Source organism: Butyricimonas muris (assembly GCF_046365375.1).
In the GTDB taxonomy this organism is placed as follows: Bacteria; Bacteroidota; Bacteroidia; order Bacteroidales; family Marinifilaceae; genus Butyricimonas; species Butyricimonas muris.
Map to the genome: position 1 here is coordinate 115,344 of NZ_JBKEIT010000006.1, position 230,686 is coordinate 346,029.

Consider the following 230,686-nt stretch of genomic DNA (forward strand, 5'->3'; position numbering starts at 1 on the left):
GAGGTGGAGCGTAAACTGGAAATCAGAAATTCGATGGAAGACCAGATTCGCGGTTTCATACTGGGAACATTGACATTCAGGATAAAATACGTGGCTCTCGGTGCGGAGAAAGGCGGGGATTATTCCGTGAAAGAATATGTGAATGATATCTACAATACCGTGTGGGAAGGTACGATCAAGAACCGCCCGTTGAAGAAGTACGAGATGGATTTGCAAAAAGACTTTCTGGGAAGTGTGGTTGCCTCGTCGACTGCGGCCACGACGGCGGGGAATTTTACGCCTCGCAAGGGATTGGTGGAAAGTGAACTCGCGGAGTTACCGGGTATCGATCGGCGGCAGGTGGAAAGCATGATGATGACAGCGAGAGAACGTGGCGGATTCTCGCCGAATATGCGTGTCGTGATGCCGGGTGATTACGTGCTGGTAGACCATTACTTCAATATGTTGTTCCGGATTCAGGATTTGTTGAAAGGGGCAGTGACGAAAAGTACGGGGGATACACGTTTGCATTACGAGTATTTGTTGTACAAGATCAGGAAGATGCTAGATAATAAATAATGTTTGTATAAATAATTAAATCACGTATGGAAGAACCAATTATTAGAGTGGAAAATTTATCCCATCGTTACAGTATTCAATGGGCGATTCGGGATATAAGTTTCGAAATCACCGGAAATGGTATTTACGGGTTGCTGGGATCGAACGGTGCCGGGAAATCAACCACGATGAATATCATTTGCGGGGTGTTGAAACAGACGCAGGGAGATGTCTGGATCAAGGGAATCAATTTGCGGGAAAACCCGGTAGAGGCAAAGAAGCATCTGGGTTTTCTCCCCCAAAAACCACCTTTACATTCGGATCTTACCGTGGAGGAGTACTTGATTCATTGCGCGAATATGCGGTTGATGCCGGGAAAAGAGATTCCCGGGGCGGTGAGGGATGTTATGGTACGTTGCGGCATATCACATTTCGCCAAACGTCTGATTCGTAATTTATCGGGAGGATACCAGCAACGGTTGGGAATAGCGCAGGCTATTATTCATAACCCCGATTTCGTGGTGCTGGATGAACCGACCAACGGGCTCGATCCGAACCAAATCGTGGAAATACGCCACTTGATCAAGGAGATTGCCGAGGAACGGACGATTATTCTGTCGACTCATATCTTGTCTGAAGTGCAGGCTACATGTGATTATATCCGGATGATCGAGGAAGGGCAGCTCGTGTTCGCCGGGACGGTGGATGATTTCGACAATTATATCGTGCCGGACACGTTGGTCGTTTCTTTGATAAACACGCCGGCAGCGGAAGAGTTGAAAGCCATCGAGGGTGTGCTCGGCGTGGAGGAATTGGGCGGTAAAAATTACCGGGTACGCTTTGACGACGCTACCGGGGTAACGGAACGTATCGTGGAAACCAGCGTGGCGAAGGGATGGAGATTGTCGGGTATTCAGGTGGAAAAAAATTCCATGGATTCCATTTTTGCCGTGTTATCAAAGAAGTAAATCACTCTATAAACTGATAAAAAGATGAAGACAATATATAAAATAGCCCGGACCGAATTGCAAACTTTGTTCTATTCGCCGGTGGCATGGTTGATTCTGGTGATTTTTACTTTTCAAGCGAGCATGGCGTTTACCGATATGCTGGGAGGATACGTCAGAAGCCAGTCGCTGGGCTACCGCCTGTGGAGCGTGACGGAAGGAGCTTTTGGCGGGATGCGCGGTTTGTTTACTCAAATGCAGCAATACCTGTATCTCTATATCCCCTTGTTGACCATGGGATTGATGAGCAGGGAGTTAAGTAGCGGTTCCATTAAATTACTCTATTCGTCACCCGTGACGAACACGCAGATTATTCTCGGGAAATACCTTTCTATGATGATTTACGGGCTCGTGTTGACGGGAATATTGATGGTGTACATGATCTTTGCCCTGTTCGCCGTGAAGTCTGCCGATTTCCCGGCTATGCTTTCCGGTTTACTGGGGCTTTATTTGCTGCTTTGCGCTTACGCGGCGATAGGTTTGTTCATGTCGAGCGTTACTTCTTACCAAGTCGTCGCGGCCATGGGAACGCTGGCTATACTTGCGGTATTAAATTACGTGAAAGGTATGTGGCAGGATATCGAATTTGTGCGTGATATCACCTATTGGCTGGCGATCGGCGGACGCGCGGACGAATTTATCCGGGGACTGATATGCAGTGAAGATGTTTTATATTTCGTGATTGTTATCGTGCTTTTTCTGATGTTGTCCATTATCCGCTTACAAGGACGGCGTCAGAAAACTTTGTGGATGGTGACGTGGGGAAAATATGCCGGAGTGGTTGTTGTTGCTATGCTTATGGGGTTCCTCACTTCCCGTCCCAAGTTAATGGCTTTCTATGATGCGACACGTACCAAAATGCGCACGTTGACACCTAATAGTCAGGATATCGTGGCAAGAATGGACGGCGGGTTGACAATCACTACTTTCGTGAATATATTGGAAGAGAATTACTGGGCCGGTTTGCCCCGGAGCGTGAACGATGATCTCCGGCGTTTCAGAATGTACACGCGCTTCAAGCCGGAGATTAAAATGAAGTACATTTACTATTATGACAAGGCTGAAAATCCCTCGCTGGATAAGTCTTACCCGAACTTGTCCGATCGGGGACGGATGTTAAAACGTGCCGAGATATGGGATCTGGATTCGAATATGTTTATGCGCCCGGAAGAAGTGAAGAAAATAGTAGACTTGAAACCCGAGGGGAATCGTTTCGTACGTCTGTTGGAAAGGGATAACGGGGAAAAGACTTTCTTGCGGATATTCGACGATCTGCAACGCTTCCCCTTTGAAACAGAGATTTCTGCATCGTTCAAACGATTGGTCATGGAGCTGCCTTTGGTCGGTTTCGTGAAAGGTCATGGCGAGCGGGATTGTATCCGGGAAGGTGATCGGGATTATAACCGCTTCGCTCAAGATAAGCCTTTCCGTCATTCTTTGATTAACCAAGGATTTGATTTCACGGAAGTAACATTGGATAAACCCATACCGGAAAAGGTGGATATCATCGTGATTGCCGATATGCGTTACGCGATGACGGAGCAGGAGAAAGCGAATCTGGGCGCTTATATTGCCCGCGGCGGTAATCTGGTTGTCGCCGGAGAACCCCGTAGGCAGGAAGTGATGAACCCGATCGTGGAACAATTCGGCGTGAAATTCTTACCGGGACGTCTGGTAAAAGTCAGCGAGAATTTTGATCCTGATTTTATTATCGCTCGTCCGACCAAGGAAGCACAGGATATTGCTTACATTTTTGAGACTCTCTATCGCCGGGAATACGTGGTGACAATGCCGGGTTCTACGGCATTGGAGTATACCGAAGATAAAGGATTCAAAGTAACCCCGCTTTTCGTGAGCGACACGATCGGCAGTTGGAACGAGGTGGAAACAACCGATTTCCTGGATGATACCGTCCGTCTGAATCCTGCCGCGGGTGAAGTGGAGCGCTCGTATCCGACCGTGTTGGCATTATCACGCCAAATGGGTGATAAGGAGCAACGAATCGTTATTCTCGGTGATGCCGATTGCTTGAGCAACGGAGAGATTAGCATATCCCGAAAAGATGTTCCGGCGGCTAACTATTATTTAATCTCCGGTTCTTTCTTCTGGCTCTCCGAAGAGGAGGTGCCGATTGATGTGCGGCGTCCGACACCCCCCGATAATGCGGTGAACTTAGGGATGAACGCCATGTATTACTGGAAAATCGTACTGATGGGGCTTTGGCCTGCCATTCTGGCTTTCTTCGCTATCTTTATCTGGGTACGCCGGAGAGGGAGGTAAAAGAATAATTCCGGTAAGATAGAACTTTGAATTATAGTGCCGAAACGTGTGAGTTTTCTTTCTTTAAAGGGGCATTCCGGTGAGAATCGGGATGCCTCTTCTGTTTTTTTCACGGGATACTCTTGTGGGAAAAGAAAATGAGTTACATAGACAAGAGTCACTTTCTTTTTTATTTTGTGTGGCGTCACCACGTGTTACCACTGGCGTGTATAAGCCTGCATAGTGGTTAGTATTGTAATCGTATGTGAATTTATTTTTCATAGAACTATAAAAAAATATAATCAAGGTTTACTCGTCTGGAATAATATCGCGGGATGATTTAAGGAAACGCTAATAAATGCTATATTTACAACCTAAATTTTGTGTAATGTGTTTTAAATTGTAAATGTGTTTATTATGTTATTGCGCGGATGTTTAATTATTATTTTGCTGGGTGTGCAGTTTGCTTTCGGGCAACAGAAACCCGATCCTGATTGGGTAAATCAGAAGTTTTCAATGTTCATTCACTGGGGTTTGTACTCGGAGTTGGGGGGAGTTTGGAAGGGAGAACCGGTACGGGCGGGATACAGTGAGCAGATTCAGTCGTTTGCACGGATTCCGAAAGCGGAGTACGAGGCGGTGGCGAAACAGTTCGATCCGGAGAAATGGAATGCGGACGAGGTGGCAGCTTTGGCAAAAGCGGCAGGGATGAAGTCGATCGTGTTCACGTCGAAGCATCATGACGGTTTTTGTATGTACCATTCCAAGTACACGAAATACAATATCGTGGATGCTACTCCGTTCAAACGGGACGTGATGAAGGAATTGTCGGATGCCTGTCAGCGGCAGGGAGTGAAGTTCGCGGTGTATTATTCTTTGATAGACTGGAACTTCCCGGGCAACGGGATTACTCCTCATAACGCGGATGCTATTTCCCCGAAACATCACGAGTTTAGTATGAAGCAAGTGGAAGAGATCATGACGAACTATGGTCCGATCTCCGAAATTTGGTTTGACATGGGTTCCTTGACGGCGGAGCAGAGTAAGGAATTGTACGACTTGGTGACCCGCTTGCAACCGCGATGTATGGTGAGCGGACGTTTGGGGAATGACCGGGGTGACTTTGCCGTGATGGCGGACAATAAAATGCCTGACCACAAGATCGGGGTGCCTTGGCAAACCGCGGCTTCATTCTTCCATGAAACGTGGAGTTATCGTTCATGGCAGGAACGGGGTAATTTGGACGCGAAGATCAACGAGAAGATAGGCAGTATGGTCAAAGTGGTAAGCCGGGGAGGGAACTACTTGTTGAATATCGGTCCCCGGGGAGATGGTTCCGTGGTAGAGTTCGAGAAGGATGCTCTTTTGGCGATGGGACAATGGCTGAAAAATTACGGGGAAGCGATTTATAGTACCACCGCGAATCCGTTTGACCATGCCCCGGAATGGGGTGATATCACCCGTAGGGGGAACAACCTCTATTTGTTCGTCGAGAAAATGCCGGACAATCGGGAGATCGAGTTAAAAGGCGTGATAGGCAAGGCAAAGCGTGCGGCGTTGTTACTTGACGGCAAGGCGTTGGACATGAAACAAAACGGGCAAACGGTATCCGTGGCTATCCCGCGAACCGTGAAGCCGGACAGGGGGATGATTGTGGTGAAGTTGGAATTTGAGGATACATTCCGGGCGGTACCCGACCAAGTTTTAAAAACGAAAGTGTTGACAGCGGTTAACGCTATACCCGTGTATGCGCATTCAAGTATGGATTACTATTCCAGTTACCGGAGTACGGTCGGTTTCGCGTGGCATTTCGAGAAGAAGGGGGCAACGGTGACCCCGACGGTCGTTTACACGGCAGGTGATCAGGAGCGGGTGGTACGTCTTACGATAGATGGAGAAGTACAAGATGTTACTTTAACAGGTGGTAAAATTCAAGCGTTGAATGGTAACCCGCGATCTTTGCACTGGGGCAACGTGTACATGTACAATGCCCGGGGCGGAGCCTATACCGGTAATGCCGAGGGATTGAAAAAGAATATCGATATCGTCGGGGATGGTTGGAAACCCCGTCAGGACTTAAAGCCGGGCGAGGAGGTGAAAATTCCGGTAGAAGAAAAGGAATCCGTGGAGATTTTACACGAGTTCACCAGTGACCGGGAACAAGATATTCTGGTGGAGATTGCCGTTGCCGACGGAACCCAAGTTATTTTGAACGGGAAACGGGTATCCTTGCGCTCGTACGTGGGAGGAGTGCCCCGGAATAACACGGTGGTGAAATTGCACGTGCAAAAAGGAAAAAATCAATTGATAGTGCAGCTATATAACCGTTACGGGAAAGAAGTTACCTACTTGATGAACCCGAACGTGAAACAAGAAGAGTATAAACTACGTTTGAATCCTATGAAGCTTTACCCGGGAAATATCCATGACTGCACGTTGAAAGAGGCATCCCCGGTGAACAAGAACAGTGACATGGGATTACGGGATGCACGGGTAGAATTTGAATAATAAATAATAGAGCGTATGAAAAAGAGATTGCGGAAAAAATTGCACAAGGGAGAGTTCAAAGAATTGGGATTCTCGTTTGATGCTAAATTTAAGGCAGATACGGATCTGGGTGTCGTGGAAGCATGGTTGCAGGAATTGGCAATTTTGTTGCACGACCGAGGTCTGGAAATGGGAGGAGGCTGGAATTCTGACGTTTGCGGGGGATTTATCACCCGTGAGCGGGGAAGCGTAACTTCCGAGGAACGGGAAATGATGAAAAAATGGTTTGACGAGCATAATCAAAATATCGACCAAATCAACGTGGGAGAGTTGAAAGATGCTTGGTACGGCTGGTAAAAATAGCCCGATCGGTTTTCGTTTTGTTGCAAAATATTTTACTTTTGTCAGTCACTACCCGGGGACAGGTTCTCCGGGTATGTGCTTGAAAGGAAAAGACGACTAGAAAACTGATAATATGAGAAAAACAATTTATTTACCTTTTATTGCATTGGCATTAATGGCTACAAGTTGCAATACTAAAAAAGCAGCCGCTCCCCAAGGGGGTATTCGGGTGGAGAACCTCGATAAGACGGCGAATCCGCGTGCTGATTTCTATCAATACGCTTGTGGAGGTTGGATGGCAGCGAACCCGTTGACCGACGAGTATTCCCGTTTCGGTTCTTTTGACCAGTTGGCGGAAAACAATCGCACGCAAATCAAAAGTTTGATCGAGGACTTGGCTCACAAACAGTCCGAACAGGGGAGTGTTGCCCGGAAAGTGGGTGATTTGTATAATATCGCCATGGATAGCGCGAAGTTAAACGCCGAGGGGATTGCCCCGATCAAGGCGGAACTGGAAAAGATTGCCGCTATTTCCAACCGGGAAGGGCTTCCCCAATTGATCGCGAATATGCATCGTGACGGTTTCGGACCTTTCTTCGGGTTGTACGTGGGGGCTGACGAAATGAACAGTTCCATGAATATAGCCCAACTTTATCAGGGAGGCTTGAGCTTGGGACAACGTGATTATTACATGGAGAATGACGAGCACACGAAAGAAATTCGCGCGAAATTCGAAGAGCACGTGGCTAAGATGTTCCAGTTAGCGGGATTCACGGCAGGGGAGGCTCAAAAGGCTGCCGCTAACGTGATGAAAGTGGAAACCCGTTTGGCTGAAAGCTCAAAATCGATGGTTGAATTGCGTGATCCGCAGGGAAACTATAATAAAATCACGGTGGCTCAATTGCAGAAAGAAGTTCCGGGGATGGATTGGAATACTTATTTCACCACGATCGGGTTGAAAGACTTGAAAGAGGTAAATGCCGGGCAGATCGCTCAATTGAAGGCGGTTGCCGATTTACTGAACAAGGAAAATCTGGATGTGTTGAAATCATACTTGGAATGGAACGTGATTAATTCCGCTGCCGGTTACTTGAGTGATAACTTGGTTGCCCAGAATTTCGAGTTCTACGGAAAAGTACTGTCCGGGAGAAAAGAGATGCAACCCCGTTGGAAACGTGCTGTGAGCACGGTCAACGGCGTGTTGGGAGAGGCGGTAGGTCAGATGTACACGGAGAAATATTTCCCCGCCGCGGCAAAGGAACGTATGGTGAAATTGGTTGCTAACTTGCAGAAAGCGTTGGGTGAACGTATCCAAGGTTTGGCATGGATGAGTGACGAAACAAAAGCGAAAGCGCAAGAGAAGCTGGCTGCATTCCACGTGAAGATCGGTTATCCCGACAAATGGAGAGATTATTCCAGCTTGGAAATCAAGAATGATTCTTACTGGAATAACATCGTTCGTTCCAATCATTTCGATTATGACTACATGATCTCTAAAGCCGGCAAACCGGTGGATAAAGACGAGTGGTTGATGACTCCCCAGACCGTGAACGCGTATTACAACCCGACCACGAACGAGATTTGTTTCCCTGCCGGGATTCTTCAATACCCGTTCTTCGACATGAACGCCGATGACGCTTGCAACTACGGGGCTATCGGTGTGGTGATCGGACACGAGATGACTCACGGGTTTGACGATCAAGGTCGCCAGTACGACAAGGACGGTAACTTGAAAGACTGGTGGACGGCTACTGACGCCGAGAACTTTGAAAAACGGGCTCAAGTATTGGTGGATTACTTCAACAATATCAAAGTATTACCCGATTTGAACGCGAACGGAGAATTGACTTTGGGTGAGAATATTGCCGACCACGGGGGATTGCAAGTGGCTTACACGGCATTGCAAAAAGCGATGGCTGAAACCCCGCTCGGTAACGATGCAAACGGCTTTACCCCGGCACAGCGTTTCTTCCTGTCATACGCTAACGTGTGGGCAGGTAATGTTCGTGACGAGCAAATCCGTCTGCAAACGAAATCCGATCCCCACTCTTTGGGACGCTGGCGTGTAAATGGTGCTCTTCCGCATATCGGTGCTTGGTACGAGGCATTCGGGGTGAAAGAGGGCGATCCGTTGTATTTGCCCGTGGAGCAGAGAGCTTCTATCTGGTAATTTGTAAATAGAATTTATTATGAGGGTGTGTTGAAGCACACCCTCTAGTTCATAAAGTCTAAAAGTCCATAAGGTCGTAAGGTCAAATGTGTAGGTGATTTGTATATCATTATATTGAATATCATCGTGTTTTTGACTTTGTGGACTTTAAGAGCCGGAGGCTCGACTTTATGAACTTTATAGACTAGAGGTGTGTTCTGACACACCTCCTTTTTATTTTTAGTAGCGATAGCAGCTATTTTCTCGTGTAGCTATTTGGCTCGTGTTTGAGAAAAATTTCTATCGATTTTAGTTCTCCTATTGTTATTAATCATGATTTTATCAAGTAGTTTTCAAGTATTAAATTTTAAATAATTATTATTTAATTTCTATTTTTCAACTATTATAATAGGCTTTGAATAGGAGATGAATGGGAATTGAATAGGAAATGATACTAATTAACTACAAATATGATAAAACAAAAATAATTATTATTTAACTTTAGTTTTACTTTCCCGTTCTATCCTTCCTGTCATTTTTGGCATAGGGCTTGTTTTTAACAAACAAATAATATATATTTGTTTGATACTAAAAATAATGGGTCATGGACATAGTTAAACGAGATCGTTTTACCGCACACTGGAAAAAATATTTCAATGACGCGGAACTTCCTGTCGCCTTTTATTATTCGAAAGAGAATAATAACGCGACTATCGTAAAAAAAGCCGTGGGACATACTTGTATTATTGCTCAACTCGGACGGGTAAGAAAAGGTGAGTCACTTTGTTTCCTGCCGGATTCAGTCGGTTGCGGAGGGGGAAAATATTACTTGGGATTTAGTGACGGGATGCGTGAAGGGTTCGAGTATTTTTTGTCACACGGGGAGAATGAGCCTCATTGTGAACGCTATAAACGTACACCGGAACAAGTGAACGCGTTATTGAAAACTATACCGGTGTTGCCGAGGAAAGGTGACTGTCTGGTATTCAAGCGTTGGGATCATCTGACGGAGCAGGATGAACCGGAAGCGGTATTTTTCATCGCGACACCTGATGTACTGTCCGGTCTTTTTACTCTTGCCAACTTTGACAGTGTCAAGCAAGAACCGGTGATCTCTCCTTTTGGAGCGGGATGTACCTCTATTATTTATTATCCTTACCGGGAACAACTGGAGGGGACGCAAAGAGCCGTGATCGGGATGTTTGACCCGTCGGCGAGAAAATGCATCACGAATAATTTAATATCGTTTGGCGTGCCTATCACGAAATTCATGGAAATGATCGACCAGATGGAGGAGAGTTTTCTGGTAACCGACACGTGGAAGGTGATACAAAAACGGATTTGATGGGGGCGGGGTGTACTTTGAGGGCGTGTATCTCTTTTTATAGAATGTACATGGCTCCCGCGTTTGCGGTATCTTGCTCTTGCGGGGGAATCATGTACGCGTATAGCATGAAAGCACCTGCCGTCATCGGGGTAATTATAGTCGCCACGTTTTGGTTCAAGGTGGCGACTATGGCGTTTTTCTATTTTGCCATGAAACGGAAAGCGTGGAAAATCTTCTATTATTACAAGAACGTGGGGGTGTCTGTCCGGTGGTTGTGGGGAACGACTTTGCCGTTTGACTTCCTGACATACGTGGCGGCTTTGTTTGTCGGTTATTACATAAGGTGATGCATAGACTTGATATAAGTAATCTCCGTTTGGAGTATGGTTTTAAACGTGTACTGTGGGACGTGTTTTTGCGTTGCGAAACGGGAAAAGTACTCGGTTTGTTAGGACGGAACGGTTGCGGCAAGACCTGTTTGATGAAAGCCGTGTACGGGGAATTGAAATTGCGGGATCAATACGTGGGGATTGACGGAAAGGTTTTGTTGACAAGCGAGAGGCGACCGGAAGATATGCGTTATTTACCCCAGCACGATTTTATTCCTTCCGGTTTGTCCGTGAAGCGGGTGTTTGGTGATTTTGGCGTGGATTTTGAACGGTTTGTAACGGACTTCCCGGAGTTTGAGCAAGTTTACCGGAAACGGATAAAGGCGTTTTCCTCGGGAGAACGGAGAATAATCGAGGCGTATTTGATATTGACTTCCGAAACGAAGTTTTGTTTGTTGGATGAGCCTTTTTCTTTTTTGATGCCGTTGCACGTGCAGAAAATGAAAGAAATTATTCACCGGGAAAAAGCGACGAAAGGTATACTGATTACCGATCATTATTTCGAGGACGTGATGGAGGTTAGCGACGAGTTGTTCGTCTTACGGGGTGGAAAGACTTGGAAAGTAAACGAGCGTAAGGATTTGGAATTACTGCAATATATAAAAGAGTCAGATGGAATTCAAGACAGATGAACAGACATTGAATGACCTTGAGTTATTCGCCGCGAGAGAGGGAAAAAGTGTCTTTTCCTATTTCGATTATGCCCGCTCGGATGGGGGGCGGGCGTACATGAAAAAGTTATTCGAGAATCCGTTGGCTGACGCGGAGCGTATTCGGGAACGGGTGGAGGCTATCGTTTATTTGCAGCGGTTGCCTTTCTTCTTGGAAATACGGCGGGATGAATTGAGTTTTATCGAGATATATTTGCAGCAGAAGGAGGTGCCTAAACGGGACGTGCTTCATTTGACGAAACGTGCCGTGGCGGGATGGGTGAAGCCGGATAACGATCACTACGTGCGTCAGCGTGCCGTGTCCTATCTGGGGCGGTTGATTCACGAGTTGGCTGTTTTTATGGATGATGTACCCGCGGTTCGGGTGCCGAAGATCATGCGAGAATTGAAAGAGCAAGTGGCTAAGGTGCTCTCTCGTCCCGGTATGCGCTATCTGGTAAACCGGAAAAAGGACACTTTCTGGTCGAGAGAGAAGTTAGACTTTTATTTCCGGGGAGAAGAAGCGGATGCCGTACGGACTGTGTTGGATACGCTTTATATGCTGGAAGCTTTACGGACAATAGGACACGTTGCGCTGGAGCATGGTTTTGCTTTCCCGGTTTTTGTCGAGGAGAGAAGAAAGATAGAAATAGAGGGTTTGTTTCATCTTTTTTTGCCTGATCCGGTGAGGAATGACGTGCGGATAGATGATAAACGTCACTTGTGTTTCTTGACAGGACCGAATATGGCAGGGAAATCGACTTACATGAAGGCTTTCGGGGTGGCGGTGTATTTGGCACATTGCGGTTTTCCGGTTCCCGCGTGCAGAATGGAACTTTCCGTGTTCCGTGGATTGTTCACGACGATTAATTTGTCTGATAATTTGTCATTGGGGTATAGCCATTATTATAATGAGGTGGCGCGGGTGAAGTACGTGGTGGAACGAGTGCGTGAAGCGGGGGACGTGGTGGTTGTGTTTGATGAATTATTCCGGGGCACTAACGTGAAGGATGCTTACGATGCTTCGTTCGCGGTGGTGGACGGACTGGCACGGTTGAAACAGGGAGTATTTGTTATTTCATCGCATATTGTGGAGGTGGCGGAGGCGTTAAAACGAGAGTCTTCGGTGGACTTCCGGTTTTTCGAGATCAATATGGAAACCGGAGAACCTCGCTACACGTATCGTTTGCGGGAAGGTGTTTCTGACGAACGTATCGGGATGTGTATTTTGAGAAAGGAGAGGGTGGTAGCTTTAATAGAGGAGTTGACGAGGAATCCGTCGTGAGAGAAAAGCAATTTATATTTGATACCCGCTTTGTCGAAAAAATTGTAACTTTGTAAGGAGGATGATTATTTGTATCATGGTCAGAATACTTTCCTTATTTGTTTGTATTCGTGAAAATATTTACTATTTTTGCCTCCGTGAAATGTTTCTTCGGGGCAGGGTGCAACTCCCTACCGGCGGTTATAGTCCGCGACTCCCTTTCGAGGGACTGATTCAGTGAAATTCTGGAACCGACGGTTAAAGTCCGGATGATAGAAGAGATGTTGATTGTAATTGATATTATATTAGTACAATATAAATCTATGCCCCGAATGTATTACATTCGGGGTATTTTGTTTTTGGAAAGGAGTAACACGTATGGTAAAACAGAAAGATATCGAGTACATGAGGCGGGCGATAGAACTTGCCGAACAGGGAGCGGGATTCGTGAATCCCAACCCGATGGTGGGAGCCGTGATCGTGAAGGGGGGACGAGTGATAGGTGAAGGTTGGCACGAGCGTTACGGGGAGTGGCATGCGGAACGGAATGTGTTGAAAAATTGTACGGAAGATGCCCGGGGTGCGACGATGTACGTGACTTTGGAGCCGTGTTGCCATTACGGGAAAACTCCGCCTTGCACGGAGGCGATTATCGAACACGGAATTGAACGGGTATTTGTCGGGATGCCTGACCCGAACCCGTTGGTGGCGGGAAAAGGATTGTCTTTATTGAGAGAAGCGGGGATAGAAGTGGTTTGTGGGGTTGAAGAAGAAGCGATACGGGAGCAAAACAAGATATTTTTGAAGTATATAGCGACACGGCGTCCGTGGGTAATATTGAAGACGGCGATGACGTTGGACGGAAAGATAGCCACGTGGTCGGGCGATTCGAGATGGATCACCGGTACGGAAGCACGGGCTTACGTGCACGAGTTGCGTCATCGTCTGATGGCGGTAATGATTGGTATCGGTACTGCCGTGGCGGATGATCCGTTATTAAACTGCCGGATAGAAGGGCGGGGAGTGCGTCAGCCGATACGGGTTATCGTGGATAGCAATGCCCGTTTGGGATTGGATAGCCAAATTGTGAAGACCGCGGGTAAATATCATACGATTGTGGCTCATACCCGCTTTGCTGCGGAGGAACGTTTGGAAGCGTTGAAGCAAGCGGGTGTTGAAACTTTGCTTTGCGAGGAGAAAGAAGGATTGGTAGACGTGGATAACTTGCTTTTCTTACTAGGACAAATGGGGGTGGATTCCATTTTGTTGGAAGGCGGTGGAGGTTTGAACTACAGCTTTCTTGCCGGTGGTTTCACGGATGAAGTCTACTCTTTTATCGCCCCGAAGATAGTGGGAGGCGAAAAAGCCAAAACCCCGGTGGAAGGTGTCGGTATTGAAAAAATGGCAGATGCCGTCACTTTAGAAAGAACAGACGTGTTGTGTTTGGGACAGGACATACTCGTGAAGCTAAAAGTTAAAAATTAAAAGATAATAGATTTGGTGATTTAAAAGCGGGGGATTTGAGCGGGGAAATCTAAAATCTAAAATCATAAATCTAAAATTAGTATGTTTACAGGAATAATAGAAGAAATAGGAACAATAAAAGGTATCAAGCGGGGAAACCGGAGTGTGGTGCTGGAGGTGAAGGCGAAAAAGGTGTTGGAGGATTTGAAAGTGGGTGATAGCATTGCCACGAACGGGGTTTGCCTGACGGTGATTTCTTTTGATAGCGGAAGTTTTTGTGCGGATGTGATGCCGGAAACGATGCAGCGCAGTAATCTCGGAGAGTTACGCGCAGGTAGTCCCGTGAATCTGGAAAGAGCGTTGAGTTTGAACGGTCGATTGGGGGGACATATTGTTTCGGGACACGTGGACGGGATGGGAAAGATCGTGGGGCGAGAAAAGGATGAAAATGCGATACGGGTGACGATTGCGACCTCTGGCGAATTGTTGCGGTATATTGTGGAGAAGGGGTCTATCACGATTGACGGGATTAGTCTGACCGTGGTGTCGGTATCGGATAGCGTATTTACCGTTTCTGTTATTCCTCACACGCGGGATGAAACGACCTTGGTAAAGAAACAGGTCGGGGATAACGTGAACTTGGAGAATGACGTGATTGCCAAATACGTGGAGAAGTTAATGCGTCCGGCATCTTCCGCAGAGCCTAAGGGTGGATTGACGTTGGATTTTTTGTTGGCGAACGGGTTTTGAGAATTTAAAATATAGAATTTAAAACAAAGATATGGAAGATTTCAAGTTTAGTACGATTGAAGAGGCGATAGCCGATTTGAGAGCCGGGAAAATGATTATCGCGGTGGATGATCCGGATCGTGAGAACGAGGGAGATTTGATTTGTGCCGCGGAGTTTGCCACGTTGGAGAACGTGAATTTTATGGCATCATACGCTAAAGGTTTGATTTGTATGCCGATGAGCAAGGCTTTGACGACAAAGTTAGGCTTGGAACAAATGGTGACCACGAATACGGATAATCATTGTACGGCTTTCACCGTGTCAATCGACCACGTGGATACAACCACGGGTATTTCTGCGTTGGAGCGTTCGGTTACGGCAATGAAGGCGGTAGAGGATGATGCCAAGCCGGCGGATTTTCGTCGTCCGGGACATATGTTCCCGTTGGAGGCGAAGAAAGGTGGCGTGTTGGAGCGTATGGGACACACCGAGGCCACGGTGGATTTGATGCGGATTGCCGGGTTGAAAGAGTGTGGGTTGTGCTGCGAGATCATGCGGGAGGATGGGACGATGATGCGTACCCCGGAATTGATGGAATTCGCTAAAGCACACGGGATGAAGATGATTACCGTGTCGGATTTGATTACTTATCGTCGGCAGACGGAGATGCTCGTGGAACGGGTGACAGAGGCGGATATGCCCACGAAGTACGGTTTCTTCAAAGCGTACGGGTACGTGAATAAGATTAACGGGGAGCATCACGTGGCGTTGGTGAAAGGTGACGTGACGGATGGCGAACCTGTTTTGTGTCGGGTGCATTCGGAATGTCTGACAGGCGATGTGTTCGGTTCCTTGCGTTGCGATTGTGGCGACCAGCTTGCCGAGGCGATGCGCCGGATAGGCGAGAGAGGTCGTGGCGTGTTATTGTATATGCGTCAGGAAGGTCGCGGTATCGGGTTGATTAATAAGCTGAAGGCTTACCACTTGCAGGACGAGGGAATGGATACGGTGGATGCGAATCTGGCACTCGGTTTTAAAGCCGATTTACGGGAATACGGCACCGGGGCAGAGATTCTCGCTGATCTTGGCGTGAAGAAAATGGTATTAATGACCAATAACCCGTTGAAAATTAACGGGCTGACAGGGTACGGGATCGAGATCGTGGGACGTGAACCGATAGAGATGACGTGTAACGAGAAAAACGAGTTCTACATGTACACGAAGTACAAGAAAATGGGACACATGCTTCATGTGCGTGAACGCGAAGAGGTAGAGAGATTGAAAGAAGAATTGAAAAACAAATAAATATAGAAAACGATGAATTTACTCGAAGGAAAATTATTAGCAGAAGGACAGCGCATCGGTATCGTTGCGGGACGTTTTAATGAATTTATCACCAGCAAATTGTTGGGTGGGGCAGTAGATGCTTTCAAGCGTCATGGCGGTGACGAGTCGAATATTGATTTGGCTTGGGTTCCCGGTGCATTCGAGATTCCGTTGGTTGCCAAGAAAATGGCAGAAACAAAGAAGTACGATGCCGTGATTTGTTTGGGTGCCGTGATTCGCGGTGCAACTCCTCACTTCGACATGGTCGCTAACGAGGCTACCAAAGGTATTGCTAACGTGGGTTTACAAACCGGGGTACCGATTGTTTTCGGTGTTTTGACTACCGACACGATTGAACAAGCCGTTGAGAGAGCCGGAACGAAAGCCGGAAACAAAGGTTTCGAGGCTGTAACCACGGCAATCGAGATGATTGATTTGTTGAAGCAGATTTAAGACAATAAATGATAAGTGAAGAAAAACGTCGCTCTCACGAGTGGCGTTTTTTTTTAAAGGTATTATATTTCCTATATCTACTGAAGACCTATCGTAATCCTACTGAAGAACTAGGGTAATCAGTACGTGGTGCTGTGTTTGCTGCGGCGAATACCCGGGGTTTCTATATGGGAGATAATAGGATGTCCGGGGAATAAACGGAGGACAACCGGAGACAGGGTATGATTACGGTATTATTTGGGTAGGATTACAATGGATTCTCGGTAGGAATTGGTACAATAAAACAAAGGGGCTGCATCAGAATCTTTGATACAGCCCCTAATCGAGTTCTTTTGAACGTTATTTCTTTTTCGGCATTTGTTTCATGCGTTGTTCTTGCATACGTTGCATATCTTCCAGTCTTTGTTGGAACTTGGATTTCTTCACAGGTTTCGTTTTGGCGAGTTCTATTTGTTTTAATAGTTTCTCGTCGTTGACGAATTTACGGATAGCCCAAGTTTGCACGATGGTGATCAACGTGGCGATGAAGTAGTAATAACTCAAACCGGACGAGTAGCTGTTGAAGATGAACAGGAACATGATAGGCATGATATACATCATGGTCTGCATACCTTTCATTTGGTCGTTTTGTGGTTGGTTCTTACTGTTATACCACATGTACAGGATGTTCGTGATTGTCATTAACAAACAGAATAAGCTGACATGGTTGCCGTAGAACGGGATGTTGAACGGCAGCGTGGCGATAGAGTCGTATGATGCGAGGTCGGTAGCCCACAAGAAACTCTTCTGGCGCAATTCGATGGCACCGGGGAAGAAGTAGAAGAGGGCGATCAAGATCGGCATTTGTAATAGCATCGGCAAACAACCGCCCATGGGGTTGACTCCCGCCTTTTTATACAGTTTCATGACTGCCTGCTGGCGTTCCATGGCTTTGTCGGCAGGGATTTTCTTGTTGATTTCGTCAATCTGCGGTTTGAGTACCCGCATTTTCGCCTGTGACATATAGGATTTATAGGTCAAGGGGAAGAGTACCAATTTAATGATCAACGTCAACAGGAAGATGATTAAACCGTAGTTCAGTGTCACGTTTGATTCTAAGAAGTTGAAAATCGGAATGACCACGTAACGGTTAAACCAAGCAATCCATTTCCACCCGAGGTTGATCAGTTGGGGAAGTTCTATGTCTTTTCCGTATTCTCTCAGTATCGGGTAGGAGTTCGGTCCGAAGAAGAATTGCATATCGTATTTCTCGATAGCTTTTCCCGTGTAAGGGAGAGATATTTCTGCCTCGGCGTTCTTCAAGTAGCCCGGGGTATTGTTTGTCGTGTTGGAAACATCGGCGTTTGGAAACGACTCTTTGGCGATAAGTACCGAGGAGAAGAATTGTTGTTTGAATGCAATCCATTTCACGCTCGTTGCCAGATCGGTCTTCTCGTCGCCGGTAAGTGACAAGTGTTCCACGTCGTTGTTCGAGAAGTTATAGTAGACTCCCGTGTAGCGACTTTCGAAATCACGGCTCTTTTCCAATTGCGGCATATCCACTTTCCAGTAAAGGGTCAGGAAATTCGTGTTGGCGGCAATGACGTCGTTAAGGTTATAGGTGTTGATATTGAAATCGACCATATAGGAGTCGGGTGCCAGCCTGTACTTAAATTCGAGGTATTTGTTTTCTTCCACGTATGCACGCATGGTGAGCACTTGCTCGGAATTTGCGGCGATTAGGTTTTTCTGGTTCGTGCTGGGAACAAAGATCAAGTCTTCGGTATTGATCTGTTTATTTCTGGCATAGAAATTCATTCCCAAGGCACTCTTGTTTTCTTTCCACAATACAAGCGGGAGTGAGTCGTGGGTACGGTAGTCTTTCAAGTCCACGTAGTCAATCCGTCCGCCTTTGGTGTTGATATGCAATTTGATTTTGTCATTTTCCAGCGTGTATTGTTCCTCGACAGCCGAAGAGTCTTGCGTGAAGACACTTGTAGCGGTTTGAGCCGTTGCCTCCTGTTGTGAAGCGAAATCAGCTTCTCTCTGTTTCTCCAGCGCGGCGGCTCTTTGAGCCTCCACTCTCGCTATGGAGTCACGGCGGTGTATTTGCCGCAATTCCTCTTTCGATGGGCTCATGAAATAAGAGTAGCCGATTAGCATTAACGCGATAACGACTAAACCGGTTATTGTATTTCTATCCATATACTGATTTTAAATTTTATGATTTATTGATTCTGTGATTTATTGATTGCCGATTCTGTGATTCTTGTAATCTGGGAATCATTGAATCGGCAATCACGGAATATCATGATAAACACGCTTTTACAAATGCCACGAACAAGGGATGCGGGTTGGTTACCGTACTCTTGTATTCCGGGTGGAATTGAGTTCCCACGAACCATTTGTGCGTGGGGATTTCCACGATTTCGGTCAACCCTGTTTCCGGGTTTACCCCTGTCGTGATCATTCCGGCTGCTTCGAATTGGTCGGTGTATTCTCCATTAAATTCGTAGCGGTGGCGATGTCTTTCTTCAATCTCTTTCGAGCCGTATGCTTCCATGGCCTTGGAACCTTCTTTTAACACGCACTTGTAGGCTCCCAGACGCATGGTACCTCCCTTGTCGGTTACTTCTTTTTGCGATTCCATGAGGTCTATCACGGGATATTTGGTTTTTGGTGCCATTTCCGTAGAATCGGCTCCTTCAAGATGCATCACGTTGCGAGCGTATTCGATAACAGCCATTTGCATTCCGAGGCAGATACCGAGGAACGGGATGTTATTGGTGCGGGCGTATTCGATAGCCAGCAGTTTGCCTTCTATACCGCGTTGCCCGAAACCGGGAGCAACCAAAATGCCGTCAACGTCCTTGAAGAGTTCGCAGATATTGTCTACATGGATATCATGGGCACTGTGCACCCATTTGATATTCACTTTGCAGTCGTTGGCTGCACCGGCATGGATGAATGATTCCACGATAGATTTGTACGCGTCGTGTAATTCCACGTACTTACCCACGAGGGCAATGTTTATTTTGCGATTGTAGTTTTTGAATTTGTACAGGAAACGCTCCCATGATTCCAAATCCGGCTCGTGTTTTAAAGGTAATCCCAGTTGGGATAGTACTATCTCGTCGAGTTTCTCTTCCCGCATTTTGATGGGCACCTTGTAAATGGTGTCGACGTCGATGGATTGAATGACAGCTTTCGGGTCTACATTACAGAATAAGGCTACTTTTCTCCGGATGTCGGAACCCAGTTCATGTTCCGTGCGCAACACGATGATATCCGGTTGTACTCCGTTTTCCAAAAGGGCTTTCACGGAATGTTGCGTGGGTTTGGTTTTCAATTCTCCCGACGCGGTGAGATAAGGAACCAAGGTCAAATGGATGAACACGGATTTTTCCCCGAGCTCCCAGCGTAACTGGCGAACGGCTTCGATGAACGGCAGCGATTCGATGTCGCCCACGGTTCCCCCGATCTCGGTGATAACGAAATCGTAGTCACCTTGGCTGCCGAGAAGTTTTATATTTCGTTTGATCTCATCCGTGATATGCGGAATGATTTGTACGGTTTTTCCCAGATAATCTCCGCGGCGTTCTTTGGTAATCACGTTCTGGTATATGCGTCCGGTCGTGATATTGTTGGCCTGTGAAGTGGGGATGTTCGTGAACCTTTCGTAATGTCCCAAATCCAAATCGGTTTCCGCACCGTCATTGGTCACGTAACATTCTCCGTGTTCATAGGGATTCAAGGTTCCGGGATCTACATTAATATACGGGTCCAGTTTTTGGTTCGCGACTTTATAACCTCTTGACTGGAGGAGTTTGGCTAGCGAGGAAGCAATGATTCCTTTCCCCAAAGATGAGGCAACTCCACCCGTAACGAATACATATTTTGTTGACACGATATAAATATTTTATAATTGTTTCTATATTCTACATCCAACGACTTGAAAATACTTGAACTGTTTGTTATTCTGCTGAATAACAAGCAAAATGCTCAAGTATGTCGAAACTTAACGACAAAAGTAAGAAAAAATATGATACAAACATAAAAAGAGGGGCAACTGTGTGCCCCTCTTTTTTATCTTTCTTAGATCATGCCGTCGATAAGTTTTAGCTTTTCTTGCATCAGACTTAGTTTGTGGCGGGCGTTTTCGATCTTGGCAGTAAATTCCCGGATTAAACCTTCCGATTTGTTGGACTTGGAGAAGAACCCGATATTGTTCTCCCAAGCGTGCAGGTCTGTTTCCAGTTGCTTGATCTTGTTTACCAGTTTTTCCCTTTCTTGGATGATCTTGCTTACCTTGTCGTCGCTGTTGTCGAACGTGTTGATCTTGGATTTGAAGCGTTCGATGTTTTTATCGAATTCGTCAATGTCAAGTAGATCAAAATGCGCGTTGATCAGTTTGCGGAATTCTGTTTGAACCGCGTCCTTCTCTTTGATAGGTACGAATCCGATTTCAGCCCAACGGGTTTGGAATGCTTTCAAAGTTTCGATATCTTCATCCGTATTGCCTGTCAGTTGGAAGTTGCGCACCTCTTCAATCAAGGCTTTCTTGAGTTCCAGATTCTTCACTTGATCGGCATTCAAGTTTTTTGCCAATTCGGATTTTCTGTCAAAGAAATAGTCACAAGCGGAACGGAAACGGTTCCATATTTTATTGGAAACCTTTTTTGGCACGGGTCCGATTGTCTTCCATTCCCGTTGATATTCAATAATCTTGGATGTGGTTGCTCGCCAATCTGTACTTTCTTTTATAGCCTCAACTTTTTCACAAAGAGCTATTTTCTTTGTCAGATTCTGGCTTTGCATATTTTGAATTTCTTGGAAGTATTGGCGTTTCTTGTTAAAGAACGCATCGCACGCTGCCCGGTATCGCTTGTAAAGGCGATTACGTTCTTTGATAGGAATGGTGCCCGCGTGTTTCCATTCTTCTTGAAGGGCGAGTACTCCGTCTGCTGCCGTGTTCCAATCCGAGATCTTTTCGATGTTCAAGGCGGCGTATTCTTCGAGCTTCCGGCAAATCTCTTCTTTTAATTTTAAATTGTTTTCTTGTTCTTCCCGGAGGGTATCGAAGAATTTATGATACGCGTCATTGATCTTGTCGGTCACTTCTTTGAATCGATTCCACGCCTCTTCTTGATGTTCTTTGGCAACCGGGCCAATCTCTTTCCATTGTGCATGGAGCGATTGCAATTGGCGGAAGGCGTTGCCGACATTGTTATCTTCGAGTAAGGCGGTAGCCTGTTCTATCAATGTATTTTTGGCGTCGAGGTTTTTCTTCAGATCCAAATCACGCAATTCTTTATTGATCTTGACGTAGTTGAAGAAGTTCTCCACGTGGTGGTGGTATGTTTCCAGCAGGTTGTTTGCTTGTGCTTGCGGAACCATACCGGTATTACGCCACCTGTCTTGCAGGTTTTTGAAATCCTGATAAGTTTTATTCAACGATTCCTCGTGTTGGATCAAATCTTTGAGCTCCTCTATGATCTGGAGTTTGTCTTTTAAGTTTTGTTCTTTTTCCTCTTCCAGTTTTTTATAAAATTCCGTTTTCTTTTCGCGGTAGGTTCTGTACACGCTATAAAAACGCTCCTTGGAATTGTCTTGATAATCGAATGTTTCCGCCGGACTTCCGTCTTTCGTGTACTCGGCGAGAGCTTTGTCGTATTCTTTCTGGTATTGTGCTTCGAAAACTTGCGGCAGGCTGTCCAGTACCTTCAAGCGTTGCACGGGAAAGTCGTCGATCAGAGCTTTCATGTGAGAGATGATCTCATCCGTGTTAAAACTGGAGAAATCCCATACCGGAACTTCTTTTTCGGGGGTTTTCTCGATAGGTGTAGGTTGACCCTGAACTGAAACTTCGTTTTGTGTTTCGTCATTTAAAGTGTCCGAAGAAAGCTGCTCGTTATTTTGCAACTCCTCGGCTTGTTGTAAGTTTTCTTGCTCCATAGCTATTCCTGTTTTTACGCATTCAACTGACGAAAATAATGATTTATTCTGACACTGCCAATTTATATTAACTAAAAAAACGGAGAAGACTTCTTTTTGGAATTCTATCGTAAACATGTATCTTTGACATTTATTATTAGCGATTATGTTTTCATATATATTATATGGTCTTGTTTGGTTGATCAGCTTTTTGCCGTTTCGGGTGCTGTATATTATCGCGGACATAAATTATGTCCTGCTATATTACGTGTCCCGTTACCGCCGGGAAGTGGTGCGTACGAACCTCTGTAACTCTTTTCCGGAAAAGAGTTTGAAGGAGATTGTGGCAATAGAGAGGAAGTATTATAAGCATATGGCTGATCTGTCGGTCGAACTGTATAAATTGTGGCATATGTCCGAGGCCGCGATACGGAAACGCTGTGTTTTTCGAAACACGGAGTTGCCGCAGAAATATTTTGACGAGGGAAGGAGCGTGATCGGCGTGCTGGGGCATTACGGCAATTGGGAATGGATGTCTTCGTACAGTCTTTGGGAGAACGATGCCGACTTTTTGGCTTTATATAAGCCTATCCGGAGTAAGGTGACCGACCGGATGATGAAAGCGATTCGCTCGAAGTTTGGTGCCGTGTTGGTTGCCAAGGATGATACCTTGCGGGTGATTGCCCGTTATCGTTCGGAAAAAAAGTTGTTTTTAGCCGGATTTATCGGGGATCAGACACCCAATGTTCACAATCTTAATTTCTGGACTCGCTTTTTGAATCAAGATACTCCTGTTTTACTGGGGACGGAACGAATCGCGAGAAAGTACAATTTTCCTGTTGTTTCCGTGCGTATGCGTAAAGTAAAGCGTGGTTATTACGAGGTGGAGTTTATTGATGTTTGTGCTAATCCTGCCGGGTTGGAACCGGGGGTATTGACCGAGATGCATACCCGGTTACTGGAGTCGTTTATCCGCGAGGAGCCGCAGTATTGGCTGTGGTCGCACAAGCGATGGAAACATAAGAAAGTTTAAGACTCGAGAATAGAGAGTGCGGGGGAAAATTAGAAATCTAAAATCTAAAATCTAAAATGTATAAGCGTGTTGCTGTCATTATATTGAATTGGAACGGGGAGAAGTTGTTGAGGGAATTCCTGCCTTCGGTGATTCGGAATACCAATCCGGAATTGGGAAGGGTGATCGTGGTAGACAATCATTCTTCTGACGATTCGTGGGGGTGTTTGGAACGGGAGTTCGCGAGTGTGGAACGGGTGTTGTTTGAAGATAATTTCGGTTTCGCGGGAGGGTATAACCGGGCGTTGGAGATGATCGAGGCAGAGTACGCGGTGTTGTTGAATAGTGACGTGGAGGTTGCACCGGGATGGCTGGAACCGTTGGTTGATGCTTTGGAGCGTGATCCGCGTGTTGTTGCCGTGCAACCCAAAATATTGGCTTACCGGGAGAAAGATAAATTCGAGTATGCCGGGGCGAGTGGCGGTTTTATCGACTATCTCGGCTTTCCCTTTTGCCGCGGCCGCGTGATGGATTGCACGGAGGTCGATACCGGGCAGTATGATGATGAGCGGGAAGTGTTTTGGGCAACCGGGGCGGCGTTGTGTATCCGGCGGGAGCGATATCTGGAGGCTGGCGGGTTGGACGAGGCTTTCTTTGCCCACATGGAGGAAATCGATCTTTGTTGGCGATTGAAAAATAGCGGGTATATATTAAAGGTAGTACCTTCTTCCGTGGTGTATCATTTGGGTGGAGGCTCCTTGCCCATGAATCATCCCCGGAAGTTGTTTTTGAATTATCGCAATAATCTGTTGATGTTGCACAAGAACCTCGGGGGGGCTTCCCGGCAGAAAGTGTTTTTCGTGCGTTTGCTGTTGGATTGTATGGCAGGGGCTCTTTTTCTGATGAAAGGAGAGTTTGCCAACACTCGTTCGATCATGCAAGCGTACAAGGCATTCCGGAAGTTGAGGAAAAGATACCCGATCTCGGCAGGCATGAAGCCGTTTGCCGAAATGTATCCCCGTAGTATTGTTCTGGATTATTTCTTGTGCGGGAAAAAGAAATTCTCGGATTTGAAATTTTAGAGGTGTGGGAATAAACCTTTGACATAAAACCTTGTCTTAGTGTAGAAGGCTTTTAAAACTTAGGAGTTAGAATGAAGGAAATGAGCGATGAAGATATAGTAAAGCTTTTTCACTCGGGTAACGGTGAGGATAAAGCATTCCGCGCGCTGGTGGCTAAATACGGCGAGCGGCTCTATTGGCATATCCGGAAGATCGTTATCGACCATGATGATAGCGATGATGTATTGCAAAATACATTTATCAAGATATGGAGAGGTCTGAAGGAGTTTCGCTACGAAGCGAAATTGTTCACGTGGATGTACCGCGTGGCAACGAACGAAGCGATTAACTTCTTGAACGAGAAGCGTCGGAAGACTTACGGGAATTCGCAGGAGATTACGCCCATGCTAGAGAATCAGTTGGAGAGTGATACGTTTTTCTGCGGGGACTCTATTCAGCGCGAGTTGCAAAAAGCCGTGCTGAAGTTACCGGAGCGCCAACGGTTGGTTTTCAACATGAAGTATTTTGATGATATGAAATACGAGGATATCGCGGAAGTATTGAATGTGGCGGTAGGGACTCTCAAGGCGACGTATCATAATGCGGTGAAGAAGATCGAGGAGTGCTTGAAGATTTCGGATACTTTGCCCACGTTTGATTAATAATGAATGTAAAGGGATGATTATGGATAATTTAGACGAGAAATACAGATCAAAGAACCCGTTCTCCGTACCTGACGGTTACTTCGACTCCTTGGAGGAGCGAGTGATGGAACGGGTGAAGGAAAGCGGGAAACCCAAACGCGCGGGGGCTTTGCAGATGTTGAAGCCTTATTTGGGATTGGCGGGATTATTCGTGTTCGCGATGCTTTTCGTGCAATTTCTATTGCCTCGTTTAGTAGATGATAATGAAATGTTGGCAAAGAAAACGGAACAGAAAGCGTCGGCCGCACAAGAAGAGGACGAGTATATATTCGATACGGATTTCGACCCGTCCCGCGAAGAGATTATCGAGTATTTGTCACAGGAGTCCGATGTGGCGGATTTCTTGTATGCTGAACGCAGGTAAAAATGTAAAGAAGGTATCATATATGAAAAAAGCTGGATTAATTATATTGATGGTTGGACTTTCGCTCTCGTTGTTCGCTCAATCGGGTAAATTGAGCGACGAGAAACGCAAAGAGTTTGAAGCCCAAAAAATAGCGTTCTTTACCCAAGAAATGGAATTGACACCGGAGGAGGCTGTCGTGTTCTGGCCTCTCTATAACGAGATGCAACAGAAAATGCGGGTTGAAAACGATAAGATACGTGCGTTGACCTGTAAAAAAGAAAAGACAGCCCCGGTAACGACGGAGGAACAAGCGAAAAAGAATCTGAAAACCGTTTTGGATGCGGAGCAGGCGGCATGGAATATCAAGAAGGAATACACGGATAGGCTGTTGAAAGTGTTGCCCGCTAAAAAAGTGTGGCTGATGTTCGAGGCAGAACAGAAATTCCGTCACCAGTTATGGAAAAAAATGGAGAATAAACCCGTTCCTGTCCCCAGATAATGTGTTTCGGAGGTATTGAGATTTAGTTTATTAGCCGTCTTGCCTGAAAAAAAAAGAAAAAAAAGACCTTAAAAGCTTGCAAGAACGATAAAAAGCACTACTTTTGTCAGCGCTATTGGAGAGATGGGTGAGTGGCTGAAACCAACAGTTTGCTAAACTGTCGTACGGGATTACTGTACCGGGGGTTCGAATCCCCCTCTCTCCGCCACAAATTTTAGAGGTGCTTCGGGGCGTAGCGCAGTCCGGTAGCGCATCTGCTTTGGGAGCAGAGGGTCGCAGGTTCGAATCCTGTCACCCCGACGGAGAATCAGACAGTTACGAAAGTAGCTGTTTTTTTATTGCCTTGATTTTTGGGCGAAATGGGTGGTTCCGGCTCAAGTGGACTCTGGCTCAAGTGGAAAATCTGTGTGTGAAAAATAACTTTCACACACAGATTTTCCCCCGTTTCTTTTATTTTTGCTTTCTAAACAGTAAAATGTCATGACGGCTTTAGAAGAACTTGTATCTTTAATGTTCCCAGCAGGTTTGCAGGATTATTTTATAGTAACCCGTGTGAGTGCAATCGCTATCGGTTACCGGGTTTACCTTGAAGAGAAAAAAGAAGTACCTTCCCCTTATCCACCCGGGGAGTATATTTGCCACGGTTTTCATGACGAGCAAGTTGTTCATGATTTTCCTTCACGTGGAAAGGTTTTTGACCTGGTGATCAAACGTCGTCGTTGGAAGCATGTTGAAACGGGCAAAGTCATATCCCGTGATTGGAATCTCGTGGCCCGAGGGAGTTCTTTATCGAGAGAGTTCTCGGATTTCTTAAAAGGAACACATCGATAATCACCCGGTAAGCATTCAAAGCGTGGCCCGTCACTATCACTTGCCCGGAGATCAATTACAAGAGCAATACAAGAATCACTGGAGTGATTTTCGCTCCTGGGCTCAGCTGTCTCACGCCGAGGATTGGCTTCTTTTTCCCGGTAACGTTGGTCCGTTCTTGAGTATCGATGAAACGGCTGCCGGGGACCTTCGAACGATCATCAGCAACAAGCAGGCTCACGGTCGTAAGGGTAGCATCGTGGCAATCGTGAAAGGTACCCGCGCGGAAGACGTGTCATCGGTTCTATTGAAGCTTCCCCGCCGCCTTCGTTACCGGGTGCAAGAGATCACGTTAGACATGGCCCCAAGCATGGAAAAGATCGCCCGGGAATGTTTTCCCGCCGCCCGTCTGGTGACGGATCGTTTTCACGTTCACCAGCTAGTTCACGAGGCGGTACAGGACTTGCGGGTACAACATCGCTGGGAAGCGATAGAGAGCGAGAACGAGGCGATACTCCACGCGAGAGAAAACGGGCTCAAGTTTAAACCTGCCATGCTGGAAAATGGCGACACGTTAAAACAACTCCTGGCACGAAGCAGGTACTTGTTGTACAAGACACCGTCCTCGTGGACTCCTTCCCAGGAAACGAGAGCGGGGATATTGTTCAATCTTTACCCGGATATCAAACAGGCCTATGAACTCGCGTTAAAACTGGGACAAATCTTCCGGAGAACCAGGTGGAAAGATGTCGCTTACACCAAGCTGGCACAGTGGTACAGGAAAGTCGAGGAAACCAAGCTCAAGGCTTTCGCTACCGTGGCCAGAACTATAGAGAATCACTATCAAACTATTTTGAATTATTTTGACAACAGGAGTACAAACGCGGCCGCCGAATCGTTTAATGCCAAAATTAAAGAGTTCAGGAGGGTATTCAGGGGTATTAGAGATATTAAATTTTTCTTGTTTCGACTGTGCAAAATTTACGCTTAACATGAAAAAAAACAGATTTTCCAGTTGTTCCGAAATTGGCAGTAAAAACCATATAAAAACAAAAAAACAGTTACATTTTTAATTTTGTAACTGCTTTATTTTCAAGTGGTCCCACTTGGGCTTGAACCAAGGACCCCCTGATTATGAGTCGCAAGTTTGTTGTTTTCATGGCGTTTCATGTCTTTTCATTCGTTGATATAAAACCCTGAATAACAGATGAGAATATGAGAAATATTTCCCAATATATTTCTTCGGTATTCATTAAATGGCTATACTTGCATGCAAATTGTATGTACAATGTACATACAGAATAGAAGTGTCTATGTTTAAGTTTACGAAGGATAGAATATCAGTTATGACGGTCTTGGATAAACGTCGTCCCAAGGCTAGTGGGCTTTATCCTGTAAAGGTTCAGGTCGTTTATAGACGTGTGCAGAAATATTATCTTACGGGTAAAGAATTGACAGAAGAGGAATGGCAGAAATTACCGGAAACAAAGAGCCGGCGTCTATTGGAGATTAGGGAGAGCATAGAAAATAGTTTTTCTTTGGTCAAATATAATGTGGAGGCTCTTGCTGAAAAAGGAGGTTTTTCTTTTGATGCTCTGAATGTTCGTTTAGGGAAAGCCACGGGAGATACCGTGAATAGTGCTTTTAAGGCAAAGATTGAAAACCTGAAAAGGGAAGGACGGATAGGAACGATGGAATGGTATGAAAATATTTATTTGTGGGTTGAGAAATTTGGAGGAAATAAAATATCTTTTGATACTATAACTATTGAGTGGTTGAAACGTTATGAGCGCTTTTTATTGAAAGATAAGAATCATACAACCGTTGGAATGCACATGAGGGCTATTCGGGCAATCATGAATGAAGCGAAAAAGGCCGGAGTGATTAAGGATAGCCAATACCCTTTTGGTAAAGATAAATATGAGATTCAAGCGGGAGCAGGTCGTAAGAAAGCTTTGACGCTACAAGAAATAGGGAAGATTGTCCGGTTCTCAGATGGAAATGAGACAACAGAGAGGTATCGAGACCTTTGGTTTTTTATGTATTTGTGTAATGGGATCAATACGGCTGATTTGGTGAAGTTGAAATATAAGAATATCCATGATGGCGAGATTTGTTTTGTGCGTCAAAAAACGGAACGAACGAATAGAACAATAAAAGAAATTTGTGTGCCGATCACTCCCGAAATGGAGACTATAATTAAAAGGTGGGGAAATGAACCGTTGCCTGATAATCTGATCTTCCCGTATCTTGAAGGAGTTGATGATCCAATCAAACATAAGCATTTAACTAAAGATCTTACCAGGCGGATTAATAAGCGTATGAAAAGGATTGGCCAGGCTTTAGGGATAGAGAATATAACGACCTACACGGCCCGTCATTCGTTTGCTACGGTTTTGAAACGTTCGGGAGCTAATATATCTTATATTTCGGAGAGTCTGGGACATAGTGATCTTAAGACAACAGAAGCTTATTTGGCTAGTTTCGAGAAGGAGGAAAGGCAGAAGAATGCAAGTTTGTTGACGCAGTTTGATTGAGTAGTTTAAGAGTTATATATATGATTACTTGAAAATAGAATGAGTAATGTATTTTATGCAGAAAATTAAGCAGAAACAATAATTTTTGTTCTTGAACTCTTTTTTTCGCCTATGGGGAAAAGAAATACAAAAGCATTATAACTATTATTGAAAAAATGGTAAGTAAAAGTTGTATTACCATTTTTTGTTAGTAAGGTTATTATACCATCATCTCGGTATTTTCTTTTATGGCAATAGTCTTGAATGAAAGGCCAAGATGAATAATCTAAAACGGTAGGTATTACTAATTCACCAAAGTTTTTTGTAAAACTGTTAGATTGAAATGTATTTCTTAAAAAAGCTCCAATTTTGGTGGGATTTTCTAAAACAAGTAGTGCACATCGATTTTTTGATGATTCTACATATTTTCTTAAAGCTGCATGTACTGATGCACCGAATTGTTTAGCAAGTTGCATGGAAGAATTAATACTTAAACCTAGTTTATCCATTTCTGAATAAAATCTATCACATTGGAACAAAGTTGTAGATGCAAAAAGATTTGCTTCCATCTCAAACTCTTCTCGTGTTTCTATATTTAAAGTATTGTCGTCTTCCTCGAGAGCTTCGTAAATAGAATGTTGCCATGGAAGAACCTCATGCCCCACTTCATGTAATTTAACAAAATTCTTTTTTGAAGCTTTTATTGAGGAATCAAGATAAATGATTTTTTCTTTTCTATCAAGGGCTCCTCTCACTTTGTTTAATGCTCTTTTTAGAGCATCTGTTGCTCTAGATAGATAACTTGGTTGAATTTTTGACAAATCAATTCCTGAATGAACAACTAATTCGGTATATTCTACAATGCGATCAACAGGTGTGGGGAAAATATCAAAGCATTTACTACCTTTTAAAATTTCATAGGAAATTTTCTCTATATCATTTTTCGAAGTGACCTCATTCATTTTTTTGATTTGTACCGAATATATCCTAAATAATCAAGTAAAGCTTTTTCTTCTTCTTCTGTTAATGATTCTGCTGAAAGTGCTATTGTATTTAGCAACTTTCTTCTCTCGGATGTTTGTTTTTCTATTATTCCAGATGCAGCAAGCAGTTCGTTGATGCCGATTCCATAAATATTTGATAATTTATACAAAATATTTGCAGAAGGTTTTTTTATTTTATCATTCTCAAGCTGACTTAGATAGGCATTCGAAATCCCTGTAGCTTCTTCAACTTGACGTAGAGTAAGTCCGATTAGCTCCCGTGATTTTTTTAAGATACTTCCTAATGATTCCATAAGTTATCTTATTGAAATTTCTGCAAAGATATAAATTATATTCGATAAAACAAATCTTGCTATATGCTTGCTCTTTTTTTTTAGATTTGCTTGTTGTGTTTAATTTTTTATCTATTTTTGCAAAAGAAAACCAGGCAAAAAATCACCTGGCTTAATTCATTTGAAAGATGTAAAAGCCCTCGCAAGGCTTTTGGTAGTTTTAAATTAGCATTTCAAAATTACCTCTTTTATTTGAATCTTTCAAGCCATTTTGTGATTTTAACTTATCACGCTCTGTTGTTGAACGTGATTTTGCCGATTGTATAATATAAAAAAGAACATTGCGACGTATTGTTTTTGAAGGAATATTTTGTTTTGCTGTTGAAATGATATAAACAGCCTATTGAATTTTAATAAAAACTTTTAATGTTTAGTGATGAACAATATTTTATTTTATAAAGTTGAAGGCAAAACCTTCAAAACAACGGAACAATATATTACTGGAGCAGAGTTAAAAAGACAAGGTGGAATTCCTTTAGATGTAGAATTGTATCTTGCAATTAAGAAGCCTTTTGAGGATGAGCTTATTGAAAATGATACCCGGGTTAATCTTGCACGGCCGGAGATCGAACAATTCTTTGTAAAAAAGAAATTGTACTATTTCATCAACGAAAAAGAATATATTTCATATAAACAATGGATCTCAGGTGCTGAGATTCGGGAAAAGGGAAATATTTCTGATGCAGAAGATTTGTATTTGAAAGTGGATACCGGTTGGGAAGATGATTTTATCCTGGACGATGAAGTGATTGATTTGGCAAGGCCAGGAAAAGAACATTTCTATACAAAGGAACGTGTAGGGGTAATGATATTTGTAAATACGAAAGGTTTTGATTGGAAAAGAAAGTGGATTACATATGAAGAGGTGGTAAGCCTCGCATTTACTACTCCTAATCCTTCGGTAGCATATACGGTTGCTTATTCAAAAGGACATGCTTCGAAAGAGGAAGGTTTTATGGTTGCAGGACAAAAAGTTGTTGTTAAACATAATATGGAATTCGATGTTACAGCAACACATAAATCATAATCAGGATGTCAAACATCTGATTGATGCGGGATATGAGGTGGAAATAAATGATAGATATTTGTATGTACATCATGTTCCCTATTTAAAGTCTACTAAAGAGGTGGCGTATGCCACTCTCTTTTGTCCATTTAATGTCCAAGGTTGGAAAATATCACCAGTAGATCATACGATGTATTATAAGGGAGATACGCCTTGTGATACAGAAGGAAATCCTCTTACCAAAATATTTAATTCCGAGAATATTAAGATAGGAGATGGTTTGATTGCAGATAGGATGTTTTCCAGTAAACCTTCTGATCGGAATTATAGAGATTTTTATGAGAAATTTACGACCTACATTTCGATAATCTCCAATGAGGCATGTGCTCTGTATCCTGAAGTTACTGCCAAGACTTTTGTTCCGATAAAATTGACAGAGATCGATTCGGTTTTTCAGTATTTGGATACTAATTCGAGCCGGGCTAATATTGATTTTCTGAATAAAAAATTTTATGACCAGAAAATAGCAATTATCGGGTTGGGTGGGACTGGTAGTTATATTTTGGATTTTGTAACGAAGACTCCAACGAAAGAAATTCATCTATATGATGGTGATATATTTAGTACCCATAATGCTTTTCGTTCTCCGGGTGCTGCTTCTGCTGATATTTTGAATGAGAGACCTTCTAAAGTTGAATATCTTGCTGGGATTTACTCAAATATGCATAAGATGATCGTACCTCACGGTGAATTTGTAGGAGAACCGAACCTCCAAGATTTCTTGGGTTATGATTTTGTATTTGTCTGCATTGATAGCAATAGGGCAAGAATGAAAATCTGCTCTTTTTTGATCGAGCATAATATTAAATTCATAGATGTAGGTTTAGGGGTGAATTTGGTAGATGATAAATTATCTGGTACAGTTCGGGTGTCTTATCCTTCCAATCATGATATTTCTGTATTAGAAAATCACTGTGGAAAAGGAAATATGGATGATGATTTATATGTTTCTAATATTCAAATAGCAGAGCTTAATGCTTTAAATGCAGCGTTGGCTGTTATGAAATGGAAGGGAGAACTTGGTTATTATTGTAATGCTAAAAATTATCATACTTCTATATATTCACTGACTCTGAATAAAATTGTATATGAATAAAGAAGTTGTTCCTTGGTTTGTTGATGTTTTTCCAGATGAATTAGAAGAGGGAGTTTTGTATATCTCTTTAAGATTCAACACTGCTGTACATTTGTGTGCTTGTGGTTGTAAAATGAAAACGATTACCAAAATAGCTCCGGGAGAGTGGAGAATGATGTATAATGGTAAAGAGATTTCACTATTTCCATCTATCGGAAACTGGAATTTTGAATGTCGGTCTCATTACTGGATTAGGAATAATAAGTTTGTGTTTATTAAAGAGAAAGTTGATTGTAATGAAGGAAAGCTCTTTGAAAAGAAGCGTTCAAAAAAGAATAAGAGAAGATTTTGGATAATTAATAATAGAAAGAAAGGAGATTAATATGGGAAAGAATGTTCATGTGGTAAAAAATTTGTATGGTGGTTGGTCTGTCAAACAAGAAAAATCTCAAAGAAGTTCTGGTAATTTTAATACTCAGAAACAAGCTATTGAAAGAGCTATTGAAATAGCTAAAAATAATGGACAAGAGGTTGCTATTCATGGAACGAATGGACAAATCAGACAGAAAAATAGTTATGGGAATGATCCTTATCCTCCTAAAGGATGATTTTGATTGTGAAGGGACTGTCCGACCTTGGACAGTCCCTTTTTGTATGGTTTCAATTGTTTTATTATAATAAAGGATTTCTCTTTTATATTGTTTTTATTATCATTTCCATAGCAATTAGACTTATATTAAGTGAGATGAAAGATTGGAAACATGTTTAGACAAGGGGGATTTACAGATGGGAGAAGCTTTAAATAGGATAAATAAAGTTGTTTTGTTGATGTAACTATGTCCTTTATTTTTGAATATCTATTTTATAATAAATCCACATTGTCTTGTGTGCAAGACAAAAATGACTTATATTTGTCTTGTTGACAGGACAAATATAAGTATATGGACAAAAATATTTTAAAATCAGTCATTACAGATAATCAGGTAGAGGTACCGAAATATCAGGTTATTCCTAGAAGTTTCACTTTTGAGGAGTTTGGTAATTATGTTTTTGTGGGTATTCGGAGGGCGGGAAAATCTTTCTTGCTTTATCAACGAATGCAGCAGTTGTTAGCGCAAGGAATTAATTGGGATGAGATGCTTTACGTTAATTTTGAAGATGAGCGTCTTGTCGGAATGTCTTTGGAAGATTTGAATTTACTTTTGGAAGTACATTTGGAAATGTATGGAAAGAAGCCCATTCTTTTTCTGGATGAAATTCAAAATATTGTAGGTTGGGAGAAATTCGCCCGTCGTCTGGCTGACACCAAACACCGGGTTTATATTACTGGAAGTAACGCTAAAATGTTGAGCCAGGATATACAAACTACTTTAGGCGGACGTTATATTCCGATTAATGTTTACCCGTATAGTTTTAAGGAGTTTCTGAATGCAAATAATATCAGGGTTGATGATAATTCTTTGTTCGCAACTGAAACGAAAGCGGGGATATTGAGAAAATTCAATGATTATTTTTATTATGGTGGATTTCCTGAAGGTGCAGAATTTTCAGCCAAGCGTGATTATCTGACTAGTGTTTATCAAAAAATTTATTTGGGAGACATTGCAGCCCGTCATTCGGTTGATAATACTTTTGCATTGCGTGTATTGTTTAAAAAGTTGGCTGAAAGTGTAAAACAACCCATGTCATTTACCCGGGTTGCTAATATTGTCTCCTCAACAGGGGTAAAAGTCGGTAAAACAACTATTATCAATTATATTGAATACGCAAAGGATGCTTGGTTGATTTCTTCTATACAGAATATAGCGGGAAAGCTTGTTGACAAAGAAACTAATCCTAAGTATTATTTCACAGATAACGGGATTCTGAATCTTTTTTTACTTGACGGGGAAACTTCGTTGCTGGAAAATCTCGTTGCCATCAATTTGTTACGTAAATATGGACGAAATGATGCAGTGTTTTTTTATAACCAGGCAGTTGAAGTGGATTTTTATATTCCAGATGAAGCGATAGCCATTCAGGTTTGCTATAATCTTGATAATAGCGATGGTACTTTTGACAGGGAAATAAGTGCTTTATTGAAGCTATCGAATGTATTGGAATGTAAAAAATTGATGGTAATCACGCGTGATTCCGAACAAGTACTGGAGATAGACCATAAAGTCATCGAGATTATTCCGGTTTGGAAGTGGCTCTTGAATTTATGAAATGGTATATTATTCATTATAAATGAATGGAGTGAATGAAATGAAATATATTTCTTTATAGCTATAAATTCTCTATATAAAGCCCTTGCTATACTATAAAATATTTTTAATAAAATATACTTCACTTCATTCACTTCACTCATTATTTATTTTTAAAGCAGGTGGAGAAGTCAGGAATTTTTTTTGATTTTTGTTATAATAATCTATCCAAATATTTTCAACAAGTTTGTTTAAGGTTGTCTTGTATAGATGATATTCCGGGGCACTGGGCGAAATATTTTGTTTAAGAATGGAATCAACTTGTTGATTGACTTCCCGAACTAGGTTACTGTATTCATTTAGCCAGAGTGATAATGAATCTTGAGTTGTTATGGAGTCATACCTATCGTATAATTTTTGACAATGCTGTTCCGTTATATGCTGTGCTTGCTGAACGATTTGATTATAGATATTGATGGATTGAGAATGATGTTTACTATTTTGTTTTAATCCCCAGTGATATCCGAGTAGTAAACCACCCGTAGTTAGAATTATAATTAGAAGAATGGATAAATAGGGTAAATATTTATTCTTTGAATGGAGTAAATGAATGATTTCGTCTGTGCTTGTGTAACGTTGGATAGGATGTTCAGAGGTACAACGTCTGATTATCTTGTGTACGTGTGGAAGTTTTACATGAGTCGTTTGTATGATTTCTTCTAAAATTACCCCGATAGAATATATATCCGCTTTATTGTCAATGGTAGTTAGTGGAACTTGTTGCTTTGGGGAGGCATATTTTAAGGTACCTGCAGGATGTTTTAAAATGGAATAGGAATCTGTATCCGATAAGCCGAAATCAATTAATTTGACATTGGAACCATTGCGTGTGATAAGGATATTTTCCGGTTTTAAATCACGGTGTATGATTTGTAAAGAATGGATATAGCTTAAGGCTTGACAGAGTTCGTCCAGTATTTTTAGAATGACATGGCTGTTATAGTTTTTAGAATTCAGATATTCACGTAAATGGATCCCGTCGATATATTCCATGATAATACTTGATCCGATACCGGGGATTTCTTCGAATCCGATCGTTTGTACAATATGAGGATGAGATAACGGGTATGAGATCTGAAATTCCTTTTGTAATAATCCTTGATAAAGAGGATTGTCTTTGTATATAGGTTTCAGTGTTTTCAGTATGTGGTATTTTCCTGATTTTTGTGCTTTGTATAGACAACAATAGCCGTTGTTGGATTCATACCATAGCGTGATATTGGTAAAATATGAGGTAATCTCTGGTTTTATATCGGTAATGATACCTGAATTTGAATTTAGTAAGGTCATATTGTTATTATTCCAAGAGTTGAATTGATGTTAAGCCAGTTTGATAACCTATAGCGTAATTTATCGGTTCGGAAAAAGAAGTTGGTGAAATTCTTCTGCATAAATTTGTTAGGATCAAAGGTTGGTGTAAATAGAAATGTTCAACTTGGAAAGAGTCTCCTTTATTTATTTGTGTATTAAAAGATTCGATGACAGAGAATGTTGAATTCCCTTGATATTCTATCGTACATTGGCGATCCGGGTTCCATGCTATTTTCAATCTTTTTCCCGGTTGCAGATTTGCAGAATGGATCGTTTCGCTTGTAAAAAAGTAAGATTCGGTTATCGTGGGTGAAGATTGGCAAAATGAATCCCAATCGGGGTAACCTATGTAACGAGCCAAGGTAGATAGAGACGAATACCGGGGCATGTGGGAGGAGGATACGTATCCCCAAAGTCGTTTTAGGGTAGAAGGACTGATTTGTTCGCGGATGTTTTCGTGAATCAAATAAGATAGCCGATCGAAATCGACGGGAGATTTCATTGTGCGTCCTGCCTTTTTTTCGATTGCCTGCTTTAGTTTTTCTATATCTTTCAAAGTGTCCATAGATATATTGAATTTTGCCCAAAAATACTATAAAAAGAGGTCTTGTCCGCAAATGAAACAAATTGAATTGTTTTGAATCAATTTGAACTTTTGAAATGATAAAGTTACCCTGTTATTTTGTCAATGTTTAAAGTTCTTTTGAAGAAGGGAAAGGGGTAGAAGGGAAAAAGTCGGAAAAAGGACAATTAAAAATGATAGATAATTCGTTGATATGATTAAGATTGTATTTTGCTCGTTGATTTGGATTTTCAACATCCCCTATAAATCCCCGGGAAACTCCCAGACAATATGCCAAAGTAGCTTGGGACATTTTCTGCGCCAATCTTTTTTCTCTGACTTTATCGATTACATATTGCTCAATAGGAGTCTTCATTTTGTTATGATTTAAATTTCAAGATTAACAAAATGATAAAATACTTTGCACATATATGTATGTGTATTATATTTGCGAAAAAAATAGAAGTAAAATGGACGGTTTAAATTGTTTCAAGCAATTATTTCCCAATGATCATGAATTAGTTGATTACGTGATACGAAACACCCTTTTCTTTAAAAAAGATATTGTATTTCAGCAAGCTAGAGTGTACAGACAGGCCATTCGAATGGGGGAAGCAATTCCAGTTCGTTATACTTCGAACGGAGCTTTTTTCCGACAACATGAAGTGAAAACGACAACTCCTCGTTTCCGAAACAAGCAAGAAGCTGTTTTATTCACGAAAGATTCGGCTAATGCTGTTTTTCACAAGGATACGAAAATTCGGGTTTGTTTTGATCCAGATGGTAATTATTATCCTAAAAAAGAAATTTTGAAATATACGGGACATCGTGTCAGTTGGGGGAGTACAAGTTCTGTTGTAAATTATAATATCGCTCATATTTGGGGTAAAACGGATAATCCACTTTTCTTTTCTTTGTTTTGGAATTATGCTTTAATTCCTTGTCATTGTACATTTTTGACAGATAAGAAGGATGAGAACGACGTTGTAATGAAGAATATCAAAAATTTACTGAAAGCTATTAGTATAGAATTGTATGATCCTAACCGGATTATGGATTGGAATCAAGATGTATTATCTATTGATGACTATCCGGTTATGGAATATTTGCAAAAAGGTAGGAAATGGATGATTAATAAAAATATAAATTTTTTAGAATCAATAATTTGATTGAAATGGAAGATGGTAAGATTGATGTAAAAAAGATAGAGCAGGTATTAGAAGTTATTTGTAGAATCATATATAAATTGCTGAAAGTCTTGTTTCAAATCTTAGCGTTTATCATAGAGAAATTATGGCAAACTTTTAATGAAAAGCCGTCTCCGAAGAGAGAGAAAGTATTTCGGGATAATATTAAGATTACATCCGGTCAGTCGGTTAAACAATATCGTGTAACAATAAAAGGGACCGCTCAAAATAATGGACCGTTACCGATCCGAAAAACTGTTGTGATGGACGAGAAACAGGCTAAATTGTTCCGTGGGGCAAACCGTTACGAGGCGATACAAGAGTGGATTCATGCCAATTATCCGGGAGCTAAAATTCCTAATATACGCAATTTTTCGACAGAGATAAAGTTGATTGAATCTTAATTTAAAATATAATTGAATCGGAAATGAAAGAAGCGAAAGTAACCACAACAGAAAAATGTGAGGATACAGATGAGGTTTTACAAGAAAAACCAAATGTTGTAATTCAATCGGAAGGCAATAAACCCATAAAATTGATAGCTTTAATGGCTAAAGATAACGAAAAATTGATTCCGTTATTTTTCCCTTGCTATCTTATTACAATAGGTTTTATTGTTTTAACCGGGATTAATTTGATCGATCCTGCTTTACTGGAAAGTGCAAATTGGAAACAAAACACGATTTGGAGTGCTTTGCTCTTTTTCGGCTTATTGCCCCCGCATATGCGTTCAACTAAAGGCGTGTGGTTAGTGATGGGGTATGTGTTAGCTTTTTTCCTTTTTGGAGGTGGAAATGTTTTTGGAACGGTACAGTTGATTTTGTCCATATTTAAAATCTTTTTACCTGTATTTATTCTCTTTCAGATGGTCAGACTTTGGGGTGAGGTAAAACAATACGGGAAGTGGGTGTTGTTGTTGCCGATCATATCATTGGTATTCACGTTATTACTTTTTTCGATAGAGGATCGAAATATATTTCAAAGTTCCTGGAATTCGTTGACTAACTGGTCTTGGGATATGTATCGGAGTGACGATGGTTTCCATATTTATTTGGGAATTATCGGTATATTGACAGGTGTTTCTGAATTCTTGATCGTTAGGAAATATATTATAGATTAATAGTATTGCTTATGTTTTTGAGAATAGGAATTATAGGTATACTTGTTTTTTTGGCAGTTGTTTTTCTTAATATGCTATTGGAGGTGATCATTTCAATCATGATGTATGGGATTGGTATATTTGTCCTTGTGACTTTTGTGGCAATTATTTTTCTTCCTGCAGAGAAATGGGATGATTACCAAAAATATTTTCAAATGAAAATAGAACAACTTAGAGATAAAGTTAAGAATTAAGTTAATAGAATAATTATGGAATTTCTTAAGAAGGCAGTGTATATCTTGAATTTAAGTTTATATGTTTTAATTGCTTTTATGGTTGGAATATTTCTTAAACAATGGTTGTTGGGAGGTATTATTCTTTTGAGTTCCGGAGTGTTTATTATCGGGTATAAATTGAGTGAATCTATGATGGTTTCTCGCCGGGATCGTTATCGTAATAGCGAGTGGGGACTGTTTTGTAGAAAATTGGTGTGGGCTAATAATGGGGTTTTGATGACAGCTGCTCTTCTTGTGATTGTTGTTGTATGGTTAGGTAATGAGCAGATTGCAGGTCTTTTTATAGGAGAATAGTTCATGTGAATGTGTTAGAATTAAAGAGAATAAATAACTAATTATTATTAATTATGAGAAAATTATTATTTCTATTCACGATGTTAGCCCTTTTTGTGGCTTGTAGTGATGATGATGACAAAGACAACGAGTTACCAATTAAAGGACTTGAAATTCCCAAGTTCGAGAATCCTGTAAGACCCGGAGAATCTATTACAATTAAGGGAGAGGGTTTTACCAAAGCAAGTGAAATCTGGTTTAGGACAATTATAGCACGAGCAGAAAATACTGGTGATGTTAAAGCTATTGTCACCGAGGTTAATTCAACTGGTATTACTTTCATTGCTCCAGAAGTATATGGCGATCAATCAGTGTTACTGAAAGAAAATGGTGAAGAATACGAACTTGGGAAAATGACTTTTGAGGAACAACCGGAAGAAGGAGGAGATGTAGAAATTCTACCTAAAAAAGTAAAAAAGATTGTTGAATTTTTTGAGGATGATAAAGTTCAGAATGGAATTGGGAAAAATATCTATGAGTTTTCTTATAATAATGAAGGAAAACTTTCATCTTTGAATGTTACTGAAGACGGAGCAACAGAACCTTGGAAATGTACTTATACTTATTCATCTAACCAGTTGGTTATTAAAGAAATTGGAAGTGATAACCAGACCGAAACGTATACTATAGAAAATGGGAAAGCAACGCATTACAAGAAAACATATCTTAATTGTCCTGAGTATGACGAATTTACATTTGATTACTCTGGGGATTATTTAAGTCAGATAAAAGGCATTATTGAAAATGAATATCCTTCCACGGAGAATTTTACTTTCATTGGAGGTAAATTGATTCAATATAAATGGATAGATGAGGAATTTGATAATGTATATGCGTTACTTGATTTTACATATGGTCAACAACTTAATAATTTGAATCTGGATTTATTTGGAATAATTCTTACAGATTATTTTGAAAATGTTGAAGACCTTTTCCTTTACGGGATAACTGGAAAACGTTCTATTTATTTGCCGGAAAAAGTGAAAGTGAGTGGGATAGATGATGAAGATGGAAAATATGAATATCCGGTTTCTTTCAAATATGAAGTTAAAGATAATTACATCACCAAAATTATTATAGATGAAGATGGTGAGAAATATGAATATGAAATTTTCTATGAAAATTAATTCTTGACGGATAAATAAAAATCGGTTGAATTTCAACCGGTTTTTATTTATATCATTTGGCGTAGTTGAGAATATGGATAACTAGTTTTTTACAAATATAGACGTTCGTATATTTCACCTCCTAATACAGCTGCTATATCGCAGTACATGGAATATCCATGTCCATTTTTATTGTTAATCCATTCGGGAACAACTTCAAACCATCGTGCGGTGATAATTTTATTTGTTAAATCTTCTCCTTTTCCTTTATATTCGATAACTTTAAATTCACAATTTCCCAAATACTTGACTTTCGCATAACGTTCAGGGTACCACCCGAGAATAACAGGTTTTCCAATATGTAAATCTTCTTCTGCATCTTGGATTTTTCTATCGTCAAAAATGGGAATTAAATCATTTTTGGCTGATATCGTTTTTATGTAATGATCCCAATCTTGGTAACCTGCAACTTGTGATAGTAAATCGAGAGTGGAATAATCGAAAGTTGATGGATATTTTTCATAACCCCATAAGCGTTTTAACGTGCTTTCTGATAATAGTTGAGGTTTTATCCGATCATCGATTAAATCCTTCAATTTTTCAAAATGCAAATATTTTTTAGGTAGGTAGCCTAATTTGTTTTCAATTTCACCAATTAGACCTTTTAATTCTTGCGAGTCTTGTGTGATTTTAGAAGTCTTTTTAGCCATATATTTCTACTCAATTATGTCGTGTGGCAAATTTAACGTTTTTTGAGGAGAAAACTAAGTGAAAACTTGAGTTGTATTTGGGGAAATGATCCTTGATAAATACAATGACCTTTGTTGTGTCAAAGTTGGCCAACTAAGACATAATTAATATTAACTTTTTTCAAATATGATATTATGTCAGAAATTAATTATAATAATCTTCCTGAGAAAGTGGGAGAGCTTTGGGAAGATGTAAAAACAATTAAAGAACTTTTGAAAAAAAGGGAATCAGAAGTATCAATCTCTCAGAAATTGACATTCTCTAAAGCATTAGTTTTCTTAGAAAGACAAGGTTATGTAATGTCTAAAAGTAAACTTTATAAGTTGACCGCTTTGAATAAAATTCCTTGCAAAAAATTTGGTAATCGTTTAATATTTGATTCGGATGAATTGATAAATTTTTGTGAAAATCACGTTCAGTATTCTGTTGTAGATGGAATAGAGTCAGTTGTGAAATCTGCAAAGAAACAATTTGTCAAATAAATTGTAAATGTTGAATTATATTAAAATACTAAATGAGATGGAAAATAAATATACCCGGCAGATTATTAAAAGAATATATTCAAATGACCTTTTTAAAAAGTTGTTGAACGAAATAGTTCCTGTCGATTTTGAAAGTAAGTATAATTATGATGAGGATAGTTTGAATACCATAAAATCATTAAGAGAAAGATTGCAACATGAAAAGGATGAGGCAAAACGTGATGAAATTTTGGAAGAATTGAAAGAGTATGTTCCTGGAAATGAAGTGAAATATATAATATTGATAGAAGAAATGTTGAGAATTGCAGATGAACTTCATTTGGGAATAGGTGTGGATGAAGTAAGTTCTTTTCCATATTTTTATAATGGATGCTATTGGGAAACGCTCTCAAAGCCTATGGCAAAAGAATTCATCGCAGAAGTTGCGATGAAAAGTGGTTTTAATTATTATGATGTGAGGATAAGTAAAGCGATTGAGGCTCTATATAAACAATTTATTTTAGTAGAACCTTTATCAATGCCAGAGACTGCAAAGAATACAGTAAAGATAAATTTGAAAAACGGAACTTTTGTGATAAAGGGTGATTCTCGTGAATTGGTAGATTTTGATAAAAATGATTTTTTTAAATATCAATTACCATTTGATTTTAATCCAGAGGCTCGAATGCCACTTTTTCAAAAGTTTCTTGATGAAGTTTTGTTAGAAAAAGAATCGCAGATGATTTTGCAGGAATATCTGGGATATATTTTTGCACGTGATTTGAAATTGGAAAAATGTTTAATTTTAATAGGGAGTGGGTCTAATGGTAAATCTGTGATATTTGATATTGTAACAGCTTTATTAGGGGAAAAGAATGTATGTTCTTATACATTGAGTAATTTGTGTAATGACAGTGGTTATTTTAGAGCGGAATTAACAAATTATTTGTTGAATTATTCTTCTGAGTTAGGAGGTAAAGGGTGTAATCCTGATATAGTAAAGAAATTAATTAGCAATGAACCGATAGATGCCCGTTCTCCTTATGGTAATCCTTTTATTTTAAAAAATTATGGGAGATTTATTTTCAATACGAATTTGATACCTAAAGATATTGAACAGACTGAAGCTTATTTCCGCAGAATTTTGCCTATTGCATTTAATGTAACGATTCCTGAGGAACGTCGAGACGTGAATTTGGCAAGGAAAATAATTGATAATGAATTGAGTGGAATTTTTAATTGGGTTTTAGAAGGGCTTGATCGTTTATTAAAACAAGCAAAGTTTACAGAATCACAAGCTGTTCAAGAAACTTTGAATAAAATAAGGAAGGAAACTAATACTGTTGCGCAATTTCTTGAAGAAGTCGGATATATTAAAAGTACTAATTATGTGCTTTCTAAAGTATTGTATAAAGAATATTGTGAGTTTTGTATGATTAACGGTCATTACGCTGTAAGTAATATAGAGTTTTTGAAACGTCTGGAAATGTTAGGAATAGAAGTAAAAAGGAAACAAACGAATAATGCAACTTGGATTTATGTCCAAGTGAATGGACAAGACGTGATAGATGGGGCTTTAAAAACGGTAACGGAAGTTTTAAATTTGAAATAATGTTATGGAAAATATATTTGTGTCGTATTTTCCCTCGCAAAGTAAGGGAGAATCTAATCATGTTATCAGTCTTAGGACGTGGTTATTAGAACCGAATAGTTTTACTGAAATTATTAAATATTTAAGGTGTGAAGAAAGAATGGAAGTTCGTAAAAAATTGAAAAATAGTCTTCCTGCTATTACACCGAGTGGTATTTTCGTAAAACGAAAAGCAGAACTGATAAAAAAGTATACGGGAATTATATGTATTGACATCGATGGAAAAGATAATTTAGAAATAGTTGATTTTGAAGCGTTGAAAATGAGGTTGATGGATAGCATGCTGGGAGATTATATCCTTTATTGTGGACTTTCGTCAGGAGGGAAAGGGATATTTTGTTTGCTTCGATTGGCCTATCCGGAAAGGCATAAAGAGCACTTTTATGCGCTTGCCCAGGATTTTGAATCTTTGGAGATAGTTATTGATCGTAGTTGTAGTGATATTTGCCGTTTACGTTTTTATTCATGGGATGAAAAGCCTTGTGTGAATTTGGAGGCGAAGGAATATACAAAATGTATTGAAGGGGAGGCGACGCGAATAGTGCAATCTGGTACAGTGAATAAGAAAAATAAAGTGATTGAATTTGTGGAAACAAAACTTGTTGATAACAGAAGTCCCAGGGAAAGACTACTTGATTTGGAACTATCCGATGATTTCAGAATAATTACAATCAGTAATAAAGACCGGATTAAGCAGTTAGTAGAAGCAATTTGTGCAGAACGTATTGATATCACAGTAAATTATGGAGATTGGTTTGCGATAGGTTGTATATTGGCAAGGATGTTTGAAGAGGAGGGAAGAGAATTGTTTCATGTAATCGGACAATTTTATCCGGATTATGAGAGAGAGGAAAGTAATAATGAATATTCCAAATGTATGAAATATGGGCCTAGTTATTATTATAAGACGGAGAAGATATTTGATATAGCGAGAAAATATGGATTGGATTTTTGAGTCATTAAGGTTGGGGAGGCATCCCAGGTTTTTCAAGAGGGGGCTAGCTTATCGAATCGCTCAGCTTGCATGCAAATTGCATGTGCAATAAAAAAGAGAAGCAGTTACATTTGCTTGTAACTGCTTCATTTTTAGCGTGGTCCCACTTGGGCTTGAACCAAGGACCCCCTGATTATGAGTCAGGTGCTCTAACCAGCTGAGCTATAGGACCTACACTTGCGTGTGCTAAAGTGGTTAGCTTTAACGGGTGCAAATATAGTGTTTTCTTGAAATTCGGGCAAATATTGGTGTGCTTTTTTTTAACGATTCGCGGAAGATATGGTATTTTTATCTACATTTGCGTGTAGATGAACATTTTAGTGTAATAGAAAAAATATTGTGGTGTGAAAGTTTGTTTGCTAGTGATAGGAAAGACGGATGCTGAGTTTGTGCGGGCGGGGATTGCCGAGTACGAGAAGCGGTTGAAATATTATATTCCTTACGAGATGAAGGTGATTCCGGATGTACGGAACACGAAGAATATGAGTGAGGTGCAACAGAAAGAGAGGGAAGGGGAGTTGATACGGGGACAATTGGAGGCGTCGGATTTCGTGGTTTTGTTGGATGAGCGTGGAAATGAATACACTTCTAAGGCGTTCGCAGAGTTTTTGGCACAGAAGATGCTGACAAGTATTAAGCGAATGGTATTCGTGATCGGGGGACCATACGGGTTTGCCGAGGAAGTTTATAAACGTGCGAATATGAAGATTTCATTATCCAAGATGACATTCTCACACCAGATGGTGCGGATGATTTTCACGGAGCAATTATACAGGGCAATGACAATATTGAAAGGAGAACCTTATCATCATGAGTAAGTCGGGGATTAGAAAAAGAATGAGAAAGTTTTGGCTCGTGTTAGCCTTGGCCATGGGATGTCTCTTGGTGGCTTCGCTGTGGGAATCATCATTGAGTGATTGGTCGGTGGATTCCCAAGTCGCTCTTTTTCAAGATCAATTGCAAGCGGAAGAGAAGCATTTGGACGAACAGTTGCAGAAGTTGGACGAGAATACTCAGATTTCCAAAAGTAACTGGCGGATGCGGAATTCGATCCTGCTCGGCTTCAAGAACGGGCAATTGGTGTACTGGAGTGACGAACGGGTGGGGACTCCCAACCTGTACGAGCGTTTGAAGGAGGGGGGTGAGTTAGTGAAGTTGAATAATTTGTATTTTGATGTCCGAAAGCGGTTTATCGGGGACATGGAGTATTACGGGCTTTTATTTATTAAAGAGGATTATCCTTATTCCAGCAGTTACGTGAAGAATCATTTTAACCCGCGGTTCGGGAGTAATCTGGATGATGCCAGTAAAGTGACGATCAAGAATGTATGGGAAGAGGGAGGTTACACGATATATAGCCGGGACGGGAAAGCGCTGTTCAAGATCGAGAGTAACGTGGGGTACGGGGATACATTGCCGAATTATTTCTTGCTGGTACTCTATTTCGTGTTTCTCTATCTCTTGTTTTATGCTTACGAGATATCGCTGGATCGCTCCGTGAGTTTCAGGGAACAGGTGGGACACTCGTTTGGGTTCCTCTGCCTGTTGATTCTGCTGCGGGTAATCATGGTGAGGTATCAGGTGCCGTACTCGCTTTATCATTTGTCGATCTTCGCGAACAGTAAGGTGGCCGGAGGCGGTTCGTTTATTGTTTCGGTAGGGGATTTGTTCGTGACGATGTTTTGTTTGGCACATTATCTTTTTATCACGTTCAATAAGTTGCGGATAAGATATAATGAATACCGGTTGATGCGCTACCGGTGGCTTTTTCTCGCGGGCTTCGTGTTCGTGGCTTTTATCTACACGAATTTGCTTCATTTTTCAATCAAGACGTTGATAGAGAGTACGTCTATCAGTTTGAATATAGCTCGTCTGATTAATGTCGATTTCTCGTCCGTGGTAGCGTTTGTAACTTTGATTATCGCGGGTATGGGATTTATCGTGTTGATCAATAGTTCCGTCCGTTATTTTCGGAACCTTTTCACGATGAAACAAGCGTTGCTCGGGGTGACAATCGTGATCTTGTTTTGCGCGGCTCTTTGTTATTTCTTTAATTTTTCGTTGACTCCCTTGGAGTGCTTGTTTACTTTGTCACTTTACCTTTTGTTTATACTGGGGATTTACCTGATGAAGATGGATGCCCAGAAAAGTGTATTTATGCTTGCTCTCGTGGTGGTTTGCGTTTATATCATCTTTTTAGCCAAGAGTAACGAGATGGAACGCGAGTTGAAAATTCGTGCCGATTATATCGTTCAGATCGTGAAAGAAGTTGATCCCGTGTTCGAGGAGAAGTTGGTCGAGATCAACAATGAAATCATGAAAAGTACGAAGGTCGATTCACTGATCAGCGTTGGGGACGAGAAGGTGCTGGCCCGGTATATTTCGGAAGAATTACTGGACATGACGGGATTTTACTATGATTGCGAGGCTATTATATGCACGGGACGGGATACTATACTGGTAACTCCGAAACACGTGAAATACGGTTGCTATGATTATTATGACGGTATGATAGACAGTCTCGGGATAAGAGTGGATAGTACTTTATTTTATAATATTGATCTGTTTGACGGACAGAACGTGTACTTGGGGCGTTACATGTTGCCGGACGTGAAGAACGGCAGTTGCTTGTATATCCGTTTTACTTCTAAGAAAGGACACGAGGGAATAGGGTACGCGCAGATATTGTCGCGGGAGACAGATTTGGAGAATGAATTCGTGTATCCCTATTCGTATGCCAAGTACCGTAAGGGGGTGCTTGTAGATGCTGACGGAACTTTTAATTACCCGCGCTCTACCGAGCGTTTCGGGGCGTACGAGCATGCCCGCACGATTAATGTAGACGGGTATTCCCACATGATCGTTCCGATTAAAGAGGAAGGTATTTGCGTTGTCAGTCTGGCGGATGACGTGTTCGCGTTGTACTATATGAACCTGTTGTACGCTATTTTCGTGAGTGCTATACTGACGTCTTACGGGATGTTTTTCCGGTTTGACGGCGGGTGGGAAAATTTCCGTCAGGTGAGTTTGAAGTCAAGGATCAAAAGTAATATTATTTCGCTGGTTGCCGGTTTGTTCGTGCTTATGACGATTATGAGTATTGTCGGGAATGCCGCTAGTTTCGAACGTCGGCACAGTGAAGCGCTTGTTCAGGTGTCGAAGTATATCACGAGCGAGTTGGAGCGCTACAATTGCGTGGATGCGGATAAGTGTCCGGAAATCGAGACGGCGTTGAGGAGATTGGCGGATGTGCTTTGGGTAGATATTAATGTTTATAATTGGGGCGGTGAGTTGGTTGCTACTTCCCGACCGATGATTTTCGAGAAAGGGTTTGACGGGACATTGTTGAATCCCGAGGCTTACAAGAAAGTCGTGACGCAAGAGCAAATGAGTTTCGTGCAGGACGAACGGATAGCCGAGATGATTTATATGGCGGTTTATATGCCGTTGGTGCTGGAATCGGGAGAGAGATACGTGTTGAGTATTCCTTATTTTACCAAAGGGGAAGAGCTGAACAAAGATATTTTCCTGACCGTGATTGTCGCGGTGAATATTGCGATGATCGTTATGGTATTGGCTTTTATTTTATCCAGCGTGGTTGCCGAGCGGATCACGAAGCCGTTGCAGGTCGTGAACGATAAGTTGAGACGGATGCGGGTAGGGGGTAAGAACGAGAAGATTATTTATAACCAGAAAGATGAAATCGGGTTACTGGTGAAGGAGTACAACGCGATGGTGGATAAACTGGAAGCGAATGTCAAGCAATTGGCAAAGTCCGAACGCGAGAGTGCTTGGAGGGAGATGGCAAGGCAGATCGCGCACGAGATTAAGAATCCGCTAACGCCGATGAAGTTGAATTTGCAATTTATGCAACGTACTTTGCAGAAAGGGGATATTGAGGAAGTACGGCAGCGGTTTAAAGATATATCTTCGGTTTTGATCGAGCAGATAGACCACATGGCGTCTATCGCTTCCGCGTTCTCTGATTTTGCTAAATTACAAGTGGCGAATAATGAGTGGTTTGACCTGAGTGAGCTTGTGGATGGGTGTGCCAAGTTGTTTCACGAGAACGTGGCGAACATGACATGTGACATAGAGCCGGGTGTTTTTGTATATGGAGATCGGGATCAGGTGAACCGGGTGGTTGTGAATCTGCTGAAAAACGCGGAACAAAGTATCCCGGAAGACCGGGAAGGACACGTTCACGTGCAGTTGAAGACGGCATTGGGCAAGATTATTTTGTTCGTGCGGGATAACGGTTGTGGTATTCCGGAAGGTATCCGGGATAAGATTTCCGAACCGAATTTCACGACCAAATCAGGTGGTACCGGACTCGGACTGGCAATGTCGTACAAGATTATAGAGAGTATGGGTGGAACGATCTCTTTCGAGAGCGAAGAGAACGAGGGTACAACTTTCTACGTGACATTAAGACATGATAAGGGGGAGTCGGAGGGGTAGTTTTTCAATCTAAAATCTAAAATTTAAAATCTAAAATAGCTTTGGCTTTTTGGGCTACTGCTTGGGGGGTGATGTCGACCATACATTTTTGCCAGACGGGTTGTTTGCATTTTCCTCTACCGTCTTTCGTGCAGGGACGACAGGGAAGGCTTACTTCCATGACTTCGGCTTCTTTTCCGGTGGGGAAACCGAACGCGGTGGGACCCATCAAGGCTATGGAGGGCGTGTGGAACAGATCGGCGGCATGCAGGAAGCCGGTATCGCCACTGATGACGAGGTGAGATTGCTTCACTAGGTAACAGGATTCTAACAGAGAGGTTTGTCCGGCGAGGTTGTTCACTCGTTCGGGGGCGATGGCTTTGATTGTTTCACAGAATGTGTCTGTCGGTCCGGCGAGAATGATAAATCGGTATTCCGGCATAAGTTGGATAACTTGCTGCCAATGGCTGACTGGCCAGCGTTTCATTTCCCAGTTGGCCGAGGGAACTAGGGTAATGGTCTTCGGGGTAAAGGTGCGGGCAAAGTGTTCTTTGTATTCTTCGGGGAAGCACCAGTCGGAATAATTCGATTCGAAATTCGTGATACCCCATTTCGCGAGAGGTTTCCGGTAAGAAATGATACCCCGGAAGGGTTTGTCGAATTTGTTGATTCCCAGTTTGAAAAGCAAGAAACGTTTCCACCGTTCTTTGCCGCGTAGCGTGTAGTGCGGTCCTCTCGGGAACAAAGAGTAAAAGGGAGGTAATAACACGGCTTTCAATATGTTCGAGCGGATATTACTGTGTGCGTCATAAATGTAATCGAATTTCTCGGCTTTCAGTTCTTTTGCCACGCGAAGTAAACCTTTCAACCCCGTTTTCTTGTCAAATCCCCAAACCCGGTCGATACGTTTGTCCATATTGAGAAAAGAGCCCATGTCTTTACGGGCAATCCAGTGTATTTCCGCGTCCGGGAAGTGATTTTTGATCCCGTTTACCACGTTCATGCATTGGATGATATCTCCGATGGAACTGAATCTAATAATGAGAAATTTAGCCATGTCGATAACAATTTTGCAACAAAAGTAATAAAAATGTAGTTTACCTATTGTAAAAAGAAGTATTTTCGTGTTCGAATCATAAAAGTATAGTCCATGAAAAAACATATCCCAAACCTGATCACGTGTCTGAATGTTACTTCCGGAGCGTTGGCTATTTATATGGCGTTTAACGGTAATTTGCTAATCGCTGCATGGCTGGTGATTCTTGCCATGGTGTTTGATTTTTTTGACGGTTTTGCCGCACGTCTTCTGCACGTGAAATCGGATATGGGGAAAGAACTCGATTCTTTGGCGGATATGGTGAGTTTCGGTGTGATGCCGGCGGTGATGGCGTATTTCCTGATTCGGGAAACATTTTGTTCTTTTGCTCCGGGAGAGACATATTATTGGGTGGAACGGGTGCTGTCGGTTGTTCCCTTGTTGGTGCCTGCTTTTTCAGCTTATCGTTTGGCTAAATTCAATCTCGATACCCGGCAGACACATTCGTTTATCGGGTTGCCGACTCCCTCAAATGCGTTGTTTTGGGTGATGTTGGTGTTTTGTTTCTATTACCAGCCGGAGTTTTTCAAGACGACGTGGGGTAATCCTTGGCTTTTAGCAGGATGTTCTTTTGTATTAGCATTATTGTTGATTAGTGAGGTACCCATGTTTTCTTTGAAATTGACTAATTTTTCATGGAAAGAGAATAGTCTTTTGTATTGTTTCGTGAGTACTATTATGATTGGTTTTGCCGTGTGGGGAGTGAAAGCGTTGACTTGGATGATACCTGTTTATGTGCTCATATCATGCCATGGTTATAGGAAGAATTATAATTGGATGATATTTTTTGGGATAGTCCTGCTATTACTTTGGGCTATGCGTCAAGAGGCATTGTTTATAATTATTCCGGCTTACCTGATTGTTGTCATTGTGAGATTGACTTCCCGGTCAAATCAATAACGGGATCGTAATCCACGAAATCACAGTCGGGAGAAATCTTTGCCGTTTCCTCCGTTTGAATCAATTTACTTTTCATGGATGCGGGTTGCATATTACTCAAGTTGGCGGCTGTGTCCCCTTGGAATATATCCTGTTGCGAGAGTACCACGATTCCCGCGATCATGGCTGCCGATAGTCCGAATTTGAACAGACGGGTAACTAGGTTTCCGGATTCGGTATTTATGTATTCTCCGTTTGTCTTCTTAACTTTTTTGCCGTTTGCCACGAGGGGCATTGCTTCCATTCCCATGACGTCGGGCAGGAAGTTGTGGTTAGCAGATTCGAAGAGAATATTGAAACGGCGGTCTACACTGAGCGTCCCTATTTTGCCGAAGTCTACTTTTTGCTTTTGGTTCAATCTTACTTTTACCTCTTCGCGGAATAAGGCGAGGCGGCGTTGTGCTTTCTCGTAATCGATTTGTTCCTTGCGGGCGATCCAATTGATCAAAAGTCCGTCATTCTGTTTCAAGTGTTTGTTGAACACGACCTTTTTGGCAGGGGGGATGATCATCCCTGTCTTGTCGTTGATCGTTGCTTCGGTATAGTTGCAGATAAAGCCTCCTAGCCCGGGAACTATCACGCAATCATGCAGATATAACAATTCTTCTATGTGTTCAACGTATTTATTCATACGGCAAAGGTAAGAAAAAACGCAAGGTTGTCAAACTCATTTTAGGCATTTCGGATTATTATTATTTACTTTGTTCTGTCTATTACAGACACACAGATTGTTATAAATTGAGAAAAAATTATTGGTGTATGAAAATTTTTGTGACAGGAGGTACGGGGTATATCGGGTCCCACACGGTGGTGGAACTTCAACAGAGTGGTTATGACGTGATTATAGCCGATAATCTAGTAAATTCAAGTATTGACGTGTTGGACGGGATCGAGAAGATCACGGGTATTCGTCCCGAATTCGAGGAGATTGATCTTACCGATCGGGTGGCAACGAGAGATTTTTTTATTCGCCATTCGGATATCAAGGCGGTGATTCATTTTGCCGCGTTGAAAGCGGTGGGCGAATCCGTGCATAAGCCGTTGGAGTATTATTTCAATAACTTGAATTCATTGATGAACGTGCTCGATGCTATGCGTGAGTTTCAAGTGCCGAATCTGGTATTCTCTTCTTCTTGCACGGTATACGGGCAAGCGGATGTACTTCCCGTGACGGAAAAGACTCCCCGCCACGAGGCTGAATCGCCTTACGGGAACACCAAGGTGATGAGTGAAGATATTATCCGTGACTTGATGAAGGTGGAACCGAATATGAATGCGTTGGCTTTGCGCTATTTCAACCCGATAGGGGCGCACCCGACTGCCTTAATCGGGGAGTTGCCCAATGGCGTGCCGAATAATCTGATTCCTTACCTGACACAGACCGCTATCGGTATCCGGGAGCAATTGAGTGTGTTCGGTGATGATTATAATACACCCGACGGGTCACCTTTACGTGATTATATTGACGTGGTGGATTTGGCAAAAGCTCATGTGGTGGCTATTCGCCGTTTGCTCGAGGGTAAGAATAAGGCGAATTACGAGTTTTTCAATATCGGGACGGGAAAAGGGCTTTCCGTGTTGGAGATCATCCATGCTTTTGAGCGGGCAACCGGGGTAAAGGTGAATTACAAAATCGTGGGACGTCGTGCCGGTGATATCGAGAAGGTGTGGGCTGATACGACTTTAGCGAATAAAGAGTTGGGATGGAAGGCCGCGACACCGATCGAGGACACGATGAGGAATGCGTGGAAATGGCAGCAATCGTTAAAGCAATAAAAAAGGGGTTTTTAAAACCCCTTTTTTATTGCTTTATTCTACAGTTACCGATTTTGCAAGGTTGCGCGGCATATCCACATTACAGCCTCTCATCACGGCAATGTGATAGGAGATGAGTTGTAATGGAATCACGTTCAACAGCGCGGAAAGAAATTCCAGTGTTTCGGGAATTTCGATCACGTGTTCCGCTAGTTTTGTGACTTGCGTGTCGTTATCGTTTACCAGAGCGATGACGTGTCCTTTGCGGGACTGTACCTCTTTGATGTTGGAAACGATTTTATCGTAGTAATTGTCGTTCGTGGCAATGGCGAACACTGGCATATTCTCGTCAATCAAGGCGATGGGACCGTGTTTCATCTCTGCTGCCGGGTATCCTTCGGCATGGATATAGGAAATTTCTTTCAACTTCAACGCTCCTTCGAGAGCCACGGGGAATTGACAACCTCTTCCCAGATAAATGGCATTCGTGGAGTCCTTGTAGATAGCGGAAATTTCTTTGATTATGTTGTCCTTTTCCAGTATAGCTTTGATCTTATCCGGTAGGTTATAGAGTTCGTTGATATATTTTTTATATATATCGTCTGCCAGTGTCCCTTTACGGTGACCTATTTGCAAAGCCATCATGGCAAGTACGGATATTTGGGCGGTGAACGCTTTCGTGGAGGCGACACCGATTTCCGGTCCCGCGTGGGTGTATACTCCGGCATCCGTTTCGCGTGCGATGCTTGAACCGACCACGTTGCAAATGCCTATAACCGTGGCTCCGTGGGCTTTGGCATACTTGATCGCTGCCAAAGTGTCGGCTGTTTCCCCACTCTGGGAGATGGCAATCACGATATCGTTTTCATCCACGATTGGGTTGCGGTAACGAAATTCCGAAGCGTATTCCACTTCTACCGGGATGCGGGTAAATTCTTCCAGCATGTACTCGCCGACTAGTCCGGCATGCCATGACGTTCCGCAACCGATAATGATGATCCGGTGCGCGTTTACCATCTTCGGGATGATTTCAGAGATACCACCAAGGTAAATCTCGGAGGCATCCACGTTCACCCGTCCCCGGATAGTGTCATAGATAGAATTTACTTGTTCGAAAATCTCCTTCAACATGAAGTGCGGGAAACCGCCTTTTTCTATTTTCTCGATGTCGATATCCACGTGTTGGATGCTTAAAGAGACCGGGGTATTCTTGATCGTTTTCAAGATCATCTCGTCTCTTTTCAGGATAGCGACATCATCGTCGTTCAGGTAAATCACGTTTTTCGTGTATTCCACGATAGGCGTGGCGTCAGATGCCACGAAATACTCGCCTTGTCCCACTCCGATTACCAGAGGACTGCCTTTGCGTGCCACCACGAGTTGATCCGCCTCCGCTTTGCACAAAACAACCAGCCCGTAGGCACCGATTACTTTGGTCAGAGCCAGACGAACTGCGTTTTCTGCATTTATCTGACCTTTCAAGTATATGTACTCGATGAGGTTTGCCAATACTTCCGTGTCTGTTTCGCTTTTGAACGCGTATCCTCTTGCCTGTAATTTTTCTTTCAACAGGGAATGATTCTCGATAATACCGTTGTGCACGATAGAGAAAAGACCGTTCATGGAAGTATGCGGGTGAGCGTTCGCGTCATTCGGCTCCCCGTGGGTAGCCCAGCGCGTATGTCCCATCCCGATCGTGGCACTCGTGTCTTCGAGTTCCATGTGTTGTTCGAGGTCGAGCACTCTTCCTTTGCATTTGTAAACTCTGATGTCATCGTTGTGAATCAACGCGATCCCGGCAGAATCGTATCCCCGGTATTCCAGGCGTTTCAGACCATTGATTAAGATTGGACAGGCTTCTTTGGGCCCGATGTATCCCACAATACCACACATAATGTTTGTCGTGTTTTATATATTTGTTAATAATAAAACAAGCGGCTAACAACCATTGCCGCTTGTTTCTATGTTTATTCGATTATTTTGTCAAAAAAGTCGGAATATGCATCAATATAGCATTGCTCCCCGGGGTACTCCAAGGTCGGTTTCTTCAATTCGCTGGCGAAAGTACGAAGTTCGTCATCCACGTCCTTGTGATTAAAGATGATGCCATCCGCGTATTGGAATGCCAATTTGTTGATATTCGTGTGTGTCGGATCTTTTATAAGGGCCACGTCTTTGCGTGCAACTCCTTCCGTCATAGCTTTCTCCTCGAATTTGCTATCCAATTTTCCCTCGAATTTATCGTTGTAAGTGGAGAATACCACTTTTGTTTTGGAGAATACCGGGTCATCATGGTACTCTTTTTTGAGGTAAAGCGGAATCAATGCGGTAAACCATCCCTGACAATAGATCAAGTCCGGTGCCCATCTTAGCTTGCGTACCGTTTCGAAAACACCCCGTGCGAAAAATATCGAACGTTCGTCGTTATCGGGAAAAAATGTTCCGTCTTCATCGGCGATCGTGTGTTTGCGTTGAAAATAATCTTCGTTGTCAATGAAATACACCTGCATTCTTGCAGATTGTATGGATGCAACCTTGATAATCAAAGGATGGTCAGTGTCATTGATAATCAAATTCATCCCGGATAACCGGATGACCTCGTGCAATTGATTGCGTCTTTCATTGATACAGCCGTAACGCGGCATGAACGTTCTGATTTCTTTACCTTTTTCTTGAATCCCCTGAGGTAAATATCTTCCGATATTAGCCATTTCGGAATCAGGAAGATAAGGTACAATCTCTTGAGATATAAATAAAACTCTTTTTTTAGCCATAACTACTACTTTTCCCAAAAACCTTACAAAGATAGGCAATTCCGATTAGAATTCAAAACTTCGAGGTAATAAACCTCTCTCAAAATAAACCACTTGAAATTCTAAAATGACTCCTTTCAAGGATTTTCATGCAAAATATTTTGCTTTTATCTTAGATTTATATAACATTGCGGAACTCTTTTTAGCCTGTAAATTAGGGGAAGACTTGACTATGGCTTGGCATAATGAATTTGGAAAGTTGGGAGAAGATAAGGTGTATCTTTATCTGTTAGATCTGGGATATACTGTTCTGGAACGAAATTGGCGAATCGGACGTCGGGAATTGGATTTCGTGTGTTTGGACGTAGAGATGCTTGTCGTGGTCGAGGTGAAAACCCGGACGAGCGAAGAGGTGGATATTTTCGAGTTGCTGGATTACAAGAAAAAGAAAAGTCTGCAAGCTGCCGGGGCTGCTTATCTCACGAAAAAGAATATACATCGGGAAATACGTTTCGACCTCGTGGTTGTCACGGGTTCCAATATGCGTATCGAGTACGTGCGTGAAGCTATTGATTTGTTTTAGAAAGAACCGGGTGGCTTCTGTCGTGTGTGTGGTGTGGTAGGAATATGAATGCCACCCGGCATAAGAAAAGTGTCAATAGGGATACTAGAGGTATATCAAAAATTGTGCTAGAAATCGACAATCATTGGATAAATCTTGATAATTTAGGGAATTAATTCAAAATTTACAAAACCGAAAGGAAAAGCTGACACCTAGGGTTTGTAAGGGTGACAATGTCCATAAGGTTGCGGGAATGCTTTTTTTACGGACACTTCTCTTGTAAAGCTGTCCGGAAATGATTACTTTTGAAGAGTTAAATCTAAAAAAAGAGAGTATGGCAACAGTAAAAGCAAAATATTTAGGAGGTCTACGCGTGGAATGCACGCATTTACAGAGTGGTACGACGATTATCACGGATGCTCCGACGGATAATAACGGTAAGGGGGAGGCTTTTTCTCCGACCGATTTGTGTTCTACTTCTTTGGCAGCCTGTGCCATGACAATCATGGGAATTTATGCCCAAAATAACGGAATCGATCTGACAGGAACTGACATCGAGATTACCAAGAAGATGGCTGCAGAGCCTCGCCGTATAGCGGAGATTGATGTAATCTTTAATTTTCCGGCGAACGGGTATACCGAGAAAGAGAAAAAGATTCTGGAGCGTGTGGCGCATACTTGTCCCGTACATTTGAGTCTGCATCCCGATGTGAAACAAAACATCGTGTTTAATTGGCAGTAATGGTAACCGGGGCTACCGGGTTATTGGGTAGCCATTTGTTGTGTCATCTGGCTCGTTCGGGCGAGACAATCATAGCATTAAAAAGAAAAGAGAGTCGTGTCGAGGAGACAATGGCTCTCTTTTCTCGTTATTTCTCGTCCCCGGAAGAAGCTGTTTCTCGTGTAACATGGGTAGAGGGGGACGTGTTGGATGGGGAATCCATCTCCTCATGCGTGGAGAACGTCCACACGGTGTACCACTGCGCGGCGATGGTTTCTTTTAACGGGAGCGATAGGGATACCCTGTTGCAGACGAATATCCGGGGAACAGAGAATATATGTTCCCTTTGCCTGCAACATCGCATGCGGCTCTGTTTCGTGAGTTCTATTGCCGCCTTGGGGGATGCTCCTGACGAGAGAGTCATTATTGACGAGGATACACCCGAAATCCCCGGCTCCGTTCATTCGCTTTATTCGGGTAGTAAGGGAGCGTCCGAGAAGATAGTGTGGGATTACGTGCGGAAAGGGATGGAGGCTGTCATTGTCAACCCGGCGATTATTTTGGGCACCGGACTTCGGGGACGTAGTAGTGCCAAGTTGTTCGAGCAAGCCCGGAAAGGAATGCCTTTTTACACCGATGGGGTGAACGGTTACGTGGACGTGAGGGATGTTTGCGAGGCAATGATTCGCTTGGTAAATATTTCTTCCATCCGGGGAGAGCGGTTCGTGCTTTGCGGTGGAAATTATTCTTACAAGGAGTTGTTTACCGTGATAGCCCGTGCTGCGGGGAAACGACCGCCATATATACGGATGGCGCCTTGGATGACTTCTTTAGCTTGGCGTTTGCTCGCTTTCTTTTCCTTGTTTACAGGAAAGAAACCGGCTTTTACACGTGAAACCGCCCGTTCCTCTCAAAATAAATCCCGTTATTCCAGTGCCAAATTGTTGAAAACGTTACCTGATTTTCGTTTTCATACCTTGGAGGAAACGGCTCGATTCTTTATTCATTTGTGAGAGTTGTTTTTATTCTATAAGTTGAAAGGGAGTGTAGCCGTGGAGAAGCCTTAGTTGAACCGGGGTAATAATCTCTCACGGTCGTGTATGCTACATTTCCGCTTTTATGTTGCTATAATCTTTTATATAGTAACATAAGAGTACAAACGGAGGAAACACGAACGTGGGAGATTATTACGGTTACTTTTCTTGGGATTTATCATGGGTGTAGAGCGAGATAAGGGGGGATAGAGTTATTCCTATGGTTATTCTCGGGTTATCCTACCGTAATCCTACCTCAACTTCGATATAACACGGAATCATTCTCGTTACATGACCGACGGCACTGGGTGGTGTTCGGGCGGGTATTCGATATAGCTCCGAGGGTGAGATAGGATTACGGTAGGATAACCTTGGGTTCATGGTAGGATTGTATATTCATTGAAAATGAACCTTTTGCCGCTAAGAACGTATTTTTTACAGAAAAAATATAACTTACATTACCCCCTTTTGGTAGATTTAAGTGTATTAGGAGTATAAAATCACACTATGATGAGTAAAGTAACTGACAAGTCGTTTAAAATATCATTTTCTATCGCCCGTGTAATCAGCGGGGAAGCCACTGTCGCGGAGCGAAGAACGGTAGATGAATGGCTTGCGGTTTCGGAGGAGAACAAGCGGTTGTTTGAACGATTGCAGGATGAGAAAGAATTAGTACGTAAGATTGAATTGTATCGGACGATTGATAAACGTATGGCTTTTAAGGAATTTTTGCGAGAAAAGGAGAGAATGGAAAAAGTTCGCCGACAACGCCGGATAAACAGAATTTTCCGGTATGCAGCCATATTGCTTATTCCTTTGTTGGTTGGGGGTATATATATGCTGCAACAGAGCTTTTCCGGTGATGAGGTTATGCAGGTGGCATCGGCTATTGCCCACGGGGACAAGAGAGCCGTGTTGCGTTTGTCGGATGGTAGCGCGATAGAGTTGGGAAAAGACAACGTGGTATTAAGTGAGCGGAATGGTACGATGATATCCAACCGGAATAGCGGGGAATTGGTGTATCAAGGTACGACCGGGGGAGAGGATGCAAAAGTCATTTATAATACATTGGAAATTCCGGCTAACGGGGAGTTTTTCATGCAGTTGGCGGATGGTTCCAAGGTATGGTTAGGGGCTTGCTCCAAGCTTAAATATCCGGTGGCGTTTAACGGAAAAACGAGAGAGATTTATCTGGAAGGAGAAGCATTCTTCGAGGTGGCGAAGAATCCGGATAAACCGTTTATCGTGAAAACTAAAGGTTTTGGGGTGAGGGCATTAGGAACCTCGTTTAACGTGATGAGTTACATGGATGAAACTTTCGCCCATACCACGTTGAAGACCGGAAAGGTGGAGGTGACAACACGGGAGCAGGAAAAGGTGGTTCTAACCCCGGGACAACAGGCGTATTACTCGGAACATGGAGTAAACGTGAGAGAGGTGGACGTGGAGGTTTATATAGCATGGATGGGGAATACGTTCAAGTTTGACAAAGAGAATATTGATGTGATCCTGCGAAAGATAGCTCGTTGGTATAATGTACATATATTTTATATGAACGAGAATTTGAAGAACTATCATTTTAAAGGAACACTTCCCAAGTACACGGATATACATGATGTGCTTGAATTATTGGAACAGACAACAAATATAAAATTTGAGATAAAGGGAAATACTGTAATAGTGATGCAAGATTTGACAAGATCGAATCACTAGTGTGCCAAAGGTATTTTTCCAGCTTGTCAGGTGTGAGTTTATAAGATTTGCAAAAGTATTGTTATGTGTATCGGGTAAATAATTTGCTCGTTGTGAGGATATTGTATGTATTATTTTAAAATTAATGATGATTATTATGAGACGAACTTTTTTGTTTTTTGTTACTTGTCTTGTTGTGCTTTCCGCGGCAGAACCGCTTAGCGCCGGAACGAGGAAGAAGAAAAAGGTAGAGGAGAAAAAGGTAACCCCTTACGAGAAACTGTTCCAAGGCAAGAAGGTGGAAACAGTGAAAGGGATGGTTACATTGCACAAGATGGACGGGAAGGTCTATTTTGAATTTCCATTAAACTTGATGGGGCGGGATATGTTGTTGGGTTCCACCGTTTCGGAGATTAGTGATAACGGGAATGTATTGGTGGGACAGAAGGTGAAACAACCCTTACATATAAAGTTTACACTTCGCGATAGTACGGTGGAATTGCGGGAAGTGACCAATAGAGCTCGTCGTCAAATATTCACGGATTACGAGGAAGAAGGTGTTCTTGCTGCCTTGGCACAGGGAGTGGGATGTCCGGTGATGCAGGGATTTAAAGTGAAAGCGCATAATGCGGATAGTACTGCCGTCGTGTTTGAGATGACTGATTTTTTGGTGAGTGACAACAAGCGGCTTGATCCTTTTGATCCGAACGGGAAGAAGACTATGTACGGGGCATGCGCCCGTCGGGCTTCTTTTAAAAAGAACCTGTCGTATGTCGATCAGTTGAAATCGTTCGAGGACAATATGTCGATTACCTCTTGCCTGAGTTACACGCAGGATTTGTTGTACATGGGAATCGTGATGATTGCTTATCAAGAACCCGTGCGGATAAAAGTGAACCGTTCTTTTGTTCTTTTGCCGGAAGAACCTGTTATGCATGCCCGTATGGCGGATCCTCGGATTGGTTATTTCACTTCATCTAAAGAGAAATTGACTCGGTATGCGGATGAGGTGCAGATACAGACTTATGCCAATAAATGGGATATTCGTCCGAAAGATGTGGAGGCGTATAAAAGAGGGGAGTTGGTGGAACCGGTGAAACCGATCGTGTTCTACGTGGATGACAAATTCCCGGAAGCATGGAAAAAACCGGTAAGAGAGGGCGTGTTGGAATGGAACAAAGCGTTCGAGAAGATCGGTTTTAAAAACGTGATGGTAGCGAAAGATTTCCCGAAAGATGATCCTGAGTTTGATCCTGCCAACTTAAAATATAACTGTGTTTATTACGCGCCTATCGGTATCGCCAATGCTATGGGGCCTTCTTGGGTAGATCCCCGGAATAGTGAGATTATTCAAGCTTCGGTGTTCATTTATCATGATGTGATCCAATTGGTGAATGATATGCGTTTCGTGCAGACTTCGCAAGTGGATCCCCGTGTACGCACGACAAAATTACCGGAAGATGTGTTGGAAGAGAGTATGCGTTATATTGTGGCGCACGAGGTTGGGCACTGCCTCGGTTTGATGCACAATATGGCTTCGTCGGCTTCAATCCCGGTAGAGAAATATCGTGATAAAGAGTTTATGGAGAAATACGGGACGACGCCTTCCATCATGGACTATGCCCGGTTTAATTATATCGCTCAGCCCGAAGACAAAGGGGTGAAATTAACTCCGCCTCGTTTGGGTGTATATGATTTCTACGCGATAGACTGGGGATATCGTTTCTTCCCGGATGCCAAGAGTACGGAAGAGGAAGTTCCTCACTTGAACAAAATTATCGAGGATAAGATTGGTGACCCGATGTATCGTTACGGGAAACAACAAATTTATTACGGGGTATTTGACCCGACTTCCTTGACGGAAGATTTGGGTGACGATGCAGTGAAAGCCGGGGAATACGGTATCAAGAACTTGAAATATATCATGAGTCATTTGAACGAGTGGCTGGATGGACAGGATGCGGATTATAGTTATCGATTCCATATTTATCAGGCAATAGCTTCTCAATATATGCGTTATTTGTATAACGTGAATATGAATATCGGGGGATTCTATATCAATGAGCATATGGTCGGTGATCCTTACGCCACGTCTGCCATTGTCCCAAAAGAGATGCAGAAACGTTCGGCACAGTTCCTGTTTGAACAATTGAAAGACATGGATTGGATTGATAACATCGACGTGGTGAAGAATTTGCCGCTGGACGGATCGACAGCCCGGTTGATGTTGAAAAATTTTGCCGGTTCGCTATTGAACACTAAACGTTTGTCGCTGGCTGTTTATCGGGATAAAGATGCTTATTCGCCGGAAGAATATCTGACGGATTTATACGAGAGTATCTGGGCTTCCGCGATAAAGGGAACGAATCCCACGGAATGTGAGCGTATCCTGCAAACCGAAGTGTTGAAGAATTTAATTAAAGGGGCAGATCCTCTCACTCCCAGAGGTGAAGTGGATGAATTGCTTGCGGCCGAGATGAATCGGGATGTACATGCTTTGTCACCTCGTGCGGATTTACCCGTGTATCAACAAATGGAATTGTTTGATCATTTGAGAGATATGCCGGTTGTTTCAGGTAATTTCCAAGGCGATATGTTGGATTACTATCATTCATTGAATCAGATGAATGAATTGAACGAGCGTGCCGGGTTTGACTATATTTATTATGTATTCAACACGTCGACGAATAACAATAACTATTTGTATTATCAATTATTGACAAAAGTGAAAGCCGTGATGGAAAAAAGGAAAAATAGTGGCTCGTATGAAACTCGTGCGCACTATACTTATTTGCTTTCTATCGTGGAGGATTTTATGAAGTCAAAATAAATAGGGTGATTAATACTTTAAGTGTTTGAAGATGAGAATAAGAATATACAGGTTATTCATCTGCATCATGGGACTCTTGTTTCTTGTGACCGGAGAGGTTGCCGCGAAAGGGAAAAAGAAACAAGAGGTGAAGGCGGATGCACCTGCTCCCCAGAAGCGTTCCGTGAAGTACGATCGCCTTTTCCGGGGGAAGAAGGTGGAAACTAAAAAGGGATTGCTGACGATTCATAAGATCGGGGCGAAGTTATACTTCGAGTTGCCCATGAATCTTTTGGACCGGGAGTTCCTGCTCGGAACGACGGTGAGCGAGATCAGTAATAACGGGAACGTGTTGGTCGGGCAGAAAGCATCGGAGCCGTTGCATGTGAAATTCAATATTATTGACAGCACGCTGTATATGCAGGAGGTGACGAATGGCACTCGTCCCAACGTGTATGCTGACGAGGTCGGAATGCAACAGGCTGTGGCTAAAAGTACGATTATCCCGTTGATGCAAGCCTTTAAAATTGCCGCTTATAATCGGGACACTACCACGGTGGTTTTCGATGTGACTGAAATGTTTTTGGGTGATAACAAGCGAATGGATCCTTTCGACCCGTATGGAAAGACTGCGGCATTCGGTTTGTTGACGAGAAAAGCGACATTGAATAAGTCGTTGTCATACTTGGACTCTTTTAAAGCATTCGAAGATAATATCTCGATTTGTTCGGTGTTGACTTATCACGAGGTACTTACCCGTAAGAACACGGGGTATCGGCATGCTGAACAGGTAACTATGAAGGTGAATCGTTCCATGATTTTGTTACCGGAAAAGGAGGATATGATGCGTTGGCGGTTGGCGGATCCCAGAGTTGGGTATTTCGTTTCATCTCGTGTACATATGGGGATGGATGTAGACCGGAGTACTCGAACTTATTTTATGCATCGTTGGAATCTGGAACCTTCGGACATGGAGAAATTCAAGCGGGGAGAACTTGTAGAACCGGTGAAACCGATCGTGTTTTACGTGGATAATACTTTCCCCGCTTCATGGAAGAACGCTATCCATGAAGGCATACGGACATGGAACAAGGCATTCGAGCGTATCGGTTTTAAGAATGCCGTTCAATCGAAGGATTTCCCGAGAGATGATGCGGAATTTGACCCGGATAACCTGAAATACTCTTGCGTGCGTTATGCACCGATTGGGGTTGAAAATGCCATGGGACCCTCTTGGGTAGACCCTCGCACGGGTGAGATTATGAACGCTTCGGTATTTGTATATCATGATATCGTGAAATTGGTGAACGAGATGCGTTTCGTGCAGACGGCACAACTGGACGAGCGTGTACGTACCCCTAAATTGTCAGATGAAGTGATGCACGAGAGCCTGCGTTATATTATTGCTCACGAGGTCGGGCATTGTCTTGGATTGATGCATAATATGGCAGCTTCGGCAGCCTTTCCCGCTGATTCGTTGAGGAGTGCGGCATTTACCCGGAAATACGGGACTACGCCTTCTATCATGGATTATGCCCGTTATAATTATATTGCGCAACCGGGAGATAAAGGAGTCGGTTTGACTCCGCCGGATTTGGGTGTGTATGATTATTACGCTATTGAAGTGGGATATCGTCCGGTACCGGAGGCGAAGAACGCGGAGGAAGAACTTCGTGTGGTACAATCTTGGATTGCGGCTAAATCCGGAGATCCGATGTATCGTTACGGCAAGCAGCAGGTGTACGACGAATATGACCCGAGCGCGTTGACCGAAGATTTAAGCGACGATGCCGTGAAAGCCGGGACTTACGGTATCAAGAATTTGCAATATATCTTGAAAAACATGAATGGTTGGTTGGATGCGGAAGACCGGGATTATACTTACCGGATAGATATGTACCGGGGAATTGCCAATCAGTTCGCCGGATACTTGAAAAATGCTTTGTTGAATGTCGGGGGATATTACTTGAACGAGAGTTTTGTCGGGGACGGGCGTATCGCTTTCAGCGTGTTGCCCAAGGAGAAGCAGAAACGTGCCGCGATATTCGTGATGGAGCAATTGCGCACGTTGGATTGGATTGATGCCCCGGAAGTGACTAAAAACCTGACAGTAGGAACGCCGAAGTCAGAAATTCTGGTGAAAAAGTTTGCCAAGGAACTGGTGAACACGAAACGGGTATCCTTGGGCTACTACCGGGACCCGAAGAGTTATTCTCCCAAAGAATACCTTGATGATATATACGCGCATGTGTGGGCATCGACAATAAAGGGCAGGAATCTCACGAAGGCCGAACGTACTTTACAGTATGAGGTCGTGTGTGCTATATTGAAACGGATACAGATTCCGAATCATCGGTTAGGAGATGGCAAGAAGAGAAGGCAGACTCAAGTGGAAACGCTGGCGAAAGAGATAAATCCCGTGTTGCCGGTACAAGGATTCGGTTTCCAATATTACGTGACGAACCTGTCTAATGATAATCAGGCGCATTTATGGCATGGGCTGTTGATTCGGGTACAGAAATTAATGGAGTCCCGACTGAACGGCGGTTCACGGGAAACCCGGAGTCATTACGGCTTCCTTTTGGAAAAGATTGAGGATGTGCGTAACTGGAAATGAGCGAGATATTAATTGATAAATAAGAAAATAAAAATATAAACAGATGAAAAGAAGTTTTGTTTTATTCACGGTTCTCCTTGTACTGGTGGCTTTCACGGATATTCACGCTGCCGGTAGAAAGGATAAAAAGAAAAAGGACACGGAGAAGGTGGAGAAATTGAGCAAGTACGACAAACTTTTTAAAGGTAAGAAGGTCGATACCAAGAAAGGTTTTATGACGTTACATTTGGTGAACGGTAAAATCTATTTCGAGTTGCCGGTTTCTTTGTTGGGCAGAGAGTTCTTGTTGGGCTCGAAGATCGTGGAGACTTCCGACATGGGGAGCGGTACCGTGGGATTGATGGGAACCCGCCCGAAACATTTTGCTTTTTCGTTGCAGGACAGTACCCTGATGATGTGTGAAATCAGTCGTAATGGTCAACTTCCTTTATATTCGGATTCGAGTGAAGAGGGGGTGCAGGAGGCTATCCGTATGAATAGTATTCATCCGCTTATCAATTCATTCCCCGTGTTGGCGTATAATGCCGATAGTACGGCTATCGTGTTTGATATGACGGATTTCCTTGTGGGGCATGATGAGGATATGACTCCTTTCAGTAGCGGGAAACGTACGCAGGAGTACGGTCGTGCCGGGATAGCCCCTGAATTTAAAAAGGATTTGTCATACGTGGTGAGCACAAAGGCTTTCGAGGATAACGTGTCTGTTGTTTCCTGTCTGGGATATTGGTTTGATTTGGTTATGGGCGGACAATACGTGATTTCGAAGAGCGAACCCTTAACGGCTAAAGTGAATCGTACCTTCATGCTGTTGCCGGAGCATCCGACAATGCGTCCCCGTTTGGCAGACCCGAGGGTAGGTATCTCAACTTCTGCTTGTGAGAATATGACAACCAAGGTCGATCGTTCCGTTGAAAGACATTACATGGAGCGTTGGGATATTCAACCCGCGGATGTGGAAGCCTATCGACAAGGGAAATTGACAGAACCGGTGAAACCGATTGTGTTCTATCTGGATCCTAATTTTCCTAAAGCGTGGCGTGCGCATGTGGCGCAAGGTGTTTTGGATTGGAATAAGGCTTTCGAGGCTATCGGTTTCAAAAATGCCATTCAGGTAAAAGATTACCCGACAAATGATCCCGAGTTCGATCCGGATAATATGAAATATAACACGATTCGCTACGTGTCGACGGGTGTAGTGACGATGATGAAAGACGCTTCTTGGGTAGATCCTCGTAATGGCGAGATGCGTAACGCTTCTCTATTCTTGTTTCATGACTTGTTGAAATGGAATAACATTCAACGTTTCGTGCAGACCTCGCAAGTTGACGAGGGAGCCCGCCACTTGAAATTGTCGGATGAGTTGCAGGGAGAATCTATTCGGGCTGCCGTGCGTCACGAGATTGGACACACGTTAGGATTGATTAATAATATGGCAGGTTCGGCTGCTATCCCGACGGATTCTTTGCGTTCGGCTTCCTATACCCAAAAGTACGGGATTACGGCTTCCGTGATGGATAATATCGGCTTTAATTACGTGGCTCAACCGGAGGATAAAGGGGTAGCTTTAGTACCTCAACTGGGGACGTATGACTATTATGTTATAAAAGTGGCATACCAACCTGTATTTGGCGTGAATACGCCGGAAGAGGAGAATAAGGTGGTTGCCGGGTGGATTGCCGAGAAAGCCGGCGATCCGATGTATCGTTTCGCTCCCGAACAATATCTGTTGACGACCTTCGACCCCAGCGGATTATCGTACGATTTGGGTGACGATGCCATTAAAGCCAGTGCTTACGGGCTCAAGAACTTGAAATATATCATGGAGCACATGAACGAATGGATGGATGAGGAAGACCGGGATTATAATTACCGGAATGACATGTATCGCTTTATCGTGGCACAGGTAAAGGGATATTTGTTCAACGTGTACCGAAATATCGGTTCTTTCTACTTGAATGAACCGTTCGTGGGTGATCCGAATCCGACGCTTACAGTCGTGCCGAAAGAGGTGCAACGAGCTTCTTTGAAATTCGTGATCGAGCAGTTGAAAGATTTAAGGTGGTTGGATCAGGAAGAGGTAATCAAAAATCTAAGTTTTAACGGTTCTCAAGCGATGAAAATTTTGAAATCTTATGTCGTGAAGGAAAAAAACGTGATTACCGATTTATATCAGACCAAACGCATATCTTTGACTTATCATCGTGATCCTAACTCATATAGTCCGAAAGAGTATATCGAGGATTTATATGAACTTGTATTCGAACCCACGAAACGGGGAAGGGCGTTGACGGATGAGGAGCGAGTGATGCAAGCGGAATTCATTTCAAACGTGCGTAATGATGTCGATATTAACGGTCGGGTAAGATGGTTCGGGCAATATTATGCAACAGAGGCAGATGTAAACGCCGGTTTGGATGAAGAATTGGAAGAAGAAGCCGCGCAAGAACCGGAACATCAAGCTTTCGGACATCGTTGGGTGGTGGAAAACATTGCGGCGGATAACCAGAAACATTTGTGGTACTCCGTGTACGATAAGATAAAAGAGTTGCTTAAAAAGCAACGCTATACGGGTGATGCCCGGACACGAGCTCATTATGATTATTTGTTATTCCTGATGACTCGTTCGTGGAAGGACATGCCTAAGATCTAAATATGTAGTCCGGGTGCCCGGACTACTTGAGTCAGAATTATTACTAACAAAATCCGTAGGATATGAATTTCAGATTTGAGAAAAAAATGAGAGAAAATTTTTTACACTCGGGTATTCTGAAGGGAGTCTTGTTACTCTGCTTCATGTGCGTACTCAAGGTAACTCCTGCCGCGGCGCAGAAGTTATCGTTGACCTTCCAGAATGCAACCATGGAACAGGTGCTGGAGGAGTTGAAAAGTAAAACATCTTATGATGTGCTGTACAATTTTGAAGAAATCGCCAAGATTCCTTCCGTGACGAAAGTATTTAAAGACGCTTCCGTGGAGGAGATTCTGGAGTATTGTTTGAAAAACACGAACTATACTTACAACATCGTGAACAACATCATCGTGATTAAGTTGAAAGAAGCGAATGACAAAAAGGACGTGAAAGTAAAAGAACGCACCGTCCGGGGAGTCGTGATGGATGAGCGGGGCGAACTGCTACCCGGTGCGACAGTCATGCTCAAGGGAACGAAGATGGGGGTCGCAACCGATGCGAACGGAGCATTTAAAGTCACTTTTGTCCCGATGGACAGTACCGTTTTTGTCGTTTCCTTTGTCGGTATGGTCACGAAAGAAGTGGTGGTCAGCAATGATACCAAGAATGATGATAAACCTTTATCTATCCGTTTGGTGGAAGAAAAAATGGAGATGGAAGAGGTGGTGATCACGGGATATGGTAACATCAATAAGAAAAGTTTCACGGGAAATGCGATAAAAGTGGAACGGGATGAGTTGCTGAAAGTATCTAAAAATAATGTTTTAGCAGCCTTACAGACATTCGATCCGTCTTTTCGTATACAAGAAAACACGGAGTGGGGTTCCGATCCGAATGCCGTGCCGGAGTTGTACATTCGCGGTCGTTCCGGTATTGGAGTAAAGGAATTGGATGCAGACGCTTTGTCAAAGTCTAATTTGAAAAATAACCCGAACTTGCCGCTTTTCATCATGGACGGATTCGAAGTTTCGGTTACCAAATTGTATGATATGGATATTAACCGGATTGAGAATATCACCTTGTTGAAAGATGCTGCCGCGACAGCCATGTACGGTTCCCGTGCGGCAAATGGTGTGGTTGTGATTACCACCGTTGCCCCGACACCCGGAAAGCTTTCCGTTTCATACAGCATGACCGGAACATTGACAATGCCTGATCTTACTGATTATAACTTGATGAATGCTAAAGAGAAATTGGAAACGGAAGTTGCTGCCGGAATTTACCAAAGCGATAAACCGATGGACCAATATCTATTGGACCGAGAGTACAATAGAAAACTGGACAATGTGGTACGTGGGGTGAATACTTATTGGTTGTCTAAACCGTTGCGTACAGTTTTTAACCATAAACATAGTTTGTATGTCGATGGGGGTACTGATGATATTCGTTTCGGAGTGGATTTAGGATACAATAATGAAGACGGAGTCATGAAAAAATCTTATCGTGACCGTATTAGTATGGGGTTGAGTTTAGATTACCGGATTCAATCTTTTCAAGTGAAGAATTATATCTCCTATGGGGTAACACGTTCGGCTGATTCTCCTTATGGGGCTTTTTCCGATTACACGACCAAATTACCGTATGATGAATACAAAAATGCGGATGGAACTTATAAACGGACTTTGGAATCGTGGCATTTGAATTCCGACCCTCCAATTAATCCATTGTATGAAGCCGGATTGAAGAGTTTCAATCGTACAGAATACAATGAACTGATAAATAATTTAAGTGTAAACTGGTATGTTAATGATTATTTACAGGTTAAAGGACAGTTTACTGTAACGAAAACAAACAATAAAACTCGCAATTTTATCGATCCGCTGTCTAAAAGAAATACGAATGAATTGGATGTTTCCAATGCTGTTGCGGGAGAGTTGACTGTATCTACTTCCGAGAGTTTGGGCTGGGATATGAGTGTCGTGTTAGCCTATAATCGCTCGATTGAGAAACACAACGTGAACTTTTCTTTAGGTATTAATGCGACTTCGAGTTCGGCTGAAAGTGTGTCAACTCAATATCGTGGATTTCCGTCCGGGGATTTTAGTTCTCCCAATTACGCGCAGGATGTGTACGAGAAGCCGTCGAATGGCGATGACAAGAGTCGTTTATTCGGTTTCTTGGGGATGTTGAATTATAGCTATAATAATATTTATTTATTGGATGCTTCATTGCGCGTGGACGGTTCTTCAAAATTCGGAACGGATAATAAAACCGGATTATTTTGGTCATTGGGTGCGGGTATCGCTCTGCACAATTATGATTTTATAAAAAATATCGGTTTTATTGATGAGTTAAAATTGCGCGGGACTTATGGAGCGACAGGAAAAGTGGATTTTGAGCCTTATGCGGCGAAAACCGTGTATAACATCGACGGATTGGAGTGGTATGAAACCGGGATGGGAGCTTCTATGGTTGCCATGGGAAATAAAAATTTGGGTTGGGAAACCACCTATACGACGGATTTAGGTGTGGATATAGGTTTCCTTGACAGATTGTTTTACGTGACTGCCTCTTGGTATAACAAGAAAACGGTGGATTTGGTGAATGATGTAACTATACCGAGTTCTACCGGTTTCACCACGTACAAGGATAACGTGGGCGAGATATTGAATCGCGGGTTCGAGGTCAGTGTGCGTAGCAATATTATTAGTAACAGGGATATGAATTTTTCTATTTTCGCTAACCTTGCCCATAACGAGAATAAGATGTTGAAAATTTCCTCTTCCTTAAAAGATTATAATGCTCGTGTTGATGCAAAGTATGAAGAATTGCGCAATACGACCGAGACAATCAAGCCGTATAAAAAATTCGAGGAAGGAGTATCGACTACGGCTATTTCGGTGGTGAAATCGCATGGGATTGACCCGGCGACGGGAAATGAGATACTGGAAAAAAGAGACGGGACATTGACCACGGTATGGGATTCCGCCGACCAGATCAGTTACGGCGACACGGAACCGGATATTCAAGGTTCTTTCGGCTTCAGTTTTAGATATAAACAATTGTCTTTATACGCTACTTTCATGTACGAGTACGGGGGACAACGTTATAATTCAACGTTGGTAAGTAAAGTAGAAAATGCTGACGTGTACAATAAAAACGTGGATAAACGAGTACTTTCTCAAAGATGGAAAAAACCGGGTGATAATGCTAAATTCAAAAAATTGGAAAGTGGAAAAAAATCTATCGTGATGACGAAGCCTTCCACTCGATTTGTTGAGGATTACAATGTTTTGAGTTTAAATTCTGTTTCTCTCGGTTATGATTTGCCACAGAGATGGGCGAAAAAAGCAAGTTTAGGTATGTTACGTTTTGAAGTAGGTGCTAATGATTTGGCACGTTTCTGTACCGTGAAACAGGAGCGAGGATTGAGTTATCCGTATGCAAGAACGATGAATTTTTCATTGAAAGCTACTTTTTAAATGAGCCTTTTGTGATAGAAGAAAAAATAGAAATATGAGAAAGATTAATATACTATATGTGATTATACCTTTGTTACTCAGTGCCTGTGGCAATTGGCTGGATGTAAAACCGAGTAATGAAGCGGATGAAGAAGACCTCTTTAATTCGGGCAGTGGTTATAGAACAGCTTTGAATGGTATATATAAAGACATGTCATCCAGTGAATTGTGGGGGCGGGAATTGACGTGGGGATTTGCGGATGTACTTGCTCAATATTATTATAAGGGGAATTTGGGACATAATTCTAAACCTTACAATCGGGCAGTACAATATTTGTATGATGACAAGAATTTGGAACCGCTGATTCAGAATATCTGGTCTAAAGGGTACAATGTGATTGCCAATTGTAATAACTTGATTCAGAATATCAGTCAAGAAGATACGGTAAAGTTTCAAGAAAAACGCATCGAACGGGATATGATTCACGGGGAAGCTATCGCTTGTCGAGGGTTTATGCATTTTGAATTGTTACGTTATTTTGCACCATCATTGAAAGAGGCGGGGAACGAGTTGTATATGCCTTATTTTGATAAATTTCCTTCTTTAATGGAATCGTATTTGTCTGTTCCGGATATGATTAAGAAGATAGAAGCGGATTTGTTGAAAGCTCGTGAAATATTGGCCACGACTGATTTGTTGGAAGGCATGCTTTATTTATTGCGGACAGACCTCCGCTACGAGGGTGGTGCCAGTTCGGGTAACGCACCTTCGGATATATTCTTTAATTATCGGGGATTCCGCATGAATTACACGGCAGTGACGGCTGCTTTGGCTCGTTTATATTTTTATGCCGATCGTTTGGAAGAGGCTGCGGATATGGCGACGGAAGTGATTGATTTTGTAGATGAGAATAATAATAATGTATTCACGTTTACCGATAAGTCGAATTTCTCCGTGAATACGAAAATGTATAATGATTTGATTTTTGCACTCTCCCAACGTAAATTGACCGAGAATTTCGAGAACTATGACGAAACGGAAGACAGCGAATCTCATTTAGGTATGGATTATGATGATTGGGAGGAAATTGTTGGGGAAGATGCTGGGGACAGGAGAGTGTCGCAAAATGGAGGATTAGTACGTCCTCTGTATAACGAATATTACGTGTTGACCCGTAAATATTACAATGCATCAGAAATGAATGAGGTAAACAAACGTATTATTCCTGTTATCCGTTTGAGTGAGATGTATTACATCCGGGGAGAGTATTATGCGAGCCTCGGGCAATACGGTCAGGCAGTATTGGAATTGGAAAACGTAAGAGGGGCAAGGGGGTGTACTATCGGACGTATCGGTGCATCCGACTTGGAGGAATTTCATGATTTGATATTGGAAGATGCGAAAAAAGAATTTTGGGGTGAAGGTCAGCTTTTTCATTTCTATAAGAAATATAACGTGAAGCCGACTTCAAAGGCAAACTTCGTGTTGCCGTTACCGGAAAATGAATCAGCGCTTTAATGAATTAAAATTTAGAGAGATGAACAGGTGGATTATAATCAGTATATTTTTGACGATATTTCTGGCATCGTGTGAAAAAGACCAGATAGGACGTTATGACTTGGAGCGTTACGTGTATTTTACCATGACCGAGGAGCAGGATACCGTTTTGGCTTTCTCCAAATATGTTGGTGCTGAATCTTACGATTTGTATTTTGAGGTCAACTTGATGGGACGCCTTCTGACAACCCCTTTGGCTTTTAGGTTGGCGGTCGTGGATACTTTGACAACGGCTTCTCCGGAACAATATGATTTTGACACGCAACCTCTTTTTGGGGCAAATCAGGATAAGGATACGATTAAAGTTACCTTGAAGAAGACTCCGGTCTTGAAAGAGAGGGAGGACACTTTGACGATTGCCGTGGTTGCTAACGAGAACTTTAACCCGGGATTTGTGGGGAAACGTTATATCAAGATTTGTTTTAATGATAAAGATGCCGCTCCTCTTTGGTGGGATGCTACGTTTCAAATCTATTTCGGAGGTTATTCCCGGGTTAAGCTCGATGCTTTGATCGCGTGTATCGGTATAACTGATTTCACGGGTGTCGGGGAACCGTTATTGAGAAAATACGCTATCGAACTGAAGAAGTATATCAAAGACAACAATATCACGGACAATGGAAAAGAGATAATTATTCCAGTGAATTAATTTGACCATTTAAAGAATATGAAGATGAAAAATATAATATGGTTGTTCGCTTTATTGCTGGCATTCTCGGGATGCTATGAAGATAAAGGGAATTATGATTATTCCGAAAGCAATAGTATCAGCATTGATATGGGAAACTCGATGTATTCGGCAACTTTCGACGAAACGATAAATATTGAACCGGTATTTACGTTTGCGTTGGATAGTAATGAAACAGGATTAACGTATGAATGGAGATTGGAGAATAAATTTCTATCCGATAAGCGGAATCTTTCTTTCCACGTGGATACGATAATGAAAGGGAACTGTTATCTTCGGGTTTTGGATACCAAAACGGGTATCACTTATTCTGCATATACTATTTTTAATTTGACCGAAAAGTTTAATAACCAAGGGTGGATGATCCTGTCGGAAAAGGATGGCGAATCATACCTGACCTATATAAGTGAAGCAATCAATGCTTCCGCTCCGGGAGGATTTGCCTACAAGGAAAATCCGGGTGTTTATCAACAAGAGAATCACGTCAAGTTGGGCGGAAAGCCGGTAGGATTATTGGAGCATTTTTATTTCGGTACATCATCCTCTAATACGTGGGTATTATTGGATGGAGCGGAAACGGTGGATTTGAGCGGGCTTTCTTTTAAGAAAGAAATTACATTAAAAGAGAGTTTTATTGATGAACAGTTGCCTGTTGACTTTACCCCGTTGAAGATGGCTGAAATGAGATGGATTTCGGCGGTTATCAATAAGAAAGACCATAAAGTGTACACGCGGAAAAAGATATCCGATAAATCGTATTTTACCGGTTCTTTCTTGGATAATCCGTTGCAATATAACGGGGAAGACCTGTATGTGACGGATTTTGTTATCGCTCCGTCCAATGGTCCCGGTTACACGCTGATGGTGGAAGGAAAGAAAGGACACCAACGTTATCTGGCTTTAATTGACAAGGATAAGAGTAATGCTGGGAAGGTATTGCCATTGACCGTGTCCAAATACCCGGATGGTTTCTCCCGTTTGGACAATTTGGGGGATATGGAGGTTATCTATACCGGGTATAATAGAGAATCATCAAACGGCTCCGGTAAAAATAGATATCATTCCATATTGAGAGATCCCAATGGTGTTTATTATTATCAGGATTTTGTAATTGCGAAGATGAGTAATACGTCTTCTGTTTCAGTAACTCCGGGAATACAAGTGAAATTTGATGTGGGTGATATCTTGGATGAAACCACGTTGTTTAACGTGGCTGCTTATCCTAAATCTACATATATGATGATAGCTCATGGACCCGATCTGTATATCATTGAACGTGCTACTATCGGTAATGATAATATGCAGACATTCGTGAAGTTGTACAAGCATTTTGATGCTAATATTACCGCCTTGGATTCTGAGTCATACCAGAGTTTTCGTTTAGGCGTGGGACTGGAGAACGGGAAGTTTTACGTGTTGAATATGGAGGATGGAATAAATGATGAAAGCAAGCGTGTGGTTTACGAAGCGAAAGCTAACGTGGGTAAAGTAGTGGATGTACGTTATAAAATACAGAGAGGTAATAACTGGACATCGAATTAAAGCGATACTTTTTGTTTTGCGAAAGAGAGGGCTGAAATGAATCATATTTCAGCTCTCTTTGTATATTCTCTTCATCTAAATACTATGATACAATTCGAGCAACATCATAAAAAGCATGAATGCCGGGTAATCCTTACGGGAAAGAAGATATTCGGTAAGTTTCTTTTTGCTGCTTTTCTTGTAGGACTTCACGGTTTCGACCGAGAGTTGCAGGCGTTCGGCAATATCGGCATTACTCAGTCCTTCGAGTGATAACAGCATGACTTCCTTGCTTTGTGGCGAGAGGTTGTCCAGTGCGGAGAGGAGTAACGAATAGACATCTTCCTCGATTGTTTTCTGCTCGAAAAATTCATCACTAAGATATAGTTCTTCCTGCAAAAATTCTTGTTTGATCTTCTCGTGACGCAGGTGATTGAGGCATTTGTTGCGAAGGGAGTTGTACAGGTATGATTTAAGATGCAACAGGTTCTCGAATTTTGTTTTTACGTCCAGTAAGGCGATAAAGACTTCTTGAACCAGATCGCGGGCAACATCTTGATTGGAAACATAATGATCGGCAAACAACACGAGAGGCGTATAATATTCATTATACAAGTGTTCGTATGCTTCATTTCGGTTTGACGAAAGCATTTTTAATAGTTCCTTTTCATCCATGTACAATATCTTCAAATCCAGAGTATAATATAATGCAAATATAAAATATTCAACTCAATTTTACACGTGTTCTATCTTAAAAGTATTAAAGAGTTGATGTTACACTTGTTCTATTCCCGGGTGGGGGCTTTTTTTCTCCTGATAATTTATTAAATTCGCGACAAATCTAATTAGACATATATGAGTGATAATTCCCTATTAGAAAAATTAGAGGTATTTTATATCCGATTCCGCGAGATCGGGCAGTTGATTACAGACCCCGAGGTGATTCAGGATATGAATCGTTTCGTGAAACTGAATAAGGAGTATCGGGAGCTGGAGCAAATCGTGGAGGCGGGTGATGAGTTGAAGAGTGCGGTGAAATCTTATGACGAGGCACAAGAGATATTGAACACGGAGAACGACAAGGAGTTGCGGGAGATGGCGGAGATGGAGATCGAAGAACTGGAAGCGAAGATACCGGAACTGGAAACCAAGATTAAAATGTTGTTGGTGCCTGCCGACCCGGAAGATTCGAAAAATGTTATTCTGGAAATCCGTGCCGGAACGGGTGGTGACGAGGCGAGCCTCTTTGCCGGTGATTTGTTTCGTATGTACACGAAGTATTGCGAGTCAAAGCGTTGGAAGATCGAGATCACGAATTATAGTGAGGGTACTTCCGGCGGTTACAAGGAGATCGTGGCGAATATATCGGGCGACGGGGTGTACGGGATCATGAAATACGAATCGGGTGTTCACCGCGTGCAACGGGTTCCGGCAACGGAAACACAGGGACGCGTGCATACCTCGGCGGCTACAGTGGCGGTATTGCCGGAAGCGGAAGAGGTAGACGTGGTTCTGAACCCGGCTGATATACGGAAAGATACCTATTGTTCTTCCGGTCCCGGCGGACAGTCCGTGAACACGACCTATTCGGCTATCCGTTTGACACATATCCCCACGGGTATCGTGGTGACTTGTCAGGACGAGAAGTCGCAGTTGAAAAACTTGGCGAAGGCTATGACCGAGTTACGTTCGCGTATTTACGCTATCGAACACCAGAAGTATATGGACGAGATCGCCACGAAACGGAAAACGATGGTATCCACGGGTGACCGTTCGGCAAAGATCCGCACGTATAATTACCCGCAAGGACGGGTGACCGATCACCGGATAAACTTGACGTTGTACAATCTGGCGGCAGTGATGGACGGTGAGATCGGCGAGATTATCGAGAAATTGCAGATAGAGGAGAATACGGAGAAGCTGAAAGAGAGCGGATTCTAGGAAGTGAAAAGATAAAAATTAAAAGCTGAAAGTTTTATGACCTATAATGAACTGTTTGAGCAGGTAAAGAAGAAGAAATCCTTTTTGTGTGTCGGTTTGGATTCTGATATCAAGAAGATACCGCAACATTTGATGGATGCCGAAGATCCGGTGTTCGAGTTCAACAAGGCAATCGTGGATGCCACGGCGGACGTGGCAATTGCTTACAAGCCGAATATCGCTTTTTACGAGAGTCGGGGTGTTGAGGGATGGATCACGTTAGAAAAGACCGTGAAATACATTAAATCCAAGTACCCGGAGATATTTACGATCGCTGATGCCAAGCGGGGAGATATCGGGAACACTTCCGAGATGTACGCTCGTGCTTTTCTCGAAACACTGGAGTTCGATTCTATCACGGTGGCTCCTTACATGGGGGAGGATTCCGTTACGCCTTTCTTGAAATACGAGGGGAAATGGGTGATATTGTTAGCGTTGACCTCAAACAAAGGTGCTTTTGATTTCCAATTCTTCGAGGAAAACGGTGAGAAGTTGTATGAAAGAGTATTGCATAAATCCCAAGAATGGGGTAACGATCGGAATATGATGTACGTGGTTGGTGCCACGAAAGCGGAGATGCTGTCGGGCATCCGCGACATCGTGCCGAATCACTTCTTGCTGGTGCCGGGTGTCGGTGCTCAAGGCGGTAGTCTTGAAGAAGTGGCAAAATACGGGATGAACGCTCACTGTGGTCTGATCGTGAATTCTTCCCGCGGAATTATCTTCGCGGATAAAACCGAGAACTTTGCTACCCGTGCCCGCGAGGAAGCCGTGAAGTTGCAACAACAAATGGCTGAATTGTTGGCAGCGAGAGGGATTATTTGATCTGATGTTATCATATAAAGAACAATAGGAGAGGGTGTTTTGACATCCCTCCTTTTTTTATACCCAATTCGAGGAGAGATTCTCAAGAATTCGGCTCGCGATTATTGAATAAAGTCGAGTTAGAGCCGATAGGAGTCGTCTTTGAACCTGTCCGGAAGCCAAGGTATTCCCCGTGTTTTTCTCGAAAAGGGGAGAAATTCTTCCTAAACGTGTTTGTAATCGAGTGATTGGCTGATTTGTCGTAGTACAAAGTCAGCCCGTTCTGCGGGTGTCGCTTTGGGGACAAGGGTGAGATCGTAGCCGATGGATTGGTAGGTGGCAGCCATCGTGTGGTAGGTGTCGATGGCTTCTTGATAGGTTTGTTTGCGCTCGGGGTCGGTATGGTATATTTCGGCCCAAGGCGGGAGAATAAATACGCGGGTATTGTAGCGATAGTCGGTGCAGGCTCGCGGGAGTTCGGGAAAGAGTGGTTGATTGGTGAGATGAGCGTAGGCGAGGGTATCGGGGATACCCCGGTCGAAGAAGAGGGTTTCGTCGCGGTACGCGTTCTCTCGATAGGAGTCGACGGAACGGGAGAGCATTAGCCGGGTATACGCGGGTATATTGCCCCAAGGAAGAGCATTCCCGTTTTGTGCCGATTGTTCCCGGATGATCTCCCGGGCAACTTCGGGAATACAAGGAAAACCCCGTTGTTGCAGTTGTTCTAGTAGGGTAGTCTTGCCTACACCGGGACCTCCGGTGATGATGATGAAATTCGGTTTATACATCACGTTTATAAAGTTAGCGCGGTATGGATAAATTCTGCCAGCCCGTTGTTCGTGTCGCTAGTGACATTGTTGAACTTGCCCCGTAGCGGTTCGGGGGCGTTGGCGACGATGAACGGGTGCCCGCAACGTTCGAGAAAGTCGATATCGTTGTAGTCGTTCCCCAGCCCGGCACACTCGTCATAGCGAATATCAAGTTGGTCGAGCAGAATTTGGCAGGAGGAACCTTTGTTCACGTCCCGGGCGAATATTTCCGTCCATATCGCTTGATTGTCGATCGGGGAGGTGGAGCGGATTACCGAGTATCCGGATAGTTTCTCTTGAATCTCCCCGTGGAGTTGCAATTGTTTGGAATCGAGTATCACGAGAAATTGCGTGGCTCCGCCGCGTATGTCCCGTGTGCTTTGAATGGAAGTACCCAGTCCGGGATAGTTTTCTATGCGTCGGCGGAAGTCCTCGTGCAAGGGAGAGGTGTTGCGGTACAGGAAGTGGTGATTGTCGGGAATCGGTTGTTGTATGGTGAAATTGATGTCGTATTCCCACAACATGGTGGCGATATCCAGTGTTTCTTCCGGGGTGAGTTCCCGGGTACAGAGAAGGCGTTGGTCGTTCCAATGCATGATGCCTGCGCCCGAGGAGAATACCATGTAATCAATGGGAAGTCCTTCCGGTAAAGCGTTACGAAACGAAAATACGGAACGTCCCGTTGCCAGAACGCGGGTGATTCCCGTGCGTCCGGCTTCTTCCAATGCTTTTTTGTTTTCTTCGCTGAGCGAATTCCAACCGCGCGGGAGCGTGGTACCGTCCAGATCGATAATGATAGCCCTTATCATATTTTAGATTTAATGATTTATGATTTTAGATTCCTGCCGCACAAACCGGAGCTCATTTTTTTCTTGCGTATTAATGTTTTATTAATCGTGAATCGTAAATCATAAATCGTAAATTAATTAATCGGTTGTTACAAGTTCATACTTGTAGTAAGGCAGAGGTTCGTTGAGGTAGTGTAGTACTTTCTCTTGGTTCATGCCGTCCAGCGGGTTGTGGTTGTACCCGAAGGTGGATTTGATGCCCATGTTGATGAAATGGACGGCTCGGTCGAGGGCTTCCGGGAGGCTGTCGCCGTTGAGCATGCAGCCCGTGATGACACTGGCGAAAGCGTCGCCCGTTCCGGGATAGGAAGCCGGGACGTAGTCGCACAGCACGCGCCACGTGCGTCCGTCCAGTTTGTTGTACGCGAGAGTGGCGACGTTGCACGTGTTACTTCCGGGGGCGGAAGTGATGATCACGTGTTCGGGACCGAGTTCGCTGAGTTGGTTACACCATTTGACAGCCTCTTCCACGGATATTTCTTCGCGGGGATCGCGTCCCAGCAGGAATGCGGCTTCCGTGAGGTTGGGGGTAATTACTTTGGCCTTCGAGCAGAGTTGTCGCATGCCCTCGATCATATCGGGTGTCATGCTGGAATATAATGTCCCGTGATCTCCCAACACGGGATCGACCAGTATAAAATTATTATTATCTTTGAAATAGTCGAAGAAGTCGCTGACGATTCCCATTTGTTTCACGGAAGCGAGGTAGCCCGTGTAAATCGCGTCGAAATGAAGGTTCAGTTCTTTCCAGTGTTCGATGAATGTTTCCATGTAATCGGTCAGATCGAGGGAACGAAAGTCCTTGTACTCGCTATGGGCGGACAGTATGGCCGTCGGCAACGGGCATACCTGATAACCCATGTGCGTGAGAATGGGGATGGCCACGGTCAAGGATGCCCTTCCATAGCCGGACAGGTCGTGTATTGCGGCAATTTTCTTCATGTCATTTCATTATCTTGAGTCTTCAAAGATAATAAAAAATCAATGAACGGGCATATAGGGGAGGGTAAACCAGAACGTGGAACCTTGTCCGACGGTGGAGTCCACCCCGATTTTGCCGCCTAATTTAGTGATAATGGTTTCACTGATTGCCAGTCCGAGTCCCGTGCCTTGCGAGAACGTGTTCAATTTGGTGAAACGGTCAAACACTTTCTTCAGTTTTTCGGGTGCGATACCGCAACCGGTGTCCTTCACGTAAAAGCAGAGAGTTCGCGGATCGATTAGTTTGTACCCGGCACGAATGCTACCGTTTGTCGTGAACTTGAGCGCGTTCGTGATGAAATTGTGGAGCACTTGTGCTACCCGGTTCCTTTCCGTCCGGATGATACATTCCGGAAGACGTTCTTCAACGAGGAATTTGACGGGAGTATCCGTGTCCATTTTCAACCGGGTACTTTGTTCTATTTCATCGAGCAATATATTTATGTCCACCTCAGTGTACACGAATTCAAGAGTTCCGGCCTCGATTTTCGAAAGGTCGAGGATGTCGTTGATCAGTTGTAACAACAGGTTGTTATTGTTGTTTATTATGTTGAGATATTCTTGTTTTTCCTTTTCATCCGTGGTGTACGCCAGAATCTCGGAGAACCCGACAATGGAGTTGAGCGGGGTACGTATTTCGTGACTCATGTTGGCGAGGAATGCCGACTTTAGACGATTGCTCTCTTCGGCTTGTTCCTTGGCGTCCCGGAGGTTTTGTTCCATGCGTTTTTGTTCGGTAATCACGACGCTTGAACCGATGATGGTTTTCGGTCGGCCGTTCACGTCATACTCGTACACGGCTCCTTGTTTGTTTATCCATTCGTATTCCCGGTCGTTGTACCAATGCACGAGGTATTCCTCGTGAAATTCTTCCCGTTTCCCGGAGAGCAGTTCTTCGAAGACGGAACGCATATGCTCCCGGAAGTCCGGGTGTATGGAATTGATATATTTTTCGACTTTACAATAGTATTTGCCGTCAATAGCTTCTTTGGTGTCCTCGTGGTGGTATATAGAATAGTCGCACGAGAAAGTTTGAGAGGGTACGTCGCAGTCCCACGGTAGCACGTGTGCCAGACTGAGAACAGAGGAAAGGGTGGAGTTCGTGATTTCCAGTTTTTCTTTGGCGTCGCGTAGTGATTCCTCCAGTTTTTTGTGGTCGTTGATCGAACAGGAAGTCCCGATAAGACGGGGAGATTGTTTGTTCGATGCAGGTTTTTCCAGTTGAGCTTGAATTTCGATCCATTGGTATATTCCTTTTTTCCGGTAATCTGCCCGGAAGAGGATGATGAGCTGTTGCACTTCCTGCCGGATAAGGCTTTGAAACCCTGTTTTTACTCGCTCGATGTCTTCCGGGTGAACCGCCTCGAAAAAGGCTTCGAGGGGAATTTCCGTGTCCCATTTTAATGTTTCGCTGTATATGCCCTTTAGTTGCAGGGAATCCATGATAAATTTCTTCGCTTCAATGTCATACATCCAGAGAAGATGCTTGGAGATATGCAGGGCGAGGGACAATTTTTGAGTGATGGACTCTATCTCTTCCCGTTGTGCCTGCAATTCGGTAATGTCAAAGGAACTGCAAACCAGCCAATTGTTGTCTTCATGAGTGAAGATATTCTTGGTGATCATGAGCGTGTGTTCCTTACCGTCAGCCATGATGAATTTCTCGATTCCTTGGTATGAGCCTTTTTCCGCGAATAGTTTCCTGTCAAATTCCTGCAATGTTTTTGCTTGTTCTTTATTCATGAAAATATCTTCGGTCTGCCCGAGGATTTGTCGCGCCGTGGCTCCGAACATTTCTGATTTTTTACTCCAGAATATATAGCGCCCCGTGTTCATGTCTTTGATTGAAGTGGGGATAGCTGTATTTTCCAACACTTGACCGAGGAAAAATTGAAGTTTCTCGGATTCTATGCGATGGAGCGTGTATTCCGTGATGTCACGCAAGAACGCGATTACTTTATTGCCGGGGAGAACTGCCGTGCAGGTTTCGAAATAATAGGGCTGACCTTGCGTGGGCAGGCAAACATCAAAACGCAGGGAGGTGTTTGACACGAGCGTCTTCGTTATTTGTTGGCAGAAATAATCCCGTTCCGAGGGTGAAGTTATCAGTTCATGTAACTGTTTGCCGATCATTTCTTCCGCGGGAAGGGGTAATTGCTCCCGGATGGGGTTGATAATATCCATGATATGATGCGTTTCATCGAAGATGAGCATCATGTCCGGGAAAGCTGCTATAATGGCTTTCAGTATATCTTCGGGGCCTTGATTTTCAAGGGAAGTAGTACCGTGTAACATATTGTTGATTTTAGTAGGACCTCACTATATAGCTGTTATAACGGAACAAAGTTAATGTTTTTATTCATGTATCGGGTAAATTATCGGTATTTGATGTTGGATTTTAAATTTTAGATGTTGGAAACCTCTCCGGCATTGTCTTTTATTTGTGTTATTTTTGTTTTTAGTCGCTAAATTTAATCCTATTTCCGCGAAGTGTCGAGAGCGGTTGTAAATTGCTGGCAAAAAGAGTGTTGCACGTTTTTTTTGTTTTTGCCCTCTCGTAACCTGCGCCGACAAAGGGCTGAGCGGGTATTTAGCCTGCTTGTAGCCTGCTGAAACCCTGCTGATAGCTTGCTATAGCAGGCTATCAGCAATATATAAACAATATATATTTAGTTAATAGACATTGTGCTCCCTTTGACGTGTTTCTGTTTCTTTGTTCTGTCATTCTGGATGAAGCGAAGAATGTTATATGAAATTCGCGTGAGGGGTGGTCGTTTGGGGGGTGTTTTTCTTTTAAAATGTATTTTATTTGATTTTTGATATAAAAAATAGGGGGTATTCGTGTAAAATAATGGATATTTTGTATATTTGCCCCGATAAAAATAGGGTTCATTCTAAAAATACAAATTTATGGCAAAATTCAGATTCTTAGCTTTGCAGGAAATCACCCGTCGTAAACCCGTGGAACGCGGGGAATTACCCCGGTGTTCTGCTGTTTTTGGCGAAAGCGTGTTTTCGATGGACAAGATGAGGCATTATCTTTCGATCGAGGCTTACAAGAAGTTGGAGAGGGCGATGGTGGAGGGAAGTGTCATTGATCGGGGATTGGCGGATCAAGTGGCTTCGGCGATGAAGGCATGGGCGGTAGAAAGAGGGGTTACTCATTACACGCATTGGTTTCATCCCTTGAATGGTGCGACGGCGGAGAAACACGATTCTTTTATTGATTTGTTGCCGGACGGTGACGTGATCGAGTGCTTTGACGGGCGATTACTGGTGCAGCAGGAACCCGATGCATCCAGTTTCCCGAACGGGGGGATTCGCAACACGTTCGAGGCGCGCGGTTACACGGCGTGGGACCCGGCTTCTCCGGCTTTTATTAATAATCGCACGTTGTGTATCCCGACCGTGTTCGTGGCGTACACGGGGGAGGCGCTTGATTTCAAGACTCCCTTGTTGAAGGCGTTGGCGTTGATTGACCGGGCGGCGGTGGATATTTGCCAGTATTTCGACAAGGACGTGAAGCGGGTTTTAGCCACGTTGGGCTGGGAACAGGAATACTTTTTGGTAGATGAGGCTTTGTATAATGCCCGTCCCGATTTGAAGTTGTGCGGGCGGACGTTGATGGGACATTCCTCGGCGAAGGATCAGCAGTTGGAAGACCAGTATTTCGGCTCTATCCCGGCACGGGTGACCGCTTTTATGGACGAGCTGGAACACGAGTGTCATTGTCTTGGCATCCCGATTAAAACACGTCATAACGAGGTGGCACCGAATCAGTTCGAGTGTGCCCCGATCTTCGAGGAGGCGAATCTGGCGGTGGATCACAACCAGTTGCTGATGTCCACGATGAAGCGGGTGGCACGGCGTCATAATTTCCGCGTGCTTTTGCACGAGAAGCCGTACAAGGGGGTGAACGGTTCCGGGAAGCATAATAATTGGTCGTTGATGACCGACACGGGGGTGAATTTGTTATCCCCGGGCAAGAACCCGAAATCGAATATGCAGTTTTTGGTTTTCTTGGTGTCGACGATCAGGGCGGTATACGAGCATGGCGATTTGTTGAAAGCCTCTATCGTTTCGTTGGGTAATGAAGCCCGCTTGGGTGGGGACGAGGCTCCTCCCGTGATTATGTCTGTTTTCCTCGGTAATTATCTTTCCGGGGTGTTGGACGAGTTGGTGGAGAAAGTGAGCGACCGGAAAATGAGCCCGGACGAGAAGACGGAATTGAAGTTGAACGTGGGCAAGATCCCGGAAATCATGCTGGATAACACGGATCGTAATCGTACTTCTCCTTTTGCCTTTACCGGGAATCGGTTTGAATTTCGGGCGGTGGGGTCTTCTGCCAATTGCGGGGGACCGATGATTGCGCTGAACGCGGCGGTGGCTGAACAGTTGATTCATTTCAAACAAGAGACGGATGCCTTGATAGACAAGGGGGTGAAGAAGGATGAAGCGATATTTCAAGTGCTGCGTAAATATATTATCGAGTCGAAACTCGTGCGTTTCGAGGGGAACGGGTACAGCAAGGAGTGGAAAGAGGAAGCGGAGCGTCGCGGCCTGTCGACGGAGGTCGATTGCGTGCCCGCGTTGAAGGCTTATTGCTCGGGGAAGGCAAAACGATTGCTGGTGGACAGCGGTATCCTGAGTGAACGGGAGTTGAAGGCGCGGTTCGAGATCAAGAACGAGATATACTTGAAGAAGTTGCAGATCGAATCGCGGGTATTGGGTGATTTGGTTTTAAATCACGTGATCCCGACGGCTATTTCGTACCAGAATACGTTGTTGACGAACGTGACCTCTTTGAAGGCCATTTTGCCGGATTACGAGCAGGTGGCTGATGTGCAGATTGACGAGATTCGCACGATTTCCCATCATATCCGGGAGATCCAGAAGATGGTGTCGGACATGACCGAGGCGCGTAAACAAGCTAACACGATCTCCGACGAGGTGAAGCGTGCCGAGGAGTACACGATAAACGTGCGTCCCTACTTGGAAAAAATCCGTTATCACGTGGATAAGTTGGAGTTGCTTGTAGATGATGAGATTTGGCCGTTGCCGAAATACCGAGAATTGCTGTTCTCTCGTTGAGAATGAGTTTATAAGGTTTGTAAAGTTTATAAGGTTCATAAAGTAACTTTACAAACTTTATGAACCTTATAAACTTTATAAACTTATTTCTTCTTTTCCTGTAAATTCAGTACTTTCCCGTCGGGAAGAGTGAGTTTTGCCTCGGTTCCTTTGCCGATGAGGCTTACGTTATCTTTCTCGTAACGGTAACCGGAAGCCATTACTTGTTGCGGTAACTCGTAAGTTTGATCGTCGAGGGTAACCACGGCAAGTTCTTCGTTCGGGTAAAAGGTTACATTTACTTGGTAGAGCATTTTGGTTTTGCCGTCACCTCCTTGAAATACGGCGTTGATGACGCTATTCGGGGTTTCCGTGTAAAGGGTTTGCGCCCGTTGCTCGATAATCCATTGTCCGTTTACTTGGCGTACGTTGTAAGTGTCGTCATCTTCCACGTTCCACGCGTATCCGCCATTCGGGAGGCCGCGTCTGTCAAGGACGGGGTGATTCTCCACGTTCGGGAGGAATACTTCCACTTGCGCGGAGTCAGCCGAGAACACGATAAAAGCGGAAGTTGCGGCTTCCGGATCATTCACCGGATTCATGCGAACGCCCGATTCAAACAAACGGATGCAGTCTTTTTTCACTTCAGACCAAGTGAAGCCGGCAGCAGCGTTGCACCCGTGATTGTCGTTGGCCACGCCTACTTTGGGATCGGCTTTCGTGAATACCAGAGTCATTTTTTTATCCTTGTCGGTGAACTTCAGTTCTCCGTTTTCCACAGAATAAGAGGTCATGGCGGCGAGAGCCTTCACGAATTGATCCTCGAACTTCAAGTCGGGGCAGGCCATCATGGTCATACCTCCCGGTTCCAGTTTGATGGTGTTGCCCTCGGTAGAATATCTCCCGAAGAAACGGTTACACCCGGCGAAACCGTACATGGTATTGGTGTCCGTGAGGATGATGGTTGGAACTCTTTGAGAAAGGGCTACTTTCTCGTTGTTGCTTGTCATTTCTTTCAGTTGCCACTCGTTGGCGGTCAACGCCGCCTTGTTGCCCGTGTTGCTTTTGCATCCCGCGAAGGCGAAAACCGTGGCGATCATCATTAAAATTGTTGTTCTTCTCATGTGTGTGTTATTTTTACGCGAATATACGTAGAGAAAATATAAAAGTTTAGGGATAACGGGAAAAGATTTACCGGATACCAATGCTATTGAAACATTCGTATCCGGTTAAGCGATTCTTTGTTTTGCACTTTCACACCCCGGGTATGATGGTTATCACATTTTAAGCAATTCTTCGATATGCGTGCGGTCGTTCCATAATTGGGGTATTTTATTTTGTCCGCCGAGTTTGCCTTTTTCTTTTAGCCAGTCGATGAAAAGGTTCGGACGGGCGACGTGAAGAATAAGGCGTTGGAGTGACAGGAGGCGCTTGGCCTCGTAGTCGGAGTTCACGCGTTGAAGTTCTTTGTCAAGCATGTCGGCGAAAGTTTCCGGGTCGGAGGGAGGGGTTCCGAATTCGATGATCCACTCGTGGGCACCTTTTTTGTTCTCGTTCATGAAGACCGGGGCCGCGGTGAAATGGAGTACGGTGGCTCCGGTTTGTTCGCAAGCTCGGTTTAAAGCCGCGATAGCGTTGTCGATGATTAATTCTTCCCCGAAAGCGTTGATAAACAGTTTTGTGCGTCCGGTAATCTTGAATTTGTAGGGGCGGGTGGAGGTGAACTGAACGGTGTCGCCGATCATGTAGCGCCACAGTCCGCCGTTGGTGGAAATGACGATGGCGTAGTTGACGCCGGTTTCTACTTCTTCCAGCAGGAGCGCTTTCGGGCGGGATTTGCCCAGTTCGTTCATGGGTACGAACTCGTAATACACGCCGTAGTCGAGCATGAGTAGCATCGACGGGTCGGAGGGATCGTCTTGTAGTCCGAAAAAGCCCTCTGAGGCGTTGTATGTTTCGAGATATTTCATCTTCGGGTCGGGCAACAGGCGTTTGTACTGTTCCCGGTAGGGGGTGAAATTGATACCGCCGTGTATGAATAGTTCGAGGTTAGGCCATACCTCGTGGAGGTTGTCTTTGCCCGTGCGTTCGAGAATACGGTTGATGAGCGTGAGAAACCACGAGGGTACGCCCGCCAGACTGCGCACGTCTTCCTTGATGGTGGTTTCGCATATCTTTTCTATTTTCTCTTCCCAGTCACTCATGAGCATGATGGATTGGTCGGGTGTCTTCATCATGTTTGCCCAAAAAGGCGTGTTCGAGATCAGGATGGCGGAGAGATCTCCGTAGCGGCAGTTGTTGTTTGTTTTGGAAATCTCACTGCTACCGCCGAGAGCGAGAGTCTTCCCGTTGAATGCTTGAGCGTCGGGATAGAGGTTGTTGAAGATGGCTATCACGTCTTTGCCGCCCCGGAAGTGACATTCTTCCAGTGAAGTTTTACTCACGGGTATGAATTTGCTTTTGGCGGCGGTCGTTCCGGACGATTTGGCAAACCACGTGATGGGTTCCGGCCACAAGAGGTTTTGTTCCCCGTTCATCAGACGCTCGGAATAGGGAGCCAGTTCCTCGTAATGGATGATGGGTAACCGTTCCCGGTATTGTTCGGCAGTGAGGATGGAGGCAAAATCGTACTTCTGCCCGTATTCGGTGGTCGCGGCAGCGCGGAGTAATTCATCCAGCGTGTCACGTTGCACCTGCACGGGATTCGTTTTGAAGTACTCTATTTGCGTTAGTCGCTTGGACGAGAACATGGATATGATGGAGTTGATGATTGGCATATTGTAGATTTTAGATTTCTTGATTTATGATTTTGGATTAGATAATACCTTCCAGTTGATGAATGCTGTTTTTAATCGTAAATCGTAATTCATAAATCTTAAATATTAAAGTCTATAGTTAGCTGGGGATCAAGCAGGGTGAAGCTGCGACGATGAAACGGGGTGATACCGTGTGTCGCGATGCCTTCCCGGTGTTTCTTGGTGGGGTAGCCCTTGTTACTTGCCCAGTCGTACACGGGGTAGCGCTCGTGCAATTGTTGCATGTACTCGTCCCGGTGAGTCTTCGCAAGTATCGAGGCGGCAGCGATTGCCATGTATTTGCCGTCACCTTTGATTATGCAATGATGTTCGATGTTCCCGTAAGGTTTGAAACGGTTGCCGTCCACGAGAATGTGCTGGGGGGTGACGCTCAATTGAGCCAATGCCCGGTGCATTCCCTCGATGGACGCGTTGAGGATGTTTATTTTGTCTATTTCCTCGTTGTCCACGGCGGCGACTGCCCACGCGAGAGCTTCCCGCTCGATGATTATTCTTAATTCGTTCCGTTTTTTTTCGGAGAGTTGTTTCGAGTCATTGAGCATTTCGTTGGAAAAGTTTTCCGGCAGAATGACTGCCGCGGCGAAGACGGGACCCGCCAGACAACCTCTTCCAGCCTCGTCACAACCGGCTTCTATCTTGTCAGAATAGTATTTTAATGTCAGCATACAGTAATCTAAAAGTTTAAGGCTACAAGTAGCGTTCGGGCAAATATACAAATAAAGTTCATAAGTCGGTTTATAAAGTTGAGCTTTCGGCTCCTAAAGTTTATAAAGTTCATAAAGTAACGGGCATCCTTCGGATAAGGTTTGCTGGCAGCTATGCTGCCGTGGACAAAGCGCCCGCTAGGGTCCATAAACCTTATGAACTTTATAGACTTTACAAACTTTTAACAAACAGGGCGAAAAGCGTTTTGACGCATTCGCCCTGTTGCAAATGACAATTTGCAAACTTTTCTTATATTCGCGGGTAAATAAGGTTAAATCAGGAAAGATGTTCACGAAAGAGGAAGCGAAAGAGATTCGGGTGAAATTCTGGGAGGGCTTCAAGCGTTATTGTAAGCGGAAGCGTATTTACCGGAAGTGGGTACTGACGGGGGTGAAAATCCCGTCGGTGCAACTGAAGTTTTATGTCGATCGGGAAAAGGCTTTGGTGTTATTCCAGATTGACCACAGGAACGAGTTGCGTCGGTTCGAGGTGTACGAGTGTATGTTGTCATATCAAACTCTGTTTCGGGCGGAATGCGGCGAAGAGTTGAAATGGGAAGAGGAGTACACCGGAGTCGAGGGACAGAAGGTGAGTGCTATTTATTTCGAGTTGTCGGGGGTGAATCTTTACCGGACGGAAGATCATGAACGGATATACGCTTTCTTCGCGGAGAAGATGCCCTTGCTGGAAGATCTTTATTACGAGTACCGGGATTTGATTAACGAGAGGTTGAAGGATTCGAGATTTTAGATTTACGATTGAAGGATTTAAGAAATAATATGACAATGAAAATCAACAAGAGTGGGGCGGTGCTTTCCCGTATAGTACAGTTGGGCGAGACGCTGAAAGAGCTTTCCCGGAAGAACGGGAAGGAGTATTTACCGTTGAACAGGGGTGTGAATCAAGTGGTAAATATCGACTTGACGGAAGTCGTGAAAGGTATTGATTTCAATTCGCCGGAAATACAGGTGTACCCGCATGGTGCCGGGCGACCGGAGTTGCGGGCGGCGATAAACGATGAGTTTTTCATGGGGAAGTCTTCCCCGGATAATATTTTGATTACGGCGGGCGGAATGCATGCGCTTGATCTGGTGGCGCAGACGGTAAATATCGGACGGTTGTATCTGCCGACTTATTACTGGGGGTGTTATTTCAAGATGTTGAAGATTCGCGGTATCGAGAGTGTGGGGTATGATAATCAGTCCGATTTGATGGGAATGATTGACGAGTTACGGGGAAATGCCGTGCTGATCAGTGATCCGAGTAATCCGCTTGGCGATAAGCACGACGACGGGGAGCAGTTGGCTATTATCAGCGCGTTGAACGATGCCGGGGTGGTTGTGTTTCACGATTGCCCGTACCGCCGCCTGTACATGGATGCTACTGATGATTATTATACGAGGTTGATAAACATGGAGAACGTGATTATCACGGAGAGTTTCAGCAAGTCTGTGGGGTTGAGCGGGCAGCGGTTGGGTTTCGTGCATACTTGCAACAAGGAGTTGCACGACGAATTGGAAGTGCGCGTGATGTATAACACGAACGGGATTAACGGTTTCGCTCAGGAGCTGGTGTTGCGTTTGTTGACAACACCGGAGGGACGTGCCGCCGTGACGGCTTTCAAGGAACGTACGACACGTGATATCGCCTTGAATATCGATTATTTGCGGGAGCGGGGTTTTCTTGCCGAAGAATTTTATCATGGAACGAGCCCGCGGGGTATTTTCGTTATCGTGAATCGTGGTGAACAGGAGTTAATGGATCATTACATCGGGGCGGTGGGACTTGATTTCTTCACGAAGACAAAACAGGAGTATGCGAAGGGCTTTGCCCGGATTTGCGTGTCCGTACCGCACGAGAAGCTCGTGAAGTACTTTAATGAAATTCAGTGATGCCAGCCGCACGGGGTGGTAATTTGCGTGTACGCCCCGTGCGGCTGGAATCACTGAATCGTCAATCATAAATCACTAAATCAATTCAGTCTTCTTTCGTCAGCGTGAACTCCTTGTCGGCAAAGAGTTCCGCAAGTCCTGATATCTGTTTCAAGCGCAGAAGTTCATCTTTATCCATACCGATGTTACGGAGAATCCAACTGTCGGACATGCCGGCTTTCGTGAGTTCTGTCACGATTTCGGTCATCAGTTCTATGCTGTGGGTGCCGCGGGCGCGATTGTGGCGGATGGTCGATGCCATACGGTTGGAAATATCCTTGTCGATAACCACGACGGGGAGCATGCCGTGTTCGCGCTCGTAGATGCGTTGCGAGGTTTTCATGACCTTGTAGCGATGGTAGCCGTCCACCAGCTCGTAGATGTCTTTTTCCGGGATGTAATAGCATACAACGGGCATAGTATAGCCATCTTCCCAGATGGAGAGTTCCAACAGGCTCATTTCCGGCGGGGCAACTACGTTCGGGTTGTACGAGTTGGCGACGACTTTGTCGATGGGTACGGGTATTACCTTGTAAACGGGGCTGTTAAAGTTTTCCATAGCTGTCCATTAATGCTTTATATTTATTCATGACGCGTTTGCGACGGTCGTTCTCGGTTTTATTCATGGCGAATCCCATGTACTTGCAGGCGTGGTCGTTCTTCAAGATACAGATGCACATCCTTTTGAACGTGGGAAGTTCTTTGAACTCGGGGATATTCACGTCATCTTGATATTCCATGCGCACGGGTTTCTTGTCGGTCTTGTAATTCGTGCTTTCAGCGACCGTGATGGGGATACCCATCCGACGTAATTTGGCGATGGTTTCTTCTGCAAGGCATCCTCCCTTCTTGCGCCAGAATTCCATGCTCGTGGAGAGTTTGTTCAAGTAATTCTGGCGTGTTTCTTCCGGCAGGGTACAGAGCAGGAATTTCATGTATTCAGCCCATGTCATGCCTTCGGGGAGGGTGATGGATTGCCATCCCATGGCGGTGGTGCCGCCGTATATGCCGGTGAAATTCACCCCGTTCACGCGGCTGACCATTTTACCCCACGTGTCGGGATCGATTGCCCGGTAGAGTTTCAAACTGGGTAATGCCTGCGAGATGAACGGGCTTGCCACGCGCTGGCGTTCGAGCGGAACCCCGGCTTGGTAGTATAAGTCGTAAAGGTGGTTGTAGTCCCAGCCGTGCTTGCCGTTCGCCGTCCATATATCCGTGGTTTGCCAGTCGAATATGGGGTAAGCATTGTAAATGCCTTTACTGATCCGGTGAGTCCATTTCAAGTGCTTGTAACTGTGGTAATTTCTGGCTCCATGTATTGCCTGCCAGCGGTGGTAGCTTTCCTGCGTGCGGATACCGATCAGACAACAAACGCGCTCGACTCCTTTTTGTCGATATATCCATTCCGCGAATTTGTTCTGGTAGTCATAATCCCACATGTCTTCCGTGTAGAAATCAAAGTCTTCTTTCCGGTAACAGTTTTGTGGCATTTCCCTCACCCAAAGGTGTCGTAAATCATCTTCCCACGGGCGCCAGAAACGCTGGTGCATGGAGGTACAGGTGGATACCTTGAAGGGAATGCATACCCGGTAAACTTCCAGTAAATCGGGATTGTCAGCCAAAGCCCGGTCCACGTAACGAATGGTTTCTTGGTATTGTACCTCGTAGTCCATGTGAAACACCCCGAGTTTTCGCTTCAACCTGTGTTGACGGATATAATCGATACACAGGTTTAATAGAACTCCGCTATCCTTCCCACCGGAGAAGGAAACGTAGACATAATCGAAGTCGGAGAATATCCGCTCCAATCGTGCCTGTACCGCGTCATATACACTTCTGGCTTTTCTCATTTCGGTTCGTGTGTCATCTTTACATACAGTTTCCATTCTTTCTTGACTGTAAATCCACACGCGCGGAACGTATCCGCGTGGGGAGTGTGGGAAATCACGTACAAGGGTTTTTCCCCGGAAAATTCGTCGATCGCTTTCCGGGCAAACATGGATAACAACGTGGTATTTTCACCGGACACGTAATAGTTGTCGATGCATACGCACGAGTCTTTCACTTCGACGGGCATAAAGCCGCGTACTTTTTCCTCTTCCAATGCCACGAACCACACGTGGTGGTCGGAGGTTTTGAAAGGATAATTGTTGTTCTGGCGGAGCACGGGAGGGCTCATCACCAGTGGAGCCACGAGTTGATACAACCGGGTTGACGTTCCATGTAATTTTTCTATATTCATTGCCGAACTCTTTCTGGCAAATTTAATAAAGATTGGCAATGATTCAAAATGATGGTAAAAAAACCTTTCAATGAAATATTTACCGGGTATTTGACGAGTGCCGGAGAGGTCTGGGTGTGTGCGGTATTCTTTTTTGAAAGTGAATTTGACTTCTTCTATGCTGTGCGGCTATGTGTTCATTTGTTTTAAAGGTAAAATAATAGTGTCCGTTTTCAGCGTAAATTTGTTCATTTTGATAAGGTGTGAAATATCTCGTATCTTTATATACATGCTCCATAATATTCGTGAAAATAAAATTCACCGACCGTGAATGATGCCTGTGGTTTTCCAAGTCGCGTGATAAAAAATAAACCGGGAAGTTATTGTGTTGTGCAATAAACTTCCCGATCGGTGTATAGTTCAAATTAAAGTATCCTTAAAAATGGTGGAAGACCCTAGCAATCTTCCACCGCACTCTCTGTCTTTGCTTTACACCAACTCAGCATCACGCCGATTTTTGAAAATTCTAGTTTGTCTGAAAGTGGATATTCATTTCACTTCATGCTTTTAACAGTTTGAGTCAAAACTATGACATATCCCAAAAGTAACGGGAATAAGCGGCAATTTCCGTGTAAAGTCAATGTAACAAAGAACGCCCTTTTGACGAAATAGCGTCAATATTGGATAACAAAGAAATAAATAATTTTTGTTATTCGCAACAATAAGCATATAAAATTGTCAATATTCGGCATTTTTTTTAGCGAGGGGTATTATTTATCTTAACGTGTAATTGTGGTGGTTGATAGTTTAATATTTGATATATCGGTATTTAGGTGAAATTGGAAGTGTCCGTTTATTGGTTGTGTTACACGAGTATATTTGATAATATTAAGAATTTTCGTTGAATAGTTTGGTGCAATATTGGACTATTATATTTGTTTTTAATATTGCCGGCTTTATTGATACCGTAATTCTTGATAGCCGGTATTGTAATTTTACATTCCATGTGCTGGAATCTGTATTTTAAATTTTAAGATAAGATTCGTCTTTAGAGAGGGAAAGTCCGTGAACGGGTGAAATTTATTATAACTAAATTATTTGCCCTACGTTTATATGAGGTATTCTAACTAAACTAAATACGATATATGGCAGATGCAGTAGGAGTCTCCAAGAAAGGAGAGAAGAAGAAAATTATATTCTTGATTATTTTTATTATCGTGGCCATTGTTGCTGTTGTTCTATGGTGGCTGAATTACAGGAAGTATATTAGCACGGATGACGCGAATCTCGACACGTACCGGATCGGTGTTTCGTCACAGGTGATGGGGCAGGTGACCCGCTTGTACGTGATGGAGGGGGATACCGTGCGGCAAGGAGATCTGCTGCTGACTCTTGACGATAGCGTTGCTTTGGCTCGCGTAAGTCAAGCAGAAGCGCAAAGAGAACAGCAATTGGCTCAACTTGCCTCACGGCGGGTGAGCCTCGTGACGGCTCGTAAAGAGTTGAATATTGCCCGGTTGACCGAACAGTTGAACCTCGAGAATTATCAACGGGCGAAGGCGCAGTACGAGCGTAACGTGATTCCGCTCGAGAAATATCAAGACGTGGAACAGGCATGGAAAGCTTCGAAATTGCAGACAGAGATAGCTCGTGACCGTTTTCCCGCGGTCGAGGCGGAATTAAAAGCCGCGGAGGCCGCGATACGTGCCGTGGAGGCGACGATTGCCTCGGCACGTGCGGAGTTGGGATACTATCGGGTGTTGGCTCCCGCTGACGGAATCGTCGGCAAGAGGTGGGTGTTGCCGGGGGATATGCTCGAGGCGGGACAGACGGCGTTTACCTTGAACCGGGGAACGGATATCTGGGTGGCGGTTTATCTTGAAGAGACGAAGTTTAAAGAGATATACTTGGGACAAAAAGCCCAATTCACGCTGGACGCTTACGACAAACTGACTTTCGAGGGGCGGGTGTATTATATCGGGGATAATACGGCGTCGGAGTTCGCTCTCGTGCCGCCGAATAACGCTTCCGGTAATTTCACGAAAGTGACGCAGCGTATTCCTCTGAAGATTTCTATTGACAAGGTGGAGGGGGACGACGGGCAGAAAGCCCGGGTCAAACTGGTATCGGGAATGTCGGCAACCGTTAAAATCGTGAAGGAATGAGCGAAACTGCTGTTGCCGGGGGAGGAAGTTATAAATGGCTCGTGTTGCTTAACGTGATGCTTACCACCTTTATGGCAGTACTCGATTCGACGGTGGTCAACACGGGACTGCCCGTGATTATGGGTACGCTCGGGGCTTCGATGAATAGTGCCGAGTGGATTCTCACGGGGTATATGCTCTCCATGGCAACGATACTTCCGGCGGCGGGGTGGTTGTCTGACCGTTTCGGGTACAAGCGCATCTTTGTTTTCTCGTTGGTGGTCTTTACCGTCGGTTCGTTCATGTGCGGGAATTCCACGGCGATCGGGGAACTCGTGTTCTGGCGTATTATCCAAGGCGTGGGAGGCGGGTTGCTGATGCCCGTGGGTATGGCGGTCGTGACGACCGTTTTTCCCGTTGAGCAACGGGGGATGGCACTCGGTTTTTGGGCGATAGCTTCGGCGGCGTCCGTTTCGTTCGGGCCGCTTATCGGGGGATATCTCGTGGATAACCTGAACTGGAATTATATCTTTTTCGTGAATATACCTATCGGGATATTCAGTATTATATACACGCTGATCGTGCAACGGGAGTACAAGACGGGAGTGAGCAAAAAATTTGATATTCCCGGGTTTATCACTTCGGCGATCTTTCTGCCGGTATTCCTGTACGGGTTGTCGGAGGTGACGTCGAGCACGAACACGAAAGGGTGGTCCAGTCCCCTTGTGTTGGGGTGTATGTGGGTGGCGGTCGTGAGTTTCGTGTTGTTTCTTTACACGGAACTGACCGTGAAGAATCCCATGATTAACTTGAAGATATTCAAGGATCATAATTTCTCGTTGGCGAACTTGATCGTGTTTATTTTCGGTATCGGGATGTTTGGGAGTACTTTCTTGATACCCTTGTACATGCAGGATTCACTGGGGTATTCGGCTTACCAGACCGGGTTATTCTTTTTGCCCGTGGGATTCCTGCAGGCGGTGGCGTCGCCCATGGCGGGAAATATGACGCGGTGGGTGAATCCCAAGATTGTGATTATGACCGGGCTGATACTCCTGTGTAGCAGTTTCTACATGAACTACTCGTTTTCCTTTCTCACGGACAAATGGTATATTATGGTGAGTCTTTATTTGCGGGGTGTCGGGTTGGGTATCCTCTATCCCCCTTTGCTGAACGTGTCATTCCGGCAAATCGGCAACCGGCAGATGGCACAGGCATCGAGTGTCACGAATATCGTGCGGCAAATCGGGGGAAGTTTCGGCGTGGCGATGTTCAGTCACTTGTTGACTCAACGACAGACTTATCACACGGAACGCTATCACGAGGCGATAGCTTACACGGGGCAGACCTATTCGAACACGGTTGACGGGTTAGCCCGTTTTTTTGCCTCTAACGGGGGATTAGGACATTCCGAGTCGGTCAGTTACGCGAAAGAATATATTCTCGAACACGTGGATATGGAGGCGTATATCAGCGGGATCAACGATGTATTCTACGTGGCATTCGTGATCACGATACTCGCGATTATTCCCATGTTCTTTTTGAAAACAAAATGAATGATTATATGAGACGTATATTATCTGTTATTGTAATGTTGTCGGCTGTTTTTCAGGCAGGAGCTAAAAACGGTTATCAGCCCCATCTTGACCGCTTGAAGATGAATTATACTGCGGGTGTTACTTTGCGCATTCCCATTTACGATGGCGGTAACCGCCGGAGTGAAAAAATCATCGGTCAGTCCCGCACGGCTCAAGCCGATGCGGCTATCCGTCTGTTGGAAAAACAAGTGGAAAACGAGATAGTCGCCTGTTATAACGACCTTCATTCCAGCAGAACGAAAATAGAATTGCTTGCACTCCAAGTAAAGGTGGCGGAGGAAGCCTATCGCCAAGCGGAAGTGAATTATCGGGAAGGCGCGATCACGAATCTCGAATTGCTAACCAGTTCTACCAATGTCACGAATACCAAACTGCAATTGGAACAGGAAAAAATCAATTACACGCTCATGTACTACCAGTTGATGGTAGCTATCGGGAGGAAGATAATCTATCCATAATCCAGAATAATACCGTCTGGTATGCCTTGTCCTGTTCGGACATGAGCGCGTTTATTTTTAAGTCTGTATTTTTTTGCAGTTCGTTGTACGGGACTAAGTCAAAGAAATTTCTGCTAATATCTTCACTCATTTTTTGTATTAGCAGTGGAAGGATGATGTCACCCATTTTTATCAAGGTTTTATATTCTTCAACTTCTTTGGAAGCATCAGAGCGGCTGCTTAATTTTACTCTGTGATTTGTATCGCAAGCATGTTTCCAGTCTTTATATCGTTTTTCAAAACGTTGACGAGTGGAGTCCGGGATTTCAGAAACCGCTTTCTCTATAACTTTTTTATCCTTGGCGGTAAATGTCCATTTGTTTTCACCAAAAGTTAATAGAGAAAGTAAAACCAGAATAGATGTAATAGCTGTTTTCATAGTTGTATGTTTTTCTTATACGTTAAAGCAGTTGAACGAGTAAACCGTTTTATGACGATACACCTCGCCCGGCTTGAGTAATGTCGCGGGGAACGAGGGATGATGAGGACTGTCGGGGAACATTTGTGTTTCTAGGGCAATGCCCGAATAAGCCCCGTAATGTTTACCGTTTTTACCGTTTGGCACGTTGATGTGTTTGCCGGTATATACTTGCAGTCCGGGGTAGTCGGATAGAATGGTGAGCGTGATCCCGTTCTTCGGGTGGGACAATTCAGCCATGAGTTGCGGTACACCGAGGTCCCCGTACACGTAGCAAGCGTCCAACCCGTCTTCCTGTAAAGCAAGGAAAAGCGGTTTGTTGAAATTGAAAGCGTACTTGTTTTCTGCAGGGAGGATATTGCCCGTGGGAATCAAATCGGGAGTTGTTTCGAGATAGCGTTGGGAATACAGGTGCAACTCGTGATTTCCTATATTCTCGTCATCCGGTTTGAGGTTGAAGTAAGGATGTTGCGTGAGGTTCACGTGGGTGGCTTTGTCGCAGGTTGCCTCGTGAATGACCCGAAACACGTTTTGTTCTATCGAGTACCGTACGGTGACATCCAATGTCCCGGGGAAACCTCCCTCTCCGTCTTGATCGGTAAGGCGAAGGAGCAAGTGTTCGTCATCCGGTTGCTCGACATCCCAAATTCGCTTGTCAAATCCTGCCGAACCGCTATGCAGGCAATTCCCGTTGTCGTTTTTATCTAAAGAGAATGTTTGCCCGTTTATTTCAAAAGCGGCATCTTTTATCCGGTTACCATAGCGTCCGATAAGTGCGCCGAAATACGGGTAATTATTCAGGTATGCGGGCTCGGCGTATTGTTCGACAGTATCGAACCCGAGTACGACGTCCGTCTGCTTCCATTTGCAATCACGGACAAATAGATTTTTGATGATTCCGCCGAGGTTACAGACATGAATCTCAAGGCACTCATTTTTCAAGATATATTCTTTCAGTTTCATGGTTCGTGATTTTTATCGAGTCATAAAAGTAAGCAATAGACGACGATTTTCATTCATGTACCGTCAAAATTTTAAAGAAAATACTTTAACTTTGTAAACAATGGTCGTGCAAAAGCTGTCAAAGCTCTTGTTACGTGTCGTTTTAAACTCTAAATTTTAAATTCTACACCATGGATACAAGCGTGTTGGAACAGGGATTTCAAGAGATATACGGGGGAAAGGCGGAACATCTTTATTTTGCCCCCGGACGGGTGAATCTGATCGGAGAACATATTGATTATAACGGGGGACGGGTGTTCCCTTGTGCCTTGAGTTTCGGGACTTATTTATCGGTTGCCCGTCGGGGTGATCGTAAAAGCGGTTTTGCCAGTATGAATCTGCCGTATCAGGGCGTGCTGGATGAAAGTGCTTTCACGGGTAAACCGAACGAGTGGGTGAAATATCCCTTGGGCGTCATGAAAGAATTTGCGAACCGGGGATTCAACCCGTGGGGTTTCGATATATTGTATTTCGGGGATATTCCCGGTGGTGCGGGGCTCTCTTCTTCCGCCTCGATGGAGGTGGTGACGGCGTATATGCTGAATGATCTGCTGGGAGCGAATTTAGACACGGTCGAGCTGGTAAAAATGTCCCAGCACGCGGAAAACGATTTCGTGGGGATGAATTGCGGGATTATGGACCAGTTTGCCGTGGGAATGGGAAAGAAGGAACATGCCATCGCGCTGGATTGTGCCACGTTGGATTACGATTTGATACCCTTGAATATTAACGGCTACAAATTGGTGATCACCAACTCGAACAAGAATCACGATTTGGTGACTTCCAAATATAACGAACGGAGAAGCGAGTGCGAACAAGCGTTGGCGGCTATCAACCGGGAAGTGAAAACCGCTCACCTTTGCGATCTCAGTCCCGTGACATTCGAGAAACTGGCGTATCTTATGCCGAACGATACGGTGTATAGAAGGGCTCGTCACGCCGTGACGGAAAACGAACGGGTAAACGAGGCGATCGAGGTGCTCCAAAAAGGTGATCTGACTCGCTTCGGGCAATTGATGAACGACTCGCATCGTTCGTTGAAAGAGGATTACGAGGTCACCGGCAGGGAGATGGATACTCTGGCGGAAGAGGGGCAGAAACTGCCCGGTGTGTTGGGTTCCCGTATCACGGGCGGCGGTTTCGGCGGTTGCACGGTGAGCCTTGTGCAAGAGGATAACGTGCAGGATTTTATCGAGAGGCTTGCCGGGATTTACCATGACAAGATCGGTTTGAATGCCGAGTTCTACGTGGCGGATATCGGCGACGGGGTGCGGAAAGTTTACTAAAGTACAAACCTAAATAATTGGAAAGATGTTGAACACGAATTTTGAATTCTGGGATTATCTCATTTTCGGGCTATATGCCGTTATGATTATTGCCGTGGGTTTGTGGGTTTCGAGGGGAAAGAAAGGCGTACAAAAGACAACGGAGGATTATTTCCTCGCTAGTAAATCATTGCCGTGGTGGGCTATCGGGGCTTCTCTGATAGCGGCTAATATCTCTGCCGAGCAGTTTATCGGGATGTCCGGTTCGGGCTTTGCCGTGGGGTTGGCTATTGCTTCCTACGAGTTTATGGCCGCCTTGACGTTGATTATCGTGGGTAAGTTTTTCCTGCCTGTTTTTATCAAGCAAGGGTTATACACCATCCCGGAGTTCGTGGAGAAGCGTTTTTCCAAGAATTTGAAAACGATACTTGCCGTTTTTTGGATTGCTTTGTTTGTTTTCGTCAACTTGACATCCGTGCTTTTTCTCGGGGCAAAAGCGATAGACACGATTATCGGTACGGGCAACGGGGACTTGTTTATCCCTTCCATCGTGTGCCTTGCTTTCGTGGCGGCCGCTTATTCCATATACGGGGGACTGTCGGCAGTGGCTTGGACGGATGTGATTCAAGTCGCTTTATTGATTATCGGCGGTGTGATTACAACTTTGATTGCCTTGGATAACGTGTTGCCCGGCGGTGGAGTGGTGGAAGGCTTCAAGCACGTGGTGGATACGGCAGAGGACAAGTTTCACATGATTATTTCCAAGGATAACCCGGAATTTAAGAACTTGCCCGGAATCGCCGTTCTGGTAGGAGGTCTGTGGGTAGCGAATTTGTATTACTGGGGGTTCAATCAATATATCATCCAGCGTACACTGGCGGCGAAGTCATTAAAGGAAGCCCAGAGGGGAATAGCTTTCGCGGCATTCTTGAAATTGATCGTTCCATTGATAGTGGTTGTTCCGGGCATCGTGGCTTTCGTGATGTACACGGAGACAAAAGATTCCTCGGTAACGGCGATGTTCGAGATGACGGGTGGTAATGACAAGGCTTACCCGTGGCTGATCGGAACTTTCGTTCCCACGGGATTAAAAGGATTGGTTCTCGCGGCTTTGGCGGCGGCGATCGTGTCTTCGTTGGCTTCCATGTTAAATTCCACGTCTACCATTTTCACGATGGATATTTATAAACCTTACATAAATCACGGTGCTTCCCACAAGAAGTTGGTAAACGTGGGACGGTTAACTGCTGCCGCGGCTTTGATTATAGCCGGTTTTATCGCTCCTTTGATGGCGAATTTCGATCAGATGTTTGTGTATATTCAAGAGTACACGGGATTGGTGAGCCCCGGTATTTTGGCAGTGTTCCTGATGGGATTGTTTTGGAAGAAAACGACCAACCGGGGAGCCATTATCGGGGTGCTGGTTTCTATCCCGGTAGCGTTGTTGCTGAAATTCTTGCCGATACAAATGCCATTCCTCGACCAGATGATGTACACCTTCCTGTTGACGATGGTAACAATCGGTATGGTTAGTCTGGCAACCTGTGAAACCGACGATGACCCGAAAGGCTTGGTGTTGACTTCCGAGTTATTCAAAACAGATAAAGTATTTAATATCTGTGCCTATATTATCTGTATTCTTTTGGCGGTGATATATACGTTGTGCTGGTAGGAGAGAATTAAAAAGCCCCGCCGGAGCGGGGCTTTGTTTTTATAGTTGGTTTACAACTTCAACGTTGTCCATTCCCATTTGAATAGCCTCGATGTTCATCGGGATCATCTTGTGGTGACGGGCGGGCAATGATTTTGCTAACCCTTTTTCCACGTTATCCAATTTCACGATCGGTTTTACTTTCAAGAAGCCACCGAGAACGATCATGTTGAATACTTTCGGGTTACCTTTTTCAGCCGCGATGGCTGTTCCCTCGATTTTGTAGATGTTGATATCTTTTCTTGTGGGATTGTGGGTAATACCGTTCGGGTCGTAGATCAAGACACCACCGGGTTTTACCATGCTCTCAAACTTATCCATTGATTGTTGGTTAAGAATGATGGCAGTATCATATTTGGTTAAGATCGGGGAGCTGATGCGCTCGTCACTCAGGATGACGGTTACGTTGGCAGTACCACCGCGCATTTCAGGACCGTAAGACGGCATCCATGCCACCTCTTGATCTTGCATAATTCCGGAGTAAGCGAGAATTTTTCCCATGGAAAGAACTCCTTGCCCACCGAATCCTGCTATAATGATTTCTTCTGTCATAATTAGTAAATTGAAAATTGAAAATTGAAAATTGAAAATGATGATTGACAATCTTCAAGTTTCTTGTTATTGTTTTAATTCGTCTAATTTGTAAACTGCGATTGAAAATTGAAAGTTGAAGGATATTCATTTTCAATTTTCAATTCTGCATTTTCAATTATCTTTGATGTCTCCTAACTGGTATTTCGGGAACATGTTGTCAACCATCCACTTGTTGGCGTCAACCGGGGTCATTTTCCAACCGGAGTTACAAGTACCGACGATTTCCACGAAAGAAGTACCTTTTTCTTTCCGGGTATTCTCGAATGCCTTGCGGATAGCGGCTTTTGCTTTGCGCACGTTAGCCGGGGTATGTACCGACTGACGGGTTACATAGCAAGTTCCGTCCAATTGAGCGAGTAATTCGGTCAATTTCATCGGGAATCCGTTCAACTTGGCGTCACGTCCGTAAGGAGTGGTAGCGGTAACCTGTCCCAGAAGGGTGGTCGGTGCCATTTGTCCCCCGGTCATACCATAGATAGCGTTGTTGATAAAGATCACCACGATGTTTTCACCACGGTTGCAAGCGTGCATGATTTCCCCGCATCCGATAGATGCCAAGTCACCGTCACCTTGGTACGTGAACACGTAACGATCCGGGTGAATGCGGCTGATTCCGGTAGCAACGGCAGGTGCGCGACCGTGAGCTGCTTCCGCCCAGTCAATGTCCAAATAATTGTAAGCGAGCACGGAACATCCTACCGGAGATACACCGATGGTCTTGTCCTGAATACCCATTTCTTCGATCACTTCCGCCAAGATTTTGTGAACCACGCCATGGGAACATCCCGGGCAGTAGTGCATCACGTTGTCGGTAAGCACGGGAGTTTTCTTGTAAACAATATTCTCCTCTTTTATTATATCTTTTAATTCTACTGACATAGCTTATGCTCCTATAATTTGTTTTTCAAGTGCTTCAACGATCTCTTCCGGTGTCGGGATCACACCCCCGAAACGTCCGTAGTGTTCTACCGGGATGTCATGGTTTGCCACGTTCAATCGAACGTCTTCAATCATTTGTCCGGCACTCATCTCTACAGTCAAGATACCTTTAACTTGTTTTGACAAGCGAGCCACTTCTTTTTTCGGGAAAGGATAAAGCGTGATCGGGCGAAGGATACCCACTTTGATTCCTTTTTCACGACACAGTTGTACGGCCTTTTGGCAAATACGGGAAGCTGATCCGTAAGCCACGAGCAGGTAGTCTGCATCCTCGCATTGGATCTCCTCGAAGCGAACGTCGTTCTCTTCCATTTCCTTGTATTTAGCCTGAAGTTTGTGGTTGAACTTTTCTTGTTTGTAAGAGTCAAGTTCAAGAGAAGTAACCGTGTTGTGGTAACGATGCGGTTTCTTTCCGGTCAATGCCCAACTATCGGACATTTTTTCGATCTCTTCCTCTGTCCAGCGAGCTTTGGGTTCGCTCAATTGAACTTTTTCCATCATCTGTCCGATAACACCGTCGGCAAGGATCATGGCGGGATTGCGATATTTGAAAGCGAGGTCAAATCCAAGACCCACGAAATCATTCATTTCTTGCACGGAAGCGGGAGCAAGCACGATCAAGTGATAGTCACCATGACCACCACCTTTGGTTGCTTGGAAATAGTCACTCTGTGCCGGTTGGATGGTTCCCAATCCTGGGCCTCCGCGTACAACGTTCACGACCAGACACGGTAACTCGGCTCCTGCCAAGTACGTGAGTGCTTCTTGCATTAGCGACATACCGGGGCTGGATGAAGATGTCATAGCTTTTTTACCGCAAGCGGCGGCACCGTATACCATGTTGATGGAGGCCAATTCACTCTCGGCCTGCAACACAACCATTCCTGTTTCCTCCCACGGTTTGCGTGCCATGAGAGTTTCCATGACTTCGGATTGCGGGGTAATAGGATAACCGTAGTATGCGTCACATCCGCAACGGATTGCGGCCTCGGCTATTACCTCATTCCCTTTCATTAATTTTACTTCTGCCATTTTTGGTAGTTTTTATTCTTATTCTACATTCATTTTGTAAACGGTAATTACCGAGTCAGGGCATACCAGCGCACAGCTGGCACATCCAATACATGCTTCCGGATTTACCATCTCGGAGTAGTTGTATCCTTTACCGTTTACCTCTTTTGCCAAAGCAAGAGTTTTGGTAGGACACGCGACCACGCAAAGGTTGCATCCTTTACATTTTTCTTTGTCAACGACGACAGCGCCTCTAAATTTTGCCATAATTGAATAATAGGTTATGATTTATAAATAAATTCTCTATTTCTCTTTTAGTTTGTAACGCATTTACGGGATAAAATTACAAACTTAAATTGAATCTTGAAATAGTTTATTGCCATTTTAACATTGTTTTGCTTTTATCCCGAAATTGTTTTCTTTCAAGGCTTGAATCAATTGAAAATTGAAAGTTGAAAATGAGAGGGGCGTTTCAGCGAATCATTTTCAATTTTCAATTCTCCATTTTCAATTATTTGTGGTCCGCGGCGAAACGTTTCAACCGGTCTTCTAGGTCGGGCATGCGTTCGAGTCCCGTTTGGGATACGCAAGCGCGCAAACCTTGTTTTTTTGAGCCGGTATCCCGCAACGGTATCGCGGATATGCCATAATACAGGATTGCTTTTGCCAACTCGCCACCGGAGAACCCCGGGTAAATCAGCGTGAAGTAGAATCCGTCGGCAATCGGTTCCTCCAGATCCCGATCGTACACGATCTCGAAACCGTATTTTGTAAAGAGTGTTTTCATGGCGTTAGCCCGCTCGGCGTATTCCCGTACCCCGTCGAGGATGTTGATGCGCCCCTCGTTGGCAGCTTTCAGTATTGCAGCCATGGCGTACTGGCAGGAGTGGGTGGTTCCGGATGACAGGGTATAGATGATGCGGTTTACAATCGTGTACCCGAGTGTACCCATTCCCCCGAAACGGTCGTGCAGGTTGTCGTACTTGCGGTTGTAAAGGGCGTCGGAAATACACATGATACCCAGACGTTGTCCCGCGTAGCTGAATAATTTCGAACCGGAGATCATCACGATATAGTTGTCCGTGTATTTGCCGACTGTGGCTTGGAACGGGGCCTTGCCCGGTACGGAAAGATCACGGCGGAAGTCCATGGCGAAGTAAGCGAGGTCTTCCAGCACGATCACGTCATACTTGGTGGCGAGTTCCCCGATAATTTTCAACTCTTCGTCCGTGAAGCAAATCCACGCCGGGTTGTTCGGGTTGCTGTACAGGATGGCGGAAATATTTCCCTTGGAGAGGTGTTCTTCCAGTTTCTCCCGGAGTTTTTCCCCGCGGTAGTTGTACACGTCGAATGACTCGAACGGTTTACCGATGACTTGCATCTGTGTTTTCTGCACGGGAAAGCCGGGATCGATGAAGAGCACGGTGTCTTTTCCCTTCTTGCATTCGGTCACTGCCATAAAGGCGGCGAAACAGGCTTGCATGGAACCCACCGTGGGAATGATGCCTTCCGGTTTGATGTCAATGTCCATGAAGTTTTTCACGAACTTGGAACCTTCTTCCTTGAATTCCTTGTGTCCTTCCAGCATGGGATAGAATTGGGCACATCCGGCACGTAAAGCCTCTATTTCGGCGTCAATACCGATCTTCGAGGGTGCCAATCCCGGTACACCCATTTCCATGCGGATGAATTTTTCCCCGCATTCGGCTTCAACCATGTTTACAACTTTCACGATGTCGCGTATCGTGGCATCTTCCATGTCACGGATCCCGCACGCTTCCAGCTTCCGGTCAACGATTTGTTTGTCAATTAGATTATTCTGCATGATTATATTTTATATGATTTATTCTCATTCTTTTAGCGTGTACGCGAGTTTAATAAAAAATTGTCATTTAATATCCCGAAATCGTTTTAAATTTGAAGCCATCGGAGTAATTTAGTTTGATTCTGAAATCAAAATAACCGGATAGCTCGTGTAGAAAGGGGGGTGATCAACCCTTGGCATCTCCCGATTCCCCTGTTTTTCCTGTCGTCAGATTCTTTTTCGGTAAGAATGGTCGGATTTTTTGTCAAGTTAAATTTGCATATTTTTCGTTAAAACGTGGGCTAGGTGCGGGCGAATATCAGGCGAACATCAGGCGAAGTCTTTAGTCAACCGCCTAAAACCCGCTTGAAACCCACTCGTGGAGATAGGTCAACCCACGCTAAAGGGTTTCGCCTTGGTAAATAATCCGGGTAAGTTTTTAAATCTGTTATTGTTTTCGTAGTTTCGCGTAATCAAAAACCGGAAGATTGAAATATTGATATGGGTTTTGGCTTCATTTTCAATTTTCAATTTTCAATTTTCAATTGTTATGAATCTGGAATGGTATATTGCGCGTAGGTTGTTGAAAGGGGACGCGATGAAGTCCGTGTCGGTGCCGATCGTGAAGATCGCTATCGTGGGTATTGCGTTGGGATTGTGCGTGATGTTGTTGTCGTTGTTCATTATCACCGGGTTCAAGCAGGAGATCACGGAAAAGTTATCGGGTTTCACCGCGCATCTGAACGTGCTGCCTTTTATGCCCGGTTCAACGGGAGATGAGGGGGTTATCCGGGGGGCGGACACGCTGATGACGGAATTGAAACGGGTTGAGGGGGTGAAGGACGTGTACGGGTATATCGAGAAGCCCGCTATATTCAAGAGCAAGGAGGAGATTCACGGGATAGTGCTGAAAGGGGTGGACGCGGGTTATGATGCGGCTTTTTTTCAACGGAATTTGAAGGAGGGGATGTTTCCGGATTTTTCAACGGAGACGACCTCGAATGACATATTGATTTCCCGCTCTGTCGCTTCCATGCTAGGCTTGGGGTTGGGCGACCGGGTGACGTCGCATTTCGTGCAGGAACCGCCTCGGGCACGGGTGTTCACGGTAGCGGGTATATACGACACCGGGTTCAAGGAGTATGACGACGTGATGGTCGTGGCGGATGTCCGGCATCTGGCTCGTTTGAACGGTTGGAAAGCGGGAGAGGTGTCAAAGATTGCCGTGGAGTTGGACGACGTGGAACAGGTGAATGAAATGGCGGAGAAGGTGGACGACTTGCTTGACGAGCTGGGGTGGTATTGCGAGGTGCGGACGCTTGCCGACGAGGCACCGCAGATTTTTGACTGGCTGGCGTTGTTGAACATGAACGTGTGGGTGATTTTGATTCTAATCGTGACGGTGGCGGGATTTAATATGGTATCCGGCCTGTTGATTTTAATATTGGATAAGACAACATTTATCGGTATCATGAAAGCGTTGGGATACAAAAATGTATCTTTGCGTAAGTTGTTCCTTTATATTTCAGCCGGGTTGATTGCCCGAGGGATGTTGTGGGGCAACGTGTTGGCATTTGTGCTGGCAGGTGTACAGGCGGCTTTTAACGTGATACATCTTGATCCGGTGACTTATTACATGGATACAGTGCCTGTTAATTTCAGTATCGGGTACGTGATTTTGTTGAACGCGGGAGTGATAGCCGTGACGGTGCTGATGCTGGTGATTCCCACGATGCTGATTTCCAAGATCAGTCCGGTGAAGGCGATAAAATTTGAGTGAGATATTATATATGTATTATGGGAAAACGAATTGATTTTTCTGGGCTGAAAGAATCTTTGCTGTGCTGGCTGGACGAGCATCGTCACGGGGTGATGGGGACGGTGATATTTCATCTGTTGGTGGCGATTTGTCTGGTGAGTATGGGGATATCCCAGTTGGAGAATCACGTGGAGATGGAGATCGAGTTGGATATGCCGGAGCCGGAAATTATTCAGCAGAAACAGGAGGAGATCAAGAAGAAAGAGGAGGTGGCTCGCCAGAGCGCAGATGAAGAGGTGGAGAGAATGTTGCGTTCGATGGCGGTAAATGAAGACGCGGTGAAAAGTAATGAGGCGTCGGAGTCGCACGAGCGGATAGAGGAATATATCAACGAGATACAGGAAGAATTGCGGGGGGATTACGGGGATCGTTACAAGGCGGAGAAAAATAAACATTTCAAGGAGGATAGTATTCGTTTTAGCCGGGACGAGAAGCAGAGGCTGTTGGATTCGTTGCAATCCACGGTGTACGTGGGGAAGAGTAGCGTGTCCTATAATATCAAGGGGCGTTACAAGACTTATTTGCCGATTCCGGTTTACAAGTGTGAATTCGGGGGGAAGGTGGTTGTTGCCGTAGTGGTAAACCGACAAGGGCGGGTGTTAAAAGCCGAGGTCGTGGATAAGGAATCAAATCAGGATAGTAATTTACGGGAAGTGGCGGTAGACGCTGCATTGCGGTCGGAGTTCAATGTAGATGCGAGTGCCCCGGAAAGGCTGGCGGGAACGATTACTTATAACTTCGTGAAACAGTGAAGGGAATTTATGATTTTGGATTTATGATTTTAGATTGAAAGATATTGGATTTGTGATTAAGAGGTTGGGGAAGATATTTTTGGATTATTTGCGGTCGGGGGTTGGATTGTTGTTTCCGAGAGTTTGCGTGGTGTGTGGTGACGTGTTGGTACGCGGAGAACGGTTCATGTGCTCGGGTTGTTTGTGCCGGATGCCGCTGAACGAGGGGGCGGATGAAGGGGCGGACGAGAGAATGAAAGAGGTGTTGGACGCGGAGAATTTGTTTTGGTTGTTCACGTATAACCGGGAGAGTGATTTTCATCAATTGATATATGCCATAAAATACAAGTCGAGGCGGGAGTTGGGAGTGTGGGCAGGACGGATGCTTGGAGAGAGGATCGGGACGGGACATGGAATTGATTGTGTTATTCCGGTGCCGTTGCATCCGGCACGTGAAAAAGAGCGGGGATTTAACCAGTCGTTGGCGATTGGCACGGGGATTGCAGGGGTTTTAGGGGTAAAGATTGTGCCGGATGTGCTTGAACGGAAGGAGAATACTCGTTCGCAGACAGGGTTGAGCCGGGAAGAAAGGGCGGATAACGTGATGAAGGCTTTCCGTTTAACGGACCCGGGGCGGTTGCGGGGGTGTCACGTGTTGCTGGTGGATGATGTTCTCACGAGTGGTGCGACAACCAAGGCTTGTCTGGCTGAGTTGCGGAAGATCGAGGGTGTGCGATGCAGCGTTGCTTGTCTCGGTAAAGCCGGTAAAATTTAAAAAACTGAAATCTTAAAACTGAATTTGAGAGGATTTTAGCTTTTTTTCCCTAGTTTTGTAAGGTTAATATTTGGAAGAGCTATGAATAAGATTTTTTGGAACGGATTCTGTTTTGTTGCTGTGATGATAGCGTTGGTGATTTATGCTTGCGCGAACCGGGGATACCCGCAAGGGGGGGAGAAGGACGAGACTCCGCCAAAAGTGATCAAGGAGGTGCCGGAATCGTATTCCACGAACTTTAAAGGGAAGTATATTGATATTTATTTTGACGAGTACGTGCAACTCAAGGAGATTAACAATAAATTCGTGATGTCGCCCCCGGCGAAGAAGAAAGCGAGAGTGAGCCTGCGGGGAAAATATATACGGGTGACCTTCCAAGACACGTTGTTGCCGGAAACGACGTACACGTTGGATTTTGCCGATGCAATCGTGGATAATAACGAGGGTAATCCGTTGGGGTTCTACCGTTACGTGTTTTCCACGGGACCGAAACTGGATTCGATGGAGTTGGCGGGACAGGTGATCGACATGGAATCGCAGTTGCCCGTGTTGGGGGCTATGGTGCTGTTTTACGAGAATCACGCGGATTCAGCCGCCATGTTGGAATTGCCGAATTACGTGGCAAGGACGGATAGCGCGGGAATGTTCCGGGTGACGAATATAAAAAATACTACCTACCGGATACTGGCGATCGATGACGCGAACCGGGATAACAAGTTTATGCCGGAGGAGGAAAAGGTCGGTTTTATAGATTCGCTGGTGACGACAATGGCTTTCCCGGTAGTGGTGTATGACACGATACGTCCCGATACCGTGGTATTGGAGGGACGTCGTACAAAGAAAGGTGTCGAGTTGAAAGTGTTGACACAGGACACGATCGTGCGGAGGGATTACACGGCGTTCGGGCCGAGTAACCTGTTTATCCCGATGTTTGACGAGGAGAAAACTCAGTTGTATCTCGTGGACGGGGATCGCAAGGAGAGGGAACGGTTGGATTTTATATTCAGTATCCCGGCGGAGAATCGGTTGAGTGTACGTCTGCGCGGGTTGCATTTGCTGGAAAAAGAGGATCAGAGTGACTGGTTCCTTGAAGAGCGTTCTGCCGGCAGAGATACTATTCAGTTGTGGATAAAAGATTCGCTGGTGTACAAGATTGATTCTTTAACGGCGTTAGTGACTTATTTGCGTTCAGATTCCCTCGGGAAACGGGAACTTTTTACCGACACGACTCGTTTCTATTTCAAGGATAAACCGGAACCTAAAGGAAGACGTAAGAAGGATAAGGACACGATTCCGGAGATCAAGTTTATGGAGGTGAATATCGGGGTTGGCGGAACGGCCGATTTGAATAAAGGGATTCGTTTTGATTTTGACCGACCGATTCACGAAGACGGGTTTAAGAATATTCATTTGTTCGAGAAGGTGGATACGATATGGGAACCCGCTGATTTCACGATGAAACGGGATAGCCTGAAGATTCGTAGATATGAACTTGGAACGAAATGGAAGCCGGAAACAGAGTATAAATTAGTTGTAGATTCTATGGGAATATATAGTATTTACGGGTTATATAACAATAAGATCGAGAAAACGTTCAAGACCAAGGCGGAGGAGGATTACGGGAAGATTTTCGTGCAGGTGAAGAATGCCCAAACGCCGATAATTATACAACTTTATCAAGGGGATAAGGAAGTGAAAGTGCTGGAAGAGCGTTGGATAGAGAAGGACGGGAAGGTGATGTTCGATTATTTGAACGAGGGGAAATATATGATTCGCGGGATACTCGACCGGAACGGTAACAAGAAGTGGGACACGGGTAATTACTTGAAAGGTATTCAACCCGAAGAGATAAAATATTTGCCCGTGGAGATTAATTTGAAGAAAAACTTCGACGTGGAGCAGGAATTTGACGCGAGCAAAACGTACAAGAGAGAAGACCCGAGTAAAAAGAAAAATACAGAGAACAAGGATAACCGGAGAAACAGAAACAATAGATGAGAATAATTATACTGATATTGGTATTGTTCGTCAGCCTGCCTGCCGTTTCGCAGAGGAAGGTGCCCAACGTGATAGAAAAACTGACATACAGGGGCTATTACAATTGGGGCTTTATCTGGATTAACGCCGGTGCGGTGGAGATGAGCGTGAAGCCTTCCGAAAAGTACCCGAACGCGGAGGAGGTGTTCGCCGTGGGGTATTCCAATCCCTCGTGGGATTGGGTGTTCAAGTTGCGCGATACGTTGATTTCTCACCATGATAGCGTGACTTATATGCCTTACGAGTTTTCCCGGAAGGCTCACGAGGGGAATTATCACAAGACGTTCGATTACGTGTGGGATTATGACAGTAACCGGATTCTGTCCGACGTGCATAAGATAGGAAAGTATAAGCGTAAGGATACGATTGCTTTGCAACCGGACACGTATAATATGTTGTCCGTGGCGTGGAAAGCCCGTGAATTGGATTTTGACAAGTACAAGAAAGGGGATATGATTCCCATACGTATATTGTTGGATGATAAGATTTACGATTTATATATCCGTTATCTGGGACTAGAAAAGGTGAAGACGGATAGCGGACGCAGGCAATGTTACGTGTTCTCGCCTTTGCTTGTTGCCGGAGATGTTTTCAAGGGCGGGGAGAATATGAAGGTATGGGTGAGTAATGACGAGTATAGGATTCCCGTGATGGTGGAGGCGAAAATCCTCGTGGGATCGGTGAAGGGGATTCTGGATGAGGCGAACAGTAAATTTTAGCAATTGAAAATTGAAAATGCAGAATTGAAAATTGCTCTGTGTTTTTGATTTTCAATAATATATATAATGGGAAATAGATAAATGAAGTTTTTGGTAGGTTCATTTTCAATTTTCAATTTTTAATTTTCAATTGTATGCTATGAGAAAGATATTATTTGTTTTCGCGATGATTTTGGTGTTGGGTTCTTGTAAGAATGCCACGAAGAATTTGATGCCTTCTATTTCGGGCAAGATTAATCAGGTTTTGGTGATTGCCGAGAAAAACGTGTGGAACGGTCCGGTGGGAGATACGATAAAGGCTTTCTTCGGGCAGGAGCAGGACGGACTTCCGCAGGCGGAGCCTATTATGGATGTGATGAATTTGCCGGAGATGTATTTCGACAAGAATATGAAGGGGCATCGGAATGTACTGCAAATCAAGATTTCCCCGACGATTGATTCGGCGTACGTGCAATACGCGGATAGTCCTTGGGCAAAAACTCAGAAGTTTATAAAAATTGCCGCTCCGAATAACAAGGTGGCAATACAATTGTTCGAGGAGAACAAGATGAAGATATTGGGTATTTACGCGAAAGCGGAGCGCGATCGATTGGTGTCTATCTACAAGCGTACGGCGGATAGCCGGATATTTAACCTGTTCAAGAAGAAGTATGATATGTTGTTGTATTGCCCGACAGGTTATTATATCAATAAGGATACGACTGATTTCGTGTGGATTTCGAGCGAAACCAAGAAAGATAGCAAGGGGATTATATTTTTCACGGAGAAATACGAGCACGAGAGCCAGTTTAATCACGTGATTATCGTGGATCGGGTGAACGAGGAGTTGGAGAAGTTTATTCCCGGACCGAGGAACGGTTCGTATATGGCGCTGGACACGGAAATTCCTTATACTTTTGTGCAATATAAATATAACGGACATTACGCGGTGTCTGTTCGGGGACTGTGGACGGTGGTGAATGATTTTATGGCGGGACCGTTCGTGTTGAACGTGGTGTTGGACGAGGAACACCAGCGGGTGATCTACATGATGGGGTACGTTTATTACCCGAACGAGGAGAAACGGGATATGCTGAAACAAGTGGAGGCTATACTGAACACGATGGTGATCGATTTCAAGGAGAAAGAGCAGCAGCAGGAAACAAAGAAGTAATTGATGAGATATTTGATATTGATGTTGGTGATAGCATCCGCGTGTACGGATGCTATTTCCGTGAATTTACGGAACGGGATAGAGCGTTATGACGCGTACCGTGATTTGTTGGCAGGTAAAAAGGTGGGAGTGGTGGCTAATCATACTTCCCGCGTGGGTGAACAACACGGGGTTGACTTTTTGCGGGAACAGGGAGTCGATGTGATTCGTGTTTTCGCACCGGAGCATGGATTCCGGGGTACGGCGGATGCCGGGGAGACGATAAAGAATGATACGGATGTGACGACCGGTTTGCCGATAGTGTCCCTTTACGGGAAAAACAAGAAACCCCAACCGGCGGATTTGAAAGGGATAGAAGTAATGGTTTTTGATATACAGGACGTGGGTGTCCGTTTTTATACTTACCTGTCGACGCTGCATTACGTGATGGAAGCGTGCGCGGAACAGGGAATCCCTTTCATTGTCATGGATCGTCCGAACCCGAATGCTTTTTACGTGGATGGTCCCGTGCTGGAAAAAGAATGCGTGTCGTTCGTGGGGATGCACCCGGTGCCTGTGGTGTATGGAATGACGATTGGCGAGTACGCGCGAATGATTAATGGAGAAGGATGGTTGAAGGGGCAGGTGAAATGTGATCTGACAGTCGTTCCTTGTGAGGGGTGGAATCGGGAACAACCCGTTGCTTTACCTTACGCGCCTTCGCCCAATTTGCCGGATTCGGTTTCCGTGATGCTTTATCCGTCAACTTGTTTTTTCGAGGGGACGGCGATTAACGAGGGGCGGGGCACTTTGCGGCCTTTTCAAGTCTTCGGTCATCCCGACCTGAAAGATATGCCGTATAGTTATGTCCCGAAACCGATAAAAGGGATGAGCATGACCCCGAAGTGCGCAGGGAAGACTTGTTATGGAATGGACTTGGCCAAAGAATATAACACGATATTTGAGATGAAACGGTTGGATTTGGCGTGGTTATTGTTGGCATACAGGAAGTACGAGGGGAAAGAGCCTTTCTTTAATGCCTTGTTTGACAAGTTGGTCGGGAATACCCGTGTCAGACAGCAAATCAAGGATGGCAAGACGGAAGAAGATATCCGTGCCGGTTGGCAGGAAGACGTGGCGAACTTTATGGATGTAAGAAAGAAATATTTAATTTATTGATAAATTGATTCCGTGATTGGCGGTTTAGTGATTCATTTTCAATTTTTAATTTTCAATTGTTATGTGGCGTTTTTTGAAGTATTTTTTAATAACGGTACTGATTGTTGTCGTGTTGGTTTGTGCGGCGGTCGGTATCGTGTTGAATTTCATTTTTACCCCGGAGAAATTGACTCCCGTGGTGGAGAGAACCGCGAATGAGTTGTTGGACGCGGAGGTGCATTTTGATTCGATTGAATTGACATTCTTTTCCACGTTCCCGAATTTCGGGTTGGAGATACGAAACGGGAGTGTCGTGACGAAGGTGTTTCAAGACACTATTAACGGGGAAAATGTTTACTCGAAAACGGATTCTTTGATGAGTTTCGAGCGTTGTCTTTTGACGATAAACCCGATGGTATATCTCGCGAAGAAAGATATCGTGGTGAAAGAATTGCGGGTAGAGAAACCCCGTATATATGCCTATATTAATAGCGACGGGATTCCCGCTTGGAATGTTATGCGGTCGGAGCCGGCTGATACATTGTCAGTGGAATCGGGTACCGAGTCGGAAAAGTTATTCGAGGGTATTGATATCAAGAATATTCGTGTGGAGGACGGTTATTTGGTGTTTGACGACCGGGCGAATCGGCTTTATGCCCGTGCGGAAGGTTTCGGCTTAAAGATTGACGGTGATTTCACGGGGCGTAAGGCCAATTTGCAGTTAGGAATGAAAGCCAAGAATGTATTGTTGTGGCAAGAGGGGAATTTATTGGTCAAACGATTAGCTTTTGGCGTTCAGACCGGGATGCACGTGGACCGGGATTCTTTATTGTACACGTTAGACAGGGCGGTGATGAACGTGAACGGGATAAAATTCGGTGTCGGGGGACAGTTGCGAGGCGATACGGTAAGGCGGCAGTTGGCGGTAGATTTGACTTTCGGGGTAAAAATCCCGTCATTGAAAACGATTCTCGATCTGGTACCAGAAACCATATTGAAGCGGGACGATAGGGTGGAAGTTGCCGGGGAGGTTTCGTGTAAAGGAACATTGAAGGGTATTTACGGGAAAGACCGGGTGCCTGTACTGGAAGCCCGTTTCCGGGTACGGGACGGGGCGGCAAAATATGCCGGGATGCCGTACGCTTTGGAGAAATTGGATGTTGATATGGAGGGGTTGATTGATTTGCAGAAAGAGCAGGCTTCATACGTGAAATTGAACCGTTTGCGCGTGAAAGGAACGGACGTGGACGTGGATATCGAGGGACGGGTGGACGAGTTGATCACGAATCCCAAGGTAGACGCGAAAGTGAAAGCGGATGTGAATTTTTCGATATTACCCAAGATATTCCCGTTGGAGGAGGGCGTGACAATGAAGGGGAGTTTGAGCGCGGCTTTGAGAACCCATATCCTGTTGGCGGATGTAAAGAATAAGAATTACGGGAAGTTGGATATCCGGGGCGGTTGTCGTTTGCGTGACGTGTTGCTGGCAAGCGAAAAAGATAGTTTGTCCCTGCGTTCGAAATCCGTGGGGTTGGGATTCGGGACGAATATGGAAGATACGACAATCATGCAGGGAAAGAATTTGCTGAACGGAATATTCGGTTTTGACAGCGTGGATATCAAGTGGAAGGAAGCATTGGTATTTCACATGGATACTTCTTACGTGAAGGTGAAAACTTCTCCGTTGAGAGATACCTCGGCTGTTGCATCCATGTCGGCGGATGTCAAATTCGGCTGGATTGATTTGACGGTGGGGGATTCCGTGCGTTTCCGGATGGGAAATAGTAAAGCGAGTGTGGCTCTGGCTCCTTCGCCGGAGAATAAAAAACTGCCGTTGGTGAAGGCACGGGTAGATATGGATAGCTTGCGCATACGTGCCAAGGGAAATCGGTTACGATTGGCTTTTGCCGGATTTGATTTGTCCGCCGTTCCGGGTAAAAAAGACGAGCGACCGTGGAACGTGGAGGGGATAATCGGATTTAAAGATATGCGGGTATATACGCCGTTGTTCCCGTTGCGCATGAGGATGCCCGGAACGAAGATTACTTTGAAACCGGGGCATGTTAAATTGAACGGGGCAAGGCTGAGAATGGGTAAGTCCGATTTGTTGTTGACCGGGGAGGTGTATAATCTAGCCGGAGCATTCTTGCGGCAAGAGGAATTGGAAGCGAAATTGAAAGTGAAATCAAAGATGATTGATTGCAATCAATTGATGAAAGCGATGGAAGTCGGGGAGGCAAACCGGGCAAATATGAAGTGGGGGATGGATGAGGAATTGAGCGAGGAGGAGTTGTATGATGTTGATCTGGCGGCAGATTCAACTTACGTGGCAGATTCAACGATGTCGGTATTCGTGGTTCCGCCGGGAATAGATTTCACGTTCGAGACGGATATTAATCGTGTGCTGTACGGGAAATTGGTTTTGGATAGTATTCATGGAGAGGTGAACATGAAAAATCAATGTATAGAGCTGTCCGATTTAAGGATGCGTTCTATGGCGGCGGACGTGAGGACAAGCATGTTGTACCGGGCGTCTTCGCCGGAGAGGGCATATGCCGGGTTTGATCTTCAACTGGACGATATACACGTGGGGGCTCTGATTGATTTTATGCCTTCACTGGATTCTATCGTGCCGATGTTGAGGTCTTTTGACGGGTTGGTGGATTTCCACATGGCGGCAGAAACGGAGATGGATTCTTCGATGATGATTGATATACCGACTTTGCGGGCTGTCGCTCATATCGACGGGCAGGACTTGGTGCTGATGGACGGGGAAACGTTTGCCGAGATATCGAAAATGATGATGTTCAAGAATAAGGAACGCAATTTGATTGATAGTGTTTCGGTTGATTTCGCAATCAGAAATAGCACGATAGAGATTTTCCCGTTTATGGTCGAGATGGATCGGTACAAGGTAGCCGTTGGGGGTGAGCATAAAATAGATATGACTTTTAACTATCATATTTCTGTTTTGAAATCTCCCGTACCGTTTAAACTGGGCGTGGATATTCTCGGTTCCATGGAGAAGATGAAATTCAAGATAACAAAAGCTAAGTATAAGAACCTGTTTATCCCTTCCCGTAGAGCGAAAGTGGATAGTGCGCAAATTAACGTCCGCAACCGGATACAGGAGATATTACAGGCAGCGAGAAAATAAAATAATTAGACGAATATGTTTACAGGAGAATAATTCGTATATTTGTTGATACAAGTTTGTAATGATTATGAAGTCAATAAGTGAATATTTGCAGTTGTTGTCCGATTATATGAGGACACATGCTTCTGTTTATCGCATCACACGAATGGGAATATTCGGTAGTGTGGCTCGTGGTGAACAGACTGAAACAAGTGATATTGATATTTGCTTTGAAGGAGATGCTCCGACTTTATTTACATTAGCTCGTATCAAGTATGAGCTGGAGGCTTTGTTAGGACGTCCCGTTGACTTGGTGCGTGTGCGTGAAAGAATGGATGAGGTATTGAAGCAAAATATTCAAAAGGAAGCTATTTATGTATGATGTGAAGGTTTTGCACTTGCTGGATAAAATCATAGAATCAGTGGAAATTATTCAGCAGAGAACAGTGGCAATTCATTGTGTAAATGATTTCTTGGATTCATCGGCAGGTACATTGTTATTAGATAGTATCTGTATGAAATTGATAGCGATAGGAGAAAGTGTTAAAAACTTGGATAAAGTGACAACCGGAAGTTTGCTTGTTCATTATCCCCAAATTCCGTGGCGAGAAGTAATGGGAATGCGTGATATAATTGTGCATCATTATTTTGAGGTTGATGCTGATGTTATTTTTAATACGATACAAGAAAATATTCCTTTATTGATGAGTTCATTAAAGCAGATACGGAAAGATTTATCTGAAAAATAGAAAAAGGATGCCCGAAAGCATCCTTTTTTATATATATGATGTTTAAGAATGAAACCCACGGTCAGTATATGAACTTCCCGAGTTCGCTGATAATCGTGAGCTTATTACCTTGTCCCTCGTCGTTGTCGTAGCAGCGACCGACGATCCGGGCGTCAATATTGAAACTTTTGGATATGGCGATGATGTCTTCCGCGATCTCTTCGCTCACGTAGATTTCCATGCGGTGTCCCATGTTGAACACTTTGTACATTTCTTCCCACGGGGTGCCGGATTGTTCCTGAATCAATTTGAAGAGAGGAGGTACGGGGAACATATTGTCTTTTACAATATGCAGATTTTCCACGAAGTTCATCACTTTGGTTTGGGCACCGCCGGAGCAGTGTACCATACCGTGAACTTGTTTCCGGTATTTGTCAAGAACTTGTTTGATAACCGGGATGTAGGTGCGTGTCGGGGATAATACCAGTTTCCCGGCATCAATACCCAAATCGGCGATCTTGTCGGTTAATTTGCACCCACCGGAATACACGAGGTCTTCGGGTAGAGAGTTGTCATAACTCTCCGGGTATTTTTGCGCAAGGTATTTGGCGAACACGTCATGACGCGCGGAGGTCAAGCCGTTGGAACCCATTCCGCCGTTGTATTCGGTTTCGTAGGTTGCCTGCCCGTAGGATGCCAGACCGATAATTACATCGCCTGCTTGAATATGGTCGTTGGAAATCACGTCGGAACGTTTCATGCGGCAAGTGACCGTGGAGTCCACGATAATCGTACGCACGAGATCACCCACGTCGGCTGTTTCTCCCCCGGTAGAGTAAATGTTCACGCCTAATTTGCGGTATTCTTCTATCAATTCTTCCGTGCCGTTGATGATAGCCGCGATGACTTCGCCCGGAATCAGCCGTTTATTGCGTCCGATAGTGGAAGAGAGTAGGATGTTGTCTACCGCACCCACGCAAATGAGGTCGTCAATGTTCATGATGAGTGCATCTTGCGCGATACCTTTCCACACGGAAAGATCACCGGTTTCTTTCCAATACATGTATGCCAGTGATGATTTGGTACCCGCACCGTCGGCGTGCATGATGTTGCAATAACTTTTCTGACCCCCTAAATAGTCCGGGATGATCTTGCAAAAAGCTTTCGGGAATATTCCCTTGTCAATGTTTTTGATGGCGTTGTGAACGTCTTCTTTGGATGCAGATACACCCCGTTGATTATACCTTTCGTCTTTTCTCATGCGATACAATTGAAAATTGAAAATTGAAAATTGAAAATGGATTTGAATAGAATCCGGTATATTCTAAATTTTCAGTTTTCTAAATTTTATGCTTCTAAATTATTTTGTTTGCAAAGTTAGGTATAATTTTCAATTTTCAATTTTCAATTTTCAATTTATTGCTCGTTTGTCGAGCAATTCCGTGAAGCGGTCTTTGTAGGAGTCCGATATCGGGATATAGACTTTACCGAAAATGATGCGGTTGCGTTCGATCGTTTTGATTTTGTTCATGTTGATAATATACGAACGATGTACCCGGACGAAAGTGTCGGCGGGTAGGAAATCTTCGATAGATTTCATGCTCATCAAGGTAAGGATACCTTGCCCGTCTTCGGTTTGGATGCGGATATAATCTTTCAATCCCTCGATGTAGAGTATATCTTTTAATTGAACTTGGACGAGTTTGTAATCGCTTTTCACGAAAATAGATTCCGGAGCGGGGTGGGTGCGCAATGCTTTGGTGGCTGCCCGCAGAAATTCCGAGTAATTGAACGGTTTCAGCAAATAATCCAGAGCATCTACACGAAAGCCTTCGATGGCGTACTGTTCGAATGCCGTGGTGAATATGATTTTTACTTTATTTCCTACCAGTCGGGAGAGTTCCAGCCCGTTCAGTTCCGGCATCTGTATATCCAGAAATATCAGGTCTACCGGGGTTTCTTCAATGACGGACAAGGCTTTGATGGCACTGTCACACCGGTCTACAAGATGCAGGAAAGGGGTACGACTCACATAACTTTCCAGTAATTCGAGAGCCAGAGGCTCGTCATCCACGATCAGGCAGTTTAGTGTCATGAGAGTTTGTGTTTAAAGGTGAATATTCAGTTCCGCGATGAAGCGGTCGTCTTCCGTGCGGGTGGAAAACAGGAAATTACCCGGGTAAAGTAATTCCAACCGGCGTTTCAAATTCTTTATTCCTATGCCGGAGCCGCTGCGATCGTTATCTTTCTTGGGGAAATTGCTGTTCGCGACGAGGCAATGCAGCCAATGGTCTTCGTGCAATTCCAATTGTATATGTATGAACGAGTCCTGCGTGTTGCTGACCCCGTGTTTGAATGCATTTTCTATCAGCGGGATAAAAAGCAGTGGGGCTATCATGGCGCCTTTTCCGGTTTCGGGAATGGAAACATCCAGATGGGTGGTTCTCGAGAGGCGTAAGCTCATTAATTTGATGTAACTCCGCATAAAATCAAATTCCCGATCTAAAGAGACCAGATTGTCGTTATTTTCGTACAGCACGTGGCGAAGCATCTTGCTTAAATCCTGTACGGCATATTGTGCTTTGTCTTGATTGATTGCAATCAAAGAATAGATGTTATTCAACGTGTTGAATAAGAAATGCGGGTTGAGTTGGCTTTTTAGATTTTGTAATTCGGCCTCCGCTTGTGCTTTTTGAAGTTCTTGTTTTTCGCCTTCCGTTTTATACCAACCGCTTGTCATTTTAATCGCCACGCTAAGTCCCACTGTGAGTCCCATGAGTAGCAGGTCGCGGCTGACGAAAAGCAATACCGGCGGTTTGGGCAGTGCATCTTTGAGGGCTTTCAAATTTTCCGGCATGGGTTCGCTCAAGTATGCCCGGTGGAAGTTCTGCCAACTATGGAGTAAAATGCCGAGAAGTATGATAAACAATAGATTTGTCAATATGAATTGTACAATCTTTCTGCGGAATAGCAAGCAATCTATCAGTTTGCCGTAATTAATGTAGAAGATAATCAGGCAGGAAAGCGGCATAAAACAATACCCGAGGTATCGGTTTAAGGTAATGGCTTGTTCCCCGCGATACATGAAGAAAGGAAGGGTAAAAAATATACCCCATCCGATCACGTGGATCGCGATTTGTAACACATTCTTGTTGATCCTCTTGGGCATTATATTATTGTTGGTTGTCTGCAAAGGTAGAAAAATTAGAGTTTATAAGGTTTATAAAGTTCATAAAGTTTTTAAAGTTTATATTGTTTGAAAGAATCTGCAACTCGCCGCGGGCGAACGAATAAAGTTGGTAAAACAACTTTATTCGTACCGTATGGCGTCAATCGGGTTGAGGCGGGATGCCTTTTGTGCCGGATACCACCCGAAGAATATACCGGTAACGGTACAAACCAGAAAGGAGAGTACTACCGAATATAATTGGATGTATACAGGCCACCCGATCACGTATTTAATAACTAAAGAAGAGCCTATGCCGAGAACAACCCCGATGAGTCCGCCCGTGATACTGATAATCACAGCCTCGATAAGGAACTGAAACAGGATATGGCGTCCCTTTGCCCCGATGGACATACGGAGTCCGATCTCCCGGGTTCGTTCCGTGACGGAAACGTACATGATGTTCATGATACCGATACCACCGACCAGCAGGGATATTCCCGCGATACAAGCCAATAGCACGGTCATAAGATCGGTCGTGGTACTCATCATGGAACTTAGTTCCTCTTGCGAGCGCACGTTGAAGTCATCTTCGGCTCCCGCGGCAATCTTGTGATTCTGCCGCAGGATAGCGGATATTTCTTCTATTGCCTCTTGCGAGTCTTCTTCCGTGACCGCGGATGCATATATTCCTTGAATATAAGTGATAGCCAGTAATCGTTTCTGTATAGTGGTATAAGGAGCGATAATCATATCGTCCTGATCTTGTCCCATGGAATTGTATCCCTTGGGTGCCAATACGCCGATAATACGGAATGGGGTTTTGTTGAACCGAATGGTTTTGCCGAGCGGTTCTTCGCCCTTGGTGAAAAGGTTGTCGACGACAGTTTGCCCCACGATGCAAACTTTGGCAGATGTTTTGATGTCATGATCCGTGAACATTTCACCCTCTCCGACACTGAATTTCCGAATGTCGAGATAATCTTGGTTTACCCCGTAGATTGAGGTCGGGGCGTTGTTGGCCCCGTAGATAACTTGACCGCTGGAGTTCACGGAAGGGGTACATTTATCAATTAACTCAACTTCCCGTACAATGGCTTCATAATCTTCCATTTTCAGCGTCTGCATACTGCTGGCGCTTTGACGTACACCCCCGAAGCGACCGTTACCGGGATGTACCATGATCATGTTGGAACCCATTTCCGATATTTGTTCACGAATACTACGTTTTGAGCCTTGACCGATAGCCAACATGGAGATCACGGATGCTACCCCGATGATGATTCCCAACATGGTAAGGAATCCCCTGAACTTGTTATTAGCAAGGGCTCGTAATGCGATTCGTATTAAATTTCCGTAATTCATGTATCCATTTATGATTTAAGATTTGAGATTTATGATTTTAGATTAGATGACCAATGTTTTTATTAATCGTAAATCGTGATTCATAAATCTTAAATTAGTTAGTTTTCAATTGTTTCGTCGTTCTCTTTCGGTAGCGCTGCCAGTGCTTCCTTGGCAGAAGCGACATTCGGGTTGATGGTGTCTTCCGTGATATGTCCGTCCCGCAACACGATGTTCCGGCTACTGAATTGTGCTATTTCCGGGTTATGGGTAACGAATATAATGGTTCGTCCTTCCGAATGTAACCGTTGGAAAAGCGTGAGGATCTCGAAAGAGGTTCTCGTGTCGAGATTTCCGGTCGCTTCGTCTGCAAGCAGGATCACCGGATCGTTCACGATTGCCCGCGCGATGGCAACACGCTGCTGTTGCCCCCCGGACATCTGGTTGGAACGATGGTTTACCCGGTCGCTCAAACTTACTTCTGCCAGTGCTTGCATGGCTTTTTCCTTGCGCTCTTTGGCAGAAAAGGTCGGATTGTAGAGCAACGGGAGTTCCACGTTTTCCAAGGCTGTCGTTTTCGGGAGTAAGTTGTAAGATTGGAACACGAAACCTATCTTGCGATTGCGTAATGTGGCACGATCATTTTTCCCCATGTCCCTGACGGCGATCCCGTCAAGGTAATAGTCACCCGAGGTAGGGGTATCAAGGCATCCGAGGATATTGAGCAGAGTGGATTTCCCGGAGCCACTGGTACCCATTATCGTTACGAATTCCCCCGGTTGGATGGAGAATGATACACCGCGTAAGGCGTGTACAACTTCTGAACCGACCGTAAAATCCCTCCTCAGGTTCTCTATTTTTATGATATCGTTTGTCATGTCTTTTGTTTTACTTATTTTCTTTTTTGTCCGGGACGGGGCGGCATGAACGGGTTGGATTCTCCGCCGTTATCGCCGGATGCCGAGGCTGCACGTGCGCGTTGTATTCCGACTACCATGCGAGCTCCTTCCTGTATTCCTTCTTTTACCTCCATGTAAATACCGTCGCTTACCCCCGTTTTAATGACTTTCGGGACAATGCCTTCTGCTGTCAGTATCCATACCGTTTTTTCTCCTCTTCCGGCTTCCGGTGCTTGCATGGCTTCCGGCGTGAAGCGGAATGCTTTCAGCGGGGCAAGCAAAATATTGTCTTTTTCCATCGTGTACACGGTAATGTTTGCCGTTAATCCCGGTTTCAGTTTCAAGTCCGGGTTCGGAGCATCGATGACAACCTCGTAAGTAACCACGTTTGACTCGGTTGTCGGGTTCAGGCGTACTTGTGTCACATCGCCCTCGAACGTATCTTCCGGGAACGCATCCACGGTAAATGTTACGCGTTGTCCTTCTATTACTTGACCGATGTCTGCCTCGTCCACGTTGGCGATTACCTGCATCTTACGCAAGTCGTTGGCAATCGTGAACATGGTCGGCGTTTCGAAACTGGCGGCAACGGTTTGCCCTTCTTCTACTTCTCTCGATAGTACCACCCCGTCAATGGGAGAATAAATTGTAGCGTATTCGAGATTCGATTGGGCTTTAACCAAGGTAGCTTGCGCTTTCTCGTAAGTCTGTTTTGCATTCTCGTATTGATATTCGGCTTCCTCGAATTCCGTGTCACTGATTAATCTCTTCTCGTGCAATTGCTTAAGGCGTTTGTAATTCTTTTGCTGATATTCATACGAGTTTTTGCTAGACTTCAAGTTTGCCATCTCGGATTTTAATTCCGCATCCAGCAATTTCCTGTCAAGTTCGGCTAGCAGTTGCCCTTTCTTTACGACTGAATTATAATCCGCATAAATGCGTGAAATGGTTCCGGAAACCTGTGTACCCACGTCTACTTTGGTAATAGGTTCAATGGTTCCCGTGGCGGTGACTGTATTATTGATAGCTCCTCTTTTCAACTCGACGGTTTCGTACGTTACGGCTTTTTTATCTCCCGAGCGGAAGAAGAAAAAGGCTCCTACAATGACTGCAAGGACAATGATTATGGTTACAATCTTTTTCATTCTGATTATTGTTAATATTTTATACTATAATTCGATGGGTTGATTCCGGTAGAAGTTCAACAGTTTGAGCGAAAGAATAGCTTCGAATTTCGCTTGAATCTGTTCTTGCAGGGCGGAAAGATAGTTGTTCTTTTCCGTGAGTAACTCTACCGTGTTCTTCATGCCTTCGTTAAACTGTTCCTGCACGAGGTTGTAGCTCATCGTGGCGGATTTGACACTGTTCGTTGCCGCGAGATAACGGCTTTGCGAAGCTGTCACGTTCTGGTGCAGTGTTTCTATCGTTTTCCATAGTTCTTTGCGGGTATTCAGTTCCTCCAGTTGAGCCGTTTCGGTTTGTAGCTTTGCTTTTTCCACTGCCGATTTCGTTTGGCGGTTTCGAGAAATGGGGATACTTACGTTAATCCCCAAATTCTCGTTCAATCGGTTATTTATTTGTTTTGAAAAAGAATGATCCGATTCGGAATCATGGTTCGTGGAAACAGACGCACTGAAAGTAACACTCGGTAAACGATCGCCGGCTGCTATTTTTTCATTCAATTGGGAGGCTTCCACGTTCAATTGACTGTTTTTCATCTCAGGCATTGTTTCAAGGGCAACCCGATAGACCTCGCTCAATGAAGGGACAAGGCTGAGGACTTGTGTGCTGTCCAGTTCCGGGAAGTATATATCGAAGCTGTCATTCGGTTCCAGTTCGAGGATTTGTTTCAGTTGTAATTTATTTAGAGCAAGCGTGTTCTCTGCCATGGTCACGCTATATTTATCGTTACTGTTTTGTGCTTCAATCTGCGCAAAGTCGCTGATGGCAATGGAACCGGCATCCAGTAATTCTTTGGAGCGGGCTAGTTGTGCTTCCGAGGTTTCCAGATTCTGACGGTTTGTCTTTAATGATTCGTTCGCGTAAAGTATTTGCAAATAAGCCTCGGTAACGGCAATCTCGATATCATTTTCCGCCATATTTACTTGATATTCTTGAGCTTCATTTGTCATTTCCTGCTTGCGTATGGAACGGGTTAATTTTCCCCCGTTGTACAGTGTCAACCCGCTGTTTAGCGTGTAACTGCCCGTGTACGCGCTTTGTGATTTGAATTTACCGTCGCTTTGTTCTATCTTCTGATGTCCCCAGCCTTGAGAGCTGCTGAACGTGAGAGAGGGGAAGAGTTGGGCTTTGGCTTCCAATAAATCCACGTTACTGCTTTTTTGGCTTACCCGTGCCGATTGTACTTGGATGTTATTTTTCCGGGCATAATCAATACAATCCTTGAGAGTCCATGAAGAAGTGGGCTTTTCTTCTTGAGAAAAACCCACTAAGGACGGAATGATTATAAAAAGGATGGTTGCAATGTAAGTACGTCTTATTTTGTTCATAGCCTTTGTTCATTTTGTTTGATACAAACATAAAGCATCCGACAAAGGCTTACAAATCATTTAGATGTTCGGGGAAAGCGACTCGACAAAAAGGGATATTTTATCGACGAATGGAATTGCACGTAAATAAAAAAGCCCACAATGTTGTTGTGGGCTTTGCTCGCTCCTCAGGTAGGACTTGAACCTACGACCTACGGATTAACAGTCCGCCGCTCTAACCAACTGAGCTACTAAGGAATCTTCTCAAATCGTGGTGCAAATATAGAGCCTTCCGGGGAATTTGCAAAATATTTCGGCAAAAAAATATGCCCGAAATGTAAATAAAATGCAGCCTGTATAACGATGTTCGTTATAATCAATAAAATAGCTTTTGAAAAAAACTTTCAAAATAAGAATACTTGCGCTTTTAAGCGTGTAAAGCTGCGAAAAGTTGTAGATTTGCGGAATCAATCAAAAATATAACAGCTATGGATTACATGAAAGAATTGAACGTGGCGATCACGGTATGCGATAAAGAAGGTAAGATACTTCAGATGAATGAGAAATCCCAGAAAACAAACCACGGTAATCTGGTGGGGCAAAACGTGTTTGATTGTCATCCGGAACCTGCCCGGACGAAGTTGGGCGAGTTGATGGAACAACATACCACGAATGCGTACACGATAGAGAAGGGTGGGGTGAAGAAATTGATTTATCAGACACCGTGGTACGAGAACGGGGAGTTCATGGGATTGGTGGAATTCTCTTTGGAGATACCGTTTGAAATGCCGCACTATATCCGGAAACCGAAGACGGAATAATATTTATCTTCGATTTGTAAAACATTTTAATGGTTTTATAGGTATACACTTTATAACTATAAATAACGATAATACCTATAGAACTATGGAACAAAAGAAAAAACTTACGACGGAAGCCGGAGTGCCGGTCGGTGATAACCAAAATATTCAAACGGCTGGTCCTCACGGTCCGGCATTGCTGCAAAACGTGTGGTTGCTGGAAAAACTGGCGCATTTTAACCGGGAACGTATTCCGGAACGAATTGTGCATGCTAAAGGAAGCGGGGCTTTCGGAACTTTCACGGTAACAAATGATATCACTCGATACACGAAAGCGAGCATTTTTGCCCAAGTAGGTAAAAAGACCGACGTTTTTATGCGTTTTTCCACGGTAGCGGGAGAGAGAGGAGCCGCGGATACCGAACGGGATGTACGGGGTTTTGCCATGAAGTTTTACACGGACGAGGGCAACTGGGATTTGGTGGGCAATAACACGCCTGTTTTCTTTATTCGTGATCCTTTGAAATTCCCCGACTTTATTCACACGCAAAAGCGTGATCCGAAGACGAACTTGAGGAGTAACACTGCCATGTGGGATTTCTGGAGTCTTTCGCCGGAATCGTTGCATCAAGTGATGATTTTGATGAGCGACCGGGGTATTCCCCAAGATCTGCGGCATATGCATGGATTCGGTAGTCATACATTTAGTTTCTATAATGCCAAGAATGAACGTCATTGGGTGAAATTCCATTTGCGTTGCATGCAAGGTATCGCCAATTTCACGAACGAGGAGGCAGAGCAAATCGTGGCAAAAGACCGGGAACATTCGCAGCGGGATTTGTTCGAGAATATCGAGAAAGGAAATTTCCCGAAATGGAAAATGTGCGTTCAGATTATGCCGGAGGAAGATGCTAAAACCTATCGTTTCAATCCTTTTGATTTAACTAAGGTGTGGAGTCATAAAGATTACCCGTTGATTGAGGTCGGAATTATCGAGTTGAATCGTAATCCGGAGAATTATTTTGCGGACGTGGAGCAGTCGGCTTTCAACCCGGCTAATGTTGTTCCGGGAATATCGTTTTCGCCGAATAAAATGTTACAGGGGCGTTTGTTCGCATACGGGGATGCTCATCGTTACCGTTTGGGTGTCAATGCTGATTCGATTCCGGTAAATACACCTCGTTGTCCCGTGCATAATTATCATCGTGACGGGCATATGCGGGTTGATGGCAATAACGGCGGGGACGTGAATTACGAACCGAATAGCTTTGGTGGTCCCGTGGATGATAATAAATACAATCAACCGGCTTTTGATATTGAGGGTAAGGGGGATCATTACAAGCAAGATAAAGATTACTACACCCAACCGGGAGATTTGTATCGCTTGGTACCCGAGGATGAAAAGAAACGGATACACACGAACGTGGCTACAGCTATGGAGGGTGTTCCCGTGAATATTAAAGTCCGGGTAGCTGCTCGCTTTTATCAAGCGGATGAACGTTGCGGTAAAGGTATTGCCGAAGCCGCGGGATTAAATATGAACGATGTACTTGCCGAGGTGAAACGCCAACAGCAAGAATAATAATTGATTTATTCTGTACGAGGGTGACCTAAAAGTCACCCTCGCTAACTCTTTCTATTGGACTCTGTCAAAGAGAATTTCGGAAAGTTCTTCTGCACGAAACTTTTGGGTAGTTTCTTTATTACTTCCCTGTAAGAATGTTCGACGAGTTCCTCGATAAACTTGTCGGAAAGACTACCGTGCATGTAGACACCGTTCCAATGTTTTTTGTTGGAGTGATAAGCGGGGGTGATTTCCGGGTATTTTTCCCGTAGTTCGATAGCCCGGTCCGGATCGCATTTCAAGGCGATTGTTTCGAAGGGCATGATATCCGCGTACGTGAACATTTTATTGAACACCTTGAATACCAACGTCGTTTCGTCAAACGGGAATTCTTCCGTCGTGTGTGGGAAAGAAAGACACAATTCTCTAAATTCTTCAATATTCATATTTGTCGTGTTGCTCGGGAGCAAAGATAAAGATTATTAGTTATTTCCATACATGAATGTTTTGGAAAACAAATGTAATCATAGTAAACGAAAAAACGACCTACAAATGGTCGTTTTTCTTGAAGGGGTGGAGCAGCGGGGAATCGAACCCCGGTCCAAACACGGAATCAATATGCTTTCTACATGCTTAGCTTTTTGTTGGTTTTCGAATATAGCCCGGAAAAAAGCACCCAAACTATACCTTAGCTTCTAAAGTTTCATCAGCGTCGCGAAGCAAGACGTTGACTAACCTCGTATTGCCTGCACCCCGGATGCTGGTTGGCACAAGGTGGGACCGCCAGCGGGATGTCCTGTCTCCACTACCTTGAGCGGAGATTAAGCCTCAATCTACTGTGATTCGATTAGGCAGCAAGAGCGTAATTTCTTTCGCCAATTAAAATTTTGCGTCCGGGATTAACGGGCCGGCTTCACTACGCCCGACATGCTTACATACCTATTCATCATGCTGTCAAATCCACGTCTGCCCCTTCGGTATGCAGGTACAAAGATACGAAATAATTGAAAATTGAAAGTTGAAAATTGAAAATTATTTCTTTCCGACGATCACTAAATCATAAATCGTAAATCATGAATCATAAATTCCTTACTCCATCAAGTGTTCCACGAGGATTTTGATACCGATGGCGATGAGGATGATGCCACCGAGAAGTTCGACGTTGATGCCTTTGATCTTGCCGAAACGATATCCGCAGATAACCCCAAGCAAAGAAAGGGTGAAGGTGACAAGGGCGATTATGAAAGCGGGGAAATAAATACTTGTTTTCAGGAATGCCATACTGACGCCGACAGCTAATGCGTCAATGCTGGTGGCAATGCCAAGGGTGATAAGAGTTTTGTTGGAAAAAGACGAGATGGTTGTTTCCTCTTCCTCGAATGATTCGTAAATCATTTTGCCTCCCAGAAAACCAAGCAATACAAAGGCAATCCAATGGTCGAAAGAGGTGATGTACGAGCTGAAGCTAACCCCGAGTAACCAACCGAGTAAGGTCATGCCTCCTTGAAATATTCCCATGGTGAAGGCAAGGCGCAATGATTGATTCATGCGGAACGGTTGCATAACGATCCCCCCGCTGATACTTACAGCGAGGCTATCCATTGCCAACCCTAAGGCGATCATTAATACGGAGATAATACCCATGCATGAAATTTTTGACAAAAGTATAAAAATGATGGCGAAATTAAGCGCAAAAAATGTAACTTTGTAGATAAGGAGAGTTTATTTATAATAAGAATAGATATGAATTTGCAGACGAAGGTTAATATTACGGCACCCGATTTTATGATAGATTACAGTTCCAAATTGATGATGTTGGGATCGTGTTTCGCGGAGAATATGGGAGGTAAGTTTTCATATTACAAATTTGATGTTGATGTGAATCCTTGCGGGATTGTTTATAATCCGCGATCGGTAGCTAATGTGCTCCGTTTGATCGTGGAGGGGAAGAAATTCGGGAAGGAAGATTTGATGCAGGTCGGGGATAAGTGGGTGAGTTTGTTCCACCACGGGGCTTTTTCTTCGACAGATCAAGAGGAGTGTCTGGATAAGATTAACCGTCGGTTGGCTCGTGCCACTGAAGAGATTCGCTCCGTGGATTTACTGGTGATCACGTGGGGAACGGCATGGGTATACCGACACACGGGAAAAGACGTGGTCGTATCGAATTGTCACAAGATCCCCTCGCAGGATTTCGAGCGTTATCGGTTGAACGTGGAAGAGATCGTGAAAGAGTACACGGAATTGATCGGGAGTTTGCAGAAGGTGAATCCCGGAATGCGGGTATTGTTTACCGTGAGTCCTATTCGGCACTGGAAAGATGGGGCGCATGGAAACCAGTTGAGTAAAGCAACCTTATTGTTGGCAATCGACCAATTGCGGGAAAAGCTGAATAACGTGTATTATTTCCCGGCTTACGAGATCGTGCTGGACGAGTTGAGGGACTACCGATTCTACGCGGATGATATGTTGCATATGTCCAGCCTCACGATTGACTATACTTGGGAGAGATTCCTGTATAGCTTTATCAGTCCGGAGGTGTTGGGACTGATGAACCGGATTGGAAGGATAAACAAGGCGGTAGCTCATCGACCTTTTGATCCGGCGTCAAATGATTATCAACGTTTGGTAAAGAATTTACTAACGGAAATTGTAGCGATTTCCCGTTCTTTCCCGTCAATTGATTTTAGTGAAGAAGAAAGAAAGTTGAAAGATTCGGTAAGCAAGTGATGATTATCCGTGTTTCATGGCACTTGGGTACGTGGATGGTAGCTGTGATTTAGAGAGAGGGCATTAGTTCTCGCGGTGTCAGCGGAATCGTGTCTTGTTCCACCACGGGATCGAGTTCTTTCAAATAGATCACGGTCTTCACGGGATAAGCCCCGGCATATTTCTTACGAATACGTTTTAACGCGGGGATAGTCTCGATGCGGGTACGGAAGTTGCCGACACGGATTTTAAAGTCGGGATCCGTGTATTGCAGATAGGCACGAATATCCGGAAATTCTTCCTCGAATCGTTGCGTGTAACTTTTCAACGTGTCGATGTTGGTATTATAAGAACTGGCAGATAATATTTGGATACGATAGCCTTGGAAAGCCTGTTCCTTCCTGTTGACAGAAAGATTCAGTTTCATTAGCTGTTCGATTTTCGGGTCCCCGTGGAGCGTAACTTTCCCGCCCGTGATAGAGTCTGCTTGAGAGAGTTGTTTGAAAAAGTCTACATCCGGTTTCACCGCGGGTATAGTGTCTGTCTGTGCCCAAGTTTGATGGGTAATGAATAATATTAAAATAACAAGTATTGATTTCATGAATAAATGTCTATCGTGATACAACTAATTCGACTTCAATCGACAAAGATAGTATAAATTGTCTTTTTGTGGTAGAAAAATAGATAAATAACACTATTTTTGTAGCCGTGAATATGAAACATTCTACATGAATAAAATAGGAAAAGATGAATCAAGTAACAGATCAACAAATCATTGAAATATTGAGAAGAGAGGCCGTTCCGGCCTTGGGGTGTACCGAGCCAGTAGCCTGTGCTCTGGCTTGTGCAAAGTGTAAAGAGGTATTGGGAGGCGTGCCCGAGCATTTGGATGTACTGGTTAGTGGTAATATTTATAAAAACGGCATGGGGGTCGGGATTCCCGGAACCGGAATGGTAGGTCTTCCTATCGCCGCTGCTTTGGGAGCGGTTTGCGGGAAGTCCGAGTACGGTCTGGAAGTATTGAAGGACGTGAACGTGGGGGATAACCTGCAACGTGCCAAGGATTTGTTAAGTCATGTTACGGTTTCTCTGAAAATGGATGCCCCGGATAAATTGTACGCCGAGGCATTGGCATCCAAGGGAAATGATAAGGTGAAAGTGATTATCGCTCACACGCACACGAATATCATCCTAGTGGAAAAGAACGGCGAGGAACTTTTCAAGAGAGAATTTAAGTTAGATACGACAAAGAAAGAAGATAAGGGACCGGAGTTAAGCGTGAAACGTATTTGGGATTTCGTGCACGAGGTAGACGTGAAAGATATCGAGTTTGTTTTGCAAGGAGCCGAGATGAACAAGGCCATTTCTGCCGAGGGGTTACAATCCGAGTACGGTTTGCAAATTGGCAAGACGCTGAAAGAGAATATAGACAAGGGATTATTGGAGGACGATTTGTTGAACCGCACATTGATTCGCGCGACGGCAGCGTCGGATGCCCGTATGGACGGATGCCCGAAACCGGTAATGACAAATTCCGGTAGCGGTAATCAGGGGATCACGGTGTATTTGCCCGTGGTGGTGGCTGCCGAAAAATTCGGGGCTTCACGCGAGCAGTTGGCTCGCGCCTTGGCATTGAGTAACCTGATCGCGGTGCATATCCACCATTACATGGGACATCTTTCTGCTCTTTGCGGGATTTTGATTGCCGGTACGGGAGCAGCTTCGGCTATCACTTACTTGATGGGCGGTACTTACGAGAATATGGTCAACACGATCAAAACGATGTGTTCCAACTTGACCGGAATGATGTGTGACGGAGCTAAACAGGGATGTGCCTTGAAAGTTTATTCCGGGGTATCTGCTGCCGTACAGGCGGCTCTGTTATCCATGAACGGTATAAAAACAAATAATGACGGGATAGTGGAAGAGGATATCGAGCGAACCATTCGTAACGTGGGATTGATTGGAACCAAGGGAATGGAGGAGACGGATAAGACGATCCTGAACATCATGTGCAACAAGGAAACAAAATAGTTTTTGAATTTGAACCCGTACGTGAATATACACACGCATCATGTCGGTGAAGGAATCAATGTCTTGGATGTTGGAGAGGGAAAAGCGTGGATTGAAGACGAGAAAAGACGGGTGATAGAAGAGGGGCAGGAAGTTTTTTACTCGGTAGGTGTTCATCCGATGAAACTCGGGGAAATTGGAGAGGATGCTTTGACGTGTGTAAATGACATGCTTTGCACGGGGAGAGTTATCGCGATCGGAGAGTGCGGTTTGGACCGTCGCTCTCCGGTTTGTATAGAGGAACAGGAACGGGTGTTGGAAAGACAGGTTGAATTGGGCGAAAAGTTTCGGAAACCTCTGATTATTCATTGTGTAAAGGCGTATTCCGAGTTGATAGCTATTCGGAAAAAGATGAAATCTTCAATCCCGTGGATTATTCACGGGTATAATAATAACGAACAGATATTGCGACAATTGTTGGAACACGGGTTTTATATTTCCGCGGGGACGGCACTTTTAAATGACCGCTCCAACGCTTTTCATTTGCTACGACATGTTCCTTTGAACAGGTTGTTTTTGGAGAATGATGACAAGACGGTGGGGATTGATGTTATTTACAGCGCGGCATCCGGTATACTGGGACTTACCGCGGAGGAATTGAAGAGGGTGACGAGGGAAAATTTAAAGAATGTTTTTGCGATATAATTATGGATTGGCTGAGTAGAACGGAATTGCTCTTGGGGCAGGAGCGGTTGGGACAGTTGAAAAATGCGCACGTGTTGGTTGCCGGGTTGGGTGGTGTAGGGGCGTATGCCGCCGAGCAATTGTGCCGGGCAGGGATAGGCGAGTTGACGATTATTGACGGTGATCGTGTAGACGTGACGAATAAAAATCGGCAGTTGCCGGCATTGGACAGTAATATCGGGAAGGCGAAAGCGGAAATCATGGCTGCCCGATTCCGGGATATCAATCCGGACATCCGGCTTCACGTGATCAATGATTTTATCAAAGACGAGCGAATGATCGAGATATTGGAGATGGCGAAGTATGATTACGTGGTAGATGCGATAGACACGTTAGCTCCCAAGATTTTCCTGATTTACCATAGTCTGCAAAAGGGATATCGTATCGTGAGTTCCATGGGTGCCGGGGGAAAAATGGACCCGACACAGGTATGTATTGCCGATATTTCCAAATCTTATAATTGTAATCTTGCCCGTATGCTTCGCAAAAGGCTTCATAAACTGGGTGTCTACAAGGGGGTGAAGGTCGTGTTCTCGCCCGAGGAAGTTGCTCCGGAAGCTATTGTGTTGAGCGAGAGTGAGAATAAGAAATCGAACGTGGGAACGATTTCTTACATGCCGCCCGTGTTCGGGTGTTTTTGTGCTTCGGTAGTTATCCGTGATCTGGCGGAACCTGTTTCTAGTGAAGACCTAAAGAAGAACTAGGGAAGTCCTATGGAAATCATTCCCCGGTGACGGTGTTTATGTGCTTTTAGTGCGTGCTTTCTATATGTGAGATTATAGGATCTCCACAGGATAACCGGAGCAAGAACGGAGGAAGGGTATGATTACCCTAGGACTTCGGTATTATTATAGTGGGTCTTGGGTATTAAGCCGCATAGAGGTGTGTCTGTGAATGGTGATGAAATAATCAAAATTAATAAAAATAACAATTTACTTGTAATTGATGTAATTAATGTATACGTTTGTAAGGGATGAATGCTGACTTTAAATGATGATAATAGACTGCAATCTATTTTTCAAGAACGATTTTATGGGAGGCGTGCGTTTTTAAAATGTGTTACTAAAAATTTTAACTATGAACTATCGAACTATTGGCTTGATCGCTCGTTACGAGGCGAAGGCCATCACGAGGGAATGGAGTTTCAAGGTTGTCACGGTATTGAGTGTATTGATTGTGGCCTTTCTTCACGTTATCACGCAAAGTAGTATCAAAGAACCGGAATGGATAGCGATATCCTTGCCTTCCGCGATTCCTTTTGCCAATGCTTATCTGGTAAATATCCTGCAAATCATTATCGCTATTTTCTGGGCGGGTAATTTTCTGCGGGAAGACAAATACGTGGATGCTAATTCATCTGTTTCGGCACGACCGTTTTCTAACATGGAGTTATTGCTCGGGAAAACGTTGGGTTTTATACTTGTTATTTTGTGTCTGGATATTTTGTTGGGGATCATCGCCTTGTCTATTCATTTATTGGCAAGTGATTCTCCTTTTGTTTTTTCTCCTTATGTATTTTACTTTTTAACCATAACTTGTCCGATTTTATTTTTTATCACGGGATTCACGATATGCGTGAAAGGAATAGCGCGTAATTTTGCACTGGCTTGCGTCCTGTTGCTTGCTTTTCTTTATTTTGGCGTATTTTTCGGTAAAGGAGTGCTTTACGGTGCTTTCGATATTTTAGCCTTGGGGATGCCCAATGCTTTCTCGGATGTCACGGGATTTGCCGATTCGAGTAGTTTTCTGTTGCAGCGGTTCTCGTTTCTCGCTTGGGGATGCGGGTTAATTATTCTGGGAATAACTTTTATCTGTCGAATATCCAATAGTGCCAAGGCTAATTTCGCTACCGGGAAGTTCGGAATATTATTACTTGTGGTGGGGTTCGTTGTTTCGGGCTTTTATGTGGGTAAATATGTTCAAAGGGATAAAGAACGTGAGGTTGTTCGGGATGTATTCGTGAAATACCAGAATTTACCCAAGGTTAATGTCTTGGAGCATGATATAAATTTCAAACAAGAGGGATATGCTTACCTTGCCTCCAGTAAATTGAAAGTGTATAACCCGTACGAGCGGAAAATAGACTCTGTCGTGTTGTACTTGAATCCGGGGCTGGAGGTGTTGAAACTCGCTTCGGGTAAAGAGAATTTATCTTATCGGCGGGAGAGGCAAGTGATTGTTCTCGCGATGTCGATGCAGCCGGGAGAAACGAAAGAAATCGGGGTGGATTACCGGGGTGGTATCTCTCCAGCCGTCTGTTATGCGGAGGTGGTGAATATCGATTCTCTTGCGGCACGTTCACGTGGTTACTACATGTATAACATGGGACGTGATTATTATTATCTCCGCCCGGATTACACGTTGTTGACCCCGGAATGTTTATGGTACCCGACGAGTAAACCCACGGTGAACGTGAATGCACCTTATTTCACGGAGCGGGAATTTACTCGTTTCAAGTTGACCGTGAGTGGAGAGGATAAACGAGTACCGGTAGCCCCGGGAGAAGAGAGCAGGGAAGGTGATAATATTTGTTTTACCGGTAAATTCGGGGTGTCCGGGTTGACTCTTTGTATCGGTGATTATGTGCGAAAGGGGATTCAGAATGGAGATGTGTTCTACGAAGTCTTTCTGTTGCCGGGACACGAGTATCTTCTTTTCAAGGAGTTAGACATGGAGATAATTTTTGATCAGTGGAATTTAGCACTTATGTTTGACCGGAATAGTGCGTATGTATATGATAAATTGAATCTTGTTGAAACTCCTGTCCATTTTTGCGCATATAGCAGGGATTGGAAGGGTAGTAGCGAATATGTACATTCGGGAATCGTGTACCGTCCGGAAAGGGAGTCTTTATTCCGGTTGCCATTTAAACCCATGCATGACGAGAGAGAGAATTTTGACCCGTCTCACGAGTTTTTGTGGATGTACAGAGGTTTTTTAGTGAATGATTTAATTGATATGCCGGCGGGCGATATGTTTTTAGGTCGATTCGCGAGACGTACTCCAAATAATCAGGTGAAAAATGCAAATGACATTTCTTCCTTGTTACAAAAAGATCATTATAATGTATTTTCTCCCGAGTTCGCGGGAATCGATCTTTTGTTTCATATGATGCAGGAGGGGGTTGGAGATAATTTTAATAGCTATAGTGGTGAATTTGCAATTAGATATTTCAAGGATCACAATCTTGAAGAAGCATTGCAAAATCCGAATCGTGATATAAAATTAGATTTTGCAATACACCTTAAAGGCTATAACTTCTTTAAAAATCTTTTGTGTTCTGTTCCTTACGAGGAATTTGATCGTTTCAATTCCGGCTTCATGGAAAATCACGCCTTCCAATGTTTCAGTTACGAGAAGTATTGCGAGGCTGTAGAGGAGGAGTTCGGGATAGATTTTCTTGATTTGACCCGGCAATTGTATAGCGAGAGAGGTTTACCCGCTTTTTATTTTAGAGATGCGCGGTTAGACGCGGTGGAAACATCAAAAGGTGAAGAAGGTCATGTGTTTAGTATTAAAGTATGGAATAAGGGGAATCTGGATGGAATAGTTTCGATAAGTAGTTACAGGGGAAAATCACGAGATTATTTTATTCCGGCAAATGCTTGCAAAGAGATTAAATATTATAATGAATTCGGGGTGAGTGAAGGGGTTAGGATAAGTACGAACTTCGCGATGAACAATCCTTCGTTACTTCATTTTGATAATTTCCCTCAAACGAATAGGCTAAGTAAGCCAATAGAAGGCATTTTTGATGCGGATACTCTTGCTTTTGCCCCGGAGGCGGGAGTGTACATCGTGGATAATGCAGATCCGGGTTGCCGTGTTATCGAGGACAGGCGTGTTCTTGATAAAGTGTATAACAAGAGAGACGATAGTTATAATGGTACTCGTTGGCATGAATCGGCTATGGAGAACTCGTACGGGGAACTGGTAAAAAGTTATTTAATGAAAAGATCGGGGGATGGTGTTTCTGCGGTTGAGTGGGAAGTGAATTTACCCGAGTCCGGGAAGTATGAATTGTTTGTTTATAATGATAATAGCGTGGATGCCGGTCTTGTAAAAAGTGGATGGCTAACGGCTCCCCGGGTGCAAACGTATCGGTTTGCTCATGCCGAAGGGGAGGAAACGATAGAATTATTACCGTTGGAAGAGGCGAATGGATGGGTTTCGATGGGGGTATATCAATTTAATGCAGGTATGGCAAAGATTAACTTGTCCGGACAGGGAGCGGATCCCAATCAATCTATCGTGGCGGATGCCGTGAAGTGGGTTAAAGTAAAATAATACTAATACTATATAACTATGAAAATAAGAATTGAACATCTTGGGAAAATATATGCCGGTGGTAAAGAGGCTTTACGTGATTTGAATTTAGAAATAGAATCCGGTATGTTTGGTTTGCTGGGACCGAACGGGGCGGGTAAAACGACTTTGATGTGCATAATGACGTTATTGCAGAATCCGACTTCCGGCACGATATTTTTTGATGATTATGATTTATCGAAAGACAGGAAAGCGATTCGTTCTATGCTGGGGTATTTGCCACAGGATTTTCGTACTTTTCAAAAGTTTCGGGCTTGGGAGTTTTTAGATTATAGTGCGGGACTTGCCGGTATAGAAAAAAAGAAACGGGGGGAGCTTGTTGACGAAATGTTGAGGAAAGTGGGACTTTACGAGGAACGTGACCGTTGGGCAAATCGCTTGTCCGGGGGTATGAAACGTCGGCTAGGCATAGCGCAAGCGATTATCGGGAATCCCAAGATTATCATTGTCGATGAACCTACAACCGGACTCGACCCGGAAGAGCGTATCCGTTTCCGGAATATTCTGTCGGATATAAGTGATAAAGATGCGACGATTATATTATCGACACATATCGTGGGGGATATTTCCAGTAGTTGCAAGAATGTTGCTTTGTTAAATCACGGGCAATTAAAGTTCATGGGTACCCCGGGGGAGATGCTCGGACAGGCGAGAGGGAAAGTTTGGGAACTGTTCGTCATGCAAGACGAGTATGAAGCGATAAAAGGGAAATATCCCGTGATCATGACGGTTCCCGAAGACGGGGGACTGAGAATCCAAATTGTGGCAGAAGAAGTTGCAGAATATGCAGACGTGAAGTCAATAGAACCGAATCTGGAACACGCTTACGTTTATTATATGGATTTCGTGTTGAAAGACAAGATGGATATGCAGGCTAAGCGTTTGTAAGTAAAAAACGAGATTCATTCCGAATCTCGTTTTTTTTGGGTAAAATCACGCCCGTAATTTCTGGGCAGTAAATTTGTCGAGTTTGCTCTCGGCGTATTCTTTGGTGACCGTGATGGAGTCGCAGTGTTGCGAGGGAATCTCGAACATCAAGTCGGTCATGATGGCTTCGCAAATGGAACGTAGTCCGCGGGCTCCCAGTTTAAATTCAATAGCCTTGTCAACAATGTATTCGAAGACATCCTCGTTGAAATTTAACGTGATATTGTCGAGTTCGAATAGTTTGATGTATTGGCGGATGATCGCGTTTTTGGGTTCCGTGAGGATGTTCCGCAGGGCTTGGCGATCCAGTGGTTCCAAGTAAGTCAATACCGGAAGACGCCCGATGATCTCGGGAATCAACCCGAAAGACTTCAAGTCTTGCGGGGCGATGTATTGCAACATGTTGTCACGGTCGAGAAGGAAAGTTTCTTTGCTTGCCGTGAATCCTACCACTTGGGTGTTCATACGTTGGGCAATCTTTTTCTCGACACCGTCGAATGCTCCGCCACAGATGAAGAGGATATTCTTGGTGTTTACCGGGATCATCTTCTGGTCAGGGTGTTTGCGTCCGCCTTGCGGGGGTACGTTCACGATAGAACCTTCCAGTAGTTTCAACAAACCTTGTTGCACGCCTTCGCCGCTGACATCACGGGTGATGGACGGGTTGTCGCCTTTGCGGGCGATCTTGTCGATCTCGTCAATAAAGACGATACCTTTTTCTGCCGCGTCCACGTCGTAGTCGGCTGCTTGCAATAAGCGTGTCAGGACGGATTCGATGTCCTCGCCCACGTATCCCGCTTCCGTCAGCACGGTGGCGTCCACGATAGTGAAAGGCACGTGCAGCATTTTGGCAATCGTGCGTGCCAGCAAGGTTTTCCCCGTTCCCGTGCGACCGACCATGATGATGTTGGACTTCTCGATCTCCACGTCGTCGTTACCGGGCTTTTGTGTCAATCGTTTATAATGGTTGTAAACAGCCACGGCAAGGTGTTTTTTCGCCTCGTCCTGACCGATCACGTATTGATCCATGAATTGTTTGATCTCTATCGGTTTCTTGACCTCGATATGATCCATATCTAAAGGGGTGGAATGGCCTCTTTGTTCCTCTTGCACGATGTCGTACGCCTGTTGGGCACACATCTCGCAAATGAAACCGTCCATCCCGGCAATCAGAAGATCCACTTCGTCACGTGATCTTCCGCAAAACGAACATTTATCTTGCATTATTTATGATTCCGAGTTAAAACAGTGTCAATCATTCCGTATTCTTTCGCTTCCACAGCAGTCATCCAGTAGTCGCGGTCTGAGTCTTTTTCCACTTTTTTCAGCGGGTTACCGGAATGATCGGCGATGATTTGGTAAAGTTCTTTTTTCAATTTCATGATTTCCCGTGCCGTGATCTCGATATCGGATGCCTGACCTTGGGCACCGCCCATCGGTTGGTGTATCATGATGCGGGAGTGTTGCAGTGCGGAACGTTTTCCTTTGGTGCCTGCCGTCATCAGCACGGCACCCATGGATGCGGCCATACCGGTACAGATGGTTGCCACGTCACATTTGATGTATTGCATCGTGTCATAGATTCCGAGTCCGTCGTACACGCTACCGCCCGGGGTGTTGAAATAGATCTGCACGTCTTTGGTCGGATCGGCTGATTCCAAAAATAACAATTGCGCCATAACGATATTTGCCACGGTGTCGTCAATCGGTACCCCGAGGAATATAATACGGTCCATCATTAATCTTGAAAAAACGTCCATGCTTGCCACGTTCAATTGGCGCTCCTCGATGATCGTCGGGGATATATAGCTGGCAGTAGCTGATTCGATACGATGTAGATTCAGGCTACTGATTCCTTTATGCTTCATGGCATATTTCTTGAATTCGTCTTGTGAAAACATAAGTCCTGTTTTTTTAGTTATTCGGCTGCTAAGTTACGAAAAAAGGGTGAGAAAAGATACACTTCGTCGGTTTTATCGCCAAACAATCTCTATCACGTGGTCAATGTCCGCGGGGATTTCTTCCAGTTGGAGCAAGATGCCTTCTTTCGTTTTCTTGTATTTTACCGGGGTTTTATCTTTGAAACGTGCAATGCTTTTGACTTTTTTACCCGTGATGGGAAGTAGGAGTTCGGTTTTGTCCAGATTAAGGATGTGGACATATAATTTATTATCTTTTTGAGTGGTTACTCCCCACGGTTGATGGGGGACGATACCTGCCCGGGTGCCGTAGAGTGTTTCGCCGTAAGTTTTCATCCATTCCCCGATTTCTTTCAAATGCGTGACCGAACCTTCGGGAAAATCTCCGCCGGGGCGGGGACCCACGTTCAGGAGAAGGTTGGCGTTGTTGCCGGAGGCACCGACCAGCGTGTGAATAAGTTGTTTGGTCGATTTGAAGTTCCGGTCATTGATGTTGTATCCCCACGTGTTGTTCATGGTTTCGCAGCTTTCCAACGGGAGGGTGCTGATTTCGGCATCGGCGGAGTAACCTGCCTTGTTTTGCCCGGGAAGGTCACGCTCGAACATCTGGAAGTCTTCGCCCTCGAAGGGTGCTTTGTGGTGATTGTTACCGATGAGGCACCCCGGTTGCAGGCGGTGGACTAAAGCGTATTGCCTTTCCAGTTGCCAGTCTGCATCCAGTTTGTCCCACCAGCCGTCGAACCAGATACCCCCGATAGAACCGTAGTTTGTGAGCAGTTCGGTGAGTTGGGCATCCATGAATTTCAGGTAGTCTTCCCATGTCCCGGAAGGCGTGCGCCCCGTGTTGCGCCCGGTACGTCCCCAAGGGTAGTAGTCGGGACGATGCCAGTCGATATGCGAGTAATACAGGAATAGTTTCAGCCCGTGCTTTTGGCAGGCTTCGGCGAGTTCTTTGACCACGTCGCGTTTGAACGGGGTTGCTTTCACCACGTTGTAGTCCGATTGTTTGGTGTCGAACATGGAAAAGCCGTCGTGGTGGCGGGAGGTGAAACAGATGTATTTCATCCCGGCGTCTTTGGCTGCGCGTACCCATTCATCGGCGTTGAATTTGGAAGGGTAGAAGCCGTCCGCCAGTTTTTGGTATTCTTCTTCATTCAGGTTTTTGTTGGTAAGCACCCATTCCCCGTCCGCCAGCATGCTGTATATTCCCCAATGGATGAACATACCGAATTTAGCGTCCCGGAACCATTGTCTGTTTTCCAAGTTTTCTTTCGATGGGGTATACTTCTCTTGCGCGAGGCAGAATGATGATATTCCACCCGATAATAAAAGCGTGATGATGAATATTTTTCTCATGATATGGTTTTGATTAAATTTTTTACGAAAATAGTAAATGTGTGTTTATTATCAAAAATTCAGTAACCAGAATAATAAACTCGCCGGGAGATAGTCCGCTAATTCTTGGCGGAGTTTTTTCAAGGCGACTTCGATGTGTTTCTCCGCGGTACGGGGAGAGATGTTCAGTTCTTCTGCGATTTCGAGGATGGATTTACCGTCGAAGCGGTTCATGATAAAAATCTTTTGACATTGCGGGGGGAGTTTTTGTATGGCTTTCTCAATATGTTCTTGGAGTTCCGTTTCCACGTAGTATTCCCAAGTCAGTTGTCCGGTGAGGTCACCTTTTTGCAGGAGCAGTTCTTGATATTCGTTACGGACTTTGAGTTGTTCGAGGTGGTTCAGGCAACGGTTACGTACGGACGAGAACAGATACGCTTTGGCAGAGTTCATTTGGAGAGATTCCCGTTTCTCCCATAACGTGATAAATACGTCATGCACGATGTCTTCTGATATTTCGGTCTGTCCCGTGAAACGATTGGCATACACGATTAATCCCGAGTAGTACAAGTTAAAAGTGGACTCGAACTCGGAATTTCTGTCGCGAGAATAATCGGTAAAACCATTTTCTTTTTCAGTAGCCATTTGAATAGGGCTTTGTGTACGAACTTATCGCACGATCCGGGACAAAAATACGGATATTTTCCAAAATACGATCAAAATGGGATTTTTTTTGAAATATGACTACGTGTATTTTTTGGTTGGGCTGTCTTGAATATATAAAACGATAAAAATGGAAGAGAAGAAACAAAATATACCGGATATAGACAGGAGTTCGTTGAATGAAGCTATCGACTTGCTTCGTCAAATGAAGCAAGTCGATAAAAAGAGAGGATATGTCCGGTTGAAAAAGAGTATGGTGCGTGAATCAAGGCGACATACGATAGGCTTCGTCCTGAAAGTGGTGGCTGTCGTGTTGCCCTTGTGTGCGGGTTGCTTCCTTTGGTGGCAAATGCGAGAAAGGCAGTCTGTTGTCAAACCCCCGGTGAACGTCATTGCGATTGTACCGGGGGCTCCTAAGGCTTATTTAATCTTGGAGAGGGGCACGCGAGTCGTGTTGGACAGTGTAAAAGAGGATGAGCAGATTGCTGCCGAGAGCGGGGTGATGATTCGCAAGAATGAACAGTCGTTGGTGTATAAGACGGTGACAAGTAAGGACGTGCAGAAGGAGGTCTACAATAAATTGGTAGTACCCAAAGGTGGAGAGTTTCATCTGGTGTTGGCGGACGGTTCGGAAGTGTGGTTGAATGCGGATTCCAAGTTGACGTATCCGGTTGCGTTTCGGGGAAACGAAAGAAAGGTGGTATTGGAAGGGGAGGCTTATTTTAAAGTGCAACGGGACGTGGAGAAACCATTTATCGTGGCGAGCGCAAACCAGCAAGTGAGGGTGTTGGGGACGGAGTTTAACGTGTGCGCGTATCCGGATGAAGCGTTGGTTTACACGACGCTGGTCAACGGGCATGTCGCCGTGGAAACAGGCAAAGATACTTGTCGTTTGATTCCCGGTGAACAGGCTGTCATGAGCGTGGAGAAGGGACAGTTGGACGTACGTGAGGTGAACGTGGAGGAATACGTGGGGTGGAAGAAGAATATGTTCGTGTTTGAAGAACAGAATCTGGAACAGATCATGTCGAAGTTGGCACGTTGGTATGATGTGACTGTGTTTTTCCGTAATGCGGAGGCAAAAGGGATCGTGTTCAAAGGGAATCTACCCCGATATGCTGATTTCTACACGATTCTGAATATTATAGAGAAGAGTAGTAACGTGACCTTCGAGGTAAAAGGGAATGTCGTAACGGTTAGTTTATAGAAAAAGGGGAATTTGACAGATTCCCCTCTCGATACCACATCTGTTGACAGCAGATGAAGTTAAACAAAAATGATAACAAAATTATGGAAAAAAATGGACACAAGCATCCTCTTTCCCGTGGAAAGTGGAGAAAAATTTTACTAATTATGAAGTTAAAGATTTTCTTTCTTTTGTGCATCGTGCAAATGGCAAATGCGAATTCCTTTTCGCAAGTGCAGAAATTGGACGTGAATTTCAATAATGCCAAGATCGTTTCGGTGTTGGATTTCTTGAAATCTCAGACCGGATTACAATTCTTCTACCAGAAAGGAGTGGTTTCGGAGGTGGCAAAGGTGACAGTGGACCTGAAGAATGCCACGTTGGAACAAGTGTTGGACAAGGTATTGCGGGAGAATGGTTATTCCTACGAGATACTGGACGAGGTGGTTATCGTTCGCCGTATGGCAACACAGGAAAAGAAACTTAACGTGATTGTCGGTAAGGTTTCTGACGAAAAGAAGCTTTCCATGCCGGGAGTAACCGTCCGGTTGGACAGTACTGCCGTGGGAACGGCTACCGATAGCCGGGGAGTGTTTCAGTTAGCTGTACCCATGGAGAAAGGGACATTAGTTTTCTCTTTTATCGGTTATAAGACCAAAAAGGTGAAATTTAATTCGGTGACGAAGGATACGATACGGGTGACATTGGAAGAAGATATTTCCGGATTGGAGGAAGTGCAGGTTGTGGCTTACGGTTCACAAAAGAAACGGTTGATGACGAGTGCTGTTTCGTCCATTAAAGGAGAGGAAATACAGGAATTGCCTACTCATAGTTTGGAGAGTTTGTTACAAGGACGTATGGCAGGAGTCGAGGTAAATAATTTGTCTGGAGCACCCGGTGGCGGAGGTTCTATCGTGGCGATCCGCGGGTATACGGGTATTGCGGTAAGGGGAGAAGGTGAAGATCGTGAGTATGGTACTCCTCTTTACGTGGTAGACGGGGTGCCGATTCAAGCTTTTACCTCAAGTGTAACGGGTGCGAATACGATTGCCGACCTTGACCCGGCAATGATCGAATCGATAGAGGTATTGAAAGATGCGGCAGCGGCTTCTCTTTACGGTTCCCGTGCGGGGAATGGCGTCATCTTGATTACGACCAAAAAGGGGCGTTCCGGTAAAAGCCAACTTTCTGCCACGGTTTCTTATTCCGCTTCTTGGTTACCGAAAACTCCGGTCGTTACGGGAGGACATGGGGAGCGGACGTATACGCTTGATGCTCTTAAACGTACGGCAGAGCCTTATTATGACTCGAAAATAAAGGAATGGAAGGTGCCCACGTCCTATGAAGAAGTTTACAATCTGACTGGGAAGATATTCGGTCCGATATATAATTATTTTTGGAGTGGAAGACAGGGAAAGCCTAAAGATGTTATTTATTTGCAGGATAGTTTGAATCCTTTCTTTAATAACTCCACGGATTGGTGGCGTTACATGTATCGTACGGCAAAAGTGTTGAATGCGAATTTGCAGGCATCCGGCGGTAGTGAAACGATGCGCTATATCGTGGGTGTCGGTTATTTTAAAGAGGAAGGTATTATTATCGGTTCGGATTTCCAGCGGGCGACTTTGTCGGCTAATATTTCCTCTCAACCGACGAAACATTTGAAAATGGATTTTATGAGTGCTTTCGCGTACAGTGACCGTAGCCGGGGAGAAGGGGCATACGGATCAAGTGCCAAGATACAAGGTCTTACCGTTGACCCGAACAGGACGTCGTCTTTGCTTCCGGGTGATAGTTACGTGAAGGAGAATATGCTGGAAGATCTGAATTCGAAGATTGAGAAAAATAATAGTTATTCGGCTCGTTTTAATCTGAAATTGGATTATGAATTTGTTCGTAATTTGCATTTATCGGTTTCCGGTTCGCTTGATTTTAACCAACAGAATTTGAATAAATTTACTCCCAGTACATTGGATAGACAGGACCATTTCTCTAGGTCGGAAGGGAACATTTCGCGTAGTATTATGATGTTGAATGAAAACCTGCTGAATTATAGTTTCAAGGTAAAACAAGATCATAGCGTGGGAGTATTGCTGGGACTCTCTTTTCAGAAAGACCAGAAGTTTGGTAATAACGGTTCCGGAGAGAAAGGACCGAATGATTACGTGCATTACGTGGGACGCGGTTGGGGAGGAGTTTCCAACGTGATATACTCGAACGGTTATGCCAGAGGTGCATACACTTACGGTTCTTCGCTCACGGAAGAAACGATGTGTAGTTATTTCGGTCGTTTGTCTTATAACTACAAAGAGAAGTATATTTTGGAAGGGACAGTACGTCGGGACGGTTCCTCTGTTTTCGGTGAGAAAGTTCGTTGGGCTACTTTCCCTTCGGTATCCGCGGGATGGGCTTTTTCGGAAGAACCTTTTATGAAACGTTTCTACTGGTTGAGTTTTGGAAAGTTACGGGGAAGCTGGGGTACGTCGGGACAAAAATTCTATCAACCTTATCTGGCGCAAGGACTTTTTTCCGCGTCCACGGAGTCTTTCTTGGGTGAGTACGGTATGACGGTGAATGGTGGGGGTGGATTGATCAACCGGAAATTGTCATGGGAATCGACAGACCAGTATAATATCGGCTTGGATGTGGACTTGATGAATTATCGCTTTAAGGTGGTATTTGATTATTATTATCGATATACCAAAGGTCAATTGAATAAGGTTGACTTGCCGGGAGATGCTTATTTGTTCAATTCACAGTGGCAAAATGTATTGGAATCTTCTAACGAAGGGATTGAATTGGAATTGCAAGCTGATATATTGCGGGAAACAGCTGTAAAATGGCGCATGAAATTAACGGCATCCCGGAACTGGAGCCGTTTCGAGAAGAGTTACACCGGGATGGATTTTAATGAACAAGTTATCGGTAAACCCTTGTACCGGATGAGAGTGTATAAGACGGAAGGTTTTTATAATTCAATGGATGAAGTTCCCTATATGTATTTGCCCAGTGGTATAAAACAGCCCTTGAATTCTCAGGGAACGAATGAGGGTATATATTATCCCGGAACTCGTCGGATTCTTGATCTGAACGGTGACGGAATGATCACGGAGGATGACCAATATTTTGCGGCCAGTCCTCTTCCTCAGATGCATGGTGGTATTTTTTGCGACTTACGTTGGAAAGATTTTGATTTGAGTATGGCGTTTAATTATTCTTTGGGAAGGCATATACTTCGATTATATGATGATTATAGTTTACAACCGTGGATAAGTCCGGAAAATTCTATCCGTGTGGACTTAAAAAAGATACATGCTTGGGAGAATGCAGAAACCAAGAATCCGAAATATCCTCGCCTGCAGGCGTACGATAATAATAGCGAGCAATATAACGGACAATATGATAGTGATATAGAAAATATACACTTGTTACGTTTGAAACAGTTGACATTAGGTTATAACTTGAATCAAGAAATTGCCAAGAAAATAGGGTTGGCAAGCGCTCGAATTTACGTGACAGCAGAGAATTTATTCTTGTTGACGAATTATTCGGGGATCGATCCCGAAATCGTGAGCATTTTTGACGGGATGGATTCATTGGGTTCTTACCCGTTGCCTCGGAAGTTTACTATCGGGTTGAGTGTTAAATTTTAAGACGAAGAATTATGAAGAGAATACTGATATATTTGCTTTTACTACCTCTGTTTGCGTGTGATGATTTCTTGACTGTCGAGTCGGAAAACGACGTGACCTATTATAGTTACTTCAAGACGGAGCAGGATGTGGAAGCTATCGTTACAACTATGCTGGCTAAAGAGATCGGTCTTTGGGGTGCGAAGATGAATGTTCCTATATTTGATATCGCCGCGTTACCTTGTGACGAATACTCGGATGAGGACAAAAGAGAATTGGCTCTATCGGCTTTTCCAATTGACGGGGGAATGGCTTGGGGTAATTTCTATAATTTGATCGGACATGCGGATATGTTGATTGATAATAGTTTCCGTTTCGAGGGAATATCGAAAGAGCGGAAAGAATTTTGGTTAGCCCAAGCCAATTTTATAAAAGGACTTTGCTATTTTGAGATTGCCCGTATGTGGGGAGATGCCCCGATACCCCCCAACTCCACGGCTACCGATCCGTTAGCCAAAAGTCCGGCAAAAGAGGTGTTGGAGAAGGCTGTCGAGTGCGCGGAAAAAGCACTTGTATTGCCGATACATGAGAAATTGGTTGATTCATACGGGAATGCTTTGGTCTCGAAACAGTATGCCAGTCTGGGTACGGTAAAGACGTTGTTAGCTAATATATATGCGTGGATGGGAGGTCTTTACGGTGAGAAAATGTATTGGGAAAAAGCAGAAGAATACGCTTCGGAAGTTATTGAAAGGAAATGCGGTTTTTACCGGTTGGAGCCGACAATCGAGCAATTACTGTCACGTACGCTGGGAGAGGTACGGGTGAGTGACGAAACGATCTTTTCGATAGAGGTATCGGAGAAAGATATTGATTATATGAACGTTCGGTGGTTGGAATATCTTTACCCGGGAATTTTGTTATGTACGTACCCGGAATTCAATGCACGACCGGATCGGGTTGAAAACGGTTTCCCGCTTTATGTTACGGCTCGTGTTTCGGTTGAAACGGTGGAGAATATGTTTCCCGAGGAAGAAGATGTACGAAGGGATTTGTACTGGTATCATCTGGGAGAAGTATTTTGGTGGGAAATTACTAAAAGAGATGAGGACGGTAAAGCTATTGATTCTATTAAAGTTGTATCCGATTATGCTTATTTCTACAAATGGCATGACGTGATTCGTTCTAAAATTGAAGGTAACGAAGGACAAGTTCAAAACGTGAAAGGAAATCGGGTATTGTGGAGATTGGCAGACTTGAAATTACTGAGGGCGGAATGTCGTGCCCGATTGAATATGGCGACAGCTGTTGAGGATTTGAATGATGTACGGGAACGTGCAGGCTTGGGTAAATATTCCGGTCCGACGGATGGCGAGAGTTTACGGAGAGAGATTTTTAACGAGCGTGACCGGGAGTTATTCGGTGAAGGACAACGTTATTTTGATATCGTCCGCAACGGATACTTGGATAAACTTTCTTGGGCTTATCAGAATTTGACGGATAAAGATATTGCTAATGGAGCTTTGTATTTGCCTGTTGCCAAGAAATCCTTCAATAATAATGATTTGATGACACAAAATAAATATTGGTTATGGAGAAGATAAATAAATTTTTCAAATGTTCCGTTGTGGTCGTTTTTATTGTCATGAGTGCCTGCACGAATTATCAATATATCGATACGGGATCGGCTAACGGGAAACACGATTGTTCCGTGTGGGAGTATTTGCATTCCCAGCCGGATGATTGGGATTCAACGATTATCATGATCGAACGTGCCGGAATGAAAGAATATTTCGACGGTTCGAAAAGTGAGCAGATTACTTTTTTCGGTGTTACAAATTTGAGTATTCTGGCTTATATGCTTGACTATAATGAAGCGCATCCGACACGTCAGTGGCAAACAGTCCGGGATATCCCGATTGAAACATGTCAGCATATACTGAAAAGATTAATCATACCTCAAAGGCTCGTTGTTGCTGATATCCCGAGAGGATTTCTTGAACCTGTTCGGGGCGGCTATATCGAAACGGACGGGAAGGTATATAAAGCCCTTGAAGGTGAAATATTTACTTATACTTACCGGGAAGATTACAATCATATTCCGGAGAAAGGTGAGATCGGTTTATACATGTATCTCCGTGATTCTGGAAGTGACGGTAGTAATCGGATCGTGTCGACTGATATTCAAATGAATAATGGCGTCGTTCATGCTTTAAGTTATAGTTTTAATTTAAAAGGATTATAGAATGAATACAATGAGAATAATATATGTATTGCTGATCGTGATTTGTTCCTGTGTGGTAAGTTGCCGGGAAGTGACGGTCGGTTACTTGAAAACGGAGCATGCCAAGTATTCTATCGATACATTATATGTCGGAGAGGGAAGGATTCTTGAACAGATCAAGGCAATAGAACGGCAAAATCCGCCGGAACTGAAAGAATTGGCATACACGTACGAGGAAATTAAAGTACTGGAAGAAGAAGTGGAGGCGGTATATAACGAATATGACGCGTTGGATGAGGAATTGGCTTCTTTGGACGAGGAAGCGGATGCGGAAAGAATAGACGAGATTTACGCGAGGATGGATGAGCTGGGCGAATGGATGGATCATTTGGACGGTTTGTATGACACTTCTTTTGAATTGGAAGAAGTACTGCTTGATGCGGGGTATTGGTATGACGAGATAGAGGAATTATGTAATAAATATTTTGGATTGCAGAAAACGATAGAAGAGGCTATCCCGTGGTCTACGGCAACAATAGAGGGGGTGTTGGGTACACAACCTATTCTGTATTCCATTGCAAACGTGACTTCCCCGGATGGTGATGCCGATCTTTTCAAAAGCGAGTTGGAAATATATGGTGGCGGGCGTATGCAGTTACCGTTTGCCTGTAAAGCTCCGAAAGGAACGTATCGGGTTTCTATTCTTGTAGAAAACGAGGGATATTCCGGTTTACTGGAAAACGCATTTACGTTTATTATTGAATAATACTTATTGATTGTTATATGGTTACCCGGAATTTTCCCCGGGTAACCTCTAAATGTTGTTGTCATGAATAAAGTGAAATACATTATCTTGGGGTTTCTTCTATGGGTGGTGGGAATGCCTGTTTCGGCGCAGATCCATTTCTTTGAAGGGAGTTTGCAAGAAGCATTGGAAAAAGCGAAACAAGAAAACAAGAAAGTCTTTATAGACTTTTATGCTGACTGGTGCGGACCGTGCAAGGCGATGGCGGTACAAGTATTTGTATTACCGAAAGTAGGTACTTATTTTAATGAACATTTCGTGTGTTGTCAGCTTGATGTAGAGGCGAAAGATGTGGCGGAAGCGGTGAAACGATACAAGATTACCGCTTTGCCGACTTTGGTTTTCATGGATGTGGCGGGCAAGGAAATCCGTCAAGTAGAAGGTGCCGTGGCACCGGATGTTTTGCTAAATGAAGCAAAGATTGTAACCGGAGAAGCGCTTAGCTTTGAACAGATGTATGACAAGTACAAGAAGTCTAAAAAAGACATGGGTTTGTTGCAACAATTGCTTTTGGAAGCGCCCCGGTTTATGAATACACAACAGGGGTATGAACGGGAGAAATGGAGAAGTCGGGTCGAAGTATTTTTTCCTGAATACGTGAAAAACAAGAAATTGGAAAATATGATTAATCGACCGGATTTCATGATTATTACTCTCTATCATGCCAAAAGCGGAAAGGACGATCCTATTTTTGATTTTTTATTACAGCATTACGACGAGTTTGCGGAGCGTGTCGGGGAACAGGAAGTGTCTTCTTATCTTGTAGGATTGAATAACTCTTATATTATCCGGTTGTGTAAAACGGGGAACGTGAATTATAAGAAGAGATTGGAACGTCTGGACGGTGATATGCAAAAGCTATATGGGGTGTTTAATTTCGGAAAGTTATCCGTGAAAGAGGCTATCACTTGTTTGGCAGATGCCACTTACTGTTTGCATCGTCATGATGAGAAAGCTTATATGGAGAATATGGATAAATATTTCACGGGTGCGGGGGAGAATTTAAGTGTGAATGATTATACTCAGGCATTGGAAGAAGTATATACCGTGTACGGGAAATCGATGTCCGGGAGTTTGCAACAGAAATGTATCGAGTGGGCAACCCAAGCTTTGAAAAAAAATATGGATTCGATGGTACGCGTCCGTTTGCTGTTGATTACGGCGGAGTGTTACGAGGGAACCGGGAAAATCAATGAAGCCAAGCAGTGCTTGAATCAAGCCTTTTTGAAAAGTGCGGAAATAGACGATAAAGAGATGATGGTGAGAATGCAGACGATGATAAAAAATAGGTTGCAAAGATTGTAGCCTCGCGTAATATGGTAATATATTTAAAATAAATACATGAAAAAGCTTGCATATTCGAATAATAGAGGTACCTTTGTCTCGGATTGAGTTGATTCCTTTGTTTTAAATCACTTTCCTAACATGTATTTGTATCGTTAAGTAGACTTTTATTCAATGCCAACCTCAATCACTATTAATTAATTATTAAAATTGTACTTGATGAACATTTACATTTCAAATTTAAGCTATGGCGTTGATGACGCTGATTTAAGCACATTGTTTGCAGAATACGGAGAGATTGTATCTGCTAAAGTTATTATGGACAGAGAGTCAGGAAGATCAAGAGGCTTCGGTTTCGTTGAATTGGCTGACGATACTTTGGGACAAAAAGCGATCGACGAATTGAACGGTGCTGAATATGACGGTAAAGTGATTAACGTTAATGTGGCTAAACCGAGAGAAGAAAGATCAAACGGTGGTAACCGCGGAGGTTATAACAGAGGTGGCGGTAATCGCGGAGGTTATAACAGAGGTGGCGGTAATCGCGGAGGTTATAATTCAAACAGAAGATATTAATATATCGATATGGTACAGAAGAGAGGCTTGGTTTTCAAGCCTCTTTTTTTTGTTTTAGGTATAACCGGCTTTTCTTTGATGCTCCTCTATGGCTTCGCTATGGTTTGTCTTGACTATCTACATAGCATGAACATAGCATGAACACAGCATGAACGTAGCATGAACACTGGTGGGCGTTTTTGCTGTGACTCAGCACCGAATGGGCTTGGATTATAGTAGGGGGCATCCATCGTGATACAATGGACTTTCGATAGGTCTGCACCAAATGTGGGAGTATTTTTATATATTAATGCGATTCTGTCTGGAAAAACCTTTATATTTGTCCGTATGAATGGCGAGATTGGCGTAATAGAGAAAGTTTTTGCCGCGATTAAGAGTGGTGATCAACGGGCATTTGAACAAATGTTTCGGATGTTTTATATTCCCTTGTGTGACTATGCTGTTATGATTCTAGGAGAACAAGCTGAAGCGGAGGATGTGGTACAGGATCTTTTCATGCATATTTGGAAGAGTAGAGCGAAAATGGAAGTTCAGGAATCGGTGAAATCTTATCTTTTTACATCCGTGCGTTTCCGTGCGTTGAACGTGTTGAAGCATAAAATAGTGGAGCGGAAACACGGGGCATTGTTGACGGAGTTTATTGAAAACTTGCAATGTTCCGATTATTCGGAGGAAGAGGTACAACGTATCGAGCAAATCAAGGAGGTTTTGCAAACTTTACCCTCTCAGTGTCGGGTTGTCTTCACGATGAGTTGTCTTGACGGGAAAAAGTACAAAGAGATCGCGGAAGAATTAGGTATATCGGTTAATACCGTAAAGTCGCATATTATGAAGGCTTACCGGGATATTCGTGCTCGTGTGGGTGGAGAAAGTTCTCCTTTGTTGCTTTTTATCGCTTTACAAATCAATTGATAAATAAGTTTTTGTTTTTTTTCTGAAAAAAGTTCGTTTTTGACTCACCTTTTTTTGAATGATGGTTGTCGTATGTGAAACAAGATAGAGTTATGAACGATTTTTTTATTCATAAATGGGAACAGCTTATTTCCTTGTGGCGGGGAGATGGAGAAGATAATATTGAGGTGAGTGGTGATAATGGGGAAACGGGGAGAATGTTGCGGGAGCAATTCGAGGTCAGGCAAGCGATACGTGGCTTGGAACACTGGAGTTTTAACGTGGAACAAGGATGGCGAAAGGTACGCCCGCGCTCCCTTCGTTTGCGATTAGTGCGGCTCTCAAAATACGCGGCAATGTTGGTCGTTATTTTTTCTTTAACTTATTATTTTGTGCGTCCGGGGGATGAAAAAAAGAAGAGCGAGATGGCACAATCCGGCAGGATAGAGCCGGGAAAATTGCAGGCGGAGTTACAGTTGGCAACGGGGGAACGTTTGGTGCTGGATGTACATCAGGTTCTTCATAAGCAAGAAAATAACGGGATTGAGATCGTGAATGACACTGCAAACGGGAAGGTATATTATCGAACTGTCGGTGCTGCCGTCGGCGATAGTATGAAGTTTAATACTTTGGTTGTCCCTAAGGGGGGAGAGTATTCTATGGAATTGCCTGATGGGACGGTCGTGTGGATTAATTCCGAATCTTCTTTAAGGTTTCCGGAAACTTTTGCTCGGGAATGCCGGGAGGTGTATTTGAAGGGAGAGGCCTATTTCGAGGTGAAAAAAGATAAAGACAAGCCTTTTCACGTGTATACGGAATTGGGAGATGTTCGGGTGTTGGGTACAAGTTTTAACGTGAGTGCTTATCCGGGTAACAAGTCATGGCAGACGACATTGGTCGAGGGGGCAGTGATGATTGTCCGGGGGCAGGAAAAGGTCTTGATGAAACCAAACGAACAATATGAGATTGACGAGAGAACGGGAGTGGGGGTGTTGAAGCGGGTTAGCCCGGAACTTTACACTTCGTGGCGGGATGGAAAATTTTATTTCAAGGCATATACTTTCGAAGAGTTGGTCGAACGATTGGAACGATGGTATGATTTCAAAATGTTTTACATGAATGAGAATATTAAATCACGTCGTTTCTCGGGTGTGGTGAATAAACATCAGCCGTTGCAAGAGATGTTAAAGTTTCTTGAGATGACTTCGGATGTGCGTTTTAGCGTGAAAGGGAACGTGGTGACGGCAAGTTTGGATATAAATAAGGAGAACTGATACGGGTAAAAAAGAACGAGAGATTGCGGCTCCCGTTCAGTCTTTAACCCGTGAGGATTAAATAAATAATAATGTAATTACAAATCTATGAAAAAAAATGATGATGTCGGTTTATTCTATTGGAAAAGTAGGATAAAAAAAATGTTATTGCCTATGAAGCTGATTTGTTTTTGGATTTTAGTCGGGTTGTTGCAAGTGCAGGCAACGACTTACGGACAAGCGGAAAGTGTGTCGTTCGAGAAGAAGCAATTGACGATAGATCAAGTGTTCAACACGATAATGACACAGTTGAAGTACGATATTTTTTACAGTGACGACGAGATCGACGTGACGAGGGTGGTGGAGATTCCGGCGTTAAACGTGAACGTGGAGGAGGTTTTGCGGGTAGTGCTTGGAGAACGTTTCACGTATCGGTTTATTGGTAAAACGATCGTGATTTCTCCCAAAGCAGCGACGCCACAGGTCAAGGAAAGTGTTCGTGTCAAAGGATGGGTGTATGACGAGAAAAAGGAGGCTATGCCGGGAGTGACGGTGAAGGTTGCCGGAATACCTTTGGGGACTTCGACGAATGAGAAAGGATGGTTTGCGATCGATTTGCCGATGCAAGAGGGAAAGCTGGAATTTTCTTTCGTGGGGTATAAGACGAAGCAGATAGATTTCACGGCAAAAACGGACACGTTGCGAATCGTGATGGAGGAAGACCAGCAACAAGTGGATGAGGTGATTGTAAACGGGTATTTTACCCAAAACAAGAATTCCTATACCGGGTCGGTAACTTCGGTAAAAGGAGAAGAGTTGTTGAAGGTGTCTTCCACGAATATTCTTAAGGCATTGGCTTTTACTGTTCCGGGTTTGCATTTGGTAGAAAATAACGAGCAGGGCTCGAATCCCAATGCTATTCCTGAAATCATTATCCGGGGAACAACGGCTTTGGCGGTGAACGGGGAGTACGGGTTGAATACTCCGTTGATTATTCTCGACGGGGTAGAGATTTCGTTGGAGAATTTGTACGATTTGGATATGCAGGATATTGATAATGTCGATGTTTTGAAAGATGCTTCTGCCAAAGCGATATACGGGGATAAGGCAGCTAACGGTGTGATCGTTATTACCCGTAAACGGGTGACTGATTCGAAATTGCGGGTTCGGTATAATTTCATGCCGGATGTGCAGTTTCCGGACGTGTCTTCGTTCGATTTGTGTAACGGTTTGGAGAAGTTGGAACTTGAACGGTTGTGTGGAATATATGATTCCCCGAATGGAGAGTATGACGAGTTGTACTGGCAGCGCAGGAATGCGGTGGAACGGGGTGTACTTACCGATTGGAAATCTATTCCCTTGCGTAATAGTTGGTCGTTCGATCATTCCGTTAATATTTCCGGTCGGGGAAGTGGAGTGGATTATAATGTATCTCTTCGTTACGGGGATACCCGAGGTGTCATGAAAGGGGACTTCCGGCAACGCTACGGGATAGGTATTAATCTGGCTTATTATTATAAAGATTTTCTAACGGTTTCTTATCGTTTGGATATTAGTAAGACGGATACCAAGGATTCTCCTTACGGTACTTTTTCAGATTGGGTAATACGTAATCCTTACGAGATGCCGAAAGATGAATACGGGGATTGGGTTAAGAGTTATAATGCCAAGTTAGACCGTAATCCGTTGTATGAAGCGTCGTTGGAAAGTTTCCGGAAGTCGAAAAGTAAAACGATCACGAATAGTTTAAATATGCGGGTGGATATATTGAAAGGACTTTACGCTAGTGGTAATTTCAATTATTCATTAGGTGATGAACAGTCGGATGATTTTGTTTCTCCCGAGTCTTTCCATTTTTTGGGTAGAGATGCAGATCAGAAAGGTCGCTATACCATTGCGGGGAGAGAACGTAACAGTTGGTCGGGAAATTTGACACTTTCTTATAACTGGACTATTGATGATCAAGGTTCTTTATTAAGTTTGAATGTCGGGGGAACCATGAATAAAGACAAGTCATACAACTTTAGTTTTGCGGGTATCGGATTTTTGAAACCTATTCTGAATGATATGGGGTTTGCTGCCGGATACGATTCAGGGGCTCCTTCCGGGGCAGAAGCAGTCAGTACCGGTGTCGGGATATATGGGAACTTGAATTTTATTTACCGGAACCGCTATTTCGCGGACGCTTCTTACCGGAGTTCTGCCAGTTCCAGCATGAGTAAGGATAATCGTTGGGCGCCCTATTGGGCAGTGGGAGCGGGTTGGAATATCCATAATGAAAAGTTCCTCGAAGGGTCCTTTGTTAATATGTTGCGGCTAAAAGCCAGTTATGGGCTTACCGGCAGCAATACGTTGTCAACTTGGGAAACCCGTACTACTTACCGTTATATGAAGGAAAATCAGTTTATTACCGGAATCGGAGCCAAGCCTATAACGATGGCTAATGAATTTCTGAAAGCTTCAAGAACATACGAGTGGAACATGGGTGTACAGTTTTCTCTTTTTGATGACCGCTTACAATTGGATATGAATTTCTATAATAAGAAAACCAAGGATATGCTTTTAGCGATTTCTTATCCGCCTTCCGTCGGAGTCCAAACTTTGAATAGTAATTTGGGAGAACAGGTAAACAAAGGATATGATTGGAGTTTGTCCGGTGCGATTTTGAAAACTAAAGATTTGCAATGGCGGTTAACCCTGAACGGTCAACACAATCGGGATAAAATCAAGAAAATCAGTAATTCACTGAAATACCGGAATGATGAGAATCGAGAGCAGATGGTGGATCAAGATTTGGTGAATAAAGGAATAGTCAGGGGAATGGCTCCCAAAGTTCAGTTCGAGGAGGGGGAATCATCCACCGCTATTTATGTTGTACGTTCATTGGGTATTGATCCGGCAACCGGTAAGGAGATTTTGGTAAAAAAAGACGGAACACTGACTTTTGATTATGATCCTGCCGATAAGGTGGCGATGGGAAACACGATTCCCGATTTGGAGTTGTCGTTGAGTACTTCTTTTAGCTGGAAAGGTTTTTCCGTGTTTGCCGGAATGAGTATTACTTGCGGCGGTTGGATATATAACGGGACTCGAGCATCAAAGGTTGAGCAGATTGATCCCACTCATAATGTCGATCGTCGGGCTTTTTATGAACGTTGGCATAATCCGGGTGATGTAGTGCATTATATCGGGTACGATCCCATGAGTTTTGTTTATGCCCAAAGTGAGCGGTTTTTAGAAAAAAGAAATGAGTTTTACTTGTCTTCCCTCGGAATTTATTACGAATTTAAACCGGAATGGGTAAAGCATATTTATTTGAAGCGGTTGCGTATAGGAGTGAATTTCTCGGATGTTTTGCGGCTCTCCACCGTGAAGTTTGAACGAGGAACTTCTTATCCTTATATGCGAGGATTTAATTTTACGATCAGTCCGACTTTTTAATCTGACAAGTTATGAAAAAGTATATGTTTCTATTTATCATCGTGTTCGGGATCAGTTCGTGTAACAGTTTTCTGGATGTAAAACCCAAGAGTGAAATTTTGGGTGATAAGTTGTTTGAAACCCCGGAAGGTTTTGAAGATGCTTTGTACGGGGTGTATACAGGTTTGACACAAGATGCTCTGTACGGGAAAATATTGTCATGGTATTTGCCGGACTTGCTTGCCGGGTATTATATCAAGGAAAATGCAGGTCAACAGTGGGAATTGTTATTGTTTAGTTTTAACTACACGGGAATTTCAGATCGGGGTATGTTTGATAATATCTGGACTAAAATGTACGAGAATATTAATTACGTGAATAGCATTATTCAGAATGTTGATGAGCATAAAGGATTTAAATATTACAAGTTTTATAAAGGGGAAGCTTTGGCTTTACGTGCTTTTATGCATTTTGACTTGTGTAATTGTTTTGCCCCGGCATATCGGGAAGATACCCGTAATTCTCCGGCTATTCCGTTTTATGAAACCTATGAGCCATTGGTATACCCGTTCCGTACTGTGGAGGCGATTTACAGGAAAGTGATAGATGATTTGAAAATGGCAGAGGCTTTGCTGGAAGATGAACCGAATTATTTGGCACGGGACAGGAAAGGAACCCCGGGGATCAATGCTTTTATGACCGAACGGCAGTATCACATGAATCTTTACGCTGTACAGGGGTTGTTGGCAAGAGTGTACCAGATGCGGAATGATTTGGACAGTGCCATGATTTATGCAGAGAAAGTGATTCGTTCTGAAAAATTTGACTTTGCCGATAAAACTAATATGGCTTACGAGTATGCTTCTTGTATTTCCAAGGACGAAACGCTCTGGGGGATTTACCCGTTGGCAGAATATGTTGTGCAATTGCAGGAGAATTTCGATTATCCGGATGATGATGTTAATGTTTCGTTATTGCCTTTGAACGGTTTTTGGCTTTATCCCGATTATTACCCTGAAGGGATGGGAGCGGTAGATTATGGTTTTCAAATGCTTTACAAGGTACCGACTTCCGACGGACGACAGGATTACCGGTATAATGGCTGGTTTCGGCAACGTAAAGGCGTGACCGGAAAGCACAGGCGGTTTTATAAAATCTACAATGATACGGGTAAAACTTCCAAGCAAAGGGGAATCAGTATGATGCGGATTTCCGAAATGTATCTGATTATGGCTGAAGGTTTATTGAAGAAGGGGCAAATCACGGAAGCGAGAAAATATTTTGATACTTATACCAGTGCTCGCGGGTTTGTCTTTAAAGAGGGTGAAGCGACATTTGACATGGACCTGATCAATAAAGAGTACCGTAAGGAATTTTTTGGAGAGGGACGGGAATGGTTTAACCGTAAACGACAGAATCTACCCATTTATTCTGCTTATATGAGTTTGGGACAGCCATTCCCGGCTTCAGATGAGAAATATACTTGGCCTATACCTGAAGATGAGTTCGAATACAGGGATGGAGGGAAAGAGGGGGTATATCCATCTGAAACAGATGAACAACAAAATAATTAATAGTAAAGGTTATGAATAAGATAAGATTATTATTATTCGGGATAATAGGTTTCGGGAGTTTGCTATCGTCTTGCGATACCGACTATATGAAGTATGAAGAGGTTAAAGACCGGGTATATTTTTCCAAGTTTTCAGGAGTGGGAACGTCATATAGTAGCTTTCCTTATTGGGAACAAAGTAATCAGTTGTCTAGTACCAGTTGGCTGTTTGTAATGGGGTATCCCGTTGATAAAGACCGGGAAGTCCGGATTGAGATTGTTGATAGCCTCACGACGGCTATAGAGGGAGAAGATTTTATATTTCCTGAAAAGTTTGTTATCCCGGCAGGGGAGGTTTCTGTTTATTTACCCGTAATTACTTGGAATCGACGGAAAGAAGGTGATACTCGTTCGAATACTTTGAGCGTGGGGATTGCTATTATTGAAAATGAGAATTTTATACCCACGATGGGAGATACTTTAAAATTGTGTTACGTGCATGGTGAAATAAGTAAACCTAGTTTTTGGGTTGATCGATATTTCGGACCTTTTTCTCCGGGATTGATGTATAAATTTCTTGACCAGTATCATTCCTTGAAAGAAACGAATCCGGAAGCGTATGAATTGCTCTATGCTTATGTCGGGGAATATTGGGATATCAGTGTTTGGCCGAGTCCTGTCGAGTATTTGATTTCAAAATATATTATGACTCCGTTGTATTACTATTACGAGGAACATCCTGAACCCGGTGTTGTTATTCCGCCCATGTATAAATAATTAGAGAGATAGTTATGAAAAAGATAGTTTTATATATTTGGATAGTATTGATGGCATGGTTGGTGCCCGGTGCTTGTATAGACGATAAAACTTCCGGTTTTAAAACGGATGGATCGCCTATCGTGATTTCGGTACAAGATACGGTGGTGTATCAGGATTTCGGTTTTCCTTTAGTGATAGAGCCTGAAATTACCCAATTGCTTCCCGATTTACCCTTGAAATACGAGTGGAGATGGATGGCAATGGACGGAGGGGAGGGAAGTGATTCTTTGAGATTCATTAGTGGAGAGAAAGTCTTTGAGCATGAATTTTCTCGAGCCGGTGTTTTTAAAATTCGATTAAGGGTTGAAAATCAGTATGGAAGTAGTTTTAAGTATTTCACGGCTAATATTCGGGCTCCTTTTGAACGGGGGCTTCTTATCCTGAGTAATGACGAAGAGGATAACGGGCGGCTCTCTTTTGTCCGTTTAAAAGAGGAAAACGAGTTGCTGGATAAGGAGAACACGGATTTTAATTCGAATGCTTTCGGGCAAGCAAATCCCGAAATTATTTTGCGGGGAGCTAGAGATGTAATCTTTGCACGCACAGGGAAGGAGTATCCGTATAGTTATGTATTGGCAATCTCTTCCGAACCGGAACAGAAGATTTATTTTCTTAACGGGCGATATTTTTTGATGGAAAATATCGTGGATGTGAAAAAATTCTACCCGGAAGCCTATCCCACGGTATTATGTGGTAACGGAGATAATGCTGCCCGTAAGATGATGTTCGGTACCAACGACCGAATGGGACATCCGGGGGATTGCGGATTTGTACATATGGAAAGTTTTCTCGCCTATCCCGGTGAAACATTCGGAGAGTATGATAAAATAATTGTTGGAGAATGTAAAGATGAGGATTGGGGATTGACGACTTATCTTGGATGGTTTATTGACAATACTCATTCAAATGTATGGGGTATTGAGTTTGGAAATAGTACATTTACCAGTGGAGAACGATTTACCGGTAAACAGGTCATTAATGGTGCATATATTGATAAATCGGGAAAAATAGTATTGGTGGCTGTCGAGAAAGGTAATCCGCGAAAAGTCAGTATTCATAAAAGTGATTTCAATAGTTGGGATTGGGATACCCGGGAAATAGTGTTTGAATCCGATCCTTATATTTACACCGTAGACGGTGATTTGAACTTGACTGCCGATAGCCGGATGGTTTCTAACGGGAAATATCAATACATTTACTATTATCAAGGGAATAAGATTTATCGTTGGGTGTATATGGCGCAAGAGCCTGAATTGCCTACTAAGCCCGAACTTATTTTAGATGATCCCGATGATGAAATCACTTGTATGGAGATGAGTCCGAATCGGGAGCACTTGTGGGTATGCGTGTATAACAAGAATGCGGATACCGAATTGAAAGGAAAATTGTTAATAGTTAATCCGGCTACTATGACGGTAGAGAAAACTATCAAGGGTATTTCAGACCGGGCAATTAAAGTGATGTGGAAACCCGTGGAATTTAATGAAAAGTAGTATGTTTTGTAAAAAGGTACACGTGTTAGGCTTTCTTTTTGTATTTCTATTCGGTTTATTGCTGGTTGGAAATCCTGTTTTTCCGAAGATGATTTCCGGAATAGAGATACAAAAAGAGCGTTTGAAAGCGGGGTGTCCCGCTCTTAATTTCCGCTATAAGGATAATAAAGGACGTTGGGTGGAGTTAAAGGATTTTAAAGGGAAGTATGTTTACATTGATATATGGGCCACGTGGTGTGGTCCATGTAAAGCGGAGATTCCTTATTTGAAACAACTGGAAAAGGAAATGAAGGGTAAAAAAATAGTGTTCGTGAGTATGTCTTGTGATGAGGATAAAGCGGTGTGGGAAAAGTACGTGAAAGAACAACGTTTAAGTGGAGTACAGTTGTGGATGGGGAAGGGGAAAGATATGAAAGATTTCTATCAAATTCAATCCGTACCCCGGTTTATCCTGTTGGATAAAAAGGGTGATATCGTGGATGCATTCATGACTCGCCCTTCTGATGAAAAAACAAAAGAAACGTTGATAAAATTGAAAGGTATATGATGAACGGTAATTTGAAATGTTGTCGGGTTTTATTATTCATGATAGGATTGTTGCTTTGCGCGGGTGGAAAAGTCGGGGGAACGGAATACGTCGTGTTGGTGGGGAAGAATGTGCAAGCTGACCGGGAGTGGAAAAAAGTGGTAGATAAATTGGTCGAAATTCATCAAGCTCAAGTTGTGGAATACGGGGAGTTCACCTCGGAGGCTTTATCCCGGTTGAAAGAACTGGCTCCCCGGTACGTGGCGATAGTAGAGAAGCCGGAACGGATAAATCGTCAATTCGTTATAGACTTGAACCAAATGAGCCGAAGGGTGGACGATGACATTTATACTGATTTCTTGTGGGGAATAATTACCGGTTATGATGCAGATGCCGCTTTGGCACTTGTGGAAAGGGCTCGGACACCCAAAGAGGTGAGATCTGCATGGTGTTTGAGGAACGATGATTTTCGTGATGGGAAGTATTTTGAAAAGATGGGACTTTGTGATCAAGGTGGCGTGTGGTACGAAAAAAATGGAGAAGGTGATACCGTGAGTCGTCATGTCTTTGAAGAGCAAGCTGGTATGAGTGAACGGATGGTGCGTTGGGTGGAAACTGCGCAACCGGATCTGATCGTTTATCAAGTAGAAGAGTTGGGTAATCGGATGCCTTTATTACAAGGAACCGAGAATGAAAGGGAGATTGTGTTTCCCCGGGAAGGTAAATTGTGGTTGGGTGACCGACGTCTAAAACCGGGCGGGCAATCCCGAGTCTATTTCGCGCAAATGAGCGGGGGGCGAACTCACACTACTCGTGAGAGTATTCCTGTTGCTTGGATGAATGACGGGAGCGTGACAGCATTTGTCGGTTCCACAACTTTTTCTTTTCATGGATGCGGTACGTGGGGAACTTTGAAGTATTGGTTGACGGATGCCGGACGGTTTACGTTGGCGGAAGCCTATTTTTTGAATCAACAGGATGTCTTGTGGCACCTGAATGAATGGGAGTCGGAATTACTTTATAAGCCTTGCCAATATAGTGATGATCGGATAAAAATGGTACGGCTTTGTTACGGAGCTTATAGTGAACTGCAGGAAAAAGAACCGAACAATCCGGCTTTGATAGATAAATTCGGTTATTGGTACGAACGGGATATTTGGGTCTATTACGGAGATCCGCTTTGGGATGTGCGAGTGAAGGATCTCTCCCATGACCGCCCTTACACGATAACCACTCGTACAAGAGGGAAAAAGTGTGTTGTAACGATTAAGGTGTCGGCGGATTATACATGGGATAGGCTATGTGGAGAGCTTTTTTCAACTTATGGTATGGGGGATTTGCATTGTGCGGTGGGGAATCTGCCGATTTGTTTTTTCTTCCCCGAGCGACTTAGAAATCCCCGGGTAGCAACCTCGCGAGAGATGAATTGGGATATTAGTGTAAATAAGGACTTTCTTTTTATTCGGAATGCGTTTTTAGAACCGGGAAAGACTTATCGGATTGAATTGGACGTGGATAAATAGAGCGGAAAGAACAAGAGATTGACCGTCCAACTCTTGAATGTTGTGTGGAGTATAGCGAAGGATCTCGTGAAAAACGCCATTGGCGGGAGATTCTTCGCTTCGTTTTGAGTGGAAACAATAGAAAAAAGTCGTTGCTATGAATTTTTATTTTTTTTAGAGAGGTGCGTTTTGGGCAGAATTATTTTAATTTTGCTGTCCGATTAAACAAATTAAAAAACAGAAGAAATGATAGCAAATTGGTTTGAAGCGAAGGTGAAATACGTGAAAGTGGGTGAGGATGGGAAAGAGAAGAAAATGTCCGAGTCGTATTTGTTGGATGCCATGTCTTACACGGAGGCGGAGAGCAGGATCACGGAGTGTTTGAGAGAGATGATTCAGGGGGATTTTTATATTGCCGCGTTGAAGAAATCGAACGTGACGGAGTTGGTGGAGTCGAATGATGGGAATGACGACAAGTGGTACAAGGCGAAGGTGAATATTATTGATGCCGACCAGATTAGCGGAAAAGAGAAGAAATCCGGTCAGTATTTCCTGATCGCGGGGTCTGATTTGGAGTGTGCTTTGGTTAATTTGCAAAAGAGTCTGTCTACTTACGTGGTTCCTTTCGAGATCGCTTCTATTGCCGACACGACAATCATGGACGTGTTCCCTTATTTCTCGGATGATGCGGAGGAGAGGATTCCTTCGAATCTGAAGCCTCTCGGTGAGATGGAGGCGAATACCGAAGAATTCGAATAGGGAAAACCTGCCCTAATCCTAGGGCTATCCTAGGGTTATACTACCTCTTCCCGCTTACAGCTACGATATGGAATGCTTATAGCAACGATTTTTATCGGGGATACAAGTGTTTGACAAGAGCGTTGTGGGCGGGAAGAGATAGTTTTGCCATAGGATTACTTGGGGAAAACCCGGATAAGGGTTTACTCCAGAATATCGTCCAATATTTTGTACTGTGCGTTGAAAAACAGCCTTCTCTCGAAACGTCCGCTTTTGGAGAGTAAGGTAGATATATCACAAAAGGAGTTTATCCATTCTTTCACCTTGGCGAAGTCTTCCTCGGAGTTCTCTATCATGGAGAAGCTGAAGTTGCTTTGAAAGGTGGCAAAGTGTCTGTTGCCGGATTGATAGTAGTTGCTTGTAAAGCCGATATTGACGGAGGAAACGTAGAAGGTTGTTTCCGGCGGGTATGGGATTTCGGGTACACGGGTGCCGTTTAACGTCATTTCGATATTTGATAGGAGTTTGTGAAGTTCTTCCTTTATATCTTCTTTTTCTTGCGTCGTGATAATGTTCATTTTGTAGAAATTATCAATTTCTCTGGCCAATATCCAGATTAATGAATTGTCCCAAATGTAGAAAATTTTTTCAAAATTGTACGTGTCAATGTAGTTTTCCGTGAGGGTAGATAATCTGTGGGGAAGTTCCCATGAAGAAAAATGATTGAATTTTTCCGAGCGGATGAAGTAATTTCCCCATTTGAAGAACATGAATTTCATGATCATGGGGTAATGAATGAAAAACTCCAGTGGTAGGATGTGGTAAACATTTCCCATTTGTCCGGGAGCGTCCCGGTTGATGTATGCAATTCGTTTGATGTTTTGCTCTATCATGTCACACAAGCAATCCATAGAATCTAGTTTCAGGGGGATTGCCAGCGCGACGGGGAGCCATTGATGGTCTTCTTCTTTGTAAAGTAGTCTGTCGATAGAGATATTCAGTTCTTTTGCCAGTATTCCCATTTCCCGGATAGAGAAATTCACTTTTCTTGCCAATCTCCTGTAGATGGATTCCTTTTCTAACTTTAGAATGTCGGATACCAAGTTTATCAGGTCTGCCCTTTTGGGGACTTTCTTGCATAATTCATCAATGAATTCGTCATGGAGATCCTTCTTTTGCATAATGGTTTGTGTTTATTTAAAGATGGAATATGTTAAATATAATATCAAAAATAACTATAAATACGGAGTTTTTTGATAAATATTAGCTTAAAATGCGTTTAAGTATAATATTCAAGTGTGGGGTTTTGCTTTTCTCCGTTTTGGAGAAGTTTTCCGGTATTTTTCCTCTGTTTTGGAGTAAGTTGTTGTATGGTTTTCTATCATTGAGTGGGACGGAAAGGTTGTCTGCCCGAACTTCTCCGGGATGTCCAATTTCGGGTGCAGGAGTTGGATAAAGTTGTCTTTTTCAAGCGATAACAATGCTTTACATTTGCATTAAGAAAATTAAATCTGTATGCAAAGTAAAAGATTTATATTATTGATCATGGTGATTTCGTTCTGCACGTTAGCCCGTGCTCAAAAAATCGCGTTGAAAAATAACCTGCTGATGGACGGTATGGCATCCCCGAATCTGGGTGTGGAATTCAAGGTCGGGGTGCGTACCACGTTGGATGTTCCCGTCAGTTGGAATTTGTGGAGTTTCAGCAATGATAAGAAGTTTAAGCATTTTGCCGTGCAGCCGGAATTACGGTGGTGGAAATGTCAACCGTTCACGGGACATTTCTTGGGTGTTCACGCTCATTACGCTTCTTATAACGCGGGAGGTATCGGACCTTTTAGAACGATAAAGGATAACCGGTACGAGGGATGGTTGGCGGGTGTCGGCGTGAGCTACGGTTATAACTGGATATTCGCGCCCCGCTGGTCGCTGGAAGCTACTGTCGGGGCAGGATATGCTTATATGTCGCACGATAAATTCCCGTGTGGCAAGTGTAAACCCAAGATCGGGCATAAGACCGCGCATTATTTCGGGTTGACGAAACTCGGGGTGACTCTTGTGTTTCTGATAAAATAATACAGACTATGAAAATCAATGGTAAGATAAGGTTTAAAATGGTGGCTCTGGTTGGGCTCGTGTTGCTTTTTATGACTCCTGTCGGTTTGGTCGCCCAACAAAAAGTGTCAGACGTGCGAGTGGTGGTGCGTGACGTGCGGCAGGAGCGTGACAGTATACGTGTTGTGCTTGATATTGAGGCTATCGGGGTTTCTGTCCCTGCCCGAGGTCAGATGTACCTTTTCCCGGTGATTCGTTCCGGGATGAACGAGAGGAAGCTGCTGCCTGTCGTTATCAGCGGCAGGATTCAACAGGCGGTGGTGAACAGGATTGAAAGGCTTTCGGGGCGTGTCGAACCCGTGTACGCGTCTTTCTCCGCGAGGGGGCAAAAGCTTTTTCACGAGAGGATAAGTTACAGCGCGACGGTTCCTCTCGAAAGTTGGATGAAGGACGCGAATGTTGCCATGGCACAGGAACGGCGCAATTGCAGGGGTGAATTTCATCACCTTTCCATGGAGGTTATCGCTGATAGAATCCGTTTCGCGGAAAAGCCGACACGTGTAATTTACGAGCTTCCCGTGGAACTTCCCGTTCCGCCGCGGGAGGAGATAAAGATCAGAACGGAGTCCGGCGAGGCACAGATTATCTATACGGTAGGCAACGCGGAGATTAAACCTATGTTAGCCAATAACCGGAACGAGTTGGATAAGATTCGGCAGAGTATTGAAAAGGTGAGAAAAGTACAAGGAGTGAAAATTAACTCCATTACGATTTCTTCTTACGCGTCACCGGAGGGGACGTGGGAGTATAACCTTAAACTGTCGGAGCGGCGGGCGGCTTCGCTCACGGGGTGGCTTCGCGGGAATTACGACCTCGCGGGAATCGCTCTTTCTTCGCGAGGTTACGGGGAGGATTGGGAAGGACTTGAAAAATTGGTTCGGGAAGATCCGGTTATGCCCGAGGGCGAAAAAGGACGAGTGCTCGAAATTATCGGGAATACGGATGTATTTGACGGGCGCGAGAGGCTGTTGATGCAGTATAATGAAGGACGGACTTATCGTTATATGCTTGCCAACCTTTTTCCCATGCTTCGCCGGAGTGCCTATCGGATTACTTTCACGGTTCCCGAATACTCGATCGAAACCATAAAGGAAGTGTTTAAATCTTACCCGAGTATGTTGTCTTTGTACGAGTTTTACCTGCTTGCCAATCAATATGAACCCGGTAGCACTCAATTCAAGGAGGTTATCGTGCAGGCGGCAAGGATATTCCCGGAGGAAAAAAGCAGCCGCATCACGATGGGCGTGTTTAGTTACTTGTCAAATGATGTGTCGGCGGCGTTGAAGTTCTTGCAGGGACTGGAGGATGAGCCCGAAGCATGGATTTATTTCTCCGCGTTCCACGCCCGCAATAATGAGTTGGACAAAGCGGAATATTACGCGAAGAAGGCGGTGGCTGCCGGTAATACGGATGCGGTGGGACATCTTAGATTGATTGAACGATACAAGGCAGATGAAAATGTTTATCAGGAGAAATTGAAAGATTGGGAAATGTATGGAATGGATTGATTCCACGATGATTGAAAATATAATTATTGTCCATTAAAAACACGATTAAATGAAGATGAAAATGATTTTAATGTCAATGTTGGCGATAGCGGCATTGACCGGTTGCAGTAAAAGTGACAGTGATAATGATCCGCCGGAAACGAATGAAGCGGATGTTGCTTATCTTTCCATTAAAATTGCAACGCAAAACACATCAGCCCGTTCTTCGGGTGAGGAAAGCGGAACGAACGAGAGTGACTTGAAAAACCTTTATCTGTTGTTCTTCGATAAGGCGGAAAATATAGTGGGAATCCCGGGTACGACGGATTACCTCGTGAAGATTCCGAATGCTTCTTCAAGTCCGTCAGCCGTCAAGGTATCCGCGGCGGCGACCAAACTTCTGGTGATAGCCAATCCCGGCGACAAACTGGAGGGAATGTTGAACGATATTAATGTAACGACGACTTTTAGCACGGTTAACACGGCAATCAAAGGGGCTACCCGAGAGGAGATCACGGATGTGGTTCTACCTATTACCAAAGGTTTTACCATGATTAATAGTGGCGATGAAACGGGGAAATCCGCCGGGGATAAGATTTCCGATCCTTTGATTGACATCAGCGGTAAAATTCAGAAAGTGACGAAGGATGTGGATGACGATGAGGCAAAGGAGGCTGCCGAGAAAACAGGTAACAGGGTGCAGGTGAAGATTGAACGTCTGGCTTCCAAGTTGGAACTCAGTCTTAAAGGTAGTATAGAGGTCAAACCTGACGGGGCAACATTTGTCTTCGGTAACTGGACTTTGGATGCCGTGAACAGTACGTTCTATCCTTTCGCGGAGAAAACGCTACTCTCGGTTACTCATTCGAGTGGTGGAAGTTATACCAGTAATTTCTACACGGTTGACCCGAATTACACGAATGATGCAGGTGTCGTGAATGCCACGGTAAATCGTAGTACTTACGCTCCGGTATTGGTGTCGCCGTACACGTGGATGGCTGCCGCGGATAAAACTTATTGTATCGAGAATACGATGTCTGCCGCCGAACAGAAGTTCGAGAATGCCACCCGTCTGGTGATTAAAGGCACGTATTATCCCCCGGGACGTGCCAGTGGGGGCGACTGGTTTAATTTTGCCGGGAGTAATTTCACTGATTTCGCGGCATTGCAAGCTGCTTACAATGCTGCCGATGCCGGATCGAATTTAAAGGCTGCCTGCGAGAAAATGTACACTAAAATAAAGGAGTACGCGGATGCGCACAGCGAGGTGACTCTTACCGGTACGTCGTTCGCCACTCTTTTGGAAACGGATTTGTCACAAATCCCGAATGGCGGAGAGGTTATCAAGGACGGTAAGAATCCTGTTATCCGTTGGTACCAGAACGGGCTTTGTTATTACTATTACGAGATACGTCATGATAATGAAACAACGCAGGAGATGGCTTTTGCCAAATACGGCGTCGTTCGTAACAACTGGTATAAATTGACCTTGGGTTCCGTGAAAGGTCCGGGAACTCCTTGGTATCCGGATATTGACAACCCGGGACCCGGTGATCCGGACCCGAAAGATCCGATTGACGGGACGGTAGGATATATCGGTATCACGGTTGAGGTAGCACCGTGGATTGTTTGGGAAAACGAAATAGGGATTTAGGGATTTTTTGATTTGGTGATTTAGTGATTGACGATTCGGTGATTCATGAAGCGTGGCTTGTGTGGTTGGAAGCATTTCTGTGCCGCCTTCGTGAAGTCCCGAACGGTTGGCATGATTAAATCTATAATGAATGAATGGTATGAACGTGAATAATGTACATCGAAACAGGTTCCGGTTGCTTCCGGTCGTTATCCTGTCGCTTTTCTTCGTGTCGTGCGAGAGTATCAAGGACGATATGGATGATTGCGGGATATATCTGGAATTTGTCTACGATTACAATATGGAGTATGTTGACTCTTTCGAACTGCAAGTGGAGACGGTCGATGTATTCGTGTTTGACGGGAAAGGGCTGTATCTTTTCAACAGACACGTCGGGCGTAAGGAACTTGTCGGGGGAAAACGGATGTTTTTCGGGAATGATTTCCGTCCGGGAGAATACAAGATACTGACGATAGGAGGGTTGACAGGGCATTTTAAGGTTGCCGACAAGGACGGTAATTCTTTATCCCCCGGGCAGACTATGCTGGAAGATGTCCGGATAACGCTGAACCGGACGTCCGGGACGGTATCTCACGGATTCTCGCCTTTATGGGTGGGACAGACCATTGATATTCAGAATAAGTCCGATTTGTCGGTGTTTCCGGTGCATCTTGTCAAGAATACCAATCGTTTTACGTTGTTGCTGGATAAATCGGAAAAATATGCCGGAGCAAGAAGTGGGGCGGCAGCGTATACTTTTGAAATAGAAACCCCGGAAGGGGCGGTGTACGGTCATGATAATATGCCAAGGCTAAGGGAAAACGTGAGGTATATTCCATACGAACTGACAACGGGGAGCGAGCCGGGAGTGTTGTCCGCGGGACGTCTTAACACGGTCAGGCTGGTGTACGGTGAAGATTATAATTATAAACTTACCGTGCGTGATGCGCGAAGCGGAAGCGTGTTGTGGGATTACGATCTGATGTCTTTACTGGAAGAGATAAAACCCGCGAAAGGGTTGGACGGTAATGACTTGTCCATGCAGGAATTTCTCGACCGCCAGAGCGAATGGCATCTGGTGCTTCTGTATAAAGAGGGAAGTGAACCCGATGGTTTTGTTGCCGTGGGAATCAAGATCAATAACTGGATAATATGGTTTAATGATATAGGTGTCTGATTTTATATTGAAGTGTTTATGAAAAATAATATCTTACATATTGTCTTTACGCTGGTTTTTCTCGTTTCCTGTATCTCGGAACGCTCGGAAAAGAATGAGGGTATGGCGGGCGGTACGCGGGGAATGATGTCGATAGAGGTTCTTGTGGATGGAGCTGACGAACATGATTACGTTCATACAGCCCGTTTTATCACGTTCGATGACGCTTCGGTTTTCCCTGTTGTCGATATCAACGAGGTCGTTGCTTTTGACACGAAAGAGCAGGATGCCAAGAAGTTCGGTACGACGTTGGAAGTCAGTTCGAACCCGGATAAAATGCTTGTCGTGGTCGTGAATGAGCCGGGGACGATGACTGCCGCGCTGGAAGCGGTGACATTCCCGTCCGAGTTGGAGGATTTGATTTTTCAGATGGGGGACGCGTTTAATTTTAACCACACGCTCCCTGCTTCTTCGGGGCTTCCGATGACCGGGGTAAAACGGAAAATTACAGTAACCGAGGGGAACACGACACGGGAAAAGATCAATTTAGAACGGGGGGTGGCACGGGTAGAGCTTTGGTTGAAAAAAGAGGATGCCGTTGCTTTTGCCCGACTGACCAATTCTTTCCGGGTGCTGTTGGAGAAGACCTACACGGGAGGATATCTGGTGGCAGGGACAGAGGCAGACGGCACTCGTTTTCAAACGGGTGCGGAAGTGGAAAATAATTTCGGGCGGATGTTGATTCCTGCCAGTGATTACGACTATGTCGGTTGGACTTACGGGGGAAGTAATTCTTTGGAGTTGGATGATACCAAGCAATTGATATGCGCGTTTTACACTCCCGAGAGAACCTGCTCTGCCCCGGGAGATGTTGATAAGCTGGTATTGGATATCATAGGATTAAGTACTCCCGACGGGTTGAGGGATACCCGCACGATCTTGTCGGAATTTTCCCCGGAAGGAGGGGGGAATGTGCAAGCACTCACGGAGATCAGGCGTAATAACGTGTACCGTATCGTGGGTGTCGTGAAGGAGAAAACCGTGCAGTTCGAGCATACCGTCATTCCGTGGTCGGACGCGGGACAGGGTATTATTATTGATCCCCAGTACTTTTTGCGGGTAAGTCGGGATAATCTTTATATCAGTAATGACGGGAAGTCGGTTATAATTACAACCGAGACCAATTACGACAGGACTGACCGCGGGTTCCCGAAAGGGATACAACTGGGAACGGTAAGTTATTACGATAAAAATGGTAATCTACTGGCACCTTCTCACGTTCAGAGTGATTGGTTGCAAGTCGCGATGTCGGAAGTTGCCGGAAGTTTGTTGCAAAAGTTGACATTTACGGTTTCCGGGAATCTAAGTAGTGTTGATATAGGATGTTATGCCGTTGTAGAAGTCAAGGCGGGAAATCTGACCAAGGAGGTACGGGTAACTCGTTCATAGTATAATAAATATGTGTTAAATGAAGCGATTTAAAGTATTATCGAAACTGTTTTACCCGGCTGTTTTATTACTGCTTGGTATGGCGGGGTGTGTACCGGAGAAACTGGATGCACCTGCCGGAGTATCGGGTGAGGTGGTGGCCATGGAAATGATTATTCCGGGTTTTGATGTGCCTGTAACCCGCTCGATAGAAGGTTCCAAGGGGGAGGCCGCGGTGCAGACGATAGACGTTTTGATTTTCGATCAATCGACTCCTGCCGCGAAATTGCTCCAAAGTATCAAAGTGAGTAATTTTACACAGGAACCGTCGGGTTCGGATTACAAGATAAAGTATAATCTGGCATTACCGAAAGACGAGAATGCTGCTTTGATCGTAATTGTCACGAACGCTTCGGACGAGGTGGATAAGGCATTGACAGATTATCCGGTCAATTCGGAAAAACAAGACGTGTTAGGAGCGTTGAAATTTACCACGCGACCGGATGCCGACGGTTCCTATAAATGGAATGTATCGACACCGGGTTATACCCCGATACCGATGTACGGGGAAGTCCCCGTCGACGGGATTGCACCGGGAAAGACAGTCAGCATATCATTGACTCGTATGCTTGCCCGTATTGACGTCGAGAACGAGGTTAAGGGGAGCATTTTCAGACTTGAGGAAATACACGTGGTGAATTACAATACTTCGGGTTATATTGCCCCGGCGTGGAACGCATCCAACGGTAATATCATAGCGGATTATTACACGAATAATAATAATCCTATGGTGCCGAGTCCGGCGGGTAAGCAGTCCGGAACCTTGGATGACGCGATGATGTATGAATATAAGCAGGTTGGCGATGTTGCCGGACCTTTGTTGGCGGGAGAGATCTACGCCTATGAAGCCGCGAGGAACTCGGAAGCCGATCAAGTGAACGGAACTTGTCTGATTATCAAAGGAAAGTATTTTGGGAAGGATTACTATTATCGCGTTGATTTCACTCGTGAGTCGGCGGCGTCTACTGCCGCGGACTATATGCCCCTGTACCGCAACTACAAGTATATTGTCACGATAACGGCGGCAGAGGGAATCGGCTACGAATCATTCGATCAGGCGCTTCGCTCGAAAAGTGTGTTGTCAAATCTGAAAACTTCTATTCTGGTCGTGGATATGTCCGGGATAAAGCACATTGTTTATGACGGACAGTTCTTTATGGGGGTGGAAACACGGGTAATTGATATGCCGTACGGCGTGAGCAGGCAATTGAAACACCGGGTGAGTTCCGATTATCACGGGGATTGGAATGCTGTCGTGCTGGAACCGAACGCGCACACGTGGCTCCGGCTTGCCGACAATAAGCCCTCGACGAATGGGGCTGACATTAACCAGACAGGGGTGGAAATCAATGTTACGGCGATTACCCCGCCGGGTAATCCCGAGGATTACGTGAGCGGTAAAATCGTGTTTACTGCCGGGAGGCTTATCGACACGCTGACGGTCCGGAGAGTTCCGGTCGCCGAATTGTTTGCCCGTAGTAACGTGGTTCTAAGTTCCGGGGTATTGACTTTTGCCATTACGGAACAGGATAACCGGACGATTCCGGCTTGGTCGCAGGGGCTGTTTTTTAAATGGGGATCGCTTGTCGCACTGGCACCGGGAGGGAATCCTTATGATCCGACGGTACAAGTCGTGTATGCCCCGTCGGGGTTGAATCCGTCAGACTGGAAAGGCGGGCTTGGCGGTTGGGATAAAATACCGTACGGTCACCCGAATTTCGGCTTTACCTCGTCTTCCGCGGCGGATGATTCTTTTAAAGAGTTTTTTAATAACACGGGTTTCGACGAGGCAACGGGCATAGGGGATATATGTCGTTATATTTCCAGTGGAAAGGATGGAAAAGGTTGGGTGGAAGGAAAATGGCGTATGCCTACTTCTGCCGAATTAGAAGCATTGTATAATGAAACGGGGGTAAAAACAGCGAATAGAGGTAGTTTTAAAGATGTCACGTTAAACTTGAACGCCAATTCCGGTAGTTATTTGAATGGATCGTTTGATCCGGAAAGTGGTTGGTTTCTGGGGGCGAACGTGTCGGCTTCTACTTCAACGCCTGCCAACGCGGGGACACCGCCTGCCGGAACTGTTTTTCTGCCTGCCGCGGGACACCGCTATCCCAACGGGGACGGTAACGTGGTACAAGTCGGGGCTTACGGGTATTATTGGTCGGCGACGCCTTACACGATTAATAGCCGGTACACGGTGAACGATCTTTTCATGGAAAAAGACGGGATGCTGTTTTACGATGCCGACTTGTCGTATGCTTTTCCGATTCGTTGTATCAGAGATTATTGATGGATAAATATATATGATATGGAAACACCGAAGTATATGATGAAAAAGATATTCTTTCTTTTGTTGGTATTGTTGGGAATGAGGGACGGTGTATCGGCACAATCCTCTCATCTTATGCCTTTTTTCCGGTCGTTTTTGGACGGGGATATGGAGAATGTGAAACTTTTTGAGCCGAATCAGATCGAAGCCTCGGGAAGAAAAGCCGATAACACGTACAAGAGAGCAAATCAGGCGAAGCCGGTGAAAAACTTGGGATTGCGACTCACGCAAGGAAAAGAAGAGGTCGGGGCTTTTTATTTGCCCGATTATATTTTCTCCACGAAAGACGGTTTACTGATTGAGTTCGAGTATATCATGATGTACACGAATCCGTCGGAAAAGGGTTTGACGGACGGTATTTGTATGTTTCTTGTCGATGCGACTACCAATCAATATATTGGGGATAATCTGAAATACGGAGCGGAGGGGGCGGGGTTTGGTTATACTCACAGGTCGTCGGTTCACCAGAGCATAAGTAAGGGGGTATTGCCGATAACCGGCATGAAAGGCGGGTATCTCGCCGTGGCGTTGGATCAGGGTAATTTTAAGAATTGGCGTATGGAAGACTACGAGATGAGAAACGGGATTCCTTATGATGATAATTTGACTACAATAGCTAATGCGCAGCTTCTAAAATATAACACCAGAAGTAATGTAACCATTCGGGGGGCTGCCGGTCGAGGAAAAAAAACGATAACAACTCAACAGAATACGCATGAAATACCGGAAGGCAGTTGGGGATTTCCGGTACTTATCACCCGGCACACGGGATGGAGTATTACCGGAGGGCTTGAAGATGAACATTCGAACGGATTGAGAAATGAAGCCGGATTCGAGTTGAACACGACGAGCGGGCAGTATGAACGGCATGTTGCTCCCCGGATTGATAAACCGTTCAATATTTCAGGCGGAGGTGTGTTTTCCCATTCGGATGAAAGTACATACCGAAAGGCTATTATCGCGTTGGAACCCAATGATAACGGGGGTGGTTTTAAGATCACGGTGACGATACAACACGGAACAGAAAAGACGATCGTGATAGAGAATTACACGTATCCGTCTTCTTTGAGTTATGCTGAAAATAGTTTGCCAATCCGGATTGCGGGCGGAAGTCCGCCTAAACCGATATGGTATACCAACCCACCGGTAACAAACCTTACCCTGACTACGCCACAGAGATTATGTATCGGGTTTATGGCATCGACCGGACAACTTACGGCGCATACCAATATTATCAAGAATTTGCGTATTACTCCTCTCTACGGGGCACGCGCGGAAGATGATATTTACGAGCATCGTCGAGGACCTGCCACCGTGAGGCCATTGGATAATGACGTGACGTACAGGGGTGAAGGCAGTACTCCGAATGCCGGAAAAGATAATCTGAACCCGAGGAGTTTCAGAATATGGAAAAATGATAAGGAATGTCTTGGGAGTGAGGTATTCGTGTACGAAGCTCTTAACGAGGGCAAATGGGTATATAATCCGGATCTGGCTGAAATGATGTTTTTTCCGGTCAAGGGTTTCAAGGGCGAGGCCTCGATCATGTATGACGTTAAGGGAAAGTACGCGCCTTATGACGATGAGTTGTTTCGTTCTTCTTTGGCGAAAATCGTGATTAATATAGATGATAATCAACCTTGAGTTCGCCTTCGGCGAGTTGCAGGTTACAGGTTGCATTTGCCTTCGGCGAGTTGCAGGTTGCTTCTCTAGCGTTAGTAATTTGTAACTCGCCGAAGGCGAACCCTACTCCCCAATCTTTTGTTTGTTTTTTCGGAAACGTTTGTAAAAAAGCCTTTTTCTGCACTTTAATTTGTTAAATTTTATTTGATTATATTGATATTCAATGTTATAACACTTGTAAAGTTACGTGTAAATTCTTGTCTAAAATTTGGCTTTATACTATTAACTTTTATACCTTTGCCGGATTAATTTTCTCCGGGTCGTTTTGTATGAGCGAGGGACATTTAGTGAGTTTTTGACGATCGGGTGAAACTTGAAAGAGATTCAAACGTATTTGGAAATAATTAATCTATAAGAATTATGAAGACAAGAATTGAACATGATTTACTCGGCAACAAAGAGGTGCCAATGGATGCTTATTATGGTGTTCAGACTTTGAGAGCAATCGAGAACTTCGCTGGGATTAGCGGTTACACGATCGGAATGTTCCCGAACTACGTGAAGGCTTTAGCGATGGTAAAATGGGCGGCTGCAAAGGCTAACTATGAATTAGGCTTGATTCCTTCCGATATAACGAATGCTATTACGGCAGCTTGCGAGGAGATCATTGACGGTAAATTGGCCGACCAATTCCCCGTGGATATGGTACAAGGTGGTGCCGGAACTTCCACGAACATGAATATCAACGAGGTTGTAGCTAACCGCGCTTTGGAATTATTGGGACATCAAAAAGGTGAGTACGATTATTGTCACCCGAACAATCACGTGAATCTTTCTCAATCCACGAATGACGCTTACCCGACATCTTTCCACTTGGCTATAATTTTGACCAATAAAGAAGTTGTGGCAGAGATCAAATTGTTGGTTGATTCTTTCCGTAGAAAAGCGAAAGAGTTCGAGCACGTGTTGAAAATGGGACGTACCCAGTTGCAGGATGCCGTGCCGATGACTTTAGGTCAGGAGTTCGAGGCTTATGCTTATACTTTGGAAGAGAATATCGAGCGTCTGAACGAGGCTGCTAAATTGTTCTTGGTCGAGAACATGGGTGCCACGGCTATTGGTACGGGTATCAATTCAGAACCGGAATATGCTGAAATCTGTGCTCGTGAATTGCGTATTATCAGTGGTGAAGAGTTCGTGTTAGCACCGAACCTGATTGCCGCTACGCCTGATACCGGGGCTTGTGTATCCTATTCTTCCGAATTGAAACGTTTCTGCGTTCAATTGTCCAAGGTATGTAACGATTTGCGCTTGTTGTCCAGCGGTCCGAGATGCGGATTGAACGAGATCAACTTGCCGCCGATGCAACCGGGATCTTCTATCATGCCGGGTAAAGTAAATCCGGTTATCCCTGAAGTGGTAAACCAAGTTTGTTTCCGTGTAATCGGTAACGATACGACCGTGATGATGGCTGCTGAAGCCGGTCAGTTGGAATTGAACGTGATGGAGCCGGTGATCGTGTACGCTATATTCAACTCTATGCAGATGTTGATTAAAGTTATGGATCGTTTGAGAGTGTTGTGCGTTGACGGAATCACTGCTAACGTTGAGCGTTGCAAGGATATGGTAATGAACAGTATCGGAATCGTTACCGCGTTGAATCCGACGTTAGGATATGAAAATTCTTCTCGTATTGCCAAGAGAGCCTTGTCGGAGAACAGAAGTGTTTACGATTTGGTACTGGAAGAAAAGTTGTTGACTAAGGAAGAGCTAGATAACGTTTTACGTCCGGAATTAATGATTGCACCGAAAAAATTTTATAAGAAAAAGTAACCTAACATGTTTAATTTCGTAAATATTGCTGTATCTTAGCAAAACTAAATTTTAAATATAAGGTTATGAAGAAAAGTTTTAATCGGTTTGTTGCAGTTGCTTTAATCGCTGCTTCATCAGTTGCTTTGAGCGGATGTTTCGGCTCTTTCGCGTTAACATCTAAATTGCATAATTGGAACAGTGGAGTTTCTGATTCTAAATTCGTGAACGAGTTGGTATTTTTGGGATTATGCATCCTTCCGGCATACGAATTGTGCTGCTTGGGTGATGCTTTGATCTTCAACTCTATCGAATTCTGGGGTGGTAACAATCCTGTTGCCATGAAAGCCGGAGATATCGAGAAAGATCAAGTGATGTTTGCAGGTAAATCTTACACTGTAACCAAAACTATGAACAAAATGGAGATCTCTAGCGAAGAATCTGACGCTGTTGCTGAATTCCAATATTATCCGGAAGAGGATGCTTGGTATCTGATGAACGGTCAAGAAAAACAAAAATTGATGAAAAACACGAAGAAGATGATGAAAGCAGTTGTTGCTCTTCACTAATTTTTCGGAATATAGAGAATAAAAAAGGACGTCGAAAGGCGTCCTTTTTTTGTCGTGTAACTTACCGAAGGTAAATGCAACTTGTAACCTGCAACTCGCCGAAGGCGAATTTAGCTGATGTATCGCCAATTGATTTTTGTCTTGAAGAGCCGTTTTACTTGTGTGGCGAAGGTTTGGTTTTCTTCTTTTTGCAGGGAAGGATCATCTTCCAGAATAATCGTGGCGGCTTGGGCGGCTTCATTTAGTATACGTCCGTCCTTTCCGAGGTTGGCTACCCGCAGGTTGCAGGTGAGTCCACTTTGCTGGGTGCCCTCGATATCTCCCGGTCCGCGTAGCTTCAAATCGACTTCCGCTATTTCGAAACCGTCGTTCGTGGAAGTCATCGTTTCGATGCGTTTGCGTGATTCGTTGGAAAGTTTGTACGAGGTCATAAGAATGCAGTAAGATTGATCTGCACCCCGCCCCACGCGTCCCCGGAGTTGATGAAGTTGGGACAGACCGAAACGTTCGGCGCTCTCGATGACCATAATGGAGGCGTTCGGGACGTTCACGCCGACCTCAATGACGGTAGTGGCTACCAATATCCGGGTTTCGCCGGATGCGAAACGCCTCATGTGTTCGTCCTTGTCGGCAGGTTTTAATTTACCGTGCACGATGCCTGCTTTATAGCCGAGCGGGTCGAAATAACTCATCACGTGTTCATAGCCCTCTTCCAGATTACGGTAATCCATTTTCTCGGATTCGGAAATGAGCGGGTAGACAATGTATGCCTGCCGTCCGAGTTCCAGTTCCTTCTGGATAAATTTGTAGACTTGCAAGCGTTTATTCTCGAAAGCGTGGTGAGTCGTGATTGGTTTCCTGCCCGGTGGCAGTTGGTCGATCACGGATACGTCCAAATCCCCGTACAGCGTCATTGCCAACGTTCGAGGAATCGGGGTGGCGGTCATGACCAGCATGTGGGGCGGAATCGTGTTCTTCTGCCAGAGTTTGGCACGCTGGGCGACGCCGAACCGATGTTGCTCGTCGATTACGACAAGCCCGATATTTTTGAAACTAACCACGTCTTCCAGTAGGGCGTGAGTTCCAATCAGTATTTGTAACCTGCCGTCGGAAAGGGCATCATGCAGTACATCCCGCTCTTTCTTTTTGGTTGATCCTGTCAATAGCCCCACGCTAATGGGGGTATTTTTCAAAAGTTCGGAAATCGTTTCGTAATGTTGCGTGGCAAGGATTTCGGTAGGCGCCATGATGGCTGCTTGAAAACCGTTATCCAGAGCGATAAGCATGCACATTACGGCAACCAGTGTTTTCCCGCTTCCCACATCGCCTTGTAGCAGGCGATTCATTTGTTTCCCCGACCCGCAATCGGAACGAATCTCCTTGATTACCCGTTTTTGGGCATCGGTGAGGGGAAAGGGGAGGTGATTGCGGTAGAAATCATTGAAGTAATTCCCCACCACGGTAAACGGATGGCCTTGGAATGCCGCTTTCCGGTTGAATTTGAGTTTTAATATATTGAGTTGGATATAGAACAACTCTTCGAACTTCAGGCGATACTGGGCATTGCGCAACATATCCGGGTTCTCCGGGAAATGAATATTGTACAGAGCCTCGTGCAGGTAGATCAAATTGTGCTTTTTGATAAACCATGCCGGGAGGGTTTCCTGTATGCGGCCGTTGATAGCTTTGAAGATATTTGCTTGAATCTTGTTGATTACGCGGGAGGTCAGATAGCTTTTTTTCATCTTCTCCGTGGTCGGGTAGATAGCTTGAAAACCCACGAGTTGTTTGGCGTTTGCCTCGTACAAGTCAATTTCGGGATGCACGATATTCAATTTGTGGTTGAACACGGATGGTTTCCCGAATATCAGGTATTCTTTCTCGGGCAGGATTTGGCTGGTCAAGTATTTGTAGCCGGTGAACCAAACCAGTTCCAGTTCCCCCGTGCCGTCGTATGCGGTGGCAACCATACGGGTCTGTTTTCCAGTTCCCACGGCGGACAGGTTCATGATTTTGGCTTTGACTTGTATGTACGGGAGCTCGGACGAGAGTTCTCCTATGGTATATATCCGGGTGCGGTCGATGTACTTGTACGGGATATAATAGAGCATATCCTCGTAACTTTGGATGCCCATTTCCTGCTCCAATAGCGATGCCCGTTTTTCTCCGACGCCCGGGATAAACTTTATATTCAGTCCTGCCAGTTCCAAAATGCTCATTTAAATTTAATAGTATCGAATTTCACGAACGAAAGTAAAAAAAATAGATGACTTTAGTTGAGCATGTCGGGAATAAATTTTATTTTCGTAGGATAAATAATATAGATTAATTGTTCGTCGGGAGATGTATAATTATTTGAAACAACGGTTTAAGCACGCTATTCGATTTCGTCACAAGAGAGGGTACGGGGTACATTCCCCTTTTGTGTTTGACTTGATCACGAACGTGATAAAGGAAAAGGCGGAGTATTATGATTTCGCGCGTATCGAGGCAATGGGCAATGTCCGGGAGAAAGAACGAAAGTTATACCGGTTGATTTTCCGGTTGGCGGATTATTTTTCGTTTCGGGAGGTATTATGCGTGGGAGTGGAGAACCCGTGGGTGTCCCGTTATTTAGCCGCGGTCTCAAAGCAGATGAACGTGTTGAACGGGGGACATGATTGTCCCGGGGCGGAATACACGGGACGTGTGACTCCCGCGGAGATGAAAGGAAGGGAGATAGACTTGCTGTTTTTAGGACGTGCATTCGAGGCGGATTGGCATGAGTCTTGGGAAGAGGTTTTGCAGGAACGCAAGAAAGGGCCTTTGTGCGTTGTGATAAAAGACATTTACAAAGGTCGGTTTAATTCCCTCGTCTGGCGGCAATTGCGTCAAGAAGGAACGGTGTCGATAGATATGATGTGGTACGGGATTGTTTTTTTCGATGAGCGGTTGCAAAAGGGGAGGTATAATTTAATAATTTAATAATTTACGATTTATGAATTACGATTTACGATAAAAAATTAGTTCGTGGAGAGTAATCATAAATCTAAAATTTAAAATCTAAAATTGAATGAAGGTTTACACGAAAACAGGGGATAAAGGAACTACGGCATTAATCGGGGGAACTCGGGTGCCGAAAAATAATATACGTTTGGAAGCGTATGGCGGGGTGGATGAGTTGAATAGTCATTTGGGAATGATCCGGTCGTACCCGATTGACGAGGTTAGTGTGAAAGAGTTGATAGAGATTCAAAACGTGTTGTTTGTCGTGGGTGCGAACCTTGCGACGGATACCTCGGTGAGTAATATGCAAAAAAAGATGCCCTGCACGGAAGAGGACGTAGCTTTTCTAGAGCGGGCAATTGACCGGATGGACGAGGAATTACCACCTTTGCAATATTTCGTGCTGCCGGGGGGACATCCTGCCGTGTCGGCTTGTCATATCGCTCGCACGGTTTGCCGTCGGGTGGAACGTCGGATTATTGACATGGGCGAGGAAATCGAGGTCGAGGACGTGATTGTACGTTACGTGAACAGGCTTTCCGATTACTTGTTTGTACTGGGACGTAAGCTGGCAAAAGATTGCGGTTTGGAAGAAGCCAAGTGGATTCCGAGGAAAGATAAATACTAATTGATTCCGTGTTCAATCATAAATCTTAAATCTTAAATCATCAATGCAAGAGATATTTCGTTTTTTAGAGGCATTAAGAGAGAATAACGACCGGGATTGGTTTCATGCCAATAAAGAGTGGTATTTGAGAATAAAGGCAGAACACGAGGCATTTATTAATCGTGTCATAGCGGCGTTGGCTGTCGTGGAACCGGAGGTCGAGGGGTTGGAAGCGAAAGATTGTATCTTCAGAATTTACCGGGATACGCGTTTTTCCCCGAACAAGCAACCCTACAAGACACATATCGGGGCGTACATGGTGAGGGGCGGTAAAAAGAGTCCTCGTTCGGGGTATTACGTGCATATCGAACCGGGTAACTGCTTGCTTGCCGGGGGAGTGTGGTGTCCGGAGCCATCTTTGTTGAAAGCGTTGCGGCAAGACGTGTATGATAATATTGATGAATTCACGGATATTGTTCGGGATAAAGAGTTTGCCAAGTATTACCGGTTGGACGGAGAAAAATTGAAGAAAGTACCCGCTCCTTTCCCGAAGGACTTCCCGGAGGCAGAAATGTTGAAATTCAAGGCGTATACTGTTACTCACGGTGTGCCGGATGCGTTTTTCGAGGGTGAGGATGCGGTCGAGAGGGTGGTTGACCGTTTGTTGTTGATGAAACCTTTTCATCGTTTCTTGAATTACACGGTGGAAGAGACGTGGAATAATTGAAAATGGAGAATTGAAAATTGAAAATGAACGTGTTTTTCCTTTGAATGGCTTTGATAATAAGGGGAAAAGTCGTATATTTGTAGTATGGAAAAAACAAAAGAAAAAATGCCGCAGCTAGTGAAAAACGCCACGGTCCGGGAAGAGATTTTGCAGGGAATGATAACCTCGTTTCAATTGGAAGGAATAAAGATTTCCCAAGAGACGGCGTACACTATTCTGGAACGGGTGAATTTGAAACTTAAAATGCGTAAGTAATGATCTTTTCCATTCTGGAGTAGTCTTTGCGGGCTACTTGCTGAACGGCTATAATATACTCGTCGAAATTCACTCGTCTGAAATTCAATCCTGTATAACCTTGTTTGCGAGCCATTAGATTGGCAAGTATACGTGCTGTCCGTCCGTTTCCCTCCCGGAATGGATGAATGAAAAGCAATTCCCCGTGTACTTTGGCGATGTCCTTGATTAACTCCTCTTGATGAGCGTAGTGATCCGGAAGATGTGCCAGTATCTCTTCTTCAAAAATTCGCATATTATCCGGGATAAAGCGTCCGGCCGGAAAGACGAATCCCCCTTTCGATACATTCACGGAGCGGAAATGCCCGGCAAAAGAGTAGAGTTCTTTTAACGCGGTACGGTGGATGTCGCAAATGTATTTTATCGTGAATTTCGTTTTGGGCGTCAGGTTCTCTGTAAATAGAATTTCGGCAGTCAAAAAGCCCTCGAACTCGGCATTGTGTATTGCTTCCTCGTCGGTAAGTCCGAGTAAGTTGTGGAGTATTTCACCCTCTTCACCATTGGTCGAGTATCTGTTCATGGCGTTCGATTTGCTTCAAAGTTATGGAAATCTGTCAATATCACCAAATTTATTTAAGATTTATGATTTATGATTTGTGATTAACCGCTATCTTTGTCATTCGGTAAAGCCGAGTTACAAGTTGTAATTATTATAAGATAACAATGAAGGTATTATTATTGGGTAGTGGCGGACGCGAGCATGCGTTGGCGTGGAAAATAAACGAGAGTGAGAGATTGACAACGTTATATGTTGCACCGGGAAATGCCGGAACTGCCGGGATCGCGGAGAACGTGAATATTAAGGTGACGGACTTCGAGACATTGGCTGCATTTGTCGAGAATAACGGCATCGAGATGTTGGTCGTGGGACCGGAAGATCCGCTGGTGGAAGGTATTCGGGATTATTTCGAGGCTGATGCCCGTTTTGCACACTTGATGATCGTGGGTCCCGGAAAGGCGGGAGCGATATTGGAAGGGAGCAAGGATTTCGCGAAAGAATTTATGATTCGTCACCATATCCCGACGGCGGGTTACTTGACCGTGACGAAAGAAAATATAGAGGACGGGGTTGATTTTCTGAAAACACTGAAACCGCCTTACGTGTTGAAGGCTGACGGACTGGCTGCCGGTAAGGGTGTCTTGATATTGAATGATATCGAGGAGGCGAAAAGTGAACTCCGCTTGATGTTGGACGGTAAGTTCGGTAAGGCGGGTAATCGAGTGGTGATAGAGGAATTCTTGAGCGGGATAGAGCTTTCCGTGTTCGCCCTCACGGACGGGAAAGATTATAAGATATTAGGCTCTGCCAAAGATTACAAACGTATCGGGGAAGGGGATACCGGATTGAACACGGGTGGAATGGGAGCCGTTTCTCCGGTGCCGTTTGCCGACGAGGAGTTCAACCGGAAGGTGGAAGAGCGGATTGTACGTCCGACGATAGAGGGTTTCCGAGCGGAAGGTATCGATTACAAGGGATTCGTTTTCTTCGGGTTGATGAATGTTGCGGGTGATCCTTACGTGATCGAGTACAACGTGCGTATGGGTGATCCGGAAACGGAAGTCGTGTTACCGAGATTGAAGACGGATATCTTATCTTTATTCGAGGCGATGGCGAAGGGCGAGTTAAAACAAGCTGCTTTTGATTTGGATTCCCGTTTTTGCACAACGGTCATGTTGGTATCGCAGGGTTACCCGGGAGATTACGAGAAAGGAAAGGTTATTACCGGATTGGAGAACGTGGAGGGTAGTATCGTGTTTCACGCGGGAACAAAATTGACAGACGGGAAAGTGTTGACAAACGGGGGGCGCGTATTGGCTGTCAGCTCGTATGGCGATACCATGAAAGAGGCTTTGACTCAATCATACAAGAACGTAGCGAAAATTCATTTCGAGGGAATGAATTTCAGGCGTGATATAGGGTTTGATTTATAGCACGCGAAGAAAATGGGATTCAACTCGGTACTGAAGTCGAAAAATTTGTATTTGTTATATTTGTTGCCGTTTATTCTGGTAGCAATAGCATTTTTACGTTTCACGCTGGATGGAGACGGGGGAATCATTTGCCGCGAGAATGGTTTAATCTCATTTCCTTTTTTAAACGAAAACCAGCATCTTCTTTGGTTAAAGGCGGCAGGGATGTTCGTGTTGTTGTGCTTGTCTTTTCTGATCTTCTTTATCGCGGACCGGTACAAATTTTTATCCCGTATTACCGTGTTGCCCGCGTTGCTCTATGCTTTGATGTCGGCGGGAATTATTTGTCATTATGGCGTGAATAATTACCTGCTGGCAGCATTTTGCATGATTGTGGCGATATCCCGTTTGCAGTCGGCTATCGTGCACTCGAACTCCAATGCTCCCGTGTTCGGGTTCGGTTTGTTTACTTGTTTGGCAGTCTTGCTTTGTCCCAAGTTAGTGTCGTTGTTGCTTTGGGCTATCGTGGTATTGCCTTTCTCCGGTCGGGCGAATGTCAAGGACTTGGTAGCCTTGTTTATCGGCTTTTTTACCACTCTGTTTTTTACCGCCGCCTACTATTTCTGGACAGATCAATTATTCGAACTCCCGGCAGTGTTCTCGGAAACGTTGTTAGCGGGGGAAGGCTTCTGGAGGTTGATGCCGGAGAAACTGGCTGCCTATATCGTTTTCGGGGTACTGATTATCGTGTCGTTGTACAACGTGATCGTGAACTCTGCGACCGCTATTGTTGCGCAACGGAGAGGCATATTTTCAATGCTCTCGATGCTATTGTTCGCGGGTAGTTCCTTGTTTTTTATTCCATTCAATTGCCATGGCATCATGCTGATACTCGCGATACCCTTGTCCTACTTGTTTTCACAATATTTTATCTCACACCGCACCCGATGGTTGGGAAACGTGTTGTTTCTCCTCTTGTTGGCGGCGTGTGTTTGGACTATTTGGTAGAATATCAGGGTACAAATGTCGTACTCTAGTAGAATGTCAACATCTCTCCGCGTACCTTCTCGTTGATTTTACCGTTGTTGTACACGATTTGTCCATTCACGATTGTTGTTGCCACTTTATAAGTAAATGTCATTCCTTCCAATGGCGACCAACCGCATTTGTATCGTAAATTTCTTTTCCTGACCGTCCACGGGTGTTTTTCAAAGATGGCGATATCCGCCTTGTAGCCTTCCCGCAAGTAGCCTCTTTCCTCGACATGAAAGATATCAGCGGGGGCATGGCACATTTTGTCAACGACGTTTTCAAGCGTGATTTCACCCCGTTCCATGAGTTCCAGCATGACCACCAGCGAATGTTGTACCATGGGGCCGCCGCTTGCCGATTTGATATAAACACCGGCTTTCTCTTCCGGCAAGTGGGGGGCGTGGTCGGTGGCAACGACGTCCAGACGGTGTTCATTCAGCCCTTGCAACAATGCCTTCCTGTCACTCTCTGCCTTGATTGCCGGATTCCATTTCACGAGGGAGCCTTTCGTGATGTATGCCTTGCTGTTGAACCATAAATGGTGGACACAAACTTCCCCGGTGATACGCTTTTCTTTTCTGGGGCCTTCGTCTAGCAGAGCCACTTCCTCTTCCGTGCTTAAGTGGAGTATGTGCAGGCGGCTGTTATGCTCGCGAGCCAATGCTGCGGCTAGAGAGGAACTCTTGTAGCATGCTTCCCGGCTGCGGATCACGGGGTGGCAATACGTGGGGATGTTGTCGCCGAGCATTTCTTGAAGAAGTGCCAGATTCCGGTTAATCGTGGGAGTATCCTCGCAGTGCGTGGCAATTAAAACGGGAGATTCGGCAAATATGCGTTCCAGTGCTTCCGGGCTATCGACGAGCATGTTACCCGTGGATGAACCCATGAATACTTTTACCCCGCAGGTCGTGTGGGGATCGACATTTCTGATCTCGTCAATGTTATCCACGGTTGCCCCAAGGTAGAATGAATAATTCACGACAGCGTTCTCCCGGGCGATTTGTTGTTTTTCCCGCAACAATTCGTTCGTGACGGTGGGCGGCTTCACGTTGGGCATATCCATGAACGAAGTGACCCCACCTGCTGCCGCGGCACGGCTTCCTTCCCCTATATCCCCCTTGTGGGTTAAACCCGGTTCGCGAAAATGTACTTGGTCGTCAATCACGCCGGGTATAATAAATTTTCCCGTCGCGTCAATGACTTTTACACCCTTGGGGATTTCAGTGATTCCGCCTTCAATGATTTTCTCGATCCTGTCGTTTTGAATAAGAATATCACCTTTAAATGTTCTCCCTTCGTTTATGATTGTTCCACCGTGAATAAGCATATTAATTTATGATTTACGATTTTTGATTTACGATTGAATAATTCTGAGATTTAGATTTCTGTTAATTTCTTGATTTATGATTTTCCGTTAACCGATGCTTCTAAAATCGTAAATCGTAATTCATAAATCGTAAATTAATCCGTCGGCAATCACAGAATTAATTTATTCTCTTTTTACGTTTCCCGATGCTTCTGAGTTTCATGGTGATGACACCCCAGAATGCTTCGTTGAATATACCACCGCTCATTTTGGACGTGCCTAGGGTGCGGTCGGTGAAGATAATCGGGACTTCTTTCAGTTTGAACCCGAGTATCCATGTCGTGAATTTCATTTCGATCTGGAATGCGTATCCTTTGAATCGGATTTTGTCCAAGTTGATTTCTTCCAGAACCTTTCTCGTGTAGCACACGAATCCGGCTGTGGCGTCATGTACTTTCATGCCCGTGATCATTCGCACGTACTTGGAAGCAAAGTAAGACATCAGTACCCGTCCCATAGGCCAGTTCACAACGTTGACGCCGGTGACGTAGCGGGAGCCGATAGCCATGTCGCCCTCTCCCGAAGCACAAGCGTTGTAAAGTTTCACCAGATCGTCCGGGTTATGCGAAAAGTCCGCGTCCATCTCGAAAATGTAGTTGTACCCGTGTTCCAGAGCCCATTTGAATCCGGCGATGTAAGCGGTGCCTAATCCCAATTTCCCCTTTCGCTCGATCATGTGGAGTTGCGGGAACTCGGTTTGCAGGCGTTTGACGATTTGTGCCGTTCCATCGGGAGAATTATCCTCGATAACAAGGGCATCAAATGCCGGGGTAAGCGTGAAAACGTGTCGGAGAATGTTTTCGATATTCTCTTTCTCGTTATAGGTAGGTATGATGACAACTCTGTCGTTCATAACGATATATTTTATAAATAGTCAATAATCCGTTCCAACTTGTTCCCCCGGGAGCCTTTCACCAAAATGAAAGAATTTACCACTTCATGCGTTTTTAAATGTTCAATCAGAGTATCCGTGTCGGGAAAATAGGTTGTAAATGTATAGTTATTTATGATAGATTCAAAATTATGCCCCACGACAAATACTCGCGGGAAATTGTGATTCGCGATCATATCCATGATTTCCCGGTGCGCTTCGTGTGATATGTCCCCAAGTTCCCGCATTTCGCCGATAATGATGAGTTTGTTGTCCGCTTTCATTTCCGCGAAGTTGGAAATAGCCGCCCGCATACTGCTGAGATTAGCGTTGTATGCGTCCAGAATGATGGTATTCTGTTCGGTTTTCAGTAATTGGGAGCGTAGATTCGAGGGCGTGTAGGCTTCTATCGCTGCCTGTATTTGCAGCGGGTCTACCTCGAAAAATATTCCCGCGGCAGAGGCTGCCATGGCATTGTCGAAGTTGTAGCCCCCGATCAGTTTGGTACGTATATAAAGATGCCCTTGGCGGGTTTTTATCGTGTACACCAGATAGGGTGCGGTTTGCGCTATCTCGCCCTTGACTAAATCTCCGTCCGCGCCGTAAGTATATCGTTTCGCACCCTCGGACAGGCGGCAAAGCAGTTCATCTTCCCCATTCACGAAAAGAATACCTTGTTTCGCCTTGACGGATTTGTACAGGGCACTTTTTGTTTCGATGATATTCTCGTAACTGCCGAAACCTTCCAAATGTGCGTAACCGATGTTGGTTATAATCCCGTAATCCGGTTCTGCGATTTCGCACAGGTCTTTGATTTCACCGGGGTGGTTGGCACCCATTTCCACGATGCCGAATTCCGTGTCTGTATCCATGCTGAGCAAGGTGAGCGGAACCCCGATATGGTTATTCAAATTACCTTTGGTGGCAACGGTTTTGTACTTTTTCGAGAGTACGGCATGGCATAATTCTTTCGTGGTTGTCTTGCCGTTTGTCCCGGTGATGCCTAAAATGGGGATGTTTAACTGTCTGCGGTGATGATTCGCCAGTTGTTGCAGAAAGCGTAATGTATCGGGAATGAGTACGCACCGGGGCGAGATGTTGTACTCGGCTTCATCAATGACGACGTACCTTGCTCCTTGTGCTATAGCTTTCTCCGCGAATGTGTTACCGTTATGATTTTCCCCTTTTAAGGCAATAAATATATCCCTTTCTTTTATTTCCCGGGAGTCGGTGGTAACCCGACTGCCTTCCCGGAAGGCCTTGTATATAGATTCTAATTCTTCCATCTTTCGTTTTATTCGATAGGAATTACAAATTTATAAAAATAAATGAACCGATCAATTTTAGATTTATGATTTTAGATTTACGATTCTGTGATTGGGTGATTTTTTATTAATATCGCGGGATAATTTAATCTTAGAAATAATGAAAATCAAGACAGGGTTGGGGATTGATGTCCACCGGTTGGAACCGGGGTTGGATTTTTGGCTCGGGGGAATCAAGTTGCAACATGATAAAGGTTGCGTGGCACATTCGGACGGGGATGTGTTGATACACGCTATATGTGATGCACTTCTGGGAGCTGCCGGGTTGGATGATATCGGGACGTATTTCCCGGATACAGCTCCCGCGTACAAGGGAATCGACAGCAAGATATTGTTGAAGAAAGTGGTCGAAATGCTTGAACGGAAATGTTTTTCTGTCGGGAATATCGATTGTGTCATCTGCCTGCAACGCCCGAAAATTAAGATGCGGACACTGGAGATGAGGGAATGTCTGGCAGAGATTATAGGAATTGATGTCGATGATCTCACGATAAAGGCTACGACCACGGAACAACTCGGTTTCGAGGGTAGGGAAGAAGGGGTTTCAGCCTATGCTACCGTGCTGCTTATCAAGTTATAAAAAAGGAAAGCCGAGCGGCTTTCCTTTTTTTATTTTAGTTCATGTAGTCCCACATGGGTAACAGGATTGGTTTCTGGTTCAATGCCTTCAAGGCTTTTTCTCCCAAGTATTTTTTATGAATTACCACGCGGAAGATGTATTCGTCAAACCATTTGTCCGTGAACGTGAGATAGCCGTTATGTCCCGCTTGCGGTCCCCAGCTATTCTCGAATTCCCATTTCGTGGGGTTCCCGTTCTCGTCAACATCCACTGCCATGAGCACCATGGCGTGAGCGGAACCGCTTTGGCGGGTGAGAATACGTGCTTTTTTATCCATGGAGAAGTCTACGCCCATTAAAGAGTTGTAGTCGTACATCTCCGGGTCGAGAATCCCGGTTTCCCGGTTGAAGAATTTACCCACGTCGCTGGAAGTGTACATTGCCTCGTTCCCTTTGATTGAAGCAATTGCAGCTTGCTTGATGTCCTCGTTCGGCAGGTTCAGGTACACCCAGTTGATACCCTCTATCGTGTTGCGATAGTTCTGGATATCGTATATTTTGTAATATTCCCGGGTGGGGTCGTTCATAATCATGATATAGTTCTCCGGGCTGTAATCGGCGGGAGTGATTTCCTTGTAGAACTGTTGCGGGGTGTAGTTTGCCAATTCCTTGATATCGCCGTTTTTATCCTTGTATCTCCACGTGAAGGTGGTAGGCGGTTCGCCGAGGCAAAGAGCCAGAATACGGTAAATATCTTTCAGCACGGATATTTTTTCAACGCGCAAATCTTTGGCTTTCTTGCCTTGTGCCGCCATTTCCCGGATGGTGTAACCACCTTTGCGGAGGCGTTCATTGATTAACGATACCATGGCGTTGGTATTGTTCGAGTGGGCTGTTTCCGGCATCACCTCTTTCGGGACAACCCCGTATTTTTCGCCCAAATTGTAATAAAGATTCCATACGCCACCGTCGTTCACGGGAGCTTGGAACATATAGTACACGTCCCGATCGTCCATCGGCTTGCCGGCATTGGAAATCATGTTCTCGAGGAAAAGATTGGATTTCTCGAACATATCCCAGAAATAGAGATAATTGTGCGAGAAGTCAAAATTGGTAAGATTGTATTTCTCCATGATGCTCGGGCGCAACACGTTCATGGACGTGAACATCCAGCAACGTCCGGAACTTTTCTGGTCCGTGATGCCGTTCACTTTTACCCGATACTTGAAATAATGGTCTGTTTTGCCTTGTACTTCCCGGTTGAGGGCATTGCTACGGATGTCCTTGTCATTTGTCAGCACGTTCTGAATGGCTTTCGTGGCAGCGTCCTTCCGGAAACTCCCTTTGATATCGTTCAGTTCTTTCTCTCCTACCGTTTGAGCGCATAGCGTTCCCCCGGCCAAAAGCAGAGAAAATAATGTCGTGTATAACTTCATAATTTTAGATTTACGATTTTAGATTTATGATTTTGAAACGGAGAGTTGAAAATCGGAACATGTGTGTAATTTCCAATTTTCAATTCTCCATTTTCAATTGTTTAAAGGTGAATTACCTCGTCGTAAGCGGCACAGGCAGCTTCCATCACGGCTTCGCTCATGGTCGGGTGCGGGTGTACCGTTTTGATGATGTCGTGGGCGGTAGCTTTCATTTTGCGTGCAAGTACCATTTCGGCAATCATCTCGGTCACGTTCATACCTACCATGTGGGCACCTAGTAACGTGTTGTCGGCAGCGTTGAAAATCAGTTTGATAAAACCGTCATTGGCTCCTGCCGCGCTGGCTTTCCCGGATGCGGTGAAGGGGAATTTACCGATTTTGAGTTCATAGCCCGCTTCCCGCGCTTTTGCCTCGTTCAGTCCCACGGATGCAACCTCGGGTGTGGTGTACGTGCATCCCGGGATGTTCGTGTAGTCAATTGTTTCGGTGTGAACCCCGGCGATGTGTTCCACGCAACAGATGGCTTCAGCCGATGCCACGTGAGCCAGTGCCGGACCGTGCACGATGTCGCCGATAGCGTAAACGCCTTCCACGTTCGTGCGGTAGTACTCGTCGACCTTCACCCTACCTTTTTCCATTTCGATATTCAGCTCTTCCAAACCGATATTTTCCACGTTCGGGCTGATTCCCACCGCCGAAAGCACGATTTCTGCCTCGTGTACTTCGATTTCACCCTTTTTATTTTTGATGTTTACTTTCAACAGTTTTTCTCCGGCTTCCACGCTTTCCACGGATGATTTCACCATCACGTCGATGCCTGCTTTTTTGAAAGAACGTCCCACTTGTTTGGAAACTTCCTCGTCTTCTACCGGGAGGATTGTCGGCATGAATTCAACCAACAATACTTTGGTTCCCATGGCGTTGTAGAAGAATGCCAATTCGGAACCGATAGCTCCCGAGCCGACCACGATCATGGATTCCGGTTTGTGGTCGAGCGTCAGTGCTTGGCGGTACCCGATGATGCGTTTCCCGTCCTGCGGGATATTCGGCAATTGGCGTGAACGGGCACCGGTTGCCAGCACGATATGTTGTGCCTCGTGAACGGTTTTCTCGCCCGCCGCGTCGGTTACCTCAACTTTCTTGTCGGCGGTCAGTTTACCGTGCCCCTCGATCACTGTGATATTGTTTTTCTTGAAAAGGTATTGGATACCTTTACTCATCTTGTCGGCTACTCCCCGGCTGCGGGCGATAATGGCATCGAAATCCGGTTCCGCATGCTCAATTTTTACCCCGTAATCGGCGGCGTGTCCGGCGTACTCCAACACTTGAGCCGATTTTAGTAATGATTTCGTCGGGATACAGCCCCAGTTCAAGCAGATACCCCCAAGTTCCGCACGTTCTATAACAGCCACGTTCATTCCCAGTTGTGAAGCACGGATGGCTGCCACGTATCCCCCGGGACCACTACCTACCACGATTAAGTCGTATTTCATTTTATTTGTCATTTATAATGTGAATAATTATTACACTGAATCATCGGGTGACAAAATTAGGGTATTTGTTTAGAATAGAAAACAAAATCGATTTTAGATTTTAAAAGGTTTCTCTCGCGTTCGTGTTAATGTAATAAAAATAATATGTATAAATAATGAATTTTATTTGTAGTTGATATATATCATCTCCTATTCAATTCCCATTCAACTCCTATTCAAAGCCTATTATAAAGGTATAAGAATAGAATTTAAATTGAAATAGTATAAAAATTATTAATACTGAAATTTATAGTATATACGTTATTCTTTCACGTGGAATAACTGATTGTGTCGAGAGCTGTTTTTGAACGGGGTAGAAAATATTTTCCCGTTATGATATCGAGAGTTGAAGTTAAAATTTTGTATTTCTAAGTTGAAATAGTATCTTTACACGCTAAAATTTTATATAGTATTGAAAATAACTGGTATATGAAGTATTCCGTGTTGTGTGCCTTGCACTGTCGGTTGTGAATGAAGAGAATATTTCATGTCGCTTAAAACATAAAATTGGATATTAATATGAAAGGACTAAAAATTGTTGTTCTTGCTAAGCAGGTTCCCGATACAAGAAACGTGGGGAAAGATGCGATGAAGGCAGACGGAACTGTAAACAGGGCAGCTTTACCTGCCATCTTCAATCCGGAGGATTTAAATGCTTTAGAGCAAGCTTTAAGATTAAAAGATACAATTGAAGGAACTACTGTTCACGTGTTGACGATGGGACCGGGGCGTGCCGCCGAAATCATCAGAGAGGCGATGTACAGGGGTGCGGATGGCGGTTACTTGTTGTCGGATAGGGCATTTGCCGGTTCTGACACGTTAGCGACTTCTTATGCCTTATCTTGTGCTTTACGTAACTTGGAATATGACGTGATTATTTGTGGTCGTCAAGCGATTGACGGTGACACCGCGCAGGTAGGTCCGCAGGTGGCCGAGAAATTGGGATTGCCGCAGGTAACTTACGCGGAGGAAATACAGAAATGTGACGGGAATGTGCTCACGATTAAACGTCGCTTGGAAAGAGGTATCGAGGTGGTAACTTGCCCGCTTCCCTGCGTGGTAACGGTGAACGGTTCTGCAGCCGAGTGTCGCCCGAGAAATGCCCGTTTCGTGATGAAATACAAAAACGCGAAAGGCACTCAAGAGGCTCAAGATGCCAACGAGGATTATTTCGCGCTGGTGAACGAACGTCCCTATTTGAAGTTGACGGAGTGGAGCGTGAACGACGTGGAGAGTAATCCTGCGGATCTCGGTTTGAGCGGTTCGCCTACCAAGGTGAAAAACATCGAGAACGTGGTGTTCCAAGCAAAAGAGGCAAAAGTGCTCTCCGGCACGGATGTGGAAATCGATGCCATGATGAAAGAGTTGATAACGAATCATACAATTGGATGATTTTAGATTTTAAATTGTAAATTTTAAATTGCTATCCCGGGTGATTGCGGTTTGAATCTATGAAATCTAAAATCTAAAATCTAAAATCTAAAATAATATGAACAGTGTATTTGTATATTGCGAGATAGAAGAGGGGGTAGTTGCCGACGTGAGCCTTGAGTTGCTGACGAAAGGTCGTGCCCTTGCAACAAGATTGGGTGTGAAGCTTGAGGCTATTGCGCTCGGACATAACTTGAAAGGTATAGAGAAACAGGTATTTCCTTACGGGGTTGATGTAGTTTGGGTGGGCGACGATGCCCGTTTGGCTCCTTATACGACGCTGCCTCACACGAAGATGTTGGTTCGTTTGTTTGATGCGGAGAAACCACAGATTGCTTTGATGGGGGCTACCAGCGTGGGACGTGATTTGGGGCCTCGCGTGTCTTCTGCTTTACATAGCGGTTTGACTGCCGATTGCACGAGCCTTGAAATCGGGGAATACACGGATGCCAAGAGCGGTAAGAAATACGAGAATCTGTTGTACCAGATTCGACCTGCTTTCGGGGGAAATATCGTGGCTACTATCGTGAACCCGGATTGCCGCCCGCAGATGGCTACCGTTCGCGAGGGGGTAATGAAAAAAGAGATTGTCGATCCGCAATATAAAGGTGAGATAAAGAATTTGAACATCGACGAGTATCTGGACGATACGGATATGGTCGTGAAGGTGATAGAGCGCCAGATGGAGAAATCCAAGGTGAACATCAAGGGAGCCCCGATTATCGTTGCCGGAGGATACGGCGTGGGTTCCAAGGAGAATTTTGCTTTGTTGCATGAACTGGCTTCCGTGTTAGGCGGGGAAGTGGGTGCTTCGCGTGCTGCCGTGGATGCCGGGTTCTGTGAACACGAGCGCCAGATCGGACAGACGGGTACCACGGTACGTCCTAAATTATACATCGCTTGCGGTATCTCCGGACAGATACAGCATACTGCCGGAATGGAAGAGTCTTCCATGGTTATAGCGATCAACACGGACGCGGATGCCCCGATTAATAAATTTGCTGATTACGTGATCACGGGTGACCTGAACGTGGTAATTCCGAAAATGATCCAGTATTACAAGAAAAACAGCAAGTAGACGATTGTAAATTTTAGATTGTAAATTTTAAATTCCTGAACCGTGGATTTTTGAGCATCAATCTAAAATCTAAAATCTAAAATTTAAAATTTAAAATTGAAAAAGGTATGGCAAATTTCTATACAGATAACGAGGATTTGAAGTTCCACTTGGGACATCCTTTGATGAAAAAGATCGTCGCGTTGAAAGAACGGAATTTCGAGGAGGCGGGAAAATGTGATATCGCTCCCCGTGATTTCGAGGATGCGATGGATAACTATGATAGAGTGTTGGAGATCGTGGGGGACATTTGTGGTAACGTGATCGCCGAGAATGCGGAAGAGGTTGACCACGAGGGACCGCAAGTGATTGACGGTCGCGTGAAATACGCTCGCGGAACACAAGAGAATCACGACGTGTTGACACAAGCCGGTTTGTACGGTATGTCATTGCCGCGTGAGTATGACGGGTTGAACTTCCCGATGGTTCCTTATGTAATGGCTGCCGAGTTGGTTTCCCGCGGTGACGGCGGATTCGCCAATATCTGGGGATTGCAGGATTGTGCCGAAACGATTCACGAGTTTGCCAGCGAGGAGCAAAAACGTGAATTTTTGCCTCGTGCCGCGAAAGGCGATACTTACGCGATGGACTTGACCGAGCCGGATGCAGGGTCGGATTTGCAATCCGTGCAATTGAAAGCGACTTATTGCGATAAGACCAAGAAATGGTACTTGAACGGTGTGAAACGCTTTATCACGAACGGTGATGCTCAAATCTCGTTGGTTTTGGCACGTTCGGAAGAAGGTACGCATGACGGTCGCGGTTTGTCCATGTTTATTTATGACAAGGCTGACGGCGGAATGACTGTTCGTCGTATTGAAAATAAATTAGGTATCAAGGGTTCCCCGACTTGCGAGCTAGTATTCAAGGATGCGCCTGCCGTGTTGGTGGGTGAGCGTAAGCTGGGATTGATCAAGTACGTGATGTCGTTGATGAACGGTGCCCGTCTGGGCGTGGGAGCTCAATCGGTAGGTATCGCGGAAGCAGCTTATCGTGAAGGTTTGAAATACGCCGGGGAAAGACGTCAGTTCGGTAAGGCTATCATAGAATTCCCAGCCGTGTACGAGATGTTGACCAATATGGAAGCCAAGTTGCACGGTGCTCGTGCCATATTGTACGAGACCAGCCGTTTCGTGGATATGTACAAGGCTTACACGCATATTGCCAACGAGCGTACATTGAATAAAGAGGAGCGCGAGGAGATGAAGAAATACCAGAAATTGGCGGATGTTTTCACCCCGCTTCTGAAATTATTCTCCAGCGAGTACGCTAACGAGATAGCTTATGATGCGTTACAGATTCACGGTGGGTCAGGATTCATGAAGGACTACCCGATCGAGCGTCTGGTACGTGATGCCCGTATCACGAATATATACGAGGGAACTTCTCAATTGCAGGTTGTGGCTGCTATCCGCGGTGTAACAACAGGACAGTACGCCAAGCATATCCGTGAAGAATACGAGAAAGCTCCTATTTGCCCGGAGCAGGAGTTCGTGCGTGAAACTTTAAGAGGCATGACTGCCGCCTACGAGGCTGCCGTGACGAAAGTTACCGCTGTCGGGGAAACGGAATACGTGGACTTCCATGCTCGCCGTCTGGTGGAAATGGCAGGGTATATCATTATCGGTTACTTATTGTTGATTGATTCTCAGTGGGATGGCCGTTTCGCGAAATCAGCCGAGATATTCGTGAAATACGGACAGGCAAAAGTTGCGGGATACGCGGCTTTTATCAATGATTTCGAATTGAAAGATTTGGGAATGTACAAGAAATAACGCATTTCTAAAATTACAAAATACGTGAAGAGATCGTTCCGAATGGAGCGATCTCTTTTTTATCTCCACTCTTCCGGGGTCCCCCCTTGAAAGCCTGCTCTTGGAAAATTGTTTTTACAACTGTTTCGTTTTCTAAAAAAAAATAGTGTTTTTTTTTACACGAATATGATTAAAACATTATCTTTGCTATTGTAAATCATTGATTTGCAGAGTATTGAAATGATCAGAAATGGCTCTGGGAGGGCAGAGTCGTTAATTTGTAATTGTATGAACGGGATAAAAAAGTCTATTTATAATGTTTTTTATAAAACGTCAGGAGTATGTTTTATACTTTTCTGTACGATTGACTTTTTATACGCCCAAGGGACAGACGACGTGGTGAACGCGTTGGTGAATGCAGGGTACGAAAATGTCAGTCGGGAAATAGGGGAGACGGAAGAGGTAATCATGTTTGAGAATACATTGTGGCGGGCGAACGGGGACGGTATAAGAGAAGCCATTAAACTTATAGAATTATATCCGGTGACCCCGGGAAAAGGACGGCGGGTGGTCGTTCTGAGAAACAAGGTGCCACAGGTATCATTGTTGCTCCGTCCGGGAGAAGCTGCCGGGATAGGATGGAATGTCAGTTATGAACTGGGGGATTCATGGAAAAAGGTTCACGATAAAAAACTTGCCAATAATTCCCGTTGGAAAGCGGATTTGGTATTCTACCCGCAATTCTCTTTACGTAACCAGAAGTTCCACAAGATATACGATGTGTTGTTCAATATCGCCCCGGCGTTGGAAATTGTTCCGTTCCGGGGAACGAAAATCACGGGACAGGTTATTATCCCGGTTTTCAACGAGTTCGGCGGATTGTACGATGATGTGCGTCCCGGCTATATTACCGTGCAACAGAATTTTAGAGTGGAAAACGTGTTTCTTCAAGCAACGGTGGGGAATTTCAATCAAAACCGCTGGGGAATGGATTTGAGTTTTTTCCGTCCTTTTACAAAGGGCTGGTTGCAATATTTCGCGATAAAAGGGGGAGTCGGGTTGACGGGTTCTTCTTACTTTATAGATTGGAATTGGCATTATGGTCCCACGAAACTCTTTACGTGGAACGTCGGGGGAAGTTATTATAACCCGCAATATAACGTGCTTTGCGAGGTGCGGGTGGAGAAATTTCTTGCCGGGGATATCGGGGTGCGGGCAGATATGACGCGCCATTTCAGGCGTGCCTCTATCGGCTTTTACGTTATGAAAAATGACTATGATAATCTGGATGGCGGATTTCATTTCTCGATATTGATTCCACCGATGAAGTACAAGAGGAAGCGGGTGAGAGTAACCCCGGCTAAATACTTTAATATGGAATACAAAGCAGCCGGATTATTCTTTAACGGGAAGTCCTATAAAACGAATCCGGGACAGAATAAAGCGGAGGAGAACTTTAACCCGTATTACATAAAATCACAAATACAGAATAACTAATAACTTAAATTAAAAGCAGAAAGCAAGTAAAATAGTAAACAAAATCAGGAAATAATAAGTTAAACAAGTGTAAACCTTTATAAATGAAAGAATGATGAGAAAAGAAGTAAAACATTTTGGTATGAGCGCGAAAGCTATACTAATGGTAATGGTTGTCTTCGGAACGCTTTTCGCTAGCTGTTACACGAAGGATGATATTCCGGTGGTTCAGGTACCGGAGGAAGTTCCCAACAAGTACATTATCGAAGGTACGATTGTAGCCAACACGAATGGAGTTTTGGAAACTTTGAAAGGAGTTACCGTGACCAGCGACAAGAACGGCGTTGTTTCGTCGGGAGATGCTAACTTTATTGTTACAGTGGGCAGTCCTGATACTTACACGTTATCATTGAGTAAGACGGGATACGATCCTATTTCTTACAAAGTGGTTGTTCCGAGCGCGGGCGACAAGATTACCGGACAATTGATTTCCGTGAATGTACAATTGACGATGTATCGCGAGAATACCTCGAATCCGGGTACCGGAGAAGTTGGTGTAGACGGTGGAAACGTGGTAAACGGAAACGGTACGTTGACGATTCCTGCCGGGGCTCTTACAGCGAACACGACGATCACCATGAGTGTTAATGATGATGTGAAACAAGCTGTTGAGGTAACCGGTTCGCAAGAGGCTGCCGCTCAATTCCTGTTGGGTGAGTTCGGTCCCGGCGGAACGAAATTCCTTGCTCCTGTGGATTGGAGTGTAGCGTATGACGCTTTGTCTGATTTTTATTTGGCAAACACGCAATTACAATACAGGGCGAATAACAATGCCGGTGACTGGACGGTTATGACTGATGGTATTGTTTATGACAATGATAATGATAAGTACAATGTATCATTAACCCACTTCTCTCAATACCGTATGGTATACTTGGCAAGCGGAATGACGTTGGATGCTGTTACAGAAACTCTTCCGGCTATCGCGACAATCTTGAATACGAATCCTTCACCTGCTTCGATCACTGAAATTCCTTACAAGAAATACGAGGGTGCCGAGTTGACTTTAGGTGACGGATGGAATAATATCACGAATGCTTCTGATCAACAACAAATCGAGGAACTGGTGAAGAATGCCGTTATGGCTAAAGTAAACGTATCGGAATTTAAAGCATCTATCGGTGAGCCGGTTGCTGCTAACTATGTATTGAGGGATCCGATCACGTTACCGTACGATTATCACTTGTTGTCCAAAGGAGAACAATCCATGGATTACTACGTGTTCACGTTCAAAGTATACAAGAAAGCGGACAACGCGGCTGTCGAGTTGAAAGTGAACGTGAAGGTGGCAGGTAAAGTTTCTATTTTCGTGGAAATGGATTATTGTGGAGCACATCATACTCACGGAAGCTGCGGACACGTGTATCACGGTGGTGCCGGCGGTGGTATGGTTATAGGAGATTAATTTAGAAAAGGAATCGAACGTTAAGTTAAATCCGGAAGCAAAATGTCATTGATATTGAATATGAAAAGGGTGTTACTCGCGAGTATATTTATCTTGAGCACTTTCATGCTTTCGGCACAATTAACGTCGGGTACGACCGGATTGTTGAACAGTCCGTCTGCCGATATGCAACCTGACAAGACGGTGATGCTCGGTGGAAATTTTTTGCACGACCGGATAACCCCGAACGGGTTCCCGTATAACACGTACAACTATTTCTTGAATATCACGTTCTTGCCTTTCCTCGAAGTGGCTTACACGTGTACCTTGTTTAAGGCTACCGACAAGTTTGTCCCAGAAAAGAAAGGGAGGTTTGTCAATCAGGATCGTGCTTTTTCTGTTCGTTTACGAGCGCTGACGGAGAGGAAATATCGTCCGGCTATTGTTCTCGGGTCTAACGACCTGTACACGCAAAGCAACGGGGGAGGGATTATGACGGAGGAATCCAATAATCAATATTTCAACAAGTTCTACTTGGCCGCGACGAAACACGTGAACATCACGAAAACAGAACAGGTCGGATTGCATTTAGCGTATCAGTACAACAGACGGGCGTCCAATCGCCTGAATGGGTTTTCCGGGGGAATTAGTTATAAGCCCTCGTTTGCTCCCAACTTGAATCTGATCGTGCAGCATGATTCGAAAAGTTTCTTTGTAGGTGCCAACTACCTGCTCTTGAAGCATCTTTTTATGCAAGTTGTTTTGCAGGACGGGCAATATTTTTCGGGAGGGCTGGCATACAAGATTTATTTGAAAGGTAAATAACGAGGAATTTGATAAAACTATAAATATTAATAGAATGAAAATAAAGACTTTATTACTCTCTGCACTGGTTGTGGCGGCTTCCTGTTCGGTAACCGCCCAAACGACCGATACGGATGTAAAATATATGTCTCCTAAATTTAAGGATAATATTTTTATCAGTATTGGTGTGGGTGCACAAGGTTACCTGACGCAGGATAACTTTGACCACGGTTTCGGGAAAGTGATCCAACCGTTGGTGAATCTGTCCGTGGGTAAATGGATGGATCCTTACTGGGGGCTTCGCGGACAGGCATCCGGTTGGCAAAGCAAAATGTACACGGATGTCGACCGTCTGAACAATGGCGGCGTATTCAATAAATTCGAACGTAAATATATCAATTTGAACTTGGATTTCATGTTGAACCTGACTAACCTCTGGCGTCAATATGATCCCGAAAACAAATGGGATATGACCTTGTTCTTGGGACCCGGTTTGAGTTTTGGTAAATTCCATGACAAACAACTCGATGTGCTTGTTAACGGTTCGTTGGGATTGGGTGGAAAATACCATATCAACAAGTATTGGGCTATCGACTTGGAGGCTCGTACACATTTGATGCCGACATTCTTCTATACCTCTAAATACACGGGGTCAGAAGAGATTGCCGGACGTTCGTACCAAGACGGATTGCTTTCTTTGTCGATTGGTGCGACTTACACTTTCGGCGGTCGGAAGTTTGCCCGTTACGAGAGTGGAGCGGAACAGATGCGCCAACAATTGAATGACAAGATCAACGGTTTGGAAAACGAGTTGCGCAACACGCAATCTCAGTTGGAAGCTGCCAAGATTGCTGAGCAAGTGGCTCAAAAAGAACTTGCCTTGACCGAGGCCGAGAAAGCTGAAGCTATCGCTGCCGCTGCAAGACAGGATTTCACTCAATACGTTGGTTTCACAATCAACAAGAGTGCCGTGAAAACGGAACAAATGGTGGTACTGCAGGCTGTAGCCAACTATATGGCTGAGAACCCCGGCGTGAAGATGAAAGTTGTGGGTTACGCCGACAAACAAACCGGCAGTAACTATTTTAACCAGAAACTTAGCGAAAGACGCGCGAAAAGTGTTTACGACCTGTTAGTGAAGAAATTCGGAGTGTCTTCAGACCGTTTGTCTTACGTCGGGTTGGGTGACCAGTCACAACCTTTCAAGGTGAACAATTACAATCGTTTAGTAATGATCCTTGGGGAAAAATGATAATCAAGAGTTTATGAGGTTCGAGAGTCCGAACAAGTCATTAAATACAAAATGAATCTTATAGACTTATAAGTTGAGGGGTTGCGAAAGCAGCCCCTTAATTTTATTCTTCATCTTTACCGATTTCAATCGGTTTGTAACTCTCCCTTTCTTTACGGTCAGTTGTGGCGGCACAGCTGATGCCTCTTTCTCTCATGGCCTCGCTTTTACCGATGTGTGTATTCGGGAATTTTTTCTTTTTACTGAAAAACGTTGTTATTCCCAAGCCGATGAAAGCTATTCCGACCAGTACCAGTATGATAATGAAATAAGTTCCTAGCATAATATTATTCGTTTGGTTTAAACAAAAATACGATTATTTCTTCGGCAACCCAAATAACCGATTGGATATTGTCTTTTTTGTGATAGAAGATAGTTCGTTAACAATAGTTGATAGGCTTACGATGTCAATTTATTATGATCTTGTGTGATAAAAAAGGATTGATTGAAAAAGTGTTATCAATTGATCGTTTAATGCGATGCAAATATACCATATTTTTATTAATTGAAAAACTATTTGCATAAATTTTCCATTTTCGCAATCAGATATTTACAGTTTTTCGAGAAACGAAATTCGATAATTTTTTTTAATATCATTAAACGATGGTTTATAGAAATAAAATTTTCAACTCTTTCGGAAAATGCTTGGATAAACATCTGATAGATGTGATTGAAAAATAAAACTGGTTCTTCATGGTTGTAAAAAAAGAAATGGTATTGGGATGCGTGCATGATTATCGGTTATGTGTTATCGGATTGATTTTGACAATTTTTTGTTCAACAGAGTTATACGCTCAGAAAGAGGACGGAATTGTCAAAACTCTAGTTAATGCCGGTTTTGAAAATGTTAGTAGAGTCGTATCGGGCTCGGAAGAAATCATCACTTTTGAGAATACCGTTTGGAAAGCCGACGGAGAAGGAATCAGTAAAGCTATTGACTTGATCGGGAAATATCCCCCGCTTCTGGGGAAAACAAGACGTGTGGTGGTTTTACAACTGGGTATACCCCAAATGTCATTAGTATCGTCGGCGTCTGCCGCGATTACAACTACAGGAACGGTAAATTCCAATTGGTTACCGATGTACGAATTGGGAGACGCGTGGAAATCGGTTAAGAGAGTTCCTCGGGAAAACCGTTCAAGATGGAAAGTCGATCTTGTATTCTACCCGCAATTTGCATTTAGAAATCAGAAGTTTCATAAGGTATATGATATTTTGTTGAACTTGTCTCCCGCGCTGGAAATTGCACTAATAAGAGGAATGAAGCTAACGGGGCAGGTAATTATTCCTGTGATAAATCAGTACGGTGCTAAATACGAGCAAACACGTCTAGGAATCTTCACGCTCGAACAGCATTTCCGCGTACTGAATAGTTTAGTCGATCTGACCGCGGGAATTTTTAATCAAGACCGTTGGGGATTTGATTTGCACCTGTTCCGTCCGGTTATGACCGAAGGATGGCTAAGTAATTTTGCCTTGGAGGGACGAATCGGTCTAACCGGTTCCTCTTATTTTTATCATTGGAACTGGCATTACGGGGCAGCGAAGTTGATAACATGGAATGTCGGGGGAAGTTATTTTAACCCGATGTTTAACGTGTTGTGCGAGGTGAAAGCAATAAAGTTTTTAGCGGGAGATTATGGCGTGAGGGCGGATATGACCCGGCATTTTAAGCGGGCGTCGGTTGGTTTTTATATTATGAAGAATAACCGGGGAAATATAGATGGTGGGTTCCATTTTGCGATAGCCCTTCCTCCCATGGGGCAAAAAAGAAGAAAGGGTTTTCGGGTAATGCCTGCACGGTATTTTGATCTGGAATACAAGGCGGCGGGGTTGTTCTTTAATGGAAAGTCCTATGAAACACGCCCCGGGGAGAATAAAGCGATCGATAATTTTAACCCAAAATATATAGAATCACAATTAAAGAATTAGAATGAAGAAAACAAAGTTTAGAACTTAAATAACATGAAAATGAAGAAAGAAGTAAAACATTCAGGAATTGGTATTAATTTAATGCTGTTAATAACAGTGTTTTTCGGATCATTGTTTAGTAGTTGTTACACGAAGGATGATGTTCCGGTTATGCCTACAACGGAATCAAGCGATTCCGTCGTGTATAAAATAAACGTTAAGGTCGTAGACTTGAGCAATACTCCTATTGAGCATGTCAAGATCTATCCAATGGGTGTAGAAACCGACGCGAATGGAATGTATACTTTCACGTTGAATGTTGCTGGAAGTGTTTCATTTTCTTTGGAAAAAGAAGGTTATGAAAGTGTGTCTTACACGGTAACTTTACCTTTCGGAAAGAATGGTGAGACTAAAACTGTGGAAGCTACATTTTTAATGAAAAAAGTAGAAATCAAGGAGGCAATCTATACTGTTGCCGGAAAAGTGTTTGACGGGTTAACCAAGGAAGCGGTAACAAATGCTACCGGTACTTGGACTTTGAGAGGAGGAGCTGCAGCTGATAATGGTACATTAACTATAGGTGCAGACGGAACATTCTCTCAAGTATTGCATAAACCTGGTGTATATGATTTTGTAATTAATGCAACGGGTAAAGAGGAAGTAAAATACTCTGTAACCATTCAAAAAATAGCGGCCGATGAAGAATATTATTTCAACATGGAGATCCCGATGTATGAAGAAGGTACAGTTGAAGGGCAAACTTACACGTTAGAAGGGACTATACGTGATGCCGATGGACAAGATTTAACGGGGGCAACGGTTTATTATAGTGTTGCCGGAAGTACTGAAACGACTCAAGTTGAGGTTTATGGAAACGAATTCTCTATTGATAACTTGAAAAAAGGTTCAGTGACTCTTTTTGTTAAAAAGGATGGTAAAAATGGTTGGTCAAAAACTTTTGACTTGAATAAATTCTCTGTAGGAACAGCGATTGCGGTACCTGTATACATGACTGCACCTAAAGCGGGTGAAGAAACCGCAGAAGTTTTTGTTCCCGGTCAGGGGGCGGAGCTCAAGCCTGTAAAGACGGAGTCTGGTGTAACTGAAGATGGAAAAAAGATGATCGAGGTTGCTACAACTTTGAGTATTCCTCAAGATGCATTGAATACCGCAACATTAATATCTACTAAGGTTAATGCTACCATTGATAATACTACAAGTGGTGGTATTCTTGATGTGATTCCTGCCGCTGCAACATTTGTTACCGGTGAGTTCTTGCCTAATAATACAACATTCGTTGCTCCATTAACTTGGAAGATTACGAATCCTTTTGATAAAGTTTTCATCGGAATGAAATTGCAATATAGTGAAGATGGCGTGAATTGGGCAGCCCCGGAGAAAGACGCAGGAATAGCTGTGCAAGGTAATGATTATATAGCTAAGATTCATCATTTCTCTTATTATCGAGTAGTATTGGAATCTTCTTCTGTTGATACCGTTACAGAATTGACTCCTATCAATTTTGAAAAATTCTATTTGAATAATACCGCTAAAACTATTAAGAAGGGAGAGGGTAAATTTACCTATACTGTTAAAAACGGATACGAATATATAACTTCATTGGATGGGTACAGCGAAAACGTTCAAGCATTGATTGAAGCTGCATTGGAAGGGCTTAATGGAGAGCCGATGGCAACTGTAGAGAAGACTGGAGCAAATGACATCGATGTACCGAGTGATTGGGTGTATGTCGCTAGTGGTCAGCAACAATTCTTGATTAAGACTTATACCTTCAAAGTTTCCGGAGGAGAGGATATTGTCGTTAAGATTAAGACAACGAATGGTCAAGTTTCAACGATTAGCGGTAAAATTGAGATGTTTGATCAACATCACCACACTCACGGTGGTCACATCACTGCTGGTGGTGCTGGTGGAGGTGCCGGAGAATAAATAGATTTAATGAACCTATAAGAATGAACCGAAAGTAATAAAAATGCAGACGAACATGATAAAGAAGATATTATTCATTTGCTTATTTTTGTTTAGCTCGTTATTACTTTCGGCTCAACTAACGCTTGGAACGACCGGGTTGTTGAATAGTCCGTCGGCAGATATGCAACCGGACAAGACCGTGATGATAGGAGGAAATTTTTTAAATGATCGTGTAACACCCGATGGATTTCCGTATAATACATATAATTATTTCTTGAATATCACGTTTTTGCCTTTCCTTGAAGTTGCATATACTTGTACGTTGTTTAAAGCGACGGATAAGTTCGTGCCATCAAAAAAGGGGCGGTTCGTGAATCAGGATCGTTCTTTTTCAGTCCGTCTGCGTCTGTTGCGAGAGAGAAAGTATCTTCCGGCGATTGTAGTCGGCTCAAATGATCTTTACACGCAGAGCGGTGGAGGTAAAATACTTTCGGAGGGCAGTGGTAATCAATATTTCAGTCGGTTTTATATAGCTTGCTCGAAGTATATAAATATTTGCCCGACAGAACAAATTGGAGTACACATGGCTTATTTGTATAATCGGCGGACTTCAAATCATTTGAATGGTTTTTCCGGTGGTGTTAGTTATAAACCTTCGTTTGTTCCGGAATTGAATTTAATAGCTCAATATGATTCGAAAACTTTTTGTATCGGGGCTAATTATTTGCTTTTGAAGCATCTTTTCGCGCAAGTCCTTTTGCAGGATGGTAAGTATTTTACCGCGGGATTGGCGTACAAGATATATTTAAAAGGAAAATAAAGAGAGAACGAGGAAATTATAGAATATAAATAAAGAACAAAATGAAAATAAAGACTTTATTACTTTCAGCTCTTGTTGCCGGAGCCTCCTATAGCGTGAGTGCTCAAACGACAGAACCTGATGTAAAGTATTTGTCGCCTAAATTCAAGGACAATATTTTTATCAGCATTGGCGTTGGTATGCAAGGCTACATGAACACGGATAATTTTGATTACGGATTTGGAAAAGTACTTCAGCCGTTAGTCAATTTATCTGTAGGTAAATGGATGGATCCCTATTGGGGACTACGCGGACAAATATCCGGATGGCAATCTAAATTGTACACGGATGTGAATCGCTTGAATAACAATAACAAGTTCGAGAAATTCCAACATAAGTATATTAATTTGAATCTGGATTTCATGTTGAATTTGACTAACCTATGGCGTGCATACAGTCCGGATAACAAATGGGATATGACCTTATTTCTGGGACCCGGTTTGAGTTTCGGTAAGTTCCATAATAAACAAATGGATGTGTTGATTAACGGTTCTATCGGTTTGGGAGGAAAATATAACATCAATAAATATTGGGCTATTGATTTGGAGGCTCGGACTCACTTGATGTCGACGTTTTTCTACACGAATAAGTATTCCGGTCAGGAAGAGATTGCCGGACGTTCTTATCAAGATGGACTGCTTTCTTTGTCAATTGGAGCAACTTACACTTTTGGCGGCAAGAACTTCGCTCGTTACGAGAGTGGTGTTCAGGAGATGCGTCAGCAACTGAATGCCCAGATTAACAATCTCGAGGCTGAATTGCAACAGACTCAATCCCAGTTAGAGGCTGCTAGGATTGCAGAGCAGATTGCTAAGAAAGAGGTTGCTGCCGTGGAGGCAGAGAAAATGCAGGTTGTGGCTGAAACAGCAAGAAAAGATTTCGCTCAATACGTGGGTTTCACGATTAATAAAACGGACGTGAAAACCGAACAAATGGTGATTTTGCAAGCTATTGCCAATTATATGGCTGAAAACCCGGATGTGAAGATGAAAGTTGTCGGTTATGCTGATAAACAAACCGGTAGCAAGTATTTCAACCAAAAGATCAGCGAGCGACGTGCTAAAAATGTTTACAACTTATTGATCAAGAAATTCGGTGTTCCGGAAAATCGTTTGTCTTATGTTGGCTTGGGCGATCAAGACCAACCGTTCAAAGTAAACCAATACAATCGTTTGGTTATGATCTTGGGTGAAAAATAATATAGTGTAAGGAAGCAAGAAAGATAAGAAGCTGTCCATATGTAAACGGGCAGCTTCTTATCTTTTTGGCAGGTATTTTCCTAAGCAAGTTATTGATGAAAGCGTGAAAAATCCCGATAAATGATTGTATATTAGGGAATGATAAAAAAAAAGATTAAAAAAGTCTATTTATTACTTTGTTTTTCCTACATTTGAGGTGCAAAGTCAAATAAAATCGAGATACAATGGAAGGATACGAACAAAATGACGGAATGGATAGGGACGAAATCTATTCCAATGCAGTGAAAGCAGGGAAAAGAACTTATTTTTTTGATGTGAAGGCGACGCGTAATAATGACTACTATTTGACGATCACCGAAAGCAAGAAAAAATTTGATAATGACGGGAACGCGAGCTACGAGAAGCACAAAGTCTTCTTGTATAAAGAAGATTTTGATAAATTCGTCGAAGGCTTGGATGAGGCTATTGGAGTGGTAAAAGCTGCAATCAATGGCGAACTTCCTGAAAAGAATTCTGATCTGTAATCAAGCTGTTATTAGTATATGAGAGGGAGTGTTGAAACACTCCCTCTCGTCTGTAAAGTCTGAACGTCTATAAGGTCGTAAGGTCAAATTAAATCACGGACTTTATAGACTTTAGGAGCCGGAGGCTCGACTTTATGCAACCTGAAACTTGTAATTTGCAAATGGTAATATGCAAACTTTCCGTATCTTTGTGGGGATAGAATAAGGAGAGAAATGGAGAATAAGCCTTTAGCAGAACGTATGCGCCCCAAGTCTTTAGAAGATTATATCGGGCAACAACATTTGGTGGGACCGGGAAAAGTGCTTCGGAAAATGATTGATTCCGGGGTAGTGGCGTCCTTTATTCTATGGGGGCCACCGGGAGTGGGAAAAACCACCTTGGCAATGATTATCGCCGAGCAATTGAATCGTCCGTTTTACGTGCTGAGTGCCGTGAGTTCGGGAGTGAAGGATGTCCGGGAAGTGATTCAGAAAGCGGAAAGTCAGCGTTTTTTCAATTCACCGAATCCGATCTTGTTCATTGACGAAATTCATCGTTTCTCGAAAGCGCAGCAGGATTCGCTTCTGGCTGCAGTGGAGAAAGGAACGGTGACGCTTATCGGTGCGACCACGGAGAATCCTTCTTTCGAGGTTATATCTCCTCTGCTTTCCCGTTGCCAAGTGTACGTGTTGAAATCACAGGAGAAGAAAGATCTGGAAGACTTGATCGACCGTGCGGTGGAGAAAGATTATTATCTCGGCAAACGGAATATCACCGTCAAGGAAAAAGATGCCATGATATCGTACAGCGGGGGGGATGCCCGAAAACTGTTGAATATACTGGAACTCGTGGTGAACGGGTTAGGCGAGGGAGATATTGTTATCGACAACGAGGCGGTACACCGGGAGTTGCATGAAAACCCGTTGATGTACGATAAAGACGGGGAACAACATTATGATATCGTGTCGGCGATGATCAAGTCTATCCGCGGGGGAGACCCGAATGCGGCGATTTACTGGATGGCACGTATGTTACTGGGAGGGGAAGACCCGAAATTTATAGCAAGACGTTTGATTATCTCTGCCGCCGAAGATATAGGTCTGGCAAACCCGAATGCCTTGCTGATAGCGAACACTTGCTTTGAGGTAGTGCATAAAATAGGAATGCCGGAAGCCCGCATACCCCTGTCGGAGTGTGTGATCTATCTCGCGACTTCGCCGAAGAGCAATTCGGCTTATCTGGCGATAGACGCCGCGATGGCTACGGTAAAACAGACGGGCAATTCGCCCGTACCCTTGCATTTGCGTAATGCCCCGACGAAGTTGATGAAGGATTTGAACTACGGGCAGGATTACAAGTACCCGCATGATTATCCCGGTAATTTCGTGGAACAACCGTATTTGCCGCAGGAATTGAAGGAAAAGAAGTTCTACCTGCCGCAACAGAATGCACAGGAAATAAAGATACTGGAGCGCTTGAGAGCGTGGTGGAGAAAATATAAATAATTAATTTACGATTTATGAATTACGATTTACGATTCATCAAATCTAAAATCATAAATCATAAAATCATAAATCATAAATCTAAAATAGTAATGGATAAGTTGATTAATCAAGAGATGTTTTTTTTGTTAGCCGGACCTTGCGTGATCGAGGGTGAGGAAATGGCTTTGAATATCGCGGAACACGTGAAGAAAGTTACCGATAGACTGGGAATACCCTATGTATTCAAGGGATCGTTCAAAAAGGCCAATCGCTCCCGGTTGGATTCTTTCACCGGCATTGGTGACGAGAAGGCATTAAGAATATTAGCTAAAGTAAGGCAAGAATTTGATATTCCTGTCGTGACGGATATTCACACGGAGCGGGATGCGGAGATGGCAGCGGAGTACGTGGATGTTTTACAGATTCCGGCATTCTTGTGTCGCCAGACGGATTTGTTGGTTGCTGCTGCCAAGACGGGAAAGATCGTGAATATTAAAAAGGGACAGTTCCTTTCACCCGAGGCGATGAAGTTTGCCGTGGATAAAGTACGGGAAGCGGGAGATGACAAGGTGATGGTTACCGAGCGGGGAACCACGTTCGGCTATCAGGATTTAGTTGTTGACTTTCGCGGTATCCGGGTAATGCAACAGGCTTGTCAATGCCCCGTGGTGTTGGACGTGACACATTCTTTGCAACAGCCTAATCAGGCATCCGGGGTAACCGGGGGACAACCGGAATTGATCGAAACGATCGCGAAAGCCGGAATAGCGGTCGGGGCTGACGGGATCTTCATCGAGACTCATGCCGACCCTCGTTGTGCCAAATCAGACGGTGCAAATATGTTGCGACTGGATTTGATTGACGGTCTGCTGGAGAAACTTGTGCGAATTAGAAAAGTGATATCATAAAGAAAAAGGAAGTTGGTTACAACTTCCTTTTTCTTTATTCTTCCACGTATATTTCCAGCACCCGGCTTACTTCATCCGGGTATAGTGTGACATTTTTGAAACAGGCGGGTACAAGTACGGTTTCGCCTTTATTTACCATGACCGGATCGCATTCTCCCGTGGAGATCGTGAACTTTCCTTGAATACACATGTAAATCACGAACGAATCGAGGTGCACGTATTCTTTCTCTATATCCCTATCGAAGACAAGTAGATTTGTCGTGAAGTAAGGACATTTCACCAGTTGCACGGATTTATTGTCGTGTGGCGTGTAATCTACCTTGTGTTTCGGGTGATAGTGGTAGTCAATCACGTCGGTTGCCAGATCTGTATGCAATTCCCTTGTATGTCCCTCAGCATCTTTCCGGTTGTAGTCATATATCCGGTAAGTGATATCGGAAGTTTGCTGGATCTCGGCGATATAACATCCTTTCCCGATGGCGTGGACAAGTCCGGCAGGGATAAAGAAGCTGTCTCCCTTTTTCACTTTTTCCGTATTCAATATATCCATGAGCCTGTTCGAGTGCAGGGCTTGCAGGTATTCGGCCTTGTCGGTTTCCTTGTTGAATCCCATGATCAACGAGGCGTCTTTCTCTGCATCCGCGACATACCACATTTCAGTCTTCCCGTAAGCGTTGTGGCGTTCCTTGGCGGTTTCATCGTCGGGATGTACTTGAATCGAGAGATCGTCATTCGCATCAATGTATTTGATCAATAACGGGAATTCTACGCCGAACTTCTCGTACACCCGGTCGCCGACCAAATCACCCATGTAGACCTCAATCAATTCCTGCAAATCATTGTCGGCCAGAATCCCGTTGGAAACAACGGATATGTTATCTTCCACGGCGGAAATCTCCCAACTTTCACCAATAGATTCCTCGTGTTGTTCACTCTTGTAACTTAATCTTTCCCCTCCCCATATCTTTTTTTTGAGAATCGGATGGAATTTTAACGGGTATAGCATGATTTATTTCTTTATTAGGCATAATTATTGTACAGAAAACAAAGATAGGAATTTTGTAGTTGGGGTTTATGATTTATGAATTAATTTTGTGGCAAGAATTGCGAGAATAAAATAAAAACGGATAAGAATGAAGAAATTAGGTATGTTAAGCGTCATCGTGGCAGGTATATTCCTTGGGGGGTGTAGTGATGACGATAAAGAGTTCCAATTGGATACAAACCGGATGACGGGAGTGGATTGGTATTATAACGGGGGTGCGAGCAATAATAGGCTTTCATTCACGGATGAAAGTGTATTGGATATAAATCGTTTTGATAAAAATGGTGAAATAAGGGGAATTGATATGCGGGTGCAAGTTGATACGGTGGCCGGAGTTTGGAAAGATGAGGGACTGAACACGCTTGCCGTGGAATGGAAAGATGGAATCATGGATAAATGGACCGTGACTAAATGCAATTCCAGTAATTTTGTTGTGAAAAATACGTGGGGAGAAAGAAAATATGTAGTCAAACCATCTTATCTTCAAGATTTAACGGGAGATGCTTTTTGGGAGAATTATTTTGACGGGGATGAATTTAAAACACGTTTAGGTTTTCGGGTGACGGGGAATAAAAGCTTGCGTGCGGGGTACGTGTATGCTTTGTTGTCTGATACCAAGGCCGGGCAGGTAGAATTGAAGGATAAAAATCAGAATAATATCTGGCAAGGTAATATTGAAACGCCCGTGGAGGAACGGAGAGTGCGTTTCTCTTGTCGTGTCGGTAGTGATAATTACGTGAAGTTTGACGAGCGAATCTCGGGTATGAATTTTGAGCCGTTAAGGCGTACGGATATTGATTTCAGTTGCAATATCGTGAGTGTATCCAATAAAAGTTGGAAATGTGCATGGAAAAAGATTAATGGTGAAAATGTTTGTTACAAAATAGAAGTGTACAACGAAGAGAAAGAAGGGGATGTTTATTTCGAGAGCTATTTGTTTACTTATGATGGTGAATATTCTTTTGACGGTAGTTCAACAAGTAAAGTTCCGAATAGACTGAAAGATATAGATACGCGTAAACACTATCAAGTGCGTTTGACGGCTTTCATGTTGGAACCCGGGGTCACGTATAATAGTATGACAGCTGAAAATAGGGTGCAGGCAACCGTGTCCGTTGCTTGTGCTTTGAGCGTGCAATAAGGTTGCTTTTAAGATTAGAAAAGGCTTTGGCGTTGCGATAGGATCGTGACGCCAATTTTTTTGTGCTTGACGTGTCGATTGTTATTCCGGTGTTATGTAAGTGTTGTTCGGGAGTTGTAGCCTATTCTCTTCCTTATCTCTTCCTGTTTTTAGTTGATTCTCTTATGGAAACAGAAGAAAATCCCGTATGGCTTGTGCCAGTTTCTCCGGTTGTTCGCTATGAATCCAATGCCCGCATTGCGGGATTTCTTTCAGCCGGGCAGCCGGGAATTGTGCTTGCAGGCAATTGATGCTAGTGATTAGGTTCGATTGCTCACCTTTGATAAATAGAATCTCTTTGTCGTAAGTGTCGTGAGTGAGTTTTCCCGGGCAACCGCTGATTTCGTCAAAATGTTGGCTGAGTACTCGGTGGTTGATTTTCCATTCAAACCCGGAAGCAGTTTTCTTGATATTTTTCAGGAATAACTGTTGGGAACGTTCCGTTTTGAAATGTTGTTGGATGGCTTTTCTTACTTCTTCCCGGGTGGTAAAACGGGTAAAATCGAAATTTGCCATGAAATCAATGATCTTGTAGTGACTACCTCCATCCTGTTGCGAGTAGGATACAGGGGCTATATCCACGACAATAGCTTTGTTCACGATGTCCGGTCTTTTGAGTAATAATGCCATCACGATCTTGCCTCCCATGGAATGCCCCACGATATGTGGAGGTACGGGAAGGCGCAAATCTTCGATCAGTTCGATGATGTCGTCGCTCATGACCTCGTAATTCATTTCGTCGGCATGAGGAGATTGCCCGTGATTCCGAATATCCGGCAAGATGACTTGAAATCGGTCTTCTAATGAATGGGCTATGGGAAGCCAATTCTCGGATGCTCCCCATAAGCCGTGGAGTATAATTAATGGGGTCCCCTCTCCTTGTTTTCTAAAATATAACTTCATACTAATTTGGTGTACTTCAAGATACAAATTTACGAAGAGGTTGCAAATAATGCTAGTTTTTCTTTTTTTCTTTGTAAAAGTCCTCAAGGTCGTTAAGGCTCTTGTGAATATTCCGGATATTTTTGGATGTATAGGAAGACACGAAAAAACCAAAAATGATTCCAGTTGCAATAATTATTACAATCAACGATAGAAGTAGAGGTGTCAGTGTGTTGAAATAATAATAAAGCCAGATACTGGATAATATGAAAGCAAGTGGAATGGCAGAAATTGTTTCTCCCTGTATCCATTTTTTGTACTGGATAATGATTTTGGATAATTCATATATATTTTGGTTTTCAATATCAAATTGCTTTAATAGGGATACTTTTATAATTTGCCAAATGCTTGTGAGCAGTAAAAAGGTGTTCAGAGTTATGAACCATATGACAGGAGTATAAGAATATGCAATTGCATAAATAAGACAATTGATAGGGATTAAGGATATGGCTAGGATCAATCCTTTCATTTCCGTTTTATATATCTTATTGAAAGTTGTATTCGTGCGTTCTACAAGCATCTGTTGTATGAGTTTTTGATTCAGTACTTCGGTTGCTTCTAGACGTTTGTTTAATAATTGCCAATGTTGTTTTAAGTCTTCGAGTTCCATGGCATGTGCTTTTAGTGATTAGACATTTTTTTCATTTTTTCTTTTACCCGACTTAATTTGGTGGCAACATTGGTTAATGACATTCCCATAATGTCTGCGATTTCTTGGTATGACTTTTCTTCCAGATATAGTAATATAAGGGCTTTATCCAGATTGCCGAGTCGGTTGATAAGATTGTATAACTCATGGATTAATGAGATTTCGTTTTCATTTTCTGCGATCATCTCTAGGTTGGTAGAGAGAGGTACGAATTTAGGCGAACGTGAAAAACGTCTGTAAAAAGTGACACAAGTATTTAGTGTGATACGGTATATCCAAGTGGAAGTCTTACACTCGTTCCTAAATTTGGGGAAACTCTTCCATAAGTTAAGCACTGATTCTTGATACAAGTCATTTAAGTGATGATTGTCAGTAGAGTATAGATAACAGACTTTATAGATTACTCGCTGGTAATCCTCGATGATTGTGATAAATTCATTCTCTAATTCTCGATAGTCCATGATTTTATATCTTTTGCACTATTAGTCGCACTGTATGGCAAAAAATCACAAGTAAGGTAAAGAAAATAATGCATAAAAAAAGACCACCGGGAAAGGCGGTCTTTTTATATGAAACTAAATAGGAATTAGTCTTTCAGTTTGGCTTTCAAGAACTCTCTGTTCAAGCGGGCGATGTGCTCGATAGAGATGCTCTTCGGGCATTCGGCCTCACAAGCTCCGGTGTTGGTACAGTTACCGAATCCCAGTTCGTCCATTTTGGCAACCATCGCTTTTGCACGGCGTGCAGCCTCGATCTTTCCTTGCGGAAGAAGGGCTAATTGGGATACTTTTGCTGCCACAAACAACATGGCTGAAGAGTTTTTACAAGTAGCGACACAAGCCCCGCAACCGATACAAGCGGCTGCATCCATTGCTTCGTCCGCTGCCGGTTTGGCAATCGGGATAGCGTTACCGTCAGGTACTCCACCCGTGTTCACGGACACGTATCCGCCGGCTTGCAGGATTTGCTCGTAAGCGGTACGATCCACGATCAAGTCTTTGATTACCGGGAAGGCTCCCACGCGCCACGGTTCGATAGTGATCGTTGCGCCATCTTGGAAACGACGCATATGCAATTGGCAAGTAGTCACGTCGTCGTCCGGTCCGTGTGCACGTCCGTCGATAAACAAACTACATGTACCGCAAATACCTTCGCGGCAATCGTGGTCGAATGCCACCGGTTCTTTGTTTTCGCTCACCAATTGTTCATTCAGAATGTCGAGCATTTCAAGAAATGAACTGCCGGTTGAAATATTATGAATCTTGTAGGTTTCAAAACCGCCTTTTGACTTTGCGTCTTTTTGACGCCAGATCTTTAGGGTTAGTTCTTTTAATATTTTATCTGCCATAACGATTTTCATTTAAGATTATTTATAAGAACGTTGAGCCACCTGAATGTTTTCGAACACGAGCGGTTCTTTATACATTTCGGGTTCTTTGTTTTCTCCCTTGTATTCCCAAACGGAAACATACTGGAAGTGCTCGTCGTCACGTTTTGCTTCTCCCTCTTCGGTAACGGACTCCAAACGGAAGTGTCCTCCGCAGGACTCGTTACGATCGAGAGCGTCCAATGCCATCAAGTGTGCGATGTCGATAAAGTCTGCCACGCGTCCCGCTTTCTCAAGTTCGTTATTCATGGCGGTAAACTCTCCGGTCACGCGCAAATCCTTGTAAAATTCTTCTTTCAGTTCGGCGATTAACTTGATAGCTTTCTTCAAGCCTTCTGCCTCACGCGCCATTCCGATATAATCCCACATGATATGTCCCAACTCTTTGTGGAAGTGATCGGGGGATTTCGTACCCTTGATATCATACAATCTGCGCAAGTGGTCGGTGACGTTCTTTTCAGCAGCGTCGAATTCCGGCGTGTTGGTTTTGATTTTCGGGGTTTGGATATCGTGAGCCAGATAGTCACCAATCGTGTACGGTAAAATGAAATATCCGTCAGCCAATCCCTGCATCAACGCGGAAGCTCCCAAACGGTTAGCCCCGTGGTCAGAGAAGTTACACTCCCCGATAGCGTACAATCCCGGGATTGTGGTCATCAAGTTGTAGTCTACCCAAAGACCTCCCATAGAGTAGTGGATAGCCGGGTAAATCATCATCGGGTTGTGGTACGGGTCAACGGCGGTGATTTTCTCGTACATCTGGAACAAGTTTCCGTAACGTTCTTCGATTGTGTGTCTTCCCAAACGGTCGATAGCGTATTTGAAATCAAGGAATACAGCCTTTCCGGTGTTGTTTACCCCGAATCCGGCGTCGCATCTTTCTTTAGCGGCACGAGAGGCAACGTCACGCGGAACAAGGTTCCCGAATGCCGGGTAACGACGTTCCAAATAGAAGTCGCGGTCCTCGTCCGGGATATCGTTCGGGTTCAGGGTTCCCTCTTGCAATCTTTTGGCATCCTCGATCTTTTTCGGTACCCAAACGCGTCCGTCATTACGTAATGACTCGGACATCAAGGTCAGCTTACTTTGCTGATCCCCGTGTACCGGGATACAAGTCGGGTGAATCTGCACGAAACAGGGGTTTCCGAACATGGCTCCGCGTTTGTATGCTTGCCATGCGGCACTACCGTTACATCCCATGGCGTTGGTCGACAGGAAGAACACGTTTCCGTATCCACCGGTAGCCAATACAACGGCGTGTGCGCCGAAACGTTCGATTTTTCCGGTCACAAGGTCACGGGCGATAACACCTCTTGCCTTGCCGTCCACGACAACGATGTCAAGTACCTCGTGACGGGTATATGATTTGATTTTTCCTTTTTCGATCTGACGATTCATGGCACCGTAGCAACCCAACAATAATTGTTGTCCGGTCTGACCGCGGGCATAGAACGTACGACTTACTAACGCACCACCGAAAGAACGGTTGTCCAAAAGACCGCCGTAATCACGAGCGAAAGGTACACCTTGTGCGACGCATTGGTCAATGATGGCGTTACTTACCTCTGCCAGACGGTAAACGTTGGCTTCACGTGCGCGGTAGTCACCACCCTTGATAGTTTCATAAAATAGTCTATAAACAGAGTCGTTGTCATTCGTGTAGTTCTTTGCAGCGTTGATACCTCCCTGTGCGGCAATAGAGTGAGCGCGACGGGGTGAATCCTGATAGCAGAATGTGGTCACGTTATAACCTAATTCAGCAAGGCTGGCTGCAGCCGATCCACCGGCAAGTCCGGTACCCACGATGATAACATCTAATTTTCTTTTATTAGCAGGGCTAACAACTCCGATATGTGCTTTATGATTCGACCACTTCTCGGCTAACGGTCCTGCTGGTATTTTAGCATTTAATTCTGTCATAACCTTAATAATTTTAGATTTTAAATTTTAAATTTTAAATTTAGATCGTTGATTCCTGCAATTTAAAATCTACAATCTATAAATTTAAAATTGTGTTAGTTCGCTAGTCCAAGCATGAAATAAAGCGGAATGATGCTGAATCCTGCTGCAATGATGAAAGCGAAAATTTTAGCAACACACTCTAATCTCTTTCTCCATATCTGGTTGCTGAAACCGATGGATTGGAATGCTGACCAGAAACCGTGAGTCAAGTGAAGTCCAAGGAAAATACCGCCTAAAATGTAAAGCAGGCAATAGATTACGCTTGACTGGAATAATCCGGCGACTAACGCGTAAGTGTTTTCCATTTTCACCCCGTCCACGATAGTTTCGGCTAGTGGCGTTCCTAATGAAGGGAATTTGATATTCCACCAGAAGTTCCACAAGTGGATTACAAGGAAAATCAGTACTAATGCGCCTAGAATATACATGTTTCTGGACGACCAAGTACAGTTACCTGCTTGGCTGCGGCGATCGTACTTGATAGGGCGTGCACCTCTGTTTTGAAGAGTCAGGATAGAAGCCAGCACGATATGGAAGATAAATCCGATAGCAAGAATCGGTTCCACGATCTTGATAATAGGATTCGTTGCCATGAAATGGGCTCCAATGTTAAATAACTCTCCACTATTATCTACTATCAACAGTAGATTTAGTGCCAAGTGAACGCACAAAAACGCAATAAGAAAAAGACCTGAAATACTCAGGAGCATCTTTTTCCCAATCGACGATGTTAAGAAATTGCTCATAATGTAGATCTATTTATTTGATAACTATTTGTATTCTGTATTCGTGCACAAAAGTATCTTTTTTTCTGTCATTTTGAACCGCTAAAGCTATTTTAAAATCATTCTAAATATAAAGAATTTTTTCTCTAATGAATGGGTTCATAAAGTTTATAAGGTTTATAAAGTTTATAAAGTAATGGACCCCTGCGGGGCGCTTTGTCCACGGCAGCATAGCTGCCGTTAAACTCTGTCCGAAGGACACCCGTAACCTTATGAACCTTATAAACTTTATGAACTTTACAAACTCTATCTTCCAATCGATTCGTAAATGATTTCTTGAATCTTTGTGCGGATATTCTCCTTCATAAGTTTGGTGTTGAACTCGTTAGGATAAGTTCTGTTGGAAAGGAATATGTAAATCAATTGGTTTTCAGGATCATTCCATGCGATAGCACCTGTAAAACCCGTGTGTCCGTAACTCGTGCAGGGGACTCCGTCACAAGTAGGGCTTGTTCTATCGGGAAGAGTTTCCGGTTTGTCGAACCCCAAACCTCTCCGGTTTTGTTCGGGGGATAGTTGAATAGAAGTGAAAAGGTCGATGGTGGTCGAGTCTATCATCCGCTCGCCACCGTATTGACCGTGATTTAGATACACGCTCATGATTTTTGCCAGATCTTCTGCCGTGGAAAACAATCCCGCGTTGCCTGATACGCCTCCCATTAACGCTGCAAGGGGATCGTGCACGTAGCCTTTTAATTCCGATTTCCGGAATACGTTGTCATTACTGGATGGAATTACCCGATCCATGTCGAGATTCAGATGGGCGTTGAAACCGGAGTTATAGGCTCCCAGTTTTTTCAGAAAATGATCCCGAAGATACATATCGAAAGGCGTGACTGTTTGTTCCTCCACGATATCTTTAAGTAGGACAAACCCCAGATCGCTGTACGTGTATTTCTTTTGCGGTAATAAGTCCGTGTTCAAGATCAACGAATGGATAGAGTCTTGGAAATGGCGGTGCATATAGAAATGGGGGGAAACCATAAGATAATCCTCCCCGCCTTTAAAGCTGAATGTGCTGTCCCGGTATCTGAAGTTGGGATTAATGTACAAGCGATCTCTGAGTTTCTTCGTGTTTGTCTTCGTGTATCTGGTCGTGAATAATCTTCCTTGCATCTTTTCCCAGTTAATCGCGTGATGGAAGAATGAAAAGGAAGCTTTTAAGCCCGCGTTGTGCAATAATAATTCCCGGACAGTCAAGTCTTTTTTGTTGGACTGTGATATCGCGTAAGAATAACGGGCGATAGGTGTATCCAGAGCTATTGTCTGTTGATCGTAAAGCATCATCACGGCCGGGAGAGTGGCAGCGATCTTCGTGATGGATGCGATGTCGTATATATTATCCGTCGTGTTTGCCTTTTTCTTGTCATAGGTATTGAAACCGAAAGCCTTGTTATATACCACGTACCCGTCTTTAGCCACGAGCACTTGACAACCGGGTGTCGCTTTCTCCCGGATAGCAACTTGACAAATGCTGTCAATGCGGAGTAACGTTTCCGATTGCATCCCGCTAGTCTCCGGTTTATGGTATCCCAAGCGTACTTTTGGAGTTGACAGTCCGGTCCCGACGGGGAAATAGTAGTTGATGCTCACGGGTAATTTCCCGTTCACGTTGATACCCCCGAAAATCGCTTGCGCGACAAATTCTTGCGCCGGGGTGTCATGGGAATAACTCACTAGGATGGCGTCCAAGGGCAGATAACTGTATATATCCAAACCGTAGGGAGTTGCCGGGTGACAGAAAATGACCCGTTTCCCTTTCAATTGTTTCAGTATATTCGATAACGCTTGCGATGCCCCGAACTGTCGGGATGTGGTGTTCCGTGCGGCGCTATTGTACACGATCACGCAATTGTAATCGGATAAATCTTTCAATAATTTTTCTATGGCCTCTTTACTCGCTCCTGCACGAATGGAAAAATGAGAGCAAGGTGCGTATTTTTCCAGCATGTCTTCAAACGCTTTGGCTTTCCTGTCGCCAAAATTGAGGGATGCGATGCGCAACGTATCGAGATGCGTTAGAGGAAGTAATAAGTCTTTGTTCTGTATCAGCGTGATAGCCTCCGCGTAGGTTTCCTGTAATAAAGCTTGATCGGCAGGGGTATTTAACCGGGCGGACAGCATGGTCGTGTCAATCATGCCGGCGTTGGGCAACACGTATTTCTCTTTCGCGGCAAGGACTCGGCGACATTTTTCGTCAATATCTTCTTCCGTGAGAATACCCTTGCGTATGGCTGCTTTTACCTTCTTTACCGTGGCTTCCACGTTTTCGGGGAAAAGCAGGATGTCGTTACCTGCCGACAGGGCTTTGACATCAGCTTCACCGGGAGAATTTCCTTTGGTTACCCCTTTCATGTTCATGGCATCGGTAAAGCATAGTCCATCGAAATGCATTTTTTCCCGCAGTAATTGGGTTACGATGTGACGGGAAAGGGAAGCGGGGATATTCGCCGAATCGTAAGAGGGAACATTCAAGTGCGCCACCATTACACCGGGGATGCCTGCGGCTATCAATTGCCGGAAAGGGTATAATTCCACCGTGTCGATACGGGCGACCGAATGTCTGATAAGAGGTAAGGCAAAATGCGAATCCGTGTCGGTATCCCCGTGTCCGGGAAAATGCTTCGCTACCGGCATGATTTGCTGGGATTCCAGACCTCTGGTATATTGCAGGGAGCGGTTGCCTACCTCGTCTTTTTTCTCCCCGAACGAGCGGATACCGATAACCGGATTTTTAGGGTTGACGTTAATATCCGCGACGGGAGCGAAGTTTACATGAATGCCCATCGTGCGGCATTGTCTGCCGATGGCTTGCCCGATGCGGTATATCAGATTCGTGTCGCGAATAGCACCTAACAGGGTTTGATTTGGGAATTCCATAGCCGGCTTTATACGCCATCCCACGCCACTCTCCGCGTCCATCCCGATCATCAGGGGAATGTGTGCCCGTTGCTGGTAGTCGTTGGTCATCGCGGCTTGTTTACTTGGAGTGCCTTGAAAGAAGATAATACCACCGATATGATATTTCTCGATTGTTGCACCCAATTGCTTCTCGTACAAACTGTCCTTGTTGCTGTACGCGGCAATCATGATCAATTGTCCGATTTTCTCCTCCAAGCTCATGGCATTTAAGGTTGAATCGACCCATTGTGATTGTGAGCGTCCTGCCAAGGGACAAACGAGTAAACAAATTAAACCGAAAAACAGGAAAAAACGCATTAGATTTTAGATTTACGATTTTAGATTGAAGATTCAGTGATTAACAAAAATAACTTGTAACCTGAAACTTGCCGTAGGCAAATGTAACTTGTAACTCGGTTAGTATAGAAAAGTGCGGTAAACAATCTTGTTTGCCGCACTTTTCTATACTAACCGAATAGATTATTTCAACAGTTCAGCAACTTTTTGCTTCAATGCTTCGCCTCTCAAATTTTTGGCGATAATCTTGTTGTTCTCGTCTAACAATAATGTCGCGGGAATACCGGTAATGCTATATAATTTAGCCGGTTCGGATTGCCAACCTTTCAAGTCTGAACCATGTTTCCAGATCAAACCGTCGTCAGCGATTGCTTTTACCCAAGCTTCTTTGTTGTTATCTAAAGAAACACCGAAGATTTCCAAGCCTTTCGGTTGATATTCTTTGTAAAGAGCAACAACATTCGGGTTCTCTCCGCGGCAGGGACCACACCATGATGCCCAGAAATCAACTAATTTCACTTTACCTTTGATGTCATACAGTGAAATAGATTCTCCTTCCGGGGTTGTAACCGTGAAGTTCGGGGCAACTTGTCCGACAGCCGTTTTTTCCAGTTTAGCGATTTGGTCAGCGATCGCTTTTCCTTGAGTGCTTGCTTTTGCATTTTCGCCAAGGAGAGCGAATCTTTCTTTCAATTGCTCGTATTCCATTTGTCCCATGGCAGATGCAATCACGAAAGCGGCTACATAAGTGTCAGAGTTAGCTTTGAGCAATTCAAGTTCTTTTGCTTGAGCGGCTTCAACGATTTTACCAAATTCCTCTTGGATAGCTTGCATTTTAGCTTGATCTTGAGATTGAGCGGCTGCTTGATATTCGCCGTTTAATCTCATTTGCTCTTGCATGATGCCTTGGTTGATCTCTGAGAATTGGTTGAACAATTTTTGAGCCTCACCACCTTCTATTTTCAAGCCGGATTGATCCGCGTTTACCGTGATGTTTGTGTTTTCAAGCATAACCGGAATACCGCCTTGTTGACCGGGGAAAACGATATAAGCCGCGGTGATTCCGTCCACTTTACCAGTGAATTCGAAAGCGCCGTTAGCGATATCTGCTTTAGCCAAAGTATCCACTTTGTTATCCGCGAAAGTTACAAGTGCAGCTTTAGGAACTTGTATCCCTTGAACGTTTCCGGTTACTTTGAAACCGCTTTGTGCGTTGCATGCTGCAAGAGTCATACTAGCAGCAACGATTGATAATAAAATCTTTTTCATGTGTTTTAGTTTTCTTAAATAGATATTTAATATGCCATTAATTAATCTTGGCTTTCATAAACCACAACTCTTTAAAGGCAATGTTTATTCTTAGTTTTACGTATTTTTCCATGATCTGGTTATTACGGTGCGTACCTCTCACTCCGAAGTCCACGGCAACTCCTAGCATCAGTTCTTGGTAAGGTAAACGGATAGGAATTTGCGAGCCGACAGTTACTCCATAGGTGTTGATATTGGTTGAATTGAAATTCAGATGGGATTTAGTGAAATAACCACCTGCCATATATTTATTTCTTTGCCACCAGTAACGTCCTAATGCATTGGGTTGAAAAGAAGTCCCTACGGCTATTTTGTGGTAATTATTGAATTCTTTTTCAGCATCAAATTCCTCGTAAGCAGACATTTTTTGGAAAGTATAATCACCGGAGAAGAACCACTTTTTGTCGTATTGATAAGCTGCTCCGGCAATAATTCTGAACGGGTAAAATACCTTCCCGTTATTCCAAGCTTCATCGTTTAGAGTATAATATTGTCCACTGGTATTACTAATTTTGTTAGCAAGATATGTTTTACGCCCGTGTAACGGAGTCCCGAAATTGAAACTTGTACCTAGTGTAATTTCCGATTTATTTTTGATTTTTATAGGTAATTGTGCTCCTAAAGTGAATAAAGCTCCTTGTAGATGAGTTAGCGTTTGTGTTTTCAAGTAATAACCACTTGTCATAGGTTGCATTATCAAGGTTAGGCGGTCTTCTATTTTGCCAAAAATGTAAGAAACATTTAAGCCTAAAGAAAGTTTCCCTAATTGATAACCACCTCCAATATAAAATTCATTTAATCCACCTTGGCCTTCTAGTTGCTGTAAAGAATATACTGGGTAGTAAGGATCGGCTCCGCTGACTGGGTAGGTGTAATACAAATCGAATCCTCGGTCTGAGCGTTGGGTTAATCCCAATGACATGAATAGTTTGTTATAAATGCGGAAAGCCATGTTTACGGAAGCGTTTTGAGCCACCTTGTAAGTTGCGTGTTGTTTATAAGTTGAGATATCCACGTGTTCACCTGTTATTCCCAATTGGAAATAGAAACGGTTGGAATCTAATGCTGTATATGAAGCGGGATTTAAAAAATTGATATTGTAATTATCACGCATAGCGGCAGAAATACCTCCCATTGCCGTGTATGCACCGTAATTATCAGGTAATAAGCCGAGTGCGTATTTAGAATAAGGTGTTCCGGAATTATTCTGTCCCAACAAACTTGTGGATAAAAAAAGTAGTAAAGCGAAACTTATAAATATATTTTTCATAATCCGTTAATAACAAAAGAGAGTACTTAAATTACTTGTAATTGGCGTAGTAAATTCGTAAAATCGGAGTTTTATCAATCACAATGCGGTCAAAAGTTGTTGCAACTGCTCCAACCATAGTGAGTGTTTCATCATATCCGATTTGTCGGGGTACGCCTGCTAATCCAATCAACAGATTTAGTTGGGGATCTATATCGGAAGCAGAGGTGACTACTGAATTGTAATAATCGGTAATATCAATCACGTATGATTTAGAATCTTGATAGTCAGGATTTGCCTGTAATGTCGCAGTCACTGAATTACCTGCTATGTCTGTTAATGCAGATCTCAAACGTCCGTTGCGGTCTAAACTGAAGACCTGAAGCGTGGTGTTTTTCAATTCCGGAATATCTTCAGCGTTTCCGACAATTGGTTTCAAAACAATTTCAGCTTTTAATATTGTTTTATACGCATCATTATTGGCGATGTAGGGTAGCTTTATCTTGAGTGCATAACCGTTCATCCCTTGGACTACTGCTTGTCCATTTACGGAGAATGGAATGGAGTCCTTCCAATTTACTCCCTCTAACCATGGAGTGGGAGTATGTTTGATATTCGTGAATGAGAAATAAGAGCCTAAAGATGAATTTATTGTAGCAAGTGCTGGTAAAGAAAAACTTCCTGTACTTTGGTCGCTACCCGCATGATAGTGGCAGATCAATGCTGCTTGAGATATATCAATCGGAACTAATACTGTGTTGGTCGAGGATGGAACGATTGTCAATCCTTTAATGAAATCGCGGATAAAATCCATCGGTCTTTCAAAAATAGGATCTTGTGCTTGCATCCGATCGAAAATTTCACGTCCTAGTTCATCGCTTAGTTTGAAATATGCATTCCGGTTTCCAAGTCCCGGGTTGTTGAAATAATCATTGTCAAACCGTATGTTTAATTTTTCTGCCAACGGTTTGTCTGTATCATAGAGCATACTGTCTGTATTAAATATGGCAGGTTCATCATAATTAATTTTAGGGTATTCATTGAGTCTATACAGCGTGTATGTTTGCATATTAACAGTATCTCCGGCAATTAATTTCATTGACGTGTAGTCAAACGGGAAATTCATGGTCAAGGAGTCGTAAATATATCCTTTGTCTACGTCAATTTTCGTTATTCCGCTACTGGCTATTTGGAAATAAGGGGTAGCGGTAACCTCTCCGGTGTACATATCTTTTATATGTCCCAAGGAGAGTCGGCTTGAATTCATTACAGAGGATAAAGTGTAGAGATCCGTGGGAAAAGAATCTAAACGAACTGTAGATGTTTCCGTTATATCAAAAGACTGGATCTCGATAAAACCCTCGGCGGGAATCATCGTGTCCCCAATGGTATTTAGGTCATTGTTGCAAGAAAGTAAAGCAACGAAAAGGCTTGCCAGAAAAAGTATTCTCATCTTTTATTTTTATTGATTAAATCAAGATGCGAAGGTATAACTATTTTCCAAAAAAACGACAAATGCCTCCCTCATTTTATCTGAATAACTTGAAAAAAAGAGAAACATGATATATTTCGTCCGTTTTTTTATTGGATTTGTTTTTTTAATGTGTAGTTTTGCCTACTGATTTCGTGAAATGATGATAAATTGATACGAAGAATAATAATAAACTTTAGTTAAATAAACAAGTATGAGAACATTTAATTTATTGGTTCTGGCTATTTTAGGCTTATTCATTACAGCATGTGATGATGATGATCATTTAGGAGACTGGTCAAAGGCAACTCAATTCAGTGGTGCTCCCCGTCAGTCTTCAGTTTGTTTTGAATATGGAGAAGGCGAAAATAAAGTAGTATTCGTTGGGTTGGGGTATGGAGCGCGAGGTGAAGAATTCAGCGATATGTATGTTTTTGAAAATAGGTCTTGGAAAGAAGTGGTTTTCCCAGAAGGAAAAGGATTTCCGGCAGATGAAAACCCGGGACCTGATGATACAAATCCAGACAAAACGTATAAGAATGGTAATGGTCGTCATTCTGCTGTTGCTTTCGTGATTGGAAAATACGCTTACGTGGGAACTGGATATGTAAGTACATATACGGGTGCAACAACTTCTCCTGAAAGTAGAGTTAGAACGTATTTTAAAGATTTCTATCGTTTTAACATGGAAACTCGTGAATGGGATTCTAAAGAGGATTTTTACACTGAGTTGCCAGTGGGTGCGTTAGGACGTCGTGATGCCGTGGCGTTTAGTGATGGCACTTACGGGTACGTGGGAACAGGAGCCGGTGAAAATGACCGTGTGTTCAAGGATTTTTATCGTTTTGACCCGAATGGAAATGGAGGAAAAGGCGAGTGGACTGAAATTGATTTCATCGGTGAAGCTCGTTATGGCGGTACGGCTTTCGTGATTAACGATGCCGCTTATGTTTGTTTAGGTGCATCTACCATGGGAGCCGGTAGCGGGGGAATGGTGTATGATGTTTCTAAATTTGATTTTAAAACAAAGAGTTGGAGTCCGATGCAGGCTTTGACGGATAAACCGGGAGTTAAACAAGATAAGGATTATCCTCGTATTCCTCGTAGATACGCTGTATCTTTTATTTCAGATAAAGGTTCTAATGGAAAAGCTTATGCTTATATAGCAACAGGAATTGGAAGTAATTCAAACACGGTTTGGAGATATAACCATGAAAAGGATCAATGGCATCAGATGGAAAGTCTTCCTTCTACATATTATGCAACGGTTGTAGGTGCAGTTGGTTTTACAGTTGATGGTTATGGCTTTTTCTCCTTAGGTGCTGCTACTATTGATGCCAATAGTGGGTTTATGGCTGATACTTGGAGATTTATTCCGGATGTGAAAGAAGATCGTGCAAATGATTATGCTGTGGATAACAACTTCTAATGTAGAATATTTTTTACAAGGTTAATAGAGGGTGTACTTAATACACCCTCTATTTTTTTGAGTAATGTTATGACAAAGTTGTTTGGTTAAAGCATTTTATCATGAATTTTTGGAAACAGAAAGGGTGTGTGGATATTTTTCTTGTCAACAAAGCATATGTTAAAACAGAAAAGCCGTACTGAAGCCGTGGTAAATTCGGTGTAATAATCTCTCCCGTTCGTTTGTGTCTTGTTCCCACTCTTATGTTGCTATAATCTTTTATATGCCAACATAACAGGGGAAATGGAGCGAGAACGGAAAAGGAGGATTATTAGGGATAATCTTCTCCGGTTTTACAGTGGATTTTCTGTATATTCAGGAGCATTCAATCCTAATCCTATCCTAATAATACTTCATGTCGCTTACTGGTTACTTTATTTACTGTTTCATCCCCAGTCGAGAAGGGTGACGCAAGGGATGTACTAGCGGGTGGTAAGTGCCGAGAGGTATTATTGGGGTAGGAGTACCTTAGGTTATTGCCGGATAAACGGATGTGTTGTGTTTGAACAAAAATGCCGGAATAGAAAAGTAGAATGACTCAACAGATAAGTTCTCCTGTTCATTTATTTCCCGTTTTTATTTCGTTGTTGCCTCAATGTTTACTGTCGCAACATCGGGGCAACAACGAAACAAGAACGAGAGAAGGACTCGTTCGGTTTATTTATCCATTTTTATTGGTGAGGTATTTATTAGATACATGTGCTAGTAAGAATTTTTATTATCTTTATGCCCCAAATATTGATATTATTCCGGATGAAGAAGTTTAGTATTATTATATTTTTCTGTTTGGCGACCTTGGGAGTGTCGGCACAGTGGAACACGGCGAATATGTTGCGCGCGGGGAAGAGTGCGATCATGTTTGATGATTACGTGAGTGCGATAGAGAATTTCAACAATATCCTTCGGGTGAAGCCTCGTTTATCGGAACCGTATTTTTTCCGGGGATTGGCGAAGCTGAACTTGGACGATTTCGAGGGTGCGATACGGGATTACACGGAGGCGATAGAGTTGAACCCGAATTATTTCCATGCTTACATGTACCGGGGTATCGCTTACCACAACATGAAGCGGTACGAGGATGCCATGAATGATTACAACACGGCTATCTCGATTAACCCGGGAGAGGCATACGTTTATGCCAACCGGGCGATAACGGAGGCGGATATGGGTGACTACAAGAGCGCGGAGAAAGATTATTCGAAGGCGTTGATTATAGATAAAGAGTTGTTGCCGGCTTACCTGAATCGCGCGATTATGCGGGAGAAGCTGGACGATTGGGAGGGAGCTATCGAGGATTGCAATATGGCGATCAAATTGAATATGTTCTCGGATGATGCTTACGGGTTGCGGGGCTACTTGCATTTTAAAGAGAAAAAGTATCATGATGCTATCGAGGATTATAATAAGGCGTTGAAGATTAACCCGCAGAACAAGCGTATATTAATGAGCCGCGCCATCACGTGGTACGAGATGAAAAAATTCCCGGAGGCGATGGAAGATTATACTGCCGTGTTGAAGGTGGATAGCACCTATGCTTACGCTTATTACAACCGGGCATTGTTGAGAGCGGAGATCGGGGAGACGAATAAGGCTATTGATGATCTCGATCAAGTGTTGGAGATGAACCCGGATAATATATTGATTTATTTTAACCGGGGATTGTTGAAAATGGAGATTCGGGATTATACCGGAGCTTACAATGACTTCTCTGAAAGTATCTCGCTGTATCCTGATTTCGTGAAAGCTTATCTGGCAAGAGCCGCGGTGAGCGGTGAGATGGACGATTTCGCTTCAGCCCGACAGGACAGGTATAAAGCGGAGGAGATCATGGATCGCTACAAGAGGATGCAAGAGGGGGATAAAAACGCGTTGGTTGATACGACGGAAAATTTCC

At 44.1% G+C, this 230,686-nt stretch carries 193 protein-coding genes, 4 tRNA genes, 1 other RNA gene and 1 riboswitch (2 of these 199 only partly in view); of the genes, 130 read left to right on the top strand and 68 right to left on the bottom strand.

The genetic code is table 11. The features are described 5' to 3' along the window. From ACK8P8_RS11415 to ribH, 14 genes are all read left to right on the top strand, one after another. A protein-coding gene (locus ACK8P8_RS11415; protein WP_369860481.1) for a zinc-dependent metalloprotease crosses the window boundary here: on the top strand, positions 1–558 show its 3' portion. The gene continues 2,016 nt to the left of window position 1, outside the view; 558 of the gene's 2,574 nt are visible here — the last part of the coding sequence; its start codon lies off the left edge, out of view; the stop codon is at positions 556–558. A gap of 26 nt (positions 559–584) precedes the next feature. Further along, positions 585–1,505, top strand: coding sequence for an ABC transporter ATP-binding protein (locus ACK8P8_RS11420; RefSeq protein ID WP_099289862.1), 921 nt, complete (start codon positions 585–587; stop codon positions 1,503–1,505). A gap of 24 nt (positions 1,506–1,529) precedes the next feature. Beyond that, positions 1,530–3,824 carry a Gldg family protein gene (locus tag ACK8P8_RS11425; RefSeq protein ID WP_369860482.1) on the top strand — a complete coding sequence of 765 codons (2,295 nt, stop codon included), beginning with the start codon at positions 1,530–1,532 and terminating at the stop codon, positions 3,822–3,824. A gap of 396 nt (positions 3,825–4,220) precedes the next feature. Further along, positions 4,221–6,311 (top strand): alpha-L-fucosidase, encoded by a 2,091-nt coding sequence (locus ACK8P8_RS11430; RefSeq protein ID WP_369860483.1) that lies wholly within the window; start codon positions 4,221–4,223, stop codon positions 6,309–6,311. A gap of 15 nt (positions 6,312–6,326) precedes the next feature. Further along, positions 6,327–6,647 carry a 50S ribosome-binding protein YggL gene (locus ACK8P8_RS11435; RefSeq protein WP_227217254.1) on the top strand — a complete coding sequence of 107 codons (321 nt, stop codon included), beginning with the start codon at positions 6,327–6,329 and terminating at the stop codon, positions 6,645–6,647. A 118-nt stretch (positions 6,648–6,765) separates the two neighbouring features. After that, positions 6,766–8,802, top strand: a complete 2,037-nt coding sequence (locus tag ACK8P8_RS11440) for a M13 family metallopeptidase (RefSeq protein ID WP_369860484.1) — start codon at positions 6,766–6,768, stop codon at positions 8,800–8,802. Between the two features lie 583 nt (positions 8,803–9,385). Beyond that, positions 9,386–10,126: a DUF169 domain-containing protein gene (locus ACK8P8_RS11445; RefSeq protein ID WP_369860485.1), complete on the top strand. Its 741-nt coding sequence runs from the start codon at positions 9,386–9,388 to the stop codon at positions 10,124–10,126. Positions 10,127–10,176: 50 nt separating this feature from the next. Next, positions 10,177–10,455 carry a hypothetical protein gene (locus tag ACK8P8_RS11450; RefSeq protein WP_410025890.1) on the top strand — a complete coding sequence of 93 codons (279 nt, stop codon included), beginning with the start codon at positions 10,177–10,179 and terminating at the stop codon, positions 10,453–10,455. Next, positions 10,455–11,129 carry an ATP-binding cassette domain-containing protein gene (locus tag ACK8P8_RS11455; protein WP_186977450.1) on the top strand — a complete coding sequence of 225 codons (675 nt, stop codon included), beginning with the start codon at positions 10,455–10,457 and terminating at the stop codon, positions 11,127–11,129. Before ACK8P8_RS11450 ends, ACK8P8_RS11455 begins: the two co-directional genes overlap by 1 nt. Beyond that, entirely contained in the window at positions 11,110–12,432 is a 1,323-nt protein-coding gene (locus tag ACK8P8_RS11460; protein ID WP_369860487.1) for a MutS-related protein, read from the top strand. Before ACK8P8_RS11455 ends, ACK8P8_RS11460 begins: the two co-directional genes overlap by 20 nt. A gap of 142 nt (positions 12,433–12,574) precedes the next feature. Then, positions 12,575–12,696, top strand: a riboswitch (FMN riboswitch). Between the two features lie 93 nt (positions 12,697–12,789). After that, a complete protein-coding gene (ribD, locus tag ACK8P8_RS11465; protein ID WP_369860488.1) occupies positions 12,790–13,896 on the top strand; it encodes a bifunctional diaminohydroxyphosphoribosylaminopyrimidine deaminase/5-amino-6-(5-phosphoribosylamino)uracil reductase RibD in 1,107 nt (368 codons plus the stop codon). Positions 13,897–13,977: 81 nt separating this feature from the next. Beyond that, positions 13,978–14,625 (top strand): riboflavin synthase, encoded by a 648-nt coding sequence (locus ACK8P8_RS11470; protein WP_369860489.1) that lies wholly within the window; start codon positions 13,978–13,980, stop codon positions 14,623–14,625. 31 nt (positions 14,626–14,656) lie between these two features. Further along, positions 14,657–15,910 carry a bifunctional 3,4-dihydroxy-2-butanone-4-phosphate synthase/GTP cyclohydrolase II gene (locus ACK8P8_RS11475; RefSeq protein WP_099289881.1) on the top strand — a complete coding sequence of 418 codons (1,254 nt, stop codon included), beginning with the start codon at positions 14,657–14,659 and terminating at the stop codon, positions 15,908–15,910. Positions 15,911–15,922: 12 nt separating this feature from the next. Continuing rightward, on the top strand, positions 15,923–16,384 hold the full coding sequence (gene ribH / locus ACK8P8_RS11480) for a 6,7-dimethyl-8-ribityllumazine synthase (RefSeq protein WP_099289882.1): 462 nt from the start codon (positions 15,923–15,925) through the stop codon (positions 16,382–16,384). A gap of 339 nt (positions 16,385–16,723) precedes the next feature. On the opposite strand, the gene yidC is transcribed toward ribH, so the two are convergent. The 3 genes from yidC to ACK8P8_RS11495 form a co-directional block, all read right to left on the bottom strand. Continuing rightward, complete coding sequence (yidC, locus tag ACK8P8_RS11485; protein WP_369860490.1) at positions 16,724–18,568, bottom strand: membrane protein insertase YidC; 1,845 nt, start codon at positions 18,566–18,568, stop codon at positions 16,724–16,726. Positions 18,569–18,671: 103 nt separating this feature from the next. After that, complete coding sequence (gene pyrG / locus ACK8P8_RS11490; RefSeq protein WP_099289884.1) at positions 18,672–20,270, bottom strand: CTP synthase; 1,599 nt, start codon at positions 20,268–20,270, stop codon at positions 18,672–18,674. 188 nt (positions 20,271–20,458) lie between these two features. Further along, the gene (locus ACK8P8_RS11495) at positions 20,459–22,318 is read right to left on the bottom strand and encodes a DUF349 domain-containing protein (RefSeq protein ID WP_369860491.1); all 1,860 of its coding nucleotides are present in this window, start codon (positions 22,316–22,318) and stop codon (positions 20,459–20,461) included. 145 nt (positions 22,319–22,463) lie between these two features. Between ACK8P8_RS11495 and ACK8P8_RS11500 the strand changes: the two genes are divergently transcribed. From ACK8P8_RS11500 to ACK8P8_RS11545, 10 genes are all read left to right on the top strand, one after another. Then, the gene (locus tag ACK8P8_RS11500) at positions 22,464–23,330 is read left to right on the top strand and encodes a lysophospholipid acyltransferase family protein (RefSeq protein WP_186977440.1); all 867 of its coding nucleotides are present in this window, start codon (positions 22,464–22,466) and stop codon (positions 23,328–23,330) included. Positions 23,331–23,386: 56 nt separating this feature from the next. Beyond that, the gene (locus ACK8P8_RS11505; protein WP_369860492.1) at positions 23,387–24,391 is read left to right on the top strand and encodes a glycosyltransferase family 2 protein; all 1,005 of its coding nucleotides are present in this window, start codon (positions 23,387–23,389) and stop codon (positions 24,389–24,391) included. Positions 24,392–24,462: 71 nt separating this feature from the next. Next, a complete protein-coding gene (locus ACK8P8_RS11510) occupies positions 24,463–25,032 on the top strand; it encodes an RNA polymerase sigma factor (RefSeq protein WP_099289888.1) in 570 nt (189 codons plus the stop codon). A 22-nt stretch (positions 25,033–25,054) separates the two neighbouring features. Next, positions 25,055–25,438: a hypothetical protein gene (locus ACK8P8_RS11515; protein ID WP_369860493.1), complete on the top strand. Its 384-nt coding sequence runs from the start codon at positions 25,055–25,057 to the stop codon at positions 25,436–25,438. A gap of 22 nt (positions 25,439–25,460) precedes the next feature. Then, positions 25,461–25,919, top strand: coding sequence for a hypothetical protein (locus ACK8P8_RS11520; RefSeq protein WP_186977434.1), 459 nt, complete (start codon positions 25,461–25,463; stop codon positions 25,917–25,919). A gap of 117 nt (positions 25,920–26,036) precedes the next feature. Further along, positions 26,037–26,127, top strand: a tRNA-Ser gene (locus ACK8P8_RS11525). Between the two features lie 18 nt (positions 26,128–26,145). Beyond that, positions 26,146–26,219 (top strand) — tRNA-Pro (locus tag ACK8P8_RS11530). A 180-nt stretch (positions 26,220–26,399) separates the two neighbouring features. Next, positions 26,400–26,750 carry an ISAon1 family transposase N-terminal region protein gene (locus ACK8P8_RS11535; protein ID WP_369860494.1) on the top strand — a complete coding sequence of 117 codons (351 nt, stop codon included), beginning with the start codon at positions 26,400–26,402 and terminating at the stop codon, positions 26,748–26,750. 22 nt (positions 26,751–26,772) lie between these two features. Continuing rightward, the gene (locus tag ACK8P8_RS11540; protein ID WP_440132436.1) at positions 26,773–27,720 is read left to right on the top strand and encodes an ISAon1 family transposase; all 948 of its coding nucleotides are present in this window, start codon (positions 26,773–26,775) and stop codon (positions 27,718–27,720) included. 322 nt (positions 27,721–28,042) lie between these two features. Further along, positions 28,043–29,266: a tyrosine-type recombinase/integrase gene (locus ACK8P8_RS11545; protein WP_369860495.1), complete on the top strand. Its 1,224-nt coding sequence runs from the start codon at positions 28,043–28,045 to the stop codon at positions 29,264–29,266. 65 nt (positions 29,267–29,331) lie between these two features. On the opposite strand, the gene ACK8P8_RS11550 is transcribed toward ACK8P8_RS11545, so the two are convergent. Both ACK8P8_RS11550 and ACK8P8_RS11555 read right to left on the bottom strand, forming a co-directional pair. Continuing rightward, on the bottom strand, positions 29,332–30,207 hold the full coding sequence (locus ACK8P8_RS11550; RefSeq protein ID WP_369860496.1) for an ImmA/IrrE family metallo-endopeptidase: 876 nt from the start codon (positions 30,205–30,207) through the stop codon (positions 29,332–29,334). Further along, on the bottom strand, positions 30,204–30,542 hold the full coding sequence (locus tag ACK8P8_RS11555; protein WP_369860497.1) for a helix-turn-helix domain-containing protein: 339 nt from the start codon (positions 30,540–30,542) through the stop codon (positions 30,204–30,206). Before ACK8P8_RS11555 ends, ACK8P8_RS11550 begins: the two co-directional genes overlap by 4 nt. Before the next feature lie 415 nt (positions 30,543–30,957). Between ACK8P8_RS11555 and ACK8P8_RS11560 the strand changes: the two genes are divergently transcribed. The 5 genes from ACK8P8_RS11560 (at position 30,958) to ACK8P8_RS11580 (ending at position 34,929) form a co-directional block, all read left to right on the top strand. Beyond that, positions 30,958–31,608, top strand: coding sequence for a multiubiquitin domain-containing protein (locus ACK8P8_RS11560; protein ID WP_369860498.1), 651 nt, complete (start codon positions 30,958–30,960; stop codon positions 31,606–31,608). Continuing rightward, the gene (locus ACK8P8_RS11565; protein WP_369860499.1) at positions 31,583–32,743 is read left to right on the top strand and encodes a ThiF family adenylyltransferase; all 1,161 of its coding nucleotides are present in this window, start codon (positions 31,583–31,585) and stop codon (positions 32,741–32,743) included. The genes ACK8P8_RS11560 and ACK8P8_RS11565 overlap by 26 nt, the downstream gene beginning before the upstream one ends. Then, positions 32,736–33,104 carry a ubiquitination-like system serine protease family protein gene (locus ACK8P8_RS11570; RefSeq protein ID WP_369860500.1) on the top strand — a complete coding sequence of 123 codons (369 nt, stop codon included), beginning with the start codon at positions 32,736–32,738 and terminating at the stop codon, positions 33,102–33,104. The genes ACK8P8_RS11565 and ACK8P8_RS11570 overlap by 8 nt, the downstream gene beginning before the upstream one ends. A gap of 1 nt (position 33,105) precedes the next feature. Next, positions 33,106–33,330, top strand: coding sequence for a DUF2188 domain-containing protein (locus ACK8P8_RS11575; protein WP_369860501.1), 225 nt, complete (start codon positions 33,106–33,108; stop codon positions 33,328–33,330). A 333-nt stretch (positions 33,331–33,663) separates the two neighbouring features. Further along, positions 33,664–34,929, top strand: a complete 1,266-nt coding sequence (locus ACK8P8_RS11580; protein WP_369860502.1) for an ATP-binding protein — start codon at positions 33,664–33,666, stop codon at positions 34,927–34,929. Between the two features lie 135 nt (positions 34,930–35,064). On the opposite strand, the gene ACK8P8_RS11585 is transcribed toward ACK8P8_RS11580, so the two are convergent. From ACK8P8_RS11585 to ACK8P8_RS11595, 3 genes are all read right to left on the bottom strand, one after another. Next, positions 35,065–36,258, bottom strand: a complete 1,194-nt coding sequence (locus tag ACK8P8_RS11585; RefSeq protein WP_369860503.1) for a serine/threonine-protein kinase — start codon at positions 36,256–36,258, stop codon at positions 35,065–35,067. A 7-nt stretch (positions 36,259–36,265) separates the two neighbouring features. Next, positions 36,266–36,844 carry a hypothetical protein gene (locus ACK8P8_RS11590; protein ID WP_369860504.1) on the bottom strand — a complete coding sequence of 193 codons (579 nt, stop codon included), beginning with the start codon at positions 36,842–36,844 and terminating at the stop codon, positions 36,266–36,268. A gap of 127 nt (positions 36,845–36,971) precedes the next feature. Continuing rightward, complete coding sequence (locus ACK8P8_RS11595) at positions 36,972–37,217, bottom strand: helix-turn-helix transcriptional regulator (protein WP_022160579.1); 246 nt, start codon at positions 37,215–37,217, stop codon at positions 36,972–36,974. A gap of 94 nt (positions 37,218–37,311) precedes the next feature. Here ACK8P8_RS11595 and ACK8P8_RS11600 point away from each other — a divergent pair, with 94 nt between their 5' ends. Genes ACK8P8_RS11600 through ACK8P8_RS11625 form a run of 6 tightly spaced genes read left to right on the top strand, consistent with a single transcriptional unit; the run spans position 37,312 to position 40,883 of the window. Next, positions 37,312–38,010, top strand: a complete 699-nt coding sequence (locus ACK8P8_RS11600) for a PM1201 family protein (RefSeq protein ID WP_369860505.1) — start codon at positions 37,312–37,314, stop codon at positions 38,008–38,010. Further along, a complete protein-coding gene (locus tag ACK8P8_RS11605) occupies positions 38,007–38,432 on the top strand; it encodes a hypothetical protein (protein ID WP_369860506.1) in 426 nt (141 codons plus the stop codon). The genes ACK8P8_RS11600 and ACK8P8_RS11605 overlap by 4 nt, the downstream gene beginning before the upstream one ends. A 23-nt stretch (positions 38,433–38,455) precedes the next feature. Further along, on the top strand, positions 38,456–39,148 hold the full coding sequence (locus ACK8P8_RS11610; protein WP_369860507.1) for a hypothetical protein: 693 nt from the start codon (positions 38,456–38,458) through the stop codon (positions 39,146–39,148). Positions 39,149–39,159: 11 nt separating this feature from the next. Continuing rightward, a complete protein-coding gene (locus tag ACK8P8_RS11615; RefSeq protein WP_369860508.1) occupies positions 39,160–39,381 on the top strand; it encodes a hypothetical protein in 222 nt (73 codons plus the stop codon). Between the two features lie 15 nt (positions 39,382–39,396). Next, positions 39,397–39,717: a hypothetical protein gene (locus ACK8P8_RS11620; protein ID WP_369860509.1), complete on the top strand. Its 321-nt coding sequence runs from the start codon at positions 39,397–39,399 to the stop codon at positions 39,715–39,717. 53 nt (positions 39,718–39,770) lie between these two features. After that, positions 39,771–40,883: a hypothetical protein gene (locus ACK8P8_RS11625; RefSeq protein ID WP_369860510.1), complete on the top strand. Its 1,113-nt coding sequence runs from the start codon at positions 39,771–39,773 to the stop codon at positions 40,881–40,883. Positions 40,884–40,972: 89 nt separating this feature from the next. Here ACK8P8_RS11625 and ACK8P8_RS11630 read toward each other — a convergent pair whose 3' ends face one another. After that, positions 40,973–41,572, bottom strand: coding sequence for a hypothetical protein (locus ACK8P8_RS11630; protein WP_369860511.1), 600 nt, complete (start codon positions 41,570–41,572; stop codon positions 40,973–40,975). A 174-nt stretch (positions 41,573–41,746) separates the two neighbouring features. Between ACK8P8_RS11630 and ACK8P8_RS11635 the strand changes: the two genes are divergently transcribed. Genes ACK8P8_RS11635 through ACK8P8_RS11645 form a run of 3 tightly spaced genes read left to right on the top strand, consistent with a single transcriptional unit; the run spans position 41,747 to position 44,679 of the window. After that, complete coding sequence (locus ACK8P8_RS11635) at positions 41,747–42,094, top strand: hypothetical protein (protein WP_369860512.1); 348 nt, start codon at positions 41,747–41,749, stop codon at positions 42,092–42,094. A gap of 37 nt (positions 42,095–42,131) precedes the next feature. Further along, complete coding sequence (locus ACK8P8_RS11640; RefSeq protein WP_369860513.1) at positions 42,132–43,685, top strand: DNA primase family protein; 1,554 nt, start codon at positions 42,132–42,134, stop codon at positions 43,683–43,685. A gap of 4 nt (positions 43,686–43,689) precedes the next feature. Next, positions 43,690–44,679, top strand: coding sequence for a BT4734/BF3469 family protein (locus tag ACK8P8_RS11645; RefSeq protein WP_369860514.1), 990 nt, complete (start codon positions 43,690–43,692; stop codon positions 44,677–44,679). A gap of 137 nt (positions 44,680–44,816) precedes the next feature. Here the strand turns inward: ACK8P8_RS11645 and ACK8P8_RS11650 are convergent. Beyond that, positions 44,817–44,890 (bottom strand) — tRNA-Ile (locus ACK8P8_RS11650). Between the two features lie 172 nt (positions 44,891–45,062). On the opposite strand from ACK8P8_RS11650, the gene rlmH reads away from it, so the two are divergent. Further along, complete coding sequence (rlmH, locus tag ACK8P8_RS11655) at positions 45,063–45,536, top strand: 23S rRNA (pseudouridine(1915)-N(3))-methyltransferase RlmH (protein WP_099289908.1); 474 nt, start codon at positions 45,063–45,065, stop codon at positions 45,534–45,536. Positions 45,537–45,555: 19 nt separating this feature from the next. Further along, entirely contained in the window at positions 45,556–49,179 is a 3,624-nt protein-coding gene (locus ACK8P8_RS11660) for an ATP-binding protein (protein WP_369860515.1), read from the top strand. A gap of 16 nt (positions 49,180–49,195) precedes the next feature. On the opposite strand, the gene ACK8P8_RS11665 is transcribed toward ACK8P8_RS11660, so the two are convergent. Next, positions 49,196–50,215, bottom strand: coding sequence for a glycosyltransferase family 9 protein (locus tag ACK8P8_RS11665; protein WP_369860516.1), 1,020 nt, complete (start codon positions 50,213–50,215; stop codon positions 49,196–49,198). 93 nt (positions 50,216–50,308) lie between these two features. Here ACK8P8_RS11665 and pssA point away from each other — a divergent pair, with 93 nt between their 5' ends. Next, positions 50,309–51,154 carry a CDP-diacylglycerol--serine O-phosphatidyltransferase gene (pssA, locus tag ACK8P8_RS11670; protein ID WP_369860517.1) on the top strand — a complete coding sequence of 282 codons (846 nt, stop codon included), beginning with the start codon at positions 50,309–50,311 and terminating at the stop codon, positions 51,152–51,154. On the opposite strand, the gene ACK8P8_RS11675 is transcribed toward pssA, so the two are convergent. Then, positions 51,120–51,824, bottom strand: a complete 705-nt coding sequence (locus ACK8P8_RS11675) for an HU domain-containing protein (protein WP_369860518.1) — start codon at positions 51,822–51,824, stop codon at positions 51,120–51,122. The genes pssA and ACK8P8_RS11675 overlap by 35 nt on opposite strands. Positions 51,825–51,952: 128 nt before the next feature. On the opposite strand from ACK8P8_RS11675, the gene galE reads away from it, so the two are divergent. Continuing rightward, positions 51,953–52,969, top strand: coding sequence for a UDP-glucose 4-epimerase GalE (gene galE, locus ACK8P8_RS11680; RefSeq protein ID WP_369860519.1), 1,017 nt, complete (start codon positions 51,953–51,955; stop codon positions 52,967–52,969). A gap of 33 nt (positions 52,970–53,002) precedes the next feature. On the opposite strand, the gene glmS is transcribed toward galE, so the two are convergent. Together glmS and ACK8P8_RS11690 are read right to left on the bottom strand one after the other, a co-directional pair. After that, positions 53,003–54,841 carry a glutamine--fructose-6-phosphate transaminase (isomerizing) gene (glmS, locus tag ACK8P8_RS11685; RefSeq protein ID WP_369860520.1) on the bottom strand — a complete coding sequence of 613 codons (1,839 nt, stop codon included), beginning with the start codon at positions 54,839–54,841 and terminating at the stop codon, positions 53,003–53,005. Between the two features lie 74 nt (positions 54,842–54,915). Continuing rightward, positions 54,916–55,722 carry a glycogen/starch synthase gene (locus ACK8P8_RS11690; RefSeq protein ID WP_186977396.1) on the bottom strand — a complete coding sequence of 269 codons (807 nt, stop codon included), beginning with the start codon at positions 55,720–55,722 and terminating at the stop codon, positions 54,916–54,918. Between the two features lie 211 nt (positions 55,723–55,933). Here ACK8P8_RS11690 and ACK8P8_RS11695 point away from each other — a divergent pair, with 211 nt between their 5' ends. The 11 genes from ACK8P8_RS11695 (at position 55,934) to ACK8P8_RS11745 (ending at position 75,014) form a co-directional block, all read left to right on the top strand. Next, a complete protein-coding gene (locus tag ACK8P8_RS11695) occupies positions 55,934–56,284 on the top strand; it encodes a YraN family protein (protein ID WP_369860521.1) in 351 nt (116 codons plus the stop codon). A 313-nt stretch (positions 56,285–56,597) separates the two neighbouring features. Then, a complete protein-coding gene (locus ACK8P8_RS11700; protein WP_099289916.1) occupies positions 56,598–57,005 on the top strand; it encodes an OsmC family protein in 408 nt (135 codons plus the stop codon). Then, positions 57,005–57,997, top strand: a complete 993-nt coding sequence (locus ACK8P8_RS11705) for an NAD-dependent epimerase/dehydratase family protein (protein ID WP_369860595.1) — start codon at positions 57,005–57,007, stop codon at positions 57,995–57,997. The genes ACK8P8_RS11700 and ACK8P8_RS11705 overlap by 1 nt, the downstream gene beginning before the upstream one ends. A gap of 528 nt (positions 57,998–58,525) precedes the next feature. Then, a complete protein-coding gene (locus ACK8P8_RS11710; RefSeq protein ID WP_369860522.1) occupies positions 58,526–59,731 on the top strand; it encodes a FecR family protein in 1,206 nt (401 codons plus the stop codon). 136 nt (positions 59,732–59,867) lie between these two features. After that, the gene (locus tag ACK8P8_RS11715; protein ID WP_369860523.1) at positions 59,868–62,540 is read left to right on the top strand and encodes a zinc-dependent metalloprotease; all 2,673 of its coding nucleotides are present in this window, start codon (positions 59,868–59,870) and stop codon (positions 62,538–62,540) included. A gap of 31 nt (positions 62,541–62,571) precedes the next feature. After that, positions 62,572–65,136: a zinc-dependent metalloprotease gene (locus tag ACK8P8_RS11720; protein WP_369860524.1), complete on the top strand. Its 2,565-nt coding sequence runs from the start codon at positions 62,572–62,574 to the stop codon at positions 65,134–65,136. Positions 65,137–65,179: 43 nt separating this feature from the next. Next, entirely contained in the window at positions 65,180–67,786 is a 2,607-nt protein-coding gene (locus tag ACK8P8_RS11725; protein ID WP_369860525.1) for a zinc-dependent metalloprotease, read from the top strand. A gap of 62 nt (positions 67,787–67,848) precedes the next feature. Continuing rightward, entirely contained in the window at positions 67,849–71,247 is a 3,399-nt protein-coding gene (locus ACK8P8_RS11730; protein WP_369860526.1) for a SusC/RagA family TonB-linked outer membrane protein, read from the top strand. Between the two features lie 34 nt (positions 71,248–71,281). Continuing rightward, positions 71,282–72,745, top strand: coding sequence for a RagB/SusD family nutrient uptake outer membrane protein (locus ACK8P8_RS11735; RefSeq protein WP_369860527.1), 1,464 nt, complete (start codon positions 71,282–71,284; stop codon positions 72,743–72,745). A gap of 19 nt (positions 72,746–72,764) precedes the next feature. Beyond that, complete coding sequence (locus ACK8P8_RS11740; RefSeq protein WP_369860528.1) at positions 72,765–73,433, top strand: DUF4843 domain-containing protein; 669 nt, start codon at positions 72,765–72,767, stop codon at positions 73,431–73,433. 24 nt (positions 73,434–73,457) lie between these two features. Next, positions 73,458–75,014 (top strand): PKD-like family lipoprotein, encoded by a 1,557-nt coding sequence (locus ACK8P8_RS11745; RefSeq protein WP_369860529.1) that lies wholly within the window; start codon positions 73,458–73,460, stop codon positions 75,012–75,014. 75 nt (positions 75,015–75,089) lie between these two features. Here ACK8P8_RS11745 and ACK8P8_RS11750 read toward each other — a convergent pair whose 3' ends face one another. Next, positions 75,090–75,668, bottom strand: coding sequence for a sigma-70 family RNA polymerase sigma factor (locus ACK8P8_RS11750; RefSeq protein ID WP_227217182.1), 579 nt, complete (start codon positions 75,666–75,668; stop codon positions 75,090–75,092). Positions 75,669–75,848: 180 nt separating this feature from the next. Between ACK8P8_RS11750 and prfA the strand changes: the two genes are divergently transcribed. Both prfA and pyrF read left to right on the top strand, forming a co-directional pair. Continuing rightward, complete coding sequence (prfA, locus tag ACK8P8_RS11755) at positions 75,849–76,934, top strand: peptide chain release factor 1 (RefSeq protein WP_186977357.1); 1,086 nt, start codon at positions 75,849–75,851, stop codon at positions 76,932–76,934. Positions 76,935–76,970: 36 nt separating this feature from the next. Beyond that, entirely contained in the window at positions 76,971–77,798 is an 828-nt protein-coding gene (pyrF, locus tag ACK8P8_RS11760; protein WP_369860530.1) for an orotidine-5'-phosphate decarboxylase, read from the top strand. Between the two features lie 203 nt (positions 77,799–78,001). Here the strand turns inward: pyrF and ACK8P8_RS11765 are convergent, their stop codons facing one another. The 4 genes from ACK8P8_RS11765 to ACK8P8_RS11780 all read right to left on the bottom strand — a co-directional run bounded on the left by ACK8P8_RS11765 (position 78,002) and on the right by ACK8P8_RS11780 (position 82,710). Beyond that, positions 78,002–78,565 carry an AAA family ATPase gene (locus ACK8P8_RS11765; protein WP_369860531.1) on the bottom strand — a complete coding sequence of 188 codons (564 nt, stop codon included), beginning with the start codon at positions 78,563–78,565 and terminating at the stop codon, positions 78,002–78,004. A 5-nt stretch (positions 78,566–78,570) separates the two neighbouring features. Then, positions 78,571–79,395 (bottom strand): HAD-IIB family hydrolase, encoded by an 825-nt coding sequence (locus tag ACK8P8_RS11770; protein ID WP_369860532.1) that lies wholly within the window; start codon positions 79,393–79,395, stop codon positions 78,571–78,573. Between the two features lie 117 nt (positions 79,396–79,512). Next, on the bottom strand, positions 79,513–80,376 hold the full coding sequence (locus ACK8P8_RS11775; protein WP_369860533.1) for a pyridoxamine kinase: 864 nt from the start codon (positions 80,374–80,376) through the stop codon (positions 79,513–79,515). 39 nt (positions 80,377–80,415) lie between these two features. After that, positions 80,416–82,710, bottom strand: coding sequence for a PAS domain-containing sensor histidine kinase (locus tag ACK8P8_RS11780; protein ID WP_292270118.1), 2,295 nt, complete (start codon positions 82,708–82,710; stop codon positions 80,416–80,418). 615 nt (positions 82,711–83,325) lie between these two features. Here ACK8P8_RS11780 and ACK8P8_RS11785 point away from each other — a divergent pair. Next, complete coding sequence (locus ACK8P8_RS11785; RefSeq protein ID WP_186977347.1) at positions 83,326–85,506, top strand: glutamine synthetase III family protein; 2,181 nt, start codon at positions 83,326–83,328, stop codon at positions 85,504–85,506. Positions 85,507–85,589: 83 nt separating this feature from the next. On the opposite strand, the gene ACK8P8_RS11790 is transcribed toward ACK8P8_RS11785, so the two are convergent. The 3 genes from ACK8P8_RS11790 to rnhB all read right to left on the bottom strand — a co-directional run bounded on the left by ACK8P8_RS11790 (position 85,590) and on the right by rnhB (position 88,966). Next, on the bottom strand, positions 85,590–86,609 hold the full coding sequence (locus ACK8P8_RS11790; protein ID WP_369860534.1) for an META domain-containing protein: 1,020 nt from the start codon (positions 86,607–86,609) through the stop codon (positions 85,590–85,592). Positions 86,610–86,762: 153 nt separating this feature from the next. Beyond that, the gene (locus ACK8P8_RS11795) at positions 86,763–88,262 is read right to left on the bottom strand and encodes a GH3 auxin-responsive promoter family protein (protein ID WP_369860535.1); all 1,500 of its coding nucleotides are present in this window, start codon (positions 88,260–88,262) and stop codon (positions 86,763–86,765) included. 98 nt (positions 88,263–88,360) lie between these two features. Next, positions 88,361–88,966, bottom strand: a complete 606-nt coding sequence (rnhB, locus tag ACK8P8_RS11800) for a ribonuclease HII (protein ID WP_369860536.1) — start codon at positions 88,964–88,966, stop codon at positions 88,361–88,363. Positions 88,967–89,291: 325 nt separating this feature from the next. On the opposite strand from rnhB, the gene ACK8P8_RS11805 reads away from it, so the two are divergent. Together ACK8P8_RS11805 and ACK8P8_RS11810 are read left to right on the top strand one after the other, a co-directional pair. Beyond that, entirely contained in the window at positions 89,292–89,756 is a 465-nt protein-coding gene (locus tag ACK8P8_RS11805; RefSeq protein ID WP_369860537.1) for a DUF4268 domain-containing protein, read from the top strand. A gap of 35 nt (positions 89,757–89,791) precedes the next feature. Further along, a complete protein-coding gene (locus ACK8P8_RS11810) occupies positions 89,792–90,898 on the top strand; it encodes a pyridoxal phosphate-dependent aminotransferase (protein ID WP_369860538.1) in 1,107 nt (368 codons plus the stop codon). Between the two features lie 85 nt (positions 90,899–90,983). Here ACK8P8_RS11810 and ACK8P8_RS11815 read toward each other — a convergent pair whose 3' ends face one another. From ACK8P8_RS11815 to ACK8P8_RS11825, 3 genes are read right to left on the bottom strand one after another with little or no spacing between them, the layout of a single operon-like run. Further along, positions 90,984–91,496: an IbrB-like domain-containing protein gene (locus tag ACK8P8_RS11815; RefSeq protein WP_099289939.1), complete on the bottom strand. Its 513-nt coding sequence runs from the start codon at positions 91,494–91,496 to the stop codon at positions 90,984–90,986. Next, a complete protein-coding gene (locus ACK8P8_RS11820; RefSeq protein ID WP_369860539.1) occupies positions 91,483–92,787 on the bottom strand; it encodes a DUF3440 domain-containing protein in 1,305 nt (434 codons plus the stop codon). Before ACK8P8_RS11820 ends, ACK8P8_RS11815 begins: the two co-directional genes overlap by 14 nt. Beyond that, positions 92,784–93,179, bottom strand: a complete 396-nt coding sequence (locus ACK8P8_RS11825) for a hypothetical protein (protein ID WP_369860540.1) — start codon at positions 93,177–93,179, stop codon at positions 92,784–92,786. Before ACK8P8_RS11825 ends, ACK8P8_RS11820 begins: the two co-directional genes overlap by 4 nt. A 1,124-nt stretch (positions 93,180–94,303) precedes the next feature. Here ACK8P8_RS11825 and ACK8P8_RS11830 point away from each other — a divergent pair. From ACK8P8_RS11830 to ACK8P8_RS11840, 3 genes are read left to right on the top strand one after another with little or no spacing between them, the layout of a single operon-like run. Further along, positions 94,304–95,323: an HlyD family secretion protein gene (locus tag ACK8P8_RS11830; RefSeq protein ID WP_303181443.1), complete on the top strand. Its 1,020-nt coding sequence runs from the start codon at positions 94,304–94,306 to the stop codon at positions 95,321–95,323. Beyond that, positions 95,320–96,858, top strand: coding sequence for a DHA2 family efflux MFS transporter permease subunit (locus ACK8P8_RS11835; protein ID WP_186977333.1), 1,539 nt, complete (start codon positions 95,320–95,322; stop codon positions 96,856–96,858). The genes ACK8P8_RS11830 and ACK8P8_RS11835 overlap by 4 nt, the downstream gene beginning before the upstream one ends. Positions 96,859–96,866: 8 nt before the next feature. Beyond that, complete coding sequence (locus tag ACK8P8_RS11840; protein ID WP_369860541.1) at positions 96,867–97,358, top strand: TolC family protein; 492 nt, start codon at positions 96,867–96,869, stop codon at positions 97,356–97,358. On the opposite strand, the gene ACK8P8_RS11845 is transcribed toward ACK8P8_RS11840, so the two are convergent. Together ACK8P8_RS11845 and ACK8P8_RS11850 are read right to left on the bottom strand one after the other, a co-directional pair. Continuing rightward, complete coding sequence (locus ACK8P8_RS11845; protein WP_186977329.1) at positions 97,330–97,776, bottom strand: hypothetical protein; 447 nt, start codon at positions 97,774–97,776, stop codon at positions 97,330–97,332. The two genes, ACK8P8_RS11840 and ACK8P8_RS11845, sit on opposite strands and share 29 nt — an antisense overlap. 15 nt (positions 97,777–97,791) lie before the next feature. Then, positions 97,792–98,778 carry an aldose epimerase family protein gene (locus ACK8P8_RS11850; protein WP_410025910.1) on the bottom strand — a complete coding sequence of 329 codons (987 nt, stop codon included), beginning with the start codon at positions 98,776–98,778 and terminating at the stop codon, positions 97,792–97,794. Positions 98,779–98,948: 170 nt separating this feature from the next. Between ACK8P8_RS11850 and ACK8P8_RS11855 the strand changes: the two genes are divergently transcribed. Beyond that, positions 98,949–100,103: a galactokinase gene (locus ACK8P8_RS11855; RefSeq protein WP_410025911.1), complete on the top strand. Its 1,155-nt coding sequence runs from the start codon at positions 98,949–98,951 to the stop codon at positions 100,101–100,103. A gap of 25 nt (positions 100,104–100,128) precedes the next feature. Next, entirely contained in the window at positions 100,129–101,754 is a 1,626-nt protein-coding gene (locus ACK8P8_RS11860; RefSeq protein WP_410025912.1) for a sodium/sugar symporter, read from the top strand. Positions 101,755–101,793: 39 nt separating this feature from the next. On the opposite strand, the gene ACK8P8_RS11865 is transcribed toward ACK8P8_RS11860, so the two are convergent. The 5 genes from ACK8P8_RS11865 to ACK8P8_RS11885 all read right to left on the bottom strand — a co-directional run bounded on the left by ACK8P8_RS11865 (position 101,794) and on the right by ACK8P8_RS11885 (position 106,162). Further along, complete coding sequence (locus ACK8P8_RS11865) at positions 101,794–102,345, bottom strand: 2-oxoacid:ferredoxin oxidoreductase subunit gamma family protein (RefSeq protein WP_099289946.1); 552 nt, start codon at positions 102,343–102,345, stop codon at positions 101,794–101,796. A gap of 153 nt (positions 102,346–102,498) precedes the next feature. Further along, positions 102,499–103,266 (bottom strand): thiamine pyrophosphate-dependent enzyme, encoded by a 768-nt coding sequence (locus tag ACK8P8_RS11870; protein ID WP_186977320.1) that lies wholly within the window; start codon positions 103,264–103,266, stop codon positions 102,499–102,501. A gap of 3 nt (positions 103,267–103,269) precedes the next feature. Beyond that, on the bottom strand, positions 103,270–104,358 hold the full coding sequence (locus ACK8P8_RS11875; RefSeq protein ID WP_099289948.1) for a 3-methyl-2-oxobutanoate dehydrogenase subunit VorB: 1,089 nt from the start codon (positions 104,356–104,358) through the stop codon (positions 103,270–103,272). Between the two features lie 18 nt (positions 104,359–104,376). Then, positions 104,377–104,604 carry a 4Fe-4S binding protein gene (locus ACK8P8_RS11880; RefSeq protein WP_099289949.1) on the bottom strand — a complete coding sequence of 76 codons (228 nt, stop codon included), beginning with the start codon at positions 104,602–104,604 and terminating at the stop codon, positions 104,377–104,379. Positions 104,605–104,848: 244 nt separating this feature from the next. Further along, positions 104,849–106,162: a pyridoxal phosphate-dependent aminotransferase gene (locus tag ACK8P8_RS11885; protein WP_099289950.1), complete on the bottom strand. Its 1,314-nt coding sequence runs from the start codon at positions 106,160–106,162 to the stop codon at positions 104,849–104,851. Positions 106,163–106,691: 529 nt separating this feature from the next. Between ACK8P8_RS11885 and ACK8P8_RS11890 the strand changes: the two genes are divergently transcribed. The 10 genes from ACK8P8_RS11890 to ACK8P8_RS11935 all read left to right on the top strand — a co-directional run bounded on the left by ACK8P8_RS11890 (position 106,692) and on the right by ACK8P8_RS11935 (position 118,397). After that, positions 106,692–107,921 (top strand): ABC transporter permease, encoded by a 1,230-nt coding sequence (locus ACK8P8_RS11890; protein WP_410025913.1) that lies wholly within the window; start codon positions 106,692–106,694, stop codon positions 107,919–107,921. A 17-nt stretch (positions 107,922–107,938) separates the two neighbouring features. Continuing rightward, positions 107,939–108,712, top strand: a complete 774-nt coding sequence (locus tag ACK8P8_RS11895; RefSeq protein WP_227217197.1) for an energy transducer TonB — start codon at positions 107,939–107,941, stop codon at positions 108,710–108,712. Positions 108,713–108,764: 52 nt separating this feature from the next. Continuing rightward, positions 108,765–109,466 carry a ComF family protein gene (locus ACK8P8_RS11900; protein WP_369860547.1) on the top strand — a complete coding sequence of 234 codons (702 nt, stop codon included), beginning with the start codon at positions 108,765–108,767 and terminating at the stop codon, positions 109,464–109,466. A gap of 81 nt (positions 109,467–109,547) precedes the next feature. Then, positions 109,548–111,464: an Ig-like domain-containing domain gene (locus tag ACK8P8_RS11905; RefSeq protein WP_227217199.1), complete on the top strand. Its 1,917-nt coding sequence runs from the start codon at positions 109,548–109,550 to the stop codon at positions 111,462–111,464. Then, complete coding sequence (locus tag ACK8P8_RS11910; protein ID WP_099289954.1) at positions 111,461–112,222, top strand: DUF3108 domain-containing protein; 762 nt, start codon at positions 111,461–111,463, stop codon at positions 112,220–112,222. The genes ACK8P8_RS11905 and ACK8P8_RS11910 overlap by 4 nt, the downstream gene beginning before the upstream one ends. Before the next feature lie 139 nt (positions 112,223–112,361). Beyond that, complete coding sequence (locus ACK8P8_RS11915) at positions 112,362–113,375, top strand: DUF4837 family protein (RefSeq protein ID WP_292270152.1); 1,014 nt, start codon at positions 112,362–112,364, stop codon at positions 113,373–113,375. Between the two features lie 3 nt (positions 113,376–113,378). Then, complete coding sequence (locus tag ACK8P8_RS11920; RefSeq protein WP_227217201.1) at positions 113,379–114,533, top strand: exo-beta-N-acetylmuramidase NamZ family protein; 1,155 nt, start codon at positions 113,379–113,381, stop codon at positions 114,531–114,533. A gap of 61 nt (positions 114,534–114,594) precedes the next feature. Further along, a complete protein-coding gene (locus ACK8P8_RS11925) occupies positions 114,595–117,669 on the top strand; it encodes a hypothetical protein (protein WP_410025914.1) in 3,075 nt (1,024 codons plus the stop codon). A 67-nt stretch (positions 117,670–117,736) separates the two neighbouring features. After that, complete coding sequence (locus tag ACK8P8_RS11930; protein WP_099290048.1) at positions 117,737–118,030, top strand: nucleotidyltransferase family protein; 294 nt, start codon at positions 117,737–117,739, stop codon at positions 118,028–118,030. Then, positions 118,023–118,397, top strand: coding sequence for a HepT-like ribonuclease domain-containing protein (locus ACK8P8_RS11935; RefSeq protein ID WP_099289958.1), 375 nt, complete (start codon positions 118,023–118,025; stop codon positions 118,395–118,397). The genes ACK8P8_RS11930 and ACK8P8_RS11935 overlap by 8 nt, the downstream gene beginning before the upstream one ends. Positions 118,398–118,458: 61 nt before the next feature. Here the strand turns inward: ACK8P8_RS11935 and ACK8P8_RS11940 are convergent, their stop codons facing one another. The 8 genes from ACK8P8_RS11940 to ACK8P8_RS11975 form a co-directional block, all read right to left on the bottom strand. Beyond that, the gene (locus ACK8P8_RS11940) at positions 118,459–119,637 is read right to left on the bottom strand and encodes an AIR synthase related protein (RefSeq protein WP_227217203.1); all 1,179 of its coding nucleotides are present in this window, start codon (positions 119,635–119,637) and stop codon (positions 118,459–118,461) included. 150 nt (positions 119,638–119,787) lie between these two features. After that, the gene (locus ACK8P8_RS11945; RefSeq protein WP_410025915.1) at positions 119,788–120,471 is read right to left on the bottom strand and encodes a LytR/AlgR family response regulator transcription factor; all 684 of its coding nucleotides are present in this window, start codon (positions 120,469–120,471) and stop codon (positions 119,788–119,790) included. A 12-nt stretch (positions 120,472–120,483) separates the two neighbouring features. Beyond that, entirely contained in the window at positions 120,484–121,545 is a 1,062-nt protein-coding gene (locus tag ACK8P8_RS11950; protein WP_227217205.1) for a sensor histidine kinase, read from the bottom strand. A gap of 141 nt (positions 121,546–121,686) precedes the next feature. Further along, complete coding sequence (locus ACK8P8_RS11955; RefSeq protein WP_099289962.1) at positions 121,687–122,907, bottom strand: ABC transporter permease; 1,221 nt, start codon at positions 122,905–122,907, stop codon at positions 121,687–121,689. A 98-nt stretch (positions 122,908–123,005) separates the two neighbouring features. Next, positions 123,006–123,764, bottom strand: a complete 759-nt coding sequence (locus tag ACK8P8_RS11960) for an ABC transporter ATP-binding protein (RefSeq protein ID WP_186977293.1) — start codon at positions 123,762–123,764, stop codon at positions 123,006–123,008. A gap of 14 nt (positions 123,765–123,778) precedes the next feature. Further along, a complete protein-coding gene (locus ACK8P8_RS11965; RefSeq protein WP_369860596.1) occupies positions 123,779–124,936 on the bottom strand; it encodes an efflux RND transporter periplasmic adaptor subunit in 1,158 nt (385 codons plus the stop codon). Between the two features lie 18 nt (positions 124,937–124,954). Next, entirely contained in the window at positions 124,955–126,295 is a 1,341-nt protein-coding gene (locus ACK8P8_RS11970) for a TolC family protein (protein ID WP_369860554.1), read from the bottom strand. Positions 126,296–126,458: 163 nt separating this feature from the next. Further along, positions 126,459–126,532, bottom strand: a tRNA-Asn gene (locus ACK8P8_RS11975). Between the two features lie 230 nt (positions 126,533–126,762). Between ACK8P8_RS11975 and ACK8P8_RS11980 the strand changes: the two genes are divergently transcribed. Next, positions 126,763–127,095: a diguanylate cyclase gene (locus ACK8P8_RS11980; RefSeq protein ID WP_369860555.1), complete on the top strand. Its 333-nt coding sequence runs from the start codon at positions 126,763–126,765 to the stop codon at positions 127,093–127,095. 85 nt (positions 127,096–127,180) lie between these two features. After that, positions 127,181–128,656, top strand: a complete 1,476-nt coding sequence (locus tag ACK8P8_RS11985) for a catalase (protein WP_369860556.1) — start codon at positions 127,181–127,183, stop codon at positions 128,654–128,656. Positions 128,657–128,700: 44 nt separating this feature from the next. On the opposite strand, the gene ACK8P8_RS11990 is transcribed toward ACK8P8_RS11985, so the two are convergent. The 3 genes from ACK8P8_RS11990 to ACK8P8_RS12000 all read right to left on the bottom strand — a co-directional run bounded on the left by ACK8P8_RS11990 (position 128,701) and on the right by ACK8P8_RS12000 (position 130,282). Continuing rightward, on the bottom strand, positions 128,701–129,084 hold the full coding sequence (locus tag ACK8P8_RS11990; protein WP_369860557.1) for an MmcQ/YjbR family DNA-binding protein: 384 nt from the start codon (positions 129,082–129,084) through the stop codon (positions 128,701–128,703). Between the two features lie 125 nt (positions 129,085–129,209). Then, positions 129,210–129,611, bottom strand: a transfer-messenger RNA (tmRNA) gene (ssrA, locus tag ACK8P8_RS11995). Between the two features lie 116 nt (positions 129,612–129,727). After that, complete coding sequence (locus tag ACK8P8_RS12000; protein WP_099289969.1) at positions 129,728–130,282, bottom strand: manganese efflux pump MntP; 555 nt, start codon at positions 130,280–130,282, stop codon at positions 129,728–129,730. Positions 130,283–130,381: 99 nt separating this feature from the next. On the opposite strand from ACK8P8_RS12000, the gene ACK8P8_RS12005 reads away from it, so the two are divergent. Next, a complete protein-coding gene (locus ACK8P8_RS12005) occupies positions 130,382–131,368 on the top strand; it encodes a GSCFA domain-containing protein (RefSeq protein ID WP_186977279.1) in 987 nt (328 codons plus the stop codon). 49 nt (positions 131,369–131,417) lie between these two features. On the opposite strand, the gene ACK8P8_RS12010 is transcribed toward ACK8P8_RS12005, so the two are convergent. Next, on the bottom strand, positions 131,418–131,948 hold the full coding sequence (locus tag ACK8P8_RS12010) for an SPOR domain-containing protein (RefSeq protein WP_227217208.1): 531 nt from the start codon (positions 131,946–131,948) through the stop codon (positions 131,418–131,420). Positions 131,949–132,094: 146 nt separating this feature from the next. Here ACK8P8_RS12010 and ACK8P8_RS12015 point away from each other — a divergent pair, with 146 nt between their 5' ends. From ACK8P8_RS12015 to ACK8P8_RS12035, 5 genes are all read left to right on the top strand, one after another. Next, positions 132,095–133,381 (top strand): L-cysteine desulfidase family protein, encoded by a 1,287-nt coding sequence (locus ACK8P8_RS12015; RefSeq protein ID WP_227217209.1) that lies wholly within the window; start codon positions 132,095–132,097, stop codon positions 133,379–133,381. A 3-nt stretch (positions 133,382–133,384) separates the two neighbouring features. Beyond that, entirely contained in the window at positions 133,385–134,065 is a 681-nt protein-coding gene (locus ACK8P8_RS12020; RefSeq protein ID WP_369860558.1) for a TatD family hydrolase, read from the top strand. Beyond that, the gene (locus tag ACK8P8_RS12025; protein WP_303181349.1) at positions 134,065–134,808 is read left to right on the top strand and encodes a tRNA threonylcarbamoyladenosine dehydratase; all 744 of its coding nucleotides are present in this window, start codon (positions 134,065–134,067) and stop codon (positions 134,806–134,808) included. The genes ACK8P8_RS12020 and ACK8P8_RS12025 overlap by 1 nt, the downstream gene beginning before the upstream one ends. A 373-nt stretch (positions 134,809–135,181) precedes the next feature. After that, positions 135,182–138,391 carry a golvesin C-terminal-like domain-containing protein gene (locus ACK8P8_RS12030; RefSeq protein WP_410025916.1) on the top strand — a complete coding sequence of 1,070 codons (3,210 nt, stop codon included), beginning with the start codon at positions 135,182–135,184 and terminating at the stop codon, positions 138,389–138,391. Positions 138,392–138,409: 18 nt separating this feature from the next. Beyond that, complete coding sequence (locus tag ACK8P8_RS12035) at positions 138,410–139,318, top strand: ABC transporter ATP-binding protein (protein WP_410025917.1); 909 nt, start codon at positions 138,410–138,412, stop codon at positions 139,316–139,318. 45 nt (positions 139,319–139,363) lie between these two features. On the opposite strand, the gene clpX is transcribed toward ACK8P8_RS12035, so the two are convergent. The 4 genes from clpX to ACK8P8_RS12055 form a co-directional block, all read right to left on the bottom strand. Then, the gene (clpX, locus tag ACK8P8_RS12040; protein WP_099289977.1) at positions 139,364–140,581 is read right to left on the bottom strand and encodes an ATP-dependent Clp protease ATP-binding subunit ClpX; all 1,218 of its coding nucleotides are present in this window, start codon (positions 140,579–140,581) and stop codon (positions 139,364–139,366) included. Next, entirely contained in the window at positions 140,581–141,258 is a 678-nt protein-coding gene (gene clpP, locus ACK8P8_RS12045) for an ATP-dependent Clp endopeptidase proteolytic subunit ClpP (protein ID WP_099289978.1), read from the bottom strand. The genes clpX and clpP overlap by 1 nt, the downstream gene beginning before the upstream one ends. A 72-nt stretch (positions 141,259–141,330) precedes the next feature. Then, positions 141,331–142,632, bottom strand: a complete 1,302-nt coding sequence (locus ACK8P8_RS12050; RefSeq protein WP_410025918.1) for an alpha-L-fucosidase — start codon at positions 142,630–142,632, stop codon at positions 141,331–141,333. Positions 142,633–142,683: 51 nt separating this feature from the next. Next, positions 142,684–143,256 carry an RNA polymerase sigma-70 factor gene (locus ACK8P8_RS12055; RefSeq protein ID WP_410025919.1) on the bottom strand — a complete coding sequence of 191 codons (573 nt, stop codon included), beginning with the start codon at positions 143,254–143,256 and terminating at the stop codon, positions 142,684–142,686. Between the two features lie 148 nt (positions 143,257–143,404). Between ACK8P8_RS12055 and ACK8P8_RS12060 the strand changes: the two genes are divergently transcribed. From ACK8P8_RS12060 to ACK8P8_RS12135, 16 genes are all read left to right on the top strand, one after another. Then, the gene (locus tag ACK8P8_RS12060; protein ID WP_410025920.1) at positions 143,405–144,481 is read left to right on the top strand and encodes a FecR family protein; all 1,077 of its coding nucleotides are present in this window, start codon (positions 143,405–143,407) and stop codon (positions 144,479–144,481) included. A gap of 146 nt (positions 144,482–144,627) precedes the next feature. Further along, the gene (locus tag ACK8P8_RS12065; RefSeq protein WP_410025921.1) at positions 144,628–148,113 is read left to right on the top strand and encodes a SusC/RagA family TonB-linked outer membrane protein; all 3,486 of its coding nucleotides are present in this window, start codon (positions 144,628–144,630) and stop codon (positions 148,111–148,113) included. A gap of 11 nt (positions 148,114–148,124) precedes the next feature. Continuing rightward, positions 148,125–149,696: a RagB/SusD family nutrient uptake outer membrane protein gene (locus tag ACK8P8_RS12070; protein WP_410025922.1), complete on the top strand. Its 1,572-nt coding sequence runs from the start codon at positions 148,125–148,127 to the stop codon at positions 149,694–149,696. Further along, a complete protein-coding gene (locus tag ACK8P8_RS12075; RefSeq protein ID WP_410025923.1) occupies positions 149,684–150,337 on the top strand; it encodes a hypothetical protein in 654 nt (217 codons plus the stop codon). Before ACK8P8_RS12070 ends, ACK8P8_RS12075 begins: the two co-directional genes overlap by 13 nt. Positions 150,338–150,347: 10 nt before the next feature. After that, positions 150,348–151,082: a hypothetical protein gene (locus ACK8P8_RS12080; RefSeq protein WP_410025924.1), complete on the top strand. Its 735-nt coding sequence runs from the start codon at positions 150,348–150,350 to the stop codon at positions 151,080–151,082. A 63-nt stretch (positions 151,083–151,145) separates the two neighbouring features. Next, positions 151,146–152,426 (top strand): thioredoxin family protein, encoded by a 1,281-nt coding sequence (locus ACK8P8_RS12085; protein WP_410025925.1) that lies wholly within the window; start codon positions 151,146–151,148, stop codon positions 152,424–152,426. 198 nt (positions 152,427–152,624) lie between these two features. After that, the gene (rbp, locus tag ACK8P8_RS12090; RefSeq protein WP_410025926.1) at positions 152,625–152,981 is read left to right on the top strand and encodes an RNA-binding regulator; all 357 of its coding nucleotides are present in this window, start codon (positions 152,625–152,627) and stop codon (positions 152,979–152,981) included. A 327-nt stretch (positions 152,982–153,308) separates the two neighbouring features. Next, positions 153,309–153,893 carry an RNA polymerase sigma-70 factor gene (locus tag ACK8P8_RS12095; RefSeq protein ID WP_186977265.1) on the top strand — a complete coding sequence of 195 codons (585 nt, stop codon included), beginning with the start codon at positions 153,309–153,311 and terminating at the stop codon, positions 153,891–153,893. Positions 153,894–153,985: 92 nt separating this feature from the next. Beyond that, on the top strand, positions 153,986–155,146 hold the full coding sequence (locus ACK8P8_RS12100) for a FecR family protein (RefSeq protein WP_410025927.1): 1,161 nt from the start codon (positions 153,986–153,988) through the stop codon (positions 155,144–155,146). A 153-nt stretch (positions 155,147–155,299) separates the two neighbouring features. Further along, the gene (locus tag ACK8P8_RS12105; protein WP_410025928.1) at positions 155,300–158,566 is read left to right on the top strand and encodes a SusC/RagA family TonB-linked outer membrane protein; all 3,267 of its coding nucleotides are present in this window, start codon (positions 155,300–155,302) and stop codon (positions 158,564–158,566) included. Between the two features lie 11 nt (positions 158,567–158,577). Continuing rightward, entirely contained in the window at positions 158,578–160,119 is a 1,542-nt protein-coding gene (locus ACK8P8_RS12110) for a RagB/SusD family nutrient uptake outer membrane protein (protein ID WP_410025929.1), read from the top strand. 11 nt (positions 160,120–160,130) lie between these two features. Beyond that, positions 160,131–160,874: a DUF4843 domain-containing protein gene (locus tag ACK8P8_RS12115; protein ID WP_410025931.1), complete on the top strand. Its 744-nt coding sequence runs from the start codon at positions 160,131–160,133 to the stop codon at positions 160,872–160,874. A 14-nt stretch (positions 160,875–160,888) separates the two neighbouring features. Then, positions 160,889–162,409 (top strand): hypothetical protein, encoded by a 1,521-nt coding sequence (locus ACK8P8_RS12120; protein ID WP_410025932.1) that lies wholly within the window; start codon positions 160,889–160,891, stop codon positions 162,407–162,409. A gap of 1 nt (position 162,410) precedes the next feature. Beyond that, positions 162,411–162,956: a TlpA family protein disulfide reductase gene (locus ACK8P8_RS12125; protein ID WP_410025933.1), complete on the top strand. Its 546-nt coding sequence runs from the start codon at positions 162,411–162,413 to the stop codon at positions 162,954–162,956. Then, positions 162,953–164,458: a hypothetical protein gene (locus tag ACK8P8_RS12130; RefSeq protein ID WP_410025934.1), complete on the top strand. Its 1,506-nt coding sequence runs from the start codon at positions 162,953–162,955 to the stop codon at positions 164,456–164,458. Before ACK8P8_RS12125 ends, ACK8P8_RS12130 begins: the two co-directional genes overlap by 4 nt. A 225-nt stretch (positions 164,459–164,683) precedes the next feature. Then, positions 164,684–165,196: a DUF4494 domain-containing protein gene (locus ACK8P8_RS12135; protein WP_369860562.1), complete on the top strand. Its 513-nt coding sequence runs from the start codon at positions 164,684–164,686 to the stop codon at positions 165,194–165,196. A gap of 182 nt (positions 165,197–165,378) precedes the next feature. Here the strand turns inward: ACK8P8_RS12135 and ACK8P8_RS12140 are convergent, their stop codons facing one another. Then, the gene (locus ACK8P8_RS12140) at positions 165,379–166,356 is read right to left on the bottom strand and encodes a hypothetical protein (protein WP_369860563.1); all 978 of its coding nucleotides are present in this window, start codon (positions 166,354–166,356) and stop codon (positions 165,379–165,381) included. A gap of 334 nt (positions 166,357–166,690) precedes the next feature. Between ACK8P8_RS12140 and ACK8P8_RS12145 the strand changes: the two genes are divergently transcribed. From ACK8P8_RS12145 to ACK8P8_RS12185, 9 genes are all read left to right on the top strand, one after another. Then, a complete protein-coding gene (locus ACK8P8_RS12145; protein WP_410025935.1) occupies positions 166,691–167,251 on the top strand; it encodes a DUF3575 domain-containing protein in 561 nt (186 codons plus the stop codon). Positions 167,252–167,259: 8 nt separating this feature from the next. Continuing rightward, complete coding sequence (locus tag ACK8P8_RS12150; RefSeq protein WP_410025936.1) at positions 167,260–168,798, top strand: hypothetical protein; 1,539 nt, start codon at positions 167,260–167,262, stop codon at positions 168,796–168,798. Between the two features lie 55 nt (positions 168,799–168,853). Further along, the gene (locus tag ACK8P8_RS12155) at positions 168,854–170,431 is read left to right on the top strand and encodes an Mfa1 family fimbria major subunit (RefSeq protein WP_410025937.1); all 1,578 of its coding nucleotides are present in this window, start codon (positions 168,854–168,856) and stop codon (positions 170,429–170,431) included. Positions 170,432–170,561: 130 nt separating this feature from the next. After that, positions 170,562–171,587, top strand: coding sequence for a FimB/Mfa2 family fimbrial subunit (locus tag ACK8P8_RS12160; RefSeq protein ID WP_410025938.1), 1,026 nt, complete (start codon positions 170,562–170,564; stop codon positions 171,585–171,587). 18 nt (positions 171,588–171,605) lie between these two features. Continuing rightward, positions 171,606–173,015: a hypothetical protein gene (locus tag ACK8P8_RS12165; protein ID WP_410025939.1), complete on the top strand. Its 1,410-nt coding sequence runs from the start codon at positions 171,606–171,608 to the stop codon at positions 173,013–173,015. A 19-nt stretch (positions 173,016–173,034) separates the two neighbouring features. Beyond that, the gene (locus ACK8P8_RS12170) at positions 173,035–175,347 is read left to right on the top strand and encodes a hypothetical protein (protein WP_410025940.1); all 2,313 of its coding nucleotides are present in this window, start codon (positions 173,035–173,037) and stop codon (positions 175,345–175,347) included. A gap of 18 nt (positions 175,348–175,365) precedes the next feature. Further along, positions 175,366–177,030 (top strand): hypothetical protein, encoded by a 1,665-nt coding sequence (locus tag ACK8P8_RS12175; RefSeq protein WP_410025941.1) that lies wholly within the window; start codon positions 175,366–175,368, stop codon positions 177,028–177,030. 399 nt (positions 177,031–177,429) lie between these two features. Continuing rightward, entirely contained in the window at positions 177,430–178,842 is a 1,413-nt protein-coding gene (aspA, locus tag ACK8P8_RS12180; RefSeq protein WP_410025943.1) for an aspartate ammonia-lyase, read from the top strand. A 65-nt stretch (positions 178,843–178,907) separates the two neighbouring features. After that, positions 178,908–179,390, top strand: a complete 483-nt coding sequence (locus ACK8P8_RS12185) for a DUF3332 domain-containing protein (RefSeq protein ID WP_410025944.1) — start codon at positions 178,908–178,910, stop codon at positions 179,388–179,390. Positions 179,391–179,500: 110 nt separating this feature from the next. Here ACK8P8_RS12185 and recG read toward each other — a convergent pair whose 3' ends face one another. Continuing rightward, entirely contained in the window at positions 179,501–181,603 is a 2,103-nt protein-coding gene (gene recG / locus ACK8P8_RS12190; RefSeq protein WP_410025959.1) for an ATP-dependent DNA helicase RecG, read from the bottom strand. A 130-nt stretch (positions 181,604–181,733) separates the two neighbouring features. Between recG and ACK8P8_RS12195 the strand changes: the two genes are divergently transcribed. The 4 genes from ACK8P8_RS12195 to ACK8P8_RS12210 all read left to right on the top strand — a co-directional run bounded on the left by ACK8P8_RS12195 (position 181,734) and on the right by ACK8P8_RS12210 (position 183,964). Beyond that, positions 181,734–182,354 (top strand): hypothetical protein, encoded by a 621-nt coding sequence (locus ACK8P8_RS12195; protein WP_410025945.1) that lies wholly within the window; start codon positions 181,734–181,736, stop codon positions 182,352–182,354. A gap of 88 nt (positions 182,355–182,442) precedes the next feature. Further along, positions 182,443–183,003 carry a cob(I)yrinic acid a,c-diamide adenosyltransferase gene (locus tag ACK8P8_RS12200; RefSeq protein ID WP_099289994.1) on the top strand — a complete coding sequence of 187 codons (561 nt, stop codon included), beginning with the start codon at positions 182,443–182,445 and terminating at the stop codon, positions 183,001–183,003. A gap of 43 nt (positions 183,004–183,046) precedes the next feature. Then, positions 183,047–183,709 (top strand): DUF2461 domain-containing protein, encoded by a 663-nt coding sequence (locus ACK8P8_RS12205; RefSeq protein WP_410025946.1) that lies wholly within the window; start codon positions 183,047–183,049, stop codon positions 183,707–183,709. Between the two features lie 84 nt (positions 183,710–183,793). Then, positions 183,794–183,964: a hypothetical protein gene (locus ACK8P8_RS12210; RefSeq protein ID WP_176554860.1), complete on the top strand. Its 171-nt coding sequence runs from the start codon at positions 183,794–183,796 to the stop codon at positions 183,962–183,964. Here ACK8P8_RS12210 and ACK8P8_RS12215 read toward each other — a convergent pair. Next, a complete protein-coding gene (locus tag ACK8P8_RS12215; RefSeq protein ID WP_099289996.1) occupies positions 183,948–184,523 on the bottom strand; it encodes a Fic/DOC family protein in 576 nt (191 codons plus the stop codon). The two genes, ACK8P8_RS12210 and ACK8P8_RS12215, sit on opposite strands and share 17 nt — an antisense overlap. A gap of 143 nt (positions 184,524–184,666) precedes the next feature. On the opposite strand from ACK8P8_RS12215, the gene purD reads away from it, so the two are divergent. Together purD and ACK8P8_RS12225 are read left to right on the top strand one after the other, a co-directional pair. Next, positions 184,667–185,935, top strand: a complete 1,269-nt coding sequence (purD, locus tag ACK8P8_RS12220; protein ID WP_410025947.1) for a phosphoribosylamine--glycine ligase — start codon at positions 184,667–184,669, stop codon at positions 185,933–185,935. A gap of 12 nt (positions 185,936–185,947) precedes the next feature. Then, complete coding sequence (locus ACK8P8_RS12225) at positions 185,948–186,922, top strand: hypothetical protein (RefSeq protein WP_227217230.1); 975 nt, start codon at positions 185,948–185,950, stop codon at positions 186,920–186,922. 25 nt (positions 186,923–186,947) lie between these two features. On the opposite strand, the gene ACK8P8_RS12230 is transcribed toward ACK8P8_RS12225, so the two are convergent. From ACK8P8_RS12230 to ACK8P8_RS12240, 3 genes are all read right to left on the bottom strand, one after another. Then, positions 186,948–188,273: a dihydroorotase gene (locus ACK8P8_RS12230; protein WP_410025948.1), complete on the bottom strand. Its 1,326-nt coding sequence runs from the start codon at positions 188,271–188,273 to the stop codon at positions 186,948–186,950. A gap of 157 nt (positions 188,274–188,430) precedes the next feature. Then, entirely contained in the window at positions 188,431–189,165 is a 735-nt protein-coding gene (locus ACK8P8_RS12235; protein ID WP_222621194.1) for a polyprenol monophosphomannose synthase, read from the bottom strand. An 11-nt stretch (positions 189,166–189,176) separates the two neighbouring features. Then, entirely contained in the window at positions 189,177–190,469 is a 1,293-nt protein-coding gene (locus ACK8P8_RS12240; protein WP_410025949.1) for a UDP-N-acetylmuramoyl-tripeptide--D-alanyl-D-alanine ligase, read from the bottom strand. Between the two features lie 139 nt (positions 190,470–190,608). On the opposite strand from ACK8P8_RS12240, the gene ispF reads away from it, so the two are divergent. Next, positions 190,609–191,088: a 2-C-methyl-D-erythritol 2,4-cyclodiphosphate synthase gene (ispF, locus tag ACK8P8_RS12245; protein WP_410025950.1), complete on the top strand. Its 480-nt coding sequence runs from the start codon at positions 190,609–190,611 to the stop codon at positions 191,086–191,088. A 34-nt stretch (positions 191,089–191,122) separates the two neighbouring features. Here ispF and ACK8P8_RS12250 read toward each other — a convergent pair whose 3' ends face one another. Both ACK8P8_RS12250 and lpdA read right to left on the bottom strand, forming a co-directional pair. Continuing rightward, complete coding sequence (locus ACK8P8_RS12250) at positions 191,123–192,502, bottom strand: C1 family peptidase (protein WP_410025951.1); 1,380 nt, start codon at positions 192,500–192,502, stop codon at positions 191,123–191,125. Between the two features lie 101 nt (positions 192,503–192,603). Continuing rightward, positions 192,604–193,995, bottom strand: a complete 1,392-nt coding sequence (lpdA, locus tag ACK8P8_RS12255) for a dihydrolipoyl dehydrogenase (RefSeq protein WP_303181367.1) — start codon at positions 193,993–193,995, stop codon at positions 192,604–192,606. 558 nt (positions 193,996–194,553) lie between these two features. On the opposite strand from lpdA, the gene ACK8P8_RS12260 reads away from it, so the two are divergent. The 7 genes from ACK8P8_RS12260 to ACK8P8_RS12290 all read left to right on the top strand — a co-directional run bounded on the left by ACK8P8_RS12260 (position 194,554) and on the right by ACK8P8_RS12290 (position 203,312). Then, entirely contained in the window at positions 194,554–195,426 is an 873-nt protein-coding gene (locus ACK8P8_RS12260; protein ID WP_099290005.1) for an electron transfer flavoprotein subunit beta/FixA family protein, read from the top strand. Positions 195,427–195,523: 97 nt separating this feature from the next. Next, positions 195,524–196,543: an electron transfer flavoprotein subunit alpha/FixB family protein gene (locus ACK8P8_RS12265; RefSeq protein ID WP_410025953.1), complete on the top strand. Its 1,020-nt coding sequence runs from the start codon at positions 195,524–195,526 to the stop codon at positions 196,541–196,543. Positions 196,544–196,650: 107 nt separating this feature from the next. Then, positions 196,651–198,357, top strand: a complete 1,707-nt coding sequence (locus ACK8P8_RS12270) for an acyl-CoA dehydrogenase family protein (protein WP_410025954.1) — start codon at positions 196,651–196,653, stop codon at positions 198,355–198,357. 267 nt (positions 198,358–198,624) lie between these two features. Next, positions 198,625–199,833 carry a hypothetical protein gene (locus ACK8P8_RS12275; RefSeq protein ID WP_099290008.1) on the top strand — a complete coding sequence of 403 codons (1,209 nt, stop codon included), beginning with the start codon at positions 198,625–198,627 and terminating at the stop codon, positions 199,831–199,833. A gap of 121 nt (positions 199,834–199,954) precedes the next feature. Further along, the gene (locus tag ACK8P8_RS12280) at positions 199,955–201,277 is read left to right on the top strand and encodes a peptidase associated/transthyretin-like domain-containing protein (protein WP_227217238.1); all 1,323 of its coding nucleotides are present in this window, start codon (positions 199,955–199,957) and stop codon (positions 201,275–201,277) included. A gap of 60 nt (positions 201,278–201,337) precedes the next feature. Then, the gene (locus ACK8P8_RS12285; protein ID WP_176554865.1) at positions 201,338–202,081 is read left to right on the top strand and encodes a YjbH domain-containing protein; all 744 of its coding nucleotides are present in this window, start codon (positions 201,338–201,340) and stop codon (positions 202,079–202,081) included. Positions 202,082–202,115: 34 nt separating this feature from the next. Further along, on the top strand, positions 202,116–203,312 hold the full coding sequence (locus tag ACK8P8_RS12290) for an OmpA family protein (protein WP_099290010.1): 1,197 nt from the start codon (positions 202,116–202,118) through the stop codon (positions 203,310–203,312). 103 nt (positions 203,313–203,415) lie between these two features. On the opposite strand, the gene ACK8P8_RS12295 is transcribed toward ACK8P8_RS12290, so the two are convergent. Next, on the bottom strand, positions 203,416–203,634 hold the full coding sequence (locus ACK8P8_RS12295) for a hypothetical protein (protein WP_186977204.1): 219 nt from the start codon (positions 203,632–203,634) through the stop codon (positions 203,416–203,418). Between the two features lie 410 nt (positions 203,635–204,044). On the opposite strand from ACK8P8_RS12295, the gene ACK8P8_RS12300 reads away from it, so the two are divergent. The 7 genes from ACK8P8_RS12300 to kdsA all read left to right on the top strand — a co-directional run bounded on the left by ACK8P8_RS12300 (position 204,045) and on the right by kdsA (position 212,148). Next, complete coding sequence (locus ACK8P8_RS12300) at positions 204,045–205,283, top strand: YjbH domain-containing protein (RefSeq protein WP_303181361.1); 1,239 nt, start codon at positions 204,045–204,047, stop codon at positions 205,281–205,283. A 39-nt stretch (positions 205,284–205,322) separates the two neighbouring features. Beyond that, on the top strand, positions 205,323–207,212 hold the full coding sequence (locus ACK8P8_RS12305; protein WP_369860583.1) for a carboxypeptidase-like regulatory domain-containing protein: 1,890 nt from the start codon (positions 205,323–205,325) through the stop codon (positions 207,210–207,212). A gap of 55 nt (positions 207,213–207,267) precedes the next feature. After that, positions 207,268–208,014 (top strand): YjbH domain-containing protein, encoded by a 747-nt coding sequence (locus tag ACK8P8_RS12310; RefSeq protein WP_369860584.1) that lies wholly within the window; start codon positions 207,268–207,270, stop codon positions 208,012–208,014. Between the two features lie 41 nt (positions 208,015–208,055). Next, the gene (locus tag ACK8P8_RS12315) at positions 208,056–209,252 is read left to right on the top strand and encodes an OmpA family protein (RefSeq protein ID WP_369860585.1); all 1,197 of its coding nucleotides are present in this window, start codon (positions 208,056–208,058) and stop codon (positions 209,250–209,252) included. A gap of 224 nt (positions 209,253–209,476) precedes the next feature. Next, positions 209,477–209,776: a DUF3276 family protein gene (locus tag ACK8P8_RS12320; RefSeq protein WP_186977194.1), complete on the top strand. Its 300-nt coding sequence runs from the start codon at positions 209,477–209,479 to the stop codon at positions 209,774–209,776. 213 nt (positions 209,777–209,989) lie between these two features. Next, positions 209,990–211,261 carry a replication-associated recombination protein A gene (locus ACK8P8_RS12325; RefSeq protein ID WP_369860586.1) on the top strand — a complete coding sequence of 424 codons (1,272 nt, stop codon included), beginning with the start codon at positions 209,990–209,992 and terminating at the stop codon, positions 211,259–211,261. A gap of 89 nt (positions 211,262–211,350) precedes the next feature. Continuing rightward, positions 211,351–212,148 carry a 3-deoxy-8-phosphooctulonate synthase gene (kdsA, locus tag ACK8P8_RS12330; RefSeq protein ID WP_369860587.1) on the top strand — a complete coding sequence of 266 codons (798 nt, stop codon included), beginning with the start codon at positions 211,351–211,353 and terminating at the stop codon, positions 212,146–212,148. A gap of 34 nt (positions 212,149–212,182) precedes the next feature. Here the strand turns inward: kdsA and ACK8P8_RS12335 are convergent, their stop codons facing one another. Next, the gene (locus ACK8P8_RS12335; RefSeq protein WP_303181356.1) at positions 212,183–213,154 is read right to left on the bottom strand and encodes a type I phosphomannose isomerase catalytic subunit; all 972 of its coding nucleotides are present in this window, start codon (positions 213,152–213,154) and stop codon (positions 212,183–212,185) included. A 127-nt stretch (positions 213,155–213,281) separates the two neighbouring features. On the opposite strand from ACK8P8_RS12335, the gene ACK8P8_RS12340 reads away from it, so the two are divergent. Further along, entirely contained in the window at positions 213,282–214,334 is a 1,053-nt protein-coding gene (locus tag ACK8P8_RS12340) for a hypothetical protein (protein ID WP_369860588.1), read from the top strand. Positions 214,335–214,496: 162 nt separating this feature from the next. On the opposite strand, the gene ACK8P8_RS12345 is transcribed toward ACK8P8_RS12340, so the two are convergent. The 10 genes from ACK8P8_RS12345 to ACK8P8_RS12390 all read right to left on the bottom strand — a co-directional run bounded on the left by ACK8P8_RS12345 (position 214,497) and on the right by ACK8P8_RS12390 (position 227,306). Further along, a complete protein-coding gene (locus ACK8P8_RS12345) occupies positions 214,497–215,276 on the bottom strand; it encodes an alpha/beta fold hydrolase (RefSeq protein WP_369860589.1) in 780 nt (259 codons plus the stop codon). 52 nt (positions 215,277–215,328) lie between these two features. Further along, positions 215,329–215,925 (bottom strand): hypothetical protein, encoded by a 597-nt coding sequence (locus ACK8P8_RS12350; protein ID WP_369860590.1) that lies wholly within the window; start codon positions 215,923–215,925, stop codon positions 215,329–215,331. Positions 215,926–215,936: 11 nt separating this feature from the next. Next, positions 215,937–216,425 carry an RNA polymerase sigma factor gene (locus ACK8P8_RS12355; protein ID WP_227217863.1) on the bottom strand — a complete coding sequence of 163 codons (489 nt, stop codon included), beginning with the start codon at positions 216,423–216,425 and terminating at the stop codon, positions 215,937–215,939. Between the two features lie 125 nt (positions 216,426–216,550). After that, entirely contained in the window at positions 216,551–217,312 is a 762-nt protein-coding gene (locus ACK8P8_RS12360) for a succinate dehydrogenase/fumarate reductase iron-sulfur subunit (RefSeq protein WP_099290051.1), read from the bottom strand. 18 nt (positions 217,313–217,330) lie between these two features. Further along, positions 217,331–219,271 (bottom strand): fumarate reductase/succinate dehydrogenase flavoprotein subunit, encoded by a 1,941-nt coding sequence (locus ACK8P8_RS12365; RefSeq protein WP_186977183.1) that lies wholly within the window; start codon positions 219,269–219,271, stop codon positions 217,331–217,333. Positions 219,272–219,366: 95 nt separating this feature from the next. Beyond that, a complete protein-coding gene (locus ACK8P8_RS12370) occupies positions 219,367–220,059 on the bottom strand; it encodes a succinate dehydrogenase cytochrome b subunit (RefSeq protein ID WP_099290019.1) in 693 nt (230 codons plus the stop codon). A gap of 285 nt (positions 220,060–220,344) precedes the next feature. Next, positions 220,345–223,317, bottom strand: a complete 2,973-nt coding sequence (locus ACK8P8_RS12375) for a serine hydrolase domain-containing protein (protein WP_369860591.1) — start codon at positions 223,315–223,317, stop codon at positions 220,345–220,347. A 162-nt stretch (positions 223,318–223,479) separates the two neighbouring features. After that, positions 223,480–224,565 (bottom strand): TlpA disulfide reductase family protein, encoded by a 1,086-nt coding sequence (locus ACK8P8_RS12380; protein WP_186977179.1) that lies wholly within the window; start codon positions 224,563–224,565, stop codon positions 223,480–223,482. Positions 224,566–224,602: 37 nt separating this feature from the next. Further along, a complete protein-coding gene (bamG, locus tag ACK8P8_RS12385; protein ID WP_303181353.1) occupies positions 224,603–225,874 on the bottom strand; it encodes a BamG family beta-barrel-assembly machinery protein in 1,272 nt (423 codons plus the stop codon). A 31-nt stretch (positions 225,875–225,905) separates the two neighbouring features. Further along, positions 225,906–227,306, bottom strand: coding sequence for a DUF4270 family protein (locus tag ACK8P8_RS12390; RefSeq protein WP_369860592.1), 1,401 nt, complete (start codon positions 227,304–227,306; stop codon positions 225,906–225,908). A 232-nt stretch (positions 227,307–227,538) separates the two neighbouring features. On the opposite strand from ACK8P8_RS12390, the gene ACK8P8_RS12395 reads away from it, so the two are divergent. Both ACK8P8_RS12395 and ACK8P8_RS12400 read left to right on the top strand, forming a co-directional pair. Next, positions 227,539–228,753, top strand: a complete 1,215-nt coding sequence (locus tag ACK8P8_RS12395; RefSeq protein WP_303182127.1) for a Kelch repeat-containing protein — start codon at positions 227,539–227,541, stop codon at positions 228,751–228,753. 792 nt (positions 228,754–229,545) lie between these two features. After that, a protein-coding gene (locus tag ACK8P8_RS12400; RefSeq protein ID WP_255301826.1) for a tetratricopeptide repeat protein crosses the window boundary here: on the top strand, positions 229,546–230,686 show its 5' portion. Its footprint extends 821 nt past the window's final position; 1,141 of the gene's 1,962 nt are visible here — the first part of the coding sequence; the start codon lies at positions 229,546–229,548; its stop codon lies beyond the right edge, outside the window.

Excerpts from the sequence above, each read along its gene's own strand:
- ACK8P8_RS11420 (WP_099289862.1), top strand. The coding sequence starts at position 585 with ATGGAAGAACCAATTATTAGAGTGGAAAATTTATCCCATCGTTACAGT.
- ACK8P8_RS11425 (WP_369860482.1), top strand. The coding sequence starts at position 1,530 with ATGAAGACAATATATAAAATAGCCCGGACCGAATTGCAAACTTTGTTC.
- ACK8P8_RS11430 (WP_369860483.1), top strand. The coding sequence starts at position 4,221 with ATGTTATTGCGCGGATGTTTAATTATTATTTTGCTGGGTGTGCAGTTT.
- ACK8P8_RS11435 (WP_227217254.1), top strand. The coding sequence starts at position 6,327 with ATGAAAAAGAGATTGCGGAAAAAATTGCACAAGGGAGAGTTCAAAGAA.
- ACK8P8_RS11440 (WP_369860484.1), top strand. The coding sequence starts at position 6,766 with ATGAGAAAAACAATTTATTTACCTTTTATTGCATTGGCATTAATGGCT.
- ACK8P8_RS11445 (WP_369860485.1), top strand. The coding sequence starts at position 9,386 with ATGGACATAGTTAAACGAGATCGTTTTACCGCACACTGGAAAAAATAT.
- ACK8P8_RS11450 (WP_410025890.1), top strand. The coding sequence starts at position 10,177 with ATGGCTCCCGCGTTTGCGGTATCTTGCTCTTGCGGGGGAATCATGTAC.
- ACK8P8_RS11455 (WP_186977450.1), top strand. The coding sequence starts at position 10,455 with ATGCATAGACTTGATATAAGTAATCTCCGTTTGGAGTATGGTTTTAAA.
- ACK8P8_RS11460 (WP_369860487.1), top strand. The coding sequence starts at position 11,110 with ATGGAATTCAAGACAGATGAACAGACATTGAATGACCTTGAGTTATTC.
- ribD (WP_369860488.1), top strand. The coding sequence starts at position 12,790 with ATGGTAAAACAGAAAGATATCGAGTACATGAGGCGGGCGATAGAACTT.
- ACK8P8_RS11470 (WP_369860489.1), top strand. The coding sequence starts at position 13,978 with ATGTTTACAGGAATAATAGAAGAAATAGGAACAATAAAAGGTATCAAG.
- ACK8P8_RS11475 (WP_099289881.1), top strand. The coding sequence starts at position 14,657 with ATGGAAGATTTCAAGTTTAGTACGATTGAAGAGGCGATAGCCGATTTG.
- ribH (WP_099289882.1), top strand. The coding sequence starts at position 15,923 with ATGAATTTACTCGAAGGAAAATTATTAGCAGAAGGACAGCGCATCGGT.
- yidC (WP_369860490.1), bottom strand. The coding sequence starts at position 18,568 with ATGGATAGAAATACAATAACCGGTTTAGTCGTTATCGCGTTAATGCTA.
- ACK8P8_RS11495 (WP_369860491.1), bottom strand. The coding sequence starts at position 22,318 with ATGGAGCAAGAAAACTTACAACAAGCCGAGGAGTTGCAAAATAACGAG.
- ACK8P8_RS11500 (WP_186977440.1), top strand. The coding sequence starts at position 22,464 with ATGTTTTCATATATATTATATGGTCTTGTTTGGTTGATCAGCTTTTTG.
- ACK8P8_RS11505 (WP_369860492.1), top strand. The coding sequence starts at position 23,387 with ATGTATAAGCGTGTTGCTGTCATTATATTGAATTGGAACGGGGAGAAG.
- ACK8P8_RS11510 (WP_099289888.1), top strand. The coding sequence starts at position 24,463 with ATGAAGGAAATGAGCGATGAAGATATAGTAAAGCTTTTTCACTCGGGT.
- ACK8P8_RS11515 (WP_369860493.1), top strand. The coding sequence starts at position 25,055 with ATGGATAATTTAGACGAGAAATACAGATCAAAGAACCCGTTCTCCGTA.
- ACK8P8_RS11520 (WP_186977434.1), top strand. The coding sequence starts at position 25,461 with ATGAAAAAAGCTGGATTAATTATATTGATGGTTGGACTTTCGCTCTCG.
- ACK8P8_RS11535 (WP_369860494.1), top strand. The coding sequence starts at position 26,400 with ATGACGGCTTTAGAAGAACTTGTATCTTTAATGTTCCCAGCAGGTTTG.
- ACK8P8_RS11545 (WP_369860495.1), top strand. The coding sequence starts at position 28,043 with ATGTTTAAGTTTACGAAGGATAGAATATCAGTTATGACGGTCTTGGAT.
- ACK8P8_RS11550 (WP_369860496.1), bottom strand. The coding sequence starts at position 30,207 with ATGAATGAGGTCACTTCGAAAAATGATATAGAGAAAATTTCCTATGAA.
- ACK8P8_RS11555 (WP_369860497.1), bottom strand. The coding sequence starts at position 30,542 with ATGGAATCATTAGGAAGTATCTTAAAAAAATCACGGGAGCTAATCGGA.
- ACK8P8_RS11560 (WP_369860498.1), top strand. The coding sequence starts at position 30,958 with ATGAACAATATTTTATTTTATAAAGTTGAAGGCAAAACCTTCAAAACA.
- ACK8P8_RS11565 (WP_369860499.1), top strand. The coding sequence starts at position 31,583 with ATGTTACAGCAACACATAAATCATAATCAGGATGTCAAACATCTGATT.
- ACK8P8_RS11570 (WP_369860500.1), top strand. The coding sequence starts at position 32,736 with ATGAATAAAGAAGTTGTTCCTTGGTTTGTTGATGTTTTTCCAGATGAA.
- ACK8P8_RS11575 (WP_369860501.1), top strand. The coding sequence starts at position 33,106 with ATGGGAAAGAATGTTCATGTGGTAAAAAATTTGTATGGTGGTTGGTCT.
- ACK8P8_RS11580 (WP_369860502.1), top strand. The coding sequence starts at position 33,664 with ATGGACAAAAATATTTTAAAATCAGTCATTACAGATAATCAGGTAGAG.
- ACK8P8_RS11585 (WP_369860503.1), bottom strand. The coding sequence starts at position 36,258 with ATGACCTTACTAAATTCAAATTCAGGTATCATTACCGATATAAAACCA.
- ACK8P8_RS11590 (WP_369860504.1), bottom strand. The coding sequence starts at position 36,844 with ATGGACACTTTGAAAGATATAGAAAAACTAAAGCAGGCAATCGAAAAA.
- ACK8P8_RS11595 (WP_022160579.1), bottom strand. The coding sequence starts at position 37,217 with ATGAAGACTCCTATTGAGCAATATGTAATCGATAAAGTCAGAGAAAAA.
- ACK8P8_RS11600 (WP_369860505.1), top strand. The coding sequence starts at position 37,312 with ATGGACGGTTTAAATTGTTTCAAGCAATTATTTCCCAATGATCATGAA.
- ACK8P8_RS11610 (WP_369860507.1), top strand. The coding sequence starts at position 38,456 with ATGAAAGAAGCGAAAGTAACCACAACAGAAAAATGTGAGGATACAGAT.
- ACK8P8_RS11615 (WP_369860508.1), top strand. The coding sequence starts at position 39,160 with ATGTTTTTGAGAATAGGAATTATAGGTATACTTGTTTTTTTGGCAGTT.
- ACK8P8_RS11620 (WP_369860509.1), top strand. The coding sequence starts at position 39,397 with ATGGAATTTCTTAAGAAGGCAGTGTATATCTTGAATTTAAGTTTATAT.
- ACK8P8_RS11625 (WP_369860510.1), top strand. The coding sequence starts at position 39,771 with ATGAGAAAATTATTATTTCTATTCACGATGTTAGCCCTTTTTGTGGCT.
- ACK8P8_RS11630 (WP_369860511.1), bottom strand. The coding sequence starts at position 41,572 with ATGGCTAAAAAGACTTCTAAAATCACACAAGACTCGCAAGAATTAAAA.
- ACK8P8_RS11635 (WP_369860512.1), top strand. The coding sequence starts at position 41,747 with ATGTCAGAAATTAATTATAATAATCTTCCTGAGAAAGTGGGAGAGCTT.
- ACK8P8_RS11640 (WP_369860513.1), top strand. The coding sequence starts at position 42,132 with ATGGAAAATAAATATACCCGGCAGATTATTAAAAGAATATATTCAAAT.
- ACK8P8_RS11645 (WP_369860514.1), top strand. The coding sequence starts at position 43,690 with ATGGAAAATATATTTGTGTCGTATTTTCCCTCGCAAAGTAAGGGAGAA.
- ACK8P8_RS11660 (WP_369860515.1), top strand. The coding sequence starts at position 45,556 with ATGAGAAAGTTTTGGCTCGTGTTAGCCTTGGCCATGGGATGTCTCTTG.
- ACK8P8_RS11665 (WP_369860516.1), bottom strand. The coding sequence starts at position 50,215 with ATGGCTAAATTTCTCATTATTAGATTCAGTTCCATCGGAGATATCATC.
- pssA (WP_369860517.1), top strand. The coding sequence starts at position 50,309 with ATGAAAAAACATATCCCAAACCTGATCACGTGTCTGAATGTTACTTCC.
- ACK8P8_RS11675 (WP_369860518.1), bottom strand. The coding sequence starts at position 51,824 with ATGAATAAATACGTTGAACACATAGAAGAATTGTTATATCTGCATGAT.
- galE (WP_369860519.1), top strand. The coding sequence starts at position 51,953 with ATGAAAATTTTTGTGACAGGAGGTACGGGGTATATCGGGTCCCACACG.
- glmS (WP_369860520.1), bottom strand. The coding sequence starts at position 54,841 with ATGTGTGGTATTGTGGGATACATCGGGCCCAAAGAAGCCTGTCCAATC.
- ACK8P8_RS11690 (WP_186977396.1), bottom strand. The coding sequence starts at position 55,722 with ATGGCTAAAAAAAGAGTTTTATTTATATCTCAAGAGATTGTACCTTAT.
- ACK8P8_RS11695 (WP_369860521.1), top strand. The coding sequence starts at position 55,934 with ATGGCTTGGCATAATGAATTTGGAAAGTTGGGAGAAGATAAGGTGTAT.
- ACK8P8_RS11700 (WP_099289916.1), top strand. The coding sequence starts at position 56,598 with ATGGCAACAGTAAAAGCAAAATATTTAGGAGGTCTACGCGTGGAATGC.
- ACK8P8_RS11705 (WP_369860595.1), top strand. The coding sequence starts at position 57,005 with ATGGTAACCGGGGCTACCGGGTTATTGGGTAGCCATTTGTTGTGTCAT.
- ACK8P8_RS11710 (WP_369860522.1), top strand. The coding sequence starts at position 58,526 with ATGATGAGTAAAGTAACTGACAAGTCGTTTAAAATATCATTTTCTATC.
- ACK8P8_RS11715 (WP_369860523.1), top strand. The coding sequence starts at position 59,868 with ATGAGACGAACTTTTTTGTTTTTTGTTACTTGTCTTGTTGTGCTTTCC.
- ACK8P8_RS11720 (WP_369860524.1), top strand. The coding sequence starts at position 62,572 with ATGAGAATAAGAATATACAGGTTATTCATCTGCATCATGGGACTCTTG.
- ACK8P8_RS11725 (WP_369860525.1), top strand. The coding sequence starts at position 65,180 with ATGAAAAGAAGTTTTGTTTTATTCACGGTTCTCCTTGTACTGGTGGCT.
- ACK8P8_RS11730 (WP_369860526.1), top strand. The coding sequence starts at position 67,849 with ATGAATTTCAGATTTGAGAAAAAAATGAGAGAAAATTTTTTACACTCG.
- ACK8P8_RS11735 (WP_369860527.1), top strand. The coding sequence starts at position 71,282 with ATGAGAAAGATTAATATACTATATGTGATTATACCTTTGTTACTCAGT.
- ACK8P8_RS11740 (WP_369860528.1), top strand. The coding sequence starts at position 72,765 with ATGAACAGGTGGATTATAATCAGTATATTTTTGACGATATTTCTGGCA.
- ACK8P8_RS11745 (WP_369860529.1), top strand. The coding sequence starts at position 73,458 with ATGAAAAATATAATATGGTTGTTCGCTTTATTGCTGGCATTCTCGGGA.
- ACK8P8_RS11750 (WP_227217182.1), bottom strand. The coding sequence starts at position 75,668 with ATGGATGAAAAGGAACTATTAAAAATGCTTTCGTCAAACCGAAATGAA.
- prfA (WP_186977357.1), top strand. The coding sequence starts at position 75,849 with ATGAGTGATAATTCCCTATTAGAAAAATTAGAGGTATTTTATATCCGA.
- pyrF (WP_369860530.1), top strand. The coding sequence starts at position 76,971 with ATGACCTATAATGAACTGTTTGAGCAGGTAAAGAAGAAGAAATCCTTT.
- ACK8P8_RS11765 (WP_369860531.1), bottom strand. The coding sequence starts at position 78,565 with ATGTATAAACCGAATTTCATCATCATCACCGGAGGTCCCGGTGTAGGC.
- ACK8P8_RS11770 (WP_369860532.1), bottom strand. The coding sequence starts at position 79,395 with ATGATAAGGGCTATCATTATCGATCTGGACGGTACCACGCTCCCGCGC.
- ACK8P8_RS11775 (WP_369860533.1), bottom strand. The coding sequence starts at position 80,376 with ATGAAGAAAATTGCCGCAATACACGACCTGTCCGGCTATGGAAGGGCA.
- ACK8P8_RS11780 (WP_292270118.1), bottom strand. The coding sequence starts at position 82,710 with ATGTTACACGGTACTACTTCCCTTGAAAATCAAGGCCCCGAAGATATA.
- ACK8P8_RS11785 (WP_186977347.1), top strand. The coding sequence starts at position 83,326 with ATGGCAAAATTCAGATTCTTAGCTTTGCAGGAAATCACCCGTCGTAAA.
- ACK8P8_RS11790 (WP_369860534.1), bottom strand. The coding sequence starts at position 86,609 with ATGAGAAGAACAACAATTTTAATGATGATCGCCACGGTTTTCGCCTTC.
- ACK8P8_RS11795 (WP_369860535.1), bottom strand. The coding sequence starts at position 88,262 with ATGCCAATCATCAACTCCATCATATCCATGTTCTCGTCCAAGCGACTA.
- rnhB (WP_369860536.1), bottom strand. The coding sequence starts at position 88,966 with ATGCTGACATTAAAATACTATTCTGACAAGATAGAAGCCGGTTGTGAC.
- ACK8P8_RS11805 (WP_369860537.1), top strand. The coding sequence starts at position 89,292 with ATGTTCACGAAAGAGGAAGCGAAAGAGATTCGGGTGAAATTCTGGGAG.
- ACK8P8_RS11810 (WP_369860538.1), top strand. The coding sequence starts at position 89,792 with ATGAAAATCAACAAGAGTGGGGCGGTGCTTTCCCGTATAGTACAGTTG.
- ACK8P8_RS11815 (WP_099289939.1), bottom strand. The coding sequence starts at position 91,496 with ATGGAAAACTTTAACAGCCCCGTTTACAAGGTAATACCCGTACCCATC.
- ACK8P8_RS11820 (WP_369860539.1), bottom strand. The coding sequence starts at position 92,787 with ATGAGAAAAGCCAGAAGTGTATATGACGCGGTACAGGCACGATTGGAG.
- ACK8P8_RS11825 (WP_369860540.1), bottom strand. The coding sequence starts at position 93,179 with ATGAATATAGAAAAATTACATGGAACGTCAACCCGGTTGTATCAACTC.
- ACK8P8_RS11830 (WP_303181443.1), top strand. The coding sequence starts at position 94,304 with ATGGCAGATGCAGTAGGAGTCTCCAAGAAAGGAGAGAAGAAGAAAATT.
- ACK8P8_RS11835 (WP_186977333.1), top strand. The coding sequence starts at position 95,320 with ATGAGCGAAACTGCTGTTGCCGGGGGAGGAAGTTATAAATGGCTCGTG.
- ACK8P8_RS11840 (WP_369860541.1), top strand. The coding sequence starts at position 96,867 with ATGAGACGTATATTATCTGTTATTGTAATGTTGTCGGCTGTTTTTCAG.
- ACK8P8_RS11845 (WP_186977329.1), bottom strand. The coding sequence starts at position 97,776 with ATGAAAACAGCTATTACATCTATTCTGGTTTTACTTTCTCTATTAACT.
- ACK8P8_RS11850 (WP_410025910.1), bottom strand. The coding sequence starts at position 98,778 with ATGAAACTGAAAGAATATATCTTGAAAAATGAGTGCCTTGAGATTCAT.
- ACK8P8_RS11855 (WP_410025911.1), top strand. The coding sequence starts at position 98,949 with ATGGATACAAGCGTGTTGGAACAGGGATTTCAAGAGATATACGGGGGA.
- ACK8P8_RS11860 (WP_410025912.1), top strand. The coding sequence starts at position 100,129 with ATGTTGAACACGAATTTTGAATTCTGGGATTATCTCATTTTCGGGCTA.
- ACK8P8_RS11865 (WP_099289946.1), bottom strand. The coding sequence starts at position 102,345 with ATGACAGAAGAAATCATTATAGCAGGATTCGGTGGGCAAGGAGTTCTT.
- ACK8P8_RS11870 (WP_186977320.1), bottom strand. The coding sequence starts at position 103,266 with ATGTCAGTAGAATTAAAAGATATAATAAAAGAGGAGAATATTGTTTAC.
- ACK8P8_RS11875 (WP_099289948.1), bottom strand. The coding sequence starts at position 104,358 with ATGGCAGAAGTAAAATTAATGAAAGGGAATGAGGTAATAGCCGAGGCC.
- ACK8P8_RS11880 (WP_099289949.1), bottom strand. The coding sequence starts at position 104,604 with ATGGCAAAATTTAGAGGCGCTGTCGTCGTTGACAAAGAAAAATGTAAA.
- ACK8P8_RS11885 (WP_099289950.1), bottom strand. The coding sequence starts at position 106,162 with ATGCAGAATAATCTAATTGACAAACAAATCGTTGACCGGAAGCTGGAA.
- ACK8P8_RS11890 (WP_410025913.1), top strand. The coding sequence starts at position 106,692 with ATGAATCTGGAATGGTATATTGCGCGTAGGTTGTTGAAAGGGGACGCG.
- ACK8P8_RS11895 (WP_227217197.1), top strand. The coding sequence starts at position 107,939 with ATGGGAAAACGAATTGATTTTTCTGGGCTGAAAGAATCTTTGCTGTGC.
- ACK8P8_RS11905 (WP_227217199.1), top strand. The coding sequence starts at position 109,548 with ATGAATAAGATTTTTTGGAACGGATTCTGTTTTGTTGCTGTGATGATA.
- ACK8P8_RS11910 (WP_099289954.1), top strand. The coding sequence starts at position 111,461 with ATGAGAATAATTATACTGATATTGGTATTGTTCGTCAGCCTGCCTGCC.
- ACK8P8_RS11915 (WP_292270152.1), top strand. The coding sequence starts at position 112,362 with ATGAGAAAGATATTATTTGTTTTCGCGATGATTTTGGTGTTGGGTTCT.
- ACK8P8_RS11920 (WP_227217201.1), top strand. The coding sequence starts at position 113,379 with ATGAGATATTTGATATTGATGTTGGTGATAGCATCCGCGTGTACGGAT.
- ACK8P8_RS11925 (WP_410025914.1), top strand. The coding sequence starts at position 114,595 with ATGTGGCGTTTTTTGAAGTATTTTTTAATAACGGTACTGATTGTTGTC.
- ACK8P8_RS11930 (WP_099290048.1), top strand. The coding sequence starts at position 117,737 with ATGAAGTCAATAAGTGAATATTTGCAGTTGTTGTCCGATTATATGAGG.
- ACK8P8_RS11935 (WP_099289958.1), top strand. The coding sequence starts at position 118,023 with ATGTATGATGTGAAGGTTTTGCACTTGCTGGATAAAATCATAGAATCA.
- ACK8P8_RS11940 (WP_227217203.1), bottom strand. The coding sequence starts at position 119,637 with ATGAGAAAAGACGAAAGGTATAATCAACGGGGTGTATCTGCATCCAAA.
- ACK8P8_RS11945 (WP_410025915.1), bottom strand. The coding sequence starts at position 120,471 with ATGACACTAAACTGCCTGATCGTGGATGACGAGCCTCTGGCTCTCGAA.
- ACK8P8_RS11950 (WP_227217205.1), bottom strand. The coding sequence starts at position 121,545 with ATGCCCAAGAGGATCAACAAGAATGTGTTACAAATCGCGATCCACGTG.
- ACK8P8_RS11955 (WP_099289962.1), bottom strand. The coding sequence starts at position 122,907 with ATGAATTACGGAAATTTAATACGAATCGCATTACGAGCCCTTGCTAAT.
- ACK8P8_RS11960 (WP_186977293.1), bottom strand. The coding sequence starts at position 123,764 with ATGACAAACGATATCATAAAAATAGAGAACCTGAGGAGGGATTTTACG.
- ACK8P8_RS11970 (WP_369860554.1), bottom strand. The coding sequence starts at position 126,295 with ATGAACAAAATAAGACGTACTTACATTGCAACCATCCTTTTTATAATC.
- ACK8P8_RS11980 (WP_369860555.1), top strand. The coding sequence starts at position 126,763 with ATGGATTACATGAAAGAATTGAACGTGGCGATCACGGTATGCGATAAA.
- ACK8P8_RS11985 (WP_369860556.1), top strand. The coding sequence starts at position 127,181 with ATGGAACAAAAGAAAAAACTTACGACGGAAGCCGGAGTGCCGGTCGGT.
- ACK8P8_RS11990 (WP_369860557.1), bottom strand. The coding sequence starts at position 129,084 with ATGAATATTGAAGAATTTAGAGAATTGTGTCTTTCTTTCCCACACACG.
- ACK8P8_RS12000 (WP_099289969.1), bottom strand. The coding sequence starts at position 130,282 with ATGGGTATTATCTCCGTATTAATGATCGCCTTAGGGTTGGCAATGGAT.
- ACK8P8_RS12005 (WP_186977279.1), top strand. The coding sequence starts at position 130,382 with ATGAATTTGCAGACGAAGGTTAATATTACGGCACCCGATTTTATGATA.
- ACK8P8_RS12010 (WP_227217208.1), bottom strand. The coding sequence starts at position 131,948 with ATGAAATCAATACTTGTTATTTTAATATTATTCATTACCCATCAAACT.
- ACK8P8_RS12015 (WP_227217209.1), top strand. The coding sequence starts at position 132,095 with ATGAATCAAGTAACAGATCAACAAATCATTGAAATATTGAGAAGAGAG.
- ACK8P8_RS12030 (WP_410025916.1), top strand. The coding sequence starts at position 135,182 with ATGAACTATCGAACTATTGGCTTGATCGCTCGTTACGAGGCGAAGGCC.
- ACK8P8_RS12035 (WP_410025917.1), top strand. The coding sequence starts at position 138,410 with ATGAAAATAAGAATTGAACATCTTGGGAAAATATATGCCGGTGGTAAA.
- clpX (WP_099289977.1), bottom strand. The coding sequence starts at position 140,581 with ATGCAAGATAAATGTTCGTTTTGCGGAAGATCACGTGACGAAGTGGAT.
- clpP (WP_099289978.1), bottom strand. The coding sequence starts at position 141,258 with ATGTTTTCACAAGACGAATTCAAGAAATATGCCATGAAGCATAAAGGA.
- ACK8P8_RS12050 (WP_410025918.1), bottom strand. The coding sequence starts at position 142,632 with ATGAGAAAAATATTCATCATCACGCTTTTATTATCGGGTGGAATATCA.
- ACK8P8_RS12055 (WP_410025919.1), bottom strand. The coding sequence starts at position 143,256 with ATGGCTACTGAAAAAGAAAATGGTTTTACCGATTATTCTCGCGACAGA.
- ACK8P8_RS12060 (WP_410025920.1), top strand. The coding sequence starts at position 143,405 with ATGGAAGAGAAGAAACAAAATATACCGGATATAGACAGGAGTTCGTTG.
- ACK8P8_RS12065 (WP_410025921.1), top strand. The coding sequence starts at position 144,628 with ATGAAGTTAAAGATTTTCTTTCTTTTGTGCATCGTGCAAATGGCAAAT.
- ACK8P8_RS12070 (WP_410025922.1), top strand. The coding sequence starts at position 148,125 with ATGAAGAGAATACTGATATATTTGCTTTTACTACCTCTGTTTGCGTGT.
- ACK8P8_RS12075 (WP_410025923.1), top strand. The coding sequence starts at position 149,684 with ATGGAGAAGATAAATAAATTTTTCAAATGTTCCGTTGTGGTCGTTTTT.
- ACK8P8_RS12080 (WP_410025924.1), top strand. The coding sequence starts at position 150,348 with ATGAGAATAATATATGTATTGCTGATCGTGATTTGTTCCTGTGTGGTA.
- ACK8P8_RS12085 (WP_410025925.1), top strand. The coding sequence starts at position 151,146 with ATGAATAAAGTGAAATACATTATCTTGGGGTTTCTTCTATGGGTGGTG.
- rbp (WP_410025926.1), top strand. The coding sequence starts at position 152,625 with ATGAACATTTACATTTCAAATTTAAGCTATGGCGTTGATGACGCTGAT.
- ACK8P8_RS12095 (WP_186977265.1), top strand. The coding sequence starts at position 153,309 with ATGAATGGCGAGATTGGCGTAATAGAGAAAGTTTTTGCCGCGATTAAG.
- ACK8P8_RS12100 (WP_410025927.1), top strand. The coding sequence starts at position 153,986 with ATGAACGATTTTTTTATTCATAAATGGGAACAGCTTATTTCCTTGTGG.
- ACK8P8_RS12105 (WP_410025928.1), top strand. The coding sequence starts at position 155,300 with ATGAAGCTGATTTGTTTTTGGATTTTAGTCGGGTTGTTGCAAGTGCAG.
- ACK8P8_RS12110 (WP_410025929.1), top strand. The coding sequence starts at position 158,578 with ATGAAAAAGTATATGTTTCTATTTATCATCGTGTTCGGGATCAGTTCG.
- ACK8P8_RS12115 (WP_410025931.1), top strand. The coding sequence starts at position 160,131 with ATGAATAAGATAAGATTATTATTATTCGGGATAATAGGTTTCGGGAGT.
- ACK8P8_RS12120 (WP_410025932.1), top strand. The coding sequence starts at position 160,889 with ATGAAAAAGATAGTTTTATATATTTGGATAGTATTGATGGCATGGTTG.
- ACK8P8_RS12125 (WP_410025933.1), top strand. The coding sequence starts at position 162,411 with ATGTTTTGTAAAAAGGTACACGTGTTAGGCTTTCTTTTTGTATTTCTA.
- ACK8P8_RS12130 (WP_410025934.1), top strand. The coding sequence starts at position 162,953 with ATGATGAACGGTAATTTGAAATGTTGTCGGGTTTTATTATTCATGATA.
- ACK8P8_RS12135 (WP_369860562.1), top strand. The coding sequence starts at position 164,684 with ATGATAGCAAATTGGTTTGAAGCGAAGGTGAAATACGTGAAAGTGGGT.
- ACK8P8_RS12140 (WP_369860563.1), bottom strand. The coding sequence starts at position 166,356 with ATGCAAAAGAAGGATCTCCATGACGAATTCATTGATGAATTATGCAAG.
- ACK8P8_RS12145 (WP_410025935.1), top strand. The coding sequence starts at position 166,691 with ATGCAAAGTAAAAGATTTATATTATTGATCATGGTGATTTCGTTCTGC.
- ACK8P8_RS12150 (WP_410025936.1), top strand. The coding sequence starts at position 167,260 with ATGAAAATCAATGGTAAGATAAGGTTTAAAATGGTGGCTCTGGTTGGG.
- ACK8P8_RS12155 (WP_410025937.1), top strand. The coding sequence starts at position 168,854 with ATGAAAATGATTTTAATGTCAATGTTGGCGATAGCGGCATTGACCGGT.
- ACK8P8_RS12160 (WP_410025938.1), top strand. The coding sequence starts at position 170,562 with ATGAATGGTATGAACGTGAATAATGTACATCGAAACAGGTTCCGGTTG.
- ACK8P8_RS12165 (WP_410025939.1), top strand. The coding sequence starts at position 171,606 with ATGAAAAATAATATCTTACATATTGTCTTTACGCTGGTTTTTCTCGTT.
- ACK8P8_RS12170 (WP_410025940.1), top strand. The coding sequence starts at position 173,035 with ATGAAGCGATTTAAAGTATTATCGAAACTGTTTTACCCGGCTGTTTTA.
- ACK8P8_RS12175 (WP_410025941.1), top strand. The coding sequence starts at position 175,366 with ATGGAAACACCGAAGTATATGATGAAAAAGATATTCTTTCTTTTGTTG.
- aspA (WP_410025943.1), top strand. The coding sequence starts at position 177,430 with ATGAAGACAAGAATTGAACATGATTTACTCGGCAACAAAGAGGTGCCA.
- ACK8P8_RS12185 (WP_410025944.1), top strand. The coding sequence starts at position 178,908 with ATGAAGAAAAGTTTTAATCGGTTTGTTGCAGTTGCTTTAATCGCTGCT.
- ACK8P8_RS12195 (WP_410025945.1), top strand. The coding sequence starts at position 181,734 with ATGTATAATTATTTGAAACAACGGTTTAAGCACGCTATTCGATTTCGT.
- ACK8P8_RS12200 (WP_099289994.1), top strand. The coding sequence starts at position 182,443 with ATGAAGGTTTACACGAAAACAGGGGATAAAGGAACTACGGCATTAATC.
- ACK8P8_RS12205 (WP_410025946.1), top strand. The coding sequence starts at position 183,047 with ATGCAAGAGATATTTCGTTTTTTAGAGGCATTAAGAGAGAATAACGAC.
- ACK8P8_RS12210 (WP_176554860.1), top strand. The coding sequence starts at position 183,794 with ATGGAAAAAACAAAAGAAAAAATGCCGCAGCTAGTGAAAAACGCCACG.
- ACK8P8_RS12215 (WP_099289996.1), bottom strand. The coding sequence starts at position 184,523 with ATGAACAGATACTCGACCAATGGTGAAGAGGGTGAAATACTCCACAAC.
- purD (WP_410025947.1), top strand. The coding sequence starts at position 184,667 with ATGAAGGTATTATTATTGGGTAGTGGCGGACGCGAGCATGCGTTGGCG.
- ACK8P8_RS12225 (WP_227217230.1), top strand. The coding sequence starts at position 185,948 with ATGGGATTCAACTCGGTACTGAAGTCGAAAAATTTGTATTTGTTATAT.
- ACK8P8_RS12230 (WP_410025948.1), bottom strand. The coding sequence starts at position 188,273 with ATGCTTATTCACGGTGGAACAATCATAAACGAAGGGAGAACATTTAAA.
- ACK8P8_RS12235 (WP_222621194.1), bottom strand. The coding sequence starts at position 189,165 with ATGAACGACAGAGTTGTCATCATACCTACCTATAACGAGAAAGAGAAT.
- ACK8P8_RS12240 (WP_410025949.1), bottom strand. The coding sequence starts at position 190,469 with ATGGAAGAATTAGAATCTATATACAAGGCCTTCCGGGAAGGCAGTCGG.
- ispF (WP_410025950.1), top strand. The coding sequence starts at position 190,609 with ATGAAAATCAAGACAGGGTTGGGGATTGATGTCCACCGGTTGGAACCG.
- ACK8P8_RS12250 (WP_410025951.1), bottom strand. The coding sequence starts at position 192,502 with ATGAAGTTATACACGACATTATTTTCTCTGCTTTTGGCCGGGGGAACG.
- lpdA (WP_303181367.1), bottom strand. The coding sequence starts at position 193,995 with ATGAAATACGACTTAATCGTGGTAGGTAGTGGTCCCGGGGGATACGTG.
- ACK8P8_RS12260 (WP_099290005.1), top strand. The coding sequence starts at position 194,554 with ATGAAAGGACTAAAAATTGTTGTTCTTGCTAAGCAGGTTCCCGATACA.
- ACK8P8_RS12265 (WP_410025953.1), top strand. The coding sequence starts at position 195,524 with ATGAACAGTGTATTTGTATATTGCGAGATAGAAGAGGGGGTAGTTGCC.
- ACK8P8_RS12270 (WP_410025954.1), top strand. The coding sequence starts at position 196,651 with ATGGCAAATTTCTATACAGATAACGAGGATTTGAAGTTCCACTTGGGA.
- ACK8P8_RS12275 (WP_099290008.1), top strand. The coding sequence starts at position 198,625 with ATGAACGGGATAAAAAAGTCTATTTATAATGTTTTTTATAAAACGTCA.
- ACK8P8_RS12280 (WP_227217238.1), top strand. The coding sequence starts at position 199,955 with ATGAGCGCGAAAGCTATACTAATGGTAATGGTTGTCTTCGGAACGCTT.
- ACK8P8_RS12285 (WP_176554865.1), top strand. The coding sequence starts at position 201,338 with ATGAAAAGGGTGTTACTCGCGAGTATATTTATCTTGAGCACTTTCATG.
- ACK8P8_RS12290 (WP_099290010.1), top strand. The coding sequence starts at position 202,116 with ATGAAAATAAAGACTTTATTACTCTCTGCACTGGTTGTGGCGGCTTCC.
- ACK8P8_RS12295 (WP_186977204.1), bottom strand. The coding sequence starts at position 203,634 with ATGCTAGGAACTTATTTCATTATCATACTGGTACTGGTCGGAATAGCT.
- ACK8P8_RS12300 (WP_303181361.1), top strand. The coding sequence starts at position 204,045 with ATGGTTGTAAAAAAAGAAATGGTATTGGGATGCGTGCATGATTATCGG.
- ACK8P8_RS12305 (WP_369860583.1), top strand. The coding sequence starts at position 205,323 with ATGAAGAAAGAAGTAAAACATTCAGGAATTGGTATTAATTTAATGCTG.
- ACK8P8_RS12310 (WP_369860584.1), top strand. The coding sequence starts at position 207,268 with ATGATAAAGAAGATATTATTCATTTGCTTATTTTTGTTTAGCTCGTTA.
- ACK8P8_RS12315 (WP_369860585.1), top strand. The coding sequence starts at position 208,056 with ATGAAAATAAAGACTTTATTACTTTCAGCTCTTGTTGCCGGAGCCTCC.
- ACK8P8_RS12320 (WP_186977194.1), top strand. The coding sequence starts at position 209,477 with ATGGAAGGATACGAACAAAATGACGGAATGGATAGGGACGAAATCTAT.
- ACK8P8_RS12325 (WP_369860586.1), top strand. The coding sequence starts at position 209,990 with ATGGAGAATAAGCCTTTAGCAGAACGTATGCGCCCCAAGTCTTTAGAA.
- kdsA (WP_369860587.1), top strand. The coding sequence starts at position 211,351 with ATGGATAAGTTGATTAATCAAGAGATGTTTTTTTTGTTAGCCGGACCT.
- ACK8P8_RS12335 (WP_303181356.1), bottom strand. The coding sequence starts at position 213,154 with ATGCTATACCCGTTAAAATTCCATCCGATTCTCAAAAAAAAGATATGG.
- ACK8P8_RS12340 (WP_369860588.1), top strand. The coding sequence starts at position 213,282 with ATGAAGAAATTAGGTATGTTAAGCGTCATCGTGGCAGGTATATTCCTT.
- ACK8P8_RS12345 (WP_369860589.1), bottom strand. The coding sequence starts at position 215,276 with ATGAAGTTATATTTTAGAAAACAAGGAGAGGGGACCCCATTAATTATA.
- ACK8P8_RS12350 (WP_369860590.1), bottom strand. The coding sequence starts at position 215,925 with ATGGAACTCGAAGACTTAAAACAACATTGGCAATTATTAAACAAACGT.
- ACK8P8_RS12355 (WP_227217863.1), bottom strand. The coding sequence starts at position 216,425 with ATGGACTATCGAGAATTAGAGAATGAATTTATCACAATCATCGAGGAT.
- ACK8P8_RS12360 (WP_099290051.1), bottom strand. The coding sequence starts at position 217,312 with ATGGCAGATAAAATATTAAAAGAACTAACCCTAAAGATCTGGCGTCAA.
- ACK8P8_RS12365 (WP_186977183.1), bottom strand. The coding sequence starts at position 219,271 with ATGACAGAATTAAATGCTAAAATACCAGCAGGACCGTTAGCCGAGAAG.
- ACK8P8_RS12370 (WP_099290019.1), bottom strand. The coding sequence starts at position 220,059 with ATGAGCAATTTCTTAACATCGTCGATTGGGAAAAAGATGCTCCTGAGT.
- ACK8P8_RS12375 (WP_369860591.1), bottom strand. The coding sequence starts at position 223,317 with ATGCGTTTTTTCCTGTTTTTCGGTTTAATTTGTTTACTCGTTTGTCCC.
- ACK8P8_RS12380 (WP_186977179.1), bottom strand. The coding sequence starts at position 224,565 with ATGAAAAAGATTTTATTATCAATCGTTGCTGCTAGTATGACTCTTGCA.
- bamG (WP_303181353.1), bottom strand. The coding sequence starts at position 225,874 with ATGAAAAATATATTTATAAGTTTCGCTTTACTACTTTTTTTATCCACA.
- ACK8P8_RS12390 (WP_369860592.1), bottom strand. The coding sequence starts at position 227,306 with ATGAGAATACTTTTTCTGGCAAGCCTTTTCGTTGCTTTACTTTCTTGC.
- ACK8P8_RS12395 (WP_303182127.1), top strand. The coding sequence starts at position 227,539 with ATGAGAACATTTAATTTATTGGTTCTGGCTATTTTAGGCTTATTCATT.